This window comes from Vibrio sp. THAF190c, assembly GCF_009363355.1.
Classification (GTDB): Bacteria; Pseudomonadota; Gammaproteobacteria; order Enterobacterales; family Vibrionaceae; genus Vibrio; species Vibrio fortis_A.
Map to the genome: position 1 here is coordinate 1,613,917 of NZ_CP045338.1, position 230,686 is coordinate 1,844,602.

The 230,686-nt window shown below is 44.2% G+C and carries 201 protein-coding genes, 2 tRNA genes and 1 pseudogene (2 of these 204 running past the window's edge); 104 read left to right on the forward strand and 100 right to left on the reverse strand.

All coding sequences use genetic code 11. From position 1 onward, the window contains the following. The 10 genes from ccoN to uspE form a co-directional block, all read left to right on the forward strand. Positions 1–699, forward strand: the final stretch of a protein-coding gene (gene ccoN, locus FIV04_RS07175) for a cytochrome-c oxidase, cbb3-type subunit I (protein WP_172974229.1). Its footprint begins 729 nt before the window's first position; 699 of the gene's 1,428 nt are visible here — the last part of the coding sequence; the start codon falls outside the window, past its left edge; it ends in the stop codon at positions 697–699. Positions 700–711: 12 nt separating this feature from the next. Further along, entirely contained in the window at positions 712–1,332 is a 621-nt protein-coding gene (ccoO, locus tag FIV04_RS07180) for a cytochrome-c oxidase, cbb3-type subunit II (protein ID WP_032549072.1), read from the forward strand. A gap of 9 nt (positions 1,333–1,341) precedes the next feature. Next, on the forward strand, positions 1,342–1,515 hold the full coding sequence (locus FIV04_RS07185; protein WP_032549071.1) for a CcoQ/FixQ family Cbb3-type cytochrome c oxidase assembly chaperone: 174 nt from the start codon (positions 1,342–1,344) through the stop codon (positions 1,513–1,515). Beyond that, positions 1,515–2,489 (forward strand): cytochrome-c oxidase, cbb3-type subunit III, encoded by a 975-nt coding sequence (ccoP, locus tag FIV04_RS07190; RefSeq protein WP_032549070.1) that lies wholly within the window; start codon positions 1,515–1,517, stop codon positions 2,487–2,489. Before FIV04_RS07185 ends, ccoP begins: the two co-directional genes overlap by 1 nt. Before the next feature lie 85 nt (positions 2,490–2,574). After that, a complete protein-coding gene (locus FIV04_RS07195; RefSeq protein ID WP_152468688.1) occupies positions 2,575–3,054 on the forward strand; it encodes a FixH family protein in 480 nt (159 codons plus the stop codon). Positions 3,055–3,057: 3 nt separating this feature from the next. Beyond that, positions 3,058–5,430, forward strand: coding sequence for a heavy metal translocating P-type ATPase metal-binding domain-containing protein (locus FIV04_RS07200; RefSeq protein WP_152468689.1), 2,373 nt, complete (start codon positions 3,058–3,060; stop codon positions 5,428–5,430). After that, positions 5,430–5,612, forward strand: a complete 183-nt coding sequence (gene ccoS, locus FIV04_RS07205; RefSeq protein WP_152468690.1) for a cbb3-type cytochrome oxidase assembly protein CcoS — start codon at positions 5,430–5,432, stop codon at positions 5,610–5,612. Before FIV04_RS07200 ends, ccoS begins: the two co-directional genes overlap by 1 nt. After that, positions 5,609–6,283 (forward strand): sulfite exporter TauE/SafE family protein, encoded by a 675-nt coding sequence (locus FIV04_RS07210; protein ID WP_152468691.1) that lies wholly within the window; start codon positions 5,609–5,611, stop codon positions 6,281–6,283. Before ccoS ends, FIV04_RS07210 begins: the two co-directional genes overlap by 4 nt. Before the next feature lie 86 nt (positions 6,284–6,369). Further along, a complete protein-coding gene (locus tag FIV04_RS07215; RefSeq protein WP_032549065.1) occupies positions 6,370–7,116 on the forward strand; it encodes an FNR family transcription factor in 747 nt (248 codons plus the stop codon). A 133-nt stretch (positions 7,117–7,249) separates the two neighbouring features. Then, entirely contained in the window at positions 7,250–8,197 is a 948-nt protein-coding gene (uspE, locus tag FIV04_RS07220) for a universal stress protein UspE (RefSeq protein WP_150872415.1), read from the forward strand. An 81-nt stretch (positions 8,198–8,278) separates the two neighbouring features. On the opposite strand, the gene ttcA is transcribed toward uspE, so the two are convergent. From ttcA to FIV04_RS07240, 4 genes are all read right to left on the reverse strand, one after another. Continuing rightward, complete coding sequence (gene ttcA / locus FIV04_RS07225; protein ID WP_150872417.1) at positions 8,279–9,172, reverse strand: tRNA 2-thiocytidine(32) synthetase TtcA; 894 nt, start codon at positions 9,170–9,172, stop codon at positions 8,279–8,281. Positions 9,173–9,380: 208 nt separating this feature from the next. Then, positions 9,381–10,034, reverse strand: a complete 654-nt coding sequence (locus FIV04_RS07230) for a DUF2987 domain-containing protein (protein ID WP_152468692.1) — start codon at positions 10,032–10,034, stop codon at positions 9,381–9,383. Positions 10,035–10,110: 76 nt separating this feature from the next. Continuing rightward, a complete protein-coding gene (locus tag FIV04_RS07235) occupies positions 10,111–10,968 on the reverse strand; it encodes a glucosaminidase domain-containing protein (protein WP_152468693.1) in 858 nt (285 codons plus the stop codon). Next, positions 10,961–11,764, reverse strand: coding sequence for a membrane protein (locus FIV04_RS07240; RefSeq protein WP_032549058.1), 804 nt, complete (start codon positions 11,762–11,764; stop codon positions 10,961–10,963). The genes FIV04_RS07235 and FIV04_RS07240 overlap by 8 nt, the downstream gene beginning before the upstream one ends. A gap of 330 nt (positions 11,765–12,094) precedes the next feature. Between FIV04_RS07240 and potA the strand changes: the two genes are divergently transcribed. From potA to FIV04_RS26900, 7 genes are all read left to right on the forward strand, one after another. Further along, the gene (gene potA / locus FIV04_RS07245) at positions 12,095–13,210 is read left to right on the forward strand and encodes a spermidine/putrescine ABC transporter ATP-binding protein PotA (protein ID WP_032549057.1); all 1,116 of its coding nucleotides are present in this window, start codon (positions 12,095–12,097) and stop codon (positions 13,208–13,210) included. Next, positions 13,194–14,051 carry a spermidine/putrescine ABC transporter permease PotB gene (gene potB, locus FIV04_RS07250; protein WP_032549056.1) on the forward strand — a complete coding sequence of 286 codons (858 nt, stop codon included), beginning with the start codon at positions 13,194–13,196 and terminating at the stop codon, positions 14,049–14,051. Before potA ends, potB begins: the two co-directional genes overlap by 17 nt. Beyond that, the gene (gene potC / locus FIV04_RS07255; RefSeq protein WP_032549054.1) at positions 14,051–14,821 is read left to right on the forward strand and encodes a spermidine/putrescine ABC transporter permease PotC; all 771 of its coding nucleotides are present in this window, start codon (positions 14,051–14,053) and stop codon (positions 14,819–14,821) included. The genes potB and potC overlap by 1 nt, the downstream gene beginning before the upstream one ends. Positions 14,822–14,916: 95 nt before the next feature. Beyond that, positions 14,917–15,951 (forward strand): extracellular solute-binding protein, encoded by a 1,035-nt coding sequence (locus tag FIV04_RS07260; RefSeq protein WP_032549053.1) that lies wholly within the window; start codon positions 14,917–14,919, stop codon positions 15,949–15,951. Positions 15,952–16,093: 142 nt separating this feature from the next. Beyond that, on the forward strand, positions 16,094–17,131 hold the full coding sequence (locus tag FIV04_RS07265) for an extracellular solute-binding protein (RefSeq protein WP_150872425.1): 1,038 nt from the start codon (positions 16,094–16,096) through the stop codon (positions 17,129–17,131). Positions 17,132–17,228: 97 nt separating this feature from the next. After that, entirely contained in the window at positions 17,229–18,014 is a 786-nt protein-coding gene (locus FIV04_RS07270) for a GGDEF domain-containing protein (RefSeq protein WP_172974230.1), read from the forward strand. Between the two features lie 140 nt (positions 18,015–18,154). Then, the gene (locus tag FIV04_RS26900) at positions 18,155–18,307 is read left to right on the forward strand and encodes a hypothetical protein (protein ID WP_160168782.1); all 153 of its coding nucleotides are present in this window, start codon (positions 18,155–18,157) and stop codon (positions 18,305–18,307) included. A gap of 102 nt (positions 18,308–18,409) precedes the next feature. Here FIV04_RS26900 and cobB read toward each other — a convergent pair whose 3' ends face one another. From cobB to FIV04_RS07325, 11 genes and pseudogenes are all read right to left on the reverse strand, one after another. Continuing rightward, positions 18,410–19,144 (reverse strand): Sir2 family NAD+-dependent deacetylase, encoded by a 735-nt coding sequence (gene cobB / locus FIV04_RS07275; protein ID WP_032549049.1) that lies wholly within the window; start codon positions 19,142–19,144, stop codon positions 18,410–18,412. Positions 19,145–19,410: 266 nt separating this feature from the next. After that, positions 19,411–20,631 carry an ammonium transporter gene (locus tag FIV04_RS07280; protein ID WP_152468695.1) on the reverse strand — a complete coding sequence of 407 codons (1,221 nt, stop codon included), beginning with the start codon at positions 20,629–20,631 and terminating at the stop codon, positions 19,411–19,413. A gap of 348 nt (positions 20,632–20,979) precedes the next feature. Beyond that, entirely contained in the window at positions 20,980–21,396 is a 417-nt protein-coding gene (locus tag FIV04_RS07285) for a hypothetical protein (protein WP_032549046.1), read from the reverse strand. Continuing rightward, positions 21,380–22,456 (reverse strand): formate dehydrogenase subunit gamma, encoded by a 1,077-nt coding sequence (locus FIV04_RS07290; protein WP_152468696.1) that lies wholly within the window; start codon positions 22,454–22,456, stop codon positions 21,380–21,382. Before FIV04_RS07290 ends, FIV04_RS07285 begins: the two co-directional genes overlap by 17 nt. Before the next feature lie 14 nt (positions 22,457–22,470). Continuing rightward, positions 22,471–23,079, reverse strand: coding sequence for a formate dehydrogenase FDH3 subunit beta (gene fdh3B / locus FIV04_RS07295; protein ID WP_032549044.1), 609 nt, complete (start codon positions 23,077–23,079; stop codon positions 22,471–22,473). An 11-nt stretch (positions 23,080–23,090) separates the two neighbouring features. Beyond that, complete coding sequence (locus FIV04_RS07300; protein ID WP_152468697.1) at positions 23,091–25,946, reverse strand: formate dehydrogenase subunit alpha; 2,856 nt, start codon at positions 25,944–25,946, stop codon at positions 23,091–23,093. 10 nt (positions 25,947–25,956) lie between these two features. After that, the gene (locus FIV04_RS07305) at positions 25,957–26,157 is read right to left on the reverse strand and encodes a twin-arginine translocation signal domain-containing protein (RefSeq protein WP_032549042.1); all 201 of its coding nucleotides are present in this window, start codon (positions 26,155–26,157) and stop codon (positions 25,957–25,959) included. 76 nt (positions 26,158–26,233) lie between these two features. Then, positions 26,234–26,866 (reverse strand): molecular chaperone, encoded by a 633-nt coding sequence (locus FIV04_RS07310; RefSeq protein ID WP_152468698.1) that lies wholly within the window; start codon positions 26,864–26,866, stop codon positions 26,234–26,236. Positions 26,867–26,875: 9 nt separating this feature from the next. Then, on the reverse strand, positions 26,876–28,537 hold the full coding sequence (locus FIV04_RS07315) for a 4Fe-4S dicluster domain-containing protein (protein ID WP_152468699.1): 1,662 nt from the start codon (positions 28,535–28,537) through the stop codon (positions 26,876–26,878). Between the two features lie 317 nt (positions 28,538–28,854). Continuing rightward, a pseudogene (locus FIV04_RS07320) lies at positions 28,855–29,511 on the reverse strand (DUF3306 domain-containing protein). Continuing rightward, positions 29,501–29,962, reverse strand: a complete 462-nt coding sequence (locus tag FIV04_RS07325; RefSeq protein WP_150872438.1) for a DUF3305 domain-containing protein — start codon at positions 29,960–29,962, stop codon at positions 29,501–29,503. The pseudogene FIV04_RS07320 and the gene FIV04_RS07325 overlap by 11 nt, the downstream one beginning before the upstream one ends. Positions 29,963–30,294: 332 nt before the next feature. On the opposite strand from FIV04_RS07325, the gene fdhD reads away from it, so the two are divergent. Further along, positions 30,295–31,128 (forward strand): formate dehydrogenase accessory sulfurtransferase FdhD, encoded by an 834-nt coding sequence (gene fdhD, locus FIV04_RS07330; RefSeq protein WP_032549708.1) that lies wholly within the window; start codon positions 30,295–30,297, stop codon positions 31,126–31,128. Positions 31,129–31,435: 307 nt separating this feature from the next. Beyond that, on the forward strand, positions 31,436–33,325 hold the full coding sequence (locus FIV04_RS07335) for a methyl-accepting chemotaxis protein (protein ID WP_152468700.1): 1,890 nt from the start codon (positions 31,436–31,438) through the stop codon (positions 33,323–33,325). Between the two features lie 105 nt (positions 33,326–33,430). On the opposite strand, the gene FIV04_RS07340 is transcribed toward FIV04_RS07335, so the two are convergent. Further along, positions 33,431–35,023: an ABC-F family ATPase gene (locus FIV04_RS07340; protein ID WP_032549035.1), complete on the reverse strand. Its 1,593-nt coding sequence runs from the start codon at positions 35,021–35,023 to the stop codon at positions 33,431–33,433. Between the two features lie 298 nt (positions 35,024–35,321). On the opposite strand from FIV04_RS07340, the gene FIV04_RS07345 reads away from it, so the two are divergent. Next, a complete protein-coding gene (locus FIV04_RS07345) occupies positions 35,322–37,718 on the forward strand; it encodes an ATP-binding protein (protein WP_152468701.1) in 2,397 nt (798 codons plus the stop codon). 10 nt (positions 37,719–37,728) lie between these two features. Beyond that, the gene (locus FIV04_RS07350; protein ID WP_172974267.1) at positions 37,729–38,613 is read left to right on the forward strand and encodes a mechanosensitive ion channel family protein; all 885 of its coding nucleotides are present in this window, start codon (positions 37,729–37,731) and stop codon (positions 38,611–38,613) included. Positions 38,614–38,689: 76 nt separating this feature from the next. Here the strand turns inward: FIV04_RS07350 and FIV04_RS07355 are convergent, their stop codons facing one another. The 5 genes from FIV04_RS07355 to FIV04_RS07375 all read right to left on the reverse strand — a co-directional run bounded on the left by FIV04_RS07355 (position 38,690) and on the right by FIV04_RS07375 (position 44,979). Next, a complete protein-coding gene (locus FIV04_RS07355; protein WP_152468703.1) occupies positions 38,690–40,309 on the reverse strand; it encodes a methyl-accepting chemotaxis protein in 1,620 nt (539 codons plus the stop codon). Positions 40,310–40,490: 181 nt separating this feature from the next. After that, positions 40,491–40,964, reverse strand: coding sequence for an HAD family hydrolase (locus tag FIV04_RS07360; protein WP_152468704.1), 474 nt, complete (start codon positions 40,962–40,964; stop codon positions 40,491–40,493). A gap of 38 nt (positions 40,965–41,002) precedes the next feature. Then, positions 41,003–41,383: a VOC family protein gene (locus FIV04_RS07365; RefSeq protein WP_152468705.1), complete on the reverse strand. Its 381-nt coding sequence runs from the start codon at positions 41,381–41,383 to the stop codon at positions 41,003–41,005. Positions 41,384–41,492: 109 nt separating this feature from the next. After that, positions 41,493–43,523, reverse strand: coding sequence for a HAMP domain-containing sensor histidine kinase (locus FIV04_RS07370; protein ID WP_152468706.1), 2,031 nt, complete (start codon positions 43,521–43,523; stop codon positions 41,493–41,495). Next, a complete protein-coding gene (locus FIV04_RS07375; RefSeq protein ID WP_152468707.1) occupies positions 43,513–44,979 on the reverse strand; it encodes a sigma-54 dependent transcriptional regulator in 1,467 nt (488 codons plus the stop codon). Before FIV04_RS07375 ends, FIV04_RS07370 begins: the two co-directional genes overlap by 11 nt. 291 nt (positions 44,980–45,270) lie before the next feature. Between FIV04_RS07375 and FIV04_RS07380 the strand changes: the two genes are divergently transcribed. The 6 genes from FIV04_RS07380 to FIV04_RS07405 all read left to right on the forward strand — a co-directional run bounded on the left by FIV04_RS07380 (position 45,271) and on the right by FIV04_RS07405 (position 50,496). Continuing rightward, the gene (locus tag FIV04_RS07380; RefSeq protein WP_032549026.1) at positions 45,271–46,077 is read left to right on the forward strand and encodes a substrate-binding domain-containing protein; all 807 of its coding nucleotides are present in this window, start codon (positions 45,271–45,273) and stop codon (positions 46,075–46,077) included. 167 nt (positions 46,078–46,244) lie between these two features. Next, positions 46,245–46,943 (forward strand): ABC transporter permease, encoded by a 699-nt coding sequence (locus tag FIV04_RS07385; protein WP_152468708.1) that lies wholly within the window; start codon positions 46,245–46,247, stop codon positions 46,941–46,943. A 10-nt stretch (positions 46,944–46,953) separates the two neighbouring features. Further along, entirely contained in the window at positions 46,954–47,673 is a 720-nt protein-coding gene (locus FIV04_RS07390) for an energy-coupling factor ABC transporter ATP-binding protein (protein WP_032549024.1), read from the forward strand. Continuing rightward, on the forward strand, positions 47,651–48,235 hold the full coding sequence (mobA, locus tag FIV04_RS07395) for a molybdenum cofactor guanylyltransferase MobA (RefSeq protein ID WP_032549022.1): 585 nt from the start codon (positions 47,651–47,653) through the stop codon (positions 48,233–48,235). Before FIV04_RS07390 ends, mobA begins: the two co-directional genes overlap by 23 nt. Continuing rightward, positions 48,235–50,037, forward strand: coding sequence for a bifunctional molybdopterin-guanine dinucleotide biosynthesis adaptor protein MobB/molybdopterin molybdotransferase MoeA (locus FIV04_RS07400; protein ID WP_152468709.1), 1,803 nt, complete (start codon positions 48,235–48,237; stop codon positions 50,035–50,037). Before mobA ends, FIV04_RS07400 begins: the two co-directional genes overlap by 1 nt. A 192-nt stretch (positions 50,038–50,229) precedes the next feature. Then, positions 50,230–50,496 carry a DUF2960 domain-containing protein gene (locus FIV04_RS07405; protein ID WP_032549019.1) on the forward strand — a complete coding sequence of 89 codons (267 nt, stop codon included), beginning with the start codon at positions 50,230–50,232 and terminating at the stop codon, positions 50,494–50,496. 108 nt (positions 50,497–50,604) lie between these two features. On the opposite strand, the gene nagK is transcribed toward FIV04_RS07405, so the two are convergent. Beyond that, positions 50,605–51,513 (reverse strand): N-acetylglucosamine kinase, encoded by a 909-nt coding sequence (gene nagK, locus FIV04_RS07410; RefSeq protein WP_152468710.1) that lies wholly within the window; start codon positions 51,511–51,513, stop codon positions 50,605–50,607. 153 nt (positions 51,514–51,666) lie between these two features. Further along, a complete protein-coding gene (locus FIV04_RS07415; protein WP_152468711.1) occupies positions 51,667–52,407 on the reverse strand; it encodes a tRNA-uridine aminocarboxypropyltransferase in 741 nt (246 codons plus the stop codon). A gap of 74 nt (positions 52,408–52,481) precedes the next feature. Between FIV04_RS07415 and FIV04_RS07420 the strand changes: the two genes are divergently transcribed. Further along, positions 52,482–53,273 (forward strand): sterol desaturase family protein, encoded by a 792-nt coding sequence (locus FIV04_RS07420; RefSeq protein ID WP_152468712.1) that lies wholly within the window; start codon positions 52,482–52,484, stop codon positions 53,271–53,273. A gap of 83 nt (positions 53,274–53,356) precedes the next feature. Here FIV04_RS07420 and FIV04_RS07425 read toward each other — a convergent pair whose 3' ends face one another. Further along, positions 53,357–55,402 (reverse strand): methyl-accepting chemotaxis protein, encoded by a 2,046-nt coding sequence (locus FIV04_RS07425; RefSeq protein ID WP_152468713.1) that lies wholly within the window; start codon positions 55,400–55,402, stop codon positions 53,357–53,359. A 105-nt stretch (positions 55,403–55,507) separates the two neighbouring features. Here FIV04_RS07425 and FIV04_RS07430 point away from each other — a divergent pair, with 105 nt between their 5' ends. Next, positions 55,508–55,990, forward strand: a complete 483-nt coding sequence (locus FIV04_RS07430) for a C40 family peptidase (protein ID WP_152468714.1) — start codon at positions 55,508–55,510, stop codon at positions 55,988–55,990. 86 nt (positions 55,991–56,076) lie between these two features. On the opposite strand, the gene FIV04_RS07435 is transcribed toward FIV04_RS07430, so the two are convergent. Continuing rightward, complete coding sequence (locus tag FIV04_RS07435) at positions 56,077–56,421, reverse strand: DUF3802 family protein (RefSeq protein ID WP_032549013.1); 345 nt, start codon at positions 56,419–56,421, stop codon at positions 56,077–56,079. Between the two features lie 506 nt (positions 56,422–56,927). On the opposite strand from FIV04_RS07435, the gene FIV04_RS07440 reads away from it, so the two are divergent. Both FIV04_RS07440 and FIV04_RS07445 read left to right on the forward strand, forming a co-directional pair. Further along, on the forward strand, positions 56,928–57,794 hold the full coding sequence (locus FIV04_RS07440; protein WP_152468715.1) for a fructosamine kinase family protein: 867 nt from the start codon (positions 56,928–56,930) through the stop codon (positions 57,792–57,794). Positions 57,795–57,816: 22 nt separating this feature from the next. After that, on the forward strand, positions 57,817–58,020 hold the full coding sequence (locus FIV04_RS07445; protein ID WP_084181786.1) for a CPXCG motif-containing cysteine-rich protein: 204 nt from the start codon (positions 57,817–57,819) through the stop codon (positions 58,018–58,020). An 89-nt stretch (positions 58,021–58,109) separates the two neighbouring features. On the opposite strand, the gene FIV04_RS07450 is transcribed toward FIV04_RS07445, so the two are convergent. After that, on the reverse strand, positions 58,110–58,721 hold the full coding sequence (locus tag FIV04_RS07450) for a riboflavin synthase subunit alpha (RefSeq protein ID WP_152468716.1): 612 nt from the start codon (positions 58,719–58,721) through the stop codon (positions 58,110–58,112). A gap of 161 nt (positions 58,722–58,882) precedes the next feature. On the opposite strand from FIV04_RS07450, the gene FIV04_RS07455 reads away from it, so the two are divergent. Beyond that, positions 58,883–60,253, forward strand: coding sequence for an MATE family efflux transporter (locus tag FIV04_RS07455; protein ID WP_152468717.1), 1,371 nt, complete (start codon positions 58,883–58,885; stop codon positions 60,251–60,253). Positions 60,254–60,306: 53 nt separating this feature from the next. Here the strand turns inward: FIV04_RS07455 and FIV04_RS07460 are convergent, their stop codons facing one another. Continuing rightward, positions 60,307–61,149 carry a DNA ligase gene (locus FIV04_RS07460; RefSeq protein ID WP_152469542.1) on the reverse strand — a complete coding sequence of 281 codons (843 nt, stop codon included), beginning with the start codon at positions 61,147–61,149 and terminating at the stop codon, positions 60,307–60,309. Between the two features lie 313 nt (positions 61,150–61,462). Here FIV04_RS07460 and FIV04_RS07465 point away from each other — a divergent pair, with 313 nt between their 5' ends. The 24 genes from FIV04_RS07465 to FIV04_RS07580 all read left to right on the forward strand — a co-directional run bounded on the left by FIV04_RS07465 (position 61,463) and on the right by FIV04_RS07580 (position 91,383). Then, positions 61,463–61,792 (forward strand): STAS domain-containing protein, encoded by a 330-nt coding sequence (locus FIV04_RS07465; protein WP_150872469.1) that lies wholly within the window; start codon positions 61,463–61,465, stop codon positions 61,790–61,792. A gap of 58 nt (positions 61,793–61,850) precedes the next feature. After that, the gene (locus FIV04_RS07470; RefSeq protein WP_152468718.1) at positions 61,851–62,684 is read left to right on the forward strand and encodes an OmpA family protein; all 834 of its coding nucleotides are present in this window, start codon (positions 61,851–61,853) and stop codon (positions 62,682–62,684) included. Then, positions 62,681–64,780 (forward strand): SLBB domain-containing protein, encoded by a 2,100-nt coding sequence (locus FIV04_RS07475; protein ID WP_152468719.1) that lies wholly within the window; start codon positions 62,681–62,683, stop codon positions 64,778–64,780. The genes FIV04_RS07470 and FIV04_RS07475 overlap by 4 nt, the downstream gene beginning before the upstream one ends. After that, positions 64,780–65,469, forward strand: coding sequence for a CpsD/CapB family tyrosine-protein kinase (locus tag FIV04_RS07480; protein ID WP_150895951.1), 690 nt, complete (start codon positions 64,780–64,782; stop codon positions 65,467–65,469). Before FIV04_RS07475 ends, FIV04_RS07480 begins: the two co-directional genes overlap by 1 nt. A gap of 393 nt (positions 65,470–65,862) precedes the next feature. Next, positions 65,863–66,852, forward strand: a complete 990-nt coding sequence (locus FIV04_RS07485; RefSeq protein WP_032549003.1) for an ABC transporter substrate-binding protein — start codon at positions 65,863–65,865, stop codon at positions 66,850–66,852. 123 nt (positions 66,853–66,975) lie between these two features. Further along, positions 66,976–67,875, forward strand: a complete 900-nt coding sequence (locus tag FIV04_RS07490) for a proline/glycine betaine ABC transporter permease (RefSeq protein ID WP_152468720.1) — start codon at positions 66,976–66,978, stop codon at positions 67,873–67,875. Continuing rightward, positions 67,868–69,094, forward strand: coding sequence for a glycine betaine/L-proline ABC transporter ATP-binding protein (locus FIV04_RS07495; RefSeq protein WP_150872481.1), 1,227 nt, complete (start codon positions 67,868–67,870; stop codon positions 69,092–69,094). Before FIV04_RS07490 ends, FIV04_RS07495 begins: the two co-directional genes overlap by 8 nt. Positions 69,095–69,344: 250 nt before the next feature. Next, positions 69,345–69,719 carry an Hpt domain-containing protein gene (locus tag FIV04_RS07500; RefSeq protein ID WP_253895322.1) on the forward strand — a complete coding sequence of 125 codons (375 nt, stop codon included), beginning with the start codon at positions 69,345–69,347 and terminating at the stop codon, positions 69,717–69,719. A gap of 96 nt (positions 69,720–69,815) precedes the next feature. Next, positions 69,816–71,303 carry a sigma-54 dependent transcriptional regulator gene (locus FIV04_RS07505; RefSeq protein WP_152468722.1) on the forward strand — a complete coding sequence of 496 codons (1,488 nt, stop codon included), beginning with the start codon at positions 69,816–69,818 and terminating at the stop codon, positions 71,301–71,303. Next, the gene (locus tag FIV04_RS07510; RefSeq protein ID WP_152468723.1) at positions 71,284–72,366 is read left to right on the forward strand and encodes a glycosyltransferase family 4 protein; all 1,083 of its coding nucleotides are present in this window, start codon (positions 71,284–71,286) and stop codon (positions 72,364–72,366) included. Before FIV04_RS07505 ends, FIV04_RS07510 begins: the two co-directional genes overlap by 20 nt. Before the next feature lie 257 nt (positions 72,367–72,623). After that, positions 72,624–73,796: a glycosyltransferase gene (locus FIV04_RS07515; RefSeq protein ID WP_152468724.1), complete on the forward strand. Its 1,173-nt coding sequence runs from the start codon at positions 72,624–72,626 to the stop codon at positions 73,794–73,796. A 23-nt stretch (positions 73,797–73,819) separates the two neighbouring features. Further along, positions 73,820–75,049: a glycosyltransferase family 4 protein gene (locus FIV04_RS07520; RefSeq protein WP_152468725.1), complete on the forward strand. Its 1,230-nt coding sequence runs from the start codon at positions 73,820–73,822 to the stop codon at positions 75,047–75,049. Beyond that, positions 75,042–76,499, forward strand: a complete 1,458-nt coding sequence (locus FIV04_RS07525) for a lipopolysaccharide biosynthesis protein (RefSeq protein ID WP_152468726.1) — start codon at positions 75,042–75,044, stop codon at positions 76,497–76,499. Before FIV04_RS07520 ends, FIV04_RS07525 begins: the two co-directional genes overlap by 8 nt. Before the next feature lie 30 nt (positions 76,500–76,529). Further along, on the forward strand, positions 76,530–77,918 hold the full coding sequence (locus FIV04_RS07530; protein ID WP_152468727.1) for an O-antigen ligase family protein: 1,389 nt from the start codon (positions 76,530–76,532) through the stop codon (positions 77,916–77,918). 78 nt (positions 77,919–77,996) lie between these two features. After that, on the forward strand, positions 77,997–78,770 hold the full coding sequence (locus FIV04_RS07535; RefSeq protein ID WP_152468728.1) for a DapH/DapD/GlmU-related protein: 774 nt from the start codon (positions 77,997–77,999) through the stop codon (positions 78,768–78,770). Beyond that, positions 78,763–79,881, forward strand: a complete 1,119-nt coding sequence (locus FIV04_RS07540) for a glycosyltransferase (RefSeq protein ID WP_152468729.1) — start codon at positions 78,763–78,765, stop codon at positions 79,879–79,881. Before FIV04_RS07535 ends, FIV04_RS07540 begins: the two co-directional genes overlap by 8 nt. After that, on the forward strand, positions 79,878–81,302 hold the full coding sequence (locus tag FIV04_RS07545) for a GNVR domain-containing protein (protein WP_152468730.1): 1,425 nt from the start codon (positions 79,878–79,880) through the stop codon (positions 81,300–81,302). Before FIV04_RS07540 ends, FIV04_RS07545 begins: the two co-directional genes overlap by 4 nt. 321 nt (positions 81,303–81,623) lie before the next feature. Continuing rightward, positions 81,624–82,724: a glycosyltransferase gene (locus FIV04_RS07550; protein ID WP_152468731.1), complete on the forward strand. Its 1,101-nt coding sequence runs from the start codon at positions 81,624–81,626 to the stop codon at positions 82,722–82,724. Continuing rightward, positions 82,721–83,908 carry a glycosyltransferase family 2 protein gene (locus FIV04_RS07555; RefSeq protein ID WP_152468732.1) on the forward strand — a complete coding sequence of 396 codons (1,188 nt, stop codon included), beginning with the start codon at positions 82,721–82,723 and terminating at the stop codon, positions 83,906–83,908. The genes FIV04_RS07550 and FIV04_RS07555 overlap by 4 nt, the downstream gene beginning before the upstream one ends. A gap of 9 nt (positions 83,909–83,917) precedes the next feature. After that, positions 83,918–84,571 carry a sugar transferase gene (locus tag FIV04_RS07560; protein WP_172974231.1) on the forward strand — a complete coding sequence of 218 codons (654 nt, stop codon included), beginning with the start codon at positions 83,918–83,920 and terminating at the stop codon, positions 84,569–84,571. 147 nt (positions 84,572–84,718) lie between these two features. Then, positions 84,719–85,597 carry a LysR family transcriptional regulator gene (locus tag FIV04_RS07565; protein WP_152468733.1) on the forward strand — a complete coding sequence of 293 codons (879 nt, stop codon included), beginning with the start codon at positions 84,719–84,721 and terminating at the stop codon, positions 85,595–85,597. A gap of 99 nt (positions 85,598–85,696) precedes the next feature. After that, the gene (locus FIV04_RS07570; RefSeq protein WP_152468734.1) at positions 85,697–86,776 is read left to right on the forward strand and encodes an efflux RND transporter periplasmic adaptor subunit; all 1,080 of its coding nucleotides are present in this window, start codon (positions 85,697–85,699) and stop codon (positions 86,774–86,776) included. A 9-nt stretch (positions 86,777–86,785) separates the two neighbouring features. Continuing rightward, entirely contained in the window at positions 86,786–89,851 is a 3,066-nt protein-coding gene (locus FIV04_RS07575; protein ID WP_152468735.1) for an efflux RND transporter permease subunit, read from the forward strand. 11 nt (positions 89,852–89,862) lie between these two features. Next, positions 89,863–91,383, forward strand: a complete 1,521-nt coding sequence (locus FIV04_RS07580) for an efflux transporter outer membrane subunit (RefSeq protein ID WP_152469544.1) — start codon at positions 89,863–89,865, stop codon at positions 91,381–91,383. A 43-nt stretch (positions 91,384–91,426) separates the two neighbouring features. Here the strand turns inward: FIV04_RS07580 and FIV04_RS07585 are convergent, their stop codons facing one another. The 11 genes from FIV04_RS07585 to artP all read right to left on the reverse strand — a co-directional run bounded on the left by FIV04_RS07585 (position 91,427) and on the right by artP (position 99,589). Next, on the reverse strand, positions 91,427–91,957 hold the full coding sequence (locus FIV04_RS07585) for a GNAT family N-acetyltransferase (protein WP_152468736.1): 531 nt from the start codon (positions 91,955–91,957) through the stop codon (positions 91,427–91,429). Between the two features lie 55 nt (positions 91,958–92,012). Continuing rightward, a complete protein-coding gene (locus tag FIV04_RS07590) occupies positions 92,013–92,267 on the reverse strand; it encodes a PnuC protein (protein WP_152468737.1) in 255 nt (84 codons plus the stop codon). 49 nt (positions 92,268–92,316) lie between these two features. Further along, a complete protein-coding gene (locus FIV04_RS07595; RefSeq protein ID WP_152468738.1) occupies positions 92,317–92,982 on the reverse strand; it encodes an HAD family phosphatase in 666 nt (221 codons plus the stop codon). A 128-nt stretch (positions 92,983–93,110) separates the two neighbouring features. Beyond that, positions 93,111–93,719 (reverse strand): sugar O-acetyltransferase, encoded by a 609-nt coding sequence (locus FIV04_RS07600; RefSeq protein WP_152468739.1) that lies wholly within the window; start codon positions 93,717–93,719, stop codon positions 93,111–93,113. A gap of 408 nt (positions 93,720–94,127) precedes the next feature. After that, positions 94,128–94,631, reverse strand: a complete 504-nt coding sequence (locus FIV04_RS07605) for a GNAT family N-acetyltransferase (protein ID WP_152468740.1) — start codon at positions 94,629–94,631, stop codon at positions 94,128–94,130. Positions 94,632–94,641: 10 nt separating this feature from the next. Then, positions 94,642–95,175, reverse strand: coding sequence for a DUF6817 domain-containing protein (locus FIV04_RS07610; RefSeq protein ID WP_152468741.1), 534 nt, complete (start codon positions 95,173–95,175; stop codon positions 94,642–94,644). 94 nt (positions 95,176–95,269) lie between these two features. Further along, entirely contained in the window at positions 95,270–96,223 is a 954-nt protein-coding gene (locus FIV04_RS07615; RefSeq protein ID WP_152468742.1) for a hypothetical protein, read from the reverse strand. Between the two features lie 448 nt (positions 96,224–96,671). Next, complete coding sequence (artM, locus tag FIV04_RS07620) at positions 96,672–97,340, reverse strand: arginine ABC transporter permease ArtM (protein WP_152468743.1); 669 nt, start codon at positions 97,338–97,340, stop codon at positions 96,672–96,674. After that, positions 97,337–98,023, reverse strand: a complete 687-nt coding sequence (artQ, locus tag FIV04_RS07625) for an arginine ABC transporter permease ArtQ (RefSeq protein WP_152468744.1) — start codon at positions 98,021–98,023, stop codon at positions 97,337–97,339. Before artQ ends, artM begins: the two co-directional genes overlap by 4 nt. 1 nt (position 98,024) lies before the next feature. Next, on the reverse strand, positions 98,025–98,756 hold the full coding sequence (locus FIV04_RS07630; RefSeq protein ID WP_150872528.1) for a lysine/arginine/ornithine ABC transporter substrate-binding protein: 732 nt from the start codon (positions 98,754–98,756) through the stop codon (positions 98,025–98,027). A 104-nt stretch (positions 98,757–98,860) separates the two neighbouring features. Beyond that, positions 98,861–99,589 carry an arginine ABC transporter ATP-binding protein ArtP gene (gene artP, locus FIV04_RS07635; RefSeq protein ID WP_152468745.1) on the reverse strand — a complete coding sequence of 243 codons (729 nt, stop codon included), beginning with the start codon at positions 99,587–99,589 and terminating at the stop codon, positions 98,861–98,863. A gap of 461 nt (positions 99,590–100,050) precedes the next feature. Here artP and FIV04_RS07640 point away from each other — a divergent pair, with 461 nt between their 5' ends. Both FIV04_RS07640 and FIV04_RS07645 read left to right on the forward strand, forming a co-directional pair. Next, complete coding sequence (locus tag FIV04_RS07640; RefSeq protein ID WP_152468746.1) at positions 100,051–101,856, forward strand: ABC transporter ATP-binding protein/permease; 1,806 nt, start codon at positions 100,051–100,053, stop codon at positions 101,854–101,856. Between the two features lie 148 nt (positions 101,857–102,004). Beyond that, the gene (locus tag FIV04_RS07645; RefSeq protein WP_152468747.1) at positions 102,005–102,469 is read left to right on the forward strand and encodes a thioesterase family protein; all 465 of its coding nucleotides are present in this window, start codon (positions 102,005–102,007) and stop codon (positions 102,467–102,469) included. Between the two features lie 65 nt (positions 102,470–102,534). On the opposite strand, the gene FIV04_RS07650 is transcribed toward FIV04_RS07645, so the two are convergent. From FIV04_RS07650 to hisD, 4 genes are all read right to left on the reverse strand, one after another. After that, a complete protein-coding gene (locus FIV04_RS07650) occupies positions 102,535–103,263 on the reverse strand; it encodes an alpha/beta fold hydrolase (protein WP_152468748.1) in 729 nt (242 codons plus the stop codon). Then, complete coding sequence (locus FIV04_RS07655) at positions 103,263–104,267, reverse strand: cupin domain-containing protein (RefSeq protein WP_152468749.1); 1,005 nt, start codon at positions 104,265–104,267, stop codon at positions 103,263–103,265. The genes FIV04_RS07650 and FIV04_RS07655 overlap by 1 nt, the downstream gene beginning before the upstream one ends. A gap of 89 nt (positions 104,268–104,356) precedes the next feature. Continuing rightward, complete coding sequence (locus FIV04_RS07660) at positions 104,357–105,091, reverse strand: SDR family NAD(P)-dependent oxidoreductase (protein WP_152468750.1); 735 nt, start codon at positions 105,089–105,091, stop codon at positions 104,357–104,359. 1 nt (position 105,092) lies between these two features. Next, positions 105,093–106,385 carry a histidinol dehydrogenase gene (hisD, locus tag FIV04_RS07665; RefSeq protein ID WP_032548962.1) on the reverse strand — a complete coding sequence of 431 codons (1,293 nt, stop codon included), beginning with the start codon at positions 106,383–106,385 and terminating at the stop codon, positions 105,093–105,095. Between the two features lie 317 nt (positions 106,386–106,702). Here hisD and FIV04_RS07670 point away from each other — a divergent pair, with 317 nt between their 5' ends. The 12 genes from FIV04_RS07670 (at position 106,703) to FIV04_RS07725 (ending at position 118,859) form a co-directional block, all read left to right on the forward strand. Next, the gene (locus FIV04_RS07670) at positions 106,703–107,452 is read left to right on the forward strand and encodes an HpcH/HpaI aldolase/citrate lyase family protein (RefSeq protein ID WP_152468751.1); all 750 of its coding nucleotides are present in this window, start codon (positions 106,703–106,705) and stop codon (positions 107,450–107,452) included. Positions 107,453–107,592: 140 nt separating this feature from the next. Further along, the gene (locus tag FIV04_RS07675; RefSeq protein WP_032548959.1) at positions 107,593–108,555 is read left to right on the forward strand and encodes a LacI family DNA-binding transcriptional regulator; all 963 of its coding nucleotides are present in this window, start codon (positions 107,593–107,595) and stop codon (positions 108,553–108,555) included. Positions 108,556–108,854: 299 nt separating this feature from the next. Continuing rightward, positions 108,855–109,850, forward strand: a complete 996-nt coding sequence (locus FIV04_RS07680) for a TRAP transporter substrate-binding protein (RefSeq protein ID WP_152468752.1) — start codon at positions 108,855–108,857, stop codon at positions 109,848–109,850. Positions 109,851–109,969: 119 nt separating this feature from the next. After that, complete coding sequence (locus FIV04_RS07685) at positions 109,970–110,533, forward strand: TRAP transporter small permease (RefSeq protein WP_152468753.1); 564 nt, start codon at positions 109,970–109,972, stop codon at positions 110,531–110,533. Further along, positions 110,530–111,810 carry a TRAP transporter large permease gene (locus tag FIV04_RS07690; RefSeq protein WP_032548954.1) on the forward strand — a complete coding sequence of 427 codons (1,281 nt, stop codon included), beginning with the start codon at positions 110,530–110,532 and terminating at the stop codon, positions 111,808–111,810. The genes FIV04_RS07685 and FIV04_RS07690 overlap by 4 nt, the downstream gene beginning before the upstream one ends. 255 nt (positions 111,811–112,065) lie before the next feature. After that, the gene (locus tag FIV04_RS07695) at positions 112,066–113,187 is read left to right on the forward strand and encodes an ABC transporter ATP-binding protein (RefSeq protein WP_301339522.1); all 1,122 of its coding nucleotides are present in this window, start codon (positions 112,066–112,068) and stop codon (positions 113,185–113,187) included. Positions 113,188–113,249: 62 nt separating this feature from the next. Continuing rightward, a complete protein-coding gene (locus FIV04_RS07700; protein WP_152468754.1) occupies positions 113,250–114,533 on the forward strand; it encodes an ABC transporter substrate-binding protein in 1,284 nt (427 codons plus the stop codon). A 9-nt stretch (positions 114,534–114,542) separates the two neighbouring features. After that, positions 114,543–115,400: a carbohydrate ABC transporter permease gene (locus FIV04_RS07705; RefSeq protein WP_032548951.1), complete on the forward strand. Its 858-nt coding sequence runs from the start codon at positions 114,543–114,545 to the stop codon at positions 115,398–115,400. Further along, a complete protein-coding gene (locus FIV04_RS07710) occupies positions 115,397–116,227 on the forward strand; it encodes a carbohydrate ABC transporter permease (protein WP_152468755.1) in 831 nt (276 codons plus the stop codon). Before FIV04_RS07705 ends, FIV04_RS07710 begins: the two co-directional genes overlap by 4 nt. Before the next feature lie 13 nt (positions 116,228–116,240). Continuing rightward, positions 116,241–116,810 carry an ester cyclase gene (locus FIV04_RS07715; protein ID WP_152468756.1) on the forward strand — a complete coding sequence of 190 codons (570 nt, stop codon included), beginning with the start codon at positions 116,241–116,243 and terminating at the stop codon, positions 116,808–116,810. 9 nt (positions 116,811–116,819) lie between these two features. Then, positions 116,820–117,833 carry an ester cyclase gene (locus tag FIV04_RS07720; protein WP_152468757.1) on the forward strand — a complete coding sequence of 338 codons (1,014 nt, stop codon included), beginning with the start codon at positions 116,820–116,822 and terminating at the stop codon, positions 117,831–117,833. 72 nt (positions 117,834–117,905) lie between these two features. Further along, entirely contained in the window at positions 117,906–118,859 is a 954-nt protein-coding gene (locus FIV04_RS07725; RefSeq protein ID WP_172974233.1) for a nuclear transport factor 2 family protein, read from the forward strand. Between the two features lie 72 nt (positions 118,860–118,931). Here the strand turns inward: FIV04_RS07725 and FIV04_RS07730 are convergent, their stop codons facing one another. Further along, positions 118,932–121,211, reverse strand: a complete 2,280-nt coding sequence (locus FIV04_RS07730) for a peptidase U32 family protein (RefSeq protein ID WP_152468758.1) — start codon at positions 121,209–121,211, stop codon at positions 118,932–118,934. Between the two features lie 92 nt (positions 121,212–121,303). Here FIV04_RS07730 and FIV04_RS07735 point away from each other — a divergent pair, with 92 nt between their 5' ends. After that, positions 121,304–121,996 (forward strand): glutathione S-transferase, encoded by a 693-nt coding sequence (locus tag FIV04_RS07735; protein ID WP_152468759.1) that lies wholly within the window; start codon positions 121,304–121,306, stop codon positions 121,994–121,996. A gap of 46 nt (positions 121,997–122,042) precedes the next feature. On the opposite strand, the gene FIV04_RS07740 is transcribed toward FIV04_RS07735, so the two are convergent. The 6 genes from FIV04_RS07740 to FIV04_RS07760 form a co-directional block, all read right to left on the reverse strand. Continuing rightward, on the reverse strand, positions 122,043–122,492 hold the full coding sequence (locus FIV04_RS07740; RefSeq protein ID WP_152468760.1) for a GyrI-like domain-containing protein: 450 nt from the start codon (positions 122,490–122,492) through the stop codon (positions 122,043–122,045). 38 nt (positions 122,493–122,530) lie between these two features. Beyond that, entirely contained in the window at positions 122,531–122,764 is a 234-nt protein-coding gene (locus FIV04_RS27145) for a hypothetical protein (protein ID WP_152468761.1), read from the reverse strand. A 94-nt stretch (positions 122,765–122,858) separates the two neighbouring features. Then, on the reverse strand, positions 122,859–123,107 hold the full coding sequence (locus FIV04_RS07750) for a Rho-binding antiterminator (protein WP_152468762.1): 249 nt from the start codon (positions 123,105–123,107) through the stop codon (positions 122,859–122,861). Positions 123,108–123,177: 70 nt separating this feature from the next. Beyond that, entirely contained in the window at positions 123,178–123,807 is a 630-nt protein-coding gene (gene catB / locus FIV04_RS07755) for a type B chloramphenicol O-acetyltransferase (protein WP_152468763.1), read from the reverse strand. Between the two features lie 42 nt (positions 123,808–123,849). After that, complete coding sequence (locus tag FIV04_RS26905) at positions 123,850–124,011, reverse strand: hypothetical protein (protein ID WP_032548941.1); 162 nt, start codon at positions 124,009–124,011, stop codon at positions 123,850–123,852. Between the two features lie 166 nt (positions 124,012–124,177). Further along, positions 124,178–124,564, reverse strand: a complete 387-nt coding sequence (locus FIV04_RS07760; protein WP_032548940.1) for an STAS/SEC14 domain-containing protein — start codon at positions 124,562–124,564, stop codon at positions 124,178–124,180. Positions 124,565–124,889: 325 nt separating this feature from the next. Between FIV04_RS07760 and FIV04_RS07765 the strand changes: the two genes are divergently transcribed. The 4 genes from FIV04_RS07765 (at position 124,890) to FIV04_RS07780 (ending at position 129,116) form a co-directional block, all read left to right on the forward strand. Continuing rightward, positions 124,890–125,312 carry a universal stress protein gene (locus tag FIV04_RS07765; protein ID WP_032548939.1) on the forward strand — a complete coding sequence of 141 codons (423 nt, stop codon included), beginning with the start codon at positions 124,890–124,892 and terminating at the stop codon, positions 125,310–125,312. Between the two features lie 193 nt (positions 125,313–125,505). Further along, positions 125,506–126,837, forward strand: coding sequence for a DASH family cryptochrome (locus FIV04_RS07770; RefSeq protein ID WP_152468764.1), 1,332 nt, complete (start codon positions 125,506–125,508; stop codon positions 126,835–126,837). Between the two features lie 9 nt (positions 126,838–126,846). Further along, the gene (locus FIV04_RS07775; RefSeq protein WP_152468765.1) at positions 126,847–128,394 is read left to right on the forward strand and encodes a cryptochrome/photolyase family protein; all 1,548 of its coding nucleotides are present in this window, start codon (positions 126,847–126,849) and stop codon (positions 128,392–128,394) included. Next, complete coding sequence (locus tag FIV04_RS07780; RefSeq protein ID WP_152468766.1) at positions 128,394–129,116, forward strand: SDR family oxidoreductase; 723 nt, start codon at positions 128,394–128,396, stop codon at positions 129,114–129,116. Before FIV04_RS07775 ends, FIV04_RS07780 begins: the two co-directional genes overlap by 1 nt. Position 129,117: 1 nt before the next feature. On the opposite strand, the gene FIV04_RS07785 is transcribed toward FIV04_RS07780, so the two are convergent. The 3 genes from FIV04_RS07785 to sbcD all read right to left on the reverse strand — a co-directional run bounded on the left by FIV04_RS07785 (position 129,118) and on the right by sbcD (position 134,402). After that, on the reverse strand, positions 129,118–129,267 hold the full coding sequence (locus FIV04_RS07785; protein WP_150894593.1) for a DUF2256 domain-containing protein: 150 nt from the start codon (positions 129,265–129,267) through the stop codon (positions 129,118–129,120). 155 nt (positions 129,268–129,422) lie between these two features. Then, the gene (locus FIV04_RS07790; protein ID WP_152468767.1) at positions 129,423–133,160 is read right to left on the reverse strand and encodes an SbcC/MukB-like Walker B domain-containing protein; all 3,738 of its coding nucleotides are present in this window, start codon (positions 133,158–133,160) and stop codon (positions 129,423–129,425) included. Between the two features lie 6 nt (positions 133,161–133,166). After that, complete coding sequence (sbcD, locus tag FIV04_RS07795) at positions 133,167–134,402, reverse strand: exonuclease subunit SbcD (RefSeq protein ID WP_152468768.1); 1,236 nt, start codon at positions 134,400–134,402, stop codon at positions 133,167–133,169. A 241-nt stretch (positions 134,403–134,643) separates the two neighbouring features. Between sbcD and FIV04_RS07800 the strand changes: the two genes are divergently transcribed. Further along, positions 134,644–136,401 carry a polysaccharide lyase family 7 protein gene (locus FIV04_RS07800; protein WP_152468769.1) on the forward strand — a complete coding sequence of 586 codons (1,758 nt, stop codon included), beginning with the start codon at positions 134,644–134,646 and terminating at the stop codon, positions 136,399–136,401. 174 nt (positions 136,402–136,575) lie between these two features. Here the strand turns inward: FIV04_RS07800 and FIV04_RS07805 are convergent, their stop codons facing one another. The 5 genes from FIV04_RS07805 to FIV04_RS07825 all read right to left on the reverse strand — a co-directional run bounded on the left by FIV04_RS07805 (position 136,576) and on the right by FIV04_RS07825 (position 143,419). Beyond that, positions 136,576–138,144: a polysaccharide lyase family 7 protein gene (locus FIV04_RS07805; RefSeq protein ID WP_152468770.1), complete on the reverse strand. Its 1,569-nt coding sequence runs from the start codon at positions 138,142–138,144 to the stop codon at positions 136,576–136,578. 385 nt (positions 138,145–138,529) lie between these two features. Then, complete coding sequence (locus FIV04_RS07810) at positions 138,530–140,389, reverse strand: hypothetical protein (RefSeq protein ID WP_152468771.1); 1,860 nt, start codon at positions 140,387–140,389, stop codon at positions 138,530–138,532. Positions 140,390–140,523: 134 nt separating this feature from the next. Continuing rightward, complete coding sequence (locus FIV04_RS07815) at positions 140,524–141,390, reverse strand: oligogalacturonate-specific porin KdgM family protein (RefSeq protein ID WP_032548923.1); 867 nt, start codon at positions 141,388–141,390, stop codon at positions 140,524–140,526. Between the two features lie 711 nt (positions 141,391–142,101). Next, the gene (locus tag FIV04_RS07820; protein WP_152468772.1) at positions 142,102–142,419 is read right to left on the reverse strand and encodes a cupin domain-containing protein; all 318 of its coding nucleotides are present in this window, start codon (positions 142,417–142,419) and stop codon (positions 142,102–142,104) included. Positions 142,420–142,639: 220 nt separating this feature from the next. After that, the gene (locus tag FIV04_RS07825) at positions 142,640–143,419 is read right to left on the reverse strand and encodes an SDR family NAD(P)-dependent oxidoreductase (RefSeq protein ID WP_152468773.1); all 780 of its coding nucleotides are present in this window, start codon (positions 143,417–143,419) and stop codon (positions 142,640–142,642) included. Positions 143,420–143,651: 232 nt separating this feature from the next. Between FIV04_RS07825 and FIV04_RS07830 the strand changes: the two genes are divergently transcribed. Beyond that, the gene (locus FIV04_RS07830) at positions 143,652–145,511 is read left to right on the forward strand and encodes a DUF294 nucleotidyltransferase-like domain-containing protein (RefSeq protein WP_152468774.1); all 1,860 of its coding nucleotides are present in this window, start codon (positions 143,652–143,654) and stop codon (positions 145,509–145,511) included. Between the two features lie 3 nt (positions 145,512–145,514). Beyond that, entirely contained in the window at positions 145,515–146,225 is a 711-nt protein-coding gene (locus tag FIV04_RS07835) for a 3'-5' exonuclease (protein WP_152468775.1), read from the forward strand. Positions 146,226–146,412: 187 nt separating this feature from the next. On the opposite strand, the gene FIV04_RS07840 is transcribed toward FIV04_RS07835, so the two are convergent. Both FIV04_RS07840 and FIV04_RS07845 read right to left on the reverse strand, forming a co-directional pair. Further along, positions 146,413–148,197, reverse strand: coding sequence for a transporter (locus tag FIV04_RS07840; RefSeq protein WP_150872594.1), 1,785 nt, complete (start codon positions 148,195–148,197; stop codon positions 146,413–146,415). A gap of 186 nt (positions 148,198–148,383) precedes the next feature. Next, complete coding sequence (locus FIV04_RS07845) at positions 148,384–148,608, reverse strand: hypothetical protein (RefSeq protein WP_152468776.1); 225 nt, start codon at positions 148,606–148,608, stop codon at positions 148,384–148,386. A gap of 530 nt (positions 148,609–149,138) precedes the next feature. On the opposite strand from FIV04_RS07845, the gene FIV04_RS07850 reads away from it, so the two are divergent. Beyond that, positions 149,139–151,010 carry a methyl-accepting chemotaxis protein gene (locus FIV04_RS07850; RefSeq protein ID WP_152469545.1) on the forward strand — a complete coding sequence of 624 codons (1,872 nt, stop codon included), beginning with the start codon at positions 149,139–149,141 and terminating at the stop codon, positions 151,008–151,010. A gap of 91 nt (positions 151,011–151,101) precedes the next feature. Here FIV04_RS07850 and FIV04_RS07855 read toward each other — a convergent pair whose 3' ends face one another. The 6 genes from FIV04_RS07855 to FIV04_RS07880 all read right to left on the reverse strand — a co-directional run bounded on the left by FIV04_RS07855 (position 151,102) and on the right by FIV04_RS07880 (position 165,013). Beyond that, positions 151,102–153,834: a glycoside hydrolase family 3 protein gene (locus FIV04_RS07855; RefSeq protein WP_253895326.1), complete on the reverse strand. Its 2,733-nt coding sequence runs from the start codon at positions 153,832–153,834 to the stop codon at positions 151,102–151,104. Between the two features lie 196 nt (positions 153,835–154,030). Next, positions 154,031–154,627, reverse strand: coding sequence for a LysE/ArgO family amino acid transporter (locus FIV04_RS07860; protein WP_152468777.1), 597 nt, complete (start codon positions 154,625–154,627; stop codon positions 154,031–154,033). Next, on the reverse strand, positions 154,624–155,088 hold the full coding sequence (locus FIV04_RS07865; RefSeq protein ID WP_150872599.1) for a GNAT family N-acetyltransferase: 465 nt from the start codon (positions 155,086–155,088) through the stop codon (positions 154,624–154,626). Before FIV04_RS07865 ends, FIV04_RS07860 begins: the two co-directional genes overlap by 4 nt. Before the next feature lie 411 nt (positions 155,089–155,499). Next, positions 155,500–157,524, reverse strand: a complete 2,025-nt coding sequence (locus FIV04_RS07870) for a TonB-dependent receptor (protein WP_152468778.1) — start codon at positions 157,522–157,524, stop codon at positions 155,500–155,502. A 191-nt stretch (positions 157,525–157,715) separates the two neighbouring features. Then, the gene (locus tag FIV04_RS07875) at positions 157,716–158,636 is read right to left on the reverse strand and encodes a LysR family transcriptional regulator (RefSeq protein WP_152468779.1); all 921 of its coding nucleotides are present in this window, start codon (positions 158,634–158,636) and stop codon (positions 157,716–157,718) included. A 224-nt stretch (positions 158,637–158,860) separates the two neighbouring features. Then, a complete protein-coding gene (locus FIV04_RS07880) occupies positions 158,861–165,013 on the reverse strand; it encodes a tandem-95 repeat protein (protein WP_152468780.1) in 6,153 nt (2,050 codons plus the stop codon). Positions 165,014–165,340: 327 nt separating this feature from the next. On the opposite strand from FIV04_RS07880, the gene FIV04_RS07885 reads away from it, so the two are divergent. The 5 genes from FIV04_RS07885 to FIV04_RS07905 are packed head-to-tail and all read left to right on the forward strand — an operon-like array spanning position 165,341 to position 173,993. Continuing rightward, the gene (locus FIV04_RS07885) at positions 165,341–166,666 is read left to right on the forward strand and encodes an HlyD family type I secretion periplasmic adaptor subunit (RefSeq protein WP_152468781.1); all 1,326 of its coding nucleotides are present in this window, start codon (positions 165,341–165,343) and stop codon (positions 166,664–166,666) included. A gap of 5 nt (positions 166,667–166,671) precedes the next feature. Beyond that, on the forward strand, positions 166,672–168,891 hold the full coding sequence (locus tag FIV04_RS07890) for a response regulator (protein WP_152468782.1): 2,220 nt from the start codon (positions 166,672–166,674) through the stop codon (positions 168,889–168,891). After that, positions 168,891–170,285, forward strand: a complete 1,395-nt coding sequence (locus FIV04_RS07895; protein ID WP_152468783.1) for a TolC family protein — start codon at positions 168,891–168,893, stop codon at positions 170,283–170,285. Before FIV04_RS07890 ends, FIV04_RS07895 begins: the two co-directional genes overlap by 1 nt. Further along, positions 170,285–171,838, forward strand: coding sequence for an ABC transporter ATP-binding protein (locus FIV04_RS07900; RefSeq protein ID WP_253895327.1), 1,554 nt, complete (start codon positions 170,285–170,287; stop codon positions 171,836–171,838). Before FIV04_RS07895 ends, FIV04_RS07900 begins: the two co-directional genes overlap by 1 nt. A 1-nt stretch (position 171,839) precedes the next feature. After that, a complete protein-coding gene (locus FIV04_RS07905; protein WP_152468785.1) occupies positions 171,840–173,993 on the forward strand; it encodes an ATP-binding cassette domain-containing protein in 2,154 nt (717 codons plus the stop codon). Between the two features lie 116 nt (positions 173,994–174,109). On the opposite strand, the gene FIV04_RS07910 is transcribed toward FIV04_RS07905, so the two are convergent. After that, positions 174,110–176,302 carry an immunoglobulin-like domain-containing protein gene (locus FIV04_RS07910; RefSeq protein WP_152468786.1) on the reverse strand — a complete coding sequence of 731 codons (2,193 nt, stop codon included), beginning with the start codon at positions 176,300–176,302 and terminating at the stop codon, positions 174,110–174,112. Positions 176,303–176,871: 569 nt separating this feature from the next. Between FIV04_RS07910 and FIV04_RS07915 the strand changes: the two genes are divergently transcribed. After that, positions 176,872–178,431 carry an EAL domain-containing protein gene (locus FIV04_RS07915; protein ID WP_152468787.1) on the forward strand — a complete coding sequence of 520 codons (1,560 nt, stop codon included), beginning with the start codon at positions 176,872–176,874 and terminating at the stop codon, positions 178,429–178,431. Positions 178,432–178,520: 89 nt separating this feature from the next. Here the strand turns inward: FIV04_RS07915 and FIV04_RS07920 are convergent, their stop codons facing one another. The 5 genes from FIV04_RS07920 to FIV04_RS07940 form a co-directional block, all read right to left on the reverse strand. After that, positions 178,521–178,946, reverse strand: coding sequence for a universal stress protein (locus FIV04_RS07920; protein ID WP_152468788.1), 426 nt, complete (start codon positions 178,944–178,946; stop codon positions 178,521–178,523). Position 178,947: 1 nt separating this feature from the next. Beyond that, positions 178,948–180,270, reverse strand: coding sequence for a TRAP transporter large permease subunit (locus FIV04_RS07925; protein ID WP_152468789.1), 1,323 nt, complete (start codon positions 180,268–180,270; stop codon positions 178,948–178,950). Next, positions 180,267–180,845 carry a TRAP transporter small permease subunit gene (locus tag FIV04_RS07930; protein WP_152468790.1) on the reverse strand — a complete coding sequence of 193 codons (579 nt, stop codon included), beginning with the start codon at positions 180,843–180,845 and terminating at the stop codon, positions 180,267–180,269. Before FIV04_RS07930 ends, FIV04_RS07925 begins: the two co-directional genes overlap by 4 nt. Positions 180,846–180,957: 112 nt before the next feature. Next, positions 180,958–181,992: a TRAP transporter substrate-binding protein gene (locus FIV04_RS07935; protein WP_152468791.1), complete on the reverse strand. Its 1,035-nt coding sequence runs from the start codon at positions 181,990–181,992 to the stop codon at positions 180,958–180,960. 346 nt (positions 181,993–182,338) lie between these two features. Beyond that, entirely contained in the window at positions 182,339–183,784 is a 1,446-nt protein-coding gene (locus FIV04_RS07940) for an NAD-dependent succinate-semialdehyde dehydrogenase (protein ID WP_152468792.1), read from the reverse strand. 153 nt (positions 183,785–183,937) lie between these two features. On the opposite strand from FIV04_RS07940, the gene FIV04_RS07945 reads away from it, so the two are divergent. Continuing rightward, positions 183,938–184,882 (forward strand): LysR family transcriptional regulator, encoded by a 945-nt coding sequence (locus FIV04_RS07945; protein ID WP_032548901.1) that lies wholly within the window; start codon positions 183,938–183,940, stop codon positions 184,880–184,882. Between the two features lie 97 nt (positions 184,883–184,979). On the opposite strand, the gene lhgO is transcribed toward FIV04_RS07945, so the two are convergent. After that, on the reverse strand, positions 184,980–186,254 hold the full coding sequence (gene lhgO / locus FIV04_RS07950; RefSeq protein ID WP_152468793.1) for an L-2-hydroxyglutarate oxidase: 1,275 nt from the start codon (positions 186,252–186,254) through the stop codon (positions 184,980–184,982). Positions 186,255–186,371: 117 nt separating this feature from the next. Continuing rightward, positions 186,372–187,331: a glutarate dioxygenase GlaH gene (gene glaH, locus FIV04_RS07955; RefSeq protein WP_152468794.1), complete on the reverse strand. Its 960-nt coding sequence runs from the start codon at positions 187,329–187,331 to the stop codon at positions 186,372–186,374. 194 nt (positions 187,332–187,525) lie between these two features. Here glaH and FIV04_RS07960 point away from each other — a divergent pair, with 194 nt between their 5' ends. After that, entirely contained in the window at positions 187,526–188,413 is an 888-nt protein-coding gene (locus FIV04_RS07960; RefSeq protein ID WP_152468795.1) for a LysR family transcriptional regulator, read from the forward strand. Positions 188,414–188,516: 103 nt separating this feature from the next. Then, complete coding sequence (locus tag FIV04_RS07965) at positions 188,517–189,830, forward strand: aspartate aminotransferase family protein (protein ID WP_152468796.1); 1,314 nt, start codon at positions 188,517–188,519, stop codon at positions 189,828–189,830. Positions 189,831–189,898: 68 nt separating this feature from the next. On the opposite strand, the gene FIV04_RS07970 is transcribed toward FIV04_RS07965, so the two are convergent. The 4 genes from FIV04_RS07970 to FIV04_RS07985 all read right to left on the reverse strand — a co-directional run bounded on the left by FIV04_RS07970 (position 189,899) and on the right by FIV04_RS07985 (position 192,581). Then, positions 189,899–189,975, reverse strand: a tRNA-Val gene (locus FIV04_RS07970). Between the two features lie 75 nt (positions 189,976–190,050). Continuing rightward, positions 190,051–190,127 (reverse strand) — tRNA-Val (locus tag FIV04_RS07975). 314 nt (positions 190,128–190,441) lie between these two features. Continuing rightward, positions 190,442–190,942: a hypothetical protein gene (locus tag FIV04_RS07980; RefSeq protein WP_150872624.1), complete on the reverse strand. Its 501-nt coding sequence runs from the start codon at positions 190,940–190,942 to the stop codon at positions 190,442–190,444. 976 nt (positions 190,943–191,918) lie between these two features. Further along, positions 191,919–192,581 (reverse strand): DUF2726 domain-containing protein, encoded by a 663-nt coding sequence (locus tag FIV04_RS07985; protein ID WP_150894504.1) that lies wholly within the window; start codon positions 192,579–192,581, stop codon positions 191,919–191,921. A 250-nt stretch (positions 192,582–192,831) separates the two neighbouring features. Between FIV04_RS07985 and FIV04_RS07990 the strand changes: the two genes are divergently transcribed. Continuing rightward, entirely contained in the window at positions 192,832–193,017 is a 186-nt protein-coding gene (locus FIV04_RS07990) for a hypothetical protein (protein ID WP_150872626.1), read from the forward strand. Between the two features lie 403 nt (positions 193,018–193,420). After that, positions 193,421–194,527, forward strand: coding sequence for a M20/M25/M40 family metallo-hydrolase (locus tag FIV04_RS07995; protein ID WP_152468797.1), 1,107 nt, complete (start codon positions 193,421–193,423; stop codon positions 194,525–194,527). A 70-nt stretch (positions 194,528–194,597) separates the two neighbouring features. Here the strand turns inward: FIV04_RS07995 and FIV04_RS08000 are convergent, their stop codons facing one another. The 3 genes from FIV04_RS08000 to FIV04_RS08010 form a co-directional block, all read right to left on the reverse strand. Further along, the gene (locus FIV04_RS08000; protein WP_152468798.1) at positions 194,598–194,849 is read right to left on the reverse strand and encodes a hypothetical protein; all 252 of its coding nucleotides are present in this window, start codon (positions 194,847–194,849) and stop codon (positions 194,598–194,600) included. A gap of 626 nt (positions 194,850–195,475) precedes the next feature. Further along, positions 195,476–195,898 (reverse strand): DUF3859 domain-containing protein, encoded by a 423-nt coding sequence (locus FIV04_RS08005; protein WP_152468799.1) that lies wholly within the window; start codon positions 195,896–195,898, stop codon positions 195,476–195,478. Positions 195,899–195,984: 86 nt separating this feature from the next. Next, positions 195,985–196,353: an ATP-binding protein gene (locus tag FIV04_RS08010; protein ID WP_152468800.1), complete on the reverse strand. Its 369-nt coding sequence runs from the start codon at positions 196,351–196,353 to the stop codon at positions 195,985–195,987. A gap of 285 nt (positions 196,354–196,638) precedes the next feature. Between FIV04_RS08010 and metA the strand changes: the two genes are divergently transcribed. Both metA and pilW read left to right on the forward strand, forming a co-directional pair. Beyond that, a complete protein-coding gene (metA, locus tag FIV04_RS08015) occupies positions 196,639–197,580 on the forward strand; it encodes a homoserine O-succinyltransferase (RefSeq protein WP_032548884.1) in 942 nt (313 codons plus the stop codon). Between the two features lie 176 nt (positions 197,581–197,756). Then, positions 197,757–198,491, forward strand: coding sequence for a type IV pilus biogenesis/stability protein PilW (gene pilW, locus FIV04_RS08020; protein ID WP_152468801.1), 735 nt, complete (start codon positions 197,757–197,759; stop codon positions 198,489–198,491). A 97-nt stretch (positions 198,492–198,588) separates the two neighbouring features. On the opposite strand, the gene rlmF is transcribed toward pilW, so the two are convergent. Further along, positions 198,589–199,752 carry a 23S rRNA (adenine(1618)-N(6))-methyltransferase RlmF gene (rlmF, locus tag FIV04_RS08025; RefSeq protein ID WP_152468802.1) on the reverse strand — a complete coding sequence of 388 codons (1,164 nt, stop codon included), beginning with the start codon at positions 199,750–199,752 and terminating at the stop codon, positions 198,589–198,591. A gap of 3 nt (positions 199,753–199,755) precedes the next feature. Next, the gene (locus FIV04_RS08030) at positions 199,756–200,253 is read right to left on the reverse strand and encodes a YgjP-like metallopeptidase domain-containing protein (RefSeq protein ID WP_152468803.1); all 498 of its coding nucleotides are present in this window, start codon (positions 200,251–200,253) and stop codon (positions 199,756–199,758) included. 127 nt (positions 200,254–200,380) lie between these two features. On the opposite strand from FIV04_RS08030, the gene FIV04_RS08035 reads away from it, so the two are divergent. After that, on the forward strand, positions 200,381–200,617 hold the full coding sequence (locus FIV04_RS08035) for a glutaredoxin family protein (RefSeq protein WP_032549688.1): 237 nt from the start codon (positions 200,381–200,383) through the stop codon (positions 200,615–200,617). A 465-nt stretch (positions 200,618–201,082) separates the two neighbouring features. On the opposite strand, the gene FIV04_RS08040 is transcribed toward FIV04_RS08035, so the two are convergent. Then, the gene (locus FIV04_RS08040) at positions 201,083–201,955 is read right to left on the reverse strand and encodes a LysR family transcriptional regulator (RefSeq protein ID WP_032548879.1); all 873 of its coding nucleotides are present in this window, start codon (positions 201,953–201,955) and stop codon (positions 201,083–201,085) included. Between the two features lie 109 nt (positions 201,956–202,064). On the opposite strand from FIV04_RS08040, the gene FIV04_RS08045 reads away from it, so the two are divergent. Together FIV04_RS08045 and FIV04_RS08050 are read left to right on the forward strand one after the other, a co-directional pair. Then, positions 202,065–203,270 carry an MFS transporter gene (locus FIV04_RS08045; RefSeq protein WP_152468804.1) on the forward strand — a complete coding sequence of 402 codons (1,206 nt, stop codon included), beginning with the start codon at positions 202,065–202,067 and terminating at the stop codon, positions 203,268–203,270. A gap of 109 nt (positions 203,271–203,379) precedes the next feature. Further along, entirely contained in the window at positions 203,380–203,952 is a 573-nt protein-coding gene (locus FIV04_RS08050) for a DUF1415 domain-containing protein (protein ID WP_152468805.1), read from the forward strand. Here FIV04_RS08050 and FIV04_RS08055 read toward each other — a convergent pair. Continuing rightward, positions 203,945–205,024 carry a sensor domain-containing diguanylate cyclase gene (locus FIV04_RS08055; RefSeq protein WP_152468806.1) on the reverse strand — a complete coding sequence of 360 codons (1,080 nt, stop codon included), beginning with the start codon at positions 205,022–205,024 and terminating at the stop codon, positions 203,945–203,947. The two genes, FIV04_RS08050 and FIV04_RS08055, sit on opposite strands and share 8 nt — an antisense overlap. Positions 205,025–205,234: 210 nt before the next feature. On the opposite strand from FIV04_RS08055, the gene FIV04_RS08060 reads away from it, so the two are divergent. Continuing rightward, the gene (locus tag FIV04_RS08060) at positions 205,235–205,810 is read left to right on the forward strand and encodes a nucleoside triphosphate pyrophosphohydrolase family protein (protein WP_032548874.1); all 576 of its coding nucleotides are present in this window, start codon (positions 205,235–205,237) and stop codon (positions 205,808–205,810) included. Between the two features lie 89 nt (positions 205,811–205,899). Here the strand turns inward: FIV04_RS08060 and FIV04_RS08065 are convergent, their stop codons facing one another. From FIV04_RS08065 to FIV04_RS08110, 10 genes are all read right to left on the reverse strand, one after another. Next, positions 205,900–206,394, reverse strand: a complete 495-nt coding sequence (locus FIV04_RS08065) for a GNAT family N-acetyltransferase (RefSeq protein WP_152468807.1) — start codon at positions 206,392–206,394, stop codon at positions 205,900–205,902. A 242-nt stretch (positions 206,395–206,636) separates the two neighbouring features. Further along, positions 206,637–207,395: a vitamin B12 ABC transporter ATP-binding protein BtuD gene (gene btuD, locus FIV04_RS08070; RefSeq protein ID WP_152468808.1), complete on the reverse strand. Its 759-nt coding sequence runs from the start codon at positions 207,393–207,395 to the stop codon at positions 206,637–206,639. Further along, entirely contained in the window at positions 207,382–208,377 is a 996-nt protein-coding gene (btuC, locus tag FIV04_RS08075; protein ID WP_152468809.1) for a vitamin B12 ABC transporter permease BtuC, read from the reverse strand. Before btuC ends, btuD begins: the two co-directional genes overlap by 14 nt. Before the next feature lie 118 nt (positions 208,378–208,495). After that, the gene (locus FIV04_RS08080) at positions 208,496–209,524 is read right to left on the reverse strand and encodes a succinylglutamate desuccinylase (protein WP_152468810.1); all 1,029 of its coding nucleotides are present in this window, start codon (positions 209,522–209,524) and stop codon (positions 208,496–208,498) included. A gap of 240 nt (positions 209,525–209,764) precedes the next feature. Then, on the reverse strand, positions 209,765–211,561 hold the full coding sequence (locus FIV04_RS08085) for a M3 family oligoendopeptidase (protein ID WP_152468811.1): 1,797 nt from the start codon (positions 211,559–211,561) through the stop codon (positions 209,765–209,767). Positions 211,562–211,637: 76 nt separating this feature from the next. Continuing rightward, positions 211,638–212,264, reverse strand: a complete 627-nt coding sequence (locus FIV04_RS08090) for a histidine phosphatase family protein (RefSeq protein WP_152468812.1) — start codon at positions 212,262–212,264, stop codon at positions 211,638–211,640. Positions 212,265–212,274: 10 nt separating this feature from the next. Then, positions 212,275–212,829 (reverse strand): bifunctional adenosylcobinamide kinase/adenosylcobinamide-phosphate guanylyltransferase, encoded by a 555-nt coding sequence (cobU, locus tag FIV04_RS08095; protein ID WP_152468813.1) that lies wholly within the window; start codon positions 212,827–212,829, stop codon positions 212,275–212,277. 9 nt (positions 212,830–212,838) lie between these two features. Then, positions 212,839–213,648, reverse strand: a complete 810-nt coding sequence (locus FIV04_RS08100; protein ID WP_152468814.1) for an adenosylcobinamide-GDP ribazoletransferase — start codon at positions 213,646–213,648, stop codon at positions 212,839–212,841. Next, positions 213,648–214,694, reverse strand: a complete 1,047-nt coding sequence (gene cobT, locus FIV04_RS08105) for a nicotinate-nucleotide--dimethylbenzimidazole phosphoribosyltransferase (protein WP_152468815.1) — start codon at positions 214,692–214,694, stop codon at positions 213,648–213,650. The genes FIV04_RS08100 and cobT overlap by 1 nt, the downstream gene beginning before the upstream one ends. Before the next feature lie 145 nt (positions 214,695–214,839). Next, complete coding sequence (locus tag FIV04_RS08110) at positions 214,840–215,451, reverse strand: flavin reductase family protein (RefSeq protein ID WP_152468816.1); 612 nt, start codon at positions 215,449–215,451, stop codon at positions 214,840–214,842. A gap of 678 nt (positions 215,452–216,129) precedes the next feature. Here FIV04_RS08110 and FIV04_RS08115 point away from each other — a divergent pair. After that, positions 216,130–216,825, forward strand: a complete 696-nt coding sequence (locus FIV04_RS08115) for an NAD(P)H-binding protein (RefSeq protein ID WP_152468817.1) — start codon at positions 216,130–216,132, stop codon at positions 216,823–216,825. Between the two features lie 185 nt (positions 216,826–217,010). Continuing rightward, the gene (locus FIV04_RS08120) at positions 217,011–218,384 is read left to right on the forward strand and encodes an L-cystine transporter (RefSeq protein ID WP_152468818.1); all 1,374 of its coding nucleotides are present in this window, start codon (positions 217,011–217,013) and stop codon (positions 218,382–218,384) included. A 105-nt stretch (positions 218,385–218,489) separates the two neighbouring features. On the opposite strand, the gene FIV04_RS08125 is transcribed toward FIV04_RS08120, so the two are convergent. Both FIV04_RS08125 and FIV04_RS08130 read right to left on the reverse strand, forming a co-directional pair. Continuing rightward, on the reverse strand, positions 218,490–218,885 hold the full coding sequence (locus tag FIV04_RS08125) for a heme-binding protein (RefSeq protein ID WP_152468819.1): 396 nt from the start codon (positions 218,883–218,885) through the stop codon (positions 218,490–218,492). Positions 218,886–218,894: 9 nt separating this feature from the next. After that, positions 218,895–219,869, reverse strand: coding sequence for an aldo/keto reductase family oxidoreductase (locus FIV04_RS08130; RefSeq protein ID WP_152468820.1), 975 nt, complete (start codon positions 219,867–219,869; stop codon positions 218,895–218,897). A gap of 119 nt (positions 219,870–219,988) precedes the next feature. Between FIV04_RS08130 and FIV04_RS08135 the strand changes: the two genes are divergently transcribed. Further along, positions 219,989–220,879 (forward strand): LysR family transcriptional regulator, encoded by an 891-nt coding sequence (locus FIV04_RS08135; protein WP_152468821.1) that lies wholly within the window; start codon positions 219,989–219,991, stop codon positions 220,877–220,879. Between the two features lie 261 nt (positions 220,880–221,140). Then, positions 221,141–221,329, forward strand: a complete 189-nt coding sequence (locus FIV04_RS08140; protein WP_150872694.1) for a hypothetical protein — start codon at positions 221,141–221,143, stop codon at positions 221,327–221,329. A 213-nt stretch (positions 221,330–221,542) separates the two neighbouring features. Here the strand turns inward: FIV04_RS08140 and FIV04_RS08145 are convergent, their stop codons facing one another. The 3 genes from FIV04_RS08145 to FIV04_RS08155 form a co-directional block, all read right to left on the reverse strand. Continuing rightward, on the reverse strand, positions 221,543–223,147 hold the full coding sequence (locus FIV04_RS08145) for a BCCT family transporter (protein WP_152468822.1): 1,605 nt from the start codon (positions 223,145–223,147) through the stop codon (positions 221,543–221,545). 436 nt (positions 223,148–223,583) lie between these two features. Then, positions 223,584–224,105 (reverse strand): DUF2058 domain-containing protein, encoded by a 522-nt coding sequence (locus FIV04_RS08150; protein WP_152468823.1) that lies wholly within the window; start codon positions 224,103–224,105, stop codon positions 223,584–223,586. A gap of 141 nt (positions 224,106–224,246) precedes the next feature. Then, a complete protein-coding gene (locus FIV04_RS08155) occupies positions 224,247–225,305 on the reverse strand; it encodes an AraC family transcriptional regulator (RefSeq protein ID WP_152468824.1) in 1,059 nt (352 codons plus the stop codon). Positions 225,306–225,492: 187 nt separating this feature from the next. Here FIV04_RS08155 and FIV04_RS08160 point away from each other — a divergent pair, with 187 nt between their 5' ends. Together FIV04_RS08160 and FIV04_RS08165 are read left to right on the forward strand one after the other, a co-directional pair. After that, positions 225,493–226,530 carry a DUF2804 domain-containing protein gene (locus tag FIV04_RS08160; protein WP_152468825.1) on the forward strand — a complete coding sequence of 346 codons (1,038 nt, stop codon included), beginning with the start codon at positions 225,493–225,495 and terminating at the stop codon, positions 226,528–226,530. A 64-nt stretch (positions 226,531–226,594) separates the two neighbouring features. Then, positions 226,595–227,443, forward strand: a complete 849-nt coding sequence (locus tag FIV04_RS08165; RefSeq protein ID WP_152468826.1) for a sterol desaturase family protein — start codon at positions 226,595–226,597, stop codon at positions 227,441–227,443. On the opposite strand, the gene FIV04_RS08170 is transcribed toward FIV04_RS08165, so the two are convergent. Next, positions 227,440–228,558 (reverse strand): flagellin, encoded by a 1,119-nt coding sequence (locus FIV04_RS08170; protein WP_150872701.1) that lies wholly within the window; start codon positions 228,556–228,558, stop codon positions 227,440–227,442. The genes FIV04_RS08165 and FIV04_RS08170 overlap by 4 nt on opposite strands. 363 nt (positions 228,559–228,921) lie before the next feature. Here FIV04_RS08170 and sbcB point away from each other — a divergent pair, with 363 nt between their 5' ends. Beyond that, a complete protein-coding gene (sbcB, locus tag FIV04_RS08175; protein WP_152468827.1) occupies positions 228,922–230,346 on the forward strand; it encodes an exodeoxyribonuclease I in 1,425 nt (474 codons plus the stop codon). A 100-nt stretch (positions 230,347–230,446) separates the two neighbouring features. Beyond that, on the forward strand, positions 230,447–230,686 hold the 5' portion of the coding sequence (locus tag FIV04_RS08180; protein WP_150872703.1) for a CidA/LrgA family protein. It continues 132 nt past the right edge of the window; 240 of the gene's 372 nt are visible here — the first part of the coding sequence; it begins with the start codon at positions 230,447–230,449; its stop codon lies beyond the right edge, outside the window.

Consider the following 230,686-nt stretch of genomic DNA (forward strand, 5'->3'; position numbering starts at 1 on the left):
GTTCACTTCTGGGCTCTAGTGTCTCTGTATATCTGGGCTGGTCCTCACCACCTACACTACACAGCACTACCTGACTGGACTCAATCTCTAGGTATGGTTATGTCTCTTGTTCTATTCGCTCCTTCTTGGGGTGGTATGATCAACGGTATCATGACTCTATCTGGTGCGTGGCATAAGCTACGTTACGACCCTATCCTACGTTTCCTAATCGTTTCTCTATCTTTCTACGGCATGTCGACTTTCGAAGGCCCGATGATGGCTATTAAGACGGTTAACGCACTATCTCACTACACTGACTGGACTATCGGTCATGTACACTCTGGTGCATTAGGTTGGGTTGCAATGGTTTCTATCGGTTCTGTTTACCACTTAGTTCCAAAACTATTTGGTCAAGAGCGTATGTACTCTGTATCTCTAATCAACGTTCACTTCTGGTTGGCAACAATCGGTACTGTTTTCTACATCGTAGCAATGTGGATCTCAGGTGTGATGCAAGGTCTGATGTGGCGTGCAGTTAACTCTGACGGTACGTTGACTTACAGCTTCGTTGAATCTGTAGAAGCATCTTACCCATTCTACTTTGTACGTTTCCTAGGTGGTTTCATCTTCCTAAGCGGTATGTTCTTAATGGCATACAACACGTACAAAACTGTTACAGCACCAAAAGCTAGCTTAAAAGCTATCGCGCAACCGGCTTAAGGAGATTTAAGAATGAGCTCAAATTCAAATAATCGCCATGAGTTGGTAGAAAAAAACGTTGGCTTGCTAGCAATCCTGATCGTTATCGCAATCAGCTTCGGTGCTCTTGTAGAGATCACTCCTCTTATCTTCCAAAAGCAGACAACTGAACCTGTAGATAACCTACGTGTTTACTCTGCTCTTGAGATGGAAGGTCGTGACATCTACATCCGTGAAGGTTGTAACGTATGTCACAGCCAAATGATTCGTCCATTCCGTTCTGAGACTGAGCGTTACGGCCACTACTCTGTAGCTGGTGAAAGCGTTTGGGAACACCCATTCCTATGGGGCTCTAAGCGTACTGGTCCGGATCTAGCGCGTGTTGGTGACCGTTACTCTGACGAGTGGCACCGTGTTCACCTAATTGACCCTCGTGAACTTGTTCCAGAGTCAAACATGCCCGGTTTCCCATGGCTTGAAGACAATGTACTTGATGGCAAATTGACGCAGCAGAAGCTTGAACTCTTCCGCAACCAATTTGGCGTTCCTTACACAGACGAACAGATTGCTAACGCGAAGCAAGATGTTGAAGGCAAAACAGAGATGGATGCAATTATTGCTTACCTTCAATCTCTTGGCCACGCAATGAAATAAGGAATGACTATGGACATTATTACATTTCAAAGCGTTTGGACTGTGACCGTTTTTGCTTGTTTTATCGGCATCGTTTGGTGGGCATTTGGCAAGAATCGTAAATCTCGTTTCGAAGACGATGCAAACCTAGTTTTTGCGGATGAAGCTGAAACGAGTTCAAAAGAACAAGGAGTGACTAAGTAATGAGTACATTCTGGAGTATCTGGGTTTCCGTAATTACTATCGGTACACTCATTGGTTGTGCGGTTTTACTTCGCTCATGCTTCTCGAACAAAACGGGTATTGAAGAAGGTGATGACATGGGTCATGAATACGATGGTATTCGTGAGCTAAACAACCCTCTTCCGAAGTGGTGGACTTACCTATTTATCGGCACGCTTGTGTTCGCGGTAATCTACTTCATCCTTTATCCAGGTCTAGGTAACTTTAAAGGTGTTCTAGGTTGGACGAGTTCTGACCAGACCGTTACTTCGGTAGCACAATCTCGTGCTTCTGTAGTTGACGCTCAACAGAACAAGAGACTAGACCAATATGCGAAAGAGCTAGACGACGCTAATAACTACTTTGGCGAAGCGTTTAACCAACTTGCATACGATGATAACGGTCTTCGTTCTATCCCTGATATCGCATCAGACTCTGAAGCAATTAAAGTAGGTCAACGTCTGTTCCTACAAAACTGTTCTCAGTGTCACGGTTCAGATGCACGTGGACAGAAAGGTTTCCCTAACCTAACTGACGATGCTTGGCTATACGGCGGTGAGCCGGAAGCGATCCTAACGACAGTACTACACGGTCGTGTTGGTCAAATGCCAGGTTGGAAAGACGCTCTTGGCGAAGAAGGCGTAAAAGAAGTAGTTAGCTACACTCTTAGCCTTTCTGGTCGTAGCGTTAACGCTCGTGAAGCTGAAGCCGGTAAAGCTCGTTTCGTAGTGTGTGCAGCGTGTCACGGTACAGATGGTAAAGGTAACCCTGCTGTAGGTGCACCTGATCTGACTGACCGCGATTGGTTGTTCGGCGATTCTCGCGCAGATGTAACAGAAACTGTAATGTACGGCCGTTCTGGTGTAATGCCAGCATGGAAGGACATTCTAGGTGAAGAAAAAGTTCAACTAGTTTCTGCATATGTGTGGAGCTTAAGCAACTCAGATAATAAGTAACATTTCAATAACAGCCCCTTTCTTAGGGGCTGTCTTTCCTTTATTTTATAAGCACTTCTTTTTATTCTTTTTCGAGATTTTTTTTATGGTAAAGCCTTGGTATAAACAGTTTTGGCCGTGGTTCTTAATCGCGTTGCCTGCGACAGTTGTGGTCTGGACGATCTTAACGGTTATTGTATTTACACAAAACTCTGTCGACTTAGTGACTGAGGATTACTATAAAAAAGGGAAAGGCATTAATGTCGATATCTCTAAAGTTAACGTAGCAAAAGAGCTAGGCTTGTCAGCAGATATTTCTGAGCGTGGCGAGTCAATCATCATCTCACTAGATAAAGGCAAACTAGAGCACTTCCCTGCGATCAGTGCCATGTTTGTTCACCGAACTCTTCCTGACCGTGATTTCACGCAGTTGCTTACAGCAAACGCTCAAGGCGATTATGTGCTGAACACGCAGCATGAAATTGAAGGTCCTTGGTTCATTGAATTGACGCCACATGACGAAGAATGGTTGGTGCAAGGCCGTATTACCTTCCCTCTAGAAAACAAAATCAAGCTAGAGAACTAAAGTATGAGTGAATCCTGTTATCACTGCGGTGAAGATGTACCAGCGGAAACGGATTTTAAAGTAGAAATATTAGGCTCTATACGTCCAATGTGTTGCCCGGGCTGCGAAACTGTAGCCCAAACCATCGTTGATAGTGGCTTAGTCTCCTACTACCAGTATCGTACCGCACCGGCTGAAAAAGCTGACCTTGTCCCAGAACAGCTGCTTGCACTGAGTCATTACGACAATGAAGATGTGCAGCTTGAGTTTGTTCGTAACTCAGAAAACACCTCTGAAGTGACATTGTCACTAGAAGGGGTCTCTTGTGCAGCTTGTGCGTGGCTGATTGAGAAGCAAGTCTCCTCTCAAGATGGTGTTTATGGTATCCGTGTCAACACGACAACCAACCGTGCCCTACTTAGCTGGGACAATACCAAGACAAAACTGAGTGAACTGCTGTCAGCCATTCATACCCTTGGCTACAAAGCGGCGCCTTTTGAGGCCGACCAACAAGAAGCAGCCTACCATCGCTCGATGAAGAACTACTTGTACCGCTTAGGCGTGGCTGGTTTGGCGACGATGCAAGTGATGATGCTCGCGGTCGCACTCTACCTTGAAGTATTCGGCAACCTTGAGCCTGAATTTAAACACTACTTCCGTTGGGTGAGCTTGATCTTCGCTACACCCGTTCTTCTCTATTCTGCTCTACCTTTCTACATTAATGCTTGGCGCAGTATTAAAGGTCGAACTCTCGGCATGGATGTGCCCGTATCGATCGCTCTATTGTTTGCGTATGTTGCGAGCTTGGTAGCTACAGTCACAGAGCAAGGTGAAGTCTTCTTCGAATCTATCTCTATGTTTACGTTCTTCCTGTTGTTAGGACGATTCCTAGAGATGCGAGCGCGTCGTAAAGCCGCTGCGGCGAGTGGTAACCTGCTTAAACTCGTACCAGCGATGGCGACGACATTAGATGGCGAACAGATTCCTGTTAAGACGCTAAAAGTCGGCGATAAAATCCGCGTACTACCTGGCGAACATATTCCTGCAGACGGTATCGTACTTTCTGGCCGCGTTCACATTGACGAGTCAATGTTAACGGGTGAATCAATCCATGTGGTTAAAAACCAAGGTGATTCAGTTTTTGCGGGTACCTTGAATGGTGATGAGTCTTTTGAGCTAGAAGTTAAAAGCTCTAAGGCCGATTCGGTTATCTCTAATATTGTACGTTTGCAAGATGAAGCGCAGCTCTCTAAGCCGCGTATTGCAGAAATTGCAGATATTGTTGCGCGTTACTTCGTTGCCGTGATTCTGATTATCTCTTTTGGCACCTGGTTGTATTGGCATCAAACCAAACCAGAAGATGCGTTCTGGATCATGCTGTCAGTACTGGTAGCGACCTGCCCTTGTGCATTGTCTCTTGCTACGCCAACGGCAATCACTTGTTCTACTTCGCGTATGGGTAACTTCGGCATCCTACTGCGTAAAGGGCATGTTTTTGAGACGTTGTGTAAAGTGAACCACCTGATTATCGATAAAACGGGCACACTGACCGAAGGCGATATCCGTATTAGCCAAACTGAAACGCATGCAGAGCTAGACAAAGATACATGTTTACAAATCGCTGCTAGCCTTGAACAACACGCTAACCACCCTATCGCTAAGGCTTTTAAAGCCTTCGAATCTGACAACATAAAAGTAGAATCAGTGAACAATGTGATTGGCTCAGGCATTACTGGTGAATGGGATGGTCACAAAGTGGCTATCGGCAGTAGCGAGTTTATTCTTGACCAGGTGCAGAATGATCAGAGCAACGGCATCTATCTTTCTCTGGATGACAAACATATCGCCACCTTTGTGTATGAAGACCCAATTCGTAAAGAGAGCATTGAGTTCATTCAGAAGTTCAAAGAAGCGGGTATTAAGACCACTCTTTTAACAGGTGACTCTTTGGTGAACGCCAAACTTGTTGCAGAAGAGATCGGTATCACTGATATCGTGGCGAACGCGAAACCAGAAGATAAGCTTGCTTACCTTAACTCTCGTGACGATAAAGACATCACTATGATGGTGGGCGATGGTATCAACGACGCTCCTATTCTGGCGGGTGCTCACCTATCTGTCGCTATGGGTGGTGGTACAGACGTAGCTAAAGCATCGGCTGATATGGTTTTATTGGGTGATAAGTTAGATAGACTACTTCAATCACGTAAGTTGGCATTGAAAACGCGTAAAATCATCCGTGAAAACTTAGCGTGGTCATTAGGGTATAATCTACTTATACTGCCGCTTGCGGTTGCTGGCCTCGTGGCACCGTATATCGCTGTAGTTGGCATGTCAGCAAGTTCTATTATTGTAGTGTCTAACTCATTAAGACTTTTAAAAGAGCAAGGTAAATAATGGAAAGCTTATACATACTCATTCCTATCGCTATCGTCTTAGTGTGTATCGCAGTCGGCATCTTTTTGTGGGCGGTGAAAAGTGAACAATTTGAAGACCTAGAACGTCAAGGTCATAACATTTTGTTCGACGAAGACGCGAACGATCCTTCTTCAAAGAAACAACTAAGTAGCAAGAAATGACACCTGATTGGATTGGTGCCTTTGTTGTCGGTTTAATCGGCGCAGGCCACTGTATGGGAATGTGCGGTGGCATTGCGTCAATACTCTCGATCGGTGCCCAAAAACCTTCCCCTATTACGCCTGTTCTATATAACTTCGGACGTTTATTAAGTTATATGGTGATTGGTGGCTTGATTGGCGGCGCCGTTTCGTCATTAGGACAACTAAGCGATTTCAACGCGGCATTAGCTTGGTTAAGACTTGTCGCTGCGGTGTTTATGATCGTTCTGGCGTTGTACATCGGTAAATGGTGGTTCGGGCTTTTAGCGTTTGAAAAAGTCGGGCAACGTTTATGGCGCTACGTCTCTCCTATTGGACAATCTCTACTTCCTCTTAAACAACCAAGCCATGCTCTGCCATTTGGCTTTGTATGGGGTTGGCTTCCTTGTGGCCTGGTTTACTCTATGTTGACTTGGGCAGCTGTATCTGGAAGCTGGGTCAATGGTGCCGGAATCATGCTTGCGTTTGGCCTGGGGACATTACCTGCAATGCTTACCGTTGGCTTTGGCGCAGGCTTTCTCAAGAAGCTGCAACAAGCTGATTTATTCAGGCAGTGTGGTGCAATTTTGATCCTTTTGTACGGTCTATTTACAGCTTACCAAGCCATTCAGCTCATCATTTATACCGTATAGCAATGCTTTAAATGCGGTTTTTTTGCTATCCTTTAGTCTTAAGGGATGCTAAAATATTGACGTATATCAAATAGTGAAAGATTGTTATGATTTCTGAAAAGCCTGTGACGAAACGTGTTCAGTCTGGTGGCTGTGCAATCCACTGCCAGGATTGTAGTATTAGCCAGCTGTGTATCCCATTTACTTTGAGTGAATCTGAACTGGATCAACTAGATCAGATCATCGAACGAAAAAAGCCTATTCAAAAGGGCCAAGAGCTATTTAAAGCGGGTGACGAGCTTAAGTCTCTTTACGCGATACGCTCTGGTACCATCAAAAGCTACACGATTACTGAGCAAGGTGACGAGCAAATCACTGCATTCCACCTCGCGGGTGACTTAGTGGGCTTTGATGCAATTACTGGTGATCTACACCCTAGCTTTGCACAAGCGCTAGAGACATCGATGGTATGTGAAATCCCATACGAAATCCTAGACGATTTATCAGGTAAGATGCCAAAGCTTCGCCAACAGATCATGCGTTTAATGAGTAACGAGATCAAAGGTGACCAAGAAATGATTCTGCTTCTTTCTAAGAAGAATGCCGAAGAGCGTCTTGCAGCATTCCTTTACAACTTGTCTACTCGTTTCTCTCAGCGTGGCTTCAGCCCTCGTGAGTTCCGTTTAACGATGACTCGTGGTGATATCGGTAACTACTTAGGTCTTACGGTCGAAACTATCAGTCGTCTATTAGGTCGCTTCCAAAAAGCGGACATCCTAAGCGTGAAAGGTAAGTATATCACCATCGAAGATCACGATGCACTGATGGAACTGGCTGGCGTTTCTAAAGAATAGTTCTAAATATCAATGATGTAGTTCAATAATGAGCTACATCATGTTTCTCTCCAAAAACCTCCTATATTTCTCTTAATCTCTTTATAACTACGCTACATTGTTTATATGTCCAGTCTGAAAAGTAGGCTTAGTTATGAGTATCTATAACAAAATCTTAGTGGTCGCCGACATCAATCATGATGAGCAACCTGCCCTAGTTCGCGCTATTCAACTTGCAAAAAAAAGCACTTCAAAAAGCCACGTTACTTTCTTTCTTTCCATTTACGATTTCTCCTATGACATGACATCAATGCTTTCTGCTGATGAGCGTGACGCGATGCGTAAAGGTGTGATTCATCAACGTGAGATCTGGATGAATAAAGTGGCTGAGCCATACCTAGATGACACCATCGAATTCAACGTTAAAGTTGTATGGCATAACCGCCCATATGAAGCGATTATCGCTGAGGTATTTAGTGGCGAGCACGATATCCTAATCAAAGGCACTCGCAAACACGACACGCTTGAGTCGGTTATCTTTACTCCGACCGATTGGCACTTATTACGTAAATGTCCAAGCCCAGTCTTGTTAGTTAAAAACGAGTACTGGCCAGATGACGCGAAGATTTATGCGTCTGTTCATGTAGGTTCTGAAACAGAATCACACCTAGAGCTTAATGATGCGATGGTTGACCGCCTATTAGAGATTACGGGTCGATTAGACGCTCAGCCATACCTGGTCAACGCCTACCCTGTGACTCCAGCCAACATAACGATTGAACTGCCTGAGTTTGATCCGACATCCTACACCGATGCCGTTCGTGGACACCATTTAACAGCTATGAAGGCACTGCGTCAGAAACACGGTATGTGTGAAGAGCAGACAATTGTAGAGCAAGGCTTACCTGAAGATATCATTCCTAAGGTGGCTGCAGAGAACAATGCAGCAATGGTGATTTTGGGCACGACAGGTCGTACAGGTCTTTCTGCTGTGTTTATTGGTAACACTGCTGAGCATGTGATCGATAAAATCAACTGTGACGTGTTGGCATTGAAGCCTGCTGGGTTTATTAGCCCACTCGATCCAAACACCTCGAGCTAAGCTACATCAATCATTAAAAAAGCGCCTCTAGTCTAACTAGAGGCGCTTTTTTATCTACATCTGTTCTTTCTAACGTAAATGCTAGATGTTAGTTACGTCGATGAACATTGACTCATCGATATTAGAAGATGAGATTTCAGCTTCTTGGAATTCGTACTCTTCACGCTCGCCGCTACGGTCTAGTGGAAGGTTTACGAAGTCAAACAGTTCGCGGTCAGCAAGTTGGCTTGGGCTAACGTTTTGGATTGATTTGAAGATCTTCTCAACACGGCCAGGAGTTTTCTTATCCCAGTCAATCAGCATCGCTTTAATAGATTGACGTTGTAGGTTCTCTTGCGAGCCACACAGGTTACAAGGGATGATTGGGAACTCTTTGTGTTCAGCGTATTTGATTAGGTCCGTTTCACGACAGTAAGTCAGTGGACGAATAACAACGTTACGGCCATCATCAGAACGTAGTTTAGGTGGCATCGCCTTTAGACGAGCGCCGTGGAACATGTTAAGGAACATAGTTTCAACGATGTCATCCATGTGGTGACCAAGGGCGATCTTAGTTGCGCCAATCTTCTCTGCGAATGAGTACAAAGTACCGCGACGCAGACGAGAACATAGGCCACACGTTGTTTTACCTTCTGGGATCTTCTCTTTAACTACTGAGTACGTGTCTTTATCTACGATGTAGTAAGGAATGTTCAGCGTTTCAAAGTACTCAGGAAGAATATGCTCAGGGAAGCCAGGTTGTTTTTGGTCTAGGTTTACTGCAACAACATCAAATTTGATTGGTGCTGCTTCACGTAAACGTAGCAGGATGTCTAGCATAGCGAATGAGTCTTTACCGCCACTAATACAGGCCATTACTACGTCATTTTCTTCGATCATGTTGTAGTCGATGATGGCATTTCCAACATTTCTTCTTAGACGCTTTTGAAGCTTGTTGAATTCGTGGATTTCTTTTCTGTTATCGTTTTGGTTCATTGCTATTCTCATACTGCCGGGAACACCGACTGTCGATTGCTAGGTGGTATGTTTTAGGGCGTGGATTATACGGATTTTTATTTAAGGTTGAAATAGTCAACGCGAGATAACCTCACCTCTTATTGACAATACTGTTCTATATCAATCCGATTCAAACAAAAACAGCAAGCGATGTGCTTGCTGTTTTGTCTAAATGTTGGAAGCCGTTTTATTGATCAGCTGGAATATATGGCAATACTCGCAATGTTGGTTCTGGCAGTGTAAAGCTGCTCGCGCCGTCAAGCTCGGCAATGGTAAAGCGAGCACGACCTTGCTCAATTGCTATTGTTTTGCCATTTGAAAGGCTGATTTCACTATCGAGTTGATTTGGGAATTCCAGTGTTACACCTTCAATATCAGGTGTGAACCAACTAGAAAACATACCGCTGAGGTCTTCTAACATGGTCTGCATTTGCGGTAGAAGTGTTTCTATATCGCTAACCTGTACTTCGCCTTGTAGTGGCTCTTTGGTCATGACTACGAGTGAGTATGCGCACTCTTCTTCTGTTGTATGAACGAAGATTAAAGGATTCGCTGATCGCAAGTTTTTGTCGATAGGAATCAGAAGCTCATTGCCTGAAGAAACCTCTAAATCTTCGTAGTGCTCTTCTTTTTCCATCCAAGACTTACGAATGTGACAAGTCGTATTGTTGGCCTGATCTACAAAAAATACAGCAACTTTTACGTCTTCGTGACCTTCTTTAAGGTTGTTCTTAAGTTGCGTGTAGAGTTTTGAATAGGTGAACATGTACTCTTGGGCAGCAGCGGGCAGAGAAAGCCCAAGACTCAATGAGGCTAGAATAGCAAGCGTCGTCTTTTTCATGGTACTTCTTATAATTGTTGAGCTAGGAAACAAAAAAGAGCAGCGTTAACCAGCTGCTCTTTGTTCATTCAATCGGTTATTTGACCCAGTATACCTTGTTGTGGCGTATCATGGCTTGTAAATCAGTCACATAGTCGGCACCACGTTCAGAATATTTCAATAAACCTTCGGTTAGCTTAGTCGCAGCATCAAAAGTTAATAGGTCTTCGCCTTTATTGGCCAGTTCCGTTCTGATACCGCGTAGGTCTTGATAGGCTTTATTTCTATTTAAGTTCATGAAATAGCGGTGAACAGACTCTTGGCTAGAAGAGAATTTCGCCACTTCATGGGTGCTCCCTTCGTTACGTTGTAATGGCACAAGCCCACAACCTTTACTGTAACACCAATGCCCAAAGTAGTTGTTTGCTTCGGTTGCGAATCGAGATGTACCCCAAGCAGACTCATTGGCTGCTTGCGTCAGAACAAGTGCTTCTGGAAGCACGTTTACTCGGTTCAGCATTTCTTTCAACCACGCCTCATCAATACCTGCAGTAGGCTGCGGTAAGCTGTAGAGCTTGGCTAACCTTTTCGCGTACGCTTTGTCTTCCGAATCTGCATTAGAGATGCCCTTATCGGCAAGGCTTTCTAAAAATGAGCGCTCTTTAGCAATGCGGCGGTTTTCAAGATTGATACTTGGACGTAAATAGTCGAAGAAGGCTTTTTTCTTCGCGTTGGTATCTTCAATTGCAGCGAAGTTAGGCTTCCCTGATGGCAGGTCCAATTCTGGGATAACATTTGTCGCCTTTGCTTCAGTTTTCTCGATAGATGCCTTTCTACGTTCCTCTTCCTCATTATAGAGGTAAGGACCAACTAAGGAGACCGAGCCTACCAATGCTAAAGCCGTAACCTTGAGTGCAAGAGAACGGCCTTTGTGTGCTGAATCTGAACTATGCATCGAAAACCTGTGAGTCGTTGTTATTGTCGTCATCACCTTTTGGTTTATCTGAAGCGATAAGTTTCAGTTTGATGCCGAACATTTCACGATACAGAATGCCTTTCACATGGAAGAAGAAAGGTAAAACGAAAATCAAACCAATGCCGTATAACATTGCGGCCGCAATAAACATCAACATCACCATCAGGTAAATCGCAGCAACCGTGAATATCTTTTTGTTCACTGCGCGTAGTGACAGCAGTAAAGATTGCATCGGCGGCACTTTCTTATCACAGATCAGCAGGATCGAATGAGTAAAGGCTAAAGAGAAGTAAATCGACAAGAACGGCAGAATCATACCTGCTATACCCTGCAGCATTAAGCTAAATAGTGTTGCTAGGATCACTGGTACCGTGAATTGCAATCCTTTACCGATATGGCGCAGTTTGGTGTTTAAACCTGCAGCGTGGCTCATCGCCATTAGACTGATGCCTGCGTATACCGGCGCGCTGATAACTTCGTAGCTAAAGTTAGCAATGAAAATCGACTCAACGATCTGTGGTGTAAATGCTTCAGGATCAATCACCGCATCAAGGATAATACCTGGGTCACCAAGCTGTAACTTGAGAGCGATATAAAAGATAGCAAGCTGGACAAACATTAAAGCAATAATGGCTGGCGAGAAGTTTAAGAAGTGACTAATCGTATGCTTCCAAGCTTCTTGGAAAACAGCTGTCGCTTTCAGTTCGTAATCCCCAGAAAGTGCTCTGTCGATACTGCCGCCTAAATTAAAGTCTTTTTCGATGTCATTATTCATAGTGATACCTAGGTGCGCTAGCGAATTCGAAGCCACCTAACTTATTGATAAAAAATTGGCTTCATTATACTCATATGTCGAGTGCAAACTAAAACTTGATTCTGTAACAAGGCTTGCTTTTGTGCGTTAATGGTTAATAATTAAACACTTATTTATGCAGAAATGCCTCAAATATCAGTATGGTAAAGGATGTTTACTTTTACCTGCGAAATTTTTTATCAATCAACGATAAAAAATGCTTTGAATTCACGATTTTGGTGATTATGATGCGCGCCTTAAAAGTGTGTAGCAACAGGTCTTGAAAAGGACCAAGGTGGAGAAAAACAGACGTTGAACGCTAAACAATCAGTAGGAAAGCCAGTAGTACAACTCACTGGTATTAGTAAAAGTTTCGATGGTAAGGAAGTCATCGGCAATCTTGATCTAAATGTCAATCACGGTGAGTTCCTCACCATCTTAGGCCCATCCGGTTGTGGTAAAACCACAGTACTAAGAATGATTGCGGGTTTTGAAACGGCAGATAGTGGTCAAATCCTATTAGCTGACCAAAATGTTACCCAAGTTCCTGCTGAACAAAGGCATGTAAACACTGTTTTCCAGAGCTACGCCCTATTCCCACATATGACTGTCTTCGACAATGTGGCATTTGGTCTACGTATGCAGAAAGTTCCGAGCGCCGAGATTGAACCTCGCGTAATGGAAGCTTTGAAAATGGTACGCCTAGAACAGATGGCGCAACGAAAACCACACCAACTCTCTGGTGGTCAGCAGCAACGTATCGCGATCGCGCGTGCGGTTGTTAATAAGCCTAAAGTTCTACTGCTGGATGAATCTCTATCGGCGCTGGATTACAAACTGCGTAAACAGATGCAGATTGAGCTTAAGCAGCTTCAGCGTCAACTTGGTATTACGTTCATCTTTGTAACGCATGACCAAGAAGAAGCGCTATCGATGTCAGACCGTATTATCGTTATGCGAGACGGTGTTATCGAACAAGATGGTACACCACGTGAAATCTACGAAGAGCCTAAAAACCTATTCGTTGCGCGTTTCATTGGCGAGATCAACGTGTTCGAAGCAACCGCAATTTCTCGTCAAGACGAAAAGCGTATTGTGGCAAAGATTGAAGGTGAAGACTCTATTATCTATCACGATAAAGAGATCACTGAAGGACAAAAGCTGCAAGTTCTATTAAGACCTGAAGACCTTCGAATCGAAGAGATCAAAGAGTCTGAGCAGCGTGGCATTGTTGGCCATATTATCGAGCGTACCTATAAAGGCATGACGCTGGATTCAGTTGTTGAACTGGAATCTGGTATGCGCGTAATGGTAAGCGAATTCTTCAACGAAGATGACCCAGATGTTGATCACTCACTGGGCCAAAAAGTTGCTGTAACTTGGGTTGAGAGCTGGGAAGTGGTGCTAGAAGATGAGCAAGAAGTTTAATTTACAAAACGCCATTATTGCTTTAATCACTGGTTGGCTTGTTATTTTCGTGATGATTCCAAACATCATGATTATTGGTACAAGCTTTCTAACTAGAGATGAAGCGAACCTTATCGAGATGACATTCACGCTCGATAACTATGTTCGTTTAGCTGACCCGCTGTACTTCAAAGTCTTAGCGCATTCGTTCTACATGGCGATTGTGGCAACACTACTTTGTTTAGTGATTGGTTACCCATTCGCTTATATCGTAGCGAAAATGCCGGCTAAATGGCGCCCTTTCATGCTGTTCTTAGTGATTGTTCCTTTTTGGACAAATTCACTGATTCGTACTTATGGCTTGAAGATTGTGTTGGGTACCCAGGGCGTGTTGAACAAAAGCTTGATGGCGTTGGAAATCATCGATAAACCGATGCGTATTATGTATACCGAAACGGCCGTAATGATCGGCTTGGTATACATCCTATTGCCATTCATGATTCTGCCACTCTACTCTGCGATTGAGAAGTTGGACGATACCTACATTGAAGCGGCAAAAGATTTGGGCGCGAATAAATTACAGACGCTACTTAAAGTCATTTTGCCACTAACAATGCCAGGTATTATTGGCGGCTGTTTGCTTGTTCTGTTACCAGCGTTGGGCATGTTCTACATTTCTGACCTATTAGGCGGCGCGAAGAACCTACTGATTGGTAACGTGATTAAGAGCCAGGTACTGAATGCCCGAGATTGGCCGTTTGGTGCGGCAACCAGTATCGCGCTAACGGCAGCAATGGCTGTGATGCTTTATGCCTACTATCGTGCGGGCAAGCTATTGAATAAGAAGGTGGAGCTAGACTAATGGGGCGCACAGTTAAGTTCAGCTTTATGACATTGGTATATGGTTTTCTATACTTACCAATCATCGTATTAATCGCAAACTCGTTTAATGCGAACAAATTTGGCATGAAATGGGGCGGCTTCACCACCAAGTGGTATGACGCACTGATAAATAATGACAGCCTTATGCAGGCAGCATGGCACTCTCTCAATGTTGCTGTGTTCTCTGCAACAGCAGCGACAATCGTGGGCAGCCTAACGGCTGTGGCACTATTCCGATACCAGTTCAAAGGTAAAGGCGTTGTAAACACTATGCTGTTTGTGGTGATGATGTCACCTGATATTGTTATGGCAATCTCGTTACTGGCTCTGTTTTTGGTAATGGGCGTACAGCTTGGGTTCTTTACCCTACTCGCGGCTCATATTACCTTCTGTCTACCGTTTGTCGTGGTGACAGTGTACAGTCGCTTGAATGGCTTTGATGTCAAAATGCTGGAAGCAGCAAAAGATTTGGGCGCGAGTGAGTGGACGATCTTGAAACAGATCATTCTTCCGCTAGCGAAACCTGCTGTTGCTGCGGGTTGGTTACTGAGCTTCACGTTATCGCTTGATGACGTGATTATCAGCTCGTTTGTGACTGGTCCAACATATGAAATCTTACCATTGAAGATCTATTCAATGGTGAAAGTGGGAATTTCACCAGAGGTTAATGCCCTTGCAACGGTTATGCTTGTGGTCTCGTTGATACTAGTTGTTGCTTCTCAACTGCTAGCAAGAGAAAAGATCAAGTAAACCTCACGTGTAATTCATAAACAGAATGGTGAAATCGCCATTCTGTTTTTCTATCTACTGCCTTTTAGGCAACGTTTAGTTCGGAGCTAACGTCAATGAAAAAATGGGCTACTTTATTAGCTGGTAGTGCATGTGCGCTTTCTATGTTTTCTGCGTCTGTATCTGCAGAAGAGAACAAAGAATTAGTGTTTATGAACTGGGGTCCTTACATCAACAGTGAGATCTTAGAGAAGTTCACAAACGAAACAGGTATTAAGGTTATCTACTCTACTTATGAGTCAAATGAAACCTTATACGCGAAGCTAAAAACGCATAACAAAGGCTATGACCTTGTTGTGCCATCAACCTACTTCGTGTCTAAAATGCGCGATGAAGGTATGCTACAAAAAATTGATAAGTCTAAGTTAAGTAACTTCACTAACCTAGATACTAATTACCTAGACAAGCCGTACGATCCAAACAACGACTACTCTATTCCTCACGTTGTTGCGATCACAGGTCTTGCTGTTAATACAGATATGTATGACCCAGAAGAATTCCAAAGCTGGGCAGACTTATGGAAGCCTGAGCTTGAAGGCCAATTGATGATGATGGATGATACGCGTGAAGTGTTCCACATTGCTCTTCGCAAGCTAGGTTACTCAGGCAACACAACAGACGAAAAGCAAATCGACGAAGCTTACGCTGAATTACAAAAGCTGATGCCGAACGTACTTGTGTTTAACTCTGATAACCCAGGTGCGCCATACATGTCTGGTGAAGTTGGTCTAGGTATGCTTTGGAACGGCTCTGCTGCTGCGGCTCAAAATGAAGGCCTGCCAATTAAACTGGTATTCCCAAAAGAAGGTGGTATCGGCTGGGTAGATAACTTTGCAATTAGCTCTGGTGCTGTGAACGTAGAAGCGGCGCATAAGATGATCGACTTCCTACTGCGCCCTGAGATTGCAGAGCAGATCTCTCGTGACACTGGCTACCTAACCGCAGTAAAAGCATCGAACGAGAAGTTCAAAGATAGCCCTGCGCTATTCCCTTCTCAAGAAGATCTAGACCGCGTTGAATGGCAAGCGGCAGTTGGCGACAAAACCGTGAAATATGAAGAGTATTTCATGAAGTTGAAAGCCGGCCAGTAGGGTCTATAATAATTTCAATGCAATAGGCAGCTTAGGCTGCCTATTTTCGTATTAGACTGCTATAATCCGACGCGATTTTTATAAATCGATTCACATTGGGTCCGCAACCCAGATTCAAATCAAACAAATGAACGGAACAGTAATGAAAAAAACACTGTATACCGGCGCATTGTGTGCTGCTACCTTACTTTCAACTCCTTCTTTCGCAGCTGACCAAGAACTGTACTTTTACAACTGGTCTGAATACATCCCTAACGAAGTGTTAGAGGACTTCACTGAAGAGACTGGAATTAAAGTTATCTACTCTACCTACGAGTCTAACGAAAGCATGTACGCTAAGTTAAAAACTCAAGGTTCAGGTTACGATCTAGTTGTACCTTCTACTTACTTCGTATCTAAGATGCGCAAAGAAGGCATGCTTCAAGAGCTAGACAAATCTAAGCTAACTCACTTTGCTGATTTGGATCCAAACTACTTGGACAAGCCATTTGACCCAAGCAACAGCTACTCTATCCCATACATCTGGGGTGCTACGGGTATCGGTATTAACTCAGACATGCTAGACAAGTCTTCTGTTAAATCATGGGATGACCTATGGGATACACAGTGGGAAGGTCAGCTGATGATGATGGACGACTCTCGTGAAGTGTTCCACATTGCTCTAACAAAGCTGGGTTACTCTCCAAACACAACTAACCCAGATGAAATCAAAGCGGCTTACGAAGAGCTGAAGAAGCTAATGCCAAATGTATTGGTATTCAACTCAGATTTCCCAGCAAACCCTTACCTAGCAGGTGAAGTTTCTCTAGGTATGCTTTGGAACGGTTCTGCATACATGGCTCGTCAAGAAGGTGCAACAATTGACATCATCTGGCCAGAGAAAGGCGCAATCTTCTGGATGGACAGCCTAGCGATTCCATCAGGCGCGAAAAACGTAGATGCGGCACACAAGATGATCGACTTCCTACTACGCCCTGAAAACGCAGCAAAAATTGCTCTAGAAATTGGCTACCCAACGCCAGTTAAAACGGCATACCCTCTTCTACCAAAAGAGTTTGCTGAAGATCAGAACGTTTTCCCACCACAATCTGTAATGGACAACGGTTTTTGGCAAGACGAAGTGGGTGAAGCGAGCGTTATTTATGACGAGTACTTCCAAAAACTAAAAGTAAACAACTAGTTTATTTTTATAATGAATATGAAAGCGGCGTTGGCCGCTTTCTTTTTATCTAAACTTTATATAGGATAAAAATAAACAACACGAAGTGCGATTTAATATGAAGGCAAACCCTATACTATTGATTGTCACTCTAATGCTACTAGGCTCCTTTGTGATGCTTGGCTTGAGCTCTGTGACAGACATAGATTCAAACTACGACTTATTCTTTGAAACCAATACGCTGATCATCGTAATTTATGTCTATGCTGTTGCTCGAAAAGCGATACTCCCTCATAAGATCTTGCACTTCGGTGCTCTGCTCCTTATTTTCAACCTTTGTTATGACGTCGCAACAGAACTCGAGAGGCTTGATGAATGGGCAGACCGCCATGAACTCATTGATACTTTTCTTGAAGATGGTTTACTGCAGATCGCGTTTTTGCTTATCGCGATTGGTATTACCCAACTCACCTCCTCCATTAAAGCTCAGAGCCACATTGATGAGTTGACGGGCCTGTTTAACCGAAAGAAATTCGACACAATTACACTCGCCGAGTTCGATGTTATCTATCTGGACCTTGATGGCCTAAAACGCGTGAATGATTTAAAAGGTCATAATGTAGGTGATCTCATGATTGTGCGCTTCTCTCAGGTACTTCGCCAAGCTGCGGTTCAGGACGAGTTACTATTTCGAATTGGTGGCGACGAGTTTGTCGTGGTTGCACTCAAAGGACGTAGCGCTGAATTTATAGATCAGGTTGTCAATCTGCTTCACGGCGAAAATATTGATTTTTCATATGGTGTAGCCCCTGCGACACAAGACACTTTTCAACAGGCCTTGGTTGCGTCAGACAAAGCGATGTACACCATGAAAAAGGCCAAGCACAGCTTGAAGTGTGTTTAATTTGCTGTAGAAGGAGCTTTGTTATAAGACAAAACACAAGTTTGTTTTTGCTCTGTAAGTCGCACTTCGTGTGAACTATTGCTTGAGTCTCTGTTGGTTATGCTAGTCTTTTTTTGTTGTAGTTCAGAAGGATAAAAGACGTGAAGCCGATAGATGATATTGATGACTATGAAATTGAAACTGATCCAGAGATTCTTGCTGAGCTAGAAGAAAAACGTCAACTCGTAGACCTGATTCAAAACTACGGGATGACCAGTGAAGAAGCTATCGCTTTCTATGCCAAAAAGCATTAACCGTGTATGAGTAGTGCTGTTGAATCAGACCAAAAACAAACAAGGCATCACATTGAATCGTGATGCCTTGTTTTTATACAAACCGATAGACTATTTTTCCTTTCAAGCTCTTAAACTTTTAGGCTCTTCGTATAGGAGTTCTGAAACTAATTTTGGGACCTCAATGCTTGCCTTACCATAACGCTTTTCAACAAATTCGCTTTCTACAGCGCTTGGCTCTAGATTAATTTCAATAGTATGAGCGCCATGCATTTTCGCATCATGGACAAAGCCTGCAGCTGGGTACACTACGCCAGAAGTACCGATAGAAATAAATAGATCCGCTTCTTCTAACGCTGAATAGATATCCCCCATACGTAGTGGCATTTCACCAAACCAAACAATGTGAGGCCTCATCTGAGCTGGGATTTGGCAACAATGACATAGCTCACCAGTCAGAATGTCATCTTTGTGCTCGATAACCTGATTCGATTCACTGCAACGGGCTTTTAGGAGTTCGCCGTGCATGTGTATCACATTGTCGCTACCGCCTCTCTCATGAAGGTTATCGATATTCTGTGTGATAATGGTGACTTTCCCATCTAAACGCTTCTCAAGCTCCCCTAGCGCTTTGTGTGCAGCATTAGGCTCAATATCGGGGCTTTGCAGTCCTTTACGGCGCTTATTATAAAATGCTTGAACCAAATCAGGGTCTCGTTGAAAGCCTTCGGGGGTAGCCACATCTTCGATCTTGTGGTTTTCCCATAAGCCGTCCTGCGCACGAAAAGTTTGTATTCCTGATTCTGCCGAGATCCCAGCACCTGTGAGAATCACGATATTTCTGTATGGGAAATTCATATTACGTCCTTATCAATATGTCACTTTGTAACAGCTTAGCATTGTTCAAATTCCAACAATAGTTTTGGGGATTAGACCATGGTCTTATGTGCATGTATTCATTGGTCATTTGTGAACTAGCTTGAGTTTTGAATAGGAAAAACGGTGAAGCGACGACTGTTGAATCGGGTTTTGCTCTTTATCGCTCTTTACAAAAAATGAAAAAAGCGACCGAAGCCGCTTTTAATTTCTGTATCTAGAGGTAAGAAGATTACTTTGTTTAAAGGTTAATCTTCGCTTACAGATGAGATCTTGTGAATGGATAGATCCGCACCGTTAAATTCATCTTCCTCGCTTAAACGAAGGCCTGTCACTTTGTTTAGGATGCCATAAACGATGAATGCACCACCAACTGCAATGACAATGCCTGCAATAGTACCCAGAACTTGTACCACAAAGCTCACACCACCAAGTCCCCAGAATGCTTGTTGGCCAAAGATACCTGCTGCGATGCCGCCCCATGCGCCACAAACGCCGTGTAGAGGCCAAACACCTAATACGTCATCAATCTTGGTTTTGTTTTGCATGTAAGTAAATAGGTAAACAAATAGCGCGCCTGCGACACCACCTGTTACTAGTGCACCGAGTGGATGCATCAAGTCTGAGCCTGCACAAACTGCGACTAAGCCCGCTAAAGGACCATTGTGAATGAAGCCTGGGTCGTTCTTGCCAGCAAACAGTGCAGCTAGAATACCGCCAACCATCGCCATGAGAGAGTTCATTGCAACTAAGCCGCTAATGCCATTGATTGCCTGCGCTGACATTACGTTAAAGCCAAACCAACCGACACAAAGAATCCATGCGCCTAACGCTAAGAAAGGAATGTTTGATGGTGCGAAGTTGGTGTGCTTACCCGCACGAATACGTCCTTTACGCATTCCCAGAAAGTAAACTGCGACCAATGCAATCCAACCACCTACGCCATGTACGACGATTGAACCTGCGAAGTCATGAAAGCCATAACCTAACTGCGCTTCGAACCAATCTTGTAGGCCAAAATTCCCATTCCAAATAATGCCTTCAAAGAACGGATAAACCAGCCCGACCGTAAACAAGGTCGCCAATAACACTGGGTAGAAACGCGCGCGCTCTGCGATACCACCCGATACAATTGCTGGAATCGCCGCAGCAAACGTCATTAAGAAGAAGAACTTCACTAACTCATAGCCATTTGCTTGAGCCAAGGTATCGGCATCAGCGAAAAAGTGTGCGCCATAAGCAACCCAATATCCGATAAAGAAATACGCAATGGCGGAAACGCCAAAATCCGCAAGAATCTTCACCAAAGCGTTTACTTGGTTTTTCTTTCGTACCGTACCTACCTCTAGGAAGGCAAAACCTGCGTGCATCAAGAAAACCATGATGGCACCAAGTAGTAAAAACAGTGTGTCCGAACTTTGCGTCAAGTTCTGTACTGCACTATGAACTTGCTCGACTGACTGGCTCATTAAAGCTAACTCCTTTTGCTTTATCATTTGCACTGATTGTGTGCGTGTTAAATGATGTAATTATTTAAAGACTCAATAGTTAGGCAAGATGCGTTCCAAACAACATGAACTGAATAAGCGCAGTTTGCACTATTAGGTAACTTATTGATTAATAGAGATTTGAATATTTAGTGGCACAATTTTGGTGAGCAACAGGATGTAAGTTGTTAATCTTATTTGCACCAAGATAGTGAGATGCACCATAAAGATGCGTGCAACATCAAGGGATTGGCTGAGAGGATTTAGAAAGCAGACAATAAAAAACCCAGCAAAGAGCTGGGTTTCAAATAGAACAACTTAAGAGTGTTGTTACAGGTTTGGTCCTGTCGAAGCTTTTTGAGGCAAACCTTGCTTCAGGCGGGTCATTCCTTGGTACATACGAATAAACCAAACCACGATGGCAATAGCACCAAACAACATTCCCACGTAAGGGATGTAGTATGCAATCTCATCGATGAAATGACTCTTATACCAGTAGTCGTTTACACCTTTCAAAACGCCATTTGACGTTGCAACAGTAACGATCAATACCACAAAGTAGGTCAGATTCAGGAAGAAAGTACGGATTAGACCGTAGTAATGGGAGTCAATGACTTCCCCATCCTCTCCTTTGTCTAGACGATAACCCGCATAGACAATAGCGATCACACCCGAAATCAGACAAGTAAATGGCGTAAAGCAACTTAGTATATAAGCAACCCAAATACCTTTATGAGGTTTGTTCATTCGGCTTTACCTCTTTTGCTGTTTGCGAGACGTTTTCTGTGTTCGAACCAGTTGTGTCACCTTGTAGTGCTTCCTGTTTCTCTTTAGCCATGACTTCTTCGTACCAAAGGTCGTGGTGCTCTTTAGCCCAAGTTTCGTCAACTTCACCCGTTACCATACCTTCTAGCGCCCCTTCCATACCAAACAGGCCGATATAGATGTGGAACACAAAGCCACAGATTAGGATCAGTGCCGCTAGCATGTGAACTAAGTTAGAAAGCTCCATATCACGACGTGTTTGACCAAAGATTGGGAAGTCTAGAACTAAACCACTGATCGCAACGACGGTACCTACAACGATAAGTAACCAAAACAGTGCTTTTTCACCAGCGTTTGAAAACTCTGCTGACGGGTGTGAGCCTTTATGCTTACCAACCATACCACCAAGCTTCATAAACCACTTAAGATCGACCATCTTGAAGATAGACTTACGCCACCACTTCACTAGTACGCACATTAGCAGTACATAGAAAATTGGACCGATGTAGTTGTGGTATTGCTTAGCGAGCATGATGATAAAGCCCCAAAAATCCGTTGGGATATAAGGCTTTAAGAAGTGCTTACCATAAACCAACATTAAGCCGCTGAAGGCCAAAGTTAGAAAGGTAAACGCCATGCTCCAGTGAAGTGCTCTGTCTAAACGAGACCAACGTTTTATCTTACGTCCGGTTCTCGGCGCACTTAACATGAGCGGGCCAATCACAATGTACATCAGAGTAACAAAGGCAATACTACCGAAGATAGCAACTGCGCCTGCCGGAGACATCCACTTCTCTTTTAAGATGTACCACGTTTGTCCGGGAGTACTGATTAGCATACCGTGCTCAGCAGATTGAGACGTTGTGTAGCCTGTCTCACCTTCACGCACTTGTCGCCAAAAGTCTGCACCCGCCAGTTGGGTCATCTCACGCTCTGCGGTATTCGCTTTCGTCTCAGCAGCGTGACTCATTGGAGCCAGCATTGTCAGTGCTGCCAATAGCGGCAGCACGACAAATGAGAGACGTTTTAACAATGAAAGCATACGTCTCTCCCTACTTAGCTCTTAGTCGCATCGTAAGATAGGTCGTTACCATTGGTCCAACCCGCGCCTTTTGCGCCACGCTCTACAACACGTTGACGGAATACATCAGAGACTTTCTCTGCGTCACCCGCTAGAAGCGCTTTAGTTGAACATAGTGATGCACACATTGGTAGCTTGCCTTCAGCAATACGGTTCGCACCGTACTTCTGACGCTCTTCAACAGAGCCCGCTTCAGTTTCAGGACCGCCTGCACAGAATGTACATTTGTCCATCTTACCGCGCTCACCAAAGGCTTCCTGTTTAGGGAATTGTGGTGCGCCAAACGGACAAGCGAATAGACAGTAGCCACAACCGATACACAGATCTTTGTTGTGAAGTACGATGCCGTCTTCAGTGTGCTCGAAACAGTCTGCAGGACATACCGCCATACAAGGCGCGTCAGTACAGTGCATACAAGCAACCGAAATAGAGTTTTCACCCGGTTCGCCATCGTTCAGTGTTACAACGCGGCGACGTTGGATACCCCACTCTAGAGCATCATCGTTTTCGTTTTTACATGCAGTGACACAGCCGTTACATTCGATACAACGCTTAGTGTCACAAAGAAATTTCATTCTAGCCATTATTGGACTCCTTAAGCCTTACGAATGTTACAAAGGGTTACTTTCGTTTCCTGCATCAACGTTACAGGGTCATAACCATACGTGGTTGCTGTATTTGCAGCTTCACCAATAACATACGGGTCAGTGCCTTCAGGATACTTAGAACGTAGGTCTTCACCTTGGAACTTACCGCCGAAGTGGAATGGAATAAATGCCAGACCAGGCTTCACACGACGTGTGACAAGAGCTTTCACCTTAATACGGCCTTTCTCTGCACCTTCAACCCAAACATCATCGCCATCTTTAAAGCCGATGTCGTTTGCGTCTTTCGGGTTAACTTCAACGAACATCTCTTGTTGAAGTTCAGCAAGCCAAGGGTTAGAACGAGTCTCTTCACCACCACCTTCGTATTCAACCAGACGGCCAGAGGTTAGGATGATTGGGTACTCACCAGACTTATCTTCTTCTTGAATCGATTTGTACAAGGTTGGTACACGGAAGATCGCTTCTTTGTCATCCCACGTTGGGTAGTCAGCAACTAGGTCACGACGTGGTGTGTACAGCGGCTCACGGTGAAGTGGTACGCGGTCTGGGAATGTCCAAACAATCGCACGCGCCTTCGCATTACCAAATGGGATACAACCGTGCTTAATCGCAACGCGTTGGATACCGCCAGATAGGTCAGTTTTCCAGTTCTTGCCTTCAGCAGCTGCTTTTTCTTCGGCTGTTAGATCGTCCCACCAACCCAGTTGTTTCAGAAGCTTGTCACTGAACTCTGGGTAGCCGTCTTTGATTTCGCTTCCTTTCGAATAGCTGTCTTCTGCCAGTAGGTTTTTACCTTCGAATTCAACACCAAAACGGGTACGGAAGTTACCGCCGCCCTCTGCAACAGGCTTAGATGTATCGTAAAGGATATGAGTACCAGGATGTTTCATCTCTGGTGTGCCCCAACATGGCCAAGGCATACCGTAGGTTTCCCCGTGGATTGGGCCGCCTTCCGCTTCCAACGTTGTTTTGTGGAATGTGTGCCAGTTTTGTTGGTGCTCTTTAATACGCTCAGGGCTTTGACCTGTATAACCAATCGTCCACATACCTTTGTTGAACTCACGGGTTAAGTCTTCAATCAGTGGCTGATTGTTCTCAACGCGGATGTTTTTAAACAACTGATCTGCATAACCTAGCTTCTTAGAAAGTAGGTACATGATTTCGTGGTCAGGCTTAGAGTCGAACAGTGGATCAACCACTTTGTCACGCCATTGTAACGAACGGTTTGATGCTGTAACACTGCCGTAAGTTTCGAACTGAGTCGTCGCTGGAAGTAGGTAAACGCCGTCAGTACGATCGTTCATTACCGCTGCAACTGTTGGGTATGGGTCAACAATAACCATCATATCCAGCTTCTGCATCGCCTTCTGCATTTCAGGGCCACGAGTCTGAGAGTTCACCGCGTGACCCCAGTAGAACATTGCGCGAATGTTTTCACGTTGGCGGATGTTGTCTTTATTTTCTAAAACACCATCAACCCAACGAGATACAGGAATACCCGCACTGTTCATTGGTTTCTGACCGCCGTAAGCGTTGTCATCGAAACGGCCTTTCACCCAGTCAAAATCTAGATCCCAAACTTTCGACCAGTGACGCCATGAACCTTCAGAGAGACCGTAGTAACCTGGAAGTGTGTCTGATAGTACGCCAAGGTCAGTTGCGCCCTGTACGTTATCGTGACCACGGAAAATGTTAGCACCGCCGCCTGATTTACCGATGTTACCTAGTGCAAGTTCAAGTACACAGTAAGCACGAGTGTTGTTGTTACCTGTGGTGTGTTGAGTACCACCCATACACCAAACAATACAACCAGGTCGGTTTTCAGAAAGCAGTTTCGCTGTGTGGTAAACGTCAGCTTCAGATACGCCAGTTACGCGCTCAACTTCAGCTGGTGTCCATTTTGCGACTTCTTCACGGATCTCATCCATACCAAATACACGTTGGCGAATGAACTCTTTGTCTTCCCACTTATTTGCGAAGACATGCCATAGCACGCCCCAAATAAATGCGACGTCAGAGCCCGGACGAAGTGATACGTAGTGATCAGATTTGGCAGCTGTACGAGTGCGGCGAGGATCTGCAACAACGATCTTACAGTTGTTCTTCTCTTTCGCGATCAGGATGTGCTGCATCGCAACTGGGTGTGCTTCTGCTGGGTTTGAACCAATGAACAGCATCGATTTACAGTTGTGCATGTCATTGAACGAGTTTGTCATTGCACCGTAGCCCCAAGTGTTCGCTACACCTGCTACTGTGGTTGAGTGACAAATACGCGCTTGGTGATCGACGTTATTGGTGCCCCAAAGTGACGCCATTTTACGGAATGCGTAAGCTTGTTCGTTACTGTGTTTCGCACTACCAAGGAAGTAAACCGAATCAGGACCAGACTCTTTACGAAGCTCTAGCGCTTTGTTACCGATCTCTTCAATCGCTTGTTCCCAAGAAAGCTTCTTCCACTTACCGCCTTCCAGTTTCATTGGATACTTAAGACGACGTTCACCGTGGCCGTGCTCACGCAGTGCTGCACCTTTCGCACAGTGTCCACCAGCGTTGAATGGGTGGTCAAATGCCGGCTCTTGGCCAGTCCATACACCATTTTGAACCTCAGCGTAGATACCACAACCCACAGAACAGTGAGAACAGATCGTACGTTTGATCTCAGTTTTCGCATCAGGATCAACCGATTTCGCTTGTGCTTTCTTCATCATGCCTGGAGCAAATAGGCTTGCACCTACTACAGCGCCACCAGCAGCCAATGAAGTGTTCTTCATGAATGCACGACGAGATACGCCGAGCTGATTGGTTTCCTTGCTCACACTATCGGAGCGTTTGACTAGTTTCATCCTTTATCCCCTATAGTGTGTCGTAGTAGTCGCGAATATGTTGCGTTTCACGGTAGCCAGTCTTCTTCACGTCTTTTTTGGAAAGGTCAGGCGTTTCAGCCGCTGATGCCACTGTTGAAGTTCCAGCGACAACAGCACCCGCTACGGCTGCAGTTGTTAAGCCTTTGAGTAAGTCCCTACGGCTTGTATTTACTTCTTTATTATCTTTCATCATTGCTTCCTTACCTTACGGTAGATCTTTATGGAGGCTTACTGCCCCTCTATCGATATGATCGAGTACTGCTCGATTACTCGTAATCAGTGACGTTTTTCACATCAATTTTTGATTTGTGCTTACTGCCTTTGGTATTCACACTAAAACGAACTTGTTCTAGCGATAGGAATGCTTGGCATAGCTGAGCGGCCGGCTTGTAAAAGTTGGCGTGTTCCGCACTCTCCGTTTGACGAGTGAAAGATTCAAACCAAGGTGCAATATGTTTATTAAAAACAACTTGTTGAAGCTCTTCCTCTTCACCGGTTAGCATCGCCATGACTTCACAAAGAGCTGAAATATGATCTTCTGGCTCTTTTACGTTTTCATCGCGCTCAATACCAAGAAGCTCAAGATCGTGTCGGATCTCAGCGAGTGGCTTTTCCATCATTGCGCCAGTCATATGCCATGAACCAAAAGGCATGACTTCACCACGGCCAATACCGATGAAAAGGTCTTGGTATTCGTCTTCTAGTGCTTCACGTTCAGATTGAATTGCGGCTTGTTGAAGCGAAATCCACGCTTTTTGCATGGCACTTTCCGACTCTTCAATTTCTAGAGATTTTAAAAAGTCGATCATCTCTTCTGTTGGAGCACTACGAAACAGTGCGGATAGAACTAGGTAGATATCTGTTCTTAATGTTTGTTCTTGTTCTGAATGAGTATCCAAAGCCAACTCCTAGTATTTCAGTTGTTTCAATGGGTCTTGAGCCATCGAATCGAACATATCGATGACACGGCAGTCTTCACACATAGCAATACGATTGATCGCTGCTTCGTCTGAAAAGTGAGAGTGACCGCGTAACTTGTTTTGCAACATATCAATCATAGATTGAGGAGCAAAAGGCTTATGACAACGAATACACTCCGCTGCTTTCTCTTCATGGATCACAACGGCCTTCTGACGCTCCTCTTTCACCCAATTCATACGAGGCGTTAGAGTCAGAACATTTTCAGGACATGCTTTTTCACAAAGACCACATTGAACACAATCTTGCTCAATGAATTTTAGAGATGGAGATGTGCCATCGGTATGAAGTGCACGAGTTGGACATACCGCCACACAACTCATACATAACGTACAATCTTTGCTTTCACACGAAACGTTGCCGTAAGGCGCGTTCGATGGAAGCTCAACAATATTCTCGACAGGAATTCGTGATGTGCTTAGTGCATCAAGAGCAGTAAATAGACGCTGGCGCTTATTACCTTGAAGGTCGCCAAGTGCCAAATCAAACGAATCGGTACAAAGTGTAGGTGCACCCTCACGAAGAGATTCAAGGTAAAGGATATCTACTGTCTCTTTTGCTACACCAATTTGATCCAACAGTTCTTGAGCAATACCGACTTCGTTATTAAGAACACGAATAATGGTTTCTGGCATAAAGCGAGACGCTGCAAACAGAACCTGAGTTGCACCATTTACTAACGCTGCAAACCACGAATCAATCCCTACAGAAGGAAGCTCTTCAACAACAACCGGAATAACATTGTCTGGAAGTGCTTTAAGTGCCATCACGTTATATGTTTCATGACGAGAGCTACAAATCAGAACGATCGGGTCTAGGCCCCCTGCTTTCTCATAGTTGGCTAACGTGCGTTCAATGAACTTTTGAGTGTCATCTGGATTAGGAAGTGCGTAACTGATCGCTTCAGTTGGACAGCTTGTTGCACAAGTACCCACGCCTTGACAAAGGTACGGGTTAATTTCGATGCGATGACCGGTTTTGTCTGTACCTTCACTTGATAGCGCACCTGCTGGACAAGCATCAACACAACGCTCACAACCTTTAACGCCACGAGAGCTATGCGCACATAAGTCGGTATCTAAACGGAAGAATTTTGGCTTATCGAACGTACCCATTAGCGTTGGGATTTCTTCTAGTGCTTCAGCCAACTTCGGATAGCCACGTCCAACTGGGTAGTAACCCGGAACTGGAACCTCTTCAGTCATGCAGCTGTTTAGGCATAGGTCTAGCACAACATCAAAGCAATCGTGATTAATAGCAACTTTCGCTAAATTGCTCGTCGTCCCACGGTTTTCAATAACCACTTCAAACGTACCTAGGAAACCCGATACCTGAACCGAATTAGCGAAATAGAGTTCACTGTTTGAACCCTTCTCTCCATCCGTTGACAGCAGAGTAAGGCTAGTCAATTGAGGAAGCTGTGCAGCCGCGCTCTCAATGATTGCAGTTGGCCCTATGATTAGGGTATTACCACCACTTTCATAACTTACTGTTGGTGGAATAAGGTTGGTTAACTCTACGGTATTTTCAAAAGCATAGAGTCGCGCTTTACCATTATTTGTTGTTGCTTCTTTTAATAGTTCTTTAAGCATTGCTCAGTTCCATATAGCGTCATGGATAATCTGCTCAACCTTGATTGTAGTCAGCCTCGTATAGAATGCTGATTAATTGCTCAATTAATGATGTGTCGTATTTCATCATCGATAATGAAACAATCTACTAACCTGTTGATTATGCTTGTTCATAGCAATGTACATGCCAACTTTATTTTGATTGTATTTCAATGGTTTATGTTATTTATTGCTATTTAATAAGGACAAAAAAACCGACTGGGACAATTTGTCTCAGTCGGTTCATTGAGTGTTTAGTCAAAATGTACCTATTGTTTGTGTGGTATATTTTGTCCCAGTTACAGAGTCATACTTTCAGATGAAGTACCGATTTTATGGGCAACTGTATATTTATACAGTTATTGTTGTTTGGGAGACTTTTCAACCTTCTCAGTGTCTGAATTGAGGGCATCTTTAGGCTCGTTTTCAGAAACATCGCCCGCTTCTTGTAGAGCTTCTTCTTGCTCTGTTTCAGCTACTTCTTGTTCTAAGGTATCACTGGTCGAAGTTGATTCATCTTGAGCTTTAGTCGTGACAGGCTCACTATCCTCGACGGTATCTTTTACCCAGTCTCTTAACGTATCAGCAACGCCCTCAGTAAGAGACTTGAGATTGCTGTAGTCATCATCATAGTCATCTAAGCCATCACGAACGTTGAACTCTTCTGATAAGAATAGCTTTCTCAGAGCAGCCTTTTTCACGCTCTCCGATGCCTCAGATACCAGCAGCTGAGCAACAGAAGGAGATTCATCTTCAGCGTTTTCTACCGAATCATCAAGAGTTTCACTAGAAACATCCGCGGTTGTTTGTTCTGAATGAACCGAAGGATCTAGGTCGTTAACGCTAGTGAATTCAGAAGGTTGAGCATCAGTAGCAACGTTAACTGATTCTTCTTTCTCAACGTCTGTGGCGTCTAACTTACGCTGTGACCAACGACTAAAGAAACTAGTTGCCATTAGCGCGCCCTGCTCCTTTACGTTTCTTACGACGTTTTTCTAACAGTTCGCCATGTCGACCAATGAAGGCCTCCATCCAAGCTTGAACAGGTAAAGGCATATCAAACGAAAGAACCTGATTATCTCCATCCATATACTGACCTGCGACAGTTTGAGAGGCTGTCAGCAGTTGGATAATAGGTACACCTGAGTCGACGTTATCCATTACCAAGAAAAGCTTGGGTTGTTGTGAACTAAGGTTGAATCGATAGTCTGTTCGTTCATCTTTATGCAGTTGCAGTAGACACACATCTTTTGAGTCACTGTTTGGGGATAGTTCAAACCCTACTAGCTCCCACTGTGTGGTCGTCCACATGCCCGTTTTGATCTCTTTCTCGATGCGATGAACGCCTATCGACCAAGATGTCTCGGTTTTCTCATATTGTTGTTCTAGTTCTTTAGTTTCCGACATATCTCATCCAGTTGTTATTTGAAGCCGTAATCAATAGGACATTTTGTTCTATTTACGACGTCACAAAATCTTTGGTTTACTACAACTAAGCAATAACCACGCCATACCGCTACCAAAATAGGCGAAGTCTCTGTTCAGGTTAGACCGATGTGACAGTTTTTGCGCTAAGTAAAGGTAATCATCCGAATAATTTGAGATAAAGAGCGCTTTGGAATAAGAATTGCTTTAAGCATTAAGACAAAGAAGCCGACACCCTCTGCGAGCTTCAAAATAGCGCCTAAACCGTCAACGTCAAAACGCGTGATGAGCGTATACACAACTAGGATATTAAAGTGGTTAAACCAAACATTATTAAAACCAGTGAAAACCCTCTACAAACCATTGAAGTGGAAGTGTTCGACGAGTATGGCGAAAAGCTAACAAAACAGATTGCTTGCGAACGTCCTCTAACCGTCATGCTTAACTGGAAAGAGATCGTGACTCTGATGACTTTGGGCTCACGTCCTGAATCATTAGTCTTAGGTTATTTAAAGAACCAAAGCTTCCTTTCTGACCCTGAAGCGATTGAATCAATCATCATTGATTGGGAAACCAGTTCAGCGGCGGTTGTAACGAAAGAAGATACAAGCCAGCTGGAGAGTGCGCTTAAAAAGAAAACCGTCACCTCAGGTTGTGGTCAAGGCACTATGTACGGCAACGTAATGAAGCAGCTTGAAAACTACCAAGTACCTCAAACTAAGCTTAAGCAATCAGAAATTTATACTGCGCTTGAAGCGTTAACTCACTATAACGACACCTATAAAAAAGCAGGAGCTGTCCATGGTTGTGCTGTATGTAAAGACGATCAAGTGCTCTCTTTCGTTGAAGATGTGGGCCGTCATAACGCGGTAGATACGCTGGCAGGTGAAATGTGGCTGAATCAAGAAGATGGTTCAGACAAAATCTTCTATACCACTGGCCGTTTGACGTCTGAAATGGTGATTAAGGTAGCTCAAATGGGCATTCCTGTACTGCTCTCTCGCTCAGGTGTGACTCAGATGGGCTTAGACTTAGCTCAGAAGTTTGGCATCACTACGATTGCTCGTGCTAAAGGTTTACGCTTCCAAGTCTTTACAGGTGCAGATAAGATTATCTTTGATGTTAAAGGTAACCAAGACGGTGAATAATGTATTTAAAATGCACCGTTGTTTCCTTATCTAACGAAGCCTAACTAAGTGTAATTCGATGCCCTCAATAGCCATGATCTCTACCAAGAAGTATGCAGTATCAATGTGTTGTTGAGGGCATTTACCATATTAGAGCTTGTTAATATGCCCTATTTAAGCTTGTTTGGGTAAAATTTTTACCAAACTGGTCCAATCCCTTGCGTTACTCTCCTAATAAGCTATTAGTTACATATCTATCTTTTATAAATACATCACTCAAATAAATAACAGATAGATATAAAACGTCATCGGCTAAAAGGAGTTGCCTATGGATAGGTCAACCGAAAAGCAGCGTTCTTCGCTGTCATTGTCTATACGAAGTAAATTTATTCTTATCAACATCACGCTATTTGTCTCCGTGTTTGTTTATGCCGTATATGAACAGATGAGCCTTGACCGGCTGGAGTCACTTGAACGTGCCGCCAATGAGAATCTGAGAAGCTCAGTCGACCTACTCATGCTCAGAAGGCACGAGAAAGACTTTCTAGCAAGGAAAGAACAGGAATACGCAGAGCGCTTTGATACTACCGCCGCAACACTGGATCAAAGATTATTAGATTTGAATCAGACGCTTATTTCCCACGAGTTAAACCTCTCTGATAACACCTCCAAAATCAGCCAAGCAATCGAGAGCTACGAATATCAATTTCGTCAGATTGTTCAACAAGTCAATGCGATTGAAAACCCTAACCCTTCTGTTGGCTTGATTGCAGTTTTAGACAAGAGACGAAATGAATTGAAACATGCGGTAGAGAAAGAGGCGAATCTCACACTGGAACTCGCCTTGCTTGAGTTAGTAGAGAAAGATTTCCACTATCTCGCCCACACCAATGACCAAACCAGTCTCGTATTTGATGGTGCATTAGATGTGTTTACTCCCTATGCTCAGAATACAAATACGACAAAACAGGCGTATTTGAACTACCGAGATGCCGTCGAAAAGCTGCTCGTGGCTAATACGCGCCTTGGGCTGACCGAGGAACTAGGGCTGAAAGGAGAACTTCGTCGAACCGTTCATCAAGCTGAACAAGCAATTAATGGCGTCCAGCTGGAAATTAACACGGCAATAAGCCAAGCCAGTTCTGATACCAAAAATACCCTGCATCTGTTCGGCTTTGCCATCGTTATTCTTTTATCGGCGTTATTGGCACTAATCGGTAAAAGTGTTTTAACTCGTATCAAAGCCATCAACCAAATGATGGAGTCTATTGCCAATGGTGATGGCGACTTAACGGTTCGTATGAACGCTAAGGGTACCGATGAACTGGCGCAACTCTCCCACTCCTTTGATGCGTTCATTAGTAAGTTACATGCAAACATCAAAGATCTTTCAGGAGTTATGACCGTGCTTACTGACAGTTCCTGTAGTTCAGAGCAAGCTGCGCAAAAAAGCATGAGTAACGCCGAGAAGCAAAAGCAACAATCTGAATCGGTAGCCACGGCAGTCAATGAACTTGTGATGACCAGTAACGAAGTGGCCGCTAATATTGAAAACGCTGCACTGAGTGCTGAGAAAATCAAAGGAAACGCTCATCATGCACTGCAAGAGACGCACGCAACTGATGACAGCATTCAAGTGCTGGTTACCAACATCGAAGAATCTCAGACCTTGATAGACCATCTGGAAGAGCAGAGTCGTGAGATCAACCAAGTGGTTACGACGATTCAAGGTATCGCAGAACAGACTAACTTACTCGCCCTCAATGCCGCGATTGAAGCAGCACGAGCGGGTGAGCATGGTAGAGGCTTTGCTGTGGTGGCGTCGGAAGTGAGAGAACTTTCACTCATGACCAACAACTCTACCCATCAAATTGAAACCACCATTCAAGGGTTAACCAGTGGGATTGAGAAAACCGTTGCTAAGATGTCAGAAAGTTTGGATCAAACGGAACATGTTAAACGCCAAACTAAGGGCGTAGTTAATGCGATTGAAGGTATTCATCTGCAGGTTGGTGAAATGTTTGACTTGAATAGCCAAATTGCGACCGCTTCGGAGGAGCAATCTGTTGTCTCTGCGGAGATTGACCGAAACATTACAGATATCGCCCATTTATCCGTCGATACGTATGAAGTGGTGTCAGGCTCTGTGCGCTGCAGTGAACAGGTGTCTAATGTGAGCGTTAAACTGGATAAGATCGTCGCCCAGTTTAAATATTAGTGTTGTTGTAACGAACAGTTCAGCACAAACAAAAGCGCCTTTATCGCAGTGATAAAGGCGCTTTTTAATAAGTCTAACATCGCTTAGGTAGCGTTAGAGGTTCAATTAACCGTCAATGCCACGCGCTTTTAGGAACTCAGCGTAAGTACCACGGAAGTCATGGATCTGACCATCTTTGATCTCTAGGATACGTGTCGCTAGTGAGTCTACGAATACACGGTCGTGAGAAACGAAGAACAGTGTGCCTTTGTAGTTCTCAAGAGCCAAGTTAAGCGCTTCGATAGATTCCATATCCATGTGGTTTGTTGGCTCATCCATTAGCAGGATGTTTGGTTTATGCATCATGATCTTACCAAGAAGCATACGACCTTGTTCACCACCAGAGATAACCTTAACTGACTTCTTAATGTCGTCTTGGCCAAATAGCATACGACCTAGGAAGCTACGTACGACTTGCTCATCTTCGCCTTCTTGACGCCATTGGCTCATCCAATCGAATAGGTTCATGTCTTCTTCAAAGTCATGAGCATGGTCTTGAGCGTAGTAACCGATGTTCGCGTTCTCAGACCACTTGTATTCACCTGTACGCGCTTCTAGTACACCAGCAAGTGTGTTTAGTAGGGTTGTTTTACCAACGCCGTTCTCACCGATGATTGCAACACGCTCGCCCACTTCGAAGATCGCGTCGAACTTGTTGTATAGGTCTTCTTCAAAACCTTGAGATAGGTTTTCAACCACAAGCGCGTTACGGAACAGCTCTTTAGACTGTTCGAAACGGATGAACGGGTTTTGACGGCTAGATGCTTTAACTTCTTCTAGCTGAATCTTATCGATCTGTTTAGCACGAGACGTTGCTTGCTTAGCTTTAGATGCGTTAGCAGAGAAGCGAGATACGAACGTTTGAAGTTCAGCGATTTGCGCTTTCTTCTTCGCGTTGTCAGACAGTAGACGCTCACGAGCTTGTGTCGCTGCAGTCATGTATTCATCGTAGTTACCTGGGTAAACGCGTAGCTCACCGTAATCAAGGTCAGCCATGTGAGTACATACAGAGTTTAGGAAGTGACGGTCGTGCGAAATGATGATCATTGTGCAGTTACGTTGGTTTAGTGTCTCTTCCAACCAGCGGATGGTGTCCATGTCCAAGTTGTTCGTTGGTTCGTCTAGCAGCATGATATGCGGGTCAGCGAACAGAACTTGTGCTAGAAGAACACGAAGTTTCCAACCGGGAGCAACTTCGCTCATTAGACCAAAGTGAAGTGACTCTTCGATACCTACCGCAAGAAGAAGCTCACCCGCTTTCGCTTCCGCCATGTAACCATCCATCTCTGCGAACTGAACTTCTAGGTCAGCCACTTTCATGCCGTCTTCTTCGCTCATTTCTGGTAGCGAGTAAATGCGGTCACGTTCTTGCTTCACAGCCCATAGCTCTTTATGGCCCATGATAACCGTGTCGATTACAGAGAACTCTTCGTACGCGAACTGGTCTTGGTTTAGCTTAGCAACGCGCTCGTTTGGATCGTAGCTTACGTTACCTGCGCTTGGCTCTAGTTCACCTGAAAGGATTTTCATGAACGTCGACTTACCACAGCCATTCGCGCCGATTAGACCGTAACGGTTACCTTCGCCGAACTTCACTGAAATATTTTCGAAAAGTGGCTTTGCGCCGAATTGTTGGGTGATATTTGCTGTGGAAATCAATGCCTTTACCTTTTTAATGTGAAAAACGCCGCAACGTTACTCGTTCAGACGGTTAACTGCAAGCGTTGTTTGCCTTATTCCGCATATTAGCCACGTGAAATAGAGAAAATCATATCTAACCTTTCGCTGAGGCTAATGGCTTATTAAAAAGTAGAAGGGATTTTCGAAAACCCCAGCTTTGGTGACGTTTATTTCACCGAAAAGGCATAGATATCAACAGTAACAACAATTAAAGAGGATCAATGGCGGTAAACGAACTACACTAATTCAATCTAATCAGGAAGTTAAAGTGAAGTTTATGCGCCAATTATCACTGATATGCGTTCGGCATATTTGGTTACTCTGGGTAGCAATGGTTTCATTTAGTAGTGCTGCACAATGGCAATACGAACAGGAAGTCACCCCCAGTGTTAGTGAAACCGCTGTGAGCATCAATAATGAGGTTCAAACCCTACCCGAGCCGCTATTTATGTCGGCTCAAGAGCAACGCAAAGCGTCTCAGTTATTAAGAGTCGTACTTATCGAACAACAAAAACAGAGCGACCAGTTCGCACTGCATCTTTCCCAGTTTATCGATAATCTTAAATCCGATGGAGACCCCGATGTTAAATCGCAAGCGAGCGACGACATTTGGTTCAAGGTTCAGTCTGACTACCTAACCCTAAGCAGTATCAATAACAGTAAGCAAAAGTTACTAGAACTTGCTGATAGTGCCACTCGTGACAAGCTCATTGGATTTGGACCGCAAGGGGTTAGGCAGTTGAAGCAAGAGTGGCAGTTGACGCTGCTCAATGCCGAATACCTGTTTTACTTTCAGTTACGCAGCTTTCGCGCGTTGATAGAAGATATCTTTGTTTCACCTGTGCCTGTGGTATGGGCCGGTATCAAGATCTTTTTCATTTATAGCGTGCTCATGTGGTGGCTTGCAAATAGCGCCAGAATAATAGAACTGTATAAAAACACAGTTTTAGAAAAAACCAATACTCCACCGCTATGGGTTCGTATCATTTGGTATTTTAGTCGCGCTCACAAAGCCATCGCTTGGTTGATAGCGATAACCTTATCCTTGCAAGTATTGTCGACCATTCCAAGTCTTCAGCATGTCGTCTTTCTCGAAATATTTACCTGGTGGATTCTCGGCGGTTCTATCGCGATTAGCTTCATTTTGGAGTTCGCTTACCGAAATAGCCGCTCTTCTAGTCAAGAGATTGTTGAACTGCGACTGTCGACCATTCGTCGTTATGTATGGAGCGGGATTATTGCTGGTGTGATCTTGCAAATTTCAACCATGACACTTGGTAAAGGCACCATCTACAACTGGATATACAGCGTGCTCTTCTTCTGGTTTGTTCTTATTACCATTTCAGTATTGAGGCTGTGGCGCGACACTGTGTTTGAAATGGTGGAGAACATTGCTGATCGTCCTTGGTGGGTCAATTGGGCAATCAGCAAGAAACGGATCTGGGTCATCAGTATCATTGCAACCGCGATGGCAGCAGCATGGGTCATAGTACATATTGCTAAGCATCGATTAATCTCAAAGCTTTCGCACTTTACCTTTTTCAGCCAAGCCCTCGCCTATTTGTTTCGAATTGAGGTTGCTAAGCAAAAAAACAACACTGCAGATGGCCACGCATTAGTTCGTGTTAAAGGCGCTGCTGCCTTTGATTATGTGTTGCCAGGGAATCATGACAGTGAATTAATCGACTATGCTGATGCCGAAATCAAACAACTCTCTAAATATCTACTGACCGACTCTCCTGCTTTATGTGTTGTCTCAGGAGAGCGTGGCGTGGGCACTACGACCTTTTTAAAACAGATGCTGCATAAAGTAAAAAATGCAGAGCCGGTTTACCTCAATTGCCCTCACTCTGGCTATCAAGAGCTGCTGGCTCATTTTGCTGTGAGTATTGGGCTTGATGAAGACGCCACGGAAATACAGATACTGAGTCAGCTTCGAGGCAGCCAAACTACCTACTTAATTGCTGTCGATAATGGACAAAGATTAGTGAAGCCTATGGTTGGTGGTTTATCAGCGCTTATCCGTTTAACTAATCTCATTCGACGTTCCAAGAAAAATCACCGTGCAATCATCTCAATTGAGAAAGCAAGTTGGCGATTTGTCGATCGAGCCCGAGGAGAACGACTACTGTTTGATTGGGTCGCGTTTCTGCCTAAATGGAATGAAATGCAAATAGCGTCACTGCTCAACACGCGCATCAACCAATCAGACGAATACACAGTGAGCTTTGATGGATTGGTGGTACCGAAACAGTGGGACCAGCAAGATATCAGTGAAGAGGAACGGGCTAAGCAAGGTTTCTATCGAATCCTATGGCACTACTCTGATGGAAACCCGACCGTTGCATTAAGGTTCTTCCGTTTCTCGTTAAATCGAAATAAAGAGACCGAACAAGTGTTGGTGAGGCTGTTCCATGCTCCCGAATCGGAAGAGCTTGAGAAGATGCCAAAACCCATGTTGGCGGTATTACGCTCTATTGTTCAATTGGAGATTGCGACACCAGAAGAACTCTCTGAATGTACACAGCTTACTATCTCCGAAGTGACTGGGACGCTGCGCTACTTCCAAAGCCGAGGCTATATCGAATGGACAGAAGACAAAGCCAAAATCTCAGATCATTGGTTCAGACACATTACCAATGTGTTAGACAGACAGCATTTATTGGTGAAGTAATATGATTAGAATCTCTAAAATACTCGGCATCGCCTTACTAACACTGTTGCTGCCATCTCAACTGGCAATTGCCGCGGAAGAAGTGGTTAACGTTGAGAGCATCCAACAGTTTGCTAGCCTGATTCGTTGGAGTGGCGTCTTCTTCTCAATCCTAGTTATTGCTGCAACATGGTTACTGATCAAGTTTATGAACTCGATGGTTGAGAGCATTGGTGGGCAGTTTGTACAGTACCGAATGGTGCTACAAAAGGTCCAGTCTTTCCTCCAGTTCTTCATCTATATGACAGCTGGTCTAGTCGTCTTTATGATGAGCTTTCGAATTAACGATCATATCTTGGCGCTGATTGGCGGTACGCTCGCTGTATCCGTAGGTTTCGCATTGAAAGACCTTGCGGCGTCGTTCATAGCGGGTTTAACCGTGATGATAGACAGGCCGTTTCAAGTGGGCGACCGTGTTACGTTTGAGGGGAATTACGGCGACATCATTACCATCGGGTTACGTTCAGTGCGTATGAGAACCCTCAACGACGATATCATCACCATACCTAACAATAAGTTTCTAAATGAAGTAACGACCAGCGGGAACTATGGCGCTCTCGATATGCAGGTCGTGATTCCTTTCTATGTAGGAATGGATGAAGACATCACCCTAGCCCGCGATTTAATTCAAGAGGCTGCATCGTCAAGTCGTTACATTCACCTGCCAAAGCCTGTCACAGTGCTCGTTAAACAAACCATCACTGACAACTACTTAGCCATTCAATTGACCTGTAAGGCTTATGTTGTTGATACAGCTTATGAGAAGTTGTTTGAAACCGACATTACCTTAAGAGTGATGAAAGAGTTCAAAAAGCACGGCATCAAGCCGCCGAAGATAGCTTTGGCTTCAAGCTAGCAAACTTGTCGGTTTAAAAACAAAAAGCCCTCGTTTCATTTGAAGCGAGGGCTTTTCTTTAGAGCGGTTTTAACAATTACACTTTGAAGTATTTCAGCTGCTCAGTGAGGTGCTCTGCAGTGTTCGCCATCTGTTGGCTATCTTCAGCGAGTGATTGAGATGCCTGAAGTACTTCGTTTGCTGCTAAATGAATGCTAGATACGTTCTGGTTCATTTCTGTCGCCACTGAACTTTGTTGTTCTGAAGCTGCAGCAATTTGTGCCACCATATCGTTAGCATTTTGCAGCTCTGCGACGATTTCATCCAATTGAGCTCGAGTATCGTCAGACGCTTTCACACTATGATCAACCTCTTCATTGCTTTGCTTCATCGCGACGAAGGTTTGCTCTGCCTGTTGAGTAAGCTTCTCAATGGTGTGTTGTACTTCATTGGTCGAGTTCTGTGTGCGGCTTGCAAGGTTACGTACTTCGTCGGCAACCACAGCAAAGCCACGACCTTGCTCACCCGCTCGCGCAGCTTCAATCGCTGCGTTCAGAGCCAACAAGTTAGTTTGCTCAGAAACATCACGAATAACCCCCACTACTTGACTGATTTCAGTTACGCCCGCTTGTAGGTCTTGCACCAAGCTGTTCGCATTCGAAATATTATCAGACACGTGAGAGATACTTGTCGCTGTTACCTTCATGTTTTCGTCGTTACGATACGCATGATCAACCACTTTATTTGTACTCACTGCCGTGTTTTCAGCATTAACGGCCACATCAGAAATGGTGGCACTCATCTCGGTCATTGCTGTTGATAGCAGCTCAAGTTGCGCATGTTGAGAGTTAACACTAGTCGCAGCCTCTTCACTGGCTTGAGCAATATGACTCGCCATTGAGCTAGATTGTCCTGCTGATTCATTGGCAGTTTTAAGCGTGCTTTGTAGTTTCTCTAACATCTTATCGATCTGCGTAGACATCTCACCCAGCTCATCTTTGCGTGTCATGTTCATGCGCACACGCAAATCACCATCAGCGATCGCATGAGTGTTGTTAATCAACTTGGCTAATGGAATCAGAATGTTGTTAGAAATGGCGTAACCCATCGCAAATAGCATCCCTGATAGGACGAGCGCTACCAAAGCCTCTTTTATCGCTAACGCCCAGAATGCTTCTTGAATATCTGCAACTAAGATCCCTGAACCTACGATCCAGTTCCACTCAGGAAATAGTTCAACATAAGAGATCTTATCTTTGAGTTCCCCTTGAGGACTCTTCCATTGGTAATCAAGAAAGCCTTTAGCTTGCGGAGAACGTGAGATAGAGACCATTTCACGCCAGTGGAACTTACCCGCGCCGTCTTTGAAGTTATGAGTATTCTCACCATTCAGTTCAGGCTTTAACGGGTGCATCACGACTTGTGATTGCTGGTTAAGAATCCAAAAGTAGTTGTTACCGTCGTAACGTAGGTTTTGAATCGCAGCTAATGCTTGTTGTTGTGCTTGTTGCTCACCCAACACGGCACGTTGACCATAATAATGCTTAGCTAGCGATACGGCGGACTCGACTTGCGCACTGAGTTTACTCTCACGCTCGGCCATTGAAGTGGCACGCTGCTGAAGCAAATTGTACGTACATGCCATAATCAGCGAGACCACTGAAAATATGACAATTGAGGCGAGTTTAGATTTGATAGAAAGATTGCTTAATTTCATAGCTGACTGACTTTATTTTTTGTTATTAGTTGGGAGCAACTTAACAAAACTGTCTCTAGCCGCGATGATGTAAGTCATGAAGAGTGAATATTCATATGGTTACACATGCAAAAGGTGACACTTGTCACCTATAGCTGGTTGAATTCTATAAAAATATCAATAATTGATAAGCCTTATTGAGTTAGCCTTTTAATTCCGAAAGTTGTGTAATGCTTTCACATTGAACACTGTCAGTGCTTTGTTCTGGTTTCTGTACAAACCAAATGGCATTGATTCCAGATTTAAGAGCAGGAGTGATATCTTTCTCAAGTGTATCGCCAACCATAGTGATGCTAGAAGCGGGCACGTTGAGACGAGAAATAATTGTGGGGAAAAAATCTGGGCTGGCTTTATCAACGCCAAGGTTAGCTTTACAGAAGTAACCAGAAATGAACTTATCTAACCCTACTCTGCTAAATGCTTGTTGGATTTCTTGTTCGGAAGAGTCTGCTGCATTGGTCGCAATGTAGACACGGTAATGTTTAGAAAGGTATTCGAGGGTTTCCAATGCACCATCAATCGGTTCAACGATTGGCCAGTCACACATTTTTCCAGATTGATCGGGGAAATTGACCATCAAGGTGTCTCCCCAATCAAAGAGATAGGTTTTTGTCATTCTGCCTCCATGCATGACGTTATATCTATTTGTTACTTTTAGTTCATCGAGTGCAACCCAATCACATTACCCTCAGTATCCATGACTAAGCTAATAAAACCAAATTCTCCAATCGCCATTTTGCTCATGTGAAGTGTTCCGCCGTTCACTAAGGCGCGTTTTTCTTCGATGGCACAGTCTTCACAGGAGAAATAGACGATGGTGCTGTTTCCACCAGCGGCCATATCGTCCATCTTCACCAAAGCGCCAGTCGCCCCATAACTGCCCATATCATCAGAGAACACCCACATATCAAGAGGAATACCTCCAGGGCTATCAAGCTTCGACAGGGTTACTTGAAACACTTCTTGATAAAACTGCTTTGCTCGATCCATGTCATTCACATAAATCTCGAACCATCCCACTGGATTACCTAACATAAGCCTATCCTCATTTGCCAAACACAAATTGAGCATAGTTCACTGCAAACCATACATCGTAGCTAATATCAGTTTCATTGGTAACGATACAATGAATGTTAGCTTGTTTTTAGTTAACGTTAGAAACCAGTAATTGTGGTGCTGCTTTCTTAGGTAAATAGACGCTGAAACGACTGCCTTTGCCTAATTCAGATTTAACACGAATTTCACCGCCGGTTTGAGACAGAATACTCTGCGAGACTGATAAGCCTAAGCCAGTACCATCGCGCTTGGTGGTATAAAACGGCGAGAAGATACGTTTCAACTGCTCTTCTTTAATGCCGCACCCTTCGTCTTCAACATGAATTACAGCACCCTGAACCACCCCGTCTTCAATCCAGTCTTCACTAGAGATGGTCAGGTTCCCTTCTCCATCCATCGCGTGGATTGCGTTCATTTGAAGATTAACCAAGATTTGTAGAAGCTGGTTTCGGTTTACTTCAACAGAGGTTTTGGCATCAAGAGATGAGTGATACACGATACCTTTCTTCTTAGCCCCGGTTTTTACCAGAGTAATACTCTCATCAACAATCGGGTTGATGTGCTGCCAAGTAACTTCGTCTTGTACTCCGCCATGACGGCTGTATTGCAGAAGGCTACGCGTGATGTTTCGAATTCGGTCGATCTGCTCCATGATCGCTTGGATCTCTTCATTGACGCGATCGGTATCATCGCCCAACTCAAACTTCATGAGCTCGACGTTTCCAAGAATCACAGCCGTTGGGTTGTTAATCTCGTGAGCGATACCAGCCGTAAGCTCACCAAGCGCAGCAAGCTTTTCATTGACCACCAATTTGTCTCGAGCTTGGTTAAGCAAGGTAATGTGGTGTTCAAGCTGCTCCGTTTTCTCTTTTAAGCTAGCGGTACGAGAATGAACCTTACACTCTAGCTCTAGCGCGGCTTGTTGGATCTCTTGATTGCGCTCGTGCAGAAGATCCAGCATCTTGTCGAACTGCTTGGCAAGCTGAGTCAGCTCGTGCTGATCATCCAGTCCCAAGGTACCGATTCGTTTGTCTTGTCCCATCTGAACTAATTTCACCACTTTGTGAATGCGCTCAATCGGGTTAAATAGATCCCGCGCACCACGATGAACAATAAAGCCGGATAGCAATAACAATGCGACGATGGTTATGCTTATCTCACCAAGATTAGTCAGGTAGGTTTCAATCAGCGGCCAAATCAGATAACCGGTATAAAGCATACCAATCACCTGTTCATGTTGATCGCGAATTGGTTGATAGGCGGTGATGTACCACGCATCGTAAACATACGCGCGATCAAGCCACTCTTCTCCTCGGTTTAACACTTTGGAGTGCACTTCATGAGAAACTCGAGTACCTATCGCTCGTCCTTCACTTGCATCACTATTGAGCGGTACATTGGTGCTGACACGCAGATCATCCAAAAAGACGGTCACAGTACCAACCCGGCGAGAGAATCCTTCACGCCTTGGATAGATAAGGTTACTGATCTGATCAACAAGCTGAGTACTGTTATTGAGAAGAATACCGCCATCTAGGAAGCCAACAACACGATTGTCCCCATCATAGATAGCGATAACAGTGCGACTGACTAAGCCACGAGTTTCAATCTCTGTGCCAGTAAGCAGCGGTACTTCTGCTCTTTTGGCTAAGGTTCGATCTAATTCGTCAAGCTGACTGCGTGTTAGTACGCTAAAAAAGGATTGCTTACGAGTGAGTTCAAGAAGTTCACTGGTGTTTTGGACAGATTGAGCGCTGTGCCAGCGTAAGAAGTCGAGCTCGTAACGAGCTTTATTGTCCGAGACCCATTGGATAAGTTGTTCTTCAGCGATATCACTCTGTAGTTTGTTTCTAAAACGGTAAGATTCCGAGAATGCTCTTACGTTGTAAGCCTGCTGGTTTTGAATAAGGTGGATACTGTTGTCAGCAACATCTAAGCGCTCATCCACATCAATCAATGCGCCTTGCCAGGTGTAATGCACTGACCAGTAAAGCGTTATAGCGATTAGAGCACAGAGAGTAAGAATGATTGGCGCAGAGGTTAAAAACAGAAGACGATAGCGAACCATCGTCTTGAATCGAAAACTCCATTTCGCCCACCAGTGGCGACTAGTCGGCATATTCTGATCCTTCTGCATTCCAATCTTTATATTTACGCTCTAGGGTTTTACGCGCAACACCTAAGTCACGGGCTGCTGCCGACTTGTTCCCATCGTGATAAGAGACGACTTGTTCAATATGTGCCTTCTCCACTTCTTTAAGTGTCCAGCTGTTAGGATAGCCTTCTGCCGCGTCATTCGGGTCCATCCCTGGAAGCTCTGAACCATGTGACACCGTCACAGATACTCGAGTTGGTACATTGCTCTCACCATTTAACTCACGCCAATAGTGTGCAGGTGGTTTACCAAGCAGAATGCAACGCTCCATCAAGTTTTTGAGTTCGCGGATATTGCCTGGCCACTGATATTCGTTCATCGCGAGAATATCTTCATGTGCCCAAGTTGGTTCTGGCATACCCAATTCGTGGGCTAGCATGCGTGTGAAGTAAGGGACAAGGTCCATCAGGTCTGACACACGTTCACGAAGAGGTGAGACATCGATCTTCAAGACATTTAAACGATAGAAAAGGTCACGTCTGAAATTGCCCTTATCTACCTCTTCTTGCAGGTTTCGGTTAGTAGCAGCGACTACGCGCACATCAACCGTGATCTCTTTTTCACTGCCCACAGGACGAATTGTTCGTTGTTCCAAAACGCGAAGCAGCGCGGCTTGCATTGGCAGTGGCATTTCACCTATTTCATCAAGAAACAGTGTGCCGCCACTGGCTACGCGAAAAAGACCTTCACGATTCTTTTTCGCGCCGGTAAACGCGCCAGACGTGTGACCAAACAGTTCACTTTCCAGTAGTTCAGGGGCAATTGCCCCACAGTTAATTGGTACAAAAGGCCCCGTTCTCTTACTCGCTTCGTGAACACCGCGAGCGACTAACTCTTTACCGGTGCCCGATTCACCTTCAACCAAAACCGATGCTCGTGATGGTGCGAATTGAGTAATCAGCTGTTTAAGAAGTCGAGTCTTGTCTGAATTACCGATGATTTCGGTTTTAATATGGCGGCTAACGTCACGCTTTAGTGCATATTGCATACGCTGTGCAAGTCGCTTGTCCATACAACGAAGCACTGCTTGAATCATCTGTTCGAGGTTGAACGGCTTTAAAATAAAGTCGGAAGCACCAAGTTTAAGAGCGGAAATCGTCATCTCTAAGTCGGCGTAGCCAGTCATAAAGATAACGTCTGAGCGTTTTTCGTTATCGTTAAAGGCTTCTTCCCACTCAATACCAGAGCGACCGGGTAGATTGATATCTAAAACGATCAAATCAAAGTGTTCAGCGCTACGGATTGTCTCCGCCTCTTCCACTGAACCTGCGCACATCACCTTACCAAACAGTTTACCCAGAGCCTTTTTCAAAATCGCCTGCATTCCTATCTCATCATCGACCACCAAAACAGAGAAAGCTTGGTATTGAGTTAAGGAGTTCAGAGTCTTGTTTGTGACATTTGGGCTGGTAAGAGACATAAAAACACACCGGTGAGGAAATTTGGGACAGAGTGTACCAACTCGTCTCAAGTACAACAGGTTCAATATGCGACATTTTGTCCTAGCTCATATTTTCTTTAAATTTAATTTCATAAATGGTGCTATTTTGCCCGAAATAACAGACATTTAATGAAACCAGTTACCCATCCTTGTTGGCATTAAGTTTGCTTATAGGGTGTGGATAATCAATTTATACCATTTGGCCCAGGAGCCATAAGTCGGTTCACTATGCTTATGGCGGTCTATTCATAACTCATGGACATAATAATAATGAAAGCAATTCCTTTAACTATTGCAGCACTTTCTCTCGTCAGTTACTCAGCTAGCAGCGCTGAAGATACTCAACACATCAAACTCGCTACAACAACCAGTACCTACCATTCAGGTCTACTTGATTTCTTACTGCCAGAATTTGAGAAAGATTCGGGTATCAAGGTTGACGTAATTGCTGCAGGTACAGGCAAATCTCTGCGCATGGGCGAGAACGGTGACGTTGATCTGGTTATGACACACGCACCAAAGGCGGAAGCGAACTTTGTTGAGAAAGGCTACGGCGTTCTTCCTCGCAAACTGATGTATAACGATTTCGTTATTGTTGGCCCTCAAAAAGACCCAGCAAAAATCGTTTCTCAAAACGACGTTGCTGACGTATTTAAGTCTATTGCAACTAACAATGTGACTTTCGTTTCTCGTGGTGACGACTCAGGTACGCACAAAAAAGAGATGGGCATCTGGGCTCAAACGAAGATGGAACCAAACTTCGGTGGTTATCGCAGTGTAGGTCAAGGCATGGGCCCAACACTGAATATGGCGTCTGAAATGCAGGGCTACACCATGACTGACCGTGGTACTTGGCTTGCGTACCAAAACAAACTAGACCTGAAGATTCTTTTCCAAGGTGACAAGAACCTATTCAACCCTTACCAAGTGATTCTTGTTAACCCAGAGCGCTACCCGAGCATCAATTATCAAGCAGCAAAAACATTCAGTGATTGGTTGGTAAATCCGAAAGGACAAAAGCTGATCAACGAGTTTAAGCTTCATGGTAAGCAGCTATTTGTCGCGAGTGCTGAATAAAACACTGCGAATTGTCTCTGGTTGCGATATGAGCTGCTTATATCGTCGCTGGCGAAGCTCGCAACAGACCATATTCGCAAAAGACAATATTCGTAACGGACAATGTCTGTAACTGACAAAGCTATACTGGAACTAAACGCGGGGCCTCCGCGCAAAAGAGATACATCATGACCCTATGGCAAACAACGCTGGATGCACTGAACTTACTTGTGAGCTTTGACCACGAACTGTGGCAAATTGTCGCAGTGTCATTCAGCGTTTCTCTGTCGGCAATTTCACTGGTTATCGTACCTGCAATTGTCATGGCTTTTTTGCTCGCCTATACAGAGTTTCCCGGTAAGTGGAGCTTGCTCTCTATCATTAATACTCTACAAGCGATCCCTACAGTCGTGATTGGTCTATTAATGTACATGATGCTATCTCGCTCTGGCCCTTTGGGTGATTGGCAAATGCTTTTCACCCAAAAGGCTATGATTCTAGGTCAGATGCTAATCTGCTTCCCTATACTTGTCTCTATGATGCATGGTGCGCTTCAAGCGAGTGACCGACGTGCCGTTGAAACTGCTCGCACTTTGGGCGTTTCGACTTTCCGTATCGCCTCAACATTGATTTGGGAAACACGCTTCCCACTTCTCGCTGCGACCATTGCTGCCTTTTCACGAATTGTTACTGAGGTTGGCTGTTCGATGATGGTGGGTGGAAACATCATGGGCATGACAAGAAATATCCCAACGGCCATCGCGATGGAAAGCCATAAGGGTGCATTCGCGCAAGGTGTTGCTTTGGGTATGGTGTTATTAGCATTGGCACTGGTTTTAAACTTTTTCCTTTCGAGTGTGAGAGGAAAAGGCTACTTAAGAACATAGGAATGCTGTCATGAGTATAAAAATAACAACGCAGCAAGTTTCAATGCGCTACAAAGAGCGCGTTCTTTTTCATATCCCTGAGCTGTCCATCGGTCCAAACGATGCGATCTATCTAAAGGGCGACAATGGCGTCGGTAAAACGACCCTACTTAAAATCTTATCTGGCTTAGTAAAACCGACGTCAGGAAAAATCCAAACAGCGCATCATAGTTGGAAAGGTACCCTATTCCCTCGCTCTAAATTCAAAGACATTATCTACCTACATCAAACGCCTTATTTGTTTGATGGCACTGTGTATCAAAATGTCGCTTATGGCATTCGTTTTAACAAAGAGTCACAAAAAGATAAGCGAGCTCAAATAATCAATGCGTTGAGAATGGTAGGTTTAGAGACCCTAGCAGATGAACACATCTCTGTTTTATCTGGTGGGGAACGTCAACGAGTTGCGATGGCAAGGGCCTGGATTTTAAAACCCTCTATCCTACTTATGGACGAACCAAGCGCATCATTAGATAAAGAATCTATTGAAAGATTGGTCATTATGGCCGAAGATCTTCTTCAACGTGGCGCAAGTTTGGTGATAACAAGCCACCAAACCAATGCTCTGACCGATCTATGCAAAAAACAGTGGTGGATTAAAGATAACTCTTTGACTGAATCACCATTGCTGCAAATTATTAAAAAAGACAAAGCACAAGAGAATATTTATGCTGCTTCCAACGCAAACTAGTTGGGTTATCTTAGCTGGCGGACAAGCGAGCAGAATGGGTGGACGCGACAAAGGTCTCGTCGAGTTAAACGGTCGTCCACTTATTCAATACGTTATCGACAAATTGTCGCAACAAAACGTCTCTATCACCATTAATGCCAATCGCAACCAAGAGCGCTATCAAGACTTCGCGCCTGTGGTTTCTGATTCCTTTCCTGATTATCCGGGACCGCTGGGCGGTATCCATGCAGGACTGAAAAATGCCGACACCGACTGGGTCGGCTTTGTTCCTTGTGACAGCCCGCAAATCAACGAAGATCTAGTCGCTCGTTTCTGTGCTGCGGTTAACCCTGACAGCGATATTTTGGTTGCTCACGACGGCGAATTTAAACAGCCAGTATTTACTCTATTCCATAAGCGCGTATTACCTAGGTTAGAAGCATTCCTAGAGCGTGGCGATCGCAAGATCATTCTGCTCTATAAAGATTGTGTTACCGAGTTTGTCGACTTTAGCGACTCGCCAAACTGCTTCGTAAACCTTAATACACCAGAAGAACTCACCCAATTTGGTACGCTTCAATAATGAATGATTCAAAACAACGCCCTAACCTTCCGCTACTAGGCTTTGCTGCCTACAGTGGCACTGGAAAAACAACTCTACTTGAAGCTCTGCTGCCAATGTTGACCGAGTCAGGTCTGCGCATTGGTGTTCTCAAACATGCGCACCACGACTTTGATGTCGATAAGCCTGGTAAAGATAGCTATCGCTTACGAAAAGCAGGTGCTGGCCAAATGCTGATCTCTTCTAGAAAACGTCACGTGTTGATGACTGAGACCCCTGAAGCTGAAACCGATTTTGACTACTTACTGACTCGCTTCGATACAGACAAATTGGATCTCATTCTGGTTGAAGGGTGTAAAAATATTGCGTTTCCTAAGATAGAGCTGCACCGAGAAGAAGTTGGTAAACCTTGGTTGTACTCTAACGACAGCAACATCATAGCTATTGCAGCTGATATTCAAGTTGAATCTAAGCTTCCTCAAATGTCTATTAATGATCTGGAATCGATTCGCGACTTTATTATCAACTACGCAAAAGACTTCAATCCAACCTCAGTCAGTTGCCAATCAAAACCATCGAAAGCACCGGCAGTGTGTTGTGACTCTTTCTCACCAGCGGGTTTGAGTGTCACACAAGGTCAAGAGAAGATCTTAGACAGCATCACTACAGAAAAGCTCAGCGAAAACGTTGCGGTTGAATCCGCTTATGGTCGCGTGTTAGCTGAAGATGTTGTTTCTCCAATTAACGTTCCGCAAAACACAAACTCAGCAATGGATGGTTACGCTATCCGTGGTGACGATCTTGACCAAGAACAGTATCATGTTGTCGCTGAGGTTTTCGCTGGGCACAGTTACGATCAAGAGATTCAAAAAGGCCAAGCGGTTAAAATCATGACGGGCGCACCAACACCAATTGCGGGTGATACTGTCATCATGCGAGAGCAAGCGGTTCAAGAAGGTGATTTTGTTCGTTTCCCTGACGCAAAAATCGATGTAGGCCAAAATGTTCGTATGGCGGGCGAAGACTTATCAGTTGGCCAAGCTGTATTCACGCAAGGCACACGCATTGAAGCACCTGAAATGGGCATGATGGCGTCGCTAGGTTTTGCAACCTGCCCTGTTCTTCGCAAAGTTAAGGTTGGTATCTTCTCTACCGGTGATGAAGTTCAAGCTCCTGGCACTCCGCAACAAGCGAATTCTATTTACGACTCAAACCGTTTCACCATTATTGGCATGCTACAGAAGCTAGGGTGTGAGATTGTCGATTACGGCATCATCGAAGACGACCAGCAAAAAATGACGGAAGTTCTGCACTCTGCTGCGTTAGAGACAGACATGGTCCTAACTTCAGGTGGTGTATCGGTTGGTGACGCTGATTACATTAAGCTTGCTCTTGATGAGCTAGGTGAGATTAACTTCTGGCGTATCAACATGCGCCCGGGTCGCCCGCTTGCTTACGGTAAGATTGAGCAAACACCTTTCTTTGGGTTACCGGGTAACCCAGTGGCGGTAATGGTCTCCTTCATTAACTTTGTTGAGCCAGCGATCCGCAAACTTCAAGGTCAAACAAACTGGACACCAGTGAAAGCCAATGCGATTGCGACAGAACAACTTCGTTCTCGCCAAGGCCGTACTGAATTTAGCCGCGGTGTGTTCTCAATGAATGAGCACGGCCAACTCGAAGTCCGCACAACAGGCAAACAAGGCTCTGGCATTCTACGTTCAATGAGCGAAGCAAACTGCTTGATTGAGATCTCTCCTTCTGTTGATACGGTTAAAGTTGGTGAAACCGTAACGGTTATTCCACTTCAAGGACGTATCTAACGGCATCAAAAGCGAAGCTATTTATAGTTTCGCTTTTATATCTCGACTCATTAAACAGTCCATATAATAACCTTTCACCACTATTTTCGGTTTAGGTTTGCTTTACTAAACAACTAATTCCGCCTTAACCTTGAGAGTGTGTAAGATTTTCTGTAGAGTTCGCGAAAATCCTAGATTCAACTGGAGAGCACCATGGCTCGTACTATTCTGTATACCTATAAAGATGAAGACAAAGAGTTGCTGTTTTCAAAACAACAACACCGCACGATCCAAGAAGCTGTTGCTGCGGCTGAAGGCATCGACATCACTGAGTATTTAAAAACAGAGCAACAGCTTGAGTTGATTTCAGATACTAAAGCGGTTCGTAACTACCAAGACAACTACTTCCGTAAGCTAGGCTTCACAAAGCTTACACTGAAGCAAAAAGAAAACTTGGGTGTTGGTAAAAAGAACAAGTAGCTCTTAGCTTCTTGATTCTGATTGCTCGTTTTGAACACCAAATAATAAAAAATGCCGCAACCTCTTCAGAGATTGCGGCATTTTTATTTCGTCGATTTAACCTAAGAATTACTTAAGGTTAAGGAATGCTGCGCCACGAACACCGCCAGAATCGCCGTGTTTCGCTTTGATGATCTTCGGACACTTAGCAACTGAAAGCAGGTACTTTGGAATACGCTTTGGCATCTCTTCGTAAATCAATTCGAAGTTTGATAGACCGCCACCCAGTGCAACTACGTGTGGATCCAGTGCAGTAAATAGGTTAGCAAAACAAATAGCTAGAAGCTCCATGAAACGTTCTACATGCTCTACTGCTTTCTCTTCACCTTCAGCGTGCGCTTTGATGATGTCGATAGCTTTCTTCTTCTCGCCGTAGTAGTGCTCATAGATTAGCTCGAAGCCACGGCCAGATAGGTAGCTATCTAAACAGCCTTTCTTACCACAACCACAGCCTAGAAGCGGTGCGTTTTCACCAAGGTGTAGCCATGCATCTAGCGGTAAACGCATATGACCAAGTTCACCAGCAACGTGGTTACGACCTGAGAATACTTTGCCATCAAAGATTAAACCGCCACCAAAGCCAGTACCTAGGATTAGACCTGCTACTGATGGTTCGTCTTGAAGCTCTTCATCCCAAGCTTCTGAAAGTGCAAAACAGTTTGCGTCGTTTTCAATTTTAACGCTACGGCCAATACGAGCTTCCAGGTCTTTACGCAGTGGTTTACCTGTTGAAGCAGGAACGTTAACAACCAACATTGTACCGTCGTCCGCGTTTTCCATACCTGGTAGACCTAAACCGATTTTACCTTCACATGAGAACTCACTGTCGTACTTCTCAACTAGGCCAGCAATCGTGTCGATCAGCTGCTGGTAAGAGTCTGTAGGTGTTGGCACACGTTCTGTTGCCACACGTTCTAGTTTCTCATTGAATGCACCAAATTCAATCTTAGTGCCGCCAACATCAAAGCCGTAATACATCAAATCTCTCCAATTTTTCCCTAAATCTGGGACAATATAAAAGTCACTGCGGGTTATTATCCATAACACTCCCCCTACAAACCGTGATAGATGACAAACTTATTCTTTGATTGGGTCCGTTTGAACAAGTTGTCAGCACATGCGGTGTCAGGCTTAGAGCGACGTCTCACTTTCACAATAATCGATATAAGCATTTAAGCTAGGTTTTGTTTGGTCCGACTTGTAGCGGGTTTTACTTAGCATGTAGCTCTCTCTAAACGCTTCAAACCACATTTGTAGTGTCTTTGCGCCCTGCTCTTCGCCAGCTTGCTTCAATACCAAGCTCGCTACTTCTGCCGTTGATAAATGCTGCTCGTTGTCCGACTTGCGCATCATGTATTGCGATACCGATTCTGGCTCAATAGATAACACAGGTAGGTGTTGCAAATACTCTGAGCGACGGAAAATACGACGAGCTTCGCGCCAACTGCCATCAATAAAGATCAGCAGCAGTGTTTTATTTGGATCGCGCATCGCCGGAAGATCTTGAACCACTCGGTTCTTATCGTCCGTATAGTCTTCAGGGAACACGATTACCGGTTGGTATTTTTCGTCTTTTAAGACGGCGAGCATCTCTGGGTTTGGCTCGGTTCTGTGCCAAAGATAGACGTGGCTGTCTTTGACGGTGTCTACAATAAGTCGACCCGTATTGCTCGGTTTAAGAACTTCGTTATCAGATAAGATCAACATAGTCGCGACATTGGTTTCAATATCAGGCTGATGGTCACAGATACAGTGACCTTGTTCGATCTTACAATATTCGCAGCGAACCACCTTACAACCTCGTGCTTTAAAAGGTCGAGTAGAGAGGGACAAACGATGTTGATAAAGATGGTGAAAAGCGTGAATTCTCATGGTGTTTAACGATAGCTCTAGAAAAGTGGTGCGATTGTACTTAGAGTGAATGGATAATGATAGAAGGAATTCCTATGCAAGACCCCTCTTTGCTTCGCCTTGCCTGCTTTGTCACCGCTTTTGTCGGCTGTGCTTTATGGGAAGCGTATTCTCCACGTAAGCAGCTTACCCAGAGCAAATGGTTCCGCTGGAGTAACAATTTTGCTCTAGTGGCGCTCAATAGTGTGTTACTCGCCACTTTGATTCCCATTGCTGCGTTCCAATCTGCGCTCATTGCCGAACAAAACCAGTGGGGCCTGTTCAACCAGATTTCGCTCCCAGCGCCTTTGGTCGTGATACTGTGCGTTTTATTGTTGGACTGCGCTATTTACCTGCAACATCTGGTATTTCATCGAATCCCAATACTATGGCGTTTGCACCGTGTTCATCATGCTGATTTGGATATTGACGTCACCACAGGAACACGATTTCACCCAATTGAGATGATTCTATCAATGTTGATTAAGATCAGCTTGGTGATGTTACTCGGCGTGCCTGCGCTGGCAGTTATTATTTTTGAAATCGTCTTGAATGCGAGTGCGATGTTTAACCACAGCAATGCCAAACTACCGCTGGCGATAGACAGAGTTTTGCGCAGATGGATAGTGACACCAGACATGCATCGCGTTCACCATTCTGTGATTGTTAAAGAGACCCACTCTAATTTCGGTTTCTTTCTATCAGTCTGGGATATATGGTTTAAAACCTATCGCGCACAGCCCCAACTTGGACACGATAAAGTTCAAATAGGCGTTCCTGAGATCCAAGATAGTAAAGAGCAACGATTGGACAAAATGTTGCGCCAGCCATTCATCAAACAGAACTAAGTATTTAACGAGTCCAAAAACCCAAAAGGACCGATTATCGTATCGATAGCCGGTCCTTTTCTATTTAACTTACTTGAAAGGCTTTAGCTCAAAACATACTTATGTAGCATCGCTTGTTGGTGACCTGCGATATCTGCAACCTGCTCCGAACTTTCGATCATCGACTCCAGTTGCATCTTGGTGTTTTCACCTTGCTCAGAGACTCGTGTAATGGATTGTGTCACATCAACCGTGGCACGCGCCTGCTCTTCTGTCGCCACCATGATTTGCTCAACACGTCCTTTGATTTGAGCTACAGCGACCTCAATCTTCTCGAATGCTTGCTTAACATCACTGCTCGTTTGAAGTGCGTTGGCCATTTCACTGCGTGATTCAATCACAGACTCCTTAGAACGATCAGCGGCAGCGATTAGCTCTGTCATCATACTGCGGATGTTGGTCGTTTGCTGGGAAGTACCACTCGCCAGTTTACGAACTTCATCTGCGACTACCGCGAAGCCTCGACCTTGCTCACCAGCTCTTGCTGCTTCGATCGCTGCATTGAGTGCCAGTAAATTTGTATTCTCGGCAATACCGCTGATCATATCCACCATTTCGCGGATCTGCTTTACGCGACCATCGAGTTCATCCATCGACTCTTCATTGACACTGAGTGTCTTCTCGAGCGCATGCAATCGCTGTTGGTTCAGACCGACCACTTGGCTGCCATTTACAGATTCGGTCTCAGCCAACTGCGCGTCGTCGTTTGACGCATTCGATATACGCGCAATTTCGCTGATCGATGCCTCTAATTGAGTGATCGTCGTAATCATATTTTGCAATGACTCATTTTGCGCGTTCAAACTTTGGTTGGTTTGTTCTGCTGCATCATGACTTACCTCGGCAGTTTGATAGAGGGTTTCGCAGTTACGAGTCACCGAACTGACCGACTCCGCCGTTGATTCAACAACAATGTTGAGCTTTGAGGTAATAACTTGCAGTTCGTATGGACCTTTAGGCTCAGACTTCTTTGAAAAATCATGTTCAGCCAATAGCGCCAAGTGCTGCTTAATGTTCTTAAGCCCTTTGTTTACCCAACGTTGAAGTACGAACCCAGAAATCAAAATGATCATAGTGATTACTGTACCGCTAATAATTAGCACTCTATCAATGTTACTGATCGTGCTATTTACTACCGACTCGCTCTCATCGATGAGGTTTGATGCCTCTTCAGACAAGGTGTTGAGGCTTATAATCACTCGGTTTGCAGTTGCCATCACTTGAGCAAGTTCTTGCTTTTGCTCTTCAACCAAGGCAAGTCTGGCGAGTATGTTTTTAATGATTCCCTGTTCCTCAAAGCCGTCAGATACCATCTGATAAGCGGCGACAAGGCTGGTGAAGTCTTTCACATCCGGATGCCACTCAGAAAAGTCATCATAAGCGAGGTTCATGCCCGCCAAGCGGTTACGTAACTGTCGATACTCAGATTCTGCTTTATCCATCTCTTCGTGCATCATCAACATCAAGAATGAACTTTCCATCGCGCTTACACTCGACACAAAACGGTTCGCAGCGTCCGTTGACTCAGGGTTACCTTCTGCTAAGAAAGAACTTATACGGCTCATTTCTGGCCCTGCAGAGCTTACACCATAACGAAATGGCTCAACTTGCTTATTGATGACACTCTGTATGGCTTGAATGTCGATCTGCATGGTTAAGACAAGGGATGTCATGGCCTGCAGTTGCGTCATGTCTGAGAGAAGCTGCTCTTTTTCCTGTGGTGAGATAGCTTCAGGAAAATGTTTCGTGATTAACAACAACTCTTGCAGCATAGCGTTTGAGTTGTCGGAGAGTGTTTGAATCGACGACTTGGTTGAATTGAGCTGTGTAAGATCAGAAGACTGAGTGCTGTAACCCAATAATTTAACTTGCTCTAGTACATTTTGTGTCAGCTTGGCATTATTGAGTGCAAGCGGTAATACTTGTTCAGAAAGCGTATCAAAGTAGCCGCCAACTCGCTCGACCCCTTTTATGCTTACCATAGATAGAAAGACAACAAGCAGTAAGATTACGCAGAAGATACTGCTGACGGTTTGTATGAGAGAAAAAGTAAAACGAGCGGGTTGATTAGTTACATTTTTATCAGGCATTGTTGTTCCGATTTAGGTACGGTGTGTGGCATCCTTTCTAAGCTCGGTATACTAAGTTTCATTTATGACACTTATATTTCATAAACTTTTCAGAAGAGTTACAGATTGCAATTAATTCAAAGAGTTATATTATCAGTCGCAATAATAGGTGTCGTAGGATGCTCTTCGTCGCCTGATTTCAACGATCCTGCGCCTAACAATCAAACACTTTCACCACAAGAGAAACAAACGACTCAAGCGTACATGAGCGTTTACAAAGAGTGGCAAGGTGTTCCCTATCGCTTTGGCGGCACGTCTTATAACGGTATAGATTGTTCGGCATTCGTTCAGGTTGCGGTACTCAATGCAACCCAACAGGCATTACCAAGAACAACGCTAGATCAAAGTAAACAAGGAGTTGAGATAGCTTACGAGCAAGCTAAGAGTGGTGATTTGGTGTTTTTCAAAACGTCACCAAAGGTAAGACACGTAGGCGTTTATCTGGGCAACAAACAGTTCTTACATGCTTCGACGTCTAAGGGCGTGATTATTTCAAGATTGGATAACCCTTACTGGGCTTCAGCATTTTGGCACTTTAGAAGACTCTAACCTGGTCAGGCAGAGTATTAGAAATGGGTATTGGCGAACGTCAATTGAACTATCCGCCAATTACTCTGAGTGAATCGAGTTTCGTTTTAGTCGTACGTAGCAACTGCCGTATCAAAAAGGTTTTTCACAAGAGCGATATACTCGTCTAGAAAAACAATTTGTTCATTGGTTGCTTTCTTAGCCCAAACACCCGCTAACACTTCACCTAGGTCGGCAACAACGGCATCTGCTTCTTTCAGCAACTGGAATCGAACACTGGAGTGCATCTCAGGATTTTGTTCAAAGATCGCCATGATATTCGTTGAAATCATGTCAGTTACGATATCTTCAACACTCTCTGAGCCCGTATCACCTTTGTCACTTGTAAATACGTCCAAATTAAACGACAAGTGTTCAATCAAAGCTAAATAACCATCGGTTTCTACAACCACAATACTTCTCCGTTTAAGCTCAATGGTAAATTCGTCACAACGATAACCTACAATACTAGGCGAACTCTCAGTATTGTCATTAACTAATTGTTTGATTTGCTAATAAATCGCTCGACCTTGCGTCTAAATGCTCAAAATTAACTCAGAAGTAGTAACTCCCGGGTTTACGTTGTGAGTAAAGTACAGTGTACTTTCACAGATTAAACCAAACGTTCGTCTTTTATCGCGACTTGACTCATTAAAACATAGTTTTTTAAATCACAAATTGATTTACACAAATGATTCGAGCTTTAACAGCAATCTGGTTTATAGGTCGTCTCAATTGTGAGATTGATTCCATTCTCGCCGTTATAGAACGATGTTTAAGATTAGGGCTAAAGGTCACAATTCTCGTAATTGCTTGGCTTAAGAGCAAATAACAACTAAGAACATTGACGCATACGTCTATAAATAGTGGAAATTTATCCTAAACTATTGCGTATACCCACGTTCTTTGAGGATTTCCTATGTGGCAGGCCATTTCTCAACAACTTTCAGACACCCTTCTTTTTAACTTTCCAATTACTGAGCGCATAAAGGTATCAGGTGGTGACATTAACGATTGCTACATGATTACTGATGGTAACGAACGTTACTTCGTTAAAGTGAACCAAAGAGAGTTTATTAATAAGTTTGAAATTGAAGCTGAAAACCTACGATTGTTGCGAAATACCTCTACCGTTTACGTGCCAGAACTGGTGCTGATAGGTACCACAAAAGAAAGCTCTTTTATTATTCTCAATTACTTACCGACCAAACCTCTGGATACTGGCAACAACGGATTTGATTTTGGTGTAGCACTTGCCAAACTCCATCTTTGGGGAGAACAAAAAGAGTTTGGTTACGACCAAGACAATTATATCGGCAGCACGCTTCAGCCCAACCCTTGGCATAAAAAGTGGGGACGCTTTTTCTCGGAGCAACGCATTGGATTCCAGTTACAACTCCTTAAAGAAAAAGGCATTGAGTTTGGGGATATTGATGAGATTGTTGATGTCGTAAACACTAAGTTAGCTGGCCACAATCCAACGCCTTCTCTACTGCATGGTGACCTTTGGCACGGTAATGTAGCGACATCTGCATTTGGCCCTATCTGCTATGACCCTGCATGTTACTGGGGCGACCGTGAGTGTGATATTGCGATGTCGGAATTGTTTGGTGGTTTTCCAGAAGAGTTTTATCAAGGCTATCAAAGCGTCTCTCCGCTCGACGTCGACTATAATATTCGAAAAGACATTTATAACTTGTACCATCTTCTCAATCATTGCAATCAGTTTGGCGGTAGTTATCTAGAACAAACGGAAGCACATGTTCAGAAGATTCTGGCTGTTTAAGTTGCTGTGAGGAGATTCGATCATGAACAACTACACTGAAAAGTACGTGTCTTGTCCACACTGCGGACACTCTATCGGAATTACACTTGATGCTTCAAATGGAAGCCAAGACTTTTATGATGACTGCCCTGCCTGTTGCAATGCGATCCATCTCGACATGCAAGTCGATGAAGTAAGGAACACAATCAATTTATCTATTGATGCCGACGACGAACAAGTATTTTAGTTCGCCATAAGGCTACTAAGCTTACTAAAACAAAGAGCACGTAATGACGTGCTCTTTTTGATTCGATTATTGCTGTCCGTACTGCTAATTTATCTATTTTGATTCGCCAATACACGCTCAACGGTGTCGACAATGGCTTGCGTCTGCGGGTCAAACTCAATGTTTACTTGGTCGCCTACTTCTCGGCTACCAAACAGGGTGCGATTGAGAGTTTCTGGAATGAGATGCACTGAAAAACGATTCTCTTCTACTTCACCAATGGTGAGTGAGCAGCCATCGATACCGATGTAACCTTTACTCAATACGTACTTCATTGATTCTGGAGGCAACTCAAACCAAATTGTGCGGTTGTTTTCTGTCTTAATCACATCAACGATGTCTGCGACTAGAGTGATGTGCCCTGACATGCTGTGGCCGCCAATCTCATCACCGAATTTTGCAGCGCGTTCAACGTTAACCAAGTCGCCTTCCTTTAAACGGCCAAGGTTGGTTAGCCTTAACGTTGCTTGCATCAAATCAAAAGAGATTCGAGTTCCGTTGATCTCCGTTACCGTTAAGCAGCACCCGTTGTGAGCCACAGAAGCACCAATTGTCAGGCCTTCGACCATGTCATCACTCAGCTCAATAACATGAGTTTGGAACATCTCTTTCTTTTCTATAGCAACTAAGGTCGCCATGCCTTGCACGATACCTGTAAACATAATATTCCCGTTTTGTGTTGTCACGTCACAGTTTTTCATAGCAGTTGTAGTGACATTTCTTTATTATTCGCCCAGTGGCGCATTACGATCAGTATCTCTGATTCATTCTGAATGTCCATCCCTAAGTATCTAATCTTATTATCTTCTAGCTGGAGTCCTTTGTGCATCGTTACAAAACAGAAGCATCAAACTTAATAAAACTCGCGACACCGGTACTCATAGCCTCTGTTGCTCAAACCGGTATGGGCTTTGTCGATACTGTAATGGCCGGTGGTGTTAGTGCCATCGATATGGCTGCGGTATCTATTGCTGCTAGTATTTGGCTACCTTCTATTCTGTTCGGTGTCGGTTTGTTGATGGCTCTGGTTCCTGTGGTTGCACAGCTCAATGGTTCTGGTCGCCAAGAAAAGATCTCCTTTGAGATTCAACAAGGCGCTGTTATGGCCCTGCTTATCTCAATACCAATTGTTGGGGTGTTGTTTCAAACCCAAGGCATTCTCAATTTAATGGATGTCGAGCCGCTGATGGCAGCAAAAACCAATGGCTACATGCACGCTGTGATGTATGCGGTACCCGCGTTTCTGTTATTTCAGACGCTTCGCAGCTTCACAGATGGTATGTCGCTAACCAAGCCTGCGATGGTAATCGGTTTTATCGGTTTGTTACTCAACATTCCTCTTAACTGGATGTTCGTGTACGGCAAATTGGGTGCCCCTGCACTGGGTGGTGTTGGTTGTGGTGTAGCAACGGCCATTGTTTATTGGGTGATGTTTGCCTTACTTCTCGGTTATGTGGTGACATCAAAGCGCCTCGCTAAAATTAACCTGTTCGGTCAGTTCCACAAGCCGCAGTTAAAAGCTCAGGTGCGCCTGTTTAAACTTGGGTTTCCTGTCGCAGCAGCTCTGTTTTTTGAAGTAACGCTTTTTGCCGTTGTAGCGCTGTTGGTTGCGCCATTGGGTCCTATGATTGTTGCGGCTCACCAAGTTGCCATCAACTTCTCTTCTTTGGTGTTCATGTTACCAATGAGTGTTGGTGCAGCTGTTAGTATTCGTGTTGGTCACAAGCTTGGTGAAAACAACACGGAAGGCGCAAAAATCGCGACCCATGTTGGTATCTTAGTTGGCTTAGCGATGTCTCTAGCGACAGCATTCATTACTGTTGTGTTCCGTGAGCAGATCGCTCTTCTTTATACTGAAAACCAAGCGGTTATTACTATTGCGATGCAATTGCTACTGTTTGCAGCGGTATACCAGTGTACAGATGCGATTCAAGTTATCGCAGCGGGTGCACTGCGTGGCTACAAAGATATGCGTTCTATCTTCAATCGTACTTTCATCGCGTATTGGATTCTAGGTTTGCCACTTGGTTACATTCTAGGTATGACGGATTGGATTGTTGAACCGATGGGAGCTCACGGTTTCTGGACGGGCTTCATTGTTGGCCTATCTTCCGCGGCTCTATTGCTTGGTTTGAGACTGCGCTGGATGCATAAACAAGACGACACCGTTCAGCTGGCCTTCAGCGAGCGCTAAGTTCCAGAAGCCTATTCATCATGACGACAAAGAGCCCCGTATCAAGGGCTCTTTTAGTATTCGTCTTTCTCTCTAATAAAACGGGCAAATTTAGGTTTACCGTTTTGTGTGTACCCATTGTAGCGGAACGTTATTCGACTGCCGATTTGTGGTGGATCTAACCGCATCTCATCGGTGAACCCAGTACCAATATAGAATTGCACGCCTTTCTCGGTATGAACTAATAATGAGCCCATCATTCCCGAATATTTACCCGTTCCACTCTTGTAACCAACGACAATCGCTTCTGCGTCATGGTGTCGTTTCAATTTGAGTAGATCGTTACTTCGTCCAGCTTGATAACGGCTGGTGATTTTTCGCAGCATGATTCCTTCGCCCTTTTCGTTATCAATATTATCCAGCTGCATGTAAAGAGCGGCTTCGCTCTCGATTGGGTAATGCTCTACATAGTGAATGTGTTTTCGGTTGATCCGTTTCACCCAGTCAATAATGTTGTAATAGCGCTTTTGATAGTCGCCGGCGGCACCGGGCATATCAAACAGCATAAATTCGATCTGACTCCATGCTTTATCTATAGGTGTGGTATCGAGAACGGTTGACTGAACGATGTGGAAACGATCTCTTCCGGCCCAAAGTTCTCCTTCTAAACGTATCGGGGGTAATGGGTCTGTAAACCAAGCTGGTGCGTAAATACGATTGCCGTTACGAGTATAGAGGTGCTCTCCATCCCAAATAGCTCTTACACCATCAAGCTTTTCGCTCTGCCAATACTCGTTAATATCAATGTGTTGATCGTAATGGTTAGCGAGCATGACCTGATAGGTCGGTTGGATGTTCGCACTGGTTGGGGTTGAAAAGGCCAGTAAGGTAGCAATAGTCAGTTTATTTAATGTCATCATCATTCCATGATTGAACGTCATGCTTTTATTTAAGAACGCACCTAGATAAGTTTCACCGCCTGTATGGTTCTGATGCGACACACTCACCAAAACTATAATTGCCGTCGTTTCATTTGCATTTCGTATGTGTTGTTGCCCCCATGAAGCCCACTCTTTTTCATTCTCATATTGAGAAAGCATCTTTTCCTATTCTGAGAAAGTGGCTAAACAAATATTAAGCCATTGAAAATTAAAGAAAATAAAATTGGCACAGAGTCTGCATTGTGGTAGGAAACTAAAAAGAAAAGTAACAGCTTCAAGGAGAGACATCATGGAACTACGCAAAATTGAGCTAAACAATTCAACGCTAACTCTTTCAATTTTTGGTGACTTAGATGCTTCAGGCAGTCGCAAAGTACAACCAGACATTGATGATGTGATTACAAACGACCTTCACCCAGAGGTAGAAATCGATTTCAGCCAAGTGCAGTTTCTAGACTCGTCAGGCGTAGGTGCCATCGTGTACATGTTCAAACGTCTAACGGAACGTGAACGCAATATGCGTTTAGAAAATGTTTCTGGTCAACCTCTGGAAATCATGAACCTACTTCGCATTGGCCATGCTATCCCTGTTAACTCAAAAAAGGCTGCGAATTCATAAAGTTCCACTAAGCTAAAGATGTACATAATTATAATAAAAAAATTCAAAGGACGTTGGCATGAAAAAATGGACTCATTACATAGCCCTACCCCTGTCTGCCCTTGTTGTGGGTTGCAGTAGCTATCCAGAACATGGCACAGGAGGCTTGGCAGAAAGTTACGATTCAATCAACTATCAGAATTCTGATTTTTCACCAGTAATGCCTGATGAGCCACTTGGCCCTGAACATGGATTAAGATTTGACTGGCAATTAGCGAAGCTTCATTTGGATTCTCTTATCCAGGAAGGGGCTCGCTGGTGCTTCCCTGCAGCAGTTGTACAGGCAATAGAGAAACAAAACCGCATCGCACGTGAGCTTCAGGGAGGTCTTCTTCTTGATGCAGCCAATGACCTGGTGATTCAACGTAAACGACTCAACGATCTAGAAATGCGTCTCGACTATGTAACGTCACAAGCTCGCTGCGCACCGCCTAAAAATGAATCCCAATTCAGATTACAACTGTCGATTATCGAACAACTTTACGACCTACTGAACGTAGACAACCAATTTGCCCATAACTCAACCGAGGTAAACCCGAAGTACATGGGGCATTTAGCTGAAGCGAGTATCATTTTAAAGGATCATCCTACATTAGATTTGATCGTAACAGGCCACGCGGATGCTACGGGCACCGAAGAGTACAACGATAAATTAGCGCTAGGCCGTGCGAAACAAGTAGAGCGTTACCTCACTATTTTCGGCTTAAGCCCAACTCGTATCAAAACAGTATCTGTTGGTGAAACCGTGCCTCTTTTCGAAGGTGAATCTGCTGGGACTCGTCTGACTAACCGTCGAGTGAGCATTGAGATTGTCTCTCCTGACAACGCAGAAATGATGGGAGGCTCGTTATGAAAACTCTAATCATCGCTCTAATCTGTTTTTTAACTCTTGCTGTCTCACCTGTATTTGCTGAGGACGAATTCAGCGATGCTGTCCAAGTTGGTGACCTCATCCAGGTTAACGTACCCGGTGAAGAGACCTTGAATCGAGGTTTCCAAGTCGACAAACGCGGCCGTATTACTCTACCCGAGGTGGGTGCAGTATTTGTTGCGGGTTACGACAACGAACAACTACAAAAAGTGGTCATCGATGCACTGAGCACGACCTACCGCGATTTATCAACGGCTACCGTATTTATCAAAGAGCAACAGATTCTAATTTCAGTACAAGGTTATGTTGAACAGCCAGGCGAATATACATTGTCGCTAGGCTCAAGCGTTCAAATGGCGCTTTATGCCGCTGGAGGTTTAAGAGCAGGTGCGCAATTAGATAAGCTGATTCTTAAACGCGGCGCTGACAGAAAGGAGTTCAACTACAAACGCTTTTTAGATTCGGGCGATGATTCTCAACTGCCCGAGCTGCAATCACTTGATTCTATCTTCGTACCCGCATCCCCACTTGTCGGTAATATCGAGCAAGAGTTTGATGCAGCCAAGCTTGCTAACTCAGGTGATAGCGCCGATTCTCGCAACTCAATCAAAGTATTCGGTGAAGTTAACGCGCCAGGCTCTTTTGCTTACAAAGAAAATACCGACCTTGTTGATGTGATTATGCGTTCAGGTGGCGTAACACGTTATGCTGGTGTTGAACAGATTCGCGTTATCTCGAACAACACCCCGACGCTTTTCAATCTAAAACGTTACCTAGACACAGGTGATAATTCGCTTCTTCCAGTACTGCGTCCAGGCTCAACTATCTTTGTCCCTAAACAAGAAGTAGAGATCAAATCGGGTGCAAATACTGTGTACGTCATGGGTGAAGTTGCTGAACCGGGCGCGTACGACGGTAAAAAAGGCGCGACCTTTATGGACATTCTGGCGAATGCTGGTGGCCCAACTCGATTTGCCGAGTCGCGTCAGATTCGAGTTATCAAAGCCAGTGGTCAGGTCCTTAAATTTGATTTAACCGCTTACACAGAAGGCTTACGCGGAGTGAAGCCACCAGCGATCCAACCTGGCGATGCTATCTTTGTTCCAGAAAAAACCGACATGAATGAGAAGTCTTGGCTTAAGATTTCACCAGACCGTGCCGTGAATGTGATTGGCGAAGTGGTTCGTCCAGGACGTATCGAATGGTCTGATGAAATGGATCTTATGGATCTTCTTGCTCACGTGGGCGGCCCAACTCTTCGTGCAGATACGACCAAAATTGAAGTCGTAAACGGACGCAAGCTAACGGTTTTCGATTTAGATGCTTACATCAAAAACGGCGCACCACGTGAAGACCTGCCTTTCATTCGTGCTGGCGCTATTGTACGTATCCACGACTTACCGCAAGACCCATCAGACAACAAATCGCAATGGGTTCGTCAAAGTTCAGATGCTTCAATTTACGTTTTTGGTCAGGTTAACGCGCCGGGTCGTTACCGCTTCACTAAAGATATGCACTTCTTAGATATATTGTCAGCAGCAGATGGCCCAACAAAAGACGCTGACATTCACAATATCCGTGTGACTCATAGAGACAAACCCTATGCGAAAGTAAGTAAGCTGAACCTATCGCTCTACTTTGAAACTGGTGATGAATCTATCCTACCTCGCGTAACCACTGGTGACACGATTTACATTCCAGAGAAGGATAAAAACTGGTTGGATACGTCAAAAGAGTCAACGGTACGCGTACTGGGTGCAGTGAATAAGCCGGGTCGTTACGTGTTCAACGACAATATGACGATTCTCGACCTGTTAGCTGAAGCTGCTGGACCAACAGAGAACGCTTACTTAGAGAAGATTACTGTCGTAAACATGTCTTGCTGTCAGGGCCAAGCACGTACATTCGACCTGATTAAATTCAGTAAGACAGCGAACATCTATCACCTACCCGTTCTTCGCGCTGGTGATACGATTTACATTCCAGACCGTAGTGAGAGCTTTATTGAAAAAGCACGTGTCACCCTAGATGACATTCTACGTCTAACCACTACTATTGTATTAATTGGAGCATTATGATGACTATTTCAGCCACACAAGCCGAAGTCGAGAAGCTCTACTTAACATCAGAGCTGAATGGGCACCGTTCAACATGCATTACTGCTTGTCAAAGTGGTGACGGCGTCACTTCGATTGCTTCCGCCTTTGCTGAGCGCTGCATGCTTGCAGGTCACTCAACCCTGTATGTCGATTTGAATCTGTTTAATCCCGCGTTTCACGACTTGGAACTGGTTAACCTCGAACAACAAGGTCAACTGATCGAACATAAAGAATCTAAGCGACTGTTTGTTGGCGTACCTGCTCCACGTGAAGCGTCTGCTCAGCTAGCGTTTAAAGACCCAACCATGCTCAAAAAAACGGTCGCTCAATGGCTAACTCAATATGACCGTGTAGTGATAGATACCTCTCCGCTCTTGCAAGTCAACAAAGGTAATATTCCTGCACAGTCCGTCGCCAATGCGTGTGACTCAACACTACTTGTACTCGCTTATGGTGAGACAACGACCAGCCAGCTTGAGCAAGCAAAACAGCTTTTATCGACAGACGGTATTCTATTGTCTGGTGCAATCATGAACATGAAACACGCGCCAAGTTTCACTCAAGAGATTGCACGTCAATTAAACAAAATGAAGTTCATTCCTTCTAAACTGCGTTCATCCCTGTGCAACAAACTTTCTCAAAATGAGTTCCTAAACCTGCCAATTTAGCCTTAAAAAATGTAGTGATTTTATTTTAAATTGATTAATTTCACAGAAAGTCACTACATTTCAATGAAAATACCAATAAAAACACCATGCTAATCCTTCATAGTGTGACTTGCATTGGCAATGCTCAAATCAAATCAGATCCAACATGGAATTTATCCAGATATTCCCTAAACTTATAAAAAGTGGTCAATTTTTGTTGATTCGTCATAAATACTGGGTACCACTCTTGCTGCATTAATCTGTTCCCTCGGAAATCGAAAGGAACCAGCCCGTGAGACGACCAAAGGATATGACTCGTCACATCAACACCACTCAGAGTAAGTCCGCAGCCAAACACGATCTTTGTGTTCTTTTTGTGCGAGTTACAAACTTTAATGAGAAAGGAACCTCAATATGAAATACAAGTTAAGCTCCATGTTTTTGTTAGTCGCCGCAGCCAGTAACGCTAACGCTGGTGAATGTGGTAGCGTAACAATCGCCGACATGAACTGGAACTCAGCGACACTCATCGCCAATATCGATAGGTTTATCCTAGAGCACGGTTATGGTTGTGACGCAGAACTTATTCCCGGTGATACTATGCCAACCGGCACCTCAATGATTGAGAAAGGCCAACCTGACGTAGCCCCTGAACTTTGGAGCAACAGTTTAAAAACAGCGCTAGATAAAGGCGTTGAAGAGAAACGATTACGTTACGCTGGTAAAGCGCTCGTCAACGGTGGTGAAGAGGGTTTTTGGGTACCTAAATACTTAGTGAGCCAATATCCTGAAATTGCAACCATTGAAGGGGTTCGTAAACACGCCAAACTATTCAAACACCCGGAAGATCCAGATACATCCGCATTTTACAGCTGCCCTGCAGGTTGGAACTGCCAAATCAGTGCAGGCAATCTTTTCAATGCACTAGAACTCGAAGAGAGTGGCTTTAGCATTGTCGATCCAGGCTCTAGTGCGGGTCTCTCTGGGGCTATCGCCAAAGCCTATGAGCGTGAAGAAGCGTGGTTTGGTTATTACTGGGCACCTACGGCTGTGCTAGGTAAATACGACATGGTTAAAGTTGATTTTGGCAGTGGCGTCGATAAAGACGAGTTCGTGAACTGTACGACTCAAGAAGAGTGTGAAGCGCCTAAAGCGACCATGTACCCGCCTTCTCCAGTACATACCATCACAACAGAAAGCTTTGCAAGTCGTGCGCCTGAAGCCTATGACTACTTCACTAAGCGTGGTTTTACTAACGACAAAATGAACGCTCTGTTAGCTTGGATGGAAGATAACCAAGCCGATGGTGAAGAAGCGATGCTGCATTTCCTAAGCGAATATCCTGATATCTGGCACCCATGGGTATCTCAAGATGTGGCAAAGAAAGTGGAAGCAGAGCTGTAAACAGTTAATGGTTTACTGTTTATAACGCATTAAAATCACACATTATAACGTCGCTATACTTGATGTTATTCAGCATTCGAAGCGGTTGAGTTTATCAGCAGCTTCGGAATATAAGGATATAAAATGGCTGACAATAGCTGGTTCTCCAGTTTTCCTGAAATGGAACGCTCTGACTTACGAGCAATTAAGAAAACCCTAGACGGCGCCTACCGAGATTTTTCTCGCGAATACGGCGAATTGATAGAATCTTTCTTTGATCCTCTTCTCTCCTTCCTCGTCTGGTTTGAAAAACTCCTCATCTCAACCCCTTGGCTTATCGTTCTCGCTGTTTGTACTGGTCTTGTGTATGCAGCAAGCCGCTCGTGGAAACTTGCGCTAGGTTGTGTCGGTTCTTTGCTTCTGATTGGTTACTTTGGGATGTGGGAAGACACCATGCGCACGTTGAGTATTATTACTGTGTGTACCTTGGTTTCGATATGTTTAGGCATACCCATTGGGATTGCGATGGCGCGCTCCAATCGCGTTCAATCCATGGTTACTCCGCTACTTGATATAATGCAAACCATGCCCGCGTTCGTGTATTTGATTCCAGTAGTAATGCTGCTGGGCATCGGTAAGATCCCAGGGCTTATCGCGGTTGTTATCTACGCTATCCCACCTGTGATTCGTTTAACAAACCTGGGTATTCGCTTAGTTGATAAAGAAGTGCTTGAAGCAGCAACTGCTTTTGGCGCCAATAAGAAACAGCGTCTTTGGGGGGTTCAGCTTCCCTTAGCTATGCCAACCATTATGGCAGGCATCAACCAGACTATCATGATGGCTTTGTCTATGGTTGTTATCGCATCTATGATTGGGGTAAAAGGCTTGGGACAACCGGTACTGAAGTCGATTACTAACCAATACTTCACTTTAGGCCTTTTGAATGGCTTCGCTATTGTGGCATTAGCAATCCTATTCGACCGAGCATCGCAAGCCTACGCAAAAAGAACCAACGCACATTTAGGAGGGTTTAAGCATGACTAAGCCTCTGATTGAAATTAGTGGACTGTATAAAGTCTTCGGCCCTAAGCCAAAGTCGGTGATTGAGCGTATTCATAATGGTCAAAACAAAGACCAAATTCTCGCTGATACTGGTCACACCGTTGGTCTCAAAGAGATAAATCTAGAAATCAATCGTGGCGAAATATTCGTGATCATGGGTTTATCCGGTTCTGGTAAGTCGACGTTGATTCGCCACTTCAACCGCTTGATTGAGCCTACCGAAGGTAAGATCACCGTCGAAGGCACCGATGTCATGAGCCTCAACACCAAAGAGCTCGAAGAGTTTCGTCGTCATAAGATGTCGATGGTGTTTCAACGCTTTGGCTTGATGCCTCATAGAACCGTAGTTGAGAATGTAGCTTACGGACTCGAGGTTCAGGGCATTAAAAAGGACAAACGTTTAGCCAAGGCGTCTGAATGGCTAGATACGGTTGGACTTAAAGGTTATGAGCACCAATACCCTGCTCAATTGTCCGGTGGTCAACAACAGCGTGTTGGTTTGTCACGCGCACTCTGCACCGATGCTGAAATCTTATTGATGGATGAGGCTTTCTCAGCGCTCGACCCATTGATTCGTAGTGAAATGCAGGATCAACTGATTGAGCTACAAGAAAAGCTTCATAAAACTATTATCTTCATTACTCACGACCTTGACGAAGCACTGCGACTTGGGGACCGAATCGCGATCCTGAAAGATGGCGAGTTAGTTCAACAAGGAACTCCGCACGAAATCCTTCTACACCCAGCAGACGATTACGTTGAGGCATTTGTTAAGGATGTAAACCGTGCTCGCGCACTTACTGTAGAAACGGTTATGCAGCCACCTCTGTATCGCATCACATCAGAAACGATTGAAGGTGCACTTGCTCAAATGAAGATGTTGAAGCATGACTACGCTTACCACGTAACGGATGATGGCTATCAAGGTCTGGTGACAAAAGAGAGCCTCCAAGATGCCGTTGAAGACAAAACTGTGAGTGACTTTAGTGATGACATCTACGAAGAAGTACCTGCAGTCAATCCTGATGCTGTCATTGAAGAGATTCTGCAAGATACCATGTCATGCGAATACTCACTGCCTGTAGTCGATGAAGAAGGCAACTTAAAAGGCGAGCTAGAACGAAGCGCTGTAGCGGACATTTTTGCGGAGCCAGGAGAAGCTGAAACCGCCCCAAAGCCCGTGATTGATAAAGCGTCTTAAACCTCTAACTATCGCCCGCTGCGCGTTTCTTGAACGTCATCGGGCGACATTTTACTTATTCATTGTCACCCATTCCTTCCCAGAACCCACCTCGCTTGGCATTTTTGCGATCTTCCATATTCAAGCAGTTGAAATTGTTCTAAAAAATGTCTAATACTTAAATATCTAATTGCGTTACACATCATTCGTTGATGTTACCTTTGCGTAACCTTCGAGTGTTTACCGAAATCAATAGATGGATCTATTTACGATGACAGTTACTAACACTGAAAACCAAGACCTTGTCGATGAGTCTATTCTGCAGCAGATGATTGTAGATACCAGTGCAGAGGTCATCCCTATTCTGATCGACCATTATGTGGAAGAGTCCAAAACGCGTATTGACGCAATTAAACAAGCGGCTCAATCCCAAGATGGTGAAGTTCTAGAGTTTGAAGTCCACACTCTAGGTAGTACTTCGCTCGCTTTAGGCAACAAAGCTTTATCAACGCTAGCTCGCGACATCGAACGCCAATGCCTAGAGAAACAAACAGAGCTCGCATTCACACGCGTCGATGAACTCCTTGCTTTAGCGGACAGTTCGATAGAGGCGCTGATAGCTCGAAAAGAACTCGGTTTCGGCTAAAAAACCAATGTCTGATTAAGAAGAGACAAAACGACATTAAGCACAGAACACAAAGATTGACGTTTGGTTAGGACAAGATTCAAAAGGAATAACACAATGCGCCCTAAAGTATTGTTAGTTGAAGACTCCACTTCATTAGCTGTTTTATACAAACAGTATGTAAAAGATGAGCCCTATGACATTTTTCACGTCGAGACGGGAGCAGAAGCCAAAACTTTTATAGAGCGTCACACGCCGCAACTGGTTATCCTTGACCTTAAACTGCCTGATATGTCGGGTGAAGAGGTATTAGATTGGATAACAGAAAATGAAGTTCCAACGGCCGTAATTATTGCTACCGCTCATGGCTCAGTAGACATTGCCGTTAGCCTTATTCAGCGTGGCGCGGAAGACTTTCTTGAAAAGCCAATTCAAGCCGAGCGCTTGAAAACCTCAGTACAGCTGCACCTTAAACGCGCCAAGCTAGAGAACTTAGTGGAAAACATTAAGAGCAAGTTTGACCGCGAGGCCTTCCAAGGCTTCATTGGTTCATGTCTACCGATGCAAGCCGTATATAAAACGATCGACTCGGTAGCTCCAACCACCGCCAGTGTGTTCATTAATGGTGAAAGCGGTACTGGTAAAGAAGTGTGTGCCGAAGCCATCCATAAAGAGAGCCAACGTCGCGACAAGCCGTTCGTTGCGATTAACTGTGGTGCAATTCCTCGAGACCTGATGGAAAGTGAAATCTTCGGTCACGTTAAAGGCGCATTTACTGGCGCAACGACAGATAGAAAAGGCGCTGCGATGCAAGCGCACGGTGGTACCTTATTTCTCGACGAGCTCTGTGAAATGGAGCTCGAAATGCAGAAGAAGCTCTTGCGATTCTTACAAACAGGTACATTTACCCCACTAGGGGCGACTCGCGAAGTTAAAGTAGATGTGCGAATCATCTGTGCAACCAACCGTGACCCGCTGTTAGAAGTTGAAGAAGGTCGCTTTAGAGAAGATCTCTACTACCGTGTTCACGTTGTACCGATTGAGATGCCACCTTTGCGAGAACGTGGTAGTGACATTGTCACGCTATGCAAGCACTTCCTGAAAATCTACGCTAAGCAAGATGGCAAGAAATTCAAATCAATAGATAAAGAGGCTCAGGTTTTACTAAAGAACTATCCTTGGCCGGGTAATGTCCGCCAACTTCAGAACATTATTCGCAACATTGTGGTTCTCAATAACGAAACCAATGTGACCAAAGAGATGATCCCTGCGCCGATTAATGGTACGGGTGGCCGAAGCAAAATCGTAACGCCTATTAAGCGCGTCGAACCTGTTCAAGAAGCAGTAGCAGAACCGGTTTCCAAGCCTGCCCCTTTGACTCCAGAGCAAATTGAGGCCGCAACTGAGAGTAGCGGCCCCGCTCTTACCAATGGTGATGGCAGCATTCGCCCAATGTGGAAGATTGAGCGAGAAGCGATTCAAAATGCGATCAACCACTGTGATGGTAACGTGTTGAATGCTGCGGTGCTGTTAGAGCTTAGCCCTTCCACGGTGTATCGTAAGAAGCAGGCATGGGAAGCTGAAGATGAGTATAACCAAGCCTAAGCACTCCCAGAAATTAGAGATTGAACCAAATGAGATTTGGCTGTTGCTCGACAGCCAAACCTTTGGCGGCATCGAAACTCATGTTTTGGAGTTAGCCAAAGGATTGAAAGCGCATCAACGACAGGTGCGCATTATCTTACTTACCCGCTACTCTCCGACGCCTCTCATTATCGAACGCCTTAAGCAAACGGGACTCAGTTTCTCATTTCTGCAAGATTTAACGACGACTGACGGTTCAGCAGTTACTCAGCTTAGTCATGCCATCGAAACTTACCAACCAAGGCTCCTTCATTGTCACGGTTACAAATCCAGTATCATTGGCAAACTTACAAAGCTGCTTTACCCTCGCCTTTCCCTTTACCAAGTATCGACTTATCACGCAGGAGAAACACCAAAGGGCCGCGTCTGGCTCTATGACGCACTCGACCGATACACAAGTTTCCTATCTAGCCACTCATTAGTGGTGAGCAACAAGATTAAGGAAAAGATTCCCAGCGCAACAACAATGCTCAACAACTTTGTGAGTATGCCGGAGCGTCAACCTTCTCCAGAGTTTAGCTCTAGCTCATACCGATTTGGTTTCGTGGGTCGGTTAAGTCACGAAAAGGCAGCCGACCGATTTATAGATTTAGCTATTCAGTTTCCCGATCACCAATTCCACCTGTTTGGTGATGGTCCTGAACGCGAACAGTTGGAATCACGCAAAGCTGATAACTGTATCTTTCACGGTCACCAGCAAAATATGGAAAAGGTCTGGCAGAGTATCGATGTATTGGTTATCCCATCGCGATATGAAGGTTTGCCAATGGCTGCATTAGAAGCAATGTCACTCGGCATTCCTGTCATCGCGACCGCTGTAGGTAACTTACCTCAACTCATAAATCACGGAGACAATGGCTATCTAGCTAGTGATCCAAAAGAACTCGAAGCATGCGTAAATAACTGCTTATCTCTCTCTCAAAATGAAAGATCAACGCTCAGCCAACAAGCAATCGAAACCATTAACAAGACATACTCACCGCAAGCTGTCATCCCGCAACTACTAGCGTGCTACGGACTCTAATTCTCAAAATGAGATTATCGTTCTCGACCAAACAGCACACTTTCTCAAAATAGGATACGACTTTCTTATCCAAAAATAACTCATCAATCTGATTCTCAAATTGACATTTGCTTGATAAGCCCAATAACCAGTCATTAAAAATCAACCAGTTAACGAAAAAATCATACTGGCACTCTGCTTGCTATGTTCACTCTATACAAACAATTTATCCCACAAAGGGACAACGTCTTTAAATTGGTAGAGAGTGAGGCTTAGCAATGAACAATTACAAGAACATACTCTTTGTACATTACGGTGATAACTGGATTCGTGGAAGCGAAGCATGTTTAATCAATCTGATTGCGAGCTTGAATAAGGCAAAGTTTCGACCCGTCGTTTGGAGCAATTGTGAACCGTTGGCAGAACACTTCAAGAAGCAGTCCATCCCTACCGTTTATACCCCCTTTAAACTGCTTCTCGGCTGGAGCGTACCAAGGTTCAACCTTTACCAGTGGAGCGTGCAATTAAAGCAAGCTGTCTCTCTTATCAAGCAGCACGAAATCGACATTGTTCACATCAATAGTGGCGCTCCGTGCCAATGGATGTGTATCGCCGCCAAGTTATGTGGCGTCCCTGTCGTAACTCAACTTCACAGTGACTATCAACTGAGAGATCGCTTTACTTTAGGTTTACACCTCTCTCCAAACATCGCTTGTGTAAGTCATGATATTAGTAAAGGCCTTCTTGATGATGGCTACCCACAAGATCAGCTGTGTGTCATTCACAATGGCGTTGTCCAACATCGAACCACAAATAGAGACGTGCGCGCGGAGCTCAACATCCCAAAATCAAGCTTTGTGTTTATTACCGTTGGCTCTCTGATTGTTAGAAAAGGCGTCGATTTGATTATCCAATCGCTGAATCGAATTCAGGGCGAGAAAGATGCACACCTTGTTGTGATTGGTGATGGTGAAGATAGAGACAACCTGATCGCGCTCGTGAACGATTTAGGCTTAGCTTGTAAAGTCCATTTTGTTGGCGAAAGAGAAGATGTTGCAGACTGGCTTTGCAGTAACGTCGATGCATTCGTTAGCGGTGCTCGTTACGAAGCTTTTGGACTGGTACTCGCAGAAGCTGGATTAGCTAAGCTTCCTGTTATCGCACCAAGGGTTGGCGGTATTCCTGAATTCATCCACCATAATCGCACAGGCCTCTTATTCGACCCAAGCAATCCGATTGACGAAATGTGCCACCAAATGACTCGATTAATGTCAGACGCAGCTTTACGTACTGACCTATCGACTCAGCTATATCATTTATCGCACTCCAAACTCACCGTTGAAGCAAATACACAACAATTTGAACACCTATACCGCAAAGTCATCCGCAAAAATGACTCATCTTCCCTACTCAATGGCTTAAAGCCGCTTGTCCGCTGGGCATTTCATTAACGTTAACAGCTTGGAGACATACGATGAATACTAAGACCCGAAACGCCAACGACAAAACAAAACACGGCTTAATTTACGATCCAATTCCTTTTGCGGGCGGCTCTAAAATAGCGACCCTCGAAATGTTGATGACCACTCACGAGTCAATTGAAAAGCAAGCTGATGACAATGTAAGTTTTACAATTGTTACCGCTGATCCTGACTCTTGGAGAACGGCAGTAAGCAAGCTCAACGCGAGAATTATTACTCTACCCAACTGGGGTTTTCTTACGGTACCTCAAGGGCTTCGCTACTGGGTTGCTCAGTTAGTGTTAGCCTTGATCCTGATGGCCACATTTATTCGTCTACCACGTATCAATTATACCGTTGGTGCCTCAAACCCAGGTATCGATATGGCACTATATGTTGTTAAATGGGTTTGGAGAATGCCAATCATACAGTTGGTTCACGGTCCTGTTGGGCTTTCCCGTTCAATCGGCCATTGCTTTACCCGCGCTGATTCGGTCTTCTATCTATGTTCAAGTATTGATTCTATACGCGCTGCACTTAGCTGCTACTTTTCTAAGGCTCATGACTCTGAACAAACTGAGATTATGACTCGTGCTGTTCTTGAGAGTGCTAGATTTGAATCTTTTTCTAATGGTTTGACCCAAGCGAATTGGCCAACTCAAAGCACAGGAACATCAAATAACGTTTTTTGGGCAGCCTCTCTACTTAAATGGAAAGGATTAGAGACACTCAATGAAGCATTGAACATTGCTAGTCAGATAACGCCATGGAACACCAGTATCTGCTATATCACACCGCAAAATACACATTTAGATGTGAGCAGTTTACCGACAGAAAGTACGTACACTAAGCTGTTCCATGCGCCTAACAATCTTGACCAAATCCGCGCAAATTCAGGTATTTTTGTGTCTACCAGTATCAACGAGCCGTTTGGCTTGTCTGTTTTGGAGAGCCTAGCCGCTGGGCTGTGCGTCGTTATTCCAAGCGATGGCGCTTATTGGGATCGAGTCCTTGAAGATAATGTCAATTGCCTAAAGTTCGCTCCACAAGATCCACAATCATTGTATGAAGCTGTCCAAACGTTGATTGGCGACCCTCAGCTTCGTCAACGTTTATCACAGGCAAGTTTTGATAAAGCGAAACAGTATCGAGCGGAGCATTGTTACGCTTCGATTTGTATTGCTATGCGCGGACAAGCTGCGACTAAACCAGCAATGGCTTCGTTGGAGACGTCTCATGATTAACTATTTACATCAGCCATCACCGCTAATAAACATGCTGACCTACGGCATCGGATTGGTCATAAGCAAAGGCGCGGCTCTAATTATGTTGCCGATTATCGCCAACTATCTTGCCCCTTCTCAAATTGGTCGGTTAGACCTGTTAGGCTCTATCGGTGCGGTAACGGGTATCGTTGTGACATTTGCTCTGCATGAGGCACTCTACCGTTTTGTTGGAGAAGAGAGTGATTTTAAAAAACGTTTTTTAAAAGCGAGTGAAATCTTCTCCCTCACCTGTGTCGTTTCTCTGATTCTGGCTGCTGTTCTTTTTGGCTATATCAATAGTGGTCTTGACGACCAATTTGCCTTTGCAAGCCGCACTGAGCTCAATCTCATTTTAGTTTGTGCTTCTCTTGAAGGCGTTATCGGTTTATCTACCGCATGGCTGAGAATGCAGGACAAAGCTTTTACGTTTCTAGCAATCAGTGTCGCTTCAACACTACTACAAATCAGCTTAATTCTTGGTGTGCTATTTTCTAGCCCGAATGTTGAGAAAATTTTAATGTGCGGCGTAGTCACCTACCTTTTCCAAATCACTGCATTGCTTATTATCAATCGCTTTAAGCTCACATTTACCAACATCTCAGCATTTCGAGAGTATCTTTGTTACGGTTGGCCACTGATGCTAACTGGCTTAATCGGTTTTGGTTTAAACGGTGCAGAAAGATTCTTCGTCGCCTACTCCACCAACCTAGATACCCTTGGACAATATGCGATTGCGATTAAATTCTCGTTTGCCATGTGTATCTTGGTTCAGCCTTTTGGAATGTGGTGGATGCCAAAACGTTTCAATACGCTAGCGAATCAAGGTCGCCTAAAAACCGTTGAGGTTACCCAGCTTGGAATTATCTACATCACTCTACTCACTGTAGGCGTCGCATTCGCAGCCAAAGCTTTCATCTTGTTAGCACTGCCAGAAACCTATCTATTGTCGGCTCAACTTGTATTGGGAACGTTGCTGTTTTCTTGGTTCAAGGAGGTCGCGGAACTGCTCAATATCGGCATTCTTCATCGCAAAGCCACCAGATTACAGCTATGGATTTCGGTAAGCGCCACTCTCATTGGTCTTAGCATGATGTGGTTACTAAGTGGCTTTGGTATTTGGGGGATAATTGGCGCTTTATGTATCGCTCAAGCGTTTAAAGCTGTCGTTGTGTTTATCTACAGTCAAAGGCTGACTCATCTACCTTATTCGCTCGGACTGTTCCTCTTTGAGTTTAACGTGCTAGTACTGTGTCTGTTGTTAGCTCTCTCTATACAAAATGTCTGGTTCTGCCTAGCGATGGCAGTCATTGCTCCAGTGATCTGTTGTCTGCCCGCTTATCGAATTGAAGCAGTAAGGCATAACGTTCAAGCATTGGGACAAAAGCTTATTGGCAAATTAGAAATCTTAGCTGGGCACAAGCCTTGCTAGATCATTATTTCAGCACACAGGATTTTCATTATGACTAACGCTACCCACAAGTTACCTTCAATTGTCACAGTATCTATGCTGTGCCTATTGATGGGCGGCGTTTGGTATATAGTCCCACACCCGATCGTTGCAATTTGCTTAGCTTTCATCCCATTAGGTGCCCTGTTTGTTATCAACAAAACCTATTGGCTGGTGATTTTGTTCGTCGTATTCTCATTTTTCCGCATCCATGAAGCCATCCCCCAACTTTACGCGTTTAAACTGCCTCTGTTTCTTTCACTAGGAGCTTTATCGGCTTTGATGTGGCACACGCTTATTAGTAAGGAACTTAAGACCTACTGGCACCGTTCACTATCTTGGTTAGCACTGTTCTGGTTACTTGTCACAATTGGTCTGGTATTTGCCTCGAACCGAGGGGTTGCTATCCAAGAGTTTAAAGGGATTTACTGGAAGATCATGGTGATGACACTCGCGATTGTTTGGCTGGTAAACAGCATGGATAAACTCGCTAAAACGTCGACCATCATTATCTTCTCGGGCTGTTTAATTGGCATCATCGCCATCTCTAACTCCATCAATGGAATTGGTCTTGTTGAAGGTACTCGTGTCACCATTGGCCGAGACATTGGCTCAATGCTCGGTGACCCAAACGATCTCGCTCTTGTACTCATGTTCCCTATGGCCTTTGCGATCAGCCAAGCGACAACGAAAGGCATACCCACAATGCACCGCTTCATCGGAGCAACTGCATGTATCATCCTTCTTTATGCAGTTATCGCAACACAAAGCCGTGGCGGCCTTCTAGGCTCGATTGCTGTTCTCGGAATCTTCGCTTTGAGCATCATTCGCTCAAAGGTCACTTTAATTACCCTTGGTGCCATCGCTGCGGTTGGGCTCTATTTCGCTGCTGGCATATCCGATAGAGCGTCCGGCGGTGCTGCAGAAGCCGGTATCGATGCGTCGGCTATGGGGCGCCTGTACGCTTGGGAAGCAGCGTTTAAAATGGCGCTCGATAATCCACTAACAGGGGTCGGGTTAAACAACTTTTACTCGAACTACTTTTTCTACAGCCCACACTGGGATGGTCTCAACCATGCTGTACACAGTACTTGGTTTGGGGTACTCGCCGAAACGGGCTTCCTTGGCTTAACCGTATTTATCATCTTGATTGGCTCTTTGCTCATCACCGCACGTAAAACCCTAAAACAAATCAAAGACAATGGTAATTCAGTCAACCCAATCCTCTACTCTTCGGCGTTCGCCGTTTATGCCGGGCTTATCGGGACAATTGTGTCTGGTACCTTCCTAACTCAAGGCTTCAATTGGCCAATTTATATCCTTTCTGCATTGACGGTTTGTGTTTCTCATATATCCCAAACTGAATGTCAAAATGAGAAACCAAACAAACAGAAACTTTAAGCAACTGAAAATTAACAACTATTTATATGGCACATATAATGAAAGTACTCCATTAAAACAAAAAATGGAGATTTCAAAATGACGTCAGTATCAGTTCATCAATTTAAGACTTGGTTGAAGTTTCATCCTAATTCTCATATTCGTAATCTGTTTTTCATTTTGAAAGACATACGTAATGCCGAACTTCCAGTACCTAAATTTGCCAGTAAATGCCTATACCATGTTCACCGCAGTATCTCGGGTGTCATTTCAGGTATTACTCGCTTCTTCTATTGGACACCCGCTTTTAAAGGTCGTCTAAATCGCTGTGGTAAACATCTATACCTTTATGGCGGTTTACCGTTTGTAAGTGGCCCTCTCACTATTAACGTAGGCAGTGAATGTCGTATTTCAGGCCACACGACTTTTTCAGGTTGTAGCCAACCGACTGCTGATGGTAGCCAACCTTCCTTAGAAATTGGCGATAACGTTGATGTCGGTTGGCAATCGACAATTGCGGTTGGACGCCGCGTTGTTCTTTCTGACAATGTGCGTATTGCAAGTGGCGCGTTCCTGTTTGGTTATTCTGGTCACCCTCTTGATGCACGACGTCGTGCTCTCGGTGAAGGCGACGATCCGGAACAGATTGGCGATATCATTCTTGAAAGAGACGTATGGCTGGGCACCAATGTCACTGTAAAAGGTGGAGTAACCATCGGCGAAGGCAGTGTGGTTGCTGCGGGAAGTGTCGTAACCAAATCCGTTCCACCACTTTCAATTGTTGCGGGTAACCCAGCACGTATCGTTGGCAGTATTCCAAGCGAGCCAACTGTGTTCGATATTGAAGAACACAAAGGAGGCCGTCATGCGTGATTTGATTGTTTTCGGGGAAGACTTCGGTGGATTACCGTCATCGACGCAGCACTTAGTACGTCACTTAGCGAAACAACATAAAGTGCTTTGGGTAAATTCGATAGGTTTAAGACAACCAAAGTTAAACCTAAAAGACACTACTCGCGCACTGAACAAACTGGTAGGAAGAAGTAACGCACAAACTCAAAACATGTTACCCGAGCAAGCATTCGACAACATTACTGTGGTTAATCTTAAGACCTTACCAGCGCCACGTTCTTTCGTCGCTAGAAAGCTTGCTAAAGAACTAATGTTAGCTCAGCTAAAACCTGTTATTAAGAAGTTGGGAATGAAAAACCCAGTACTTTGGACTTCCCTACCAACTGCTGCTGACTTGTGCGGTCATTTGGGAGAAACCCATGTCGTCTATTACTGCGGAGATGACTTCTCGGCGCTCGCCGGCGTTGATCACAACTGTGTCGCTCGACACGAACAGTCTCTAATAGAAAAAGCTGACGTGATTTTTGCAGCTAGTCAGAAGCTAATGGATAAATTCCCTTCTGAAAAAGCCCACTTATTACCACATGGGGTAGATTTTGCGCTCTTTTCTAACCCAGCGAAACGCGCAACAGATTTACCGAGCCATCATCGTCCAATCGCAGGTTTTTACGGCAGTTTGTCTCAATGGCTTGATTACGATTTGATCGAGAAAACGGCGTTAGCACGTCCGGACTGGGACTTCGTTTTCATTGGTCCTAACGAACTAGAGCAGCTTGCTCTGCCGGTACTCAGTAACGTGTTATATCTTGGTCCAAGAGCACATCATCAGTTACCGAGTTATTCACAGCACTGGGATGTGAGTTGGTTACCATTTGTCGACAACGAACAGATAAGAGCTTGCAGCCCTTTAAAACTCATGGAGTATCTCGCAGCCGGCACACCGATTGTGACTACCCCTTTTCCTGCACTCAAGCCTTATCAAGAGTATGTGACTACTGTGAATAACGCTGAACAGGCATCGCAAGCCTTAACTCATGCTCGCCAATCCTGCTCTGGTTCTCCAACGATCGTAGAAAAAGAGAGTTGGGAAACTCGCGGTGAGATTGTTCACTCTATTTTGGAGTCGTTATGAATAATCTAAAAACCCGATTACTACAGATACTTTATGGCGCATGGCGACAACGCTATGTGATTGGCATTCCAATGCTGATACTGCCTGTTGTGGGGTTATTGGTCGCAAATCTGACGCCTAAAAAATACGACTCGCACACCAGTATGCTGATTCAAGAAACCGCTAAGATGAACCCGTTTCTAGAAGACATCGCAGTATCAACCATGCTCAAAGATCGTATCAACGCGCTAAAGACATTGCTGCATAGTCGTCATGTTCTTTATTCAGTGGCAGAAGAGCTTGAACTAATAGACTCAAGCATGTCGAGTATCGAGCAAGAACAGATCATTAACGACTTGTCGCAACGACTAATGGTGACACAGTTGGGCAAAGACTTTCTTAAAATCAGCCTAACTAGCAATACTCCTGAGAGAATGGAAGAGACTCTCAAGTCTGTCAGTGAGCATTTTATCGCTCAATTGCTTGCTCCTGAACGTTCCTCAATTGAAGACTCGAGTAACTTTCTTTCTATTCATATTGAAAAACGTCGTGAAGCACTCGACGATGCAGAGCAAGCACTAGCGCTCTATCGCAACGACAATATCGAATCGACTCCAGAGATTCAGAGCCAAAGCCTAAACCGATTAGCAGCTCTCAAACAAAGTCTATCTGAGAAGGAGGCGGAAATGGCTGGTGTTAAGAAAAGCCTAGGTTCCATGGACCAGCAACTCTCACGCACTAACCCGGTGATTGGTAAAATTGAAGACCAAATTATCGATATCCGTAGTGAACTTACCCTACTTCAAGCTAAGTACACCAACAAGCACAGTGCCGTACAAGCAAAGTTACGTGAGCTAGACAGACTAGAGAGCGAACGTAAAACCTTGCTTGAAATGAAGCAACCTAACATGAACAGCGACCAGCTTTGGGACATTGCCAGTAGTAACACCTTTAACGACGTCTCAGAACTACAGCCTTTGTTGGTGACACAGTTACACAGCTTGCAACTGGTTCGTGCGCGTTTCGAATCGTTGAAAGAGGAAACTAAGAGCTTGAAAACAATGATCTTTGAGCTAGAAAACAAGGCCAACAATTTTGGCCAAAATGCGAAGGAGATGTATCGCTTACAACGTGACGTTCAGATCAAACGTCAACTCTATGACGAGCTAGTCGAACGTTACGAAATGGCCCAGCTTACTGGCTCTTTGGGTGTCTTTGAACAAAACAAGCGAGTCAAAATCATAGATCTACCTTACACGCCGAGCATCCCATCTAACATGCCTTCATTCATATTTGTCATTGCAGGTTTGATTGCAGGGATTGGGTTTGGGATAGGCTTAGCAATACTATTTGAGTTGTTCGATTCATCAGTAAAAGGAAGCGCTCAAGTTGAACAGGTGTTGGGAGTTCCTGTGATTACAGTCATCCCCAACATGAACTAGCTTCCTTGATAACTAAACCAAACCACCAGCTTCAACTGGTGGTTTTTTTATTCCTTTCTATCTCTATTCGATTTGTCGCGAATCCATTTTCAACAGTCAGTTTCTCATGAAGCTGTTTCTCAATAAGCGTTTTGATTTTCAATTTGAGAATAAGCACCCAAAACCAGCCAAAAACACTTAAACCAATGTATTTATTAGATAATTTTCTTGGCACGCGACCTGCTAGGTATATAGCAACGCAAAATAAAAAGCTGAGAATAATAGGAAATCTCGCAATCCTTGTTTACCCACTTACTAACAATAATTACAGCGGAGTACCACATGAAAGTACAAGGAAAGAAAATAATTCATGTCGTTCAGCACCTCGCACCCGGTGGGCTGGAAACATTAACGCTCGATCTGCTTCGTCTAGCAGACCCAAAGGATCAAGTTTTGATCGTGAGCTTAGAGGGACAACGTGACTCTTCAATAAACAACTGGCCAAAACTAGAGCAGTACCGCTCTCAAATTGTGTTTCTAGACAAAAAGCCAGGCGTGCAATTTAACGTTCTGCTCTCTCTCATTAAGGCATTTAGCAGCATCAAACCAGATGTGGTTCACACCCACCATATCGGCCCTCTTCTTTACGCAGGCTATGCTGCTCGCCTTTGTAGTGTTCCTTATCGAATCCATACAGAGCATGATGCTTGGCACCTCAAAAATCCCAAAAGAAGACGTTTACAAGCGATCGCTCTCCAATTTGCGAAGCCTATGCTAGTCGCAGATGCAGCCAAGGTTTATAACCAGCTGTGCTCAGCATTTTCCTACAAAAACATCACAACAATACGCAACGGCATTGATTGTGAAAAATTCCACCCGACTTCTAAACTAGCGTCTCGTCGTCTATTTAACGTAGGCGAAAACGACTTCATTGTTGGCTGTGCTGGCCGATTAGAAACGGTAAAAGGGCAAGACCAACTTATCAAAGCGCTGCCACTGATTCCAAAGCGTATTAAAGTCGCGATTGCCGGAGACGGCTCACAAAGGGAGGCTCTTGAGCAACTTGCTAAAAAATTGAATGTGTCAGACCGTGTAATGTTCCTTGGTTTGGTCGAAGACATGGTCTCATTCTACAACTCGCTGGATGTATTTTGTCTTCCATCACGCTCAGAGGGTTTACCACTCTCCTCCCTAGAAGCTCAAGCTTGCAACATTCCAACGGTTGCCATGGATGTAGGTGCGGTAAAAGAGACGCTTTGCCCCGTGACTGGCCACTTAGTAAAACCGGATAACATTCCTCACTTGGCATACTCGTTATTCAAGACCTCACAAAATGACACGTTAGAAAACTTCTCTAACCCTCGTCGCTATGTGCTTGAGAATTTCAACATCAGCGACATGGTGGAGTCTTACAACAAGCTGTCAGAGGAGAGCTACGTATGATAGATGTTGTACTCGCTACCCTCTGCTTATTTGCCGGAATGCTCATTGTATATCACCACGCAGGTTATCCAATTCTGCTTCGTTGGTATGCAAAGCGCCATCCTAAGCAGCCTGTACATGAAAACCAACGTGCTTACAAAGCAGAAGCACAGGACTGTACGCTGCCAACCGTGACTATCTTGGTTCCGGCATACAATGAGCAAGCTTGGATTGCGGACAAAATTCGTAACCTCGCATCTCTCGACTACCCAAAGGATAAGTTAAAAGTCGTGATTGCCTGCGACGGCTGTACAGATAAAACCGTTGATAAAGCTCAGATGGCGATTCAAGAAGCGATCTGCAGCGACATCTACTTCGAGATTCATGATCACAAAGTTAATCGTGGCAAAGTGGCGACTGTTAATGAAGAGATTGCGAACATCGACGCGGACATTACGGCTCTGAGTGATGTGTCGGCATTAATATCATTAGACGCTTTGCTTATCGCAGTCGAACATTTTAAGAATCCAGAAGTAGGTGTTGTAAACGCGACTTATCAACTTTGCCCAACGGGTAATCAGGGTGAAGATGTTTATTGGAAATACCAAACAGCGGTTAAAGAGCGTGAAGCATCATTCGGCTCAAGTTTAGGTTCACACGGTGCGTTCTATCTATTTAGAACAAGCCTGTTCACTCCACTGCCTAGCAACACAATTAATGATGACTTTATTCTACCAATGCAAATCGTCAAACAGGGTTACACTGCCGAGTACGAAACACGCATGGTAGCTCTGGAATTAGAAGAGACCAACACCAAAGCGGATTTCAAAAGAAGGTTACGAATCTCGGCGGGGAACATGCAGCAAGCCATTGAGCTGTTTAGTTTATTCAGCCCAAAATTCAAAGGGATAGCATTTGCTTTCTTCTCCGGTAAAGGGTTAAGACTACTCACCCCGTACCTAATGATTGTTAGCTTAGTGTGCTCATTCTTCCTACGTGATTACTTTCTATTTAACTTTTTATTCTGGGCACAAATCGCCGTTTATACGCTTGGCATCGTTGGGTATTTATTACCAAAGAAACTGAGCATCAAACCTCTTTCGTTAATTTCTTATCTTGTGGTGGGACATTACGCCAACTTTGTTGGCGGTATCCGTTACCTAATTGGATTAGAGAATACCCCTTGGACACGAGTCAATCGTTAAGGATCAACTATGTTTACTCAAGACCATCAACAAATGCTTTACCAAAACAAGATTTCTCGCGCAAAACGTAGCTTTGACTTCTTTGCGTCCATGTTCGCGATTATTTTGTTCTCTCCGGTTTTCCCAATCATTGCTCTTGCGATTGTGATGACGTCTAAAGGCCCCGTATTCTACCGCCAACTGCGTGTAGGAAAATCGACACCAGAGAAGATGGAGATTTTTGAAATCCTTAAGTTCCGCAGTATGTACGAAGATGCAGAACAACGATCTGGTGCTGTTTGGGCAACGAAGAATGACCCTCGTATTACTCCTGTCGGTCGCTTTTTGAGAAAGACCCGTCTTGATGAATTGCCACAGTTGTTCAATGTTATTAAAGGCGATATGTCGTTGATAGGCCCTCGCCCTGAGCGCCCTACCTTCTACAACAAACTTGAAACTGAGATTCCGTACTTTGCAGACCGCACTTATGGCGTGATGCCGGGAATTACTGGTTTAGCGCAAGTTAACCAAGGTTATGACACTTGTATCGAAGACGTAAGACGCAAAGTCGGTTTCGATCACAGCTACGCATTAAGCTTGTGCTCAATGAAATCATGGATCATTGCCGACCTGTCGATTATCAGTAAGACCATTATCGTTATGGTGGATGGTCGTGGTCGTTAACAAAATGATTTGATGAACTTATAAATTAAAGGCCAAAGCCCAACGTGTCATTGCGTTGGGCTTTCTACATTTATGAACTTTATTCACAAAACTCAAAACATAAACGGTGTACCCTAATCAGCGACTTAGACTACCCACCTTTTGCAAATGAAAATTGAAGACCTGAAACTGTTTACCACTGTTGTTGAACTCGGCAGCTTTACCGCTGCAGCGAATGCGTTAGACCTCCCTAGAGGTAATGTGAGCCGACGAATCAGCGACCTCGAAGCATCTCTCGGTATTCAACTGTTCATAAGAACCACCCGCAGTTTATCGCTTACCCAATCTGGCGAGCTCTATTACAAAGAACTGCTGATTGCGCTCGGCGCACTAGAGAAAGCCAATCATGTGGCATCTAACCTTTCAGAACTGCCTCACGGTAAAATTAAGATAGGCTTGTTGCCGGAAACCAGTGACATCTTACAATCAACACTATTTCGCTTTCAGGACATGTACCCTGAAGTGGAGCTCGACATTCGCAGCATCAACAACGGCTTTGTCGATATGCATCGCCAAGGTTTGGACATTGCAATGCATGGAGGGCGCTTGAGTGACGCGAATATTGTGGCTCGTAAGCTAATGGATCTACAAAGAGTGTTTGTTGCTAGCCCAGACTTTATTGCTAAAGAAGGTCAACCCGTTTCCGTCCAAGAGCTATTCAATTATCCGTTTGTCTGTTTCCGCTGGCCAACTGGTGATATTGATCAACAGTGGGACATCGCCAACATTAATGTAACCGTCGAACCTTCAATTGTGAGTGATAGCATCGGGTTTGTGAAAGGAGGCGCGATTCGTCATCGTGGCATCGCGCTCTTGCCGGAACTGCTGGTACGCCAAGAGATAAAAGACGGGACGCTAGTAAACCTATTTCCAAACGACACACTGCAAAAAGAAGAAGCTTGGTTGCTCTACCCACAACGGAAAGCGCTCAGTCACGCCTCTCAACTTTTGGTCGACTTTCTATTACAAGAACTGCCTAAACTCTAGGCATTGTCTCATTTGACGTGACAGTGTTTCACGCTGAACCCAGATTATCTAACGAAATTAGAAAGATAGAATTGCCCTATATATTAATAGGAGCAATCCATGAACACTATTTTTCGTCATTCCATCATCGCAGCATGTTTAATACCTTTAATCGGCTGCAATGATTCACAGGCCTTAGCTCCAACTAAAGAGCCACGACCAATACAAGTCATCAAAGTGAAAACTGCAAACGAACAGGCAGCTAAGCGCTTTACGGGTACCCTACAATCTGCAGAAAGTGCCGCTGTCGCGTTTCGTGTCCCAGGTACCATTCAGAAAATACTGGTTAAAACCGGTGACTATGTCGAAAAAGGACAACCACTCGCATCTCTTGACCCACATGACTATCAAGTGGCACTCGAAGAGCTACAAGCTCGTGCATTAGAAGCGAAATCAGCTCACAAACTAGCGAAAGCAGAACTGGCACGCGTAAAACAAGCGATTGCTGACGACGCAATTGCTAACGTGAATCTCGACCGCGCAATCAGTGGCTATGAACGCAGCGAAGCCGCTGTAAAGGTGGTTGAGCAAAACATCCGCCGAGCTAAAGATACATTGCGATACACTCAATTACGCGCGCCATTCTCGGGCGTGGTCGCAACGTCTAACTTTGATCAGTATGAACAAGTTCTTCCGGGAGTTTCAGTATTTACCTTGCATAAGCCTGACTTGTTAGAGGTCGAAGTCGATGTACCCGAGAACCTGATTCACCAATTCAAACCGAAGCAACCTGCTGCGATCTCTTGGTATGGAGCAGCGCGCTCTGTCGCTGGACAAGTCACTGAGATTTCGACGCTACCTGACCCTATCAAACAGACCTACACGGTCACCTACCAACTAGATGGACTAAATCAAGAGTTGTTACCAGGAAAAGCTGTAACACTAACTACCAACCTAGGCAGTACGCAGCCAACTCTGTGTGTACCTTACTCCGCTATTGTAAAGCCACTGCAACAAGATCTCGTATTCACGATTAAGGATCAAACTGCACACGCGGTTCCTGTTTCGGTTGTTTCTTTTAATCACCAGAACGCTTGTGTTCAGTCTCAACTCAATGCCAGCGATTACGTGGTTGTGAGTGGTGCACAATACATTCAAGAAGGTCAGCACTTCCCATCAATCCAAGTTAAAGAGCTGTAGGTAACTGTGATGAATTTAGCGGATTTCGCCATAAAACAACGCACCTTTGTGCTTTTTTTCACTGCGCTCAGTGTGATCGCCGGTCTCTACTCTTATTTTGACCTCGGCAAACTTGAAGACCCAAGTTTTACTGTTAAAACAGCGGTTGTTGTTACCCTGTACCCTGGCGCTTCAGCAGAAGAGGTAGAACAACAAGTCACTGATACCGTTGAAACTAAACTGCAAGAAATGGCTACGCTTAATCGACTGCGTTCGCTTTCACGTCCGGGAATGTCGATGGTGTTTGTCGATCTTAAAGAGTCATTGAACTCAGAAGCGCTGCCACAGGAGTGGGATCTACTTAGACGTAAAGTATCTGACATGAAGCTTCTACTCCCTTCAACCGCACAAATCAGTGTGGTTCAAGATGAGTTCTCTGAAGTCTACGGCATGCTGTTTTCCATCTACAGCCAAGATGCGACACCAAACGAGCTACGCCAATACGCAGAAGAGCTACAGCGCCGAATCAAGACCGTCGATGGAATTAAAAAAGTCGAGCTTCATGGCGTGCAGCCACGCGTTGTATACATCGATATCCCTGATGAGCGTCTAGCGCAATATGGATTGTCGATTTCCCAAGTTTGGAACCAGCTTAATACTCAAAACACCACCTTCGATGCAGGACGATTTGCGACCTCCAATGAGAGAATCCGTATCGAACAATCCAGTGAATTTGGCTCCATAGACGACATCAAAAACCTGATGCTAAAAGGAGGAATCAGTGAGTTAGGTACTGGCCTTATTCGCCTAGGCGACATTGCTGATATCACTATGGGTTATCAAGAACCTGCAATGACGGAAAACCGCTACAACGGCGTGCCAGCTGTCACGCTAGCGATGAGCCCTGTCTCTGGTGTGAACGTTGTATCGCTTGGCGATGACATTAATAGAATCGTGTCTGACTTCCAAAATTCACTCCCTCTCGGTGTAGAAATCGCAACGGTAGCAAACCAACCCCACGAGGTTCAAAAATCGATCGACAACTTCGTAAACAACCTACTAGAGAGTGTTGCGATTGTATTTATCGTCTTATCTATCTTCATGGGCATCAAGAGTGCGACTATCGTCGGTTCTAGTTTGTTGCTTACTATTTTGCTGACTCTTATCTATATGAACTTGGCGGGTATCGATCTACATCGTGTCTCACTAGGTACCTTCATTCTTGCCTTGGGTATGCTGGTTGATAATGCGATCGTTATTACTGATATGATGATTGTCAAAATCAACCGTGGCATCGATAGAACGAAAGCGGCAATTGATTCAGTTAAAGAGACGGCCACGCCACTGCTTGGTGCGACAGTCATCGCAATTATGGGTGCTAGCCCAGTTATTTTCTCAAAGACGGATGCGGCTGAATTTGCGGGCTCGGTGTTCCTTATCATTGCATCGTCTTTGCTATTATCTTGGTTTGTAGCTATGACTTTCACTGCTCTTATGTGTTGGATGTTCATTAAGCCGAGCCGACAAAAAGAGCAAACCAAAGAGAGCTTGTATCGCAAGAGCGTCAACTGGACGGTAGATAGTCCATTCAAGGCTCTCAGTGCATTACTGCCATTGATCGCAGTGACTGCACTAGCAATTCCTCAAATCGCGATCAACTTCATCCCACAAGCCGATCGCCCTATTCTGTTCCTAGACTACTGGCTACCGAATGGCGCGAAGGTTGAGCAGACTTCAGACGATATGAAGAAAATCGAGTCTTGGTTACTAGAGCAACCAGAAGTCGTCGATCTCTCTACCTATGTCGGCGCTGGTGCGCCTCGATTCTCAGTAACGATTGAGCCAGAACCGTTTGATCCGGCTTACGGCCAGATTCTGATAAACGCAACAGACTACGAGTCGCTAAGTTCACTCATCGCTCGTGGCGACAAATGGCTAGCTCAAACCTTCCCAGAGGCAGACCCAAGATTTCGCGGTTTGAAGCTAGCAACATCAGACAAGTTTAGCGTCGAGGCGCGTTTTTCTGGACCTGATATCGCAGTACTACACGAGCTGTCAAACCAAGCAAAAGTGATATTGGAAGCTCATCCAGATACCAAGTATGTACGTGATGATTGGCGACAACAGAGCAAGGTGCTACAGCCTATCATCAATCAAGAAAAAAGCCGTCAAGCAGGTATCAACCGCGCAGACATTGCGTTCGCCCTTAAGCGTGCTTCAGAGGGCATGCCGATTGGCCGCATGAATCTCAATGATGAGTTGGTGACAATCCAAGTTCGTGGCGTCGAGCGCTCACTAGAGTCGCTTGAAACTTTACCCGTCAATTCCCTACTCGGCCTACACAGCGTGCCACTTGGTCAGGTGATTGATGGTTTTGAGATGACCAGTGAAGAGACTATGATCTGGCGTAGAGACCGCGTTAAAACTATCACAGCTCAAGCAGGTGTTGGCCGATACACAACGCCAGCGGCAGTGAGAAATGACGTTAAAGCACAAATTGAAGCCATTGAATTGCCAGCAGGTTACCAGCTTGAATGGGGTGGCGAATACTACGATGAACACAAAGCGGTTAGCGACATTCTAAAACAGCTTCCAAAAGCGATGTTGCTGATGGTGATCATCTTGGTGGCCATGTTTAACGGTTTCAAACAACCGGTGATTATTCTAACCACCCTTCCCTTGGCGGCAACAGGTGCAACCTTTAGCTTGCTGCTATTGGATAAGCCCTTTGGTTTCATGGCATTGATTGGTGCGGTCACCCTAACAGGTATGATCATCAAAAATGGCATCGTACTTATGGACCAAATTGAGCTAGAGCGCAGTAACGGTCGTTCGCTATCGGATTCCATTAAAGAAGCAACCGTAAATCGCACTATGGCAATTTCTATGGGTGCATTAACTACCGCACTCGGCATGATTCCGCTACTTACAGACTTACTGTTTGACCAAATGGCGGCGACCATCATTGGTGGGCTAGCTGCAGCAACGGTACTGTCACTGTTTGTAATGCCAGCCCTGTACAAGATCTTTTATCGAACTCAAGAGACTCGCTCTTTCTCACAAGAAAACGCACCTCTTTCTCAAGCTAAGCAATAAGGAGCGCCATGATGTCTTTCATTTCGCAAAAACCATGGAATCTAGCACCAGTCGCGCTCTCTTTGTTGTTGGCTGGTTGTGCAGTCGGCCCAGATTATAAAGCGCCACAAACGACAATGGCTGAAACGTATCTCTATTCAGAAGATAGCCAACAAGTAACGCAATCACACTGGTGGCTACAACTGAATGATCCAGTTTTAAACCAACTGGTTACTCAGCTACAAAGCGACAACACCACGCTTAAAGTGGCCGCTGAGCGCATCAAAATGGCTAACTCTTATAAGAGTGTGGTGGAGTCATTCAAAGTGCCGACCGTTAACATCGGTGCGGGTTATTACAACTATCAGCTTAGTGAGAACGACTCACTGCTAGGCCCTGTGTTTGGTGCATCAGATGCCGTCGAGTCTGCTACGGGCATGTCACTGCTTGAAGCGCAACATGATGGTGGTTTTCTTGGTGCCAGCATCGCATGGGAAGCGGATCTCTTCGGACGAATAGACCGCCAAGCAGAAGCGGCAGCGATTCGAGTCGAACAAGCCGAGATATTGCAATCAGGCTTAAATACTCTGCTGACAGCTGATCTTATTCATAATTACCTGCAATATCGAGGTGCCCAAGAACGTAAAGCAATCGCTTTAGAGAACATCGAAGATCAAAAACAGACCCTAGACTTAGTCGAGAAAGTTGTTCGCAGTGGCTATGGTTCAGAGCTCGATTTGGCACAAGCTAAAGCGATGCTCGCAGCGACACTGTCCATCACGCCTCAACTTGAGATCGCAGAGCAGGTCCACAAGCATAGAATGGCCGTTCTTTTAGGCACTTCCCTAACCGAACTAGAGACTCAACTGCAAGACGACTTCACTTTACCAAGGCTTAAAGGGGTTATCCCTACCGGCCTTCCATCTGAATTGTTGACGCGACGCCCAGATATTCAAATAGCCGAGCGTGAGATGGCAGCAATTAACGAAGAGCTAGGGGCAAGTATTGCTAACCGCTATCCAAAATTCTTCCTAACCGGAACGCCAGGTGTTACCGCTGGAAGCTTTGATGACCTATTCAGTAGCGACTCCATTGGGTGGGCAGCGTCCGCAGGGATAAGCTGGAATGTCTTCGATGGTGGACGCGGTGAAGCACTGGTAGAGATGAATGAGGCACGATTTAAATCTGCCGCATTGAACTATCAGCACACTGTTGATAGCGCATTTGTAGAGGTAGATTCAACGCTGTTTGCTTATGGAAGAAGTCAACAAAACCAGCAACGCATTGATGAAGCAACGCTCGCAGTTGACAAAGCCGTAAGTAAAGCTAAGTCCCTCTACAAAGCAGGACTTGTTGACTACCTAGCCGTACTCGATGCGCAGCGCCAACAGAAGATGATGCAAGACAGACAAGTCGCCGCCAAACTACAAACGGCCAACACCGCGATTGCTGTTTATAAATCACTTGGTGGTGATTGGAAAGTCGTGACGGATAAACCAAAGGTAGAAAGTCAATCAACTATTAATACTCTTGAACTCGCAGCCAACAATTAATCGCAACTCAAAAAAATACCGCCTAGCATTAGGCGGTATTTTTCTAAGGCTCTGATTTTGAGTAAATCATTGTGCTATCCAGTTCGCCATTAGGTAAACGCCTTGCGTTACGCAGTTCTGCATCTAGAACGTAACCACAACGTTTCGCGACCAATTGACTCTTGATATTAGAGCCTGCCATCTTAATCTCTATTCGCTTGGCACCTTTCTCTTCAAAAGCGAATCGTTCGATCATAGCGACAGCTTCAGTGACATATCCGCGACCTGTTTTCGATGTTCGCAACCAGTAACCAATCTCAAAAAATGGCACACTACTATCTCGAACAATGAAGCCAATAGCTCCAATAAAAGTGTCACTCTCTTTCTCTACAATATTGAACCAAAACTCATCATTGAACGCCTGATAGTTCTTTATCGCTTGTTTGATGTTTGATTCTAAATCTGCTTTGGTGAAAGAATCACTAACCCAAGGTAAGAACTCATCAAACTCAGCTCTGCTATTCTGAATGACGTCATACATAGCGTCTATGTAGTCCATTGATGGTGGGTTCAACTTAAGTCTTTCGCTTTCCATTGCGACTCCTAGATACAACCTTTATGTCACTTAATATGAGCGCGCGGATTAACCGTTATTGCTCCACAGCTGACGTTTTTGGCTCCGGCGCAGACCATTTAATGATGGCTCTCATATTCATCGAAAAGAAGATGATGTTAGCGATAATCATTGCAACGCTTTCAGTCAAATAGCCAACCGCCACCCAACTTGTGTTGCCGCACATCATCAACACAAATCCGATCCTATTTTTATTGCCTATCTGCCAAATCGCGAGAAAGGTAAGCACCATGGCAACCCAATCGATTCCGTAATATTGAAAGTAGTCCATCTATCTTCCTTGTTGGTTATCTTCAAGCGCCTAATACAGCAAAGCTAAACTAACTCAGTACCATCAACTGTTCATGTAGCTCATCGTATGATTGGATATTGGCGATAGCACCACTAAGATCGTTCTTGCCATTAAAGTCGTGCTCAATAGCGATAACATCGCAGCCACTGGCTTTGCCTGCAAGAACACCTGCATTTGAATCTTCAAACACAACGGTCTGCTCTGGCGAGGCATTAAGTTTTTCAAGTGCAAGAAGATAGGCTTCAGGATCTGGTTTATGCTTGGTAACGTGTTCTTGGGTAATCACTAGATCAAAAAGATTCTCCAACTCCAACGACACCAAGATGTTCTCCACCATCCAAGTAGCTGCTGAGCTCACGACGCCGCAGGTTTTACCTGATTTCTTCAACGCCTCTACATACTCTTTTGCTCCGGAATTCAATTCAAGGCTCACTCTAAGTAACTCTTCATAGTGCGCTCGAAAGTAGCGATTAAATTCCGTTAGCTCCGGTGAGATTCGGGCAGGTTGAAAGAAGTGCCCTGTGACCACTTGCCAGCTTTCGCCCATCACATCTTTATAGATATTGTGGTCCACGAACGAACCGTAATCGGCGCATGCCATCGCAAGCGCCTTACCTTTCAACGGTTCTGAGTTAACCAATGTTCCATCCATGTCGAACAAGTATACTTTGTAATCTTTCAACGTTGCCTCCATTTATTATTTAGTGTGTGGGGACTAATCCATGACTTAAAATTCAAATAAGTGCCATATGTATTGATTCATTTTCATGGCGAAAATACGGTTTTAGTTAGATAACGCCAGCCGCATTTTGTTTCTTTGCTCTACTTTAATTCTTCAGGAATACGACGACCTTGATAGTAGTACTCTCGATCATCTTCATTGATTTCTCGTAGCACTCTACAAGGATTGCCTACCGCGACAACATTAGCTGGAATATCTTTGGTTACGATACTACTAGCGCCAATCACTGAATTCTCACCAATAGTTACACCTGGTAATACAACCGTGTGTGCGCCAAGCCATACGTTATTGCAGATGCGAACTGGAACATTGAACTGTGCTGCTTTGAGCCTCAGTTCAGGGCTAATCGGATGTGTGCCTGCTGCAATGGTTACATTAGGTGCAATCATCACGTTGTCACCTATAAATATGTCTGTGTCATCCACAAGCGTTAGGTTGAAATTCGCGTATACATTGTTGCCAAGATGCGTATGGCGCCCCCAGTTCGCATGCAGTGGCGGTTCGATGTAACAATCCGTCCCTACTTCCGCGAACAGCTGCTTCATAATCTGTTGTCGTTTGTCGCCTTCACTCGGGCGAGTGTGATTAAAATCGTAAAGCACCTCTAAGCACTGTGTTTGCTCGGCAACCAGATCGACGTCATCACAGTAGTAGACCTCTTGGCTGTGCATTTTTGCCTTTATATCCATGTTTCAACCTATTTGATAGTGACCTAAATCGGTATAAATATATCGATATATGAGTAGCTTGAAGCGTTTCATGAGCATCAAAACAAGACTCGGGATAAACGCAATATATGTTCTGGCAAACGTTCATTCAGATTCCTGATACAAGACAGAAACTCTTCAAAATTCGCCACTACATTAGGATTTTGCTAGCGTCGATACCAACTTTTTACACCATCTACGACCAAATTCATCATCAATTTGTGACACCACAAGGGTTCGTAAAAAGCTTGTAAACGGATTGAGACTCGTTTGTAGAAAGCTACGTTTATTACAACATTTCGCTATTGCCTGAATAAGTGTCGTTATGCAGTAGTCCACAAAAACATATTGGATACAAAGTTAAATACCAAGACTCTTGAATCGGTTAAACTAGACAAACTTGGCTCGATTGATACGATAGCGTCTAACCGTCCCTTCTATTTCGGCGGTATAACTGCCAAGATATTCGCCACCACATTTCTCAATCACTTTTTGAGAGGCCGCGTTATCAACTGAGCACGTGACTATCGCCGACTCCGTGATGGCGTTGTCTCGAACCCACGCCAATAGAAAGGGAGCCACTCCTTTTCCTCGAGCTGTAGGCCTTGTTTCGTAGCCAATATGCCCAATTACGTTTTCTACATAGTCATTGGTACCTTGTCTGACTCGAATCGCACCCAAGATTTGATTATCTGATACGCAGTAGTAGGTTTTACTGAGTAGATAGCCTTCTGGCAATCCAGTAGTGTCTTTTTCACGCTTGATGATGTCTGAAAGATGTCCTTCTGGATCCTTTTCTACATCTTGGTATCTGGGAATTCCCGATTCAGAGCATTCCTTGGCATAGCTTTCCATCAATGGCGCTAAACCAATGCTCGCTTCTACTACTTCCATGTAATTATCCTTATGCAAAACTCGACAAAGCTGACTTATATGCTTTTCTAGCTTCAGCGCTTAAGTAACTATCCATACCTTGGAACAATTCCAACAACTCAGCTCCGTATTTCGATTTAAAATCATCACTGGCATATACAAGCTCGAGCTCATTGGCGACGGTCAGTTCACAAAATAGCTTCGCTGTCTTAGGTTCAAGTTGAAAGGTAGTTTCCGTAAATCTGTCTTTAAATTGGACATTTGACACTTTGCCAAATTGTGGAAAAACATAATCTCTATCGCAAGAGCAGTATAGATAAACCAAAGCCTCTTCATCGATACCGATAACACGAGCTATCTCTTGGCGTTGGTTTAACGAGACCATATTTTCATCGAAACCCGCGGTGCCGTAAGCGGCATGAAATAAACCCGCGGTTTGAAGTAGTTCACTACTACCCCAACTCTTCAGAACTTCTTCAGTTCCTTTTAAATGTGCTTCTAATGATCCGTTGAGATGCTGAAAATCACCCGCTCCCAACATCTGAAGCATCTTGAATTTATCCATAAATCTTGATTACCTTTTGAAGATAAATTACCCGTTATATAGTGTGCTACCTAATATAGAAATTAAATTATCATGATAGCTAGCTAAAGTTCACCTAATCCAGAGCTTTCTGATCTAATGGAATTTTAGGCACACGAAATTTCACCGAAGACATATATAACTGAATTTTATGAACTAGCTCTACTACATCATCATGTTCACTAACAACAAATAACTTAACTCCGTGTCTTTTTGAAAGGTTGATTTTACGTTGATCACGCTCCACAGTCTTGCGAAATGCTTCGACTCCTCCAAAGAATTCGATAGGTTCGAAATGCTGTTTTCCGTGGTATTCCACAGCAATTTTCCAGTGGGGAAACCAAATGTCATAATGCTGTCGGCCTAACCAACTAGGTTGCCCATGCTGAATTACTAGTGAAGCACTAAATTCACGTTGTAGTTTTCTAAACAACTCTGTTTCAGATATCCAACCTTCTCCTACTTTTGGCACCCCTAACTCTTGACGCGCGAGGTTTTCAGCTTCTTTCGAGAGTACCTTAATAATCGAAAGCTTGTTATATGCTGAGTAGTAAGCCTTTACTTTAAAAGATAAGCATGGTTTATCCCATAATGGAGCGCCTGCAAAAAGCGTACGGTCATAGCTATGCTCCGGAATACCCCAAGAATGAAATAACTTGAACCATCCACCATGCCTTTCGCAATAATCTTCAAAAACACTTTTAACCTTGGATCTATATACAGCTTCATTGTTTTCAATGAACTTAGTTTTACGACCTCCCACCATAAGAAGCACATCAATGTGGTTAGGGGCTTCGCCTAATGCGTTTGAAATATTAAGTCTAAGGTTGGATTGGTGGGTGTTTGTGCCAAATGCTCGTTGAGGTTCAGTGACATTTAAATACTCTTCATAACGCTCCAAACCGAGTAAGCAATCATATGCCCAAAGTAAACAATAATTCGATAATTTACTTTCATTTTTGTATAACTCCGAAAAATGAATCAGCAATTCAGACAATTGTTCAAAACCCTGATTGTTCCAGTTTTCCAATCAACTATAAAGGTATACAAATACGTAACTAACATTTCCATCAATATCTATGTAATCGCCAACTGAAAGTGACGCTTGGACCTCTCGATAAAACTCGCGCTGTTTACAATTCATACCATCTATCGAAGGGAAATAACCTTTAAATTGTGGAACGTTCATATAATGTTCCTATAGACCTGTAACGTTGAATAAACTTACCTTTATGGAAATCTCCAACTGGAGACCAATACATTATCATCATATCCCCCATTATTTTCAGAAACTTAAATCACCCATTGTTTGGGTCGGTCACAAATTTAGATTAATTTCCTAAGGTAACACTCACTAGAAGCATCAATTACGTTGGACTCGTCATATAGATTCACAGCTAGACACCAAACACAAAAAAGCCCGCGGTCCTTCTCAGGATCGCGGGCTTAAGAATTTGTAACGATTGTAGTTAGCTGTGTTAAGCAGCTTCGAATGCGAGGGCCTTCTTTTCTACTTGGCGGAAAATCAGTGTTAGTAGTCCATTTACGCCTAGGTAGAATGCGCCTGCGATGCCAAACACAGTTAGTGTGTCGTAGGTTTGACCGTTGATACGCTGCGCGTAGCCCATTAAGTCCATGATGGTGATGGTGCTCGCGAGTGACGTACCTTTGAATACCAAAATCACTTCATTAGAGTAAGCTGGAACCGCGCGGCGCAGTGCGTAAGGAAGTAAGACCTTAAGCGTTGCCACTTTGTCCATACCTAGCGCTCGACAAGCTTCCCACTGCCCTGCTGGAATCGCGTTGAATGCGCCCTTAAATAACAGTGTGCTGTATGCCGCAGTGTTCATAGCGAGAGCCAACATTGCACAGAACCATGGTTGGCTCAGCCAAGTCCACATAAAGCTTTCACGAATCCAATCAAACTGACCTGGGCCGTAATACACCAAGAAAATCTGTACTAAAAGAGGCGTACCAGTAAATAAGGTAATGATGCCACGAGTTAGCCAATGGATAGCTGGAAGCCTTAACACCAAAGTAACGGTCATCAATAGCGACAAGATACAGCCAACAAGCAGCGATGCGCCAGTCAGTTGAATACTGGTCACTAGGCCTTCAAGCATTTGAGAGAAATATTGTTCATTCATGCCATCGCTCCTTTAGCGCCTAAGCCTTGGATTGAGTATTTCGCGTCAATCACTTTTACTGCTCTTTGCGTCACTAGGGTGATCACTAAGTAAATCGCTGCTGCGGTTGCGTACCATGTAAATGCTTCGTGTGTTGCCGCTGAAGTTAGCTGTGCTTGTTTCAATAAATCGGTCACACCGATTAGTGATACCAACGCCGTGTCTTTCAGAAGAACTAGCCACTGGTTAGTTAAACCCGGCAGTGCATGTCTTACCGCTTGCGGAAGAACAATCTTGAAGAAAGCGTGCGATTGAGGAATGCCCAGTGCGCTTGCTGCTTCTCTTTGCCCTTTGCTAACGGCTTTTAATGCACCACGCAAAGTCTGTGAAGCGTACGATGCAAATATAAGTGACAGTGCAACAACACCAGATAAAAACGGGCTCACCTCAACGAAATCGCCAGTGATCATAAACAGCACTTGTGTCGAGCCAAAGTAGATAAACAACACCACTAAGATCTCTGGCAAACCACGAACCATGGTTACAAACGCCGAAGTTGGCCATTTAATTGCGATACGTCGAGACATCTCTCCACTTGCAAACAGTACTGCTAAAACTAATCCGACTAATAGGCTTACAAATGCAAGCTGAACAGTCATCCAGCTTGCTTCGACGAGCCCTAGAGAGTAACCCGTTAATTCCATATTACTTACCGAAGTACTTGTTGAAGATTTCGTCGTATTCGCCATTCGCTTTCACAGCTGCTAGCGCTACGTTTAGTTGGTCAACTAGCTCTTGGTTGCTTTTGTTTACTGCGATACCAAAGCCGTTGCCGAAGTATTCTTGGTTCGTTACTTGATCACCAACGTACGTTAGGTTGTCTTGCTTTTTAAACCATTCAGCCACAACCGCTGTGTCACCAAATACTGAATCGATACGACCGTTTTTCATGTCGATGAATGCATCTTGGTAGCTTGAGTAAGGTACTGCAGTTACGCCAGTCATCTGCTCTAGTAGGTAGCTTTGGTGTGTTGAACCGTTTTGAACACCAACACGCTTGCCTTCAAGTGCTGCTTGGTCAGCAACTTTACCTTCAATCGAGATGAACGCAGCAGAGTTATCGTAGTAAGCGTTAGAGAAGTTCACCTGCTTTAGACGAGCATCAGTAATATCCATCGCCGAAATTGCCGCGTCGTAACGCTTGAATTTAAGTGCAGGGATCAGGCTATCAAATGCTTGGTTGTGGAAAGTACACTTCGCTTTCATCTCTTCACATAACGCGTTTGCTAGGTCAACGTCGAAACCTTGGATTTGGTTGTTTTCATCCATGAACTCGAACGGTGCGTAAGTCGCTTCCATTGCGAATTTGATCTCTTGTTGTGCAGCTGCGTTGAAAGAAGCAAGGCCGATAAGTGAAGCTAGTAGAATCTTTTTCATGTTGTTACTCCGAATACTGTGTAATTGCGGCCTGTGGCCATTCTTATAATTGGATTGTTTTAATCGATGTTATGTTTTAGCCAGATCTGATCCTGTAGGTAGATCTAGTGAGTGAGATATTCAGCAAACTCAGGCGTCTGCGGATTGATAAATGCATCGCTTGTGCCGTACTCTACGATGTACCCTTTTTCTAGGTAGAGAACGTGGCTAGCAATCTTTTTCGCGAAATCGACTTCATGAGTGACCACCACTTGCGTGATGCCGGTTCCGCTTAACTCTTTAATAATGCTGACAACTTGGTTGGTGATTTCAGGGTCGAGCGCTGCAGTTGGTTCATCAAACAGCAGCACGTCTGGCTTCATCATCAAGGCACGTGCAATCGCGACACGTTGTTGTTGACCACCTGAAAGTTTTAACGGCCATGCGTCGGCTTTGTCAGCTAGTTGCAGTGTTTCTAGTACTTTCTTCGCTTGAGCAATCGCCTCTTGTTTGTCCATTCCTGCAACTTTGACTGGCGCTTCAATCAGGTTTTCAATCACCGTCATGTGTGGCCAAAGGTTGTATTGTTGGAAAACCATTCCAACTTTACGACGAAGTTGCAGACCCTGTTTCTCTGGGATTGAGCTTGAAAAATCAAACGACTCACTAGCAATCTCTAGTTGGCCATCGTCTGCAATTTCCAACAGGTTTAATACACGAAGCAACGAGCTTTTACCCGCGCCACTTGGACCAAGTAAAACCAGTGTTTCACCGCTTTCGCAATTGAACGAAATATCGTGAAGAACTTGGGTGTCGCCGTACGATTTGTTGATGCTCTTTACTTGAATACTCATGCCAAAATACTGCATTAATTGTCATTTGTTGGTTATTCTATTCATTTGGACTTTTTATGCAAGAAAAATGTATAAAAATTTACTTTGTTGAATTTTTGTAACAAGTATTGCATAAAATGTAGGCTATTTATCTGGTCGTATAAGTTTCGAATCTACCTCATTGAATTAAAAGTAAGGTGCTCAAATTAGCAAACGTTTGAACGCAGTTTTATAAAACAAGGCTTTGATAATGACGTTCTCTTTACGTTAAGAAAAATAGAGATATTCGATGAATAAGTATTGGAGGAATCAACTCGAAAAGAGTTATGAGTAACCACTTAATCAGGTGTGAGATGGTTTAAAATAAACGCGGTGAGTCATATAGTTAGAGAAGTAGTAATCCCCAAGATCGGCTTGTATCGCACATTACAACCAGCGATAACGTGCTCTAATGGGTTATCAATCAATACTAAGGTAGTCTAATGTCCGACTCTGCTTCTACGCTTGAAGAGCAAACCACACCGCCACCGGAACAAACAAAAAAGAGCCTAAAGATCTTGCTTGAGCTCTTCCAGTTCATTAAGCCATACCGAGGTAAAGTGGCTATTGCACTGATAGCTCTAATTTTTACCGCAAGTCTCACGCTCACGGTCGGTCATGGTGTACGTATTCTTATCGATCAAGGTTTTACCCAACGCTCAACCGATGAGCTGGGGAATGCGATTCAATTTATGTTGGTGATCATTGGTTTGATCTCCGTCGGGACCTTCTTCCGTTTCTATCTGGTGTCATCGGTTGGTGAGCGTGTCAGTGCCGATATACGTTTAGCGGTGTTCAGGCATGTGGTCTCGTTGCACCCAAGCTATTTTGAAACCAACGGCAGTGGTGACATTATGTCGCGTATCACTACTGACACTACCCTGCTACAGAGCATCATCGGCTCATCGTTCTCAATGGCGATGCGCAGCGCGTTGATGTGTATTGGCGCAGTGATCATGCTGTTTGCGACCAATATCAAACTCACCCTAATCGTATTGGCCTCCGTTCCCTTTGTTCTGGTACCTATTCTGGTTTATGGACGACGCGTAAGAGCTCTTTCACGCCAGAGCCAAGATTCAATGGCCGACGTCGGCTCTTATGCTGGTGAAGCAATTGAGCACATCAAAACCGTTCAAAGCTATAGTCACGAGCAACAAGAGATCGCTTCATTTGGTAAGGAAGTAGAGAAAGCTTACGAAATTGGTCGTCAACGCGTGAAACAGCGTGCGATTCTAATCTCTGGCGTAATTCTGATTGTATTCAGTGCTATCTCAGGAATGCTCTGGGTTGGTGGTAGTGATGTGATTAATGGCACTATGTCGGCAGGTGATTTGGGCGCATTTGTGTTTTACGCAATCATGGTCGCCTCATCGCTTGGAACCATCTCTGAAGTAATGGGGGAACTTCAACGTGCAGCTGGTGCAACTGAAAGGCTGATTGAGATTTTACATGTTGAGAGTCATATTGTTGCGCCTGTTAGTCATCCTCAAACTACCGAGGGATTAGCGGCGGAAGTAGCGTTCAATGATGTCACCTTTAGCTACCCTTCTCGACCAGATGATCCAGCTACGACGGCTCTCACAATGACAGCTGAAGAAGGAAAAGTATTGGCGCTTGTTGGACCTTCCGGTGCCGGTAAAACAACGTTGTTCGAACTGCTACAACGATTCTACGACCCACAAGTCGGCAGCGTTACACTTGGCGGCGTTCCGCTTCATCAGTTTGACCCTAACGATCTGCGCTCTCAAATGGCGTTAGTACCACAACAACCCGCGTTGTTTAGCCACGATGTGTTCCACAATATTCGCTACGGGAATCCAAGTGCGACCGATGAAGAAGTTATTGCAGCCGCGAAGAAAGCCCATGCTCACGACTTTATTATGTCGCTACCTGAAGGCTACAAAAGCTTTTTAGGTGAGCGCGGTGTCCGCTTATCTGGAGGACAACGCCAACGTATCGCGATAGCTCGTGCGATCCTAAAGGATCCGAATATTTTATTATTAGACGAGGCCACCAGCGCACTTGATAGTGAAAGTGAGCACCATGTTCAGCAAGCTCTTGAAGAACTTATGAAAGGTCGAACTACACTCATCATCGCCCACCGACTTTCTACCATCAAACACGCAGATCAAATTGCCGTGCTTGACCAAGGTAAGCTAGTCGATCTGGGAAATCACGACTCGCTCATGCAGAGCTGCGAACTTTATCAGAGACTGGTGGAGTTGCAGTTTAAACACGTCCGCGGATAACTCAGAAGTTGATGAGTATTTGCTCATCGGTCACAAGTCACAGCTCGCCATTTTCAATGTTGCAGCAATGTTAAAATGGCGATAGTGTTTTTATTCCAATAACTCATGATTTCTCAAAGATCATTCTAACCACAATAAGAGAGTCTGCATGGAAGCACTATTATCTGAATACCCTGTAATCACAGAAATCCCCGTGGCTTGGGGAGAGATGGACGCACTCAATCACGTGAACAACGCGGTCTACTTTCGCTATTTTGAAACCGCTCGCTTAGACTTTTTCAAGCACGTTGAGCTGATGGAAGAGATGGCTGTAACCAAAGTTGGTCCAGTACTCGGTGATACTTACTGTAAGTATTTCCGCCCAGTCACCTACCCTGACACATTATTAGTCGGTTCAAAAGTGACAGAAGTTCAAGATGACCGTTTCACAATGGAATACGCCATCGTCAGTAAGGCGCAGCAGAAAGTTACCACCATAGGCACAGCCACTATCGTGATGTTTGACTTTGCATCCAATCAGAAAGCACTACTCTCTGTCCGATTGCTCAATGAGATTCAGAACATGAGCACACTTAAAAGCCCATGCTTTAAGCAAGAAACAGTCGCTGACTAACTAGATACATTTCAAAGGATTAATAAAGGCCACTCGATTGAGTGGCCTTTGGTTTTATATGGAGTTCAGTTAGCTAACAAGGTTTTATGGACATCAAGCCAATGATTGATGTGCGCAGCAACTTGCTCAGGCTGCTCCATTGTTGATAGGTGTCCACAGTTAGGAATCACGTGTAGCGACACATTCTCGATATGTTTTGCCATAAGTAGATGATTGTCAATAGGACACAACAGGTCATCTTTGCCGGTAATCACTAACGTCGGTATTTTGATGTCCCCTAGCAATGGTCTTGAATCTGGCCGTGTTGCTAAGGCGTGAGCATGTGCTTCAAATCGATTAATACCGACATCGATCGCCATTTGAGAGATTTGCTCCGTAAGTTGCTGGTTGTGCAATTGGCTTGGATGAATTAGCACAGGCATCAGTACATCAGGAGTGATTGATTCAAACTCACCAGCTTTTGCTTTGTCGACTAACGCATAACGTTTTTCCGACACCTCTGGCTTTTCGTCAGCGGAGTTGGTATCCATAAGGATTAACCCTTTCACCCTTGTTGGAGCTTGACGTAAAACTTCAAATGCCAAGATGCCACCCATTGATAAGCCGCCAAGAATAAAGGTGTCTGGGGCATCCTCTAACACTTTACTCGCTAAAGCTTGCATGGATGTTTCTGCCGCTAAGTCACTCGTAAAAGGAGCCACCCAATCGGGCAGCTCTCTATTGACCTCTCTAAACAAGGCGTCATCACATAACAAACCAGGCAACCATAGTAGTGGTACTTCTGGTTTCATCATTAACTATCCTGCAATGTTTGTGGTTGGTCAGAGCCAAGAACCACATAGGTGAAACTAGTGCCGCGAAGGTTTTCAAGGCTATAAGATGCCCCAACTGGCACACTGAATACATCACCCGTCGTCAGCACTAACTGAGCTTGTTCACCATCTTGAACTAAGTTGAGTAACGTATCCCCTTCAAAGTTAATCAGCACCTGTTTTTCATCACGCTGATGAACCGGAATACTCGCACCTTCCGTCAACTCATACGCCATAATACTCACGTCATCGACGCTCTTCACTTGGAAGTCGTACTCTGCCTCTGGATGACCAGTCAGTGCGTATTGTTTAACGTTAGGGTTAGAAAAATCACCCGTGATCTCACGATAGTCTTTCTTCAACGCAACAAAAGGCATCATCTGTTCTGCGGTATAGCTATCGAATTGAGACAACTCCTGCTCCGTTAGCAGTGGCATCAGTTCAGACTCATTTGGCGCAACGTCACCATCAATGGTATCTACCAGCGTACCGTCTGCTTTTAGGTATAAACCGTAGCCTTGACTGTCTTTAATTACCTTAGGATGCCAAACCACACCACCGCCAGAATTGTCACCACCTAGCACAGAGTACATAAAGCCATAGTCTCGACCTACAACTTCGAATCCGCGGAACAGATTAGTAGGAATAGAGATAACATCACCATGTGATAGTACCGCTTCATGCTCTCCCTCATTCCCCCAATAGAAGCGAAACTGGCCTTTAAATACCACAAACAGTTCTGCAGTGTGGTGTGAGTGAAGAGAATTTTTGATACCCGGTGGTTGGCCTGCTGCACCAATATTGAAACCCGCCGTTTCGCGAATATGCACATGTTGGCGACTGCTTTCAGCAACACCTGCGCCAATAATGCAGAAGTTATCTTTCAAGTCACTGCCAGGCGTTCGTGCATCGATGAATGCGCTAGTACCGGGAATCAGTTCCATGTAGCGTACTAAGTTACTATTTATTTTATTTTGTAGGGTCATTATTCGTTCCTTTCCCAACTGTTCGCGCGAGTTCAAAGCCAAATTAGAGCTAGCGGTTCAACACTCAGCCATCAGTCAGATTTTTAAGTTCAATTACTTAAAGGCCTACCACCATCCACTGCGATAGTATTGCCCGTTGAGAATGTCAGCAGCTCAGCAGCCGCGAATACCGCATTTGCGACTTCTTCATCGTTAGCGAGTCGCTTAAGCGGTGTCGATTGCTCTTGCGCGTCACGCCACTCATCATCGAGCCCTTTAACGAACTCGGTATCAACAAGCCCGGGCGCGACCGCAAGAACTCGGATATCTGGAGATAAGGCTCTTGCTAATGAGCGAGTCATGTTCTCAACCGCCGATTTACTCGCGCAATAAGCCACATTGCTTCCCATCGCGGTTTGCGCGGCTATCGAGGTGATGTTGACGACACAACCATTCGCGTTCCTAAGTGCGGGTTCAAACGCTCTAACCATCGCAAAAGGAGCACGAACATTGACTCGGAAGATCTTATCGATCAGTTCATCATTTAATGAGTTCAAATCACTGTGTGGGACGAATTTCGTCATACCCGCACAGTTGACTAGCAGATCTAATGATTGTGCGGTTTCTTGGACTTGTTCCGCTAATGCACTGATCGCTGCACTGTCTTCAACATTGAGTTGATACATGGCATGGCCGGTGCCTTCGAGACTATCCAAAACCTGCTCCGCCGCGCTCTGGTTACTGTTGAAAGTAAACACGATTCGATAGCCAGACTTGGCCAGTTTGTGACATATGGCGGCACCAATACCGCCACTGCCGCCTGTAACTAAGGCGAGTTTTGTCATGTTACGCCTCTACTGATTTTTCTTTATAGCGACGTACACGAATATCTGCTTGCTCTTTATGTCCAGCAAAGCCTTCCAGTGCACATAGGCGAGAACAGTATTCACCCACCTTCAAAGAAGCCGCTTCTGTTACTCGTTGGTAAGTACAAGTCTTGATGAATTTACCTACCCACAAACCACCGGTGTAACGCGCCGCTTTGTTTGTAGGAAGTGTATGGTTTGTGCCGATACATTTGTCGCCGTAAGAAACGTTTGTCTCACGACCTAAGAACAGCGCACCATAGTTAGTCATGTTGTCTAGGAAGTACTTAGGATCTTTGGTCATGACTTGAACGTGTTCCGAAGCGATATCATCTGCGACTTCAACCATCTCTTCATAACTGTCACACACAATCACCTGCCCGTAGTTTTCCCACGCTTTGCCTGCTACTTCAGCCGTTGGCAGGATAGTTAACTGACGTTCAATCTCTTTTACGGTTTCTTCAGCGAACGCTTCGCTATTGGTTAACAGTACTGCCGGAGAGTTATAACCGTGCTCAGCTTGACCCAGTAGATCCGCAGCGGCCAATTCAGGGTCACAACCCTCTTCATCTGCAATCACCAACGTTTCTGTTGGACCTGCAAACAAGTCGATACCAACACGACCAAACAGTTGGCGTTTTGCTTCAGCTACGAATGCGTTACCCGGACCAACTATCATATCGACAGGTGCAATCGATTCAGTACCCAATGCCATTGCACCTACCGCTTGAACACCACCAAAACAGTAGATCTCATCCGCACCAGCCATCGCCATCGCAGCAACAATCGCTACGTTGGGTTGACCATTAAAAGGAGGAGCGCATGCAATCACACGTTTTACGCCAGCCACTTTTGCCGTTAGAACACTCATGTGTGCAGAAGCCACCAATGGGTATTTACCACCAGGGATGTAACAACCCACACTGTTCACGGGTACGTTTTTATGTCCTAACACAACACCCGGCATCGTCTCTACTTCCACATCGTGCATCGAGTCACGTTGGATCTGTGCAAAGTTACGTACTTGCGTTTGAGCAAACTCAATATCGTGCTTAGTAGACTCATCCAGAGCATCGACACACGCCTGAATTTGTTCTTCTGTTAAACGAAACTGCTCCGGAGACCAGTTATCAAATTTTTCTGAAAGCTCACGAACTGCACTGTCACCTTTCTTTTCAATATCAGAAAGAATGTTTTCAACGGTTTGACGTACTTGCGCGTTGTTTGATGCTGATGCTTCTTCAGTGATTCCGTGTTTTAGAATGCGAGCCATGCGTAGTTCTCCTTGTCGCTATGCCTAGTGTTTGCTTATTGGTCTATTAATGCAGAATTATTAGTTTTTGTATGATTTTGGATACGAATGCAAAACAAACATAAACATTTTATTAACACTTGGCAAATCGTATTTCAAACGGTACAAAAATAATTTAACCCACTGTTTTAAATGATTAAAACCTCAGTCAACAAAGATAAAACGAAATATTGAGAACAAAAAACAATCAATTTATGTTGCGCTCGTCACATTGTTTTTACTCTTTTTTTACAACAACACGTGTTAAGTTTTGCATACCTTTGCAATGGAGATAATTCATGGACAACTTCAAACAGACTCTCAACGGCACGCAACTACTTGGCACATTCGTTAAAACCCCACATCCGCACATCATCGAAGTTTTGGCACTGGCCGATCTCCCGTTTATTGTCTTGGATGCAGAGCACGCTCCTTTTGATAGAACAACGCTTGATAGCTGTATATTGGCGGCTAAAGCCAATCAACTACCCTGTATTGTTCGTGTTCAGGACAGCCAGGCTTCTACGATACTTAACGCGTTAGATTGCGGCGCAACAGGCATTCAAATCCCACATGTATGTACAGCGAAGCAAGCCCAAAAACTGGTGAAAGTTTCTCACTATGGTGAGGGCGGCCGAGGTTATGCGGGTTCAAGTAGAGCTGCCCAATATGCGACCAAAGCGATGGCGAATCATTTAAGCGACAGCAAAAACAACACTGTTGTGATTGCGCAAATTGAGGATCCTGAAGGTGTGATTAACGCGGAGTCGATTGCTGCTGTTGAAGGCGTCGATGCCCTCTTCATTGGTCAGGTTGATTTAGCGGTGTCTTATGGTGCGGCAAGCGTGAACGAAGATTGTGTACGTGAAGCAAGTATCAAGATAGTCAAAGCCGCTCATCAAGCTAACAAACCCGTAGGTATGTTTGTCGCCAATGCTCAAGTTGCTCGTGAGTGGAGTGAGTTGGGCGTGAACTTCTTCTGCGTAGGATCTGAGCACAAAATGATCATTGACGGCTTTCGAAATGAGCAAGCCGTCATGAAATCATAAATTTTCTTTGTTATTTCAAAAGTTACACGTATTGTAATTATCAAACGACGCTCATTTCGTCTTGCCTTACTCTTAGAAAGGTTGCGAATTAAGGAGAATTCACCATAAAAGCCAAAGTTACCTCTATTGATGTCGCCAAAATGCTTGGCGTTTCTCAATCAACTGTTTCTCGTGCATTTAGCCCGACTGCGAGTATCAGTGAAAAGAAACGGAAAATGGTTATGGACGCCGCAGCTAAGCTTGGATACACACCAAATGCTATCGCGAGAAGCTTGATATCCAACCGTTCAGGTTTAGTCGCTATTGCTTTGGATAGTGAGTCAAACCCAATGTACGATTTACAATCGCGTGCTCTTGCAATGGAAATTCAAAAGCGTGGCGGACAAGTTGTTTTATGTCCTATTGATAAAGATGACCTGGATCTCGCGATTTCAAGGGCGATCGAATATCAAGTGGATGGATTAATCATTGCCACAAGTCGTCTTACTTCGCGCGCCTTTGCTCAATGTGAAAAGTTTGGTGTTCACTTGAGCCTCATCAACCGCTATACAGAAGGTATCAATGCCAACAGTGCCGGTCTTGATAACCAAAGAGCCGGTACACAAGCCGCGGAATATCTGCTTGAAAAAGGCTACAAGCAGCTAGCTTATGTAAGTGGTGACGCTGGTTCGATGACCAGTGACAAACGTTGGCTTGGTTTTTCCGAAACAGCGAAAGCGCACGAAGCGGCATCCCCTATCTTCATCAATGCAAAGTACAGTTTTGAAGCCGGCTTAGAGGCAGCAAAAGCGCTACTTGAACACACATCAAAACCTGATGCTGTTTTCTGTGCAAATGACATCTTAGCGATGGGCGTGATTGATGGCTTGAGACAGCTTGGATGTAATATCCCACAAGACTTCGCCATTATGGGCGTCGATGATATCCCAATGGCGTCGTGGCCAAGTTATGATCTGACGACTATTGCGCAACCCGTTGACAAAATCGTTCAAAGCGCCGTTGAAGATCTTATGCAACGTATCAACGACAATGTTGATGCGAAAGGCGAATACCTACTCGAATCAGGCACCATCATTGAGCGTGGCAGTACCCAAATCAATTGAGGCGCGATTTCAAGATATTGACATCGCCGAGCCTATACCCGCCCAACATTCAGCAAGTAAATCTAGACTAGAAGCCCTAATTTAACGTTAGGGCTTCTTTCTGTGATCTCTTCTAAAAATTCACCGATTATTATTCACTTCGTTATCAATCCGGCCGATTTGTTATTGACTTGTTAGTCATGTGTTTATATTTTGGATTCGTATGCAAAATTAGGATATGAAGTGCGGATAAATAACCCACTGACCAACATGACTCAAATGAATGCACATAAAAGTCATGTGACGAACAAGGAAGAACAATGAAACGCGCAATCTTTACCTCAATGACTGCCCTCGGCTTAACGCTTGCAAGCATGAATACGTTTGCAAGCAATGTAATTCGTCTTGCTCACGACAGCCAAGAAACATCACCAGTACATAAAGCGATGCTGCACTTCGAAAAAGAACTTGAAGCTCGCTCAAACGGTGAACTGGAAGTCGAAATTTACCCAGCTCGCCAACTGGGTGACGTAAGAGAAACGACTGAATTGGTTCAACAAGGCAACTTACAAATGACGTTTGGAGCGTCAGTACTTCTTTCACCCTATGTGCCTGAGTTTAATGTCCTTGATGTGTTCTATCTCTTTGAAGATGAAGCTCAAGCACACAAAGCTCTCGATAGTGAGAAGATCGGTAAACCTCTACTCAACTCTATGGAATCAAAAGGTTTTCACGGTCTTGGCTTTATGGAAGTTGGCTTTCGCAGCATCACCAACAACAAACAACCTATCGAGAGCATTGAAGATCTCAATAGCCTAAAGATTCGTTCGGCTTCAAATCCAACACAAATCAGTGCTTGGAAATCAGTCGGCACAGCACCAACGCCACTCTCATGGGGTGAGATTTTTACTTCGCTACAACAAGGTCTCATCAACTCACAAGAGAGTGCAGTCTACTCAATTTACGCGGAACGCTTCTATGAAGCACAAGAGTACCTTTCTCTGACAAACCATATCTACACAAACTATGTTCTGTTCATGAACAAAGAGTTTTGGGACTCATTACCAAGCGACCAGCAGGCTCTTATTAACGAAGTAAGCCAAGAGACGATTGTTAAACAACGCCAGTTAGCGGCCAAACAAAACCAAGAAGTCATCAAAGAGCTTGAAGCGAAAGGCATGACGGTTAACGTGGTTCCAACCGATGTTCGCTCACAAATGAAAGAGAAGATGAATGCTGCTGTTTATCAAGAACTACGCAGCAAAACGGGTGAAGACCTATTTGACAGCGTGATTGCGGAAATAGAACAACTCTAATTCCCGATCATAATGTTCAAACGCTCGTTCACCTCAGGCTTTAGCTATCTTGCTTAAAGCCTGAGGCACTCTTTATTCATTGGCTTCGACGCCCTTTTCAGTTCTCTTTGGAGTTAAGTATGAAATGGTTTCGCCTGTTCGACCGATACTTCGAACCAACACTCATCGTATTCTCAATTACTTTAATGACTGCCCTGCTTTGTTTGCAGATAACACTACGCTTGTTTGAGGCGTCAATTCCTTGGGCGGAAGAGCTCGCTCGCTACCTATTCGTTTGGGCGATGTACTTAAGCATTAGTTACTGTATACGTGATGATAGACATATCCGTATCCGTCTTTTCATTGATAAGTTACCGGGTAACCTAACGCACTACAGTTTAATCCTATCAGACCTCATCTATTTGGCATTTAGCTGCACGGTGGCATGGTTTGGGTTTAAGGTGATTGGACGAAGCCTAAAGCTAGGGCAAATCGCGCCAGCTATGGAGATCCCGATTGCGTGCCTATACGCCTCAGTACTGGTATGCGCCATCTTAAGTGCGATTCGATTGGTTGTAAGGATCAATAAACGCATTTCAATTATCGCTTACTCACCTAAATCAGAGCGTTTTACACAGCGTCGCTATCGTCATTTGAAAGCGAAGCATCGTACTTCTAATCGCCTATTGGAGCTAAGCCTATGACGTCTGCTCTTCTGTTTGGTAGTTTCGGTCTGTTATTACTGATCGGGGTTCCTGTTGGTATCGCTCTTGCGGGTGCGAGTATGCTCGCAATATTGAGCCTACCTTTCCTAAACATCGAATTCTTGGTTCAAGGCTTAGTTACTGGCCTTGATTCCTTCCCACTGTTGGCTGTTGTCCTATTTACACTTGCTGGTAACTTAATGAGCCAAGGCGGAATATCGAAGCGTCTTTTGCATGTTGCTGAAGTGTTCTTCGGTCACTTTACTGGTGGATTAGGTATCGTTGCAATTGTTGCTTGTATGTTCTTCGCTTCAATCTCAGGTACTGGCTCAGCAACGGTGGCCGCTATTGGTTTAACCATGATTCCATCCATGGTTAAAAAAGGTTACGACCGGAGCTTTGCTGGCGCTCTTATCGCCTCTTCTGGCGGTATCGGAGTGATTATCCCGCCATCGGTTGTGATGATCGTTTATGCAATTACCGCTGAAGTCTCGGTCACCAAGATGTTCATGGCTGGTATTGTTCCCGGTTTAGTCGTCGGTTTGGTGCTGATTGGCTACTGCCTTATCGTCTCCAAGATTCGTGGTTACAAAGGTAACGAGAAAAAGGCTTCTTGGTCTGAACGTATCACCGCACTAAGAGAAGCGATTTGGGCAATGTTGCTGCCTGTCATCATTCTGGGTGGTATCTATTCGGGGATATTTACTCCAACAGAGTCAGCGGCCATTGGCGTTTTATACGGTCTGTTCTTTGGCATGTTTGTCTACAAAGAGCTTGATTACAAAAAGGTCGTGAAGATCATTCTTGAATCTTCGTTGCTTGTAGGTGCAGTACTTGTGATTGTCGGCGCATCGGTCACCTTTGGGCGCATTCTGACACTTGAGCGCCTTCCAACTGAAATCGCCCAGTTTATTCTGTCTATCACAGAGAATAAGTTGCTGATTTTGCTATGTATCACCGCATTGCTTCTGATTGTTGGTACATTCATGGAGACCTTAGCTGCAATCGTTATTTTAACTCCAATATTGTTGCCTATTGTTACCGCACTAGGAATGGACCCAATTCACTTTGGTATCGTTATGATTGTTAACTTAGCCATTGGCTTTGTGACACCACCACTTGGCGCGAATCTCTTCATGGCCAGCCAAGTCGGTAATGTGCCGATTGAGTCTTTATCGAGAGCCATACTTGGTTGGATTGGTGCCATGTTGGTTGCGTTAATGATCATCACTTTTGTCCCTGCGATATCACTGACACTACCCAATTTATTGGGCTAGCATTGCCCTTAACATCTTCTTTTCAATAAAGTGAGCCAGTCGGCTCACTTTTTCGTTGCACCGCACTTGTGCATACCTATCCAAAACATACTCAAGCCCTTATTCGCTCAAGCTTTGTACAATGTCAACCGGTTATTATCTAAACAACATTATAAAATGGTCTGAATATGACTCCTCACACACTATTGATATGAAGATGTGTAAATTGTTAATTATATGTTGCTGTTTGATTCTCTTTTGCCAAAATGGATTCGTATGCAAAATTTAATTCAAACACGCATGGAGCAAATCATGGCATCAGTTTCACTCAAGAACATTAAGAAATACTGGGACAACTTCACCGCCATTAATGACTTGTCGTTAGAAATTAAAGACAAAGAGTTTCTGGTTTTGTTGGGCCCATCAGGTTGTGGCAAAACAACGACCATGCGAATGATCGCTGGGCTCGACACTCCAAGTGAAGGAGAAGTCTACATCGATGGTGAATACGTTAATGATACGCACCCTAGAGATCGCGACATCGCTATGGTTTTCCAAAGCTACGGCCTTTACCCGCAAAAAACCGTTTATGGCAACATTGCTTTCCCTCTTGAGATGCAACGTGTTCCAAAAGAAGAGTTACATGATCGCGTAATGCGTGCAGCCAAGCGTGTTGAACTAGAACACCTTCTAGACCGCAAGCCTGCCACACTTTCTGGTGGTCAGCGTCAACGTGTGGCACTAGCGCGTGCGATTGTCCGTGAACCACGCATGTTCCTGATGGATGAGCCTCTATCCAACTTAGATGCGAAGCTGCGTGTTTCAATGCGTGCACTTCTTAAAAATCTACATCACGAATTCCAACGCACGACCGTGTACGTAACACACGATCAGATCGAAGCGATGACATTAGCTGACCGAGTCGCTGTCCTTTACCAAGGCAAAATCCAACAACTCGATACGCCTAAAGAGATCTACAACAATCCAGCAAGTCTATTTGTTGCAAGCTTCATCGGTTCACCGGGTATGAACTTCATCAAAGGTAAGTTAGAAGGCGGCGTTTTCTCTGGTGTGAGTTGTTCAGTACCGGGCTTCAACAGTGAAGACAATGATGCTGTAACCCTCGGTGTACGCCCTGAAGACGTGGCTTTATGTCCAGTCGAAGAAAGCCATCTATACGGTGACGTTTATTCGGTCGAGATGACCGGTGAATGTACTTTGATCACAGTTCAAGTTGACGAGCATTACGTTATCTGTCGAACAGACAAGCATTGCACTGTGGGAATGGGTGATCGTGTCGGCTTTAAGTTCAACCTTGAGCACACCTACCTCTTTGACACGGAATCAGAGCAACGTATCTATCGCGACGAAACGACCGATTGCATCCAAGCCGCTTAATCTCATTGAGACCATCCTGACGATGGTTACGACTAATAAATTACGTAGTAAAGGAATACCAAATGAAAAGAACATTATCGCTACTTGCTATCTGTACCGGCGCTATTTTATCTGCACCAAGCTATGCTGCTTGTGACTTGGGCGACTTAGAGGCGAAAGGCAAAATCTCACTGCTTTCAAACAGCTACCCAGTACTGAAGCATTTTTCCGATAAGATGAAAGAGTGCGAAACGCCATCACTCGAGATCAAAAACAAATTGGTTGGCGGCAGCGCCGTTCAAGAGCAAGCTCGCATCGTACTTTCAAGCCGTCGTGGTAACTCTCCTTATGATGTTATTCAAGTATCCGCTCAGAGCTACCATGAGTTCTTACTGAAAGAGCAAATTCAACCGATTACTGACCTTGTTGAGAAATACTGGGACGAATACGACTTAGCTGATATTCCACCGAGCATTTGGGACCTTGCGACGCACGATGGTGAAATCTACGCACTGCCAATTCAACTAAACATGCAAGAATTTTTCTACCGCCAAGACTTATTCGACAAACATAACTTAGAGGTTCCGCAAACCTATCAAGACGTAGTGACCACAGGCGAGGCTCTCCAAGAGGCTGGTATTCAATATCCACTTTCACAAGCTATGGGTAAAGGTTGGAACCTAGCAACTGAGTTCACCAACATCTACTTGTCTCTAGGTGGTCAATACTTCGATAAAGATGGTAAGCCTCTGTTTGATGGTGAAAAAGGCATTGAAGCAGCCAATATTCTGAAGTCGTTACTGCCACTTATGTCTCCTAACGCGCTATCTCTATCGAACGACTTAGTCATGGTTAACTTCCAACAAGACAAAGCGGCAATGGGTAACGTATGGGCGACGCGCGCTGCAGAAATGGATAACGATCAAGTCTCTAAAGTTGTCGGCAAGGTGAACTATTCAATGGCACCAACGGCGAACAAGACCACTTCTATCCCATCAACAAGTATATTCTGGGATGGGTACGTATTCCCTCATCGCTTGAATGCTGACCGTGAGTTGGTATTTAAGATCATGATGGAGTCGATGAGCAAAGAGAACATGAAAGAAGGCGCGGATTTGGCTTTCTTAGCTCGTCAATCAGCAAACCAAGTAGAGGGTGAGCAATATCGTTACTTGGGTGCGCTTGCAGAAATGATTGAGAAAGGTGCGAAGCCATTCCCAACTGAAGGCTACTACGGTTTAGCGCATACCGAGATTGGTAACAAGTTACCAGATGCACTTCGCGGTAAGACAAGCATTGAGGTTGCACTGAACGAAGCCGCTGAGGGCTATTACAAAGAAGCAAGAGCACAAGGTTACATTGACTAAGGAGCAGACATGAATTTACGTAATTTCCTAAGTTTCTCTGGCCCGTCAATCGCATCAATGTCGCTACTTATGGCCGCGCCATTGGTGATGACTCTCTACTTATCGTTGAACCGATTCAACTTTAAAGGTGAGTTACGCTACGTCGGCTTAGAGAACTACTTAGACATCCTGCAAGATGAGGCGTTTTGGTCAGCCTTTGAGTTCACCTTTATCTACACAGTGTGTGTCGTGGTGAGTGTTTTAGTGCTCGGCTTCATTGTCGCACTAGCACTCAATAAACTGAGTCAGAAGATACGTGGCATTTTCATGGCAGCAACTCTCCTACCCTTCGTAGTGACGCCTGTTGTTGGTACTTTGATTTTCTCATGGCTGTTTCAAGACTTTGGCTACATCACTTACCTTCTCAACTTAGTTGGTATCCAAGTCTACTGGTTCAGTGATGTGTTTGAGTCACGTGCACTCATCATCTTTTATGGGATTTGGCAGGTAACGCCATTTGCAGCCATCGTGTTCTTTGCAGGCTTGCAAGCTATCCCACAAGATACGCTGGAGTCTTCAGTCCTCGACGGCGCTCATCAATGGGATCAAATTAAGCACGTTGTTATTCCAGCGTTGCAGCCGCTGACTCTGTTTATTTCGATGATTTGTATCATGGATGCCTATCGCCTCTTTGACTCAGTCGCCGTAATGACAGGCGGGCTCAACGCTACAGAAACACTGATGTACTACAACTATCGCGTTGGTATTGTTCAAGATGCTGTCGCGAAAGGAAGTGCGGTATCAGTACTGACGATGCTTGGTATTTTCGTACTTCTGATCCCTTTCTTATACCTGACTTATAAAGAGCAAAAAGGAATTCGCGCATGAACCCAAGTAACCTAAATATTCAACGAATGATGGTATATGGAATCATGGGCTTGTGGGTCCTATTTTGTGCCTTCCCATTTTTCTGGACCATCATGACGTCCATTAAAAACCCGGTAGACGCGTTCTCTAATCCGCCAGTGTGGTTATTTGAACCAACCGCAACCAACTACGCCAACCTATGGCTTGAGTTTGGATTCAGTGAGTTCTTGATTAACTCCGTGATTGTAACGCTCGGCGTGGTGGTTATCTCGCTAACCATTGGCTGTTTCGCTGGTTACGCATTAGCACGCTACCCTGGAAAACTAGGCTTCTGGTTACTGATGTTGGCACTCGTTTTCCGTTCATTGCCTCACACTGTGTTCCTAATCCCTTACTACGAGTTCACTCGTATGGTGGGGCTATATGACACACACATCGTGTTAATTCTGGTTCTGGTTGCGATAAACCAACCTTTCACCATCTGGATGATGCGCTCGTTCTTCATGAACATACCTAAAGAACTTGAAGAGTCAGCAATGATGGATGGTTGTAATCAATTCCAAGCGTTTGCCAAAGCCATTGTCCCTGTGATGTGGCCGGGCATCATTACCACTGGCCTGTTCACTTTCTTACTTGCTTACAACGAGTTCTTAATTCCACTCACGTTGACTGCAACCAATGCCGCTACGATGCCTGTCGCAATCTCGCAGTTTGGTGCAGATGACATTAAATACTGGTCGATGACGGCAGCAGGTGCAGTTTCAATCACACTGCCTATCGTCGCGTTGATCATTTTCTTCCAGAAGAAGATCGTATCTGGCCTCGTTGCCGGCGCTGTTAAAGGATAAAAGGAGATAACTAATGACACATACATGCGAACACCCAACTACTCAAACTGCAGCATCAACATCCCTTCGTCCAGAACAAGGTGTGTTAACTAAGGACAACGATCTGACCAAAACAGATGAAACGCTGCACGTTATTGATTCGATGGTCGATGGACTCAATGACCACGACATCGACAATATGGGTCGCTTCTTTGCAGAAAGCTTTCGCTGGATGGGCAACGCCGGTTGTGGGTTTAAAGAGAACTTAAAAGAGTTTCAAGAAAATTGGCAACGCCCTTTCCAAGCTGCGTTCTCAAACAAAGTCTGTATTGATGAGGCTCGTTTGACGCAAGGTGAATGGTGCGCTGCATTTGGTCGCCAAGAAGCAATTCACTCTGGTCCATTTATGGGAGTTGAGCCCACTGGTAAGAAAGTGATTATCCGCTATATGGACTTCTGGAAAGTGGTCGACGGGAAGATTGTCGATAACTATGTAATGGTTGATTTCCCTGCAGTAATGGCTCAACTTGGTGTCGACGCCTTCTCTGGTCATGGCTGGGAGAACAAAGACTCAAAAGAGAACCCTATCTACCAAGAGCGTTAGAGGTGCTTGATGTCCAATTTTGACAACAAAGAGCGCATTCGTGCGCTCAATAATGCTATGTATGACTTCGACCTTAGTCATGTTGAATCGCAGCTCAGTGATTTGATCAGCGATGATGCAACATTGCAATATGGCTTCCCTTTTGAACAGCTAAGCAACAAAAGTATGTTGGTGACAGAGTTGTACCAGCCACTGTTAAAAGCAATACCTGACCTCGAAAAGCGGACCTATATCTTAATGGGTGGTCAAGCTAATAAAAGTGACTGGGTGGGATGCGCAGGCTACTACACCGGTAGCTTTATGGAACCTTGGCTTGATATCCCGCCAACGGGGCATCAAGTATCGATGCGCTTTCACGAGTTTTATCGATTCGAGTCTGGGAAGGTCGTCGAGATTCAAGCGCTCTGGGATATCCCAGAGCTTATGATGCAAGCTAACGCATGGCCTATGACGCCGAGTCTAGGTCGAGAGTGGCATCCACCAGCACCAGCCACGTTAGATGGCATAGTTGGGAAAATGGATACAGCGTTAGCCGATACAAGCTTGACTGTAGTAAGCCAAATGCTCAATGGCTTATCAAAGCATGCGCAAGGCGGTGTCGAAGCTATGGATCTTGAGTCATTTTGGCATCCTAAGATGAGTTGGTATGGTCCTTCTGGGATTGGTACAGGTCGCGGTATTAAAGGATTTAGAAATTGGCATCAAATCCCGTTTTTGAATGCACTGCCCGACCGAAGAACCAAAGAAGGAAATGGATACTTATTTTCAGATAACAACTACGTTGCCTTTACCGCTTGGCCTGGAATGGAAATGACGGTATCTGGTAGTGGTTGGCTAGGAATCGCTCCATCTAATCAGTGCATCACGATGAGAAGCCTCGACTTCTGGCGTGTCGAAGGTGACAAAATTCGAGAGAACTGGGTGTTGGTCGACTTGCTCGACGTCTACCACCAACTCGGTGTTGATGTCTTTGCGCGCATGAAAGAGCTCAACAAAGCACGCTATCGACAATTTGAAAAGTAAACAGATAACTAAATGAGCGAGCCAAGTATCCACTTAGGCTCGCCACGAGAAAGTGAAATCAAGGATAGAACAATGAGTATGACTGGATTTGCCCCAAAATGGCAAAACTTCCCTGACTACATATTGGGAATAACCAAAGAGATCTGGGAAGATCGTGGCTTACACACCCTACACGACTATTATGCTGAAGACATCGTCGTCAGAACGCCGCAAGGCATCGCTATCGGCAACAAAGATGTCATTAATGCCACCTTAGCAGTATTGGCTCAGTACCCCGATCGCACCCTATTTGGTGAAGACGTCATTTGGAGTGGTTCGCCAGAACAAGGCATGCTCTCGTCGCATCGCATTATCTCTACCGCGACCGATAAAGAGACAGGCACTAAGCTCAAGTTTAGAATCATTGCTGACTGCCATGCCATCAACAATCAGATCAATGACGAGTGGTTGATTCGAGACCAAGGATCAATCGCAAGGCAGTTAGGCTATACCCCAAAGGCTTATACACAACACCTAATCGACCAAAGCGGTGGTATCGAAAAGTGCCAACCTGTCTTCACGCCTAAGTTAGACCAACAAGGGCCATATTTGGGTGTTGGTAATGACAACCAATGGGGAAAGAAATACGAGGAAATTTTACGCGCGATCATGAATGCTCAATTGAGTGTTATTCCAAAAGAGTATGACCGTGCGTGTATTGGCGAGTACGCAGGTGGTCAATCTGCCCTATCTCACTCAGAGATTGATCACTTCTGGGTGCAATTACGCTCATCATTCCCTAATGCCGAGTTTAAGATTCATCATCGCATTGGGTTAGAAGATGACATGATGTCACCACGTGCAGCTATCCGTTGGTCACTTGAAGGGAAACACGAAGGTTATGGCGCTTTCGGTCAACCAACTGGTGCTGATGTATACATTATGGGTGCGTGTCATGCCGAATTTGGCCCGTGGGGACTCCGCCGTGAATACGTGCTATACGACGAGTTAGCCATTTGGAAACAGATCATTCAACAAACTGGTTAGGCTCGCTTTTGTCCCCATAAAAAAATCGGAAACTTCATCAGTTTCCGATTTTTTATTTACTTCGAATTAGCCTTACAACCCTTGAACGTACTGGTTGTTGGTTCTGATCTGCACTAAGTGATTTAGGTTGTCTGTTGCAGCTTGGTCACCTGTTACTAGCGCTTCAAATTGCTTAATCAGCTCTACCTTGTCCGCTTTCTCTTTTGACCCCGAACCGATGTCAGTCAAGTCGATAAAGAACTCGTCAAAGAGGTTTGAGAGATCCGCAACTGCATCTTGGTTTAAGAACTGCTCATGGTTGTAAATGCTTGGGTAGCCGCCCTTCTGCTTATCTACCGCAAACGAAGTGCCTTTCACATTGGTAATCGTGGTTGCTTTCTCACAACGCAGCATACAACCATCTTCAATAGCTGGTTTGTTACAGCCAACGGTTCTTTGGAAGAAACACTGACGGCTGGTCATCATCAAAATTGGGTGATAGATGCTGTAGTAAAGCTTGAAGCCTTCAGGGCGACGAACGTGACGCAGTTGACCTTTGTTCAGCTCATTTGAAAGGAAAGCACCCGAACAGTTCAATTGCTCCTTTAGCGTGTACAAAGCGTGCGAGTTGGTCGTATTCATGAATGGGCCAGCCACCCACTCAATACCCATCTCATAAGCCTTGTAAGCAATACCTGTGTTGTTGGTGACAATTCGCTTCGGCTTAACGGTTTCAAGAATACGAACCGCTTCAATGTAATCTTTGCCAATCAGTACTGCTGGGAACCAAGGGATCAAACGCGGGTTCTCAGACAAGATATCAATGTACTTGTTGTTGCGCTTTTTGTAGCTCTCAGGCAGCTTGAAGTAGATGTCCGCATCCGTCACATCACAAAGGTGCATGTCGGCAGTGTCAGCAATCAACATAGACAGTGTCGGTGTCTCGTTCACTTTGCCAAACTTCGGTAGCGCAGGAACATCAACATTCTTAACAACGTCTACAGAACCATTCAGAATGAAGTCGATCTCTTCTTTTAGCTGGGTTAGCTCTTTCAAAGAGACAAATAGACCTTCATTGAACTGCTCAAAATCATAACCTTCAAGTGAGTGAATACCACTACGAAGTGATTTGAAGCGCTTCTCTAAGATTTCCTTGGTCAGTGGTTTCTCACCATCTGCGATCAATACAGATTTAGACTTCACTTCAAAGTTCTCTTTGTCAGAAATCACTGAAACCACTAGAGGCTCGCCTTCACAGGCACTGAATGAAAGTTTGATGGGTGTTTTGCGGATATCCAGATACTGAATTTTGCTGCGCATCTCATCACCCAGAACATCTTTCGCTGCGTGAAGGTCTTTGCTGACGTCTTCGATTTGAACGACTGAGATCGCATCTTCAGCATTAGGATCAAACTGTTGAACCTGTTTCGCAGCCTGCTCTACCGCATAATTTTTACTGTTATCACGCGGGTTATCGATGAACATGTCTTTCGTTAAGTTACCCTTCAAGAAAGAGTTGGTGAAGTCACGGTTAAATACCTTGTGTAGGTTTGAATCGTCACCTATCAAATCGCCACTCTCGATAAAGCTGTCGATCTGCTTACGCCATGTATCGATTACGGTATAAACATAGTGAGCACCCTTGATACGGCCTTCAACTTTCAACGAATCAACCTGGGCATCTACCAGTTCCGGTAAATCAAAGTAAGCAGAGTTGTCTTTCAGATTAAGTGGGTAGCGGTTACCTGCATCAGTAATCTCGTATTCATCACGACACGCCTGTGAACAGCGACCACGGTTACCTGAATTACCGACACTCACCGAGCTTGAGTAACACTGACCAGAAAACGCGATACACAGAGCACCATGAACGAAGACCTCTGTTAGAACATCGTGGTCATGCGCAACTTGAGTCAGCTCTTTAATCTCAGGCAGGTTTAACTCACGCGATAAGTTCACGCGTGACGCACCAATCTTAGCCAAGAACTTGATTTGGCCTTCGTTGTGCGTAGTTAGCTGAGTAGAAGCGTGAACATCGATCGTTGGAAAGTATTTCTTCACCAGATCAAACAGCCCCAAGTCTTGGACAATGATGCCATCAACCTTGGTGTTCACAAGCTGATTTAAAAGCTTACTAATGTTCTTTATTTCGCTCTCAAGTAACACGACATTCAGGGTCAGAAAGATCTGACAACCGTACTCATGAGCAAGACGAATAATGCCGTTCAGCTCGTCTAAAGATAAATTCGAGGCGCGGTTACGGGCGTTGAATGTACCCAGTCCACAGTAGACCGCATTAGCTCCTGCTACGATAGCTGCTTTAATCGCCTCTACATCGCCACCTGGGGCTAATAACTCAATTTTTCTGCTCATTTTTGAAGTCGCTCACTTACTTATAATTTTTAAGCCGCGTATTCTACCCACATCACTAACCCTTTACCACCGCACAGCAACTTTTAAACCTAATGACAACAAAGACTCTTCAAGATTTGCCTATCCTTTATTCACTGCGTCGCTGCCCTTATGCAATGCGCGCTAGGCTCGGAATTCTCCTTGCAAATCAACAAGTCTTAATTCGTGAAATTGTCACTAAGGATAAGCCACAAGAACTGCTGAAATGCTCACCAAAAGGTACAGTCCCAGTATTAGTATTACCCGATGGAAAGATTATTGAGCAGAGTTTGCAAGTTATGGTGTGGGCTTTGGAACTGAACGACCCACAAAATCTGCTTCGAAAATCCGATGACGAAGTTTATCACGATGTCTTTGAATTGATTGAAGAGAATGACAACACATTTATTGGACATTTGGAGCAATATCGTGCGGCAGTTCGTTATCACAATGAGGATCTCGTAGATCGCAGGGCGTTGTGTGAGGAATTTCTTACTAAGCTTGAGGCGAGACTGAAGCAAGGGAGCGGTTATCCGAAAAAGAGCTATCTATTTGGCGATACACCAAGTGTTGCTGATTATGCAATAGTTCCTTTTATTAGTCAGTTTGCACGTGTAGAGAAAAAATGGTTTAACCAATCTCATTACATTGGCATCCAAACTTGGTTAAGAAGCATTTTGGATAGCGCTCTGTATAGCAAAACCATGAAAGCTTACCCACTTTGGAACGAGAGTAAGCAAAACATGGTATTTGGTTCTTCCGATTAAAGTTACCAAAGCGACTTAAAGCACTCACAACTATTTAATGACTAAATCACTCTATAGCTATCGAAATTTCGACTCTATCTTCACCGATGTATCGTTCAAAGTCAGACGTGTAACGACGAGTATGTGGGCAATCTGCCTGTGTGAAATAGCCCCAAACCTCACCCCATAGTTCGATAACCGCTTGAGGCATTTCTCCCTGAGCTTCAAAGGTGAGGTATTTACCCGCTTCAATTTGAACGTGAGATGTTTGCTCTAAACCCGCCATCGCAGCCTCATCACTGCAAGCGAGCACATCGAATTCACCGGTATAGTCAGATTGATAGTTTGTATAAACACCAAACACTTGTGACTTCTCAGTCAAATACGGCCCACCTTGCGTCGAAAACGTCTGCCACAGTCCTGCAATCTTTGCAGTTTCTAAAGACATCTCATTTTCATTAGTGGTTCTCACTTTAAAACCCGATAATTCCACTGCGTCGATGATTTGAACTTTCATTGTGTTCCCTATTGATTCGCTTGTATGTAGGTAGTTGATCATTCCTCAACAGTTTTGTTGCCGCACTTCTCACAGATAACGTGCCTAGAAAACTCATCCATTGACGCGACGAAAGCCCCCAAGAATATGCTCTTTACAAACCCAGAAAAGAACTCTTTTTGGGTTCTATTTGGAGAGCTTTCGTAAGGGCTCTGTTTTCGAACTAGCACCACCACATGTTGCGTACGGGCTTGGCATGATGGGCAATAACAGACTTCTTGACTCATTGGCATAGTAAACTCCGAGTGTTAGCAAAACATTGGGATTAACACAAAAGGCTCACCAGTTCGCTTCCTTGCCCAGTCTAGTATTCGTCTATTAGTAACCTTATCTGTTAAACGTCACTTTCGTAAAGTGCGGGTTATCCACCAAAACTTCGAGGGTTCTGAGTTCATCCAGAACAATGAGTTGTAGTTCACCTTGATTATCGACCTGTATGCATTCTCTTTTTTGCTCGTCTCTTTTAGTGTCCCTTGCAATACACTCAAGTTGAACACCAGACGCCAGAGTAATAGCTATCGGGTAGCGATACATACAGACAATTTCGATGTAATCATAATCGCTGCAACTCATCATAATATTTACCTTTCAAGATGTTAGGTTCAAAGTTAAAGCCAGACGCCATACTAAGCAATCAGTGGAATATCTATTTTGTGATGCGTTTCCAGTATTGATACAAGCCTTGAATATCAGGAGAGCACAACCACTCCATCGCACCTTTGATCTGCTCTTCATTCCATTCCCACCATTTCATTTCTAGCAACTGCGCAATTTCAGTTTCACTAAAACGATAGCGGATATGACGCGCTGGATTAGAACCGACAATTGAGTATGGCTCAACGTCTTTGGTTACGACAGCACGACTGGCGATAATGGCACCGTCTCCAACCTTTACGCCACTCATGATCATCGCCTCTGTGCCAATCCAGACATCATTACCAATCACAGTATCTCCAGAACGTTCGAAGCCGTCGATCGCCCCTTCAAATTTTTCATCATCTTGGTAGAAAAATGGGAATGTGCTCACCCATTGATTTTGGTGACCTTGATTGCCAGCCATCATAAACACAGCACCAGAACCAATCGAGCAGTAGCTGCCAATAATCAATTTATCGACGTCGTCTCTATCGGGCGTAAGGTAACGGGCACAATCGTCGAAACTGTGACTGTGGTAATAACCAGAATAGTAGCTATGTTCACCAACAATGATGTTCGGATTAGTCACTTGGTCTTTAAGAGACTTGCCCGCAAAGGGACTTTCAAAATAGTTATTCAAAGGTAGCTTCTACTTAATGGAAGAATAAATTCAAAATCAGCGTTACGAATCATCGCCACAACTGTCACAAGCTTGGTAGGTTCTGTCGCCTTCACTGATGACGATAAAAGAGGATACGCACTGTTCGCACAACACACGTTTAGGATAGGCGTCTTTTTGTTTCTTGGCGTTGATATCGCCTTCAGTCACGTAGATTTTTCTCATGGTAATTCTCGGCAAGATACGAGTTTTGCCCTCAACCGTCTCAAGAGGACTTCGTATCCAGTTATAGATTTACACTTGAACTGACAGTCAAATGTATGCGTTGCCTGAATTGTATGCCGAAAATCAAGACAACGCATTGAAAATCAAAATAGAAAGAAAAGATTACTTAGGTTGCCGCTGTTACCCAGTCGATCGCATCGTCATATTCCGTGAATTGTTTAACTTCGCCCGCGATAAACAAGCTACCTACTTTGGATGCAAGCTCTTGCCAGCCCTTATCACCGTATATTGCAACTCTGCCTAAATTGGTTCTTAGCTTGATACCCAGTTTTAAGTCGTCCCATGCTGCTCGAATATCCCAGCCGTTCAGCTCTTTGATATCAGCAACCATTTTAATGTTTTCAGAACCGACGGTTTTCAGTGCCGACTCTAGTTTCGGGGTTAAGGCGAGATAATCTTGGTGGGTCAGATGGCCTGTTGCTTTGAACATCAGGACATATTCGTGGTCGATTCGCTCTACTCCAACGGATATTCCATGGCGATCATTATTCATAATGCATTCCTCTCTCGTTAGTCTTCAAAATCTACCTAATAGCTTACGATATCAGTTGAATACTTATTGAGAGCCAGTGGCAAAAAACCAGTAATCGGTCGGTTTTTGTTCTCATATTTACAAGATATTTAAACGCTTGTATAAAGCGGTGTGATTCTTAACTCATTGATATTCAGGCAACGCTGAGTGAACTATCAGCGTAATAGAAAGTTCTTCCTTTAGAACAAATAAATATGAGCATTTTGTTTAATATGAGATCAGCTCGAAGGAATTTTGTTGGTGAAATTCTATGCTAGTTATAGACCCTAGATAAGAGAGGTGAGCTATGGAATACAAACACATACTCGTCGCGATTGAGCTGTCACAAGACACAAACATCTTAATTGATAGAGCGACATTTTTTGCCAACAAACTCGATGCCGATCTTTCTTTCGTTTATATCGATGGAACACATGGTGAGATTTACCCTGAGCTGGTGGATATCAAGCAGCACACTGGCGAACTCCCATTTAATGAAGATGCCGTTAAACAATTAAGAGATTTCGAAGCGTACTCCGAGCACAACATCAAGCACCTGTTTATGGGGACTGGTGATTTGACGGATAAACTGAAAGAGACCGTCGCAGCTAACCAAGTCGACTTTTTGATTTGTGGTCACCACCATGACTTTTGGAGCAAAATCATCTCACACTCCAAACAGCTTATTGATAAGTCACCGGTTGATATTTTAGTGGTTCCAATCGAGTAATGGTTACGTAATTTAACTTAAAACCCTACCGAGCACCGCGCTTCTGCTTCAATCAAAGTCGCGCTCGGTAGGTTTCCCTTCCCCTTTGATTTTTCTAGCTCTTTTAACATGCTTACCTGATCGATCCCCTTTAGCAAACCGTAATTATCGCTAGTTATCTATTCACGAGATCCCAATCAAGAGAACCACAGTGATGAGAAAAATTGGCCTTTACTGTTTTACTAATGACTTACGTTTTACGCACAACGAGCTTTTATCACTGGCGTGTGATCAAGTTGATGAATTGATCGGCGTCGTTATGCCTATCCAAATCTCTCCTTTCGTTCAACACCACTCTGGTGAAGACCAAGTTGGGGAACAGAGGCTATTGTTCTGGCAACAATCTATTGAGGATCTCGCAAAACGATTCGAAGCCCAAAATCAAAGCTTATTTAGAATGCACTCCAGCGAAGCAGACGACTTAATTCAGTTGATAGAAACGTGCCAAGTGAGCAACATTTATTGTAATCAACATCCCGGCAGTGATGAATCCGAACTAATACGAGAGGTGCAGGAGTCATTACCTAACACAAAGGTTATCTCTACCAACAACAGCACACTGCTAGACAGAGCTGATCTACCTTTCGATCTAAACAAGCTTCCCAAATCATTTACTCGCTTTCGTAAATTGATTGAGGCAGACAGCGCGCTGTTAAACATCACAGAGCATAGCCCCGCACCTGTGCTTCCTAAATTGCCAAATGTGTTGAGAGATAACTTATACATCACGCCTAATGTTTCTGTCGTTGAGACATCAGACACGACACATACTTCGCACGCATCGAGTCAAACACGCGTGGGACTTTTTGAAGGTGGCGAAAATGCGGGGATCGCACACATAACAGATTACTTCCGACACTCTTATGCTAGCCACTACAAACAGACAAGAAACGCGCTCGATGGTATGAGTCACTCAACCAAGTTCTCACCTTGGTTGGCATTGGGTTGTTTATCACCAAAGATGATTGTCAGCACGCTACGCCAATATGAACAACAGTACGGATCAAGCGAGTCAACCTACTGGATTCAGTTTGAGCTTCTATGGCGTGAATATTTCTACTGGCGTGCCAGAGCTTCAGGCGGTGCACTATTTGCCAACCCACAAGACAGTCACACTTTAAGTACCGAAGCCAACGCAGCTTTCAATCGATGGAAAATGGGTAACACCAACTACCCTATTGTCGATGCTTGTATGCGAGAGCTGAATGCCACTGGGTATATGTCTAACCGGGGCAGACAACTAGCGGCGAGTTGCCTTATCTACGAGTTAGGTTGTGATTGGCGTTGGGGCGCAGCCTATTTTGAAACTCAACTCGTCGATTACGATGTTGCGTCTAATTGGGGGAATTGGTCTTACATTGCAGGTATGAATGGGCAACAGACTCGCCACTTTGATCTTGAAAAGCAGACGCAAATGTACGACCCGCAACACGAATTTATCCAACGTTGGGCGACCACTAACGAACTGTACCAGATTGCTAAATAGGATTAGAGAATGAAATTCAACACTGTACGCCTAATACTGGGTGATCAACTTAATATTCAGCACTCTTGGTTCTCTAATCGTGACTCCAATGTCTTATACATCATCGCGGAGCTCCATCAGGAAACAGGTTACGTTAATCATCACAGGCAAAAAGTCGCTGCGTTTTTTTGTGCAATGGCGGCTTTTGCTTCAGAGCTCAAAGATGAAGGGCATGAGGTGCTGCACCTGACATTGGATGATACCAAACAGTTTCCATCTCTAAATGAGTTGATAGAGCACTACACAACAGAGTTTGACGCCGAGAAATTCGAGTATCAACGACCTGATGAGTACCGACTGCTAAGCCAGTTAGCTCAACTCAACCTACCGAAAGCGGTAAAGCACTGTACCTGCACCGAACACTTCTTGCTACCGTTTGACGAGATTGAGCCGCAGTTTCCAGCAGGCAAGCACATCATGATGGAACATTTCTATCGCCGAATGCGCAAGCGCTTCTCTGTGTTAATGGACGACGGTAAACCTGTGGGTGGCAAGTGGAACTACGATGGCAACAACAGAAACAAACTCAAACCAAAAGATATCGAAGCACTGCCCTCACCTTTGATGTTTGCTAATGACGTGAGCGACATTGTGGAGCGAATGGACAGACACAATGTTCAAACCATCGGCGAAATCGATCAAACAAGACTGTTATGGCCGATTAATCGTGCCCAAAGTTTGTCTCTACTAGCGCACTTTTGCCATACCTGTCTACCGCTGTTCGGTCGCTTTCAAGACGCAATGACCAAAGAGCATACTTCTCGTTGGAGCTTATACCACAGCCGTCTGTCTTTCAGCTTAAACAGCAAACTGATTACGCCCCAAGAAACCATTGATGCGGCACTTGCTGCTTACCACAGTAACGCAAACATCGATATTTCTCAGGTGGAAGGGTTCGTGCGTCAAATCCTCGGTTGGCGAGAGTACATTCGCGCGGTGTATTGGGCCAACATGCCGCGCTACAAAACCATCAATCACTTTCAAGCGAATCGCAATCTGCCTCACTATTTTTGGGATAGTGACACCAAAATGCAGTGCATGAAGCAAGCGATCAAGCAGTCACACGAGTTTGCTTATGCTCATCACATTCAAAGACTTATGGTGACCGGTAACTTCAGTCTGATCACTGAACTTAATCCAGACCAAGTGGACGAGTGGTACCTCGGCATCTACATCGATGCTATCGAATGGGTAGAGATGCCAAACACCCGCGGTATGGCTCTGTTTGCTGATGGTGGAATTGTTGGAACCAAGCCCTATGCGGCGAGTGGCGCTTACATTAATAAGATGAGTGATTACTGTAAGGGTTGTCACTACAACGTGAAATCGAGAAGTGATGAAGATGCCTGCCCGTTCAACAGTTTGTATTGGCGTTTCATGACTAAGCACCGAGAGCAACTCACTCGCAATCCGCGAATGGGGATGATCTTCCGCTCTTGGGACAACATGGACGAACAAGAGCAAGATAAGACGCTACAACGTGCAGAAAATTACCTCGAACATTTGGAGGATTTGTAATGGAAAACGCTATCAAAACCGTGCTAGTGATTGGAGGCTCTGGCGGTATAGGCAAAGCCGTGGTGAAACAGTTGCAAACAATCCAGCCCACAGCCAACATCCATACGACTTTCTGCAATGGTAAGCCTGACTTCTCACTGGAGAATGTCACGTGGCACAAAGTTGACATCACCAACGAGTCAGACGTACAACAACTGGCTTCTCACTTCAGCTCATTAGATTGGTTGATCAATTGCGTCGGCATACTCCATACAACGACTCATCAACCAGAGAAAAGCCTCAATACCATCGACCCAGAGTTTTTTGTAGAGAATATGACGACTAATGCGCTTCCGACTCTACTACTTGCAAAGCATTTTACCTCTCTATTGAAAAGTTCGCCTGCAGGTAAGCTTGCAACCATTTCAGCTAAGGTTGGCAGCATCAGTGATAACCGTTTGGGTGGTTGGTACAGCTATCGCTCCTCTAAGGCGGCACTCAACATGCTGATTAAATCCATCTCCATCGAGTGGAGCCGTGTTGCCAAGAGAGCAACGATCCTCTCCTTACATCCGGGAACCACCGATACCCCACTCTCCAAACCATTTCAGACCAACGTTCCTGAAGGCAAACTGTTCGACGCTAACGACGTTGCGCGCCAATTATTGAGTATTATTGAAAGATCAACGCCACAAGAGAGTGGTCGCTTTTTCGCATACAACGGTGAAGAGCTGCCTTGGTAATTTACGGCTTGTGGATGCTGCCTTTGTTTCGGCGGCAACGTTCTGAGCAATATTGCACTTCGTCCCAACACTTTTGCCACTTCTTGCGCCACGTAAATGGACGCAAACACACTGGGCAGAGTTTAGTGGGAAGATCGCGTTTCTTTCGCATCGTATTTCTCTAACTTGAGGTTGTTAGAAGCTATACGCTCAACAGTCGCTAAGGGTTTGAAATACCGTTGAAATAACAAAGAAAACAACTGAAAAGGGGCAGATTCACTGCCCCTTTGTACTCGCTGTTAATTACGCGTTACTTTCTATCACTAGTTACGCGACCTTAAACTCTTTACTCATCTCACTAACACCCAAGCCCGAATGCTTAGTGATTTTAAGCTGGACGGGTACTCGCTCTTTTAGCGCCTCGACGTGACTGATCACACCGATCATCTTGCCAGACGCATTCAAGTTATCGAGCACATTGAGAGCAATATCTAACGTGTCGCTATCCAGGGTACCGAAGCCTTCATCAAGGAACAGCGAATCAATACTGGTTTTGTGGCTCACCAAATCAGACAGTGCTAATGCCAAAGCGAGACTCACTAAGAAACTTTCACCGCCTGAGAGCGTTTTGGTATCACGAACCACATCGCCCTGCCACGTATCCAACACTTGCAGCTCTAGTCCATCTTCCGCTTTGCGTTTTAATTCATAACGACCATGCAGGCGCTGCAACTGCTTATTGGCAAGGTAAACAAGGTTCTCAAGGGTTAGCCCCTGTGCGAATTTTCTAAACTTGTCGCCATTCTTCGAACCAATCAATGAGTTCAATTGCGAGATATCATCAAACGCTTGCTGTTTCTCATCAATCTCTTTGAACAAGTGTTGTTGATTCTCGCGATTCTTCTTGTCCATCTCTAGGTTTGCGTTAATCGCACCGATTTGACTGGCCGTAGATTGTTGCTGTTGCTGGCAATCGGAGACTTGTTGTTCCACTTGTTCTATTTCAACCTCTTGCCATTTCGTTGCGTTGACGTTTTCAAGCAGTTCATCAACGCTTTGCTTAGCAGCTTTAAGTTTGGCCGAACTACTCACAATCGCGTTATCTAGCCTCTGTTTAAGAGCAACAAGATCAGCTCGAAGCTGTTCATCCAGTAAGGCTTGTTCAAACTCGGTTTCAGACTCAAAAGGACTGGCTAATAGCGCTTGGGTCCATGATTCATTGGTCTTAGTCAAATCACTCTGTTTCGCAGTCAGCTCTTTCGAGAATGCATCTTGCTTGGTTTGCCACTCACGCAGTGTCAGCTCACAACGGTTGAATGCCGCTTTCAGAGTCTCAAGCTCTTTGGTGGCGTCTTCCAAGCGAGTATTCATCAACTGCTCTTGCTGTTGAATCTGCTTGTCGCCAAACAGTGCCTGACGCTCCTCCTGGACCTTAGTAAGATCACCTGAGGTCGTCATAAGATCTTTCTCAAGCTGTGCTAGTTTATTAGTCTGTTCACCTAAGGAAGCTGCCAGAGACTGATGTTTCTCTTGTTGAGCAATCAGCGTTTTATCCAGTTCGGCTTTCTGTTGGTAGTTTGCTTGCCACTCTTGCGACGCCGCACTCTTAACTTCAAGCCATTGATCAATACTCTCTAATTCGGGGGCGCTGTTTCCAGTCTCAGTAATACTTTGTTGTAGACTCTGCCATTGTGATGACTGAGTTAGTTTCAATTGAGCAGTTTGCTCTTCGGCATCCACTCGCTGCTTCTGCAAGTCTGCAATACGCACTGATAATGCTTCTACCTTGTTAAGCGCATCTTTCAACGCAAGCTCAAGATTAATACGCTGCTTCTCTGCCGATTGGTAATCTGCTTTGGTTTGCATTTGTTGCTGTTGAAGTTGAGTGACTTTATTAAGTTCATGCTCACAACGATCAACAAACATTGCGACTGCATCTTTATCTGCAATCTGATCGTGAGAAACAACCCACTCCATCAATGGTGCGCTGTTATCTAATTGTGCATTCGCGTATGAAGCACTTGCACCCGTTTGGGTGAACTTCTCTACCAACAACACCCAAGACTGCTTAGCTTGCTCAGCATCCGAAGTCAGGTTTTTAATTTCACCTTCAAGATGACTCAAAATTGGGCCGAGTGAATCCAGTTTCTGACGAAGATCCTGTCCCTCTTTTTTAACCAGCGCCAAAGCCTCTGATTCTTTGGTTTGCTGCTGAAGCAACGCGTTCACATCTTGAGATTGTTCAACCGAGTGATCCGTTGAGCCACATAATGGACACTCAGAACCTGGCTCTAACATTGCGCGATACTTAGCGAGTTCACCCTCTTGAGCAATCAAGGTCTTCAAACGTTCAAGCGACTGCTCTTTCTCTTTGTAACGCTCAACCAAGACTTCGCGTTGCTTTGTGAGCTCTATGTTTTCGGATGTCTTGCGTTCCAACTCGATACGCTTAACCTGTACTTGTTCCGTCGCCATTAAATAACGACGTTGAACATCCGTTAATGCGTGAGTTTGACGGTTCCACGCTTCTAACACGTGTTTCAAGCCATTTAACTGCTCTTCACTGTGTACTTGCTGAGATTGCTCCCATAACGCTTTCGCGGCTTGCTCTGCCGTCGTTAGCGTTGACAGCTCTTGAGTGTTCTTCTGCTGGTCTTGAGTTAATTGTTTAACTTGCTGCTCTTGAGCGCTGATTTCATTAGCAAGACGTTCTACTCGCTTTTGCTGCTCAGCTTGCTGTTGTTCAAGCGTTCGAATTTGAGCAACGTTGGTTTGCCACTGGCCTAAATAGCGCTCGAGAGATTTGCTGCTTTCGTTAGTCGATAAGTACTCAGTCAGTGCTTTCTCTTGGATTTTCAACTCTTCAAGCGACTTTTCCGCGTTTAGAATCAAAGACTGCTTTGTCTCTTGTTCCGTTTTAAGCAGTGATTGGGATTGCTTCTGCGTTGCTAGCTTTTCATTGAGCAAAGCGACTTGCTGATCAAGTGGGCGCACTTTTTCTATAGTCGCCATAAGTTCAGTTTGTTCTTTGCGAAGTTGGTTTGTAGCTGCTGTTTGCGCATTGAGCGCCGTTTCTGTTTGTAGCTTCTCTTGATTGCCAACTTCAAGCTGTTTATTCGCATCATCCAATTGAGTATTTAATGACGCCACCTCATGCTGCACTCGATGAAGATCTTTATGCACCGGACGCAGCTTTTCTGCGGGTTCACTTTTCGCTAGCTGTTCTAGCTGTTCACCATTGGCTTCTAACTCCCCTTGAGCCATTTTTAGCTCACTTTCACTGTTTTCAAGTGATAGCTTGGCTTTGTTGAGTTCTCGCCACCAAGCCAAATGTTCTGACCAACCTTTCAGTTCTTGGTCGAACTGTTTTAATGCGATCTCTAAACTCGCTTTGTTTTGAGAGAGTTCTTCAACTTGCTCCGCTGTTAATAGGTTCACACCTTCCGCTTTCGCTTTCAGCTGGTTTAGCCCTTCTTCATTGGATTTGTAGTGCTCATAGATACGCTCTGAAATCAGGCTGTAGATTTCAGTCCCCGTCAGCTCTTCTAACAGTTCAGCGCGATCATTCGCATTGGCATTTAAGAACGCCGCAAACTCTCCTTGAGAAAGCAAAATAGACTTAGTGAAACGAGAAAAATCGAGACCTGTCGTTGACTCAACCAGTTTGATCTTCTTACTGAGCTGAGTTTCTAACACCTTATTAGTGTCCGCGTCAGCAAACTCGCAAGTGGGTGTTTGGAGTGCGCCATCATGTTTATTGCGAGCTCGTTTCTGATGGAAGTTGGAACGGTAAGTTTTCCCCTTCACTTCAAACTCAATCTCGGCAAAACACTCGCCCGTACCACGCGTCATGATCTCGTTATTGCCTTTCGCGATACTCTTTAGACGAGGCGTTCGATGGAACAAGGCCAAACAGATCGCATCCAAAATGGTGGTTTTACCCGCGCCCGTTGGCCCGGTAATAGCGAACAATCCGTTTTCAGCAAAAGGAGATTGTGTGAAATCCAGCTTCCAACGACCTTTGAGTGAGTTTAGGTTCTCAAATTCTAACGATAAGATTTTCATAGCGGCTTACTCACTCTCTCCGTCATTCACTTCCGTCATCACTTGTTTGAACGTCACGGTCATGCGCTCTAGACGCGCTTTTTCTGATTCAGTTTCAAACTCTTCCAGTGCGATACGTTTTTCAAACACTTCCATTGGGCTAAGTTCTGACAGTGTTTCTGCCGATTCTTGACTCAAAGTCTGGTTACGCTTCTCTCGAGCTCGTCGCAATTGCAATACCTCTACATTGAGCTCTTGCGTCAGACGCGAAATACGTTCTTGAAGATCAGATAGGTAATCCTGCGTTTGTACTTCTATCGACAGCCATACACTCTGATCGCCATCGAGACCAATATATTTGTTTAACTGTGTCTCAATGCTTTCAAGATCGCCTTTAATCTCGGCAAGTGGCTGAAAGGTTGGAACATTCAATTGAGAAATCGCACGTTGACCTTGTTCGAACTCAACAATACATACCTGTTTGGTTGATTTCAGTTCATCAAAGCTGAGTGGAATTGGAGAGCCGCAGTAACGGATATGATCTTGCTTCGCCACGATTTGTGGTCGATGAATATGACCCAGTGCGATGTAGTCGGCTGGTGGAAAGCCATCTGCGGCAAAGCCATCTAAATTACCCACATAGATGTCACGAACTGAGTCAGACTGTTGCACACCCATAGCGGTTAAGTGCCCCGTTGCGACAATAGGAATTTCGCTCGCATTCTCGTATTTTTCACGGTCCGCAACCGCCGCTTGGTAAACACTTGCATAGTGCTGCTTAATGGCATCACCCAGCTGTTTCTGTCTCTCGACACCAGAAACACCAGCTTGGCTAGTCAGTACGTCACGTGGGCGAATAAATGGAATTGCACACACCAAGGCTTCAACCTCCCCAGACTTACCTTTCAATGGAAGCACTTGTGTTGGGTAGTCCTCATTGGTGTTGGGAATCACATCGGTTCCCATGTACTTAAGCAGTTGCTGTGTCTCTTTGAGTACTGACACAGAGTCATGGTTCCCGCCAAGCATCACCAGTTGGCAATTCAACTTACTGCAATCTACGACGAACTTGTTGTACATCTCACGTGCATAGCTTGGTGGTGTGCTGGTATCGAAAATATCGCCCGCAACGATAATGGCATCAATGCTCTGCTCAACAACTTGTTGAAGTAGCCAAGATAAAAACTGTTGGTGTTCGTTTTTACGACTCTTGTTATAGAAATTTTGGCCAAGATGCCAATCTGACGTGTGAAGGATTTTCATGGTGTCTCGCTACGGGGATCGAATGTTCCTAATCTAACAAAATCGCTCCGGCATATCTCTTTAATAAGCTTTTGAAAAGGCAACTAATCATCGATATCTGACTGTTCGTCCGCAATTTGACCAAAGTATGCGGTCAGTGACGACACAAGACTCACATTGAGTCACAAAATCAAAAGCACTCATTTGAGTTAAAATAATACAAATGTAATTATTAGGTTTTTCCATAATAAGAATAACCAGTATGATGAAATTAAAACCAATCACCGCCGCGGTCATAACCGTACTACTTGCGGGCTGTGGTGGCGGCTCCTCCTCTTCATCTCCGAGTGAGCCCGCCGACCCAAACCAACCAACCGATCCCACTGAAACTGTCGCACCCTACAGCATTGCTAAATATCAGAGCATCTTAGATAACTCAGATCTGCAAGTCTCTGATCCGGATGGCAGTGAAGGTAATAAGACTTCTGAGGTCAAAAACGGAGCATTCGACAACTATCAAAGTGACTACTTCTACGCCGAGGAAAACACCGAATATCTTGTATTCAAAATGTCGAACTACAAGATGCGTTCAGAGGTACGCGAGCTTGAGAACTTTGATGTTAGTGAAAGCGGTGTTAAGCGCACTTTCTACGCAGAAGTTAAGCTACCCGAAATTGACCTCGCTATGGCCAACTCACCCGCTGATCATGATGAAGTCACTTTTCTGCAAATACATAATAAGGGCACCAGTTCTGATGGAACAGGTTATATCCCTCACCCCTTGGTTCGTATTGTTTGGGAGCAAGAGCGAAACGGCTTAACGGGCCACTACTGGGCAGTTCTTAAAAACAACGCGTTAGACTGCAGTTCAGATGTAAATGCCGCGGGATGCAGCGATTCCTATACTCGATATGACTTAGGTGAAGCCGACTTAGATGACTTTACCCGTTTCGAAATTTCAATATTCGAAAACACCTTGTCTATCGAAGTGAACGACGAATCCAAAGCCAATATCGACATCTCTTACTGGTCGCATCTTCTCAGTTACTTTAAAGCTGGTATTTACAATCAGTTTGAAAACGGTGAAGGTGAAGCCAAGTTTAGCCAGCTAACCTACGAGAAAGAGAGTATTGACACCTCGGCTAAATGGAACATTGATGACTGGAAGATCACCATTCCGCCAAGTAAAGATGATTGGTACGGCAGTGGTGGTACGAGTGCAGCAGAACTAGAGCCCGAGCGTTGTAACTCAAGCAAAGATGTTTTGTCCAACGCCAGCAATATCTATGACAATGACTTAGGGATCTCCTACTTCAACGTGGTTGGTGGTCAGATGCACTTTCGGGCTGATATGGGATACGGCACATCGACAGCAAACTCTAATTACATTCGTTCTGAGCTAAGAGAGCTTTACGTTAGCACAGATAACCCAGACTGCAGCACCAGTGATGAAGACACAAGTTGGTATCTCAACGATCTTCGTACCAATGCAAAAAACCATACCCTTGAGGCTCAACTTCAAATCAATGAGTATCCAAATCTCGACTTCAGTGAGCAGCGCCCTAAAGTGGTATTGGGACAAATTCATGGCTGGAAGATCAGCCAAGCATTGGTTAAGTTGCTTTGGGAAGGTGATGATAGACCGATCCGAGTCATCCTCAACGACAGTTTTGAGCGTAATAACCAAGACTGCGCGAGCTGTGAACCGTTTAGCGTAACCTTAGGCCAATACGCTGCTAATGAAGAGTGGCGCTACATTATCCGTGCAACACAAGATGGGCTGCTCCTCGCAACCACAGACACCGATGGCAGTAACCTTGTTTCCCACCAAATTGAGTGGGGAGCTAACTACACTGACATGAATGGTGACACCGTCACACTAAGTAGTGATTGGGCGAGCGATGACATCGCGTTTTATTTTAAAGCCGGTATCTACCCTCAATTTAAACCTGATGATAAATACCAAGGCGAGATCTTCGATGTCAGCTTTAGTGAAGTATCAACTGAACACGTGCAGTAACTCTCTATAATCGGTGTGGAGCTTAATAGATTAGCTCCCCACTCTATCGTAAATAAAGCCATAGACTCCGTTAAAGACTCTATGGCTTTTTTATGCGCATACAAAAAAGCCAGTAACAAAGGTTACTGGCTTGATAGTTTCTATCGTTCTTTTTACTAGAGAGCGCTAGTTGGATTAACCTTGGAACTTACCGTATGTTGCGTCTAGCTCATAGAAAGTTGCTTGTACGTAATCATCTGGTTCACCGTACATGTTCTGGTTGTATACACCAGCTTTGAAGTACATGTAACGACCACCTTCGTCGTAACCACTGTCGCTCATATCAACCACTTGAACCGCGTCTTCTTTGCCTTCACGCATCAGAGTCACTGTCATGATGTTACCTTTAACATCAATTTCGTAGCTGAACATTTCGCCTAGTGCGATACCGTCTTCACCAATTTCACCCGTCATGTCACCGACTAGATTGTAGTAATCTTCTGTGCCTGTCTTAGTTTTCTCGTGAGCAAAGTAAACGGTACCTGTCGCTTGGTTTGGTAGCTTACGGTAGTAAAGGCGAATTGGCTCGTCATCTTTGTCGTGGATTTGACCGATAATGAAACGACCGACTTCATGAGATTGACCTGTTGTTGTTGCATGGTCGATCTTCAATGTTGCTTTAAGGGTTCCGTCTACACCACCAGCGGCTTGCTGATCTTCAATTGGAGCAGAGCTGAATACCCAGTTATTCGGGTTCACACCTTTAGTTTTGTGTGACTTCTCACCTGCTCGTAGCATTGAGCGGAACTCAGTACGTGCGTATTTGGTGTTCTTAGAAGTACGTGAACCTTTCACGTAAGTCTTAAACACCATACCGCCATCTTCTGCAGTGTAGAAAATGTCTTCGTTCTGGAAGCCATGTGCTAGATCCCACTCATCAACGTCATCTGCACGGCCATCACCATCGTGGTCATAAGGTGTTGTCAGCTTCCAACGTGTTAGGTCGAAGTTCTCACCAGGTGCATTAGTTGCCAGCAACGTTGCAGGCAGCGTTGGTGTCGGCATTGGCTGAGAAAGGTCACACTCTACCGTTGTCTCACAAGGGCGCACGAGTGGCGCACCGAAATCACCTTTACGGTTCTTTTTCAGCAGCTCTTTTTGTGCTTTCTGGTCAGCCTTCATTTGCGCGATCATATCTGCTTCTGCAGCTACAACAGCATCTGAAATAAGGTGACTTGAAGGACATGCGTTAATACCACAGTTTACAGCCGCAAGCTCTGTTACTGAGTTCCATTGGTTTTTAGTATTACCGTAACCCACGTAACGAACATAACGCGCTTTTACCGCTGGCTCGAACTGGAAGCGTTCTAAACCAATCGCACGTCCTGAGCTTTTCTGATCTTTAAGTACAGTAGTCCAGTTCTCACCGTCTTCACTCATTTGAATGTCAAACGACGTCACGCGTTCGTTACCTTTACTGAACGACGCTTGAACCGCATCAAACTCGTGAACTGAACCGTAATCCAACGTTGCGTGCTCACCGTTACCGTTTGCAGCCCAGCGAGTCATAATGTTGCCATCAATAAGTTGGCTAGGTGTATTACCATCGTGGCTACTTGCTGTCACAGCAACTGGCGTTAGAAGTGGCTCACCCGTTTCTTTGTTGTTTGGAAACTGCTCTACTACAGGTGCTGAAGTACTCGCGCAACCAACGGCTAGAACAATCGAAGATGCAAGCAAGCTTTTTAGATAGATACTTTTCATTAGACCTTTCACCTTTAATGCTTAAGTTTGAATTATTTGTATTACAAGACGAGGACAAGATACCTTATTGATATGAAACTCAAGCTCTAAGCCACGTTCCATGTACTGTATTAGCTATGTCCTTCACGCTAATGACACAAGTATAAACATAATAAAGTAATACAAATACCCCTAAAAAGTCATAAATGAGATCGCGCTCTTATACATCACCATCGAATCATAGATAAATGAGATCGGAGTCTTATTGAAGCAAATTAACCGGCCAAACCTTCTTGTTTTGTGCTCTGTTTTTGCTCTTAAGATAGGCATAAGCTTGGTTATTTGAGCGGGTAAAAAACAAAAAAAGAGGCCTAAATGGCCTCTTTAAAACTCAATAAACGGTGATTTAGAATAATTCAGAATCTAAGTCGTCAAAGTAACTGTATGTGCCACTGCTCGAGTTATCACCTACATAAGCTGCAAACATAATTGGTGCACCTTCATCAGCTTCAGCAACGAGAGGATAAGTCGTGCCATCTTCTTCATACGACGTGTACTCAGTACCATCGACCGTAATCGTCACATCATAACCAGAGCTGTCTGAATTTGGCTCCCATGCCATTGTGACGTCCACCCAAGCATCTTGAGCATACGACGCTAGGTCTTTTTGGCTGCCACTTTCGTTACGGAATTTGAGCGCAGAGCTACCAAATGCCACTTCTGTAAATCGCTTGCTCGAAGAAGCAGTATCTGACGAACCTAAGAACAAGTATGTTGATTTCACATAACCATCAGATGGAATGTACACAGCCATCGACACCGAACCTGATTCAGCACCACCATCTTTAAAGGTACGAGATACAACAGGTTTTCCTAGTGTTGAGTTGTCATGTAACAGTAGTGAGTTGTCACCTGAATTAGCTTGTACAGTACTAATTTCAGCAACAATCGTTGTCTCATCATCGCCGTCTTTGTCACCCTTGATAGCGTAAGCGCTATTTGCCGCATCAATGCGAGCTCCTGCTGTGTAGCTATCAAAGTCATCTGTTACTTCACCCGGTTCTGGCTCAGGATCTGTTGGATCCGTTGGGTCTTCTCCTTCAGTAACCACTGTCGCTTCCGCACTGTTATTATTGTAAGGGTCTGAACCACCTAGAGCAGCACCGTTTGCGTAGCTATCAAAATTGTCTTCAAAAACCACTTGGTTATCAGTTTCATCGTTCGAGTAAACCATGAAGTTATCGGCGATAAGTTCATAGTGGGTCGTATTCGATGTATCACCCAACTTCAATGAAATAACCGTGACTGCTGACTTATCGAATGACTCAAAGCCGTTACCACTGTTGTCATATACAGTGTCATTGATAGTGAATGTGTAGTAACCATTTGCCCAGCTGACTTCAACCGCTAAGTCTTCCCCTAGCTCATAAGTACCTACTGGCTCTTCAGAAATTTGCGGTTTACCACCACTAACAACCGTTGAACGGTAGAAAATCTCACCCGCATTGAAGATAACTTCACCGTGTAGGTTAGTGTTTGAAGTACCTGCGCCGTACAAAGAGATGTAAGCGTTGTTACCACTGTCATTCGCTTCTTCATTTGTGTCGGCATCGACTTGGTAGATTAGGTCTACTGATAATTTACCTGAAGCAATGCTCGATACTGTCGCAGACTCAGACAGTTTTAGACGCAGCTCACCGACGTCATTTTTAGCGCCGCCAAAGTTTGTATCCAAGATTTGAACGACATTATTAATACCGCTATCTTCATTGGCATCAACAACCGCATCTTTAACAGAATCATTATCAACTTCATCTGAACCCGATAGGTCAACACCGTTATCTTCATCAACAAATGTCATTGATGCAGGCGTGTCTCCCGAAGCTTCTGTTAGCGTGAACTCACCAGATACTTCCATTGTTGTGCCACTATCGTAAAGCATAAATGAAATAGTACCGGCGCCTTCATCGTAGTCATTGGTTGATGCTGATGCATCTTTGATCACGTATGTACCAGGTGTTGCGTCATCATCGTAATATTTGTGATTGCCGTCTTCGCTAAATACGTAAACATTGGGAAGATTTGTGCTGCTGGTTGAAAAGCTCGTCGCTGATGCAGCTGTACCCAGTTGCCAATAACCGCTGGTAATTTTTAAATCAGGTGCCGGAACTACAGGATCTGTTGGTACAGGTAAGCCATCGCTATTACAGCCAAAAAGTAAGCCAGTAGACAGTGCGACTGCTGTTGCTACTTTAGAAATCTGCATAATAAACTCTCTTGTTTGTTATAACTTTTATATATTCTTAGACAAAAGGTTTTCTCATCCGTATTGAGGATATAACAGAGAAACATAGCTCCACTGTGTGCAGAGCTAACCTTAAACGATTGCCTCTTTACGCATTAGAATGAGTAAGCAATACCCACGCGGTACTTCGCTTCACGGTCACTTGAGCGCGAGCTAATATCTGATGACCAAAGTTCGCCAAATGGTTTCCAAGAACCGAACTTGTAGCTCACCTTGATACCTGCGTCCCATTCCCAATCATCGTTGTCGTATAGAAGTACGTTATCTAGAGATTTCACATAGTTAGCTTCGTAAGACAGACCCAACTTAGGTAAAGATTCAACCTTGTATGAGCCCGTTAGAGTGATCTTTGATTTCTGAGCAGATTCTAGCTTCTCACCAGTTTCGTTGTCCGTGTCGCCAAAACGAGTGTGGTTGCGGAAATCTGAGTACTCGTGACGGTAACGAATAGCGGTGGTTAGACCCATATCCGCTTTGTAGCCAACACGGAACTGAGGTTTGAAAGTGACCTTTTTCATTTTCCAGTCACCATCGTTGTAGTTTGGCTCATCCCAATCCCATGCGATTGGCATACCCATTTGTAGATACCAATTGCTGTTCACTTTGTAAGTAGCGGTGTTATCTAACTCCATGTTGTAGATATACCAGTTACCGTTGTAGAAACTTTTGCTGTTGGCATTCTTAACGCTGCCCGAGTCAGCATCGTAATAAGAGTCGTCTGTATGGAATTTGATTTCTAGGCTGGATGAGTGCTTCCACTTGTCGTCTAGCTTAAAGCTGTCACCCAACTTCACACGATGCTGATGACGCGCATCGACATGGCGAGTTTCGCTCGTTCCATCTTTTTCGTAGGTGTAATCGGTAGCAGCACGATATTCGTAACGGTAATCAATTGACGCGGCCGATGCCATGCCGGCAAATAGTGTTGTAACCACTGCAATAGCCACTTTAGAATTTTTCATATTCCCTTCTCTTCTTTTGTTACGCAATTGGATTAAGTCTTATTGTTAGACAAATAAAACTAAGCTTCAAATAGTGCGTACCGATAGAATGAGCTCTCTCACAATAACTGCGATGATTAAGTCGAAACTAAAACATAAGTCACAGAAGCGAGCGGAACATTACGCCAAACCTAAACATTTATTCATACAAATAAATAAAGATCATTGAACAAAAATAGAGAAAAATTCACGAAGACTCCGTATTTAAAAGGATGGTAGATAAAATCAATAAAGATAAATGAAAGCTAAAAAATGTGAATTAGACAGGATAAAACATACAAATATAAGCCCCAGTAATGATTTAATCTAACAAAATAAGCACATTCCAAACCCAATGCGATATCTTCGGGTTGAATTGAATGAACCTCACAAGCACTACCAATCAAGGATAAGATATGACATATGTGGAATATAAAATGATACAAATTGATTACTTGATATCAGGAAGTCGAATGATGGTTTAGAGGTGGCGTCCGCCTTAAGTGGGACGATACTCAGCTAGTACGTTCAAAAACGGTGAGGTAGACAAAAAGAGAAGTAGAAACCAACCGTGAATATGCGATTGGTTAGATTAATACTGGACGCGTCTAGGACGAGAAGTCGTGTTTGAAGAACGAGGGATATCGTAATGAATAAATACTATGTGGGATTTTTACTGCTTCGAATCTGCCATTAATGTGGATTGACTAAATCTAGCAATACACTGTCGTGCTCAAGAGACTTTGCGCCCTTTTCAAGATGTCGATGTGCCATAAATGCATCCCCCGCATTTAGGATTTGCTTATTGCCATCCACTTCAACCTCGAAACTCCCTTTTACCACGTATCCAATCTGCTCTTGTACCGTGAGATCGTAGACAGCACCGACCGCCCCTTTATCAAAACAGAGGTGAACGGCCATCAAATCTTTAGTTAATGAAACCACCTTGCGCTTCAATCCATTACCTAAGTATTCCCACGGGTGATTGTCGGCTTCATAAAAGAGATTCATTGTTCATTCCTTGTCGCTAAATCTGATGAGCTGATGGCTAATTAAGCGAACTTTAGTCTATGCACACGACTTGTCATACAAATAATCGATAATTATGTGAATAGCGTCACCTCTTTCTTTTTATGCAATCGATTTGTTTTGACGCTTTACATAAGTCGATCAAAAAAGCCAACTAGGTGCTGGCTCTTCTGAGATTTTTTACATTAAAAGTCGAGATAAACTATGGTGCCATTTGACCTCCATTCACATCGAGAATTTGACCAGTGATGTAACCAGCACAGGCATGAGATGAGAAGAACGCGAAACTCGGAGCAACCTCCTCCACACGCCCAAAACGTCCCATAGGTATTGAGTTAGCTATATTGGATTTAACCTCATCCGATTTAGCGTCGTGAAACTCGGTATCAATCGTTCCTGGAGAAACGATATTGAAACGAATACGATCTTTGGTGAACTCTTTAACCCAGTTTCGATGGATATCATGAAGCCAAGCTTTTGATGCTGCGTATAAACCGGCCCCTACACCGCCGCCTTCGCGCGCTGCGATTGAACCAGTGCTAATAACACACGATGTTTCACCTGACTCTAAAGCTGAGGCTCTTAGATGTGGAATCGCATATTTGGTGACCATCAATGCAGAGCGCGCGTTAAGATCAATTACACGATCGAAAAACGCATCATCAATATCTTCTAGGTTTTCTCTTCCTCCTAGCCCACCAGCATTGTTAATCAATACGTCTAACCCACCAAAGTGATCTGTAAAGTCAGCAACAAGGTTTTCACAGCCTGATGATTGCATTAGGTCTGCTTGAAAGAAGTCAGCCTCTCCCCCCAGCGCTTTCAATTCGTTTAAGATCGCTTCAATTTCCGGAGTCCTCGAGCTGCGACCATTCAAGCCTACAGATGCTCCACATTGAGCAAAGTACTTTGCCGTTGCTAATCCCATACCCGACGTTGATCCAGTGATTAACACTCGCTTGCCTTTTAAATCATCAAACATCTAATGGTTACCTTTTGCTACTTCATTTCAATTAATAATACAATACCACCATAAAAGCAACAATAGCCTAAGTTAAACAACGAGATCTATAACTCAAGACAACACCGATTTTATCAACTACTTTGCTTATAGTTAGTGATTTAGGCAGCAGTCAGACTGAATCATGATTCTAGTTTTAGAAACCAAACATTCACGCTATAATCATACAAATATATCTTAATGAGCATCAGTTATGTCAGATACCCTTTTACCCAACATATTGCAGTTTATCGATAAAATTGACCCATTTGATAAGGTGCCTAAAGACGCCTTAAGAGAGCTCGCCTCTCAGATACAGATAAGCTATGTCGGAAAGGGAGAAGTCATTGATCTTTGCTCAAACAAAGGCGAAAAAGCGCTCTACATTGTTCGCACAGGTGCTTTGGAGCAGCGTAAATCAGACGGTGTTTTACGAGCAAAATTAGGGCCAGAAGACCTCTTTGGCTTTACATTCCTCGGCCAACAACAAGACAGCAGTGAAATCTATCAAGCGATCGCAATTGAAAACTCACTCATCTACTCAGTGCCCCACTCGGCACTCAAAGCGCTATTTACCAAGCATCCAGAATCGGCTGAACATTTCGCGTCACAGGCACAAGTTCGCTTAAAATCGGCATTAGATGTGGTTTGGTCAAACAAAGAGAAAGGTCTGTTTATACGCCGAGTTGGTGATGTCGCTAGCGGGCGCGTAGCTGTTGTTACGGCGGAGCAACCAATTAAAGACGTTGCTAAAAAGATGCTTATTCAACGTTCTCCTTGTGCCGTGGTCTATGAAGAAAATCAAATTGTTGGTTTGATTACAGACAGAGACATGACCAAGCGCGTAATCGCTAAAGATGTCAGCACATGTCGCCCTATATCGGAAGTCATGACACTGTCACCGTTAACGATTTCTCCAGACGACCTCGTACTACAAGCGGCATCGATGATGATGCAGTTCAATATTCGTAACTTACCCGTCGTACAAGACAATAAGGTGGTCGGGCTTTTGACGACTACTCACCTAGTTCAAAACCACCGTGTTCAAGCCATCTTCCTTATTGAGAAAATCAAATACGCAGGTAGCGTATCGTCATTGGCCAAGTTTACTCCAGAACGTCAGGCAATTTTTGAAGCCTTGGTTGAAGGCAAAGTGAGTCCAGAAGTTGTCGGTAAGGTGATGACAATGATCATGGATGCTTATACTCGCCGTCTGATTCAGATTGCCATTGATAAATTAGGGCCTCCACCTTGTGATTTCGCGTGGATTGTTGCCGGTTCTCATGCTCGTAATGAAGTACACATGCTTTCAGATCAAGACAGCGCGATTGTACTGTCTGACGACGCGACCGATAACGACCGTATTTACTTCAAACACTTAGCTATGATTGTCACCAAAGGCTTAGAGAGCTGTCACTACCCACTTTGCCCAGGCAAATACATGGCAGCTACGCCGAAGTGGTGTCAGCCTTTGTCCGTCTGGAAACAGTATTACAATAAATGGGTTGATAACCCAGAATACGAACGCTTACTTAACATCAGCGTTTTCCTCGAAATTCGTTCAGTTTATGGCAACAGCGAGTTTGAGAAGATTCTAAGGGACGAACTACATCAAAATATTCAAAGCAATCGAAGCTTCCTTACTATGCTGGTTAACGATGCAGTGAATACCAACCCTCCATTAGGCATCTTCAATAGCTTGGTTCTTGAAAAGACCGGTGAAAACAAAAAGACGCTCAATATTAAGAAGTACGCGATTAACCTTATCATCGATCTCGCGCGCATCTATGGGCTGGCCGTATCTTGTGACCTTTCCGCGACAGATGAGCGATTTAGAACTGCATTCGAGAAAGGTTCACTCAGCGAAGATTCGTACAAGAACATTATTAATGCATATCGCTTCATTCTTTCTTTCCGGTTCAGTCATCAACTCGAAGCGCTCAAACATGGTGGTGAGCCTAACAACCACATCAATCCAAACAGTTTTGGTAGCTTTGAGCGTAAACACCTTAAAGATGCCTTTAGAATCATCGCGGAATTGCAGGATGCCGCAAAAGTGAAATTCGGAGGCTAGTCAATGCTGTTTAAACGCTTTCATCCGTTAATGCGGCTGAATAGAAGACGAGAACTGTTTATTGAGCAGCGCCATCAAGCCCCAGAAATCAAAGCATTAGTATCTGAGCCAGAGTGTTCACTCGTTACAACAGCCGATGAGCTTAGCTATATTGTTTTAGATCTTGAAACTACAGGGCTACAAGCAGAGAGCGATCTTATATTGTCTATGGGTTGGGTCGAGATAGACAACGACAAAATCAATCTAAACTCTGCGTCACACCTTTACATTAATGAAGAATCTTCCGTCATACCTGAAACTGCGGTGATCAACCACATCACCCCGCAAATGCTCAGAGATGGTATCTCTTTATCTAATGCTATGACTCAATTTTTCGAAACTGCTGCGGGTAAAGTAATCATTGCTCATGCTTGTGGCGTGGAAAAAGCATTCATCGACCGCTACTTGGATACCTACTATCAAGTGGTGAATTTACCTATCTTGTGGATTGATACGTTAGCGATCGAAAAGAATATGGCAAGAGCGCGAAATGAGCATGACCTAGACTACTCTTTGTCTTCGACTCGCGAGCGTTATGGGCTGCCAGAATATAACAATCACAACGCGCTGATCGATGCAGTCTCTACAGCAGAGCTTTTCTTAGCACAAAAAAAACGTCTCTCTCCAACGACATCAGTACCAATCGCCAAGCTCTATAGTTTGAGTCACAAGTAAAGATCACTAATACAAAAAATCTTACCCCATAAAAATAACCCCGATATGGATGACATATCGGGGTTTTATTTATCGAAAAACAACAAGTCACTTCTTGAGTCAAAAGCTATACAATAAGAACGACAGAAGCGGCTGAACTATCAGCCGCTTTAAAGTTATCTATTTGAGATTAAGAGTGTATCAACCATCACGAGGTTTGTTCTGATACCGTGCCCTTCTCTTCAACCGTGTCATCCACCGCTTTCACAAGCAGCATACCAACACCACCTACAATCGCACCACACAGGATGAATACCATACGTCCCCACATTGGGTTAGACAGAAGAGCCATAAGCATCACACCAACACCCGCTACTGCGATAAGTTTACCAAGCATTTGACGCTGTTTGTTATCCAGTTTCTTTTGCTCAGTCGACTCAGCAACCAATGGTGTCTCTAAGTTATTGAAGAACTTATCTACATCAGCTTGACGATCTTCACGTAGTGGTTTGTAGAACAGAGTAGAAGCGATGAAGAAACCACCTGTTAGCGTAATATGACCGATAAGACCAATGGCAACCTTAACATCAGACCATTCACGCTTAGTTAGCTCTTCAAGACCAAATACTGCTGACACCATTTCTGCATTGATTACGAAACCAACGATGTAAGAAACGATACCACCCACAATTAGCGTGCCCCAACCTGCCCAGTCTGGAGTCTTCTTAACGAAGAAACCAAGGAATGCTGGAATTGTCATTGGGAAGCCGATTAGCGCACCAACGTACATCATGGTGTCGAACAAGCTCAAACCTTTTAGAGAGTTAATGAACTGCGCGATAAGGATGATAGCGATACCAAATGCCGTAGAAGTAATCTTAGATACGGTTACGAGTTCTTTCTCAGATGCCTGGCCTTTACGAACAACTGGTTCGTAGAAGTTCTTAACAAAGATACCTGAGTTACGGTTTAGACCTGAGTCCATAGAAGACATCGTTGCTGCAAACATTGCTGCTACAAGAAGACCAACCATACCTGCTGGCATGTACTCTTGTACGAAGTATAAGTAAGCAAAGTCACCCGCTTTAGAACCAGCCTCAGGGTACGCAGCAGATAGGTCTACACCTTGACCTGCAATAAACCAAGAAGGCATGAACCAGATGAACACGCCACCAAGCATAAGCACACATGCAAGAAGTGCTGCTTTCTTAGCGTTCTTAGAGTCTTTTGCCGCTAGGTAACGGTATGAGTTAAGCATGTTGTTAGTAATAGAGAACTGCTTAACAAAGATGAAGAATGCCCAGATGCTGAAGATGCTTAAGTAGTTAAGGTTGTTACCCGCTACGAAAGAACCCGTATCGCCCACAGGGAAGTTATTGACGATTTCACCAACACCACCACCTTGAACAACGGCAACGACAGCACAAGTAACTGTTACTGCCATGATGATAACCATCTGCATAAAGTCAGATGCAATTACCGCCCATGAGCCACCTGTTACCGACATAGCGAGTACAACCAGACCAGTGATCCAGATTGTCATCGTCATATCAAAGCCGAAGATACCAGAAGCAATGATTGCGAGTGCATTCAACCAAACACCTGCTGATACAACAGAGTTGGGCATTGAAGACCAAGTAAATACTTGCTCGTTCGCAGCACCAAAACGCATACGGATAGCTTCAATTACGGTAACAACGCGAAGTTGGCGGAACTTAGGAGCAAAGTATGCAAAGTTCATGAAGTAACCAAAAGCGTTTGCTAAGAAGATGATTGCGACCGCAAAACCATCGTTGTATGCCTTACCCGCTGCACCCGTAAATGTCCAAGCGGAGAATTGCGTCATAAATGCCGTAGCACCTACCATCCACCAGAGCATGTTACCGCCCCCACGGAAGTAATCACTGGTGGTACTAGTAAACGTTCTGAACATCCATCCTATAGCGATAAGAAATAAGAAATAGATGCCTACAATAGCTGTATTGAGTTCCATTCTAATAGACCTTTTGTTTTTCTATAATTAGTTTCGACCTGTACATCATAGCTATAAACCCACCCTATTGTACTACAATAAGTCAAAAGTGTGATTAATGGCAGATTAATATTATTTTTGTGAATTCGTCGATCCTAGTGAGTTTATAGTGTCATTTGAGGCGCTTAACCCTTTTAGAGAAAGGGATTAGCCCGTTTTATAAATCAACTGTGTGGTCTTTTTATCTTCCTTTTTCCCACCACAGATAAAAACCAGAGCCTTGTCATACATATAAAAAAGCCCACGTCCGAGAACAAGACGTGGGCAAAACGGATAAACCGCCTGAACAAAAGCAGGAAGAGAACGTTCAGAAAGACAAACGATACCCCCACGGAATTCTACGTTCGCCTCATAATTACTGGCGTTACTCAATTTTCTAACCAAATTCGGCTAACTACTGTGTTCAGTAAAATGGGAACATAACTCATTTGTAACTTCGATGAACCGAACATAAGCCAGTTCAAAAGCAACAAATGATTGAGGTGTTTAACAACAACATACAAGGCCTCCAAACACCTCAATCAGCATTATTGTATTACTAATAATCTAAAATGGTTAGTTTTTGATTGCGAAATAGAGAGCTAAGTCAATAAATGAGTAATGACTCATTCGGTCGATGTATTGCTACTTGTGGCATAACAAGAGGGGAGCTGAAGGGAAATCGTGATAGTTGTAAATTCTAGTTAAGTCACATAGTTGGTGATTATTTGATTTTACAGATAGATTTTTCTCACAGATTGCATAATCTAAAAATAATACAATAACATTACACAAGATTGGTTATGAAGAGCCGTTTTAGAACGACACAATCAATGTCTAAACTCACTTGTCTATTCGCGTGAAAAATTATGAAAAATAAAAAAACGTTATTTCCACTAGGTTTTAAAGGCAAACTCATCCTGATGGTGGCCGCTGTCACCACTGTTTCGCTAATCGCTTCAAACTGGTTCTCGTTCAATCTCGCCAAAGAGCAGGTTGAAGAGACCATTTACAAAGAGATCGACCGCTCTCTCTCTGTAGAAATCAATGAAATTGAGCAAGATGTACAACGCACCATCTCTGTCGTGAACTCGACGGCAGCAGAGCTCAAAGCCGCAAACTTTGAGGTCGAGAATCAGGCGTTGATGCACTACGCTGCTAAACTGGGCGGTATCGATAAGATGGTGATTGGCTTCGATGATGGCCGTTCTTTTACTTCACGCCCTTCCGAATCCTTCCCAAACGGTATTGGTATTCCTGAAAAGTACAACCCAACGACTCGTCCTTGGTATAAACAAGCGAAAACCCGCTCTGGGCTCTCTTTTAGCGACCTGTTCTTTACTAAGAGTACGCAAACACCAATGGTTGGAGTGATGTATTCCTTTAAAGATAGCGTGCTTATGGCCGACCTTCGCTTTGATGATTTGGAAGATAAACTCGGTGAACTCGAAAAAATCTACCAAGCACGCGGCTTAATCGTTGACGATAACGGCATGATCATCGCTTCGACCATTGAAAGCATTGCACCTCAAAGCATGATCAGTTCCTTACCAGCCACCACTCAATTAGTGGCAGCAACACGTCAATCAGAAGTATTTATTCGCGGCAATATTGACCAGAAAGAGATGATGTTGATGGCTAAAGTCGTCAATATTGGTGATTCAAATCAATGGCATATGATCTCTGTTATCGATCCTAAAATTGCAATGCAAACCCTTGATAATGTGGTCTTTAATGCTCAGATGTTAATAGTCGCAGCTGTCGTCTGTTCAATTGCGGTGATGACCTTGCTACTTAATATGCTCTACCACCCAATCATCTCGCTACGTAACATTGTTCATGACCTATCCCAAGGTAACGGTGACTTAACTCAGCGTCTAGAAGAGAAAACCAATGATGACCTTGGCAAGATTGCACGAGACATCAATATCTTCATCAGTGGTCTACAGAGCATGATCACCGAAGTAAAACAGAAGAACGTGGTGCTTGAAGGGAAAGTTGGAAGCATCGAAGGTTGTTGCCAAGAAACCAACAGCGTGTTGCAAGTTCATACCAACGAGACCAGCCAGGTTGTCACGGCGATTGATAGCTTGTCTCACGCCTCTATTGAGGTCGAGAAAAATTCTCAATCTGCAGCTGAAGCCGCTCATAACGCCGCCACCTTTAGTGATGAGACTAAGCAGATCAATGTACTGACAGAGTCCTACATTAATGCCCTAGAAGAGCAAGTCGATACTACATCCCACGACATCATTGCAATGGCAAACGAATCACAGAGTATTCAATCTATCGTGACCGTCATCGGTGGTATTGCAGAACAAACCAACCTACTCGCACTCAACGCGTCGATTGAGGCTGCACGTGCAGGTGAACATGGTCGCGGCTTTGCAGTGGTAGCAGATGAAGTAAGAGCGTTGGCAAATCGCACTCAAGAGAGTACCTCTGAAATTGAGGAAGCGCTCTCTAACCTCCAAGGCCAATCTGAAGGCTTGGTGAAATCGATTGAACTCACTAAATCGAATTGTGAGAAAACACGCAATCAAGTGATTCAAGCTGTTGAAATGCTTTCTAAATTGAGTGAGAAGATGGAAGTTGTCAGCCACTTCAACAGTGATATCTCAAATGCTTCAGCAGAGCAAAACGCCGTCACACAGAGCATCACTAAGAGTGTCCATGAGATTGACCAAATTGTGCTTGAGCTCAATAAGCTCAGTGTGAATCAAGTAAATGAGTCCGTCGAGATTAAACAACTCAACCACAGCATCAGCACCTTGATGAGTCGTTTTAAGGTTTAATCTCTAAGCTAAAATCTAACCGACAAAAGCCGCTCCCAACAGAGCGGCTTTCTCATTGTTATCGATTAGTCGAGTTTGAAACTACTCTTTCCTACTTAATCTTGTTAAACAAACCGCATGACAAGTACAGTGCTCGTTTGTCATCAACTTGCTGACTCTCAGGTACGTAACGAACTTCACCTATCTCAAAATCGAACGGTTCATCGGCGTAAAGAAGCAAGGGAGTATTCAAATCAGAAAAATCTAAGCCATTCTCAGCCAAACAACTCAAAGGCACTTTAACGGTTAACCAAGGTTCGTTATTGTTCTCCAGCGCTCGGGAGAGCTCTTTCTCAATTGACGCGATTGCACCACATGGGTAAACGCAGTGACTCGCAAGTTTTAAAGACTTAGGCACTGAGCCGTAAACCGCAATGTCGAACTCCAAGTCTGCGCCTGCAAATAAGTAGTCCGTCAGATCAACACCTTTTTTATCTGGAGTTTGCAGATAGAACTGCATGGGTAGCGACTGCCCTAAGCTGACAGAAAGCGCATCCTGTTGGTGTTTATAGTTGATTGGTGTGGTGTGCGCGGTACCAATTTCCGTCACTTTTGAGCGAGATACAAATGTACCCTTCCACTGCGTCACCTGACCGCTCACTTTAGGCACAAACTGATCACTAGCAAGTCTCCCGAAGATCTCCAAATTATGGGTCGCTTTGGTTTTTTGGATCTCTTTACCACAGCCAATTCTCTCTTTATCTAACTCTATTTCATTCAAATGTTGTGCTTTTTGATAACTCAAGCCGTAGCCATATTCGAATAACGGTGGACTCTCCTCTGGAGAAAGCTCGTTTTCTGGAATCACATAGTCTGGAATCCGGGATTCAAAACGGCTTACATTACTCACACACTTGCCACGTGGCCAACTAAACGACAATCGTCCAGTAAAATCTTTGCCGTTCACACCAAACAACACATCGGTGATGCCCATCGCTTCGGTTCCTGGTAACCAAGCTGCTACGAAGGCATCAGACAAATTGAGCTCTGGCGTTGTATACAGAGGTCTGCCTGAGAAAAACAGGGTAACAACCTCAAAACCTTGTTCCTTGAGTTGTTCCAGTAAACGTAAATCGCGTTTATAACTGGCTTTAAGCTCTGAATAAGCAATGCTTTGGTGTTCCTTAATATCACCAAACATCTCCGCATAAGGATCTTCACCCATTACGACAACCGCAATGGCATCCATCGGCGCGGTCTCTGGGTCGGTAAACACTCTTTTCTCGCCAACTTGCTCAACGAAAGCCTCAAGGACAGTTTCACCGTTTTTATAGTCAGAGCGTCTATTCTCATTGCCCTGCCAAGTTAACGTCCAGCCCCCGCTCTGCTTTTGCAGATCATTTGAGGCACTGCCGACAACAAGATAAGTTTGGTTATTTGAGTTGAGCGGTAAAATTTGATTGTTGTTTTTGAGCAATACCAAGGATTCGCTGACCGCTTGTCTTGCCACCAGCCGATGCTTGTCTGCACCAAGTAAAGATTCATCACCTGCATAGAGTCGATAGGAAGGTCTCGGTTTGAACCATAGCCCTGCTCTCATTTTCACTCGTAGTATTCGAGTCACTGCATCATCGATTCGAGACATCGGAATTTCGCCACTTCGCACCTGCTTTATGACGTTGCGATAAAAACCTTTCCAATCTTTATTGTCTGTCACCATAAACAGGTCATTACCTGCCAGAACAGCTTGCGGGCAGTTGGCATTAGTACACCCTTTTACCTCACCATGCCCATTCCAATCGGTCACCACGATACCGTCAAAGCCTAGTTTACCTTTAAGTACATCCGTGACAAGGTAACGACTGCCATGTAGTTTGCCACTGTGGTTTGAGTTAGCGTCAGAGTCGATATTTCCATTTTCTTCAACTTGCTGCCAAGAGTTAAACGACGTCATAACCACTTGCGCACCAGCCTCTATAGCGGAGAAATAGCCTAGTGCATGGAGGTTACGCAGTTGGTCTTCTGTGGAGTGGTTGATTCCTCGATCTACACCATTGTTAGTCCCACCATCACCGAGCCAATGCTTAACGGTGGCGATCACTTTGGACTCGGTTTGCAGTTGTTGTTGATTACCTTGTAGCCCTTCCACGATCGCAGGTGCGTAGTGATAAGTAATGTCTGGAGACTCTGAATAGCCTTCGTAGACTCTTCCCCAACGGTAATCTCTTGGCACAGCCACCGTAGGAGCAAAAGTTAAGTCAATGCCGGTCGCAGCGACTTCTATTGCCGTTACTTCACCAATCTGTCGAAGTAAGTCTGGATTGTTCGCCGCGCCAAGACCAATATTGTGCGGGAACAGTGTCGCTCCATAAACATTGTTGTGCCCATGAACAGCATCGGTTGCCCACATAAATGGAATTCGGAACCCTCGGCCGGCATAGGCTTCGTCCAACGCAAGCCAATAGCTGTCCGCTTGTTTCGCCCACTCTTGCGCCGTTGCGTATTTATCTTCATTCGGCCAGCCACCACCACCGTTAAGTACTGAACCGATCTTATATTGCTTGGCTTCTGCCGGCGTCACTTGTCGATATTCAGGCATGATCATTTGCCCGACTTTCTCACCCAGTGTCATCCGACTTAAGATATCTGCGATACGAGCTTCAATCTGAGGATCTTTTACAATCGCACTCTCTAATGATGGCCATTCTGAATAATAGGGAGTAGTAACCCTCTGTTCTTCGTTTACTACATTTACTTCAATCGGAAGGTCCGCAATCGCGCAAGGAGCAGTAACTAAGCTTACAGCAACGCCTCCTAACAAAGCCTTATAATTGTGTAATATCACTTTGTAATTCCTAGCTAATTGACGATATTCAATAGCTTAAGTGTAGAACAAAAAACAAAACCATAGACATCAATAGGCATATCAATATTAGCAGCCTAGTAGGTATTCAGATAATCGAAGAAGTTCAGTGTATTGATACAAAAAGCCCACTGTTCATAAGATTCAGTGGGCTCTGTGATTTAGCGTTTAAGGATTGTTAGATAATTAGGCTGATTGCAATGGTTGCCATCATAACACCAACTATAAACTCTAGTATTTTCCATGACTTAGGGCGACTGAATAGTGGAGAGAGAAATCTCGCCCCAAACCCCAATGAAAAGAAGAACACGAATGAAGCAGTGATCGCTCCAATGGCAAATTGCATCTCATTCGGTTGGTACTGGGTGGAGATAGACCCAAGCAATACGACCGTGTCTAAATACACATGTGGGTTCAACCAAGTAAATGCCAAACATACCGACACCACTTTAAGCAAAGAGCCTTTGGTTTGAACATGGGTTTCTAACGCGTGGTTTTCGGTAAACGCAGAACGAAAACTCAATATTGAATACACCGCCAAAAACAGCGCACCACCAAATCGAGCGATCTGTTCTATCTGTGGAAACTTCTCAACAATTGCACCAAAACCTGCCACACCAAAACTGATCAACAGTGCGTCTGACACAGCGCAGACTAAACAGATAATGAAGACATGCTGATTTTTCAAACCTTGCTTTAGTACAAAAGCATTTTGGGAACCAATCGCTAAAATCAGAGACAAGCCAAGGGAGAAGCCTGATAAATATGTGGTCATGCTGATTGAATGTCTATCGTCATAAAGTGACTGTGAGGATCGAGCTTGTAGTCCGCAAAAGGTTCACAATAACGAAAGCCAAATTTCTCGTAGAGGTTACGAGCTGGTTTAAAGTACTCTTCAGAACCAGTCTCTAAGCTCAGTGTTTGATATTGGCGAGAAGAGGAAACCTCGAGTACATGCTGCAGCAATTTGCTGGCGACCCCGCCCTTTCGTGCATGACGAGATGTTCGCATCGATTTAAGCTCTGCGTGCTGTGGCTCAAGCTCTTTGATTGCTACACAACCAAGTAAAACATCAGCCTTCCATGCACTGAAAAACGTAATGTCTGAGGATTTTAGTGCACCGACATCAAGAGCGTGAACGCTTTCAGGTGGTGAAGTCGCGTACATGTCGGCTAAGTGTTCCTCGAGTAGCGCTATGACATCGCCACCCGACAAATCATCCTTTCTGATTTCCATTGAATCCATTCCTTTGTATTACTGAGTTTCTAATGCTGCCTTTATATTAACTGTCTTCTTATTGATGAACAGAAAACTAGCTTCAGAGCATAACTGAACCCTTATTTATAGTTCAAGCTCGAAGATAAACCTTTCAGAGCAGCGACTTACCAATCAATAGCAAAACTATTTACTCGTCTCGATAAATCCTTTTTGTTTCTCTTTCTCAATTACGTTCCTTACGATGCGCCACTTCTCCAACATTATCCACATCATTACAGGTCAAGACGCCTTGGGATCAGAACTCAGGTAACGCTATCATCATTTGTGTCAAAAAAGCCGCCCACTAAAACCAAAAACATTTTCTTATGGGACAAAACAAAAACGCAGGCCATTTTGACCTGCGTTTTTATTGGAAGGTAACTTTAGATCTTAGAAGTCTGCCGTCATGCCAACGTAGTAAGTACGCGGTTCTTCAACATAACCCATATTCTCAAGTTCTTGAGAAACTGCTTCATCAGTTAAGTTAGTGATACCAGCTCGAATGCGAACCGAGTCATTCACGTTGTATACAGTACCGATATTTAGCGTGGTGTAAGCGTCTTGAGTCAAATCCGTTTCAATCTGGCGTTCACCACGATATCTCGCACTGACAAACGCCGTTAGGTCGTAAGTTGGGCTCCAGTTCAGTTTTACCAAGCTCGAATGCTTGTAACGTTCAAGTAACTCTTCGCCCGTTGATTTGTCTTCTGTGTCTAGGTATGTGTAGTTACCTGATACATCCCATTGTTCTGAAATTTGGAATCCACCAGCCAGTTCAACACCTTGGATAACAGCTTCTGATACGTTGACATAGGTGCGGGTTCCGTTACTTACGAAATTACCGCCATTATCAACACAACCTACACCGTTACCACCCCACGTTCCGCCGGATAGACACTCTGTGTCACCACGGTCGATCAAGTCTTGGATTTCATTTCGGAACAATGCACCTTCGATGTTCCAACGAGGCTGACTATAAAGCGCTGCTAGTTCATAGTTCCAGCTCGTTTCTGGGTTTAAATCTTCATTGCCGACAATGTCACACCAACCTTTACAGCTCGCAACAGTATAACCAGCATGGTTCTGAGTCAGAGTTGGCGCTTTGAATGCTTTACCTACACCACCCTTAATCACTAAGTCATCTGTTGTTTGATGAACTAAATAGACTCGGGGGCTGAATTCTTCACCGTATTTTTCGTGCTTGTCTAAACGGCCACCCAAGGTAGCAGTTAGTTGTTCAGTAACGTTCCATTGATCTTGAATGAACAAAGCACCTTGATACGCTTCCGCTGGAGCACCCGTGACATTTTCTTCGTTTGTTAGCTCACTCAATTGGTAGTCAACACCTACCGTTAGAATATGGTTGTCACCAAGATAGCTTGTAGCCGACGCTTCAAAGATCTGTGTTAACTCTTCTACATCACGTGTTGAACTACCAACATCCGCAGCATTTTTATCAATCACATTCTCACGAGAGTAGCGAACTTTAGTATCACCCCAACTCCAGTAGCCACTGTGTGTAATTGCTTGGTTGTTACGTTTCACATTGGAGTTTGAAACATTCAGGCCGGTCGCATGTTCTGCCGCGGTGTCACGTTCGTCGTCGCTGTAACCAAGATCTAAATCGATGGTCTGGTTGTCCGTTGCATGCCATGTCAATGTAGCCAGTAAACTTAGGGTATCGCGACCTTCTAGAGCAGTTACATCCTCTCGATCGTGTCCTGCACTGTGAGTTCCAGAATAAGGCTGCCACGCATCACGGCTGGTTTGGTTTACAGAGAAGCGAGCATACAACTCATCTTCGATCAATGCGCCTGAAGTTGTTAGACCGACAGAATGTTCTTGCCCACCATTACCATCCATTGGCGATGATGTATCCATGCTCAATGTTGAGCTCCAATCATTCTCTGGTGCTTTGGTGATGATGTTAATCGTACCGCCCATACCATCAGAACCGTACAACGCCGACATAGGACCTCGAATGATCTCAACACGCTCAATCGAGTCAGCTGGAATGGTTGAAAGGTCGAAGTCGTTACCACGAATGATTGCACTTGCAGAACTTAGACGTCGACCATTTACCATGATCAAAGTGTAATCCGAATCCATACCACGAATAGAGATCATCTGACGACCTGCTCGCGTGCTATCAAAATCTGACTCAACACTGGTAGAGTCCGCCACGATATCCGCTAGTGTGATACCAGGGTTATTCTCAATATCCTCTGCCGTGATTACCGACATAGAAGCAGGCGCTTGTTTTAGAGAGGTTTCTGTACGAGTTGCGGTGACAACCATCTGTTCATCAGTTTCTGTAGAAGCTTCGTTGGCAAAGGAAACCGTTGAAACAGAAGAACAGATAAATGCTACGGCTATAGCTAAAGGCTTTGGAGAAAAAAGAGAACGATCCGTCATAGTATGATGTCTTTAGTTGCAAGTGATAATGGTTTGCATTAGACATTCGGTTACTATTTACATCAATGAAAGTTTCATCCCCTTTAGTAATTCTGACTATTTATTTTTCAAATACAGATTCTCTTCCATATCCATTTATTGATTAATCATTACCTGTAAATCAGTGCTGATTATCGTACACAAAGTGATACTTAGTTGTATAACTCTTTGAAAATACGTCGGATCCATTGACACATAGGATCATTGTGAAAACGTTTGTGCCAGTATAGATAAACATCTTCTGAAGGATGACGAAGTGCCTTTGGTACCCTTTTACACACAAGTTCACGTTGCTTCGCAGCTTGCTGGGCAAAAGGAGTTGGAAGGTGAAATATGATATCCGTAGTTTCTGCGATATCAGGAGCGACATTGAAATTAGAAAGTTGGACAGGAATCGACAGCTTACGTTGCTTGTCGATTAATCCGAGATCTTTAAAACGACTTTCAATCGACAGTTTTTTATCGCCTTGAAGTGAGATCTGTCCTAATTGACTATTTAGAAGGTCATCAACCGTGATCTCTTTATCTGCTAGCGGGTGGTCTTTACTCATCAACAAGCGATAATCGCGACTGGTCACAAAGGTGCGATACAGGTTCTGCTCTGAGCTAGACGGCTCATGAGTCGAGAGAACAAAATGTACGTCTCCTGAGATCAAACTCTCGAAGTGGCGTTTAGGAATTGAGTCGATGTCAACAATCATGTTCGGAGCCTGGCGACGAACCTCCGCCATCACTTTGGGCATCAAATGAGTAATCTGAGGTACCAAACCAAAGAATCGAACAGTCGCATCGCTGTCACTTGGCTCAAACACATCCCCTGCTACGAGCTTCTCCAGTCGCCCTAATACCGATGTTAAATCTTGTTTAATTGACTCAGCTTTAGGTGTTAGCTCATACCCATAAGTACCACGAACCAACAAGTCATCATTGAAAACTGTGCGAAGCTTTTGCAATGAACGGCTGATCGTCGGTTGGCTCATGTCCAGCGCTAATGCCGTATTTGAAACATGCTTTTCTTCTAACAGGTGCTTGAGGATAACTAATAAGTTGAGGTCGACTTGAGCCAGATTCATAAAATAGATACTTAGAAATGCAAAATTCAGAATTAGAATAATGCAGCGAGCTCGTTATGAACACAACGGCCGTGGACACTTGTTATCTAGGTAAAATGTAACAGTTTGTAGCAAAAACGATGGATTGTGAAAAATGATCAGAAAATTAGATACATATTCATCAAATACAGAACAGCCGCACTTTAGTACGGCTGCTAATTAGATGATATTAGAGTGGTATGTTGCTAGTCGCTTAACATCGACAAATCATCATCGACTGGGCTTTCTGCGTTTTGATTATCGAAGCTAGAACTGTCATCCATAACATCTACACCCATGTCGGTGTTATCTTGCGTAGTCCAATCGCCTTGCGAGCTGTCATCACCAGACATTGGGCTTCCAGCTCTATCTGCGCTTGTTCCCTGCATTTCGTAGCTTTCATCAATGTGGATCGATGCACTCGCATCCGCCCCTTCGACTGGGACATCATTGACATCAATGCCCACCATCTCTAATTGAATTTCCCCTTCAAATGCCTCATCCACTTTCAGTGCCATTGGCGCATCAAGATTGCTCACGCTATAGCCGCCTTCACCATCTGAAACCCCTTGAACAGGCTCTACTCCATCAGGTAAACCGGTCACCAGCATATGGTCTACATCTCCATTCCCGCTGATATTGTCTGGAATATCAACGTCGAACGTATCGCCCGGCGCCGCAGTATAATCAGGCTCTTGGTTTGAGCTTGTTTGAGGCGCTGGCTCCCTCATTGCCATCGCACTCACTGGTTGTGGCTCATCAAGTGGGTCTTCGTTTAGCAGTGTCACTTGGTGTTGACTGCCATCTGAGGTAGTAAAATCGATATCAATGTCACCTTGGTAGTTAGGATCTCCCCAGAAACTCCACGTCCCATTGTTATTATCGATTAGCGTACCACCATCGCCAGTGTATGAAACTTCGCTGATGGTTGTGGTTTCATCACTATTTGGTACCAACTCAAGCAAATCTTCACTTTCGAGCAGTGCATAGCTCTCATCACCAAGAACGAATGGAGAAGGCTCTGGTTCACCTCGGCCTAACTCTGTTGTCACCTCATTGTCAGCCGGATCTTCAACTTCATCGAGAGAAACGACGGATAAAGTGACCGAGAATTCACCGTTGTAGTTTTCTGGTGGTGTCATGGTCAGCGTATCGAGGTCCCACTTACCAATATCAATCGCCTGATTTTCCTCAGTAATCACGACTGTATTCTGACCATCACTCACAGTAAAACCAATTGGATAGCCTGTCATGGTTACGCTGGTCATGACTTCTGACGTATCAAGCTGTTCGATATCAATCCCGAAGTGTGCCGTTGTATCCTCTTTAAACACTAATGGGCCATCAAAGCTTGTAGTGATTGCTACACCATCTGCTATTGGGCGAATGTAGACATTCATGTCCATGCTGGCTTCAGTGTTACCATCAGTAACTACCACTTGAAGACCTGTGGTACCAGCAAAGTCGTCAGTCGGAGTAAACGTCCAAGTTCCGTTACCGTTATCAACAACAGTACCTTCCGCTTCCTCCCCCGTGGCAGTAACGACACGAGACACAGTCAACGAACTATCTACATCACCAAATAGGTCAATCAAGTCAGAACTATTGAAGGTAATGGCTCCATCTTCATCCACTGCTAAGTGCGCATTACCGTTCTGGAACGGAGCGTCATCTACTGCCATTATATTGAGGTTTACAGTACCTTCTGTGGTCGCTTCACCATCACTGACTTCATAAGCAAGATCGATAGCACCATTGTAGTTTTCCGGAACCACAACTTGGTATAGTCCGTCTTGAGTTGGTGTAATTGATGCTTGTATTGGCGTTCTAATAGACAAACTTTCCAGAGTGAACTCGGTGTCATCCACGTCAGTAACTTTTGAGAGAATGAAAGCTGGGTCAATGGTAATGACTTGATCCTCGACACCTTCCATTGAGAGAGTTGGAGCTATCGGTGCGTCATTGACGGCTTCCACATTGAAGGTCAAATCCGTGGTGGTCGTCGAGGTGTCGCCATTTGAATTTTCAACAGACGTAGCAGACAGTTGCAGGCTGACTTCGCCGTTAAAATCTTGTGGTGGTGTAAACTGCAGATTATCTAGATTCCACCCCAATACATCGACGCTGTTGCTATCGGCAGTCGCGTCAAAGGTATTTGTGCCATCGGTTAGGGTACTCCCCTCCGGCAAAGCATCTAAGACTATAGACTGCATGCTTTCCGAACCGTCAAGATCCGTAAGCATCGTGCTGATATCAATACGGATATCATTATCTTCTGTCGGTACTTCAGTCACCCGAATATTGTCTAACAAGCCCCCTAAGCTGTTGTCATCAGGAGCGTTAAACTCAAGTCGTGGGTTATCAGTGGTCGCAGTCAGCTCATAACTATAAGTGTGCCAGCCTACTGTATCCTGGCTGATGGTATCGATAAGCTCGCCATCAAAATACAGCTCAATATCAGAATCGTCTTCCCAGTTGCGTCTTGCTGAGTAATCAAAAGTAAGAGTGACCGTTTCTCCGGCTTGAAGGTCAAGGTTTTGGTAGATATTAGACTCATCGCCTCTGTGTACTTCTAACTCGATGACATTGCCACGGTCGCTATCACGAATGCCGGTGTAAACTTGTTCTCCACGAATTTCCAAACCGCCATGAGTATTATCCGTGCTCCAATCATCACGAGCATTACTGGTATCAAAGTCCGTATCAACCATAGCACCTAGGCTGGCTGAAACATCAGGCGCATCAGCGACTGCTTCCACATCTAAATTGAGTACAGCAGGGACGGTGTGTGTCCCATCCGTGACATCATAGGTAACGTCAATGTTGCCGCTGTAGTTTTCTAGCGGGGTCACTGTAAACGACCCATCAGGATTTGCACTTACGGAGCCAACCGCAGGATCAACAGAAACATTCAATGCTGTCAGATCATCGCCATTAATGTCTGTTGCGTTAGCGAGAAGGTCATCTTGAGTAAAGGTAATAGCGTTATCTTCGCTTACCGAATCAGACAATGGTGATACTTCTGGCGCATATTCGTTGGCATCAATATGTAGGGTTTGGCTTGTTGTCGCGGAGTCTTGATTGGAGCTTTCTGTTGAAGTTGCTTCAATCACTAAATCAATGTCGTCGCTAAAGCCTTCTGGCACTTCCAATACTAAAGTTTGGTCCAATACAACAGAAGGAATGATCGCGGGTTCACCATCTGCCACCATAATTTCGCCGGTGTAAATCGCTTGGTTAGTTTCACCTAAATCAATTGAGAAAGAGAAATCGTCATAGTCGCGGTCACCACCACCATATAGATCTTCAATTCCGTAAATTAACTCGCCGTCATCGTTCATAGTAACGCGAGTATGTTCTACGCCGTCTTGGTTGAGATTTGTGCTGGTGCCACCATGGAATACTGCATCACCATTTTGGCCACGCACCACACTTTCTGTGCCATCTTCAGCAATGTAGATCAATTGTGGGTCATTTGAAGTGATACTTGCCGGTGAGCCATCCTCATTTCTAAAGATAAATTCACCGCCTTCCAGTGATTCAAAATCGTTGTAGCGACCACCGTTCGGGATGACGAATAGGTTGAAGCTCTGACCTTCTTCAAGTTCGAACGAGAAAGAAGACTCTCCCGGTATTAAAGTACCACCAGCGCCTTGTTGTGAAGCATCGCTATACACCATATTCACGTTGGTGATTGAGCCATCCTCTTCCACCACATAATAACCTACCGAGTTCTTGTAACCTGCACTCTCACCTTCAAAAGTCACTGTCACGGTAGAGTCGGTAAAACTAGTTAACCCGCTAGATTGATCATTAAGAATCGCGTCGCTATCGTAGCGGATTACGCTACCATCCGGCGCCCCACCAACCGTAACACTTAGTGCTTCAGAACCATCTTGATCCACCAAAGAGGCATCGATATCGAACTCAACCACATTCTGATTATCGCGAATCACTTCACCATCTAGGTTGTCTGCACTTGGTGTCACACTGAGCTCTGGAGCATCTGCCACGGCTTCAACATTTAGCTGAAGTTCATTGCTAACCGTATCAATACCGTCGGTGACCTCGTAGGTGATAGATATTGACCCATCAAAGTGCTCGTCCGGTTCAATGGCAAAGGTTCCATCTTGGTTATCCGTGAGTACCCCATTTCCGTCAATACTCAAGTTAAGCGCTGTTAGAGATTCACCGTCCAACTCCGTAACATTGGATAGAAGCTGTGCTTGAGTCAGCGTAATTAAACCATCTTCATCAACCTGATCTGTTAAGACACCATCTACAACTGGCGCATCTTGTTGAGGGATAACATCCACAGATACTGTCGCGGTATCAAACGAACCATTCCCATCTGTTGCAGTGTATTCAAATTGAGCTTCACCGAAGTAGTTAGGTGCTGGTGTGAAAGTAATAGAACCATTTTCGCCTAGTTCAACTGCGCCTTGGCTCTCATCCACCATGCTCACTTCAACTATCGACAACAAGTCACCATCTGCGTCAGTGTCATTGGCCAACAAGTCATTGGCATCAAGAACAAGCACACCATCTTCTAGCACCTGAATAGGTGTCGTAGTAATGGTGTCATCAACGTCAATCAACTGCTCAGTAACATCGATAGGCTGATCAGCGGTATCGTAGTTTAGGTCTAACGTTGTAGCACTTGTCACTTCACTGCCATCACCCTGAATAGTGACCAGCTGCAGTTCTTCTGTAAGCGTGCGAGATACCGTCATATTCTGCACAACATATGTGCCGGTTCCACCAGTAGTGCCAAGTTCGAAGTGATGAACAGGTTGATCCGTTGTGAAGACGTACTGATCTTGGAACTCACCAGATTCTCGATAACCGCCTTGAGAATCGATAACATTCCCCTCTTCATCGTAGGCGGTGATGATGACTTCCGTCGCGTTTCTATGAGATTCATCAAACCAGCCGCCAAGCCCATCGAGTTGGAAGGTAATTTGATTGACATCCTCACCATCAATCGTGACAACAAGCGTGTCGTTATGGGACAAACCATTATTCGATTGGTCGCCAATACCAGCCCCTACAGACGTTCCAGCGCCATTCCAAGCTGTCAAATCCCCACCAGTAACTTGAGTCGTGATTATGACGTCATCTTGCGTAAACACAGCCGTGTCACCATCAACTATGCCCCAATCAGATGCTTGCGCGGTTCCATCAAACACATCCGTGCTGGTATCACTATCGAAGCTACCTACCTTGATATCAATCGTCGCTGACTCGACGGCATCCACATCTGGCACAAACTGCAGTTCAGTATCAGCAGAGTATGTTTCACCGACAACGACATCTTCCCATACATCGTTTTCATTGAGGTATTGAAGTACACCATTCTCAGGCTCGGCATCTAGGCGAATGCTTGGTTCTCCGGCATCAAGCTCTGAGTCGTCGTTAGCTATGACCGGGTCATTAACAGATACAACATGAAGATTCGCGGTGGTTTGCGCGGTTGCACCTTCGTTGTCTTCAATCACAACATCAAAGACCACGTCACCATGGAAGTTTTCATTAGGCGTAAAGCCAAAAGATCCGTCTGGATTTTCTACAAGCTCACCGTCCTCACCTGAGTATTCGACAGATTGAAGACTCACAGGCCCCTCAACATCGGTAGAATTAGCAAGCAAATCATCCGCCGTGAAATTTAATACGCCATCTTCATCAATTTCATGATAGGTCGGCGCTGCATCAGGAAGATCGTTCACCGCTTCGACATTGACGTCAAACGATAAGGTATCAGTGGTCGTATCGCTATTATCAAGCTCGTTAGAATAGATAGGTCGATCGGGAGTAACATTGACATCAAAACTCTGGGTATCCTGCTTGCTATCACTCGCCTCACCCGAATTCGCAGCGCGGCTTGCACTCGAACCCTCGCTACTTTGCGGTTGCGACGAACTTGACTGCTGAGCAGGTTGAGCAGCATCTTCATTACCTGCAGGTGTATTTCCGCCTACTTGCTGTGAACCGACACTCTGTTGTGCACCACCACTTTGCTCTGGGGGTTGCTCCCCTTCTTGGCTACCTTCTTGTACTTGCGAAGGAGGAGCGCCACCCTCGCTTTGACGTCCTTCTGCTGCAACAGGTTGAGCCCCTTGCTCTCCACCCTCGTTCTGTTGCTCTGCACTCGGCTGTTCGTTCCCTTCTGACTGTTGTTCACTATTTTCTTCTAACGGTGCCACTGAGTCAGAGCCGGTGGCCACTGTATTTGCAGCTGTAGATTGTTGATTATTTTGATTTCCGGGATGAGATGACGAAGAAGGCGACTTGTCCTCTGTGGCAACTTGCTCAACTGCATCGTTCAATTCGTTGTTTTCTGGGTTCTGACCAACTGGCATACGCACTCCTTGTCAATGACTTATCTGTTTCTTATTATTCCTATGCTATACGTAGCATAGGACACCAAACACATAACACAAGTTGATCAAAGCCGTATGGAATAAAAAGATGATCCGACGCTTATTCTGTTTAATACATATTAAAAATTAACGAGTTAGGCGTCTCTTCTAACAAATCTGTACTAGAGTAAAAAGAAAACAAAAATGCGTTGCATAAGGACCGCCTATCCGAGCAGCGAAATTACAACGTCAATAAACTCGCTTGATACTCAATACCACTCGCTATACTGCGAACAATTCAAAGCGAAGGGCAAGGATGGCTGGCTTATGAATGAACTAGATAAAATCATCGAGCGCTCGATTAACCAAGAGCACCAATCAACGCTCGATACGTCAAACTCCCAAGATAAAGTTACAGTAAATAAAGTCTTTGTGATCATTGCTGTTTTTATACTAGGCATAGTGATCTGGGCGACCCAAGCCACCATTGATATTACGGTGTCGACAAGAGGCGAGGTTTTACTCGATTCGGACGTTGAGAAAGTACAGCATTTAGAAGGCGGTATTCTAGAAGAGCTCTATATCTCTCCCGGAGACCTTGTCTATAAAGGTCAAAAAATAGCAACGTTAACTTCGCAAGACCGTGTGTCGGAATTGCAATCCACTCGATACGAAATATCTCAACTTCAGGTCGAAAAACTCAAATACCAAGCTCTCATTCATGACACACAACCTGACTTTTCACATTACGCAAACTACCCTGCTTTAGTTGAAACGCAAACCCTCTCATGGACAGAAGAAAACAATCGAAATCGATCTAATGATGAGCTGTTCTTACATGATATTCAGCATAAAAAAGGGTTGATCGAATCAATGAACCGTCGTGTTGCCTCTTCAAAGCAGCAACTGGCCGTGATTAATCAGCAACTGAAGATCAAAGATCAGCTTTATAAAGAAGAGATGGCATCGCATATAGATGTGCTGAACATGAAGGTACAGCATCTGAACATGTTGCGTGAGATTGAGAATCTTAATGAAGGCATCTTAAACGAAGAGTTCCAACTTACTCGTCTACAAAAGCAATTGAGTGACAACCAAAAGAATCGTAGAACCGACTATTACGCCAAACTTACTGAAGTAAACAACAATCTTAAGATCAAACAGACTCAACTTCCGTCGGTAACCGACAAGGTGGAGAGGCTATTAGTGTTCTCTCCTGTTGATGGCAAGGTCGACAAAATCAACTTCAATTACCAATCCGCCGTCATCCCTCCTGGTGACAGTATCGCAGATATCACGCCACTCAATAATGAGATGCATGCAGAGGTCAAGATCCCGCGTAAAGACGTAGGCTTCATCGAAAAAGGACAAGAGGTCAAACTAAAATTCGATACCTATAACTTTGCCAAGTACGGCATCTTATCTGGCAACATCGAATCCATTTCTCGCAGCTCTTACGAGGAAAAAGAGCAAGAGTACTACATCGCCAAAATCAAGATTACCGAGAACTACCTAACGCGTAATCAAATCCAATATTACATTGCTCCATACATGGAGTTTACTGCAGACATTAAAACCGGTAGCCGAAAAGTGATCGATTACGCCTTGAAGCCGATCATGACCGCGCTTGATGAATCGTTTGATGAGAGGTAGCGGCCATGAGTCAGTCAAATAGATACACCCACAAACTGAGTCACTTACTGTTCATTGTGATCGTTGCTATTTTGGGTACGAGTGCGGTTTATACCGTTCAAACCATCTACAACAACAATGAGCGTAGCAATGCACAATCGCTACTATTTGGTAAATCTCATGAAGTACTCAGTGATATTTCAACGCTCAACTCAACACTAGACTTGTGTAGTACCAATATTGAAAGCTGCGAACAAGAGCAAGTTAACTTATTGATTACCAAACTTCAGGGTGAACTATCAGAGCTTCAACAACTGATCTCTGAGGAGAAATCGCTAGCCCTTTTAACAGGGGTTTTAGGGTTTGATCTGTTAGAACTTCATTTCCAAAAATACCAAGAGACTGGCGACTTAAATCAACTCAACAGCTCGCTGCGTGTCGCATCCGAGAAAAGCGTCAATACCGTCAATAGTTTCATGGATAACTACCACAACCAAGCCGCACAAAACTCACACCTGCAGCTGTACACGATCGCCGGTTTTAATCTGGCGCTCTTTTTGGCGCTGTTTGTCTACTTTACCCAAAACAGCCGGCTATTAAGCCGCACGCGAGCACAAAAAGATCAAGCACATGCGACCTTCAAACAGATATCGAGCAATCTAAAAAGCATTGACCACGAGGCGGTAAAAGCTCGTATTTCAAGCGTCGAAACCTCGAGCATTGAAAAGAACATCTACGCCAAGCTACTGTCGAGTTATGAACAGTTGGAAGAGCAGAAATCGCAAACCGACCTTTATCAACGCTTATACAACCTACTCGGTTACGAAGTACGCGGTATCACCAATACCATTCAAGGTGGTATTAAGTTATTGGTTAAGGACAGCGATGAAAACGGCGCTCTGCTTGCTAAAGAGATCATCTCCGCTACGTGGACATTGGAAAATCTTGCGGACAACTTCAACCGTTTATCGAACGTAGATGCACTTAACGATGACAAAAACATCGACTTCTATGACTTGATCAGCGAGTTGATTGTTCTTACTGCCACCAAATCTAAGCAACAGTCCAAAACGCTTGAGTGCTTTGTTGAAAATACTATTCCAGCTCAGCTTTACGGCAGTCAAACTGGGCTGTTCTGGATATTGTTACTCCAGATTTCCAACAAAATCGCTACGCCTACGCATTCTAATGCTTTACTGCATGTCGGCTGCAATAGCTCATCACAAGTAGATAAGCTGCGTATTACTCTGTCCCTCTATTTTTATCGTGATACCTACACCCAAATTGAGCAGTTAGACAAGCTCAACTGGAACGATGCACAAATCAAAGACATCACCAATGTCGAACTGGCCAACAACCTACTTACAGGGATCAAAAACTACTCCGCGGTATCTGTGTCATTAGAAGAAGCTGAAAAGATGGTGATTAACTTTGATGTCAACGCCTCTCAGTACGCACCTCTTACTAATCGCTTGGAAGGACGCACCATTTTGTTATGCGGCACCGACAATTTACAGCTAGATATATTGAGCCAGACTTTTGTCAACGAAGGCGCCAACGTCGTTTTAGCAAGCACGGCTAACGACATCTTTAAAATGATGAAGGATTTAAAACCTCACGACGGTATATTCTTAACAGACCACATTAAGGGCATCACTCTCGATTCCTTCTGTAAGACGCTTAAAGCACGATTAGCGGCCAAAGAGATCAAACTGATGCTCTCTATGTCGAGTTCAGCCGATCTAGACGATACATACAACCACGTTGATTACGTGTTCTACCACCCGTTTACCCCTGTCGACTTCATCGACAACATTGTTAAGACATTAGACAGTGAAAGTGAGAAAGAGAGCCAGTCTGATAAGCAATTCTTGATCGTTGAAGATGATAGAGTGCAGCAGATCATTCTTAACAAAATTCTCTCCAACTTTGACTTCCAGTGCCAAGGTGTCGATGACGGTGCCAAAGCGGTTGCGCTTATCAAAGAGCAGCAGTTCGATATCATCTTTATGGACTGCATTATGCCAAACATGGACGGTATCGAAGCAACAACCCACATTCGCCAATACGAACGTGATAACCACTTACCACCCACCACTATTATCGGTGCTACCGCGTTAACCAGTAATAAAGAGCACAAACGCTGTGTTGATGCAGGCATGGATTACGTTATCAGTAAGCCATACAAGAATGATGAAATTTACTCAGTTATCAAGAAATACATGGCGATTAGGAAGGTGGGTTAATGAAAGCAGTGTTTGATGCAAGAGGGTATAACAGGTCGACACTGGGGTTATCCTTAATCGGCTTATTCACTCTTGCAAGTAGTATCAATTCCCAAGCTGGTGAGCTGTCTGTAGTGATTGGTGAAGCAATTGCAAAGAATTACAGCATCATAAATTCAAGATATGAAATTCAAAGTACCGAGTTTGATAAAGACATTAGCTCAGCCTTTTTCTATCCGACAATCAATGCCAACGCCAATACCACGTGGAACGAATCAGACGTACGTTCATTGCAACCGAGCAACCAAAACTACAACAGCAATGGTTACACCCTCTCGTTATCGCAAACCTTGTTAGATGTCTCGCGTTATAACACTTACCGCGAATCGGAATTGGACGTGCAGATCAGCAAACTGCAACATGACAAATTGGTCAATGATACGGTGGTCGAAGTCGTAGACAATTACTTTTCATATCTAAAATTTCATGCCCAAAGAAAGGCCACCGATGCGCAGTATCGTTCATCCGAGTCTCGTCTAAAACAAGTAACTCGTAACAATGAGCTAGGTAATTTACCAAAGACAGATGTTTATGAAACTCAAGCGAGGAAGAACACCACCAGCAAACAGATTTCGGACATCAACAAACAGATAAACTTGTCGCTGAATCAGCTGCAATCAACGTCACAGACCCAAGTCGTCCCCTCTTTTGACGTAGCGCTCAATAATCAATATCTGCCTATATCTGACTCAGAAAAAGCACAACTTAAAGGGAAATTAGTTGAAGCGAATTTCGATATAGCGATAGCAAAGTCGCTATTAGATAAATCAAAACGAACCCTAAGCAAATCCCGTTCAGACTTCTACCCAACGCTGCAAGCTTCTGCCAACTACGAGTATGAAGACAGTAACCGTGACAACTCTAAAACCGACACTACAACCTACAGCTTAACCGTCGATTTACCTATCTTTGAAGGTGGTAGCGACTATTACGAATATCAAAAGAACAAGGGGCGAATTCAGCAATTTTCCGCTCAATACGACCAAGCACTCAACGACGCACAATTTGCGCTCGACGATACAGTGCTGACCATTAATGCCAACATCGAAGCCATGTCCTATTTGCGAGCAGCTGTAATCGCAAACTATCGCGTTTACCAAGGCAATAAAAAGGCTTACCGACTTGGTACAAAAACCTTAACCGACTTACTTAATTCTGAATCAGACCTTTTTGACAGCATTCGTGAGTACTACACCAATCAGTATGATTACGTCATCAACGTCACCAAACTTAGAGCACTGTTTGGCGCCATCGATTTGGAGGAGCTCAATCGTATTTCTGATCGGATGATTCCTATCGAGGATACTTTTGACTTATCGATCATTGACAGCTTGTCAGCGGAAGGAGAAGGATAATGGACAAACTTAATTACCTTCCCAAATTGAGTGTTGGTGATACCAGCTTCTTAGTAATGTCAAGTATATTGACCACAATTCTTGGCTTGGTACTGCCATTTTCGATATTAATCATTTTCGACCGTATCATTCCAAACGAATCCAGTTCCTCTCTCTATTTCATCTTCGTGATTATCCTTGTGGCGATCATGCTCGACTATAAAATCAAAAACATTGAAGAATCGATGGTATCGAGAATAGGCAACCGCTTTGAACAAACGGCGACCAACCAGATATTCAATGCTATCTGTCACTCAGACGCAGCTCAATTTAAAAAGCTGGATACTGGGTCTTACTTGGAAAGGCTCACTACCATTCTTGGGCTTCGTTCCTATTACAGCGGTGAGCTCATCGGTGCACTTATCAACGCATTTACTTGTCTTGTTACTCTGCTGATCATTGCAGTTATCAATCCACCAGCAGGGTTCATCTTAGTCGCGAGTGCTCTGTTTTTGTTGGTTACAGCTCTTCATCTATCAAAGAGCAAAGTCGCGTTAATGCAGAAAAAATCTGATATTGATGGCACCACTAACTCTAATATCATCGATATCATCTCTAACCCGCTCGATATCAAAGGGCGTTCGATGGAGTACCGGCTTGAAAACCTAATGAACACCATGGTTAAAGAGCGAGAGTACCACACCAGCGAATTTGAAAAGCAAGAATCAAAGTTCAGCCTAACCTTAACGCTTATTCAGCAACTAGCTGTGATATTAACCGTGGTAACCAGCGCCATGGCTGTAATCAACCTCGATATCAGCCAAGGGGTAATGGCAGCCATCATCCTTCTGACCAATCGTTTCTTTGGTCCTTACCAACAGACCATGCGTGCCATTAGCCAATGGAAAGTCAACAAGAGCTATATTATGAGGCTGAACGAAATACTAGAGATGGCGAACGAACACACATCTAACCGATTAGTAGGCGTACCGCCAAAACATGTCAGCTATCAAGGTCAAGAACACTATCAGTTTCAAGCCAACAAAATCACTGTCCTTTCAGGCCAGTCTGGCTCAGGTAAGTCTTCTATTTTAAGAGGATTAAGTCAGTACTCGCATCAGGCAGCAATGGAAAAACAAGTCAACGATGACATCATAGACAACATTATCATGGTCACTAAACACAGCACTTTCGTTGATGGCACCATCATCGATAACATCACCTGTTTTAGACCTGAACTGCACAAAGCCGCTTATTCGTTGTGTGAAGCGTTAGGGATCAAAAGCGATATAGACGATCTTAAGCAAGGTTTTTATACCGAGATAACCACCACAGGCATCAAGCCATTCTCACGCAAGGTTAACTTTGCATTGCTCATTGTTCGTGCACTGCTCAGCAATAAGAAAATCGTACTCATCGATGACTTCGACCTCTCTTATGATGTCGACTTTTCGGCCAATTTGCTCTCATGCTTGCGCCCAAGGATCAACTCTTACTTGTTCGTTATCGCGAGTAACAAGATAAAACACAAAGATCGTAACATCGAACACATCAAAGCTCGTGAGGTGGCATAGCATGGATACATTGATTGCTTTTGACGAGATAAAAGAGCGTCTACTCCACTTTCGAGAAGGCCACCTATCGAGTCGTTACGCCGAGAACCCATTATTGCTCGGCTTAAGCTACACCCTAGTCGCTCTTCAATGGGAAGGTACGGCAGAGCTGTTGTCAGATACGTTTATCGCCGATACAGACCACTTTAAGGCGTTTGATGCCACACTTTCACGACTCGGCTATCAATGCCTGCACAAAAAGATCACCAATCATAGACAGTTGGAAACGCTCAGCTGCCCAGCATTTATCACAATCAACCGCCAAAACTACATTTTGTTGGGTGTCGACAATGAGGTGCTACACCTATACGACTATGAAAATGACATCCCTATTGAGAGCCCACTTCCGGCCAAGTTTAAGGCTCGTGTTTGTGCCATATCGAGCTATTCACGGATTTTTCGTGAACCACCACCTGAATCACAAGACAAACGAAATTGGGTGAAACACATCTTCTATGAACACAGTGCTGAATTTAAAAGTCTCGCTCTATTGAGTCTTTTCATCACTCTGTTTGGAACCATACAACCATTTTTTATTATGGGTGTGTATACCTTTGCGTTAACCGCAGACTCCGCCTCAACCTTATATTGGCTCGCCTCTGGCGCAATTGCTGTCGCTCTAATGGAACACTTTTTGAAGCGACAGAGGATGAGTATTCTCAACACCTCCGGACAAGAACTTGCCCACTATATTTCGTATCACGTGATCTCTAAGTTATTGTGGCTGCCTTATGCTATGACCTCTAGCGCCACTACCTCTTCACAGTTAGCGCGACTGAAAGATATCGATCAATTTAGACAACTGGTGACCGCCGAGTCGAGCTTAAGTTACTTCGATCTGCCGTTTATCTTTATCTTTCTTATTGCGATCTTTGTGATGTCTGGCAGTGCTGCAATTACGGTTCTGATTGGCATTGCGCTCATGGTGGTGTTTTGTATTTATGCTCGCTATATCTATCTGCAAGCGACATCTCGAAGTTCTCGAGCCAACGCAATGGTCTCTTATCAATGGAACGAGCTTTTAACGAATGTAGGCTCAATACAAAAGCTGCCGCTACTCTCTGTCGTCAAATCCCGATTCAACGCAGCATTGACCCAGCGCCTTAAAGACTCTCATCAAGTTTCAATTACCAACTCTAAGATTCAACAACTTGGTAGTAGTCTCATTCAAGTAATAGGCACCGCCAGTATTGTGACCGCGGTATCTGCGGTGATGGCCGGAGATGCCAATCCGGGGGCGATGCTGGCGATCATCATTCTGGTTTGGAAGACGTTAACGCCTATTATGGGAATCTACAATTCGCTCGCCAAAATCGACACGATTAAAGCCTCTTCGGCCCAAATCAATGCTTTGATGTCCCTTGACGATGACAAAACCAAAATGGAAAAAAGCCCGCCTATTCAAGAATTGGGAGGACGAGTTAACATTAAAGGGTTGTCGCACCGTTACCCAGGCGTTGGAAGCGGGCTAACCAACCTGTCTGTTGGAGTCTCTCCAGGGCAAAAAGTGGCGGTATGTGCTCCCTCCGGTGCCGGGAAAACCACCTTGATGAATATACTTGCTGGGATAGAAACTCGTTTTCAAGGGCAGTTGCTCTACGACGGCTACAACGTCGCTCAGTTTAATAACTTTAGACTTAGAAGCAGTCTGACTTATATCCCATTTAATATGCACCTTTACCCATCTACCGTTCATGCTAACTACACGGTATATAACGGATATGTCCAAGATGAAACCATTGACGAGATGCTTAACTTCTTTGACCTGTTGCCCTATTTACCACAAGGTAAGAACACCCTATTGAGTACTGAATTCCTTGACCAACTTCCTGATGGCGTATATCGAAAACTGGTATTGGCAATCGGTCTAGGAGACTGCCACAAAAAGGTTCTTATTTTGGATGAGCCCTTTGTTGGCGCCGAAAATGAAAACAGCCGTTATCTAACACTTTTGTTTAAGGAACGACTAGCGAGCTGTACTGTGATCTTTACCACCACCAGCAAAGCCATGGTCGCCGTTTCAGACCGATGCCTACTGCTAGAAAAAGATGGCTCGCAGAAGTTTTTCGGCACTCCAGATAAAGTACTTCAAGCCGCTCCATCAATGATTAACTAATATCTAAGATTTGATGGCGTCTCTACTAAAAACTCTTGTTCTAATACAAAAGAGCGACCGATATGGGTCGCTCTTTCGATACAAAATGCTAACGAGAACCTAGGTTACTCTTAGATTCATAGTTTAATCCAAGCATCATCCCAATACAGGCTATCTCCCGGAGCGTAAGACGCGCTCGCACACCACGCTGTGTACGGCCAAGGCTTACATTCGTAGACACCGTTGTCAGTGCCTATCACTCGGTCACCCGCTTGATACGCAGTGCCTGCTACATAGTCAGGATACTCTCCCGGCGGTGGTGTTATCGTCTCATCAGTCACAACAAAGCTGTTTTGTGATGAAACTGTTTCACCATCTTCAGCAATGCCTTCAAGTAGTAGCTGATACGTACCTGCCTGAATATCTTGTAATTCAATAGTTAATGCAGATTGGCCATTAACTTGAGCCTGAGCTTGCTCAACCACTTGATTCGAAGCATTACGAACACTCACATCAACCGTTAACGCTTGGTTGCTTACTAACTGTAGGTTCAGCGTCACTTGACCATTATCCAATGCGTATGAAGATGCTAAGCCCGTTACACTCAGCGTAGGGTCGACATCGGGATCAGGCGTTTCACCACCACACGAAGCGTCTGAATCTTTGCTCCATACACCCCACTCGCCCGTGGTGCCCGGTTCTTCACCTCGAGTCCACCAGCCCGCTTTCCATGTGTGCCCATCGTGAGACACTTTGTCGCCTTCAACATAAACACTATTTGCATCCCAAGGGTTTGCGCAGGTTGCCCCATCAGTCACTGTCACAGCTCGTGTCGCTTCAACGGTTTGAGCGGCACTGTCAGACACTTTATAAACCAAGGAATAAGTACCGATAGTATTTACATCCACTTGCCCAGTGACTTGTATTGATGATGTTAAGTCCCCGTCTTCCGCGTCGTTAGCTGTAACACCTTCCAATACATCAAAATCGCCGCCTAGCATCACCGTTGTATTCTCTACGCCACTCAATACTGGCTTTTGGCTATAGACCTCTACGCTTCGTGCTTGGGTCGTTTGATTATCATCGCTATCGGATACTTTATAAGTAAGCACGTAAGTGCCAATTGAAGCGGTATCGACGTAACCTTCGACTACGATTGAAGACGTTAAATCCCCGTCCTCTTTATCATGCGCGGAGACACCCTCTAACTCATCAAAAGCACTTCTATGTAGCACTCGAGTATTCTCAACGCCTTTAAGGATTGGCTCACCGTCGTTACCCGGAGGTGGGGTCACTTGGCCATGAATAAATGGACCATAGTCATTAATAAACGTTTCATTGTACTCTTGCCCTTGCGCGTTAGTGCCCATGTCCCAGTTTACGGACCAAGTCATAACGCCACGCAGCGGCTGGCCTTGCTCTGATAACTGTTCAAATGCAGAATACAGATCTTGTGGTTCTTGTACGTAACCAGTAGCCGCAGCGTCAATGTTAGATGGAATACCAAACACTAACTTGTTGTGAGGAATCTTATGAAAGCCGCGCGTGCCGTTACTCAATGAATCGGAGATGTAGTAGATAAACTCTTCTTTCAATTCATCGTTATTCTGAGCAATCCAACCTACACCTTCTACCCAGATACCGTCACCACCTTGGTTGTAGAATTGTGGATTGATCCAGTCATAGTAGCCTTCAAGGTTGTCGATATATGGGACGTATTTACCACCAGCAGTCAGGTATGGAAATTCAGGTGCCATGGTAATGAGAAAGTTTTTACCTTGCTCTCGGTAATGATCTTTGACCAATCTTAATGCTGCTGGAATAACGGTTTGGTTATCCGCAGCCGTCACCGCCGCTTGCTCTAAATCAATATCTAAACCATCAAGCCCGTATTTTTCGGTAAGACGAATGATCTCTTCGGCAAACGCCGCTTCGTCACCCGTCTTAAGTTCGATATGAGCATCAGCACCACCAAGTGCGATAAGTACTGAACGCCCTTGCTGATTAAGCTCTGATATTTGGTTAATGAACTGCTGCTCTGAAAGGCCAATAGTTGGATCGAGCTTAAAAGTAGGAATGCGACCTTCTGCAACATCATAAACCTTCATAAAAGAGACGTTCACAATGTTGTACATCGGGTTTACCGCATCTAAAGTGACACAAGGCGCGTTGCCTCCCTTGTAACCAGCTCCATCGCACCAGTTGTGCCAATATCCTACTACCACACCGCTATTTGGGTTGGTCATTGGAGTACTGCTCGCATTTGCCATTCCCGGTAGTGCGACGATACCCACTGAAATTGCGAGTTGTAGTGCCGTTCGTTTCATCATAAACATCAATCCTCGTTGAATAACTGTGCCTATCACAGCGCCTAACAATGATTTTATGCATGAATAAAAACAGACTAATAATGTATTTTTTATAAAAAGAGTATCATTTATATAAGTTGTGATTTTAACTCACAGATAAAGAAAAAATATAATCTTACTTTTGACTAATCTGAATTATTTACCCGTCTTTTTTACTTATTTAAATAACCATAAGGAATTATTTGACACGGGATTATTTAGATTAAATATATTAATAAAGCCTAATAAAATATGCTTCGAGGAAATTCGTCAGCCCCCCACTCACTAGCTACACCACCGTTATGCGATACAAAAGCCCCTCACCATGGATAAACAACAGCATGCATATTAATCTCTACACATTGTACAATATTAAACCAATTAAGGGATCGCTAATTTAAAATATGTAAAGTGCCTGCCGAAATTAATGAATAAGAATTCACAAAGTTATGGTTTCATTCACATTATTGATAACTCATCCTGTTTCAATTGATATTGATTTTATAAATTAAAATACATATTCAACTCGCCGAGTAAGTGTCCCATATACTATGACCATCAAGTACCAGAGCATTGCCAAGACCTCACTCCATTTTATTGCTTCTTTTTGTTGTTCTATGGCTCTGCTTCTTCCCATCACACCCTTTCACTACAAGAATGTGAGCGAGAAGTCGGTAGTACTCGCAGAAGCCAAATTAGATGAGATAAAAGCGCAGTTCGATTCTTTTATAACCACGCAAAATGCTAGCCTTCCGTGTAAAGCATTTGTGCGAGAGCTTAGGCAAGCTGTATTTCACACGGACTGGGTAAAAGAAGCGGCGATATATAATGATCGAGACTACTTTTATTGCTCCACAACCGAAGGCGACGTTTGGTTTCCTTTATATCAAACCATCAGCAACCGCATAAACAATGACCCGAATCTAACAACACTTTCTTATACCAACTCTGCTATTTCTCAGTCGAAAGCCATTATGCTGATCTTCAAAGATCACGTAAGCCAAGAAGGTGTCAGCCTATTAATCCCACCGCATTACATTTCTGACATTGTCGAAGATCATCTGTCCCAATACGGGCTGAATTCAAAGGTTGAAGTCATTCATCGAGACATCTCTGCGCTCGAGCCAGTTTCATACATTAAGGCTTTAAAAATAGAGTCTGACACTTATCCACTAGCCGTCATCTCTTATGCTGGTTATGGCTATTACCTCAATTTTCTTCTTAAGTACTCTTGGTTTGGTTTTCTTTGTGCCGGTGTCGCGACCATCGTTGCGCAGAACATTAAGCACAGAAACCAAGAACGAAGAGGCCTTGAGTATTCACTGTCTAATGCGCTGAAAAACAAACATTTACATGTTCACCTTCAGCCTATTGTTGATCAGCGCACTTCACAGGTTGTTGGTTGCGAGTCACTCCTACGATGGAATGACCCAATCGAAGGCAGCGTGTCGCCTGCGATTTTCATCCCTCTTGCAGAGAGCCTTGGTTTAATCGAAGATCTCACCTACTTTGTGCTCGAGGAAGTGTTAAGCACATTAAAAACAAACAGCTCTTTATTTGAAAATAGATACATTAGCGTCAACATCAGCCGCAATGTCGTCTCAAACCCAGAGTTCGCCGACAGTGTTCTCAGACTATTCCGTAAGAATCCTGAGTCGTTGAACAAACTTATCTTTGAGGTCACTGAAGATGGTGAATGTCTAGAAAAAGACATGGTGACAATTAGAACCAACTTAAACAAACTGGCGGAAGCTGGCGTAGAAATCGCAATCGACGACTTCGGCACTGGTTATGCCGGGTTAGACTTTGTACGTCAGTTCCCCTTCAGCGTCCTTAAAATTGACCGTGTGTTTGTAAAAAACATCTCGGACTCGTCGAGCTTGGGTGTTCCTATTCTTGAGTCTATGCTTCAACTGGCCGACTCACTTGGAATGGAAGTTATCGTTGAGGGTGTGGAGAACGAATCGCAAGTCCAAACACTCGCAGGGTTGGGCGTAAAATACATCCAGGGCTTCTATTACTACAAACCCATGCCAAAGAAACTGGCTCTGGAAATATTGAAACAGCAAGATCTGATTCGATATGAAGGATTTAAGTTGCTTCCTTCTTAGATATGCACCTTAAACATAAAACGCCTGCTATCTTGTTCTTGAATAAGTCAAAGATAGCAGGCGTTATTTTATGGCGCCGTTACACTCAATCAGCGCACGACAAACACCGAGCAATGTGCGTGGCGAACAACCTTCGCAGCATTAGAGCCCAGTAGATATGAGCGAAACTTTGGTTTGGCAGATGCCATCACAATCGCGTCGGCATTCGACTGCTTCGCTTGAATAACCACTTCGTCAAATACAATCCCATTACGTATGATGCTTTTACCGCGGTGTGGTCTTGGCACCAACTCTTCCAACATAGTTTGTACACTGTCAAAAACGCTTAGGTGTTTATCCGAGAATGTCGACCCACTTACCGTCGGTACCATGCTGTGGTGCACTCGCGCATCATCCACATAAAGCATATCAATCACACCATTTTCCGAGATCAGTTTGAGTGCCATTTCGACTTCCCTTTTGACCACTTCTGGATAGGCAAGATCAACAGGCATTAAAATTCTGTTCAGACTCATATCAATTTGCCCCCATAACCTTGTTAGGTAGCCACATCACCATTTCAGGAAACAACATACAGGCGATTAAGACGCATAATTTCAGCAAAATGAACGGCAAGATGGATCGATAGATATCCATCATACTGACACCCGGCGGAGCAATACCTTTTAGATAAAACAACGCAAAGCCATAAGGGGGTGTCTGCACCGCTATCTCGATGTTTAGAATCATCAAAATTCCAAACCAGATAGGATCATAACCTAGCGATACCACTATTGGCGTGAACAACGGTGCGCACATCAATACGATGATCAGTTCGTCGATGATAAAACCCAGCAACAACATAATGACTTGTAGAAGGATAATCACGCCTAATGGGGGCAAACCGAGATCTTGCGTTATTTGGGCGACCATGTTTTGTACACCACTCAGCATATGGAAGTTGCTAAACAGAGAAGCGCCTAAAATGATCCACATCGATACGCTGACCAACATCGCTGTTTCAAAGCCAGAAGATTTGAACATTTCAAAGCGAAAGCGCTTAAACACAATAGCCAAAAGAATCGCACCAACAACACCAATAGCCCCAGATTCAGTTGGAGTCGCGATACCTGTAATAATACTGCCCAACACAGCCACAATGAGTAACAGCGAGAACATGCCGTCACGAGCAGTTCTTATCTTCTCTTTGCCCGTCATCGAGCTTTCCGCGCCCGTACCTAAAGGTGCTTTCTTCGGATTGAACTTACAGCTGATAACGACATAGGCGATTAACAAGGTTATGGAAATCAAAGCTGGAATGATCGCGGCTAAGAACATGCGTCCCACTGAGTTCTGAGTCGTGGCCGCGTACATGATCATAGGAATACTCGGTGGTATCAGGATTCCCAATCCGCCGCCTGCCATAATCACACCTAGGGCGAGACGTTTATCATAACCACGTTCTAACATCGGTTTGAGCGCGATGCTCCCCGATGTCATGATCCCTGCCCCGATGATGCCCACCATGGCACCAATCATAGAACAGACACCAATGACGCTGATCGCCAATGAGCCACGGATACGCCCGATCACCATCTGACTAGCGTTGAACATCGCATCCCCGATACCTGAGCGTGTAAGAAGTTGTCCCATGTAGATATAAAGCGGGATAGCCAACAAAATGAAGCTAAAGAAGTTACTCTCTATGGTGGTTGGCACTAAGTTAAATATGCCCTCTCCCCACGTTAAATAACCCATCCCCATAGCGATACCACCAAGTGCGAGACCAACCGGTGCACCTAATGCAAAACTAAATAAAATACAGCCGATAAGAAGCAGCGTTAATACCTCAATACTCATGCATCCCCCGCCTGTTCAATTAATTCTTGTGGCTGTTCGATACTTTCTACTTCTCGTTCAATCAAATCTTTGCCTGTGATAACGAAATAGATGTCCTGCACCATGTCGCTAGTAAATTGGGCAATGAACACCGCGCTCGCACACATCATCATCACCCAAAAATGTGCCATTGATGGGGCCCATTCAGACTGGCGTCGGTAGTTAAACTCCACCGCCTCTTCAAACTTGCCAAATGCCATCATCATCACGACACAAAGAAAGAAAATCGCTAACGAGTAGGAAAATAGATTGAACAGTGAACGAAGTCTTGTAGAGACTGACAGATAAAGAACATCAACATTGATATGCGCCTTGTTCTGCTGCGCTAACGCGCCACCCAGAGCAGCAATGTAGCCAAATAAAAACAGTGATACGTCGTATGCCCATATAGTGGGTTCACCTAATACATATCGAGAAAACACCTCAAAGGCGACTGTGGCTGCAAGGATTGGCATCAACACCGATGCAGACACTCCAACCCAATACACAACCCGATTAATGCCCAAACAATAGGCAGTTAACACCTTAGTAAACATAACCTTCATCCCTAGCAGCAAATAGGAAAAGGGGGCAAGCCCCCTAGATTGGCAATTTCACTGATAATTCGACATCTACCCTATGATTTGAAATCAGTGATAAACCAAATTTTTATTCGTTGTTTTGTACAATTTTGATTAGGCGTTGGCTGTATTTGTCAGCGTCAGCATATTCGCTCCATAAAGAGCCAGCAGCACCATTCCATTTAGCGATATCTTCAACACTCGGTTCAGGGCTCCACTTCATGCCTTTTGCCTCCATATCAGCAATCGCTTGAGACTCCCATAAGCGGGATTTTGTCATCTGCTCACGAGCGTGAACTGAGCTTGCTGCACGAACAATGGCTTGAAGATCTTCAGGTAGCTTGTTCCACGCGCTTTTGTTGACAACAATAGGAAGGGCCTGCGCACCAGCGATCGGCAAGCGGTACATGTACTTCGCCACTTCGACGTGGTTTCCGTCTCTATGGTCAATCAAGTTACTGCCTATTGACCCATCGATAACACCTGTAGCCAGACTGGTGTAAATTTCACTCCAAGACAGTGAAGCCGGTGAAGCACCTAGATTACGCAGGAACTTTCCGTAAGCACCTGGCGCGCGAATCTTAAGGCCTTTAAAATCTTCCACAGAGTTAATTGGCTCTTTGGTCAGCACATAAACCGGCAGTTGAATGTATGGTTCCAGCCATACCAAGTTCTGTTTATCGTAAGCTTCTTCAAGTACTTCACCCCAACCTTTCTCGTGGAATAGCGCACTCAGCTCACCGACATCATCAGTCATACCTGGCAAACCCACTTCAACAACGCCTGCAGGGAACTCTCCCGCATGCATCGGTTGGAAAGGTGCGCCCATTGTCATTAAACCAGATTTAACCGAACCCAAAACGCCAGTCTGACCAACGCCTTCACCGGCATACATCACTTGAACGGCAATACGCCCATTAGACATGGTTTCAATGTTTTCAGCAAAGCTCTTATACACTTCACCATAAGCGGTACCGCGAGAGTATAGGTTCACAAATCGCCAGTTATGCTCTGCCGCAAAGGCCTGAGACGCAGTAAAAAATGTGCTAGAAATAGCCAATGCATATCCAGCAACGAGTTTAGTTACACTTCTTTTGCGTAGTTTGCCTAAGGTTTTAAACATGAATAATCTCCTTGATATGATCTCGCTGTTCTAGTTATTCCAAAACAGTGCTGGGTGACGCTTCAGTTCCTCGTTGTCACCTTGTGAACAATAATTACAATTTGTTTACATTCATTAAATTCATATTTATCCACCTAAAGTTTTATAAATCTCAAACCTTTGCAGTTTTGATAACTGACTATGCAAAAAACGGGGGCTCGTCATTCAACAATTTCCGGGATGCAGAACGAAAAAAAGCAGCACATCGAGTGCTGCTTCATGCGAGGTATCGAAATAAGTTTCTCGTTACTGCAATAAGATGAAAGGCATGTTTCAAACAAAACGCTGGGAGGTCATAAACTGACGACTAGATGCCCTGACATAGATATTTGATCTCCAAGTAGTCATCAATGCCATACTTTGAGCCTTCACGCCCACTCCCAGACTCCTTAACCCCGCCGAATGGGGCGACTTCTGTGGATATAATCCCCTCGTTAGTCCCCACAATTCCGTACTCAAGTGCTTCACTAACGCGCCACACTCGACTTTGATTCTGTGTGTAGAAATAAGCGGCTAAGCCATAAGGTGTGTCGTTTGCTCGCTGGATAACTTCTTCTTCATCACGAAAACGGAAAATGGTCGAGACTGGGCCAAATAACTCTTGGTGTGCGATGTCCATCTTTTCAGTGACGTTGGTCAGAATAGTAGGTTGATAGAACTGATCACCCACCTTAGATACGCTTCCCCCTAATACAAGAGTTGCCCCCTGTTCAATCGCTTGCTCGACTAAACCATGCACCTTATCTACCGCTTTTTGATTAATCAGAGGGCCAATATCAGTGCCATCAGAGAGGCCATCGCCAATCACCAAGCCACGCACGGCTTGAGTATAAAGCTCAACAAATTGGTCATAGACCGAATCATGAATATACAAACGGTTAGTACATACGCAGGTTTGGCCAGCATTTCGATATTTCGAAATCAACGCACCTTGCACTGCTTTTTCAATGTCCGCATCTTCAAAGACAATAAATGGCGCGTTGCCACCCAGTTCAAGGGAGACTTTTTTGACTGTATCCGCAGCTTGGCGAAGTATATGTTTGCCAACAGGCGTTGAACCGGTGAATGAGATTTTTCGAACCAAAGGATGCTGACAAAGCACCTCACCAACACTTGCAGGTGTGTACGTGGTGATAATGTTTAGCACGCCTTTAGGAATGCCGGCCTGCTCGGCAAGTTTCGCCATCGCCAGCGTACACAACGGGGTATCTTCTCCCGGCTTAACCACCACAGTGCACCCTGCGGCCAACGCAGGCCCAACTTTGCGAGCGATCATTGCGATTGGAAAGTTCCAAGGTGTCACTGCCGTCACCACACCGATAGGTTGCTTAATTGTCATGTAGCGTGTGTTAGGGTTCGCAGATGGAATAATATCGCCATAGACTCGTTTCGCTTCCTCGCCAAACCACTCAAGAAATGAGGCTCCGTACATCACTTCGCCGTATGCTTCTTTATACGGTTTGCCTTGCTCTGATGTGAGTAATTTAGCCAGTGAATCCGCGTTCTCGACGATGAGGTCAAACCATTTTCTCAACAATCCCGCTCTATGCTTTGCGGTTGTTTTTTTCCATTCTAAAAATGCATCATGGGCGGCTAACACGGCGGTTGTCGCTTCTTGCTGTCCCATATCCGGCACGTGCGTTATCACTTCACCTGTCGCTGGGTTCACAACCTCAAATTGTTTGCCATCAATTGACTCTACCCATTCGCCATTAATGAGGCATTGGGATACTACTAGATCTAATTGTTTCATCACTTCAGTCCCTAATTTTATAAATTCCTACAACTTCAAAGATTCTTTAATTTGTTTGACGCATAATCAGCCACTTACATAACAAAATAATAACAAACGCTTAATCGGGATAAATGTTCCCCTTTAAACATGAAGTTTTATGAGCCTAAAACAATGACAAAGAATCCTTCGCCTGTCGGTCAAATTGGTGACTACGAAATAAAGCAGTTAAAGATATTTAAGGTCGTCGCCGATTGCGGTGGCTTTTCTGCCGCCGAAACAGAACTCAACATTAGTCGTTCAACGATCAGTATTCATATCTCTAACTTAGAATCTCGACTCAACCTCATTCTGTGTAGACGTGGCCGCGCAGGGTTCGCACTAACGGAAGAAGGTGTTGTTGTCTATGAAGCAACGGTTAAATTACTGGGAGAGCTAGAGGACTTTCGAAACACAATCAATCATTTAGATATTCAGTTATCGGGAAGTTTGACGGTGCTGTTTAGCGACACCATCAGCCTAGACAAACGCGCTAGTATTCCTACTGTTATTCGTAAGTTTTCAAAACTAGCGCAAGAGGTTTATCTGACGGCTGAAGTCGCAAGAATGACTGAGATCGAAAGAATGGTGATGCAGGAAGAAGCTGACATCGGCTTTATCCCCTACCACAGAGCGCTTGATGGATTAGAGTATGAGCATATCTACACGGATATTTGTTATCTGTATGCCAGTAATAACAACCCGTTGGCGCAACTCGATGATCATGAACTGACTGATGAGGTGATCGACGGCTTTCCAGTGGTTTATGCTGGAATCAAAACCCAAGAACGTATTAATGGGCACTTGGCCAATATGAACCTAAAAGCCACCGCCTATAACTACGAGTCTCGTATGGCGCTACTCTTGTCTTCTCGCTTTATTGGCTACTTGCCTGAACAATATGCTCAACCTTATGTCGAATCGGGTGAGCTTGTTGCTATCGCCCCCGACCGCCGTTACTACAATTTGGAAATCATGGCGATCACCAAGAAAACGTCCGGGCTTAATAAAGTACGCTCACTTTTTACCAAAACAATGCGCGACTATTATCGTAAGCAAGCTACTGAGTTAGCTATATGACAGAAAATGAGAAATAGCGTAAAATGAAAATGCCTGAGCGTTGCTGCCCAGGCATTTTTATTAATACGAACATAACGAGTTAAACTCTATGTTCGACTTAAGCCACTTCTGACGTTGTTTTATTATCTTGTTGAGCTAGTGAATCTGAACTTATCTCTATTTGCTGCTTTTCAATGATCTTGTCACAGATATAACCGCCAATCGGTATTGCAGATGTTGCTGCAGGAGATGGCGCATTACAGACATGGAGGCTTCGCTCGCTTTCAGCGAACAAAAAATCATGCACCAATGTACCGTCTTTAAGTACCGCTTGTGCACGAATACCGGCAGGATATGGTTCCAGATCTTCCACTTGGATTTGAGGGCAATATTTGTTTACTAGTTTTAAGTAACCAGGCTTCCACCACGAGTTCTTGGTTTCAATTAACCCCGTCTTTAGGTGCTTCGCGGTAACCTTCCAAAAACCTGGGAAACGCACCATATCCATCACGTCACGAACACTAAAATTGATCTTACCGTACCCTTCTCTTTTCCATCCTTGCACGGCATTTGGCCCAACAGTGACTGAGCCATCAATCATTCGAGTCAAATGCACGCCTAAGAACGGTAAGTCTGGATCTGGAATTGGGTAGATAAGATGATTCACAATATCGTTGTATTTTTCTGGTAATCGATAGTATTCACCGCGATATGGAACAATTTGGAAATCAGTTTCAATGCCCATCATACGTGTTAAACGATCCGCCATTAGACCTGAGCAAACCACCAAAAAGTTGCCATCATAAGATGTCGCTTGTTGGTTGATATTAGCTGTTACGACAATTCGCTCTGGCGATTCATTCAATCCCGTCACTTCGGTGTTTAATGACACTGTGCCACCAGCAGAGACAAACTCTTCAGCCATTTTCTCGGTCACAACACGATAATTAACAATGCTCGTCGTAGACACCGCAATGGCGCCTAAGCCCACAATGTTTGGCTCACGACGCTTTAATTCCTGTTCATCAATTAGCTCAACATCCAAACCATTTTCGTGGCAACGCAAATATAACGCGTGCATGCGCTCAACTTCTTGTTGAGACGTTGCGACCAGCAACTTGCCACAGTTTTCAACAGGGATGTCGTGTTTTGCACAAAACGTCGTCGTCGCTTCCACACCCGCTTTGCAAAATTCCGCTTTCAAACTACCCGGCGCGTAATAAACGCCAGCATGAATAACGCCACTGTTATAACCCGTTTGATGATGCGAAAAGCCGGATTCTTTTTCTATCAACAAAATCGATTTATCTGGGAAGCGGCTTTGTAATTGCCAAGCCGTCGATACCCCTACTATGCCACCGCCGACTACGACGTAGTCATACACTTTTTCCAAGACTGGTGCTCCTTCACTCTTTTCGTTTTTTATTTACTTTCTCTATTTTTATTATAGTTAAGCGACTTAACGCATTACTGTCGTTCAAGTCGCTTATTGATCATCATTGATCGAAAACTAGCGAGTAAAGTGCCCACGCTGACGCAGTAGCTCACGCTTAAGGCCTGGGTTTGCCACAAACTTATCGCGGCCATGCAACCAACAATGATTCTGTACCACCAACATACTGCCGACGTTCACACGGACATTAAAACAGTTAGTATCGCTTTCTAGAGATTCACTCATTTGGTGAAGGTAAAGGCCTTGCTGCATGTTTTGCGGCTGTGCAAACTGGTCGATGAACAACATATGAGGCTTGCCATCTTTATCCTCTTCAAAGAACACAGGGTGATCTACTGTGTAACCGACATTCTTACTTGGCGGTGCACCCCACACAATATCTTGCTTCGCCATTGGATGATGATAGAAACGCTCTAAATCTTGCCAATCATCAACGTGCAACAATAACGAGTCGCCCATCTCCATGTTCTTTTCATCCATCTTCATCATCAATACGAAATCCGTACGCTCTTGAACGTAAGTTCCATCATTGTGAAGTTCCATACGTCGATGTGCCTGACGTAGATAACTATCACTATTGTCATCATTTTTAACGGTGAAGCGCGCGTAATACTTACCATACATCGCATCGAAGTTAGGAATCCCGATCAAATGAGATATTGCGGTCGACAAAATAACAAAGAAATCACGCTGCTCATCACTGTCGTCAAATGCCGCCTTCGCTTCTGCATCAGGTTCTAGCAGAAAAGCGCCTGTTTCTCTATCTTCCATGGTCGCCACGAGAAATTTACCCAACTGGTAGTCACACGCCTTATCAAGAGCATCGGCCACAGCGAAACGAAGAAAAGCTTTATATTCTAATGATTGAAGATTGTAGTCTTGCGTTAGCTCAGAAAACTTATCCAGCGTTGCTTTCGCTAATGTGACCACTTGTAGACGTGAGTTTTCTGGGTGCTGCGAGATAATAAATCCACTTTTCTCTTGTACGTTTTCACTAAAAACCGTCGCGATATTCATTGTTTCACTTCCTTTTGACTGTGCCGCTGAGCGGCTTTTTCATAATATTTGTTGTTAAAAAGTTGAATGACTAACCAATGTTGAGCATTAGATATCAGCCATGCCTTGAGTTAACAAAACTATAACGACAGCGAGATCATATTAACAATATATGGTAGATATAGTTTTCATATATAAAATAGATGGCAAAGAAAATGGATTTGAAACGTCTCTACTATTTCAGCCAGTTGGCAAAGACTGGAAACTTTACCAAAGCCGCCGATCAACTTGGGATAGCACAGTCTGCGCTCAGTACCAGTATCAAGAAGCTTGAACAGCAATTGGAGCTCAAACTGATTAATCGAACCGAGCGACAGATGAGTCTGACCGCCGAAGGGCAAGTGCTGCTTCGTCACACAAAAATCATCTTGGAAGACGTTGAACAAGCTGAAAAAGAGCTACAAGAGTTGAAAGGATTAACCAGTGGAGTGATTAATTTCGGTGCGCCGGCAATGCTTGCTTCTTACTACCTTCCAGACGCGTTGGAGCAATTTAAAAAGTCGTATCCCGGAATTCAAATTAATGTCCACGAAGCTGGTACAGCGACATTGGCGCAAATGCTTGTTAATGGCGAACTCGACCTAGCGCTGATAAGAGGTGACCGCGAACACGAGCAGATTCGCCATACACTGTTGGCTCAAGATCAAATTGCGGCCTGTGTTCCCACTAATCATGAGTTCGCAGCGAGAAATCACATCACTTTAGAAGAGTTTTGCCAGCAGCCCTTGGTACTGTTTAAAAATGGCTATTTCTTGCGTGAAACGATCAATACCTACTGCCAACAAAACAAAGTTCAGCCCAATATTCACTTTGAGACCAACCTACCTGAACTGCTTAAATCTATGGTCCGCCGGAAGATTGGCATTGGTACCTGCTTACCAATTTTGGTTGCTAACGATCCGCAGCTGAAAGCCATTCCGTTTGATCCCCCTATCCCATTACAGTTAGGGATTGGTTGGAAATCGAGTCACTACCTTTCAACGGCCGCAAAGGCATTCGTCAGCTTCTTACAAGGCACATTGCGCGACCAACAACACGACTAAAGTTTGATGACGATAAATCTTTATATTTATTCGGAGTGATTTTATTGGTGTTTTGCCGTGGATAACATTCTCGCTACATTTTCAAACACAGAGCATGTCGACCATGGAAAAAAAAGTAAATTACGACGCATTCTGGATGCCGTTCACTGCAAACCGCGACTTCAAGGCCAACCCTCGAATCATTAATCGCGCCGAGGGTATGTATTGCTACTCTGATAGAAACGTCAAACTGCTTGATGCGACTGCTGGCCTTTGGTGTGTAAATGCAGGCCACGGTCGTAACTCTATAGGTGAAGCGATGGCAAAGCAGGTCGCAAAGCTAGATTACAGTTCACCGTTCAATTTTGGGCATGATATCGGTTTCGAGTTTGCAGAACGTCTTATCAAACACACACTACCGGGTTTGAATAAAGTGTTCTTCACCAATTCAGGATCCGAAGCCGTTGAAAGTGCACTTAAAATTGCATTGGCTTATCAGCAAGCCAAAGGTAACACAGGTAAATACAAACTGATTGGCCGTGAACTCGGCTATCACGGGGTTAACTTTGGAGGAATATCCGTAGGTGGTTTAACACCTAATCGTAAGGGTTTTGGTCCACTGCTTGCGACCGACCACCTCGATCATACGCTCGACATCGAACGCAACGCGTTTAGTAAAGGCTTACCGGAAAATGGCGTAGAGAAAGCCGAACAATTAGAACGTCTTATCCAGTTTCATGGGGCTGACTCTATTGCTGCAGTTATTGTTGAGCCTATTTCAGGCGCTGGCGGCGTTATCCTGCCACCCAAAGGTTATTTGCGTCGATTACGTGAAATCTGTACGCGTCATGATGTGGTACTGATTTTTGATGAAGTCATCACTGGCTGGGGGCGCTTAGGCTCTGCCTTTGCCGCCGAAGAGTTTGATGTTGTACCCGACCTGATTACTTCAGCAAAAGGGATCAGCAGTGGTGTTGTACCACTAGGTGCTGTTTTCTCTAGCGAACATATCTACAACACCGTCGTAAACAGTGCACCTGAAGGCACGGTTGAGTTTTTCCATGGTTATACCTACTCAGGGCACCCTGTTGCCTGTGCTGCTGGACTAGCGACTCTGGATATCTATGAAAAAGAAGGATTACTTACCCGAGCAAAAGGTGAGATTGGGCAGTACTTCGAGCAAGGACTTCATTCACTGAAGGGAACAGGTAACATTGTTGATATCCGTAACTATGGATTAATCGGTGCAGTGCAGTTCGCAGAAGCGTCTCACGGCAAACCAATCGGTTTTGATATCCTTAAACGCTGCTACGACAAAGGCGTTATGGTTCGTAGTATGGGTAATACCATCGCCCTGTCCCCACCGCTGATCATCGAAAAAGAGCACATTGATGTCATCGTCGAAACTCTCTCTGATGTAGCCAAAGAGTTTGCTTAGGACTGATTTTCAGATACAAAAAAGCCCGCATAACTGCGGGCTTTTTGCCATACTTAAGTATGAAAATTTGGTGGGTCCGGGCGAACTCGAATCGCCGACCCCTACCATGTCAAGGTAGTACTCTAACCAACTGAGCTACGGACCCAAATTTTGTGTTCTTTTGCTTGATTAAGTCTCGTGTGACTAAAGCCTGTTGTTCTGACAAAAACAACTTAAGGGGTGGTGGGTCCGGGCGAACTCGAATCGCCGACCCCTACCATGTCAAGGTAGTACTCTAACCAACTGAGCTACGGACCCATTCCTTAAGAACGAGGAAGATATTAACGACACAGGTGAAATGGTGCAAGTATAAATTTACTTTAAATCAACCGTTTGCTCTTTATATCAACAAAGCGTCGGTTTTTTAGACTCAACCTAGCTCGTTTTATTGAGTTGGGTCACATTAAGGTGGAGAGATAGAAACAAAGCACTCGCTGTGGAGTGCTTTAAATTAGCGTGCGATGGAAACTGATGATTATAAAATTGGTATCGCTAACGAATCTCTATTGTATAGATACCAACCAAACTAAATATGCTCGCAATGAATATCAGCAAGTTATCTCTATCCAAAACTAACCCATACTATTCTTAATTTTTGGAAGTGCATATTCTTTCGGCAATGTAAGAACCAAAGACTGCATTTTTTGCCCGCGGTCGTAGTAATTAAACAAAGTGATGATCCCTACGATAAGGTTGAACCTTCCCAGTTTGTCTGAGCTTGGTATAGAAGAAAGCAACCGATCTAGGTGGACAATCGGATCTGACGCGTGTGTCCATCTTCTATTTATTAGCTTGTCAATGAACATAAAGTATACCGATGGTCTCTCCTCACTAATAATATAGAAAGCCGCAACCATTTCAGAAGTTGGTTTATACTTGTCCAATGTTTGCCCAATTTTTCTGATCTTATCGCACTCATTAGATATCGTTAACAACTGCTGGTTGTGTACAAGACGATACATAGATTCGAAGTTTCTGTCGTTTTCATTGTTCTTATAATTAAAGATCAACTTCATAGCGCCTAATAGGTAGCTGTCTTTAAATAAAGTGTCGGCATCTGTTGTTGTGCTCATACCCAAATCTCTCATTTATTGTATTTTTTATTACAAGGGGATATTTCATTTTATTATTAATAGTGAAAGTTTATGTCTAAGGTGGATTTTCGTCACTCAGACACTTTTCATTCACCTCAATATGACTATGACATAACGGCTTAATGTCACTAACCACTATTACTGAATTTTTATTTTTAAAAAATGCTCCTGTAAACACTGCTTAAAAAAAAGGGTAGAAATAACTACCCTTACAAATGCCAAGACGTTGTTGTTTTTATTATTTTTATATAGAGCGAGTTGCAGAAGGCTCACTCTATTTGAGCCATAATTCCCATAAACAGAGCATCATTGCTTTGACTCTATGGTGTGTAAATTTAATGTACTAATTTCCCTTTTTAGCCCTATTGTCACTATCTGATTTTAATTATCTTATGACAAATAGTGCATCGGTATTTTTGTTTGATTAACAGTAACTTTTCTATGCTAGTTCGGTGCAAGCGAACGACAGATTTGTGTTTGCAATTTTTCATACTTCTCCTAGTTATATATTTCCAACTAGACGTTTTTATTATTATTTTGTTTGAAAAATATTATTTACAAAAACAATCACACAATCAATCGATTTTACTAAAGTTTATTTGACCTTACATAGGCTTACAAAAGTGTTTGTTTGTAATTATTGACTCTAAACATCAGTAGAGATAGGCACTCAGGCGAGTTTTCTGATTTATATATCAATAAAATCAACACAATCGTAAGTCTCACTCTATTGATATTAGAGTTAACTAATCAACATTTTTAGTAAAAAGTAATTCTAATAAATAGAGTACTAATCGGAGTACTCCAATAATTATTAGAAACTAAACCATAATAAATATGAGTGTACTTAAGATAGGTAATAAATAGACAGGTATCTAAGAAAGGAAATTGACGAGAAGTCAGTAAGGCAGGCAAAAGTGCCTGCCCTATTCAATTTGAATTGTTTTGAAAATGACTATTCTTCTTCACTTTCGAAAACAACGTTGTAGTTTTCAGTGTAGGTGCAGTTTGGTTGGCGGCTACATGTGAAGAATCGACGACCTTTGTGTTCACCTTGACTAGCAAGCTTAATGATCATTGGTGAACCACACTTCTTACAAAAGCGAACTTCTTTAGAAGGTTCAATCAAATCAATGTGTGCGGCAAGTAATCTCTTCAAACGGCTCACCTGATAGCTGTGTTTAATTGACGCTCCTATCAAAGGTAAACCCGCTGATTTACATACGTGAATAAGCAGTTTTTCACGGTCTACCTTCCCTTTGTTCAATTCCTTGCCGTTATCAAGTTCAATAATGACTCGCGGTTCTAGCGTTCTTGGATCGCAAACAACAAAGTCAAAGTAACTACGGGAGATTTTATTGTTAGCAATAAACCAGTTCTTTTTAGAGTTTGACTTGGCCGGTGCTAACACGCTCGTCATGCTGACTTTTGCAAAAACAGCACCGTGATTACCCACTGCAGATTTCAGTGCGTTGTAAAAGGCAGCTTGCTGCATGTTCAGTAATGCCCCTTTCTTTTGGTAAGCATGATCTTTTGTATCATCATGTTTAACCACATATTTTTGTATGAAGTAAAAGAATACAACCAGGAGAATTACAACAATAAAAATATTCGTCATTTTGCCATTGCTTCACTATGAACTAGAACCGTTAGCGTATGTATAAAAGTCGTCATAGGCAAGAAAAAGCATCAGCTTTACCAAGCTCTACACATCTTCGTTACTCAATCATCAAGCTAAATACAGTACGCAGGACACACTCTGTACAATTTCCATACAGAAAAGCGCCTAGCCATTGATTTAGATCAAGTTTAACAAGTATGTGATCAATTAGCCTAAAATTCGTTAAGCAAATGTTAAGGAGAGCAATATGGAACTAAAACAAGACCCGAGATGTTATACCGATGTGTGTGTCGATGGAAAATGGTTCCACTATGACCACTGCAGCACTCGTGCTTATATGTTGAAAGGTGGCGCATCAGCCGTCTTTGAACTAGAAAGAGAGCCATCTACTGAAACTGAGCTCGTTGAGCTGCTACAAGGAATAGCTAAATAGGGGCTTCAAAGATGGAGCTGTCTCCGTAATCGTTAATACCTACTAAACATCAAATTGTGCTCTGACAGCAAACTTTATTTCCTCCAAGTAAGGTTTGCTGTCACTCCCCCTCCGCAACTCAAGAGCAGTTAATAAACAGATCCGTTCAACAATGAGTTTATCACTGTCATCTTTATTCAATTAGCACATCAATTGCTGTCTTAAATTCACACTGGTGATATCAAAGCTCATTCCTACAACCGCCATAAATTGCTACTCAGTTTTTTTAGAAATCTGGACGATTCAGAGCATTTTCTTGATTTAACTCAGACAATGTACCGCCTAGTTGGCGTTATATTGAATTTCCTGTTCCTACAGACCACTATTTCAGAAGAAAAAGTGGTCATCATAATGAGAGTTATAAATGACCCAAGTTAATGAGCAACGTCTAGTTGAGCACTTTTGCGATCTAGTAAAAATTGACAGTGAATCACGTAATGAAAAAGCGATAGCTGAAGCACTAGCTGAACAGCTAGGTGAACTTGGCTTCACCGTTCACAAACTGCCTGTACCAGAAGAAGTTTCAAACGGCTTCAATATCTACGCACGCTTAGAAGGTTCACTAGAAGGCAGCACCGTATTTAGCTGCCACATGGATACTGTCACGCCGGGGATTGGTATTGAGCCAATCATTGAAGACGGTATCATTCGTTCCAAAGGCAATACCATTCTAGGTGGTGATGACAAATCAGGCATCGCTGCGATTATGGAAGCAGTACGTTGCATCAAAGCAGAAGGGATCGAGCACCAAACCATTGAGATCGCATTCACTGTTTATGAGGAAGGCGGTCTGTTTGGTTCATTAAACTTTGATATGTCTTTCATCCAATCAGACAACGCAATTGTACTGGATACAGGCGGTCCTATCGGTACTATCGTTAACGCTGCACCAGGCCAACAAAAAATTGTCGCTAAGATTAAAGGCCGCCCTGCCCACGCAGGTCTAGCGCCAGAAGAAGGCATTAGTGCAATTCAAGTTGCGGCTGACGCTATCACTAAGATGAACTTGTTACGTATCGATGAAGAAACCACAGCGAACGTTGGTATTGTTGAGGGCGGACAAGCGACCAACATCGTAATGCCAGAACTAACGGTTGTCGCTGAAGCGCGTTCACTGAATGGTGACAAGCTAACTAATCAAGTTAACCACATGATCTCTACTTTTGAAGAGAGCGCTAAACAGTTTGGTGCAGAAGTTGAAATAGAATCAACTCGTGCATACGACGCGTTCGTTATTGCTGATGACCACCCGCACATCCTGTCAATTAAATCAGCATTCGACAAATTGGGCGTTACCGCTGCAACTAAGGGTACTGGTGGCGGTAGTGATGCAAACAACTTTAATGCGAAGGGTTTAACTACCGTTAACCTATCAACCGGTATGGCGAAAGTACATACAACTGATGAGTACATCGCAGTTAAAGACATGGTTTCTATCACCGAGTTTGTTATTACCTACGTAACGCAATAAACCAGATAGAAATTAAAAAAGCCAAGCATCATCGCTTGGCTTTTTGTTATCTGGAAAACATGACGCTAAGTTATTTGTGAGAAGACTCCATCATTGTCATCACGTCTAACGCTTCTTCGATATCTTTAACGGCTACTCGATTGCCTTCCTCTAACTGAGCAAAAACAATACTCAAAAAGTCATTCTGATTAAACAGCTCTTCATTGCTCGTATATCTCTTAAGGTACGAATCTTTTAGCTGCTCTGCTTTCATTCTATTCTTGGAATTAGCAACAAACACCACGATCGCTAAAGCGATAGCTAAGACAAGAATGTACAACATTAAATTTCCTTTCTTGGTTTGATTTCAACCTCTAGCGAGGCCTTTGAGAATATTATCAATAATTACAGTGTGGGTTCTTTGTCAGATGCTCGAAGTGTGCATTCGCCCCAGTTTTGGAGCGTTTATGTGCTCTTAACCTGTGACCACAATCATCACATATGAAGTGTGTTTTATGACGTATCTTTAATGCCTCATCTATGGTGATAGGCTGGTTGTCGTCTGCATTTATTGCCGTGAATATGTTCTTGGTGGTCTTTTTCGCTTTTTTAACGCTCGTACGAGATTGGTCTATTAATTGACTGCTACTGATTGTTAGGGGGCCAAACAGTGCGGTTTCTATCGTTATCATATTTCACCCATAAAAAGAGGCACATAGAACCTTTAACGCTCTACTTTGGTGAGGGTGTAGTATCCATATTGCTTTCGAGACTCTCTATTATTTATAGAAAGAAAGAGACTCTTTTATATCAATGAGGTAACAAGGGTTTAAAAATCAAAAGGTTAAGAAGAAGTGTAAAGCCACCTAATTTAGATAAGATATGTTCATTCGAGCAGAAACAACAAAGCCAAGCGTGGCGGCTTGGCTTTGTTATTTGAATGGAGCTTTGCGAATCTAAGACAATAGCTTAGAACCCTCGCCTTTTCCAAAACTGACCTTCATCTTTCGCAACTAAATCAAAGGTTCTATCGGCTATCACTCTCCCCTTAAGCTCAACGGTCATTCTCCATTTACCGATCTTATTGTCGATAGGCGCCCAAATCGTATCGCCGAGATAAAAGTCCCAGTCATTGCTTCCGACATACTCTTCACCGTCGAATGGCTCGAGTACTTCTCCTTTGTCGGTGGTGATGTTTGGGTGATAGATGCAGTATCGGATCTTTTCACCTTTGGCTTTCTTGATGTTGATGATATACCCAAACTCCACATCGATTTCGGCTTCTACACGATGAGTGAATTCCTGAATCTTTGGTAGGTCTTTAGATTTTGAATCCCAAGTCGAGTAGATACCATAAGAAGTCATATCCACGACAACAGAACGTTTTGCCATTGTTCATTTAACCTTTGACTGTTTTCTTCATTTGTCTTCATACAACAAGACACTTTGGGTCATCGAATTCGATGATGAAGATTTTATTATTCTTGCCAATCTTTCTTCATGCGTGCAACCACAGACTCCGGCACTCCGTGAATATTGCCATACTGTTCACGGCACACCTCAATAACCAGTTCAGCACCATGTTTGCGCGCCATGTTTCGATACGCCTTCATCTCCCATCGCTTAACGAACGTGTTCGAAACTACTACATCACGACCTTGTTTTAGGACATCTTCCGCACGATTTTGACACCACTCATGTGCTTTGGGGAGTAGTTCGGGATCGAAACAGTAATCACCGTCGCTATTCACAAAGTACATGTCGGCTTCTACGTGGAATGCGTCGAGAGATTTTGCTCTTGTTGATTTGCCAGAACCAGGCAGACCTCGAATTAAGATAAGTTTCAAACTGGTACTCACCGATCATCAAAAATAGAGTGAAAGCAAAATGTTAACGTATCTGAGGTCAAAAGCATAAACCTAGATCATTAAGCGCTGTTTTAAGCATCAAACGTTCACTAGTGTGTATTCAATTGTCCCAACATAGGTTCTGTAACCTCATAGATGAGCAGGTACCCGGCGGATTCAATAACGAAATATTTACAAAGGTGCGTTTTGTATGTCGACAAGCGTCACAATATATTATAGATTCAGAAGTATAGACGTCTAAATATCTAGCTTAGGGAGAAAGCTGTGCCTATTCGCATTCCAGACCAATTGCCAGCGAGCGATGTTCTTCGTGAAGAAAACATCTTTGTTATGCCGCTATCAAGAGCATCGACACAGGAAATTCGTCCACTTCGAGTCTTGATCCTCAACCTAATGCCGAAGAAGATTGAAACTGAAACTCAATTTTTACGCCTATTGTCGAACAGCCCGCTACAAGTGGATGTCGAGCTATTACGTATCGACGATAGACCAAGCAAAAACACACCAACTGAGCACCTTGATAACTTTTATCGTCAATTTGAGATGGTAAAAAACCGCAACTTTGATGGACTGATCATCACAGGTGCGCCACTAGGTTTGGTTCAGTTTGAAGATGTGATTTACTGGGATCACCTGAAAACCATCATGGAGTGGGCTAACAAACACGTTACCTCTACCCTTTATGTTTGCTGGGCGGCTCAAGCAGGCTTGAAACTGCTTTACGATCTACCGAAACGTACTCGTAAAGAAAAGTTATCTGGTGTTTATCATCATGAGATTCATAACCCGTACCATCCAATCCTGCGCGGCTTTGACGATACCTTCTTAGCACCACACTCTCGCTATGCTGACTTCTCACCAGAATACCTATCCGACCATACGGACCTCGATATTCTGGCGACATCTGACGTCGCTGGTGTTTACTTAGCAGCGACAAAAGATAAACGAAATGTGTTTGTGACTGGGCACCCGGAGTACGATGCACATACGCTTCACAATGAATACGTTCGTGACCTTGGCGAAGGGATGGAGCCGGTAATACCGATTAACTACTACCCTAACAACAATCCTGATAACAAGCCTATTGCTAGTTGGCGTAGCCATGGTCACCTGTTGTTTTCAAACTGGCTAAACTATTGCGTTTACCAACAAACGCCATACGATTTGGATCATTTCAGCGAAGAAAACTTCACCAAGGACGACTGATTCATCTGAACAGACCTTTGAAACCAATGCGTTTATTCGAGCCGTTAGTCACCTCTCTATTTTGAGTTGGTAACAAGCGGCTTTTTTATGGCGATTGGGTCGCATTAGCTCGCCTTTTTGCCAACCAACCATTCGAGTTCTCCTATCATGTCTGTGAATTCATAAGGAGCCTCTCAATGCCTTCACCCAAGTTAGCCAACTTATCCCCCTTCATACTATTAATTGCGCTCAGTGGATGTGTGTCAGTAACAGAAGGTGAACCACAAAGAGTTGAAGCCGATCCTATTGCAATGTCTGAGTCTCGAATCGCTCTCGGGCTAGGTTATATGGATCAAGAAAATATGGTTCGTGCACGAGAGAATCTTGAATTGGCGATTCAACACGCCCCTCGCTACTATCGTGCTCGCCTATCGATGGCACATTATTATGAAAAAGTTGGAGAAACCGACGAAGCGAGAAAGGAATATAAAACAGCGCTGAGACTAGACTCGAACAATGGTAACGTTCTAAATAACTACGGTACCTTTCTCTGTAAGCAAGGCGATTATGCTCAGGCCGACCGATACTTCAACAAAGCCATTAACCAGCCCTTTTACTACTTAGTTTCGGCAAGCTATGAGAACGCTGGCTTTTGCGCACTAAAGTCAGGTGATAGCAAAAAGGCTAAGTACTACTTCACACGCGCTCTCGACCACGAGCCAAACCGTATTAAATCAATACTGCAATTGACAAAGATCGAGGTATCACAGCAAGAGTTTCGAGAAGCAAGATTGCGCTTGTTTAAGTTCCACCAGCGATATGGGTATCAAATCCCCTCTTTACAGATCTTAGTAGAGTTGGAATCAAAAGCAGGTAACAAAGCTTTACGCGACAAGTATCAATCTATGCTTGATGAGATGAAAGTCTCTTAAGATAAATCGACGTTCATTAAAAAAGCCGACGACTGAATATTATCAGCCACCGGCTTCCATTATTGTTCTACTTCGGCAAAACAGTAGCCTACTATAGTCACTTCAGCGAAATCCAAGTCTGGCGTTGCGACTTATCCATGAAGCTCCAAGCGACAAAACGACTGATTTTTTGTCCTTGCGCCATCTCAACGACTTTAACCTCTTTCGCGTTAAGCTTAACCAGTTGATCCTTTAATACGGCGACGTTTTCCTTTTTGGAAATCAGAGTTGTGAACCATAGAACTTGCGTAGCAAACTCCAAGCTCTCCTTTGCTAAACCAGTGACGAATTTAGCTTCGCCTCCCGGACACCATAGCTCTGCTTTTTGGCCTCCAAAGTTAAGATCGGGCTTGCTTTGCTTACTCGCCATTGCACTCGGACGCGAAACCTTCTTGTCGAATTTACCCTGCTTTTTTGCACGATTCGCCGCAAGGTTATCGAGTTTTCGCTGAGTCCCTTTCTGCGCTTCTTCTAAAGAGCTGTGGAATGGCGGATTACATGTTGTGACGTCGTAACGTTCATTTTCCTTAATGATCCCTTTAAAGAAGGCTGTTGAGTCATGTTGTAATCGACAGTGAATCTTACCTTTCAAGTTAGGGTTGCTTTCAGCAATAAAGTTAGCAGCCTTAACCGAGACAGGATCCACGTCACTTGCGTTGTAACGCCATCCGTACTCCGTAGTCCCGATGATTGGGTAGATACAGTTTGCTCCTACCCCAATATCGAGGGCTTTAACCTTATCATGTTGGTATGGCTTGCCCTGACTTTCACTATTAAGCAGATCAGCAACTCGATGAATGTAATCAGCGCGTCCCGGGATCGGTGGGCACAAGTAGCCAGCAGGAATATCCCAGTGTTGAACACCATAGTGATGTGCAAGCAAAGCTTTGTTCAGAAGCTTCACAGATAATGGATCAGAGAAGTTAATTGTCGATTCACCAACAGGATTCTTCACCAACTGGTCTTTCAGATCAGGTAGAGCTCTCACTAAAGCATTAAAGTCATATCGCCCACGGTGTTGGTTTCGTGGGTGCAAACCGCTTTTGACCTGTGGTTTCTTTACCGTAGTTTGACTAGATTTCTTTATTGCTTTGCTTTGCTTACTAGACGTGGCACGTTGCTTTGATGACGCAGGTTTTTGGCCCTTAGACATCTTAGCTGATGCATTTTTTTTATCATTTTGATTTTTAGAGGCAAAGTTGCGTTTAGGTTTCTGATTCATCGTTTATTTCTTTAAGTCTAAATAGATCATAAACAGGCGAGCATCCAATTCTAATTGGTGATACTCAGGCTCCATATGACAACATAGCTGATAGAAGGCTTTATCGTGCTCTTTCTCTTTGATATGTGCGAGTTCATGAATCACGAGCATTCTTAAGAGAGGCTCTGGTGCATTCTGAAACACACTGGCGATACGAATCTCATTCTTAGATTTGATTTTTCCGCCATGGTTCTTAGCCACATACGAATGCAGGCCCAATGCATTGTTGATTAGGTGGATTTTGCTGTCGTATACCACTTTACTGATTGGTGGCGTCTTCTTCATATAACGGTTTTTAATCCCCATCGCGTAATCAAACAGCGCTCTCTCGCTCTTGATAGTATGGTTTTCGGGATAGCGGGACTCGAACCATTTTACCAATCGACCGGACTCAACCATTTGTGTCACAGGATCAATAATGTGTTGCGGGTAACCTTGAATATAACGCAGTGATGGGTGCATGAAGCTATGCCTTAAAAGAGCTCTTAAGAGAGGACACAAACCAAAGCCGTGTAGTGTAACTGATCACACTTTTCTATTCACCTTAGATTCGCTACACTTTGCCCAGAACCATCAAGAGAGAACCGAAATGAAACGTGTTGTATTGTACGTAGCGGATAAATGCCCTCATTGTAAAGACGCTCAACGCTACTTAGATTCAAAGAACATCACCTACCGCCTGACCAACGCAAAAATGCAGCGTGGCCGTAAAGAGTTACAAGCAATGGGCGCTCGCTCAATCCCAGTACTTAAGATTGGCGACCAAATCATGGTTGGATGGAATCAGAAAAACTTCGACAAGATGTACAACGCCAACTACAACTAGAATCGAGTCGGTTTAAATTGCATCATAAAAAAAGCCCGCATAATGCGGGCTTTTTTGTGCAAGTAATACACAAAAATATAAAAATTGTAGAATCAAATCAGCCTTTAATTTTAAAGACAGCGTTACATTTAACGCATTTGTATTTCGCTTTAATACCCAAAATTTTATCAAACAAAGTTCTGTGTACTCTTACTACTTGCTGCTCTTTACATTTACACTTCATAGAATCTGATCAATATAATGTCAATAATTTGAACTATACGTAATCATTACTGAAAGTAAACCAAATTTACATTTAATCCCTAAAAATCAATAGGTAATCGGTAAAATTGAATATTTTATTCATATAAATTATGTGACATTTAGCCAATAACAATCAAAAATTTAATGGTTATATAATTCATCCGCAAAATATCTGATTTTTACAAAACAACCCTCGCGACTGTTTATTGACACAATTGTTGGTTAAACATACTGCTTAACAAATTCAATAAAGGTTCTATCTGCCTTCGATAAATACCCTTCTTTTCGCCATGCTAACGATAAATTAAGTTTTACTGGTTCACTAAATGGAATACCCACAACATCCGATTCATATTCAGTCACCAAACTCAGCAAAGCGGTTATTGCGAACTCCTGTTTTACGATCGACAAAATCATAGGTAACAAATTCGTTTCGAAGGCGATGCTCATGTCAAGATCGTGTTTCACGCGCATTTGATCAATAAAATCTCGATGAAAATATCCCGACTTAAACATGATCAAGTCTTGCTCAAAGAACTGCTCAAAGGTCAGACTTTTTTGGGCCGCGAATGGGTGGTCTTTACCAACAACCGCCAACATTTCTGAGGCCAGTAGATGGTCTGTTTCTAGATCTTCGGGCACGTTATCATGGTTCACCACACCGATATCGAGCTCACCATTAAGCAACATCTCTCTAATTGAGGCGGTACCAGCATCTATCATGGTGATTTTGAGGTTTGGGTACTGACTTTTAAACGCCATAACCACTCTTGGAAAAAAGTAGCTTCCCATCATGCTTGGCGCGCCCAATCGTACTTCCCCCTTTTCCAACCCCTTCAGCTCATTCATCGCCAGTTGAGCATCTTCAAATTGTTGTCCAATACGTTTGGCGTGCTCGTACAGCACTTTTCCCTCTTCTGTTAACGTCACCTGCTTATCTCCCCGTCGGAATAACGTGAGTTCAAGGGTTTGTTCGAGCTTTTTTATAGAGATACTTAAGGCTGGTTGTGCGATATGAAGCGACTTGGCGGCTTGTGTGAAGTTGCCGTGATCGGCAACCGCTAAGAAATGACGAAGAGATTTTGATTCAAGCATGTTAATATAAAAAATATATTGAGATGATATTTTTAATATATTTCTTTTATCAAGGATGAGTTGATACTTTGTTCACAAGTCGGTAAATAAATAATACAAGGTTCACCTCATGTTTGACGCAGGCACGCCACAATACAGAAACATCACCCGTTCATTGGCGATTGGCTCGTTTATTATTTTTTGTAACCTCTATGTCTTCCAACCCATTCTTCCTCATATGGCGGAAGTGTTCTCAGTTAGCGAAACTCAAGTTAACTGGTTATTCGCTGCGACTACACTCGGTTTATCATTCAGCCTTGTTCCCTGGGCCATCGCATCAGAAAGCTTCGGCCGAAAACCTATTATTCTACTTAGCCTCTTTTTAATTCCGCTAGTTGGTCTCTCTATGGTGTTTACTTCAACGTTATGGCAACTGGTTGCGACACGCGCAATCATGGGGGTTGCAGTTGCTGCCTTTGCTGGCGTCGCCGTTGCGTATATGGTCGAAGAGTTAACACCTAGAGCGTTTGCTATCGCTATTGGTGGCTATATTGCGGCCAACTCGCTAGGTGGGATTTTTGGACGTGTGATAGGTGGGCTCATCACTGACTACTTCGATTGGCATGCAGCTATCCTCTTTTTTGTGGTGAGTTCATCTATTGGTGCTCTCTATATCGCTTGGAAACTGCCAAATCAACATGGATTTAAGCCGCAGAAAGGTCTGTTCTTTCACCACAACCGAGCAGTGATCACTCACCTCAAAAATCCAACACTTTGGACAGCGATGCTCATTGGTGGTGCTAACTTTGCCCTATTCGTTAACTTATATTCCGTAATGGGGTTCAGGCTTGTCGCAGAACCTCACTCGCTTGCGGTCAGCTTGGCGTCGTTGATCTTTCTTTGTTATCTAGCAGGGACGCTTAGCTCCAAGTTCTCTAGTCGCTGGACACAAAGGTATGATCCGCTCGCGGGTATCGCTCTTGGCGCAAGTATCAGTTTACTCGGCATGCTTGTCTCTGCCGTTGAACAGATCCCCTTCATGATTGCTGGTCTTCTATTAATTAGCTTCGGCGCTTTCTTTGCCCACACACTCGCATATGCTTGGGTAAGTCAAAAAGCGACCAAAGCAAAAGCGACCGCAACTGCGCTTTATCTCGTTCATTATTATATTGGCGGTAGTTTGGGTGGGTTCCTGCTACTGTATTGTTGGCAACACTTCGGCTGGAATGGCGTTATGGTAGGAGGTTCATTGTTGTATGGCTTGATCTTCATCTGGCTCTATCAACTTCACCACCATCGCGAAACCAAACCTGCAATGACTCAAGCGCAAGTCTGAGAAACACTTTATTGGGTGTTTGAAAGACCGATTAGTACAGTAACGGCAAATTAGGGTTTTGATTACGACTGATTTTGTTATGCTACGCAAAAATTATTCGGAGCAAGTCATGTCAAACCCATCCTCGAACGATCTTCAGGTTATTCACGACCAAGTTCAACAATGGCTAAATGATGTTGTGATTGGACTAAACCTATGTCCTTTTGCAGCCAAACCACAGCGTAACAAGCAGATTAAGATTTTCGTTAGTGAAGCCACAACTGAAGAGGCGTTGTTGGAAGATATTATGGCGCACTTTGTGGAACTCGATAACACGTCGCCGAAGGAGCTAGAGACAACGCTAGTCGTTGTTCCAAACATGCTTCAAGACTTCTTTGACTACAACATGTTTATTGATTGGATCGAGGCGCTTATTAAGCAGCAAGATTGGGAAGGTATCTACCAAGTGGCGACGTTCCACCCTGATTACTGCTTTGGTGGTGCAGATCCAGAAGATGATGAGAACCTGACTAACCGCTCCCCTTACCCGGTTTATCATTTAATTCGTGAAGAGAGCATGGAAAAAGTGTTGAAGCACTACCCGAACCCAGAAGCAATTCCAGACACCAACATCGCTCGTGTGGAGTCTCTGACACCGGAAGAGCGACGTAAGCTATTCCCGTATTTGTTTGGCGCTAGCTAGTACAAACTTTCTGCGAAGTCATTATATATGGGCGGGCTACAAATTGGTCTCGCCCATTTTCTTTGGCGAGATACAAACACTCATCAGCAACCTTTATCAAATTGTCGAGTGTCGACATTCTATTGAGTTGATCACCTTCATCGGCCAGTTTAAAGTGGCAAACACCCGCTGAAATGGTAATAGGCTCTCTGTCTAAAGTGATCGTTTTCACTGACTGTAAAAGTTGCGTTATGCGGCGCTCAGCATACTCAGGAGTAGATTGAGGGTAACAGACGATGAATTCTTCACCACCGAATCGAGCTGCAATCCCCCCCTCATCGGTATTTTCTCTTAGAACATTGGCGATCTTTTTAAGCACATCGTCACCGATCTGGTGACCATAGTTGTCGTTCACTTTCTTGAAGTGATCAATGTCGATCACCGCAATGCTACCAACCCCTTCGCCTGCCCTAAGCTTCTCAACCTCTGCATTCAGCTTTTTAAATAGGCAACGACGATTGGGTAGTCTGGTCAGTGGATCGTATAGGGCTTGATATTCTAATTTCTCATTAAGCTGTTTAAGTCGCAACTCTTGCGCTCTTCGAACCAACTCCACTTCAATCCACGAAGCCATCAGCTTCATCACGTCGATATCAATCTCTCTAAATTTTCGATAATAAGGTGTTGGACTAGAGAAGTTTAAGGTGCCGTAGATTTCATTATCAACATAGATTGGAATGCCGATATAAGACTCTAAAGCGAAAGCTTTGTATGCTGGGTGTGCGGCGTAAACATCATGTGTGCCGCAATGTTCGATTGAAATCGGGCCACGAGCTTGGCAAGTAATCTCGCAATATGTGGCTCTGTAATCAAAGGAGTCACCTTGTTGGAGTGGTACATCTTCAGGAGTGACGCAATATTGAACCGTGTAATTATCCCCTTCGACTTTAGATAGAATTCCAATATCGAGTTCAAATCGTTGTAAGCCCATCTCCAAGAGCTGTACGATTTGTACATCAAACCCTTTTTGATAGTGGTTAGTAATTTGATACAAGCGTCGAATAACAACTTCGCTTTCGCTGGCTCTATTCATAAATCGATTCTCTACTTTAGTAGATGGCTCTCATATAAGCCATTCCTGATATTGATGAGTAAAAGGGAAAAACAATCAATATACAAATACTTTGATAGCAATCAGAGACATTGACACAAAGAATATGTTCTCAACTGCTTGTCTTGTGAATAGCGCCAAACTTCTAGCTTTGCTAAAATGCCCGTCTACCAAAGACAAATGGATAGGAATATGACCCTTTCTCAACTAAACCAAACCATCTTCGATCACCTTTACCGCGATATTAAAGAGTTCCGTAGCACTTTTGATCTTCCTGTTGCTGCACCAGAAACCATGGACGACAAAGGCGATACTCTTCACACATCTTTAGCCATCGAAGAGCTGACTGAACTTGCAGAAGCCGATTCAAAAACAGAACAAGCCGATGCAATCGTCGACAGCGTCTATGTATTGATGGGTCGTTTAGTCCATATGGGCCAAGACAAAGTTGAAGATAATCTAGCAATCAGCTACCTAATTGATTTGTTACTTAATGTCGCGAAGAACCGCGCTATCGACTTCCTACCATGCTGGGACGAAGTGCACTCAAGCAACATGAGTAAGGTATGTCGCAACGAGAAAGAGTATGCAGAAACTGAAGCATTCTACGCTGAACAAAACATCAAGCTAATGGCTGTACAAAAAGGTGATTACATCATCGCGAAGTGTGCAGAAGATTTCGTTTCAGAAGAGAAAACCATTCGCCAAGGTAAAGTGCTTAAGTCGGTTTACTACCGTCCAGCTGATCTTGCGCCGCTAACGGTTTAAAAATATTTCCTTATAAGCGAAATTTAAAAAGCGCCTCAAGTTCTGAGGCGCTTTTTGTTTATTTCTACAGACCAATGTGGCTGACTGAGTTAGCTTGGTTGGATTCTTGCCATGTGGTAAGCCGCAACATATTCGCCATCACGAAATGCAAATGCCGCAGACTCCCCTTCAATTTGAAAACCAAACTTTTTGTAGAGGTTAATAGCCTGCTCGTTGTCGGTGTAAACTGTCAGTTCAAGGCGCTTAATGTTAATCCAGTTATCACAAAGTTCGACCGCAGTCTGCAATAATGCACTACCAACACCTTTCCCCGCAAAGTTATCTTTGACCCCCATGCCCAACGAGGCGACGTGCCTGCGTCTCGGGTTAACACAGACCTCTAAGCCAAGGTTGCCAATGACTTCGCCTTGGTACAACGCGACGTAAGAATAGACATGCTCTGGAACATGGGTGAGACGCTTCTCCCAGAGGTCGAGCGAAGGGTGTGGGAGTTGCAGGGTGCCGCGAAACGCATTTGGGCACTCGTAGATCTCTTTAACACTTCTTGCATCACTCGGTTCTGTGCGTCTTACTTGTATTTCCATTTCATTTCCTTCTTAGTTCATGTTGTTTTATCACTCTAATTGCTGTTCCTTTCACAGTAACAAAACAGCGTTAAATAACAACAGGCTAGAAGAAAAATAATGAAATTAATAAGTTACATAGTAAAAGGTGCTAGATAGCGTTTCGCCTTAAGGGAACGAGCCATTAGTAGTCAGATTTAGCTGTCAATTAAGGCCCAGAGAAAACGCGACTTCTTTTACTTGAAACTAAGGCCGTGAATGAATTATTCGAAAAGTAGATAAGTGGAATCATCGACAGTAATACTCTTAATTCGGGTATTAAACACTTGCTCGAGCTGCTCTGGAACCATCACCTTTTCAGCTGTGCCAACCTTTTGTAACACACCTTTATCTAACAGAAGCACTTGGTCAGCATGCCGTAAACTTCGATTCAAATCATGGTTCGCCATTAAAACTGCAATCCCTTGCTTGGCGACCCGGTCGATAAGCTTATAGAGCAACGCTTCTTGTCCAATATCCAGCGGTGCAGCTGGCTCGTCAAGAATCAGTAACTTCGAATAGGGATTTAACGACGGCCAAATCTGAAGACACATACCCGCCAAACGGACACGTTGCCATTCGCCGCCAGAAAGGGTCTGTATTGAGCGGTGCAGCTTATCGCTTATCTCGAGCATCTCGCTAACCTCTGTCAGCACCTCAGACACGATCGCGCTGTGAGGCTCTGCAGAACTTGGCAGGGACAAAGCAAGAAATTGGAACACCTCTAGGTTGAACGCTGGTCGTGCACTCTGACTTAAATAAGCACGCTGCAGAGAGAGATCTTGCAATGAAAAACTCGATAGTGGTTTATCAGCCCACATCACTTCACCTGTATAACCCTCTCCAATACCAGAGATCGCCTCGAGTAAGGTACTCTTACCGCTGCCATTTGGGCCGATAACATGAGTAACCTTCCCCGGTTGTAGGTCGAATGAAAGCGGCAGCAGCCTTGAGCCTACGCTTAAACTTTTAATTTGAATCATGATTTTTCACCAACATCCAAATAAAGATTGGCGCACCAATCGTGGTTGTCATAACACCAAGCGGCAACTCAGCAGAATCAAGCAGTGTACGAGCGCAGATATCTGCAAACACCAACAATGCTGCACCTGATACCGCAGAGAGTGGAAGCAGATATCGGTTATCAGTACCTATCGCCAAACGTAATAGATGTGGCACGACTAAGCCCACAAAGCTGATCACGCCCCCAAGGGCGACGGCACAACCGACAAGTATTGAGACAGCGAAAATCAAACGCCAGCGTAGTGACGATACGTTGATACCTAGCTGAGCTGCGTGTACCTCCCCTATCATCAGTTTGTCTAGTTTACTTCCTTGCAAACACAACCATATGACGACGGGAATCATCACTAAGGTAAGAGTGTGTTGATACCAAGCGACACCACCTAAGCTACCCATCAGCCAATACATCAGTTGGCGAAGGCTTAAATCATCACTAAAATAGAATGCCCAGGTCACCATCGCCCCCGACAAAATGCCAAGTGCAACGCCAATCAACAAGAGTTTTGCGGTGGTTAAACGCATCGCTCTCACCATGCCCACCAGCAGAAGTGTAAAACAGAGCGAGCCGATCACCGCTGCAATCATAAAGAGTTCGGGCGTTGGAGCGAACGGTAAGAAAAACAGAACAACAACCATTGCGAGACTAGCGCCACCGGAAATTCCGAGCACACCGGGCTCTGCTAATACGTTTCCTAACAAAACTTGTAAGCTTGCTCCAGACACGGCAAGCGCTGCGCCTATTGCAATTGCAGCAAGCAGACGTGGAAGTCGTAAATCAACCAGTAACTTTTCTTCAAGTGGAGAGAGTGTATTCAACGGAGAGATAAAGAGATCGCCGACCATTAAATAGAGGCCGCTGAGAACAAACAGCGCTGCAAGCATCAGATAGATGGCGCGAGTCCAGCGTCGCTGTTTTTGTTGAATAAGGTATTGGAAATCCATATCAAGCTACTTTAACTAAGTTCGCGTAACCTTACCTGTATCCCCAAATAAACACAAGGTTCGCAATAACGTGCGAACCTTGTGATATCAATCGTTTGAGATGAATTAGTAGCGTTGATTAATCGTAAACCAGTTGGCCATGATCAAATCGAGTTTCTACCTCACACACCATTAGTGCAGCACGTTGTCCAATAGCAACATTGCGATTTGGAAACACTACTGCTTCATTCTCATTTTTAGCCATCAATGGTTTATCACCGTCGTGACCAAACACTTCACCATGTTTGAATGCAGTGAAGTTCTCAACTGAGTCTGAGAACATGAAGTCAAAATCGTCATGTAAACGAACAATAGTACGACTTACACGATAAGTAATGGTTTTCTTTGGTAGGTGCTCAGGCTCAGTTTCAGCGATAAGGTTACGCATCGCCAAATCAAATGCCGTTAGCTTATCGAGTTGGTTCTCACCAATGCGCGCCACCTGCCCGAGCTCCATTGTTAGTGCCTGCGCACCAAAGTTTTCTGCACTGTACCAACTGAATGTACTGGTTGGAGAGTTTGAAAGCAGCAAAGCCTCTACGTGCCCGCTGTTAATAAAATCAATGAGCTCTTGGCTGCGAACGGGATGACGAACTTTAGGGCTTACTGCAAATGAATAGTGCTTCGATAAACGAATTGCACAGTGAAGGTCTAAATGCCAGCGCGTCTCAGGTTGAGTATCTCGATAGAACTCAGTAACTAAGTGCTTTAGATGGTTCGCAATCTTGCTTTCGCGGTTTACTTCATACTCTTTATCGTCAAAAAGACGGTTCATGTTTACATCAAGAAAACGGGTATGAGCGTTGGTCGCTTCTGGGTGAGCGATAATAAACAAACAGCGAGCTTTTACTGATTGGAAACCTGTTTCAATGTCTTCAATAATCTTATCAACCAGTTCCATTGGTGCGGTTTCATCACCATGAACGCCTGTTGAAAAAATGATGTTCTTGGTCTGTTGATCGTAATCCGCTGGAATTACTTCAAAGACACCACGTTGATGGACTTTTAGTTGTACTCCATTACCTAGTACGGTTTGTCCTGCAAGCACTTCTTGTTCAAGATCTAGGCTGTCCAAAAGAAATGATTGGCGAAAGAGAGATTTCGTCATGCGCTACTCCTTAATTGCACGGCCGTATGTTAATAAATTGTACAAAGAAATTGTGTTGCTATGATCGCACTTATCAACAGAAACTCCGTTATCACTCACAAATACTGCCCATAAATAGTTATATTGGCCCTGCTTATATCAGGGAGAATTAAACCTTGCGAGGTTTTTAAGCTATATCAATCAGATAAGAGCCGTGTAACCTACCACAGCTCTTATTGAGTATGAACCGATTAAGATCAATTAATCTTCTTGATTGAGCAGTCTTTCAAACTCGTCGATTTGCGCAGACACCATATCGATACTCTGTTGCCAGAAGTCCGCTTCAGTAAGATCCATACCTAGGTGCTTAGCCACCACATCTTCAGCCATCATGCTGCCTGTGTCTCTAAGAAGTGCGACGTAGTCACTGTAAAAGCGTTCGCCCTTAACTTCTCGTTGCGCGTACACGCCCTTACTGAATAGGTAGCCGAACAGGTACGGATAGTTGTAGAAACTCACTTGCGAGATACTGAAGTGCAGCTTACTAGCCCAGAAGTAAGGGTCAGCTTCACTCATTGCTTCGCCGTACCACGCTTTCCACGTTTTCTCCATTAAGTCACACAACTGCTTAGCCGTAAGCTCGCCTTTCTCGCGCTGTTCATAGAAAGCCTTTTCGAACTCAAAACGTACTGGAATATTGATCATCAATGCCAAAGATGAAGAGAGCTCTTCCCACAGCATTTCTAGCTTCTCATCACGCGTTTCTGCTTGTTTTAGCAAGTAGTCACGAACAATGTTTTCCGCAAAGATTGAAGCAGTTTCCGCCAACGTCATCGGGTAACGAGTTTGACACAGTGGCATGTCACGCATAACCCAGTTATGGAAGGCATGACCAAGCTCATGAGCAAGAGTCATAAGATCCGAACGACTTCCACTCCAAGTCATGAATACCAGTGGCGAACGCGTGGCTGCGAACTTGGTACAGTAAGCTCCCAAGCGTTTGTTTGGCGCAGGCGCTGCATCAATCCAGCCATTTTCAACCATAAGGTCAACAAACTGCGCCATCTCTGGATTAACTTCTGCAAAGGCAGTCTTAATCACATCGATCGCTTCATCAAACGGGTAAACCTTAGATTCAGCATCACCCAGTGGAGGCATCGCAGCAAGGTGGTTCCAAGGTTTCATCTCATCCAGGCCATGGACTTTCGCCATCAACAAACCCGCTTTTTGGCCTACCGAGCGATTGGCTTTTGCTGTTGCCATCATGGTGTCGAGTGTTTCAGGCACGATACGACTTCCATGCAGGCTTGGGGCTAAGAAATGCACATCACAGATCTTCGAGCGTTTTTTGTTTTCAGTTAAACGCCACCCTGCCAATGCGTTAAGAATGGAAGCGAACGATTCTTGATGCGTCGCCATCGCTTGTTGAACAGCGCGCCAAGCCGGTTCTTGTTTATCAAATTCACTACCATAAAGAAGGCTCGCCGCTTGTGAGAAACCAAGTTCTTCCTCTTCACCTTCAAGCTGCAGTGAGAGTTTTAATGAACCCGTTAAGTTGTCGTATAAACGCCCCCACGCATCACGACCATCAACTTCCATTGCAGCAAGCAGTTGTTCTTCGGCAACACTTAGACGAGTTGCCGCTAGTTTACGAGAACTCTCAATGGCAAAACCTTGACCTGCTACATCTGGGCTGGTGTGATCTAGTACTTTGGTGATGAAATCCACATCAGCGTGAACCAGAGTATCTTCATATGGGCTAAATGCCTGAGACATTTCAGAGTTGAGTTTTGCAACACGGCCCAAAAGCTGTTTCGCTTCGGTATGGGTTGCATCCACTGACGCGTGGCAATTTGCGAAGGTATGAATGGTTCCCAACAGCGTGCCTGCCGCTTCGGAGGTTTGAATCGCATTCTGCATCGCGATCACGGTATCGCGCTTTTCAACATGAAGATATAACAGTTCGATACACTGCTCGATCAATTCAATATCTTGTTCAATTTTTGAATCGTCTAATCCACGATATGCAATGCTCAAATCCCAACTTGGCGTTGTCATGAGTTCTGTCCTTATTCTGTGCGATGTTCTATCGATAAATTGGTATATATTAAAATCCAGTTTTCACTGGCTGGTGCTAGGTCGCTAACAATGGCTGCCCAATCACCTTCACACTGATATAGTTATTGTCGTCTGTTTGTGTGATTTGAATATGTGTCAGAGACGCGTTGCCAATGGCAAGGTTGGAGTAAAGCGTTGGCTTCTTCCAATCAATATCCAAACAATACGCCAAAATCATTCTAATTACGCCACCATGCGTAACCAATAATGTGTTGTCATTGGTGCAACTAATAAGTTGCGACCAACCTTGAATTACTCGTTGATGGAACGCCTGTAAACTTTCCGCTCCAGCAAGTTGGTGATTTGCTGGGTCTTGCCAGAACGACTCCAAACTATCCCATTGGTCGCTAAGAAGATCGAAAGGCACGCCATCTACATCACCGAAATTCATCTCTTGCAGCTCGTCGATGCTCTGCAAAGCTATTGATTTGGCTTGCGCCGCTCTCTCTGCCAAATCATAACAACGGCGCAGTGGTGATGTTGCTACTGCATCAAATTTAACCGGAAGCGCTGTTATTTCTGCGCAAATCTCATCTTGGAGTGACGCGTCAACGAGCACGTCTGTCTTGCCATTGAGCGCCGCCTCTCCAAGTACTTTGCCATGACGAACGAGGTAAATATTTTTGGTACGTATCTTGTTCAATATGAGCCCGTTAGCCTTCGTTTTTTAGAATCATAGGTAAACCTGCTGCAATGAAAGTAACTTGCTTCACCACTTTTGCTAATGCTTGATTCATTCTGCCAGCATTGTCTACAAATAAACGAGACACTTGCCCCATAGGAACAACCCCAAGGCCTACTTCGTTCGAAACCAAAATGATATTTGCTGGGCTCACTTCGACGGCATCGACTAACTCTTCGATCCAACTTTCGACTTGTGCATTAGTCGCTTGTTCGCCAAGTTGATAAATCACGTTGTTGAGCCAAAGTGTTAAGCAATCTACCAAAACCACATCTGATGAATTTAAATCGCGCAGTGTTTTTGCAAGCTCAAGCGGCACTTCATGTTCGTTCCAACGCGTATCCCGTCGTTGTTGGTGATGAAGAATGCGAGCCTCCATCTCAGCATCAAAACTGGTCGCAGTTGCTATGTAGTGCAGCTGAAACGCGTCGTTACTCGATTTCTCAATGGCTTGTTTTTCAGCGAAGCTCGACTTTCCTGAGCGTGCTCCACCAAGAATTAAATGCGTGGTTTTTCCATTGTTCATGATTCGTGTTTACCCCATAAGTCCGTTATAAAACGTAGCGATAAACAGTAAGTAAGTTGAAAGTTCGACCAGCTGCTGCGCGGCGCCTAAGCAATCTCCAGTAAAGCCACCAATACGCAGCGTTAGCCAACGTTTAAGCAGTGTGCGGACGACATAGCCTATGACTAACAACAAAGCGCTAAATTCGATACCAAACCATAAGCTCGGCATTAATCCAATGGTAATCAAAAATAAAGTTTCAGTGCGTGTCTGCTTATTGGCTAATGGCTTACTCTTGCTGGTATCAGGATCGCTGACATAAGGCATGTCATAAATCAGCGACGCTGCAATGGCTCGACTAAATGCGTAGCTAGAAACCAAGATCATGAAAAGATCCGCGGTACTTGTTTGCTCAATAAGCTCGCTCAGAAACACCCACTTCCCTAACAGAGCCATAATCAATGCAGAAGCGCCATAAGTACCAATACGACTGTCTTTCATGATGGTTAGGCGTCGCTCAAGGGTCATGCCTCCACCAATACCATCGGCCATATCTGTCAGGCCATCTTCGTGGAATGCACCTGTCAGCATTAAGCTAAATGCCATCATAAGGATCAATGCTACGTCAGCAGGTAAGAACAAACTTAGCAAAACATAAACAGTGGCGCACAATAGCCCGAGCAAAATGCCGACCGTCGAAAAATAACGCCCGGCTCGATTCATACGCTCTTCCGAATAAGGCGTATCATGGGGCACTGGTAGACGAGAGAAGAAACCCAGCGCCAACAAAAACAGTTGCCACTGATATTTAAAGCCGCTGTTTGTCTCAGACTGGTTCATTACACCGTCACTCCAGCACTCTCAAAACTGGCCATGTTGTTGTAGAACTCAGCGGCGGCCTTAATCAGAGGCAGTGCCAATGCAGCTCCCGTACCCTCACCTAGCCTTAGTCCCAAATCCAACATAGGTTCGGCATTTAATTCTCTCAATACATATTGATGTGCGTGTTCTTGAGACTTGTGTGCAAACAACATGTAATCACGACATGCTGGTTCAATTAAGTTCGCCACATACGCAGCTACCGAGACAATAAAGCCATCTACCAAAATCGGAGTTTGCGCCTTAGCTGCGCCGATAAACCCACCAACCATTTGTACAATTTCAAAGCCACCCACTTCAGCAAGCACTTGCTCTACTGTTTTGCCTTCACAACGCTCGACACCGTTGGCAACAACTTGCTGCTTTCGCTTAAGTTGTTGGTCATCTATTCCAGTACCAAGGCCAACACACTCTTTTGCATCTAACCCAGTTAATGCGCTAAGTATTGCCGAGGCACTGCTGGTATTGCCAATACCCATTTCACCAAACATAACGAGATTGCAGCCATACGCGATTTTACTTTCAATCAAAGACTGACCATAGCTGATCCCTTTCTCGACCTGATCAAGTGACATAGCTGCTTGTTGATTAAAGTTGTGAGTACCATTACCCAACCTTTGAGTGACCAATACTGCGGTATTGCTGCCCGAAATCGCGCTGGTATCGATAGCTTGTAAAATACCTGCGTCCACGACGGTTAGGTCAATATCGTTTAACCGACAGAAACAGTTAATCGCGGCGCCACCATGGACAAAGTTCAATACCATTTGCTGAGTCACAGCACTCGGAGCAATACTCACCCCCTCATCCGCGATACCGTGGTCACCAGCAAAAACAAACATTGAAGGCTTCGTGATTTGAATTGTCTCAGCCGGTATTTGGCTTTGTTGACTTTGAATGAGCGCCAATTGAAAAGCTGTCTTCTCTAATAGGCCAAGAGCGCCCAATGGTTTGGTTTTTTGATCGATTCGATTCTGGATAAACGCCGAATGTTGAGTGTCTAGCATGGAAATGACTTACCAATGTGATGATTTGAGATTTTAATCGTTAAATGACTGCTTTTGCTGAGAGAGCAGTAGTTTCTTACGTAGAAAAATAGTTTCTTACATAGTAAAACCAGAAAACAGAGCCCATCGTTGACTCTGTTTTCGATTATTTTGGTCGCGCTACCGAAAAAACATTTGAGAGCGTCGCGTATTCACCGCCACCAAGGCGTGACAACGGGTTTAGCGCTAGCGCATCAATTTTCAATCGCTCACTGGTTTGATCGATAATCTCTTCAGCAATGTATACCGCTTCAACCTTTGCGAATACCAAGCTTTGTGGAACCTCTCCCACTTCTTTAACTTCAAACAACGTACAACCAAACGCCACAGAGCAAGATTTAACTCGAGGCAAAAAGAAACCTTCAAACTCGACTAACTCAATATCGTTCGCTTGTACTTCAGAATGATTGTGCTCGAGTGTTGCAGCTGTAGCCGTCATTACTTCTGCAGAGGATTCAGACGCAATATGAATAACTAACTTACCGGTTTCTATTGCATTTTTGGCGGTGTCTTTGATTTCACCTGTCGGCTTTTTTCCAACAGAAAGCATCAACAATGGAGGCTGGCTCGATACTGGAGTGAAGTAGGAAAACGGAGCAAGGTTAAATACATCACCACTTGATTTGGTTAACGCCCATGCTATTGGACGAGGTACAACCGTTTGAGTCATCAGGTGGTAGATTTCATTTGCAGAGAGAGTATCGAACTGGAGGTTCATCGCGCATCCTTGGCTGTGACAAAGTAACAATCAGTGTACTTGCTATCGCCTAATCTATCTATCGATAAGTCCCTTTTGACTCCGTGTTTGTTGTCGAATTGAACAAAATCGACTTAAAAATCTCATTTTGACTGTCAATTTGAACAATCCTGGACCGTTCAATATTGTATTCCAATAAAATCAATCACTTAAAAGTTGGCATCAGTTATGCTTCTATTAAAGTGCTTTAAGTCACTCACTATGAAAAGCCAAGTGTACGGCTTTCAAGGAACGAAAGCTGAGGTACACATTTAGCAAAATAAGATTTAGGAGGTCTTTATGTTCGCTAACCAAAGTAGAAGAAAGCCGAATAAATCTGGTAAACAAAGCAAAAAGGTGAAGAAAATCCCACTCTCCTTCACTTAGGTAAGCGCCCGTCTCCAGCGCAAGCCAGAAAGCCCGCTCCCCGCGGGCTTTTGTTTTATTGCGCCTTAAGTTACTAAACCGTCCATTGCTCCGAGTGCTCAGTTATTTAGCACCGTGTCCTTTGTTGACTGCTCTCTGATGCCAACTCGCTGTAAACATGAACAATTTGTAGCGCAATTCACGGATTTTTCTGGATCTTCTGAGTAGATTGTTCCAAAACTAAAGTACTCAGTATTATAGATTCACTACATTTCTACTCACTAAGGAGTCCGCATGTCCATTCAAGGAGACAATTCTTCCGTTATCGTAGCAGGCGCGACGGGGTTAATTGGTGGTCATGTATTGCAACACCTGTTAAATGAATCTTCGGTAAAAACCGTTTATACACTCACTCGCTCCCAAATAGTAACAGAGCCCGCTTCAAATAAGCTGGTCCAAATCATCAACAACGACCTCGATGTCACCCAGTGGAACGATGATCACCCAAGACCAAAGCTCGGTGTTATTTGCCTGGGTACAACCATAAAGCAGGCAGGCTCAAAAGCAGCATTACGTAAGGTAGATGTAGAATTGGTGACTCACGTCGCTCAAACGATGAAGTTTTTGGGTGTTGAGCGCGTTGCCGTTGTATCCAGCTATGGCGCTTCTCCCACTTCTTACTCACACTACTTAAAATGCAAAGGACAGATGGAACAAAACTTAATTCGCATTGGTTTCAAGCAATTGTTTATTGCGAGGCCTGGACCACTGCTGGGTAATAGAACGAAGCCAAGATCTGATGAAAAGCTCCTACAAACACTCTCTCCTCTTTTCAGACCTTTTATGATTGGTCGTTTAAAAAACCTTCGTCCGATAGAGTCTGAGTCGGTTGCCAAGGCGATACTATTTAAATTATTCGAAAATAATTTCAAAAATGTCGAAATCTTTAGTTCGAGTGACATGCTCAATTTTTTGGCGAAATATCGCTAAATTGATGACTGAAACATCACTCTGTTGAATATCCGAACAATGACTCTTTTAGATATGACTAATTGATCTATCAAATTACTTTTCCTTATTTTACGTTTTGTTACAGAACGTTATTTTAGCTAACAGTACTCACGCCTATATATCTAGGCCTCCTATCGTTCTGAAGTAATTCATAAGGAAATTCAATGTCATTCCCTGCTATCGCTGCCTTAGCGGTATTCACTGGTATTCTCTTTTTTCTCTACGGACAGCAGAAAAAAGAACACACACTTTCACGTCTAGTTCTACTTGGTCTTGTCTTTGGTAGTGGTTTCGGTCTTGGGCTACAGCTGCTATTCGGCGAAGGTAACCCGATCATTAAAGAAACCTTAGACTGGGTTAACATTGTTGGCCGCGGCTACGTGGGTCTACTGAAAATGGTCATCATGCCACTGGTACTAGTGTCTATGATTGCCGCTGTTGTGAAATTAGAGAAAGGTGGTTCACTGGGTAAGATTTCAGGAATCACCATCTCTGTACTGTTAGCTACAACCGCTATCTCGGCCGTGATCGGTATCATTGTAACTCAGGCATTTGGTTTGTCTGCAGAAGGGCTCACTGAAGGTGCACGTGAAACAGCACGTCTAGCAGCACTAGAAACTCGCGCCGACCGTGTCTCTGACCTAACTATCCCTCAAATGCTGGTTAGCTTTATTCCAACTAACCCATTTGCTGATCTTACTGGCGCTCGCTCTACATCAATCATCGCCGTTGTTATCTTTGGTGTGCTAACAGGTATTGCAGCACGTAAAGTGATGGCAGAGAAAGAAGAACTAGAGTCACCGATTCGTACTTTCGTAGAAGCAGCGCAATCAATTGTGATGCGCCTTGTTAAGATGATCATGGCTCTGACTCCATACGGCATTGCAGCTCTAATGGCGAAAGTTGTCGCGACATCAAGCGCATCTGACATTCTGAGCCTACTTGGTTTCATCGTCGCTTCTTATGTAGCTATTCTACTGATGTTTGTAGTTCACGGTGTATTGGTTTCATTTGTTGGCGTTAACCCGAAAGAATACTTCAAGAAGATTTGGCCAGTACTGACGTTTGCGTTCACATCGCGCAGTTCGGCAGCAACAATTCCTCTGAACGTTGAAGCGCAAATCACTAAACTTAACGTGCCACCAGCGATTGCAAACCTGTCGGCGTCATTCGGTGCAACAATCGGTCAAAACGGTTGTGCGGGTATCTACCCTGCAATGCTAGCAGTGATGGTTGCGCCAACTATGGGCATCAACCCGATGGACATCAACTTCATCCTATCGCTGATTGCTATTATCACAGTAAGCTCATTTGGTATCGCTGGCGTAGGTGGCGGTGCCACGTTTGCAGCACTAATCGTACTACCTGCAATGGGACTACCTGTAACTATCGCTGCTCTGCTTATCTCTATCGAGCCACTTATCGATATGGCTCGCACTGCGCTTAACGTATCTGGTGCAATGACGGCAGGTACAATTACAAGCCGCATTCTAGGTAACAAAGAAGAGCAAGACGACCTTCAGCAAGCTCAAGCGTAATTGGGTTGAAAGCGTCGACTTAAGATAAGTTATGTAAACTCATTCAAGCCAGAACGAAAAAACCGATGCGCATTGCATCGGTTTTTTATTTCAAGCACAAAAAGACTAAAGATCGAGATCGGAAATACTCGACACAGCAAGCAGTTCGTCCTCTTCCTCGCTCAAGCCACTGATTCCTATTGCTCCAACAACACGGCCATCAACGACGATAGGCACGCCACCTTTAAAGCCTGTGATATTCGGGTCATTCCAATAACCGATATCCTTCCCGGTAGCTCGTGCCCACTCACCTAAATTGCCACTTGGTTGACGATCACGCGCCGACGTATACGCTTTGCTTTTTGCTAACAGGCCAGCCTGAACACTTACTTCGTCCATCTTAGCGAATGAAACCAATTCACCGTGAGTATCACAAACAGCGACGGCAATTTGCTGATGATTCTGAGTCGCGATTTCAATAGCCATCGCCACAGCTTGTTGAGCTTTGTTTAAAGTCAGCATGGTTGTCACCTATGGTAGAGCTTGGCCACGAGAGTAAACAAATAGGTTGTACCACTCTTCGCGAGTTAGGTTAACCATACTCGCAGCAACACTTGCACGAATTCGGTCAAGATTAGTTGTACCGATCACCGGTTGAATACTGCCTGGATGACGCAGAAGAAACGCTAATACGATCGCTTCACTAGTCACACCGTATTTTTCAGAAAGCTGTTGAACGTATTTCGAAGTCGCTCGAACATTTTCATCTTCCGAATCTAAGCCCTGCTCTGAAAAACGTCCTTGCGCCAAACAGCCCCATGCTTGAAGTTGAACACCATTGGTGCGGCAGTATTCTAGCGTACCTGGAGCCCAATCTGATTCATTCAAGCCTTGAGAGTTAACCAGAACAACATCGTTGAGCCAATCCAGTTTCGCAAGGCTCATCTCCATCTGGTTCACTACTAGAGGTTGGTCAAGAGCAGATTGTAGATACTCAATTTGATGGCCACTCATGTTAGACACACCAAAGTGTTCTACCTTACCCGCAGAATGCAGATTTTGGAGTGTACGAGCTAACTCATCGAGCTCCATCAGCGGATCAGGACGGTGTAGCAAGAGTACGTCTAACTTTTCCGTATTTAAGCGTTCAAGAATGCCATCAACTGAACTCTGTACCCAGTGTGCTGAGAAATCATAACGTCCAACGTTACCTTCACCTTGAAAACGAATTCCACACTTCGACTGCAGGAACATTTGATCGCGCAACTCAGGCTGGCTCTTTAATACTTGGCCAAATACCTGTTCAGCTTTAGAAAATGTATAGATATCAGCATGGTCAAAAAGATTAATACCTGAAGCCATTGCCGTTTCGATAATAGCCTGTGTTTGGTACACATCGTCTTGAGAAACAGGGTTGTCGTTCCAACCGCCGCCTAGCCCCATACAGCCGTATGCAATTTCACTGACATTAGTTAGGTGTTTTGACAAAGGAAGTACGTTTTTCATTATTCATTCTCGTATTCATAAAATCAGCCTTAATCATATTGTTCTACGAGAAAAACAGAATAGCCTGAATCCGAAATGATTGTTCGCTATAATGAACAAATTGATACTGGAGATAAGAGATGAATGAGCACAAGCGAATAGAAAGGTTGATGTTGTTTGTTGAACTGGCTCAACAGCTCAATTTCACCAAAGCTGCAGAACAACTCGGTATTTCAAAAAGTTACTTATCCGAACAAATAAAACGGTTGGAGAGTGATTTAGAGTGCCCGTTACTGGTTCGAACTACACGCAGTGTCCGACTCACGCTTCAAGGTGAGCGCGCACTTGCTCAAGGGCTGGTTATTCGCTCTCAAGTACTTGACCTTGAACGAAGCGTATCGGATGAGCATGAAGCAATTAAAGGGGTGCTAAGAATCACCGCGCCCAAGATGTTTACTGAGATCTTTCTCTCTGACCTTTGCCAACGCTTTCAAGCGCTTTACCCAGACATCTATTTCGAGATAAACAGCAGCTACACCACATACAACCTCAACCGCGAAGATATCGACATAGCATTTCGCGCCACCAACACGCCACCAGAAAATATGGTGGCTAAAAAGCTGTTTTCCTATCAGCATGATCTCGTCGCGGCGCCGAGCTATCTAGAAAAGTTCGGTGAACCTAACACACTAGATGATCTGCAAAATCATCAATGTCTTGCGACCCTACACCAACATGAATGGCCATTTAATAGTGGTAGCGTGCATGTTTCTGGTTGGCTCTCAAGTAACGAGAACCACCTTTTAAAGCAACAAGCAGTGCGTGGCAGCGGCATTATTCGTATCGCTAGTTATTACGTTGCTGAAGAGATCAAACAAGGTAACCTAACACCACTACTTACTCATGAATGCATCGCAAACGGAAATTCCATCTACCTGTTTTATCCTCAAATGGTCTACCCAGCCAGAAAGCACAAAGCTTTTGTACAGTTTGTTCAAGACTACTTCGAGAAGCATAAACTCGAAAAGTAACGCTATTTATCAGCAATTCAACTTGCTACCAGAAAAGTGAATATAACGCCAAACGACACAATTTGTTACCTTTCAAAAAAGGTTCAAGTGATCGTCTGTGCATCCCCTTTCGAATAACGTTGTGATAGCCAATGTGTTTGTGTACGCACTGGAATGCACATCACTCGTTTAAGTCATGACTTAAAAGTGCCATCAAATGGAAACATGAATTTGCGTTACTGAAACTACCCATTGAGACAATGAGTACAATCAGGAGGATGTATGAAATACTGCCCGTTCTGCTCGACCGAATTAATCGAAAGACACCATGTACAGGTGTGCCCACGAAATGAGATCGGCGAATGCCGCTTCGATGGCTATGAACAGTACGAACAGCGTGTGTTGGCCGAACTCTCGTCTGACAACCTTGATGTGAATAGCAATGTCTATAGTCGAATCCCAGAAAGGTAATCCTCAGCTGAAGCCCTTTTAACGACTATCAGCTTACCGTCACTAACATCTTTCGATGGCCCATCGCCCTTTTAGACGTGATTCATAGCGATGGCTAGACAAATAAAAACGCCCTTGCAGAAACAAGGGCGTTTTTCATTCTAAGTGTTACTGATAACTCTAATGGTGTAGCTCAGGATTCTGCAAAGCATCACCTAAGCTCACAACACGTAATTATTTCGCAGTATCAGCTGCTACTTTTGGTTGATCAACTTCTGTTAGAAGACCTTTAATCAGGCTGACACAGCCTAGTAGTAGGATGATAGTAAACGGCAGAGCTGCAATGATTGTAATTGATTGCAACGCTTGAATTGATTGTGTACCACCAATCCACAGCATCACCATCGCAATAGCACCTGAAATGACTGCCCAGATAACCTTCTGACGAACTGGTACTTCTAGCTTACCGCCTGCAGTCATACCATCGATAACGATAGAGCCAGAGTCAAGAGTCGTTACGAAGAATACGATAATAAGCGCAACTGCAATCACAGATAGAATGTTACCTAATGGATAAGCATCTAGCATATAGAACAAGCTTAGAGAAACATCAGCGATACCTTGGTCAATGCCCAATTGGCCGACCTTGTCCATCACTTGTTCAATCGCCACACCACCAAAGATAGACATCCAAGCCGTAGTCACAAGCGTAGGGATAATAAGAACACATAGTAGGAACTCACGAACCGTTCGACCTTTAGAGATACGCGCAACGAACATACCGAAGAATGGTGCGTATGCTACCCACCATGCCCAGTAGAATACTGTCCAACCATGTAACCAAGTTGTGTCTTCACGACCTGTCGTTTGACTAAGTGGAATAATGTTCTTCACATAACCCGTTACCGCTGTCGCTAGTGAGTCTAGAACCGTAGTGAAGTTAAGCACCGCGATGAAACCTAGGAAAACAAACGCGATAATCATGTTTAGGTTACTCAGTAGTTTTACACCACCGTCCATACCACGAAGTACAGAAACAATTGCCAGTACCATAATCAACACGATGATTAACTGTTGTAGGAATAGGTTGTTCTCAAGACCAAACACATGGCTAATACCACTTGCTGCCTGCGTACCACCTAAGCCTAGAGAAGTTGCTAGACCAAATAGCGTTACTAGAACCGTCATCACATCAATCACGTCACCTGTTTTACCCCAGACTTTATCACCAAGAATTGGGTAGAAAACTGAACGCATCGATAGTGGTAAACCTTTGTTGTAAACAAAGTACGCTAAACAAAGCGCTGCCATACCATAGATAGCCCACGCATGCAGACCCCAGTGGAATACCGTAGCGCCCAGAGCTGCTTCACGACCAGCAGCAGTATAAGGTTCTGCATTCAACGGCGTACCGAACCAGTTAGTGAAGAACGCTGTAGGCTCTGCCACACCCCAAAAGATAAGACCAATACCCATGCCCGCAGCAAACAGCATCGCAATCCAAGAAGCCATAGTGTAGTCAGCGGTCGCATTTTCACCACCAAGGCGAATTTTGCCCAATGGAGAGAATGCCAGACCAATAGCAAAAATAAGGAAAAGGTTCGCACCCCACATAAACAGGAAATCGAAGTTTGCGAGTACTGCGCCTTTCACCGCGTCGATTGCAGCTTTTGCATCGCCGGGCGCCATTGCGAGAAGTGTTACGATGAAGAGAATTGAAAGGCCTGCCGAAGCAGTGAAAACCGTGTTGTGGACATCCATGCCCCACTTGTTAATGTTGTCTTGACCGACTTGATAATCTGTTGAATCTATACTGTATTTTTTTGACTTAAAACTCATAAATTAAGATGCACACATATTCGACAATCCGAATATAAGGACCAACTCCATATCCAATTAAAATTTGATCAGCGCGCCATACCATATAAAAGGGTAAAAATAAGTGTATTTAATCAATCACTTACGACGTCTTACTCAATCCCGAGGACGCTATTATAACACAGAATAAAACACTTTTTTGGCAAAGCCTGCGCACTAACTCACCAGCAACAGCATAACTACCTGATTATAAAGAACTTAATAGTGGTAACTTTTTTCAAAAAATAGTTAGAGTACAAATTAAATTTCTTGCTCAGAATAGGTGTATTACTCATCCCAGTAAACGGTTAACGATGCCATCCCATTTGACGTGATTACCATGCTCGAAGCATAAAAAAATGCAGTTGACTCATACGAGTGCAACTGCATTTTCAATTCGTTTTAACTTAAAGCCAGATTACCACATCAAGTCATCTGGCACGACGAAGTCTTTGTACGGGTCATCTTCATCAACTTCTTCTTCTGAGGCCGCCTGAGTATCAACGATAGATTCCTCGTCACGCATCGCAATCTTGTTCGCAACGCTGGTCGGGATAATCACGTATCCTTCGCCATCACGAGCAATACTTAAAATACCTTTACTTAGCTGCTTTTGAGTCAGCTCTTCGACGTATAGGTACTTAACTAACGTACCGTCAGTAAAGTTGTATTTGATCTCGCCATCTTTTTGCTCGATCTTGTTCATCGCAATCAACTGTTTCACCTGAGCTTTGATCTCTTTGCTCAGCTGTTTCTCTTTCATTTGTTGATTCAGCTCTTTATCTTTCGCTTGTTGCGCCAAACGGTTCTCTTCAGCGGCTGCTTTCGCCTCGCGAGCTTGAACACGTGACTTCTTAGAGCCTTTCTTTGCTTTTTTCAGCTTTTTCTCATTAACCAAGCCAGCTTTTAGCATCTGCTCTTGGAGTGTTAACTTTGCCATGACTTTCCCAGTTCAGGATTAAAAACGGCACTATCATACCTGTTTTTTGTCATTCTGTTTATATCCCCAGCTCGGTTTATGACAAGGATAAAGAGTCAAATCTCTAAACTCGCGATTACCGCCACTTAACTAGCACCAAATCTAGGACAAACGTTGGCGAAATTGCGCTGGTGTCTGTTTCATCCAACTCTTAAATGCGCGTCTGAAATTAGCAGAATCGCTATAACCAAGACGTTCCCCTATATCTTCAACACTGATGTCAGTATTTAGCAACAGCTCCTTGGCCAATTCTCGGCGGACTTCAGCAAGCAAATCATGATAACTCGTCTCCTCTTTCGAGAGCTCCCGTCGCAACGTTCGTGAAGAACAGCCAAATTCACCAGCCAACTGTTCTATGGTTGGAAACTGGCCAGGTTCTTGATAAAGCATCGCTCTCACTTGGTTACTAAAGATTGACGGAGAACCGAGGCTCGCCATGATGCTATGGCAAGAGGATAAATAATGCTCTAAGGATGCAGCATCGTGACTCGGCAAAGGCTCATGGAGTAAATCACTATTAAAACGGAGCTCACAAAATGTTTGGTTGAATTCAACATTGCAACCAAACCGATTTTGGTACTTGTCTCCATGGCGACATAAATCGTCGATAGGCTCTGGATAAGAAAGGCGTAGCTCATTAATTTTCAGGGGGTGACGAGTCAACTGATAGAAAAGAGATACAATAGAGCTGAAAAAGTACTCACAGCAAAAAGGCAACATTTCACCTATGTCTAACGAGTTCTCGATTCGGATAATCGCCTCATCAGAGTCCTGAATCAGTACCACGGAGAATATAGGACCGTTGAGCCGAAGATATTTGAAGCCACTCTTGACGGCTTCCAACACGTTTGCGCTCGTCGCCAGCACGTAACCCAGCACACCAAAGTGGTTCAACCTCGCCTGTTGTCCAAGCCACAAACCCAGACCTTCTTGAGGTAATAGGCGATTCACAGCCTTGAACACAATCAACTTGTCGGCAAAGCTGAGTTGAATATTAGGATCTTGCCAATCAATATTGGCTAGGCCAAGAGAAGACAACAACGCTTTACAGTCGATGCCTCGTGATTCTAAGCTATCAAGCAGCAACGCAATATCTAAGCTTCCCAATGGTTGATGAGCACTACTTGGTTGATATGCCGCCAATACTTTCTCTTCAGTCATGACTCTTCCATAACCCGTCGTCTGCTCCCCTTCTAATCAATAGTTGAGTTGGTCTCTCTATTGGAACTTTACCATCTCCAAATCACAGAGCGTGATAGCAAGCTGATTAATGTCCGATAATGACCTAACCTTTCGCTAAGTGGCTCACTAGAATAGTCATTATGTTAATGCCATGTAAACTTTAATCATGATTAAACCTGAAATCACCCGAAAAGCACCTAGAAGTATCATTGATTCTCAGGGCAAGCCTGTTGTCGGTCAGTTCGATACAGTCCCTCACGAGCTTAATATTGAGAGGTTCGATTATCGCAACGTGATGGATAATCCAGCCAATCGATGGCAACGCTACTTTCATTACAAGCAGTTCCAATTTGTCAGCGTGGTTACAGCAAACTATGTCATCGGTGTTGCGATCGCCGATATTCGCTATCTGGGTTCCGCATTCTGCTATGTGTACAACATCAACGACAACAGTCTTGAAGAGCAGTCTTGGCTTCGCCCATTCTCTCTAGACAAAGTGACAACATCTTCTCCCTACCAAGGTGTCACGCAAATTGCTCGCGGCCAAATCAAATTTGACATTAATAAAGGTAATTGGGCAGTAGAGATAAATACCAAGCACGTACAAGCCAACCTTGAACTCATAGGCAAAGAAGATAGTCAGCCGCTTTCAATGACAACACCAACTGGCTACTCAGGCTGGACCTATACCCAGAAACACAACGCGCTTTCAGTAAACGGAAACCTGACCATTAACAGCCATGAAGTGGACCTGGAGCACGCCTTAGGAGGCTACGACTTTTCAGCTGGTTTTATGCGTCGGGAAACGAGCTGGCGCTGGGCAAGTATTAATACGCATCTTATTGGAGAGTCCTCAAAACTGATTCGATTCGGGTTGAATCTGGCGGCAGGCGTCAATGAAACCGGAACGTGTGAGAACGCACTTTGGATAGAGGGCACAAAACACCTCCTCCCTGCCGTCCACTTTGAATTTAACCGTGATGACATCACTCAACCTTGGCAGATTCACTCTGAAGATCGACGAATTGATCTGACTTTTACGCCTTGCAATAAACGCAGTGAAAAACTCAATTTGATTGTGCTTAAGAGCAATTTTCGTCAGTTTATCGGCCACTTTTCTGGCTCGATAACAGATAACTATGGGGTCATACATCAGCTCGAGCATGTACTTGGATTAACTGAAGATCATTTTGCGTGTTGGTAAGCGAAGTTACTACCCAATAAACCTATCTACCCAAAACTGTTACTAATACATACCGAGGCATCCGATGAACATAGAGTCACTCATCAACAACCCAGAATGGTTACTCGTGGTACTTGCACCACTTTTCATCGCTTGTATGCTCGCTGAATATTTCATTGGTCAAAAGCAGGGACACCTACCAGAAAACTCGCGCTATACCGTTACGGAAGTCGCTTGCAATTTTACTCTAGCAGGAATGCACCAACTTTCCGATTTGGTGACGGGACTATTAGTTGCACACCTGTATCTTTGGCTCTTTGGTTGGCGACTCATCGAGATTGAAATGGGGTTGGTCAGCTTCCTCTGTCTAATGATATTGCAAGATTTTTGCTATTACTGGTTCCACCGAGCGAGTCACAGAACACGCTGGATGTGGGCATCGCATGTTGCCCACCATAGCTCTGAACGAATGAATTTTAGTACTGCCTTTCGTCAAAGCTTGATGTATCCAATCTCTGGCATGTGGGTCTTCTGGCTACCATTAGTGATCATCGGATTTGAGCCTAAGTGGGTAGTATTCGTCGTACTTCTCAACCTTGGTTTACAGTTCTTCGTGCATACACAATGGATACGCACATTAGGTCCCTTAGAGTGGGTGTTCAACACACCTTCTCACCATCGTGTTCATCATGGTCGTAATCCACAATACATTGATAAAAACTACGCAGGCGTGCTCATCATATGGGACAAACTGTTTGGCACTTTTGAACCGGAAGTGGAAACCGTTCGTTACGGCACCACTAAGCCAGTCAACAGTGATAACCCTCTAACTGTCACCTTCCAAGAGTGGAAACTGATTTTTCAAGACCTCAGAAACAGTGAATACAGTTGGCGTGAAAAGCTTAAAATGATGTTCACGCCACCAACTGACTAACCCAACAAGCTCAGGGCTGAGTTTGGAGCTTGTTTAGCCTGCGCCAAAATTGAACTAGAAGACTGTTGTAGTATTTGAGATTTGGTCAACTCTGTTGTTGTTTTTGCAAAGTCTGTATCCCTTATTTGACTTTTTGATGCCTGCACATTGAGATCAATATTGTTTAGGTTGCTAATAGCGTGCCCAAGCCGGTTTTGGAAAGCTCCAAGCTCAGCTCGATGCGAATCAACATACTCTAAAGCCTGGTCGACCAAAGCAATTCCCCTTTGGGCACCACCTTGAGAAGTTACATCAATATTAGACACAGTCTCATAGCGATATTCTGGTGCGCCCATTATTTCAAGGAAATCGCCATCGAGATTAACGTTAAAGTCAGGCCCATAAAATATTTGTAATCGTCCCTCTCCATCAACCGATGTGTTAACAATATCCTGCTGGCCATTGATTCTTGTCGCGATTTCTTCTAGGTCGCTGCCTTTCTTCAAATCAAACGTCACCTGTTCAAAACCATATTCGTCAGCTATATCAACTGTTAGTGATGCGTCTCGAGGTAAGGTCCAGTCATCAGCTTTTCCCTCAGCTGTCCGCAAAAACATGCCACCAGCAGAAAGGCTGTCAGATCGTACGTTTTGTAGGCTCAGTACAACCGCCTCTCCACTATCAGCACCAATTTGAAACGATCTATCTTGAAACGAGCCATTTAACAACTTTGAACCAGCAAATGAAGTCGTTTCCGCAATTCTATTGAGCTCATCATTAAGCGCTGTAACCTCGGCTTGAATCGAAAGCCGATCATCTTTTGAATTCGAGCCATTCGAAGCTTGTAGAGACAAATCACGCAACCTTTGGAGTACATTGGTCGTCTCATTTAAGGCGCCTTCCGCCGTCTGAGCGATAGAGATTCCATCGTTAGCGTTTCTTACTGCCACCTCAAGACCTCGATTTTGTACATTAAGTCGATTCGATATCTGCAGACCTGCTGCATCATCCTGAGCACTATTTATTTTGTAGCCTGATGACAGCTGTTCCATTGAAGTACTGACTTGGGAACTGGCATTATTTACAAACCGCTGAGCTGTCATAGCCGATACATTTGAATTTACATTTATAGCCATACTGTACGCCTAGTTACATTTATAAAAACATCAATAATTTACATGAACATTATGCATTTAATAACCTATCGGCACTTTATGAGCCAACTTTAATATATCTGTTCCTTTTTCGTCCGATTTGTTGTGCTATCTGTCGCATTTAGTACAAATACAAGCCAACACGGTTCAACAAAACAAATTTCATACGCCTTGACTAGAACTAAGTGACAAACTAGCTGAGCTCCATTGAATGATTTCATTCAAATAAAACATGGTGTTGAACATAAATCTAATCGCGAATCAAGTCGGCTAAGCTCATTGCGTTAGCGCCCTCACGGTGTTCTAATACTTGGGAAATCAGATAAAACTGGATATATCAACGTTATGCAGCACGACTCTCAGCCGACCTACTTCTTCTTCGATTATGAAACTTGGGGGACGAGCCCAGCCAAAGATCGACCAAGCCAATTTGCGGGTGTTCGCACCGACCAAGATTTCAACATCATTGGTGAGCCTCTGGTTATCTATTGCCAACCGCCAGCTGATTATCTACCTGCACCTGAAGCCGCATTGATTACGCGAATCACCCCACAGAAAGCAATGTCACAAGGCTTACCTGAGCCAGAGTTCATCGCTAAGATTCACGCAGAGTTATCTAAGCCAAACACAACCAGCCTTGGTTACAACAGTATTCGTTTCGATGATGAAGTGACACGTTACACCTGTTACCGCAACTTTATCGATCCGTATGCGTGGAGCTGGCAAAACGGTAACTCACGTTGGGATCTGTTGGATGTGATGCGCGCGGTGCATGCATTGCGCCCAGATGGCATTGTTTGGCCAGAAAATGAAGAAGGTTTCCCGAGCTTTAAGCTAGAACATTTGTCTGTTGCTAACGGTATTGAACACGAAAATGCGCACGACGCGATGGCTGACGTTATCGCAACCATTGAAATGGCGAAGAAAGTTAAAGCTGCTCAACCGAAAATGTTCGACTACTTGTACAACATGCGTCATAAACGCAAACTGAATGAACTTGTCGACATTGTTAACATGACACCGCTGATGCACGTGTCTGGCATGCTAGGTAAAGAGTGCAATTACACCAGTTGGATTGTGCCGATGGCTTGGCACCCTACCAATCAAAACGCAGTTATCGTTATAGACCTAGCGAAAGATCCAACGCCACTGCTTGAGTTAGACACTGATGCGCTGCGCGAAAGGCTCTACACCAAACACAGTGAATTGGGTCCAGACGAACTGCCTGTACCGATTAAACTCGTGCAACTGAACAAATGCCCTATTCTTGCACCAGCGAAAACACTAACGGCTGAAAACGCTGAAACCATTGGCATTGATCGCCAGCAGTGCCTGGCAAACTTAGCGATTCTTCGTGAACACCCAGAGATTCGCGAAAAGCTGATTGGTCTTTATTCTGTTGAACGCGAGTACGAGAAAGACGATGATGTTGATACTCAGCTTTACGATGGTTTCTTTTCTCCATCAGATAAAGCCGCGATGGATATTATTCGTCAAACTGAACCAAACAACCTCGCTGCACTCGATATCAGCTTTGCCGACGAACGTATAGAGCCCCTTCTGTTCCGTTACAAAGCACGTCACTACCCTTGGACGTTAGATGAATCAGAACAGCAAAAATGGGCGAATCACTGCCGTGAGTTTTACGAAAGTCGACTTGAAGAATACATGCTCAACCTTGAAAATCTTGCTCATGAGCATGAAAACGATGAAAAGAAGATGGCAATACTCAAAGCGGTATACCAGTACGTAGAGAAACTCGCGAGCTAAACCCGTCTTTTATAGCTCTAAAGCTTTATGTCTACTAATTCAGACTTTATATAACGGTTACTCGTTAGCCGTTATCCATTAACTCAAAAAGAGACTCCTTTTGAAAGAAAGATTGATCCAACTTGTGTATCTAATGATCTCTTTTACATTGATCATCGGTTCACTGACAGCAGGCAATGCCATTCAAAGCCTTCTCGATACTGCTATTCCTGGAAGTATCTTTGGTATGCTACTACTTTTCTTCGCAATGGTGATCGGAATTATCCCTCCCCACTGGGTTCAACCTGGTGCGAGCCTAATCATCCGTTTCATGATCTTATTATTTGTACCGATCAGTGTT

What these genes read in the sequence shown, in the direction of transcription:
- ccoO (WP_032549072.1), top strand. Translation starts at nt 712, where the DNA reads ATGAGCTCAAATTCAAATAATCGCCATGAGTTGGTAGAAAAAAACGTT.
- FIV04_RS07185 (WP_032549071.1), top strand. Translation starts at nt 1,342, where the DNA reads ATGGACATTATTACATTTCAAAGCGTTTGGACTGTGACCGTTTTTGCT.
- ccoP (WP_032549070.1), top strand. Translation starts at nt 1,515, where the DNA reads ATGAGTACATTCTGGAGTATCTGGGTTTCCGTAATTACTATCGGTACA.
- FIV04_RS07195 (WP_152468688.1), top strand. Translation starts at nt 2,575, where the DNA reads ATGGTAAAGCCTTGGTATAAACAGTTTTGGCCGTGGTTCTTAATCGCG.
- FIV04_RS07200 (WP_152468689.1), top strand. Translation starts at nt 3,058, where the DNA reads ATGAGTGAATCCTGTTATCACTGCGGTGAAGATGTACCAGCGGAAACG.
- ccoS (WP_152468690.1), top strand. Translation starts at nt 5,430, where the DNA reads ATGGAAAGCTTATACATACTCATTCCTATCGCTATCGTCTTAGTGTGT.
- FIV04_RS07210 (WP_152468691.1), top strand. Translation starts at nt 5,609, where the DNA reads ATGACACCTGATTGGATTGGTGCCTTTGTTGTCGGTTTAATCGGCGCA.
- FIV04_RS07215 (WP_032549065.1), top strand. Translation starts at nt 6,370, where the DNA reads ATGATTTCTGAAAAGCCTGTGACGAAACGTGTTCAGTCTGGTGGCTGT.
- uspE (WP_150872415.1), top strand. Translation starts at nt 7,250, where the DNA reads ATGAGTATCTATAACAAAATCTTAGTGGTCGCCGACATCAATCATGAT.
- ttcA (WP_150872417.1), bottom strand. Translation starts at nt 9,172, where the DNA reads ATGAACCAAAACGATAACAGAAAAGAAATCCACGAATTCAACAAGCTT.
- FIV04_RS07230 (WP_152468692.1), bottom strand. Translation starts at nt 10,034, where the DNA reads ATGAAAAAGACGACGCTTGCTATTCTAGCCTCATTGAGTCTTGGGCTT.
- FIV04_RS07235 (WP_152468693.1), bottom strand. Translation starts at nt 10,968, where the DNA reads ATGCATAGTTCAGATTCAGCACACAAAGGCCGTTCTCTTGCACTCAAG.
- FIV04_RS07240 (WP_032549058.1), bottom strand. Translation starts at nt 11,764, where the DNA reads ATGAATAATGACATCGAAAAAGACTTTAATTTAGGCGGCAGTATCGAC.
- potB (WP_032549056.1), top strand. Translation starts at nt 13,194, where the DNA reads ATGAGCAAGAAGTTTAATTTACAAAACGCCATTATTGCTTTAATCACT.
- potC (WP_032549054.1), top strand. Translation starts at nt 14,051, where the DNA reads ATGGGGCGCACAGTTAAGTTCAGCTTTATGACATTGGTATATGGTTTT.
- FIV04_RS07260 (WP_032549053.1), top strand. Translation starts at nt 14,917, where the DNA reads ATGAAAAAATGGGCTACTTTATTAGCTGGTAGTGCATGTGCGCTTTCT.
- FIV04_RS07265 (WP_150872425.1), top strand. Translation starts at nt 16,094, where the DNA reads ATGAAAAAAACACTGTATACCGGCGCATTGTGTGCTGCTACCTTACTT.
- FIV04_RS07270 (WP_172974230.1), top strand. Translation starts at nt 17,229, where the DNA reads ATGAAGGCAAACCCTATACTATTGATTGTCACTCTAATGCTACTAGGC.
- cobB (WP_032549049.1), bottom strand. Translation starts at nt 19,144, where the DNA reads ATGAATTTCCCATACAGAAATATCGTGATTCTCACAGGTGCTGGGATC.
- FIV04_RS07280 (WP_152468695.1), bottom strand. Translation starts at nt 20,631, where the DNA reads ATGAGCCAGTCAGTCGAGCAAGTTCATAGTGCAGTACAGAACTTGACG.
- FIV04_RS07285 (WP_032549046.1), bottom strand. Translation starts at nt 21,396, where the DNA reads ATGAACAAACCTCATAAAGGTATTTGGGTTGCTTATATACTAAGTTGC.
- FIV04_RS07290 (WP_152468696.1), bottom strand. Translation starts at nt 22,456, where the DNA reads ATGCTTTCATTGTTAAAACGTCTCTCATTTGTCGTGCTGCCGCTATTG.
- fdh3B (WP_032549044.1), bottom strand. Translation starts at nt 23,079, where the DNA reads ATGGCTAGAATGAAATTTCTTTGTGACACTAAGCGTTGTATCGAATGT.
- FIV04_RS07300 (WP_152468697.1), bottom strand. Translation starts at nt 25,946, where the DNA reads ATGAAACTAGTCAAACGCTCCGATAGTGTGAGCAAGGAAACCAATCAG.
- FIV04_RS07305 (WP_032549042.1), bottom strand. Translation starts at nt 26,157, where the DNA reads ATGAAAGATAATAAAGAAGTAAATACAAGCCGTAGGGACTTACTCAAA.
- FIV04_RS07315 (WP_152468699.1), bottom strand. Translation starts at nt 28,537, where the DNA reads ATGCTTAAAGAACTATTAAAAGAAGCAACAACAAATAATGGTAAAGCG.
- FIV04_RS07325 (WP_150872438.1), bottom strand. Translation starts at nt 29,962, where the DNA reads ATGTCGGAAACTAAAGAACTAGAACAACAATATGAGAAAACCGAGACA.
- FIV04_RS07335 (WP_152468700.1), top strand. Translation starts at nt 31,436, where the DNA reads ATGGATAGGTCAACCGAAAAGCAGCGTTCTTCGCTGTCATTGTCTATA.
- FIV04_RS07345 (WP_152468701.1), top strand. Translation starts at nt 35,322, where the DNA reads ATGCGCCAATTATCACTGATATGCGTTCGGCATATTTGGTTACTCTGG.
- FIV04_RS07355 (WP_152468703.1), bottom strand. Translation starts at nt 40,309, where the DNA reads ATGAAATTAAGCAATCTTTCTATCAAATCTAAACTCGCCTCAATTGTC.
- FIV04_RS07360 (WP_152468704.1), bottom strand. Translation starts at nt 40,964, where the DNA reads ATGACAAAAACCTATCTCTTTGATTGGGGAGACACCTTGATGGTCAAT.
- FIV04_RS07365 (WP_152468705.1), bottom strand. Translation starts at nt 41,383, where the DNA reads ATGTTAGGTAATCCAGTGGGATGGTTCGAGATTTATGTGAATGACATG.
- FIV04_RS07370 (WP_152468706.1), bottom strand. Translation starts at nt 43,523, where the DNA reads ATGCCGACTAGTCGCCACTGGTGGGCGAAATGGAGTTTTCGATTCAAG.
- FIV04_RS07375 (WP_152468707.1), bottom strand. Translation starts at nt 44,979, where the DNA reads ATGTCTCTTACCAGCCCAAATGTCACAAACAAGACTCTGAACTCCTTA.
- FIV04_RS07380 (WP_032549026.1), top strand. Translation starts at nt 45,271, where the DNA reads ATGAAAGCAATTCCTTTAACTATTGCAGCACTTTCTCTCGTCAGTTAC.
- FIV04_RS07385 (WP_152468708.1), top strand. Translation starts at nt 46,245, where the DNA reads ATGACCCTATGGCAAACAACGCTGGATGCACTGAACTTACTTGTGAGC.
- FIV04_RS07390 (WP_032549024.1), top strand. Translation starts at nt 46,954, where the DNA reads ATGAGTATAAAAATAACAACGCAGCAAGTTTCAATGCGCTACAAAGAG.
- mobA (WP_032549022.1), top strand. Translation starts at nt 47,651, where the DNA reads ATGCTGCTTCCAACGCAAACTAGTTGGGTTATCTTAGCTGGCGGACAA.
- FIV04_RS07400 (WP_152468709.1), top strand. Translation starts at nt 48,235, where the DNA reads ATGAATGATTCAAAACAACGCCCTAACCTTCCGCTACTAGGCTTTGCT.
- FIV04_RS07405 (WP_032549019.1), top strand. Translation starts at nt 50,230, where the DNA reads ATGGCTCGTACTATTCTGTATACCTATAAAGATGAAGACAAAGAGTTG.
- nagK (WP_152468710.1), bottom strand. Translation starts at nt 51,513, where the DNA reads ATGTATTACGGCTTTGATGTTGGCGGCACTAAGATTGAATTTGGTGCA.
- FIV04_RS07415 (WP_152468711.1), bottom strand. Translation starts at nt 52,407, where the DNA reads ATGAGAATTCACGCTTTTCACCATCTTTATCAACATCGTTTGTCCCTC.
- FIV04_RS07420 (WP_152468712.1), top strand. Translation starts at nt 52,482, where the DNA reads ATGCAAGACCCCTCTTTGCTTCGCCTTGCCTGCTTTGTCACCGCTTTT.
- FIV04_RS07425 (WP_152468713.1), bottom strand. Translation starts at nt 55,402, where the DNA reads ATGCCTGATAAAAATGTAACTAATCAACCCGCTCGTTTTACTTTTTCT.
- FIV04_RS07440 (WP_152468715.1), top strand. Translation starts at nt 56,928, where the DNA reads ATGTGGCAGGCCATTTCTCAACAACTTTCAGACACCCTTCTTTTTAAC.
- FIV04_RS07445 (WP_084181786.1), top strand. Translation starts at nt 57,817, where the DNA reads ATGAACAACTACACTGAAAAGTACGTGTCTTGTCCACACTGCGGACAC.
- FIV04_RS07450 (WP_152468716.1), bottom strand. Translation starts at nt 58,721, where the DNA reads ATGTTTACAGGTATCGTGCAAGGCATGGCGACCTTAGTTGCTATAGAA.
- FIV04_RS07460 (WP_152469542.1), bottom strand. Translation starts at nt 61,149, where the DNA reads ATGACATTAAATAAACTGACTATTGCTACCTTACTGGCCTTTTCAACC.
- FIV04_RS07465 (WP_150872469.1), top strand. Translation starts at nt 61,463, where the DNA reads ATGGAACTACGCAAAATTGAGCTAAACAATTCAACGCTAACTCTTTCA.
- FIV04_RS07470 (WP_152468718.1), top strand. Translation starts at nt 61,851, where the DNA reads ATGAAAAAATGGACTCATTACATAGCCCTACCCCTGTCTGCCCTTGTT.
- FIV04_RS07475 (WP_152468719.1), top strand. Translation starts at nt 62,681, where the DNA reads ATGAAAACTCTAATCATCGCTCTAATCTGTTTTTTAACTCTTGCTGTC.
- FIV04_RS07480 (WP_150895951.1), top strand. Translation starts at nt 64,780, where the DNA reads ATGACTATTTCAGCCACACAAGCCGAAGTCGAGAAGCTCTACTTAACA.
- FIV04_RS07485 (WP_032549003.1), top strand. Translation starts at nt 65,863, where the DNA reads ATGAAATACAAGTTAAGCTCCATGTTTTTGTTAGTCGCCGCAGCCAGT.
- FIV04_RS07490 (WP_152468720.1), top strand. Translation starts at nt 66,976, where the DNA reads ATGGCTGACAATAGCTGGTTCTCCAGTTTTCCTGAAATGGAACGCTCT.
- FIV04_RS07495 (WP_150872481.1), top strand. Translation starts at nt 67,868, where the DNA reads ATGACTAAGCCTCTGATTGAAATTAGTGGACTGTATAAAGTCTTCGGC.
- FIV04_RS07500 (WP_253895322.1), top strand. Translation starts at nt 69,345, where the DNA reads ATGACAGTTACTAACACTGAAAACCAAGACCTTGTCGATGAGTCTATT.
- FIV04_RS07505 (WP_152468722.1), top strand. Translation starts at nt 69,816, where the DNA reads ATGCGCCCTAAAGTATTGTTAGTTGAAGACTCCACTTCATTAGCTGTT.
- FIV04_RS07510 (WP_152468723.1), top strand. Translation starts at nt 71,284, where the DNA reads ATGAGTATAACCAAGCCTAAGCACTCCCAGAAATTAGAGATTGAACCA.
- FIV04_RS07515 (WP_152468724.1), top strand. Translation starts at nt 72,624, where the DNA reads ATGAACAATTACAAGAACATACTCTTTGTACATTACGGTGATAACTGG.
- FIV04_RS07520 (WP_152468725.1), top strand. Translation starts at nt 73,820, where the DNA reads ATGAATACTAAGACCCGAAACGCCAACGACAAAACAAAACACGGCTTA.
- FIV04_RS07525 (WP_152468726.1), top strand. Translation starts at nt 75,042, where the DNA reads ATGATTAACTATTTACATCAGCCATCACCGCTAATAAACATGCTGACC.
- FIV04_RS07530 (WP_152468727.1), top strand. Translation starts at nt 76,530, where the DNA reads ATGACTAACGCTACCCACAAGTTACCTTCAATTGTCACAGTATCTATG.
- FIV04_RS07535 (WP_152468728.1), top strand. Translation starts at nt 77,997, where the DNA reads ATGACGTCAGTATCAGTTCATCAATTTAAGACTTGGTTGAAGTTTCAT.
- FIV04_RS07540 (WP_152468729.1), top strand. Translation starts at nt 78,763, where the DNA reads ATGCGTGATTTGATTGTTTTCGGGGAAGACTTCGGTGGATTACCGTCA.
- FIV04_RS07545 (WP_152468730.1), top strand. Translation starts at nt 79,878, where the DNA reads ATGAATAATCTAAAAACCCGATTACTACAGATACTTTATGGCGCATGG.
- FIV04_RS07550 (WP_152468731.1), top strand. Translation starts at nt 81,624, where the DNA reads ATGAAAGTACAAGGAAAGAAAATAATTCATGTCGTTCAGCACCTCGCA.
- FIV04_RS07555 (WP_152468732.1), top strand. Translation starts at nt 82,721, where the DNA reads ATGATAGATGTTGTACTCGCTACCCTCTGCTTATTTGCCGGAATGCTC.
- FIV04_RS07560 (WP_172974231.1), top strand. Translation starts at nt 83,918, where the DNA reads ATGTTTACTCAAGACCATCAACAAATGCTTTACCAAAACAAGATTTCT.
- FIV04_RS07565 (WP_152468733.1), top strand. Translation starts at nt 84,719, where the DNA reads ATGAAAATTGAAGACCTGAAACTGTTTACCACTGTTGTTGAACTCGGC.
- FIV04_RS07570 (WP_152468734.1), top strand. Translation starts at nt 85,697, where the DNA reads ATGAACACTATTTTTCGTCATTCCATCATCGCAGCATGTTTAATACCT.
- FIV04_RS07575 (WP_152468735.1), top strand. Translation starts at nt 86,786, where the DNA reads ATGAATTTAGCGGATTTCGCCATAAAACAACGCACCTTTGTGCTTTTT.
- FIV04_RS07580 (WP_152469544.1), top strand. Translation starts at nt 89,863, where the DNA reads ATGTCTTTCATTTCGCAAAAACCATGGAATCTAGCACCAGTCGCGCTC.
- FIV04_RS07585 (WP_152468736.1), bottom strand. Translation starts at nt 91,957, where the DNA reads ATGGAAAGCGAAAGACTTAAGTTGAACCCACCATCAATGGACTACATA.
- FIV04_RS07590 (WP_152468737.1), bottom strand. Translation starts at nt 92,267, where the DNA reads ATGGACTACTTTCAATATTACGGAATCGATTGGGTTGCCATGGTGCTT.
- FIV04_RS07595 (WP_152468738.1), bottom strand. Translation starts at nt 92,982, where the DNA reads ATGGAGGCAACGTTGAAAGATTACAAAGTATACTTGTTCGACATGGAT.
- FIV04_RS07600 (WP_152468739.1), bottom strand. Translation starts at nt 93,719, where the DNA reads ATGGATATAAAGGCAAAAATGCACAGCCAAGAGGTCTACTACTGTGAT.
- FIV04_RS07605 (WP_152468740.1), bottom strand. Translation starts at nt 94,631, where the DNA reads ATGGAAGTAGTAGAAGCGAGCATTGGTTTAGCGCCATTGATGGAAAGC.
- FIV04_RS07610 (WP_152468741.1), bottom strand. Translation starts at nt 95,175, where the DNA reads ATGGATAAATTCAAGATGCTTCAGATGTTGGGAGCGGGTGATTTTCAG.
- artM (WP_152468743.1), bottom strand. Translation starts at nt 97,340, where the DNA reads ATGAATGAACAATATTTCTCTCAAATGCTTGAAGGCCTAGTGACCAGT.
- artQ (WP_152468744.1), bottom strand. Translation starts at nt 98,023, where the DNA reads ATGGAATTAACGGGTTACTCTCTAGGGCTCGTCGAAGCAAGCTGGATG.
- FIV04_RS07630 (WP_150872528.1), bottom strand. Translation starts at nt 98,756, where the DNA reads ATGAAAAAGATTCTACTAGCTTCACTTATCGGCCTTGCTTCTTTCAAC.
- artP (WP_152468745.1), bottom strand. Translation starts at nt 99,589, where the DNA reads ATGAGTATTCAAGTAAAGAGCATCAACAAATCGTACGGCGACACCCAA.
- FIV04_RS07640 (WP_152468746.1), top strand. Translation starts at nt 100,051, where the DNA reads ATGTCCGACTCTGCTTCTACGCTTGAAGAGCAAACCACACCGCCACCG.
- FIV04_RS07645 (WP_152468747.1), top strand. Translation starts at nt 102,005, where the DNA reads ATGGAAGCACTATTATCTGAATACCCTGTAATCACAGAAATCCCCGTG.
- FIV04_RS07650 (WP_152468748.1), bottom strand. Translation starts at nt 103,263, where the DNA reads ATGATGAAACCAGAAGTACCACTACTATGGTTGCCTGGTTTGTTATGT.
- FIV04_RS07655 (WP_152468749.1), bottom strand. Translation starts at nt 104,267, where the DNA reads ATGACCCTACAAAATAAAATAAATAGTAACTTAGTACGCTACATGGAA.
- FIV04_RS07660 (WP_152468750.1), bottom strand. Translation starts at nt 105,091, where the DNA reads ATGACAAAACTCGCCTTAGTTACAGGCGGCAGTGGCGGTATTGGTGCC.
- hisD (WP_032548962.1), bottom strand. Translation starts at nt 106,385, where the DNA reads ATGGCTCGCATTCTAAAACACGGAATCACTGAAGAAGCATCAGCATCA.
- FIV04_RS07670 (WP_152468751.1), top strand. Translation starts at nt 106,703, where the DNA reads ATGGACAACTTCAAACAGACTCTCAACGGCACGCAACTACTTGGCACA.
- FIV04_RS07675 (WP_032548959.1), top strand. Translation starts at nt 107,593, where the DNA reads ATGCTTGGCGTTTCTCAATCAACTGTTTCTCGTGCATTTAGCCCGACT.
- FIV04_RS07680 (WP_152468752.1), top strand. Translation starts at nt 108,855, where the DNA reads ATGAAACGCGCAATCTTTACCTCAATGACTGCCCTCGGCTTAACGCTT.
- FIV04_RS07685 (WP_152468753.1), top strand. Translation starts at nt 109,970, where the DNA reads ATGAAATGGTTTCGCCTGTTCGACCGATACTTCGAACCAACACTCATC.
- FIV04_RS07690 (WP_032548954.1), top strand. Translation starts at nt 110,530, where the DNA reads ATGACGTCTGCTCTTCTGTTTGGTAGTTTCGGTCTGTTATTACTGATC.
- FIV04_RS07695 (WP_301339522.1), top strand. Translation starts at nt 112,066, where the DNA reads ATGCAAAATTTAATTCAAACACGCATGGAGCAAATCATGGCATCAGTT.
- FIV04_RS07700 (WP_152468754.1), top strand. Translation starts at nt 113,250, where the DNA reads ATGAAAAGAACATTATCGCTACTTGCTATCTGTACCGGCGCTATTTTA.
- FIV04_RS07705 (WP_032548951.1), top strand. Translation starts at nt 114,543, where the DNA reads ATGAATTTACGTAATTTCCTAAGTTTCTCTGGCCCGTCAATCGCATCA.
- FIV04_RS07710 (WP_152468755.1), top strand. Translation starts at nt 115,397, where the DNA reads ATGAACCCAAGTAACCTAAATATTCAACGAATGATGGTATATGGAATC.
- FIV04_RS07715 (WP_152468756.1), top strand. Translation starts at nt 116,241, where the DNA reads ATGACACATACATGCGAACACCCAACTACTCAAACTGCAGCATCAACA.
- FIV04_RS07720 (WP_152468757.1), top strand. Translation starts at nt 116,820, where the DNA reads ATGTCCAATTTTGACAACAAAGAGCGCATTCGTGCGCTCAATAATGCT.
- FIV04_RS07725 (WP_172974233.1), top strand. Translation starts at nt 117,906, where the DNA reads ATGAGTATGACTGGATTTGCCCCAAAATGGCAAAACTTCCCTGACTAC.
- FIV04_RS07730 (WP_152468758.1), bottom strand. Translation starts at nt 121,211, where the DNA reads ATGAGCAGAAAAATTGAGTTATTAGCCCCAGGTGGCGATGTAGAGGCG.
- FIV04_RS07735 (WP_152468759.1), top strand. Translation starts at nt 121,304, where the DNA reads ATGACAACAAAGACTCTTCAAGATTTGCCTATCCTTTATTCACTGCGT.
- FIV04_RS07740 (WP_152468760.1), bottom strand. Translation starts at nt 122,492, where the DNA reads ATGAAAGTTCAAATCATCGACGCAGTGGAATTATCGGGTTTTAAAGTG.
- FIV04_RS27145 (WP_152468761.1), bottom strand. Translation starts at nt 122,764, where the DNA reads ATGCCAATGAGTCAAGAAGTCTGTTATTGCCCATCATGCCAAGCCCGT.
- FIV04_RS07750 (WP_152468762.1), bottom strand. Translation starts at nt 123,107, where the DNA reads ATGATGAGTTGCAGCGATTATGATTACATCGAAATTGTCTGTATGTAT.
- FIV04_RS26905 (WP_032548941.1), bottom strand. Translation starts at nt 124,011, where the DNA reads ATGAGAAAAATCTACGTGACTGAAGGCGATATCAACGCCAAGAAACAA.
- FIV04_RS07760 (WP_032548940.1), bottom strand. Translation starts at nt 124,564, where the DNA reads ATGAATAATGATCGCCATGGAATATCCGTTGGAGTAGAGCGAATCGAC.
- FIV04_RS07765 (WP_032548939.1), top strand. Translation starts at nt 124,890, where the DNA reads ATGGAATACAAACACATACTCGTCGCGATTGAGCTGTCACAAGACACA.
- FIV04_RS07770 (WP_152468764.1), top strand. Translation starts at nt 125,506, where the DNA reads ATGAGAAAAATTGGCCTTTACTGTTTTACTAATGACTTACGTTTTACG.
- FIV04_RS07775 (WP_152468765.1), top strand. Translation starts at nt 126,847, where the DNA reads ATGAAATTCAACACTGTACGCCTAATACTGGGTGATCAACTTAATATT.
- FIV04_RS07780 (WP_152468766.1), top strand. Translation starts at nt 128,394, where the DNA reads ATGGAAAACGCTATCAAAACCGTGCTAGTGATTGGAGGCTCTGGCGGT.
- FIV04_RS07785 (WP_150894593.1), bottom strand. Translation starts at nt 129,267, where the DNA reads ATGCGAAAGAAACGCGATCTTCCCACTAAACTCTGCCCAGTGTGTTTG.
- FIV04_RS07790 (WP_152468767.1), bottom strand. Translation starts at nt 133,160, where the DNA reads ATGAAAATCTTATCGTTAGAATTTGAGAACCTAAACTCACTCAAAGGT.
- sbcD (WP_152468768.1), bottom strand. Translation starts at nt 134,402, where the DNA reads ATGAAAATCCTTCACACGTCAGATTGGCATCTTGGCCAAAATTTCTAT.
- FIV04_RS07800 (WP_152468769.1), top strand. Translation starts at nt 134,644, where the DNA reads ATGATGAAATTAAAACCAATCACCGCCGCGGTCATAACCGTACTACTT.
- FIV04_RS07805 (WP_152468770.1), bottom strand. Translation starts at nt 138,144, where the DNA reads ATGAAAAGTATCTATCTAAAAAGCTTGCTTGCATCTTCGATTGTTCTA.
- FIV04_RS07810 (WP_152468771.1), bottom strand. Translation starts at nt 140,389, where the DNA reads ATGCAGATTTCTAAAGTAGCAACAGCAGTCGCACTGTCTACTGGCTTA.
- FIV04_RS07815 (WP_032548923.1), bottom strand. Translation starts at nt 141,390, where the DNA reads ATGAAAAATTCTAAAGTGGCTATTGCAGTGGTTACAACACTATTTGCC.
- FIV04_RS07820 (WP_152468772.1), bottom strand. Translation starts at nt 142,419, where the DNA reads ATGAATCTCTTTTATGAAGCCGACAATCACCCGTGGGAATACTTAGGT.
- FIV04_RS07825 (WP_152468773.1), bottom strand. Translation starts at nt 143,419, where the DNA reads ATGTTTGATGATTTAAAAGGCAAGCGAGTGTTAATCACTGGATCAACG.
- FIV04_RS07830 (WP_152468774.1), top strand. Translation starts at nt 143,652, where the DNA reads ATGTCAGATACCCTTTTACCCAACATATTGCAGTTTATCGATAAAATT.
- FIV04_RS07835 (WP_152468775.1), top strand. Translation starts at nt 145,515, where the DNA reads ATGCTGTTTAAACGCTTTCATCCGTTAATGCGGCTGAATAGAAGACGA.
- FIV04_RS07840 (WP_150872594.1), bottom strand. Translation starts at nt 148,197, where the DNA reads ATGGAACTCAATACAGCTATTGTAGGCATCTATTTCTTATTTCTTATC.
- FIV04_RS07850 (WP_152469545.1), top strand. Translation starts at nt 149,139, where the DNA reads ATGGTGGCCGCTGTCACCACTGTTTCGCTAATCGCTTCAAACTGGTTC.
- FIV04_RS07860 (WP_152468777.1), bottom strand. Translation starts at nt 154,627, where the DNA reads ATGACCACATATTTATCAGGCTTCTCCCTTGGCTTGTCTCTGATTTTA.
- FIV04_RS07865 (WP_150872599.1), bottom strand. Translation starts at nt 155,088, where the DNA reads ATGGAAATCAGAAAGGATGATTTGTCGGGTGGCGATGTCATAGCGCTA.
- FIV04_RS07870 (WP_152468778.1), bottom strand. Translation starts at nt 157,524, where the DNA reads ATGACGGATCGTTCTCTTTTTTCTCCAAAGCCTTTAGCTATAGCCGTA.
- FIV04_RS07875 (WP_152468779.1), bottom strand. Translation starts at nt 158,636, where the DNA reads ATGAATCTGGCTCAAGTCGACCTCAACTTATTAGTTATCCTCAAGCAC.
- FIV04_RS07880 (WP_152468780.1), bottom strand. Translation starts at nt 165,013, where the DNA reads ATGCCAGTTGGTCAGAACCCAGAAAACAACGAATTGAACGATGCAGTT.
- FIV04_RS07885 (WP_152468781.1), top strand. Translation starts at nt 165,341, where the DNA reads ATGAATGAACTAGATAAAATCATCGAGCGCTCGATTAACCAAGAGCAC.
- FIV04_RS07890 (WP_152468782.1), top strand. Translation starts at nt 166,672, where the DNA reads ATGAGTCAGTCAAATAGATACACCCACAAACTGAGTCACTTACTGTTC.
- FIV04_RS07895 (WP_152468783.1), top strand. Translation starts at nt 168,891, where the DNA reads ATGAAAGCAGTGTTTGATGCAAGAGGGTATAACAGGTCGACACTGGGG.
- FIV04_RS07900 (WP_253895327.1), top strand. Translation starts at nt 170,285, where the DNA reads ATGGACAAACTTAATTACCTTCCCAAATTGAGTGTTGGTGATACCAGC.
- FIV04_RS07905 (WP_152468785.1), top strand. Translation starts at nt 171,840, where the DNA reads ATGGATACATTGATTGCTTTTGACGAGATAAAAGAGCGTCTACTCCAC.
- FIV04_RS07910 (WP_152468786.1), bottom strand. Translation starts at nt 176,302, where the DNA reads ATGATGAAACGAACGGCACTACAACTCGCAATTTCAGTGGGTATCGTC.
- FIV04_RS07915 (WP_152468787.1), top strand. Translation starts at nt 176,872, where the DNA reads ATGACCATCAAGTACCAGAGCATTGCCAAGACCTCACTCCATTTTATT.
- FIV04_RS07920 (WP_152468788.1), bottom strand. Translation starts at nt 178,946, where the DNA reads ATGAGTCTGAACAGAATTTTAATGCCTGTTGATCTTGCCTATCCAGAA.
- FIV04_RS07925 (WP_152468789.1), bottom strand. Translation starts at nt 180,270, where the DNA reads ATGAGTATTGAGGTATTAACGCTGCTTCTTATCGGCTGTATTTTATTT.
- FIV04_RS07930 (WP_152468790.1), bottom strand. Translation starts at nt 180,845, where the DNA reads ATGTTTACTAAGGTGTTAACTGCCTATTGTTTGGGCATTAATCGGGTT.
- FIV04_RS07935 (WP_152468791.1), bottom strand. Translation starts at nt 181,992, where the DNA reads ATGTTTAAAACCTTAGGCAAACTACGCAAAAGAAGTGTAACTAAACTC.
- FIV04_RS07940 (WP_152468792.1), bottom strand. Translation starts at nt 183,784, where the DNA reads ATGAAACAATTAGATCTAGTAGTATCCCAATGCCTCATTAATGGCGAA.
- FIV04_RS07945 (WP_032548901.1), top strand. Translation starts at nt 183,938, where the DNA reads ATGACAAAGAATCCTTCGCCTGTCGGTCAAATTGGTGACTACGAAATA.
- glaH (WP_152468794.1), bottom strand. Translation starts at nt 187,331, where the DNA reads ATGAATATCGCGACGGTTTTTAGTGAAAACGTACAAGAGAAAAGTGGA.
- FIV04_RS07960 (WP_152468795.1), top strand. Translation starts at nt 187,526, where the DNA reads ATGGATTTGAAACGTCTCTACTATTTCAGCCAGTTGGCAAAGACTGGA.
- FIV04_RS07965 (WP_152468796.1), top strand. Translation starts at nt 188,517, where the DNA reads ATGGAAAAAAAAGTAAATTACGACGCATTCTGGATGCCGTTCACTGCA.
- FIV04_RS07980 (WP_150872624.1), bottom strand. Translation starts at nt 190,942, where the DNA reads ATGAGCACAACAACAGATGCCGACACTTTATTTAAAGACAGCTACCTA.
- FIV04_RS07985 (WP_150894504.1), bottom strand. Translation starts at nt 192,581, where the DNA reads ATGACGAATATTTTTATTGTTGTAATTCTCCTGGTTGTATTCTTTTAC.
- FIV04_RS07990 (WP_150872626.1), top strand. Translation starts at nt 192,832, where the DNA reads ATGGAACTAAAACAAGACCCGAGATGTTATACCGATGTGTGTGTCGAT.
- FIV04_RS07995 (WP_152468797.1), top strand. Translation starts at nt 193,421, where the DNA reads ATGACCCAAGTTAATGAGCAACGTCTAGTTGAGCACTTTTGCGATCTA.
- FIV04_RS08000 (WP_152468798.1), bottom strand. Translation starts at nt 194,849, where the DNA reads ATGTTGTACATTCTTGTCTTAGCTATCGCTTTAGCGATCGTGGTGTTT.
- FIV04_RS08005 (WP_152468799.1), bottom strand. Translation starts at nt 195,898, where the DNA reads ATGGCAAAACGTTCTGTTGTCGTGGATATGACTTCTTATGGTATCTAC.
- pilW (WP_152468801.1), top strand. Translation starts at nt 197,757, where the DNA reads ATGCCTTCACCCAAGTTAGCCAACTTATCCCCCTTCATACTATTAATT.
- rlmF (WP_152468802.1), bottom strand. Translation starts at nt 199,752, where the DNA reads ATGAATCAGAAACCTAAACGCAACTTTGCCTCTAAAAATCAAAATGAT.
- FIV04_RS08030 (WP_152468803.1), bottom strand. Translation starts at nt 200,253, where the DNA reads ATGCACCCATCACTGCGTTATATTCAAGGTTACCCGCAACACATTATT.
- FIV04_RS08035 (WP_032549688.1), top strand. Translation starts at nt 200,381, where the DNA reads ATGAAACGTGTTGTATTGTACGTAGCGGATAAATGCCCTCATTGTAAA.
- FIV04_RS08040 (WP_032548879.1), bottom strand. Translation starts at nt 201,955, where the DNA reads ATGCTTGAATCAAAATCTCTTCGTCATTTCTTAGCGGTTGCCGATCAC.
- FIV04_RS08045 (WP_152468804.1), top strand. Translation starts at nt 202,065, where the DNA reads ATGTTTGACGCAGGCACGCCACAATACAGAAACATCACCCGTTCATTG.
- FIV04_RS08050 (WP_152468805.1), top strand. Translation starts at nt 203,380, where the DNA reads ATGTCAAACCCATCCTCGAACGATCTTCAGGTTATTCACGACCAAGTT.
- FIV04_RS08055 (WP_152468806.1), bottom strand. Translation starts at nt 205,024, where the DNA reads ATGAATAGAGCCAGCGAAAGCGAAGTTGTTATTCGACGCTTGTATCAA.
- FIV04_RS08060 (WP_032548874.1), top strand. Translation starts at nt 205,235, where the DNA reads ATGACCCTTTCTCAACTAAACCAAACCATCTTCGATCACCTTTACCGC.
- FIV04_RS08065 (WP_152468807.1), bottom strand. Translation starts at nt 206,394, where the DNA reads ATGGAAATACAAGTAAGACGCACAGAACCGAGTGATGCAAGAAGTGTT.
- btuD (WP_152468808.1), bottom strand. Translation starts at nt 207,395, where the DNA reads ATGATTCAAATTAAAAGTTTAAGCGTAGGCTCAAGGCTGCTGCCGCTT.
- btuC (WP_152468809.1), bottom strand. Translation starts at nt 208,377, where the DNA reads ATGGATTTCCAATACCTTATTCAACAAAAACAGCGACGCTGGACTCGC.
- FIV04_RS08080 (WP_152468810.1), bottom strand. Translation starts at nt 209,524, where the DNA reads ATGACGAAATCTCTCTTTCGCCAATCATTTCTTTTGGACAGCCTAGAT.
- FIV04_RS08085 (WP_152468811.1), bottom strand. Translation starts at nt 211,561, where the DNA reads ATGACAACGCCAAGTTGGGATTTGAGCATTGCATATCGTGGATTAGAC.
- cobU (WP_152468813.1), bottom strand. Translation starts at nt 212,829, where the DNA reads ATGAACAATGGAAAAACCACGCATTTAATTCTTGGTGGAGCACGCTCA.
- FIV04_RS08100 (WP_152468814.1), bottom strand. Translation starts at nt 213,648, where the DNA reads ATGAACCAGTCTGAGACAAACAGCGGCTTTAAATATCAGTGGCAACTG.
- cobT (WP_152468815.1), bottom strand. Translation starts at nt 214,694, where the DNA reads ATGCTAGACACTCAACATTCGGCGTTTATCCAGAATCGAATCGATCAA.
- FIV04_RS08110 (WP_152468816.1), bottom strand. Translation starts at nt 215,451, where the DNA reads ATGAACCTCCAGTTCGATACTCTCTCTGCAAATGAAATCTACCACCTG.
- FIV04_RS08115 (WP_152468817.1), top strand. Translation starts at nt 216,130, where the DNA reads ATGTCCATTCAAGGAGACAATTCTTCCGTTATCGTAGCAGGCGCGACG.
- FIV04_RS08120 (WP_152468818.1), top strand. Translation starts at nt 217,011, where the DNA reads ATGTCATTCCCTGCTATCGCTGCCTTAGCGGTATTCACTGGTATTCTC.
- FIV04_RS08125 (WP_152468819.1), bottom strand. Translation starts at nt 218,885, where the DNA reads ATGCTGACTTTAAACAAAGCTCAACAAGCTGTGGCGATGGCTATTGAA.
- FIV04_RS08130 (WP_152468820.1), bottom strand. Translation starts at nt 219,869, where the DNA reads ATGAAAAACGTACTTCCTTTGTCAAAACACCTAACTAATGTCAGTGAA.
- FIV04_RS08135 (WP_152468821.1), top strand. Translation starts at nt 219,989, where the DNA reads ATGAATGAGCACAAGCGAATAGAAAGGTTGATGTTGTTTGTTGAACTG.
- FIV04_RS08140 (WP_150872694.1), top strand. Translation starts at nt 221,141, where the DNA reads ATGAAATACTGCCCGTTCTGCTCGACCGAATTAATCGAAAGACACCAT.
- FIV04_RS08145 (WP_152468822.1), bottom strand. Translation starts at nt 223,147, where the DNA reads ATGAGTTTTAAGTCAAAAAAATACAGTATAGATTCAACAGATTATCAA.
- FIV04_RS08150 (WP_152468823.1), bottom strand. Translation starts at nt 224,105, where the DNA reads ATGGCAAAGTTAACACTCCAAGAGCAGATGCTAAAAGCTGGCTTGGTT.
- FIV04_RS08155 (WP_152468824.1), bottom strand. Translation starts at nt 225,305, where the DNA reads ATGACTGAAGAGAAAGTATTGGCGGCATATCAACCAAGTAGTGCTCAT.
- FIV04_RS08160 (WP_152468825.1), top strand. Translation starts at nt 225,493, where the DNA reads ATGATTAAACCTGAAATCACCCGAAAAGCACCTAGAAGTATCATTGAT.
- FIV04_RS08165 (WP_152468826.1), top strand. Translation starts at nt 226,595, where the DNA reads ATGAACATAGAGTCACTCATCAACAACCCAGAATGGTTACTCGTGGTA.
- FIV04_RS08170 (WP_150872701.1), bottom strand. Translation starts at nt 228,558, where the DNA reads ATGGCTATAAATGTAAATTCAAATGTATCGGCTATGACAGCTCAGCGG.
- sbcB (WP_152468827.1), top strand. Translation starts at nt 228,922, where the DNA reads ATGCAGCACGACTCTCAGCCGACCTACTTCTTCTTCGATTATGAAACT.